The sequence below is a fragment of the Rhodococcus sp. PBTS 1 genome, from assembly GCF_001620025.1.
GTDB lineage: Bacteria > Actinomycetota > Actinomycetes > Mycobacteriales > Mycobacteriaceae > Rhodococcoides > Rhodococcoides kroppenstedtii.
On record NZ_CP015219.1, the window covers coordinates 1,190,185 to 1,420,870 of the forward strand.

The 230,686-nt window shown below is 70.4% G+C and carries 204 protein-coding genes, 3 tRNA genes, 1 other RNA gene, 3 pseudogenes and 1 riboswitch (1 of these 212 cut by a window edge); of the genes and pseudogenes, 124 read left to right on the plus strand and 87 right to left on the minus strand.

Going from position 1 to position 230,686, the window contains the following annotated elements; genetic code table 11:
• Positions 1-64: 64 nt before the first annotated feature.
• Together A3Q40_RS19715 and A3Q40_RS20150 are read right to left on the minus strand one after the other, a co-directional pair.
• Positions 65-1,027: pseudogene (locus A3Q40_RS19715) on the minus strand (IS481 family transposase); the annotation flags it as partial.
• Positions 1,028-1,169: 142 nt separating this feature from the next.
• The gene (locus tag A3Q40_RS20150) at positions 1,170-4,823 is read right to left on the minus strand and encodes a hypothetical protein (RefSeq protein ID WP_157889517.1); all 3,654 of its coding nucleotides are present in this window, start codon (positions 4,821-4,823) and stop codon (positions 1,170-1,172) included.
• 318 nt (positions 4,824-5,141) lie between these two features.
• Between A3Q40_RS20150 and A3Q40_RS19720 the strand changes: the two are divergent.
• A pseudogene (locus tag A3Q40_RS19720) lies at positions 5,142-5,267 on the plus strand (ATP-binding protein); the annotation flags it as partial.
• 640 nt (positions 5,268-5,907) lie between these two features.
• Here A3Q40_RS19720 and A3Q40_RS05385 read toward each other — a convergent pair.
• From A3Q40_RS05385 to A3Q40_RS05410, 6 genes are all read right to left on the minus strand, one after another.
• Positions 5,908-6,144 (minus strand): transposase, encoded by a 237-nt coding sequence (locus A3Q40_RS05385; protein ID WP_068100279.1) that lies wholly within the window; start codon positions 6,142-6,144, stop codon positions 5,908-5,910.
• Positions 6,145-6,647: 503 nt separating this feature from the next.
• A tRNA-Ile gene (locus tag A3Q40_RS05390) sits at positions 6,648-6,724 on the minus strand.
• 70 nt (positions 6,725-6,794) lie between these two features.
• Positions 6,795-8,663, minus strand: a complete 1,869-nt coding sequence (locus A3Q40_RS05395) for a putative bifunctional diguanylate cyclase/phosphodiesterase (RefSeq protein WP_235606454.1) — start codon at positions 8,661-8,663, stop codon at positions 6,795-6,797.
• A gap of 59 nt (positions 8,664-8,722) precedes the next feature.
• Positions 8,723-10,837 carry an Rv1355c family protein gene (locus tag A3Q40_RS05400; RefSeq protein ID WP_068100281.1) on the minus strand — a complete coding sequence of 705 codons (2,115 nt, stop codon included), beginning with the start codon at positions 10,835-10,837 and terminating at the stop codon, positions 8,723-8,725.
• Positions 10,834-11,625: a hypothetical protein gene (locus A3Q40_RS05405; RefSeq protein ID WP_068100282.1), complete on the minus strand. Its 792-nt coding sequence runs from the start codon at positions 11,623-11,625 to the stop codon at positions 10,834-10,836. The genes A3Q40_RS05400 and A3Q40_RS05405 overlap by 4 nt, the downstream gene beginning before the upstream one ends.
• Positions 11,626-11,639: 14 nt before the next feature.
• Positions 11,640-12,032 (minus strand): PAS domain-containing protein, encoded by a 393-nt coding sequence (locus A3Q40_RS05410; protein WP_068100284.1) that lies wholly within the window; start codon positions 12,030-12,032, stop codon positions 11,640-11,642.
• 181 nt (positions 12,033-12,213) lie between these two features.
• Between A3Q40_RS05410 and A3Q40_RS05415 the strand changes: the two genes are divergently transcribed.
• The gene (locus A3Q40_RS05415; protein ID WP_068100286.1) at positions 12,214-14,055 is read left to right on the plus strand and encodes a putative bifunctional diguanylate cyclase/phosphodiesterase; all 1,842 of its coding nucleotides are present in this window, start codon (positions 12,214-12,216) and stop codon (positions 14,053-14,055) included.
• On the opposite strand, the gene A3Q40_RS05420 is transcribed toward A3Q40_RS05415, so the two are convergent.
• A complete protein-coding gene (locus A3Q40_RS05420) occupies positions 14,033-16,183 on the minus strand; it encodes a molybdopterin-dependent oxidoreductase (RefSeq protein WP_068100287.1) in 2,151 nt (716 codons plus the stop codon). The genes A3Q40_RS05415 and A3Q40_RS05420 overlap by 23 nt on opposite strands.
• 75 nt (positions 16,184-16,258) lie before the next feature.
• Between A3Q40_RS05420 and A3Q40_RS05425 the strand changes: the two genes are divergently transcribed.
• Together A3Q40_RS05425 and A3Q40_RS05430 are read left to right on the plus strand one after the other, a co-directional pair.
• Positions 16,259-17,104 carry a serine hydrolase domain-containing protein gene (locus A3Q40_RS05425; RefSeq protein ID WP_235606455.1) on the plus strand — a complete coding sequence of 282 codons (846 nt, stop codon included), beginning with the start codon at positions 16,259-16,261 and terminating at the stop codon, positions 17,102-17,104.
• Between the two features lie 126 nt (positions 17,105-17,230).
• Positions 17,231-17,734: a DUF3145 domain-containing protein gene (locus tag A3Q40_RS05430; protein ID WP_068100288.1), complete on the plus strand. Its 504-nt coding sequence runs from the start codon at positions 17,231-17,233 to the stop codon at positions 17,732-17,734.
• 36 nt (positions 17,735-17,770) lie between these two features.
• Here A3Q40_RS05430 and A3Q40_RS05435 read toward each other — a convergent pair whose 3' ends face one another.
• From A3Q40_RS05435 to aceE, 6 genes are all read right to left on the minus strand, one after another.
• Positions 17,771-19,204, minus strand: coding sequence for an acyl-CoA carboxylase subunit beta (locus tag A3Q40_RS05435; protein WP_068100289.1), 1,434 nt, complete (start codon positions 19,202-19,204; stop codon positions 17,771-17,773).
• Positions 19,205-19,333: 129 nt separating this feature from the next.
• Complete coding sequence (locus tag A3Q40_RS05440) at positions 19,334-20,584, minus strand: KasA/KasB family beta-ketoacyl-ACP synthase (RefSeq protein ID WP_068105331.1); 1,251 nt, start codon at positions 20,582-20,584, stop codon at positions 19,334-19,336.
• A gap of 8 nt (positions 20,585-20,592) precedes the next feature.
• Positions 20,593-20,904, minus strand: coding sequence for a meromycolate extension acyl carrier protein AcpM (acpM, locus tag A3Q40_RS05445; RefSeq protein ID WP_068100291.1), 312 nt, complete (start codon positions 20,902-20,904; stop codon positions 20,593-20,595).
• A gap of 175 nt (positions 20,905-21,079) precedes the next feature.
• Positions 21,080-21,997, minus strand: coding sequence for an ACP S-malonyltransferase (locus A3Q40_RS05450; RefSeq protein ID WP_068105333.1), 918 nt, complete (start codon positions 21,995-21,997; stop codon positions 21,080-21,082).
• Between the two features lie 128 nt (positions 21,998-22,125).
• Positions 22,126-23,376, minus strand: a complete 1,251-nt coding sequence (locus A3Q40_RS05455; protein ID WP_371831463.1) for a PucR family transcriptional regulator — start codon at positions 23,374-23,376, stop codon at positions 22,126-22,128.
• A 197-nt stretch (positions 23,377-23,573) separates the two neighbouring features.
• Complete coding sequence (aceE, locus tag A3Q40_RS05460; RefSeq protein ID WP_082833769.1) at positions 23,574-26,450, minus strand: pyruvate dehydrogenase (acetyl-transferring), homodimeric type; 2,877 nt, start codon at positions 26,448-26,450, stop codon at positions 23,574-23,576.
• 262 nt (positions 26,451-26,712) lie between these two features.
• On the opposite strand from aceE, the gene A3Q40_RS05465 reads away from it, so the two are divergent.
• The 4 genes from A3Q40_RS05465 (at position 26,713) to A3Q40_RS05480 (ending at position 28,506) form a co-directional block, all read left to right on the plus strand.
• Positions 26,713-27,135, plus strand: coding sequence for a DUF3052 domain-containing protein (locus tag A3Q40_RS05465; protein WP_068100293.1), 423 nt, complete (start codon positions 26,713-26,715; stop codon positions 27,133-27,135).
• A complete protein-coding gene (locus tag A3Q40_RS05470) occupies positions 27,135-27,599 on the plus strand; it encodes a peroxiredoxin (protein ID WP_068100295.1) in 465 nt (154 codons plus the stop codon). The genes A3Q40_RS05465 and A3Q40_RS05470 overlap by 1 nt, the downstream gene beginning before the upstream one ends.
• Before the next feature lie 35 nt (positions 27,600-27,634).
• A tRNA-Val gene (locus tag A3Q40_RS05475) sits at positions 27,635-27,706 on the plus strand.
• Positions 27,707-27,966: 260 nt separating this feature from the next.
• Positions 27,967-28,506 carry a hypothetical protein gene (locus tag A3Q40_RS05480; protein ID WP_068100297.1) on the plus strand — a complete coding sequence of 180 codons (540 nt, stop codon included), beginning with the start codon at positions 27,967-27,969 and terminating at the stop codon, positions 28,504-28,506.
• Positions 28,507-28,715: 209 nt separating this feature from the next.
• Here A3Q40_RS05480 and A3Q40_RS05485 read toward each other — a convergent pair whose 3' ends face one another.
• Both A3Q40_RS05485 and A3Q40_RS05490 read right to left on the minus strand, forming a co-directional pair.
• Positions 28,716-29,873, minus strand: a complete 1,158-nt coding sequence (locus A3Q40_RS05485; RefSeq protein WP_068100299.1) for an iron-containing alcohol dehydrogenase — start codon at positions 29,871-29,873, stop codon at positions 28,716-28,718.
• Between the two features lie 5 nt (positions 29,874-29,878).
• Entirely contained in the window at positions 29,879-31,357 is a 1,479-nt protein-coding gene (locus tag A3Q40_RS05490) for a DHA2 family efflux MFS transporter permease subunit (protein WP_068100300.1), read from the minus strand.
• 178 nt (positions 31,358-31,535) lie between these two features.
• Here A3Q40_RS05490 and A3Q40_RS05495 point away from each other — a divergent pair, with 178 nt between their 5' ends.
• Positions 31,536-33,023, plus strand: coding sequence for an amidase (locus A3Q40_RS05495; protein WP_068100302.1), 1,488 nt, complete (start codon positions 31,536-31,538; stop codon positions 33,021-33,023).
• Between the two features lie 121 nt (positions 33,024-33,144).
• On the opposite strand, the gene A3Q40_RS05500 is transcribed toward A3Q40_RS05495, so the two are convergent.
• Positions 33,145-33,864: an acetoacetate decarboxylase family protein gene (locus A3Q40_RS05500; protein WP_068100304.1), complete on the minus strand. Its 720-nt coding sequence runs from the start codon at positions 33,862-33,864 to the stop codon at positions 33,145-33,147.
• A 60-nt stretch (positions 33,865-33,924) separates the two neighbouring features.
• Here A3Q40_RS05500 and A3Q40_RS05505 point away from each other — a divergent pair, with 60 nt between their 5' ends.
• Complete coding sequence (locus A3Q40_RS05505) at positions 33,925-34,893, plus strand: cobalamin biosynthesis protein (protein ID WP_068100307.1); 969 nt, start codon at positions 33,925-33,927, stop codon at positions 34,891-34,893.
• On the opposite strand, the gene A3Q40_RS05510 is transcribed toward A3Q40_RS05505, so the two are convergent.
• The 3 genes from A3Q40_RS05510 to A3Q40_RS05520 are packed head-to-tail and all read right to left on the minus strand — an operon-like array spanning position 34,875 to position 36,999.
• Positions 34,875-35,801, minus strand: coding sequence for an SURF1 family cytochrome oxidase biogenesis protein (locus tag A3Q40_RS05510; protein ID WP_068100310.1), 927 nt, complete (start codon positions 35,799-35,801; stop codon positions 34,875-34,877). The genes A3Q40_RS05505 and A3Q40_RS05510 overlap by 19 nt on opposite strands.
• A 2-nt stretch (positions 35,802-35,803) precedes the next feature.
• Complete coding sequence (locus A3Q40_RS05515) at positions 35,804-36,241, minus strand: low molecular weight protein-tyrosine-phosphatase (RefSeq protein WP_082834083.1); 438 nt, start codon at positions 36,239-36,241, stop codon at positions 35,804-35,806.
• A 47-nt stretch (positions 36,242-36,288) separates the two neighbouring features.
• On the minus strand, positions 36,289-36,999 hold the full coding sequence (locus A3Q40_RS05520; protein WP_068100316.1) for an HAD hydrolase-like protein: 711 nt from the start codon (positions 36,997-36,999) through the stop codon (positions 36,289-36,291).
• A gap of 62 nt (positions 37,000-37,061) precedes the next feature.
• On the opposite strand from A3Q40_RS05520, the gene cobC reads away from it, so the two are divergent.
• Genes cobC through A3Q40_RS05540 form a run of 4 tightly spaced genes read left to right on the plus strand, consistent with a single transcriptional unit; the run spans position 37,062 to position 41,139 of the window.
• The gene (gene cobC / locus A3Q40_RS05525) at positions 37,062-38,087 is read left to right on the plus strand and encodes an Rv2231c family pyridoxal phosphate-dependent protein CobC (protein ID WP_068100318.1); all 1,026 of its coding nucleotides are present in this window, start codon (positions 37,062-37,064) and stop codon (positions 38,085-38,087) included.
• Between the two features lie 28 nt (positions 38,088-38,115).
• On the plus strand, positions 38,116-39,270 hold the full coding sequence (locus tag A3Q40_RS05530; RefSeq protein ID WP_068100322.1) for a Nif3-like dinuclear metal center hexameric protein: 1,155 nt from the start codon (positions 38,116-38,118) through the stop codon (positions 39,268-39,270).
• A 16-nt stretch (positions 39,271-39,286) separates the two neighbouring features.
• Positions 39,287-40,024, plus strand: a complete 738-nt coding sequence (locus A3Q40_RS05535; RefSeq protein WP_068105339.1) for a zinc ribbon domain-containing protein — start codon at positions 39,287-39,289, stop codon at positions 40,022-40,024.
• Positions 40,021-41,139: a bifunctional RNase H/acid phosphatase gene (locus A3Q40_RS05540; RefSeq protein WP_235606456.1), complete on the plus strand. Its 1,119-nt coding sequence runs from the start codon at positions 40,021-40,023 to the stop codon at positions 41,137-41,139. The genes A3Q40_RS05535 and A3Q40_RS05540 overlap by 4 nt, the downstream gene beginning before the upstream one ends.
• 59 nt (positions 41,140-41,198) lie before the next feature.
• Here the strand turns inward: A3Q40_RS05540 and A3Q40_RS05545 are convergent, their stop codons facing one another.
• Positions 41,199-42,476, minus strand: a complete 1,278-nt coding sequence (locus tag A3Q40_RS05545; protein ID WP_068100324.1) for an SLC13 family permease — start codon at positions 42,474-42,476, stop codon at positions 41,199-41,201.
• Positions 42,473-42,994: a DUF1697 domain-containing protein gene (locus A3Q40_RS05550; RefSeq protein WP_068100325.1), complete on the minus strand. Its 522-nt coding sequence runs from the start codon at positions 42,992-42,994 to the stop codon at positions 42,473-42,475. Before A3Q40_RS05550 ends, A3Q40_RS05545 begins: the two co-directional genes overlap by 4 nt.
• A gap of 61 nt (positions 42,995-43,055) precedes the next feature.
• Here A3Q40_RS05550 and rnpB point away from each other — a divergent pair.
• Both rnpB and A3Q40_RS05560 read left to right on the plus strand, forming a co-directional pair.
• Positions 43,056-43,481: RNase P RNA component class A (gene rnpB, locus A3Q40_RS05555), an RNA gene on the plus strand.
• Between the two features lie 413 nt (positions 43,482-43,894).
• On the plus strand, positions 43,895-44,074 hold the full coding sequence (locus A3Q40_RS05560) for a hypothetical protein (RefSeq protein WP_068100327.1): 180 nt from the start codon (positions 43,895-43,897) through the stop codon (positions 44,072-44,074).
• Between the two features lie 9 nt (positions 44,075-44,083).
• Here A3Q40_RS05560 and A3Q40_RS05565 read toward each other — a convergent pair whose 3' ends face one another.
• The 4 genes from A3Q40_RS05565 to panB form a co-directional block, all read right to left on the minus strand.
• Complete coding sequence (locus A3Q40_RS05565; protein WP_069973018.1) at positions 44,084-45,646, minus strand: CYTH and CHAD domain-containing protein; 1,563 nt, start codon at positions 45,644-45,646, stop codon at positions 44,084-44,086.
• Positions 45,647-45,732: 86 nt separating this feature from the next.
• Positions 45,733-46,707 carry a prolyl aminopeptidase gene (gene pip / locus A3Q40_RS05570; RefSeq protein ID WP_068100331.1) on the minus strand — a complete coding sequence of 325 codons (975 nt, stop codon included), beginning with the start codon at positions 46,705-46,707 and terminating at the stop codon, positions 45,733-45,735.
• On the minus strand, positions 46,704-47,144 hold the full coding sequence (locus A3Q40_RS05575; RefSeq protein ID WP_068100333.1) for a hypothetical protein: 441 nt from the start codon (positions 47,142-47,144) through the stop codon (positions 46,704-46,706). Before A3Q40_RS05575 ends, pip begins: the two co-directional genes overlap by 4 nt.
• Positions 47,145-47,157: 13 nt before the next feature.
• Positions 47,158-48,024 (minus strand): 3-methyl-2-oxobutanoate hydroxymethyltransferase, encoded by an 867-nt coding sequence (gene panB / locus A3Q40_RS05580; RefSeq protein ID WP_068100334.1) that lies wholly within the window; start codon positions 48,022-48,024, stop codon positions 47,158-47,160.
• 223 nt (positions 48,025-48,247) lie between these two features.
• Here panB and A3Q40_RS05585 point away from each other — a divergent pair, with 223 nt between their 5' ends.
• The 3 genes from A3Q40_RS05585 to A3Q40_RS05595 all read left to right on the plus strand — a co-directional run bounded on the left by A3Q40_RS05585 (position 48,248) and on the right by A3Q40_RS05595 (position 54,320).
• On the plus strand, positions 48,248-49,792 hold the full coding sequence (locus A3Q40_RS05585) for an alpha/beta hydrolase (RefSeq protein WP_068105342.1): 1,545 nt from the start codon (positions 48,248-48,250) through the stop codon (positions 49,790-49,792).
• A 108-nt stretch (positions 49,793-49,900) separates the two neighbouring features.
• A complete protein-coding gene (gene glnA / locus A3Q40_RS05590) occupies positions 49,901-51,241 on the plus strand; it encodes a type I glutamate--ammonia ligase (RefSeq protein WP_068100336.1) in 1,341 nt (446 codons plus the stop codon).
• 64 nt (positions 51,242-51,305) lie between these two features.
• Positions 51,306-54,320 carry a bifunctional [glutamine synthetase] adenylyltransferase/[glutamine synthetase]-adenylyl-L-tyrosine phosphorylase gene (locus A3Q40_RS05595; RefSeq protein WP_068100338.1) on the plus strand — a complete coding sequence of 1,005 codons (3,015 nt, stop codon included), beginning with the start codon at positions 51,306-51,308 and terminating at the stop codon, positions 54,318-54,320.
• A gap of 13 nt (positions 54,321-54,333) precedes the next feature.
• Here the strand turns inward: A3Q40_RS05595 and A3Q40_RS05600 are convergent, their stop codons facing one another.
• From A3Q40_RS05600 to A3Q40_RS05615, 4 genes are all read right to left on the minus strand, one after another.
• The gene (locus A3Q40_RS05600; RefSeq protein ID WP_068100340.1) at positions 54,334-55,314 is read right to left on the minus strand and encodes a glycine betaine ABC transporter substrate-binding protein; all 981 of its coding nucleotides are present in this window, start codon (positions 55,312-55,314) and stop codon (positions 54,334-54,336) included.
• On the minus strand, positions 55,315-56,049 hold the full coding sequence (locus A3Q40_RS05605) for an ABC transporter permease (RefSeq protein WP_068105343.1): 735 nt from the start codon (positions 56,047-56,049) through the stop codon (positions 55,315-55,317).
• A 74-nt stretch (positions 56,050-56,123) separates the two neighbouring features.
• Complete coding sequence (locus A3Q40_RS05610) at positions 56,124-57,329, minus strand: ABC transporter ATP-binding protein (protein ID WP_068100342.1); 1,206 nt, start codon at positions 57,327-57,329, stop codon at positions 56,124-56,126.
• A complete protein-coding gene (locus A3Q40_RS05615; protein ID WP_068100343.1) occupies positions 57,322-57,972 on the minus strand; it encodes an ABC transporter permease in 651 nt (216 codons plus the stop codon). The genes A3Q40_RS05610 and A3Q40_RS05615 overlap by 8 nt, the downstream gene beginning before the upstream one ends.
• A 698-nt stretch (positions 57,973-58,670) precedes the next feature.
• On the opposite strand from A3Q40_RS05615, the gene A3Q40_RS20155 reads away from it, so the two are divergent.
• Positions 58,671-59,129: a hypothetical protein gene (locus tag A3Q40_RS20155; RefSeq protein ID WP_235606458.1), complete on the plus strand. Its 459-nt coding sequence runs from the start codon at positions 58,671-58,673 to the stop codon at positions 59,127-59,129.
• 199 nt (positions 59,130-59,328) lie between these two features.
• Here A3Q40_RS20155 and A3Q40_RS20990 read toward each other — a convergent pair whose 3' ends face one another.
• Positions 59,329-59,451 carry a hypothetical protein gene (locus A3Q40_RS20990; RefSeq protein ID WP_256365947.1) on the minus strand — a complete coding sequence of 41 codons (123 nt, stop codon included), beginning with the start codon at positions 59,449-59,451 and terminating at the stop codon, positions 59,329-59,331.
• Here A3Q40_RS20990 and A3Q40_RS19725 point away from each other — a divergent pair.
• Entirely contained in the window at positions 59,411-59,932 is a 522-nt protein-coding gene (locus A3Q40_RS19725) for a site-specific integrase (RefSeq protein WP_235606460.1), read from the plus strand. The two genes, A3Q40_RS20990 and A3Q40_RS19725, sit on opposite strands and share 41 nt — an antisense overlap.
• A 97-nt stretch (positions 59,933-60,029) precedes the next feature.
• On the opposite strand, the gene glnA (A3Q40_RS05625) is transcribed toward A3Q40_RS19725, so the two are convergent.
• Positions 60,030-61,466 carry a type I glutamate--ammonia ligase gene (glnA, locus tag A3Q40_RS05625; RefSeq protein WP_068100346.1) on the minus strand — a complete coding sequence of 479 codons (1,437 nt, stop codon included), beginning with the start codon at positions 61,464-61,466 and terminating at the stop codon, positions 60,030-60,032.
• A 218-nt stretch (positions 61,467-61,684) separates the two neighbouring features.
• Here glnA (A3Q40_RS05625) and A3Q40_RS05630 point away from each other — a divergent pair, with 218 nt between their 5' ends.
• On the plus strand, positions 61,685-62,158 hold the full coding sequence (locus A3Q40_RS05630) for an RDD family protein (RefSeq protein WP_068100348.1): 474 nt from the start codon (positions 61,685-61,687) through the stop codon (positions 62,156-62,158).
• 105 nt (positions 62,159-62,263) lie between these two features.
• Here A3Q40_RS05630 and A3Q40_RS05635 read toward each other — a convergent pair whose 3' ends face one another.
• From A3Q40_RS05635 to sucB, 5 genes are all read right to left on the minus strand, one after another.
• Entirely contained in the window at positions 62,264-63,022 is a 759-nt protein-coding gene (locus A3Q40_RS05635) for a DUF4191 domain-containing protein (RefSeq protein WP_068100352.1), read from the minus strand.
• A 92-nt stretch (positions 63,023-63,114) separates the two neighbouring features.
• Positions 63,115-64,158, minus strand: coding sequence for a lipoyl synthase (gene lipA / locus A3Q40_RS05640; RefSeq protein ID WP_170851431.1), 1,044 nt, complete (start codon positions 64,156-64,158; stop codon positions 63,115-63,117).
• Between the two features lie 60 nt (positions 64,159-64,218).
• Positions 64,219-64,974 (minus strand): lipoyl(octanoyl) transferase LipB, encoded by a 756-nt coding sequence (gene lipB, locus A3Q40_RS05645; RefSeq protein WP_068100354.1) that lies wholly within the window; start codon positions 64,972-64,974, stop codon positions 64,219-64,221.
• Between the two features lie 36 nt (positions 64,975-65,010).
• Complete coding sequence (locus tag A3Q40_RS05650) at positions 65,011-65,898, minus strand: TIGR01777 family oxidoreductase (protein ID WP_068100357.1); 888 nt, start codon at positions 65,896-65,898, stop codon at positions 65,011-65,013.
• 174 nt (positions 65,899-66,072) lie between these two features.
• Positions 66,073-67,962 carry a 2-oxoglutarate dehydrogenase, E2 component, dihydrolipoamide succinyltransferase gene (sucB, locus tag A3Q40_RS05655; protein WP_068100358.1) on the minus strand — a complete coding sequence of 630 codons (1,890 nt, stop codon included), beginning with the start codon at positions 67,960-67,962 and terminating at the stop codon, positions 66,073-66,075.
• Between the two features lie 333 nt (positions 67,963-68,295).
• On the opposite strand from sucB, the gene A3Q40_RS05660 reads away from it, so the two are divergent.
• Positions 68,296-68,631, plus strand: a complete 336-nt coding sequence (locus A3Q40_RS05660; RefSeq protein ID WP_068100359.1) for an oxidoreductase — start codon at positions 68,296-68,298, stop codon at positions 68,629-68,631.
• A 93-nt stretch (positions 68,632-68,724) separates the two neighbouring features.
• On the opposite strand, the gene A3Q40_RS05665 is transcribed toward A3Q40_RS05660, so the two are convergent.
• Positions 68,725-70,284: a leucyl aminopeptidase gene (locus tag A3Q40_RS05665; RefSeq protein ID WP_082833772.1), complete on the minus strand. Its 1,560-nt coding sequence runs from the start codon at positions 70,282-70,284 to the stop codon at positions 68,725-68,727.
• Between the two features lie 34 nt (positions 70,285-70,318).
• Here A3Q40_RS05665 and gcvT point away from each other — a divergent pair, with 34 nt between their 5' ends.
• Positions 70,319-71,419: a glycine cleavage system aminomethyltransferase GcvT gene (gene gcvT, locus A3Q40_RS05670; RefSeq protein WP_068100363.1), complete on the plus strand. Its 1,101-nt coding sequence runs from the start codon at positions 70,319-70,321 to the stop codon at positions 71,417-71,419.
• 131 nt (positions 71,420-71,550) lie between these two features.
• Entirely contained in the window at positions 71,551-72,666 is a 1,116-nt protein-coding gene (locus tag A3Q40_RS05675; RefSeq protein ID WP_068105344.1) for a branched-chain amino acid aminotransferase, read from the plus strand.
• Here A3Q40_RS05675 and A3Q40_RS05680 read toward each other — a convergent pair.
• From A3Q40_RS05680 to A3Q40_RS05695, 4 genes are read right to left on the minus strand one after another with little or no spacing between them, the layout of a single operon-like run.
• Positions 72,652-73,392, minus strand: a complete 741-nt coding sequence (locus A3Q40_RS05680) for an adenosylcobinamide-GDP ribazoletransferase (RefSeq protein ID WP_068100365.1) — start codon at positions 73,390-73,392, stop codon at positions 72,652-72,654. The genes A3Q40_RS05675 and A3Q40_RS05680 overlap by 15 nt on opposite strands.
• Positions 73,389-74,444, minus strand: coding sequence for a nicotinate-nucleotide--dimethylbenzimidazole phosphoribosyltransferase (gene cobT / locus A3Q40_RS05685; RefSeq protein ID WP_068100366.1), 1,056 nt, complete (start codon positions 74,442-74,444; stop codon positions 73,389-73,391). Before cobT ends, A3Q40_RS05680 begins: the two co-directional genes overlap by 4 nt.
• The gene (locus tag A3Q40_RS05690) at positions 74,441-74,992 is read right to left on the minus strand and encodes a bifunctional adenosylcobinamide kinase/adenosylcobinamide-phosphate guanylyltransferase (RefSeq protein WP_068100368.1); all 552 of its coding nucleotides are present in this window, start codon (positions 74,990-74,992) and stop codon (positions 74,441-74,443) included. The genes cobT and A3Q40_RS05690 overlap by 4 nt, the downstream gene beginning before the upstream one ends.
• 8 nt (positions 74,993-75,000) lie before the next feature.
• Complete coding sequence (locus A3Q40_RS05695) at positions 75,001-75,678, minus strand: DUF3043 domain-containing protein (protein ID WP_068105346.1); 678 nt, start codon at positions 75,676-75,678, stop codon at positions 75,001-75,003.
• A 151-nt stretch (positions 75,679-75,829) separates the two neighbouring features.
• On the opposite strand from A3Q40_RS05695, the gene A3Q40_RS05700 reads away from it, so the two are divergent.
• Both A3Q40_RS05700 and A3Q40_RS05705 read left to right on the plus strand, forming a co-directional pair.
• A complete protein-coding gene (locus A3Q40_RS05700) occupies positions 75,830-76,207 on the plus strand; it encodes a HesB/IscA family protein (RefSeq protein WP_068100370.1) in 378 nt (125 codons plus the stop codon).
• A 165-nt stretch (positions 76,208-76,372) separates the two neighbouring features.
• A complete protein-coding gene (locus A3Q40_RS05705; RefSeq protein ID WP_068100372.1) occupies positions 76,373-77,344 on the plus strand; it encodes a carbohydrate kinase family protein in 972 nt (323 codons plus the stop codon).
• 55 nt (positions 77,345-77,399) lie between these two features.
• Here the strand turns inward: A3Q40_RS05705 and asnB are convergent, their stop codons facing one another.
• Positions 77,400-79,325, minus strand: a complete 1,926-nt coding sequence (gene asnB / locus A3Q40_RS05710; RefSeq protein WP_068100374.1) for an asparagine synthase (glutamine-hydrolyzing) — start codon at positions 79,323-79,325, stop codon at positions 77,400-77,402.
• Positions 79,326-79,591: 266 nt separating this feature from the next.
• Between asnB and ctaC the strand changes: the two genes are divergently transcribed.
• Positions 79,592-80,641, plus strand: a complete 1,050-nt coding sequence (ctaC, locus tag A3Q40_RS05715; RefSeq protein ID WP_235606463.1) for an aa3-type cytochrome oxidase subunit II — start codon at positions 79,592-79,594, stop codon at positions 80,639-80,641.
• A gap of 6 nt (positions 80,642-80,647) precedes the next feature.
• A complete protein-coding gene (locus A3Q40_RS05720; protein ID WP_068100376.1) occupies positions 80,648-81,064 on the plus strand; it encodes a cytochrome c oxidase subunit 4 in 417 nt (138 codons plus the stop codon).
• A 1,239-nt stretch (positions 81,065-82,303) separates the two neighbouring features.
• Here the strand turns inward: A3Q40_RS05720 and qcrB are convergent.
• From qcrB to ctaE, 4 genes are all read right to left on the minus strand, one after another.
• Positions 82,304-84,031, minus strand: a complete 1,728-nt coding sequence (gene qcrB, locus A3Q40_RS05725; RefSeq protein WP_068100378.1) for a cytochrome bc1 complex cytochrome b subunit — start codon at positions 84,029-84,031, stop codon at positions 82,304-82,306.
• On the minus strand, positions 84,028-85,266 hold the full coding sequence (gene qcrA / locus A3Q40_RS05730; RefSeq protein ID WP_082833774.1) for a cytochrome bc1 complex Rieske iron-sulfur subunit: 1,239 nt from the start codon (positions 85,264-85,266) through the stop codon (positions 84,028-84,030). Before qcrA ends, qcrB begins: the two co-directional genes overlap by 4 nt.
• The gene (gene qcrC / locus A3Q40_RS05735; RefSeq protein WP_068100381.1) at positions 85,263-86,144 is read right to left on the minus strand and encodes a cytochrome bc1 complex diheme cytochrome c subunit; all 882 of its coding nucleotides are present in this window, start codon (positions 86,142-86,144) and stop codon (positions 85,263-85,265) included. The genes qcrA and qcrC overlap by 4 nt, the downstream gene beginning before the upstream one ends.
• Before the next feature lie 79 nt (positions 86,145-86,223).
• Positions 86,224-86,838, minus strand: a complete 615-nt coding sequence (ctaE, locus tag A3Q40_RS05740) for an aa3-type cytochrome oxidase subunit III (RefSeq protein ID WP_068100383.1) — start codon at positions 86,836-86,838, stop codon at positions 86,224-86,226.
• A 277-nt stretch (positions 86,839-87,115) separates the two neighbouring features.
• Between ctaE and A3Q40_RS05745 the strand changes: the two genes are divergently transcribed.
• Together A3Q40_RS05745 and trpD are read left to right on the plus strand one after the other, a co-directional pair.
• The gene (locus tag A3Q40_RS05745; protein ID WP_068100386.1) at positions 87,116-87,595 is read left to right on the plus strand and encodes a hypothetical protein; all 480 of its coding nucleotides are present in this window, start codon (positions 87,116-87,118) and stop codon (positions 87,593-87,595) included.
• 57 nt (positions 87,596-87,652) lie between these two features.
• A complete protein-coding gene (trpD, locus tag A3Q40_RS05750; protein ID WP_068100389.1) occupies positions 87,653-88,696 on the plus strand; it encodes an anthranilate phosphoribosyltransferase in 1,044 nt (347 codons plus the stop codon).
• A 20-nt stretch (positions 88,697-88,716) separates the two neighbouring features.
• Here trpD and A3Q40_RS05755 read toward each other — a convergent pair whose 3' ends face one another.
• Both A3Q40_RS05755 and A3Q40_RS05760 read right to left on the minus strand, forming a co-directional pair.
• The gene (locus tag A3Q40_RS05755; protein ID WP_068100391.1) at positions 88,717-88,992 is read right to left on the minus strand and encodes an Lrp/AsnC family transcriptional regulator; all 276 of its coding nucleotides are present in this window, start codon (positions 88,990-88,992) and stop codon (positions 88,717-88,719) included.
• A 48-nt stretch (positions 88,993-89,040) separates the two neighbouring features.
• Positions 89,041-90,777, minus strand: a complete 1,737-nt coding sequence (locus tag A3Q40_RS05760) for a DEDD exonuclease domain-containing protein (RefSeq protein WP_068105352.1) — start codon at positions 90,775-90,777, stop codon at positions 89,041-89,043.
• Positions 90,778-90,920: 143 nt separating this feature from the next.
• On the opposite strand from A3Q40_RS05760, the gene A3Q40_RS05765 reads away from it, so the two are divergent.
• From A3Q40_RS05765 to A3Q40_RS05785, 5 genes are all read left to right on the plus strand, one after another.
• Positions 90,921-91,211 (plus strand): hypothetical protein, encoded by a 291-nt coding sequence (locus A3Q40_RS05765; protein WP_069972905.1) that lies wholly within the window; start codon positions 90,921-90,923, stop codon positions 91,209-91,211.
• A 115-nt stretch (positions 91,212-91,326) separates the two neighbouring features.
• A riboswitch (cyclic di-AMP (ydaO/yuaA leader) is annotated at positions 91,327-91,491 on the plus strand.
• 17 nt (positions 91,492-91,508) lie between these two features.
• Positions 91,509-92,093, plus strand: a complete 585-nt coding sequence (locus tag A3Q40_RS05770; protein ID WP_068100393.1) for a C40 family peptidase — start codon at positions 91,509-91,511, stop codon at positions 92,091-92,093.
• A gap of 284 nt (positions 92,094-92,377) precedes the next feature.
• Positions 92,378-93,397: a C40 family peptidase gene (locus A3Q40_RS05775; protein ID WP_068105354.1), complete on the plus strand. Its 1,020-nt coding sequence runs from the start codon at positions 92,378-92,380 to the stop codon at positions 93,395-93,397.
• 35 nt (positions 93,398-93,432) lie between these two features.
• Entirely contained in the window at positions 93,433-94,686 is a 1,254-nt protein-coding gene (locus A3Q40_RS05780; protein ID WP_068100394.1) for a peptidase MA family metallohydrolase, read from the plus strand.
• A 17-nt stretch (positions 94,687-94,703) separates the two neighbouring features.
• Positions 94,704-95,828, plus strand: a complete 1,125-nt coding sequence (locus tag A3Q40_RS05785) for a glycosyltransferase family 4 protein (protein WP_068105357.1) — start codon at positions 94,704-94,706, stop codon at positions 95,826-95,828.
• Here A3Q40_RS05785 and A3Q40_RS05790 read toward each other — a convergent pair.
• Positions 95,816-97,621: an AMP-dependent synthetase/ligase gene (locus A3Q40_RS05790; protein WP_068100396.1), complete on the minus strand. Its 1,806-nt coding sequence runs from the start codon at positions 97,619-97,621 to the stop codon at positions 95,816-95,818. The genes A3Q40_RS05785 and A3Q40_RS05790 overlap by 13 nt on opposite strands.
• Before the next feature lie 163 nt (positions 97,622-97,784).
• Here A3Q40_RS05790 and A3Q40_RS05795 point away from each other — a divergent pair, with 163 nt between their 5' ends.
• The 6 genes from A3Q40_RS05795 to A3Q40_RS05820 all read left to right on the plus strand — a co-directional run bounded on the left by A3Q40_RS05795 (position 97,785) and on the right by A3Q40_RS05820 (position 102,278).
• Complete coding sequence (locus A3Q40_RS05795; RefSeq protein WP_068100398.1) at positions 97,785-98,195, plus strand: polyketide cyclase / dehydrase and lipid transport; 411 nt, start codon at positions 97,785-97,787, stop codon at positions 98,193-98,195.
• A 64-nt stretch (positions 98,196-98,259) separates the two neighbouring features.
• The gene (locus tag A3Q40_RS05800) at positions 98,260-98,694 is read left to right on the plus strand and encodes an SRPBCC family protein (RefSeq protein ID WP_068100399.1); all 435 of its coding nucleotides are present in this window, start codon (positions 98,260-98,262) and stop codon (positions 98,692-98,694) included.
• 38 nt (positions 98,695-98,732) lie between these two features.
• On the plus strand, positions 98,733-99,950 hold the full coding sequence (locus A3Q40_RS05805) for an ArsA family ATPase (protein ID WP_069972906.1): 1,218 nt from the start codon (positions 98,733-98,735) through the stop codon (positions 99,948-99,950).
• Positions 99,943-100,383, plus strand: a complete 441-nt coding sequence (locus A3Q40_RS05810; protein WP_068100402.1) for a hypothetical protein — start codon at positions 99,943-99,945, stop codon at positions 100,381-100,383. The genes A3Q40_RS05805 and A3Q40_RS05810 overlap by 8 nt, the downstream gene beginning before the upstream one ends.
• A 15-nt stretch (positions 100,384-100,398) precedes the next feature.
• Positions 100,399-101,382: an ROK family protein gene (locus tag A3Q40_RS05815; protein WP_068100404.1), complete on the plus strand. Its 984-nt coding sequence runs from the start codon at positions 100,399-100,401 to the stop codon at positions 101,380-101,382.
• A gap of 146 nt (positions 101,383-101,528) precedes the next feature.
• On the plus strand, positions 101,529-102,278 hold the full coding sequence (locus A3Q40_RS05820; RefSeq protein ID WP_068100405.1) for a lysophospholipid acyltransferase family protein: 750 nt from the start codon (positions 101,529-101,531) through the stop codon (positions 102,276-102,278).
• A gap of 11 nt (positions 102,279-102,289) precedes the next feature.
• Here A3Q40_RS05820 and A3Q40_RS05825 read toward each other — a convergent pair whose 3' ends face one another.
• Positions 102,290-103,537 (minus strand): glycosyltransferase 87 family protein, encoded by a 1,248-nt coding sequence (locus tag A3Q40_RS05825; RefSeq protein ID WP_068100406.1) that lies wholly within the window; start codon positions 103,535-103,537, stop codon positions 102,290-102,292.
• Between the two features lie 38 nt (positions 103,538-103,575).
• On the opposite strand from A3Q40_RS05825, the gene A3Q40_RS05830 reads away from it, so the two are divergent.
• Positions 103,576-104,067, plus strand: a complete 492-nt coding sequence (locus A3Q40_RS05830) for a polyadenylate-specific 3'-exoribonuclease AS (protein ID WP_068105361.1) — start codon at positions 103,576-103,578, stop codon at positions 104,065-104,067.
• A gap of 64 nt (positions 104,068-104,131) precedes the next feature.
• Positions 104,132-105,517 (plus strand): class II 3-deoxy-7-phosphoheptulonate synthase, encoded by a 1,386-nt coding sequence (locus A3Q40_RS05835; protein WP_068100408.1) that lies wholly within the window; start codon positions 104,132-104,134, stop codon positions 105,515-105,517.
• Positions 105,518-105,551: 34 nt separating this feature from the next.
• Here the strand turns inward: A3Q40_RS05835 and pknB are convergent, their stop codons facing one another.
• On the minus strand, positions 105,552-107,576 hold the full coding sequence (gene pknB / locus A3Q40_RS05840; protein ID WP_068100410.1) for a Stk1 family PASTA domain-containing Ser/Thr kinase: 2,025 nt from the start codon (positions 107,574-107,576) through the stop codon (positions 105,552-105,554).
• Between the two features lie 121 nt (positions 107,577-107,697).
• Between pknB and A3Q40_RS05845 the strand changes: the two genes are divergently transcribed.
• Positions 107,698-108,066 carry an Rv2175c family DNA-binding protein gene (locus tag A3Q40_RS05845; protein WP_068100414.1) on the plus strand — a complete coding sequence of 123 codons (369 nt, stop codon included), beginning with the start codon at positions 107,698-107,700 and terminating at the stop codon, positions 108,064-108,066.
• Positions 108,067-108,145: 79 nt separating this feature from the next.
• Here A3Q40_RS05845 and A3Q40_RS05850 read toward each other — a convergent pair whose 3' ends face one another.
• The 4 genes from A3Q40_RS05850 to A3Q40_RS05865 form a co-directional block, all read right to left on the minus strand.
• The gene (locus tag A3Q40_RS05850) at positions 108,146-109,120 is read right to left on the minus strand and encodes a phytoene/squalene synthase family protein (protein WP_068100417.1); all 975 of its coding nucleotides are present in this window, start codon (positions 109,118-109,120) and stop codon (positions 108,146-108,148) included.
• Positions 109,117-110,820 carry an alpha-(1->6)-mannopyranosyltransferase A gene (locus A3Q40_RS05855; protein ID WP_082833776.1) on the minus strand — a complete coding sequence of 568 codons (1,704 nt, stop codon included), beginning with the start codon at positions 110,818-110,820 and terminating at the stop codon, positions 109,117-109,119. Before A3Q40_RS05855 ends, A3Q40_RS05850 begins: the two co-directional genes overlap by 4 nt.
• Positions 110,821-110,949: 129 nt before the next feature.
• Entirely contained in the window at positions 110,950-112,518 is a 1,569-nt protein-coding gene (gene crtI / locus A3Q40_RS05860; protein WP_068100419.1) for a phytoene desaturase family protein, read from the minus strand.
• The gene (locus A3Q40_RS05865) at positions 112,515-113,570 is read right to left on the minus strand and encodes a polyprenyl synthetase family protein (protein ID WP_068105363.1); all 1,056 of its coding nucleotides are present in this window, start codon (positions 113,568-113,570) and stop codon (positions 112,515-112,517) included. The genes crtI and A3Q40_RS05865 overlap by 4 nt, the downstream gene beginning before the upstream one ends.
• A 312-nt stretch (positions 113,571-113,882) precedes the next feature.
• On the opposite strand from A3Q40_RS05865, the gene A3Q40_RS05870 reads away from it, so the two are divergent.
• Positions 113,883-114,860, plus strand: coding sequence for a methylenetetrahydrofolate reductase (locus tag A3Q40_RS05870; protein WP_068105365.1), 978 nt, complete (start codon positions 113,883-113,885; stop codon positions 114,858-114,860).
• On the opposite strand, the gene A3Q40_RS05875 is transcribed toward A3Q40_RS05870, so the two are convergent.
• From A3Q40_RS05875 to A3Q40_RS20160, 5 genes are read right to left on the minus strand one after another with little or no spacing between them, the layout of a single operon-like run.
• Positions 114,834-115,991, minus strand: a complete 1,158-nt coding sequence (locus A3Q40_RS05875) for a glycosyltransferase (protein ID WP_068100420.1) — start codon at positions 115,989-115,991, stop codon at positions 114,834-114,836. The two genes, A3Q40_RS05870 and A3Q40_RS05875, sit on opposite strands and share 27 nt — an antisense overlap.
• 2 nt (positions 115,992-115,993) lie before the next feature.
• On the minus strand, positions 115,994-116,722 hold the full coding sequence (locus tag A3Q40_RS05880; protein ID WP_371831461.1) for an LppM family (lipo)protein: 729 nt from the start codon (positions 116,720-116,722) through the stop codon (positions 115,994-115,996).
• A gap of 22 nt (positions 116,723-116,744) precedes the next feature.
• The gene (locus A3Q40_RS05885; RefSeq protein WP_235606465.1) at positions 116,745-117,569 is read right to left on the minus strand and encodes a carotenoid biosynthesis protein; all 825 of its coding nucleotides are present in this window, start codon (positions 117,567-117,569) and stop codon (positions 116,745-116,747) included.
• Position 117,570: 1 nt separating this feature from the next.
• Positions 117,571-119,178, minus strand: a complete 1,608-nt coding sequence (locus A3Q40_RS05890) for a phytoene desaturase family protein (RefSeq protein ID WP_068100423.1) — start codon at positions 119,176-119,178, stop codon at positions 117,571-117,573.
• Positions 119,175-119,885, minus strand: coding sequence for a GNAT family N-acetyltransferase (locus A3Q40_RS20160; RefSeq protein ID WP_069972908.1), 711 nt, complete (start codon positions 119,883-119,885; stop codon positions 119,175-119,177). The genes A3Q40_RS05890 and A3Q40_RS20160 overlap by 4 nt, the downstream gene beginning before the upstream one ends.
• 257 nt (positions 119,886-120,142) lie before the next feature.
• Between A3Q40_RS20160 and A3Q40_RS05900 the strand changes: the two genes are divergently transcribed.
• From A3Q40_RS05900 to A3Q40_RS06020, 25 genes are all read left to right on the plus strand, one after another.
• Positions 120,143-120,625 (plus strand): SAV_6107 family HEPN domain-containing protein, encoded by a 483-nt coding sequence (locus tag A3Q40_RS05900; RefSeq protein ID WP_157889519.1) that lies wholly within the window; start codon positions 120,143-120,145, stop codon positions 120,623-120,625.
• A gap of 164 nt (positions 120,626-120,789) precedes the next feature.
• Positions 120,790-121,242, plus strand: coding sequence for a DUF3040 domain-containing protein (locus A3Q40_RS05905; RefSeq protein ID WP_068100424.1), 453 nt, complete (start codon positions 120,790-120,792; stop codon positions 121,240-121,242).
• Between the two features lie 535 nt (positions 121,243-121,777).
• Complete coding sequence (mraZ, locus tag A3Q40_RS05910; RefSeq protein WP_068100425.1) at positions 121,778-122,209, plus strand: division/cell wall cluster transcriptional repressor MraZ; 432 nt, start codon at positions 121,778-121,780, stop codon at positions 122,207-122,209.
• A 218-nt stretch (positions 122,210-122,427) separates the two neighbouring features.
• On the plus strand, positions 122,428-123,423 hold the full coding sequence (gene rsmH, locus A3Q40_RS05915) for a 16S rRNA (cytosine(1402)-N(4))-methyltransferase RsmH (RefSeq protein WP_068100429.1): 996 nt from the start codon (positions 122,428-122,430) through the stop codon (positions 123,421-123,423).
• Complete coding sequence (locus A3Q40_RS05920) at positions 123,420-124,223, plus strand: hypothetical protein (RefSeq protein ID WP_157889520.1); 804 nt, start codon at positions 123,420-123,422, stop codon at positions 124,221-124,223. Before rsmH ends, A3Q40_RS05920 begins: the two co-directional genes overlap by 4 nt.
• The gene (locus A3Q40_RS05925) at positions 124,220-126,154 is read left to right on the plus strand and encodes a peptidoglycan D,D-transpeptidase FtsI family protein (protein ID WP_235606467.1); all 1,935 of its coding nucleotides are present in this window, start codon (positions 124,220-124,222) and stop codon (positions 126,152-126,154) included. The genes A3Q40_RS05920 and A3Q40_RS05925 overlap by 4 nt, the downstream gene beginning before the upstream one ends.
• Before the next feature lie 148 nt (positions 126,155-126,302).
• Positions 126,303-127,889 carry a UDP-N-acetylmuramoyl-L-alanyl-D-glutamate--2,6-diaminopimelate ligase gene (locus A3Q40_RS05930; protein WP_157889521.1) on the plus strand — a complete coding sequence of 529 codons (1,587 nt, stop codon included), beginning with the start codon at positions 126,303-126,305 and terminating at the stop codon, positions 127,887-127,889.
• The gene (locus A3Q40_RS05935) at positions 127,886-129,367 is read left to right on the plus strand and encodes a UDP-N-acetylmuramoyl-tripeptide--D-alanyl-D-alanine ligase (RefSeq protein WP_068100433.1); all 1,482 of its coding nucleotides are present in this window, start codon (positions 127,886-127,888) and stop codon (positions 129,365-129,367) included. The genes A3Q40_RS05930 and A3Q40_RS05935 overlap by 4 nt, the downstream gene beginning before the upstream one ends.
• A complete protein-coding gene (gene mraY, locus A3Q40_RS05940) occupies positions 129,364-130,443 on the plus strand; it encodes a phospho-N-acetylmuramoyl-pentapeptide-transferase (RefSeq protein ID WP_068100435.1) in 1,080 nt (359 codons plus the stop codon). Before A3Q40_RS05935 ends, mraY begins: the two co-directional genes overlap by 4 nt.
• A gap of 101 nt (positions 130,444-130,544) precedes the next feature.
• Positions 130,545-131,963 carry a UDP-N-acetylmuramoyl-L-alanine--D-glutamate ligase gene (gene murD, locus A3Q40_RS05945; protein ID WP_068105383.1) on the plus strand — a complete coding sequence of 473 codons (1,419 nt, stop codon included), beginning with the start codon at positions 130,545-130,547 and terminating at the stop codon, positions 131,961-131,963.
• Entirely contained in the window at positions 131,960-133,495 is a 1,536-nt protein-coding gene (gene ftsW, locus A3Q40_RS05950) for a putative lipid II flippase FtsW (RefSeq protein WP_082833781.1), read from the plus strand. Before murD ends, ftsW begins: the two co-directional genes overlap by 4 nt.
• Entirely contained in the window at positions 133,492-134,622 is a 1,131-nt protein-coding gene (gene murG, locus A3Q40_RS05955) for an undecaprenyldiphospho-muramoylpentapeptide beta-N-acetylglucosaminyltransferase (RefSeq protein WP_068100438.1), read from the plus strand. Before ftsW ends, murG begins: the two co-directional genes overlap by 4 nt.
• Before the next feature lie 74 nt (positions 134,623-134,696).
• Complete coding sequence (gene murC, locus A3Q40_RS05960; protein ID WP_068105386.1) at positions 134,697-136,118, plus strand: UDP-N-acetylmuramate--L-alanine ligase; 1,422 nt, start codon at positions 134,697-134,699, stop codon at positions 136,116-136,118.
• Between the two features lie 40 nt (positions 136,119-136,158).
• Complete coding sequence (locus tag A3Q40_RS05965; RefSeq protein WP_068105388.1) at positions 136,159-136,974, plus strand: cell division protein FtsQ/DivIB; 816 nt, start codon at positions 136,159-136,161, stop codon at positions 136,972-136,974.
• A 192-nt stretch (positions 136,975-137,166) separates the two neighbouring features.
• On the plus strand, positions 137,167-138,354 hold the full coding sequence (gene ftsZ, locus A3Q40_RS05970; RefSeq protein ID WP_068100440.1) for a cell division protein FtsZ: 1,188 nt from the start codon (positions 137,167-137,169) through the stop codon (positions 138,352-138,354).
• A complete protein-coding gene (gene pgeF / locus A3Q40_RS05975) occupies positions 138,351-139,097 on the plus strand; it encodes a peptidoglycan editing factor PgeF (RefSeq protein ID WP_068100443.1) in 747 nt (248 codons plus the stop codon). Before ftsZ ends, pgeF begins: the two co-directional genes overlap by 4 nt.
• The gene (locus tag A3Q40_RS05980; protein WP_068100444.1) at positions 139,094-139,846 is read left to right on the plus strand and encodes a YggS family pyridoxal phosphate-dependent enzyme; all 753 of its coding nucleotides are present in this window, start codon (positions 139,094-139,096) and stop codon (positions 139,844-139,846) included. The genes pgeF and A3Q40_RS05980 overlap by 4 nt, the downstream gene beginning before the upstream one ends.
• 108 nt (positions 139,847-139,954) lie before the next feature.
• A complete protein-coding gene (locus A3Q40_RS05985) occupies positions 139,955-140,620 on the plus strand; it encodes a cell division protein SepF (protein WP_068100446.1) in 666 nt (221 codons plus the stop codon).
• Between the two features lie 238 nt (positions 140,621-140,858).
• Positions 140,859-141,137 (plus strand): YggT family protein, encoded by a 279-nt coding sequence (locus A3Q40_RS05990; protein ID WP_068100448.1) that lies wholly within the window; start codon positions 140,859-140,861, stop codon positions 141,135-141,137.
• A gap of 250 nt (positions 141,138-141,387) precedes the next feature.
• On the plus strand, positions 141,388-142,251 hold the full coding sequence (gene wag31 / locus A3Q40_RS05995) for a DivIVA-like cell division protein Wag31 (protein WP_068100450.1): 864 nt from the start codon (positions 141,388-141,390) through the stop codon (positions 142,249-142,251).
• Positions 142,252-142,253: 2 nt separating this feature from the next.
• Positions 142,254-142,499: a hypothetical protein gene (locus A3Q40_RS06000; RefSeq protein WP_235606468.1), complete on the plus strand. Its 246-nt coding sequence runs from the start codon at positions 142,254-142,256 to the stop codon at positions 142,497-142,499.
• 312 nt (positions 142,500-142,811) lie between these two features.
• Positions 142,812-145,964, plus strand: a complete 3,153-nt coding sequence (ileS, locus tag A3Q40_RS06005) for an isoleucine--tRNA ligase (RefSeq protein WP_068100452.1) — start codon at positions 142,812-142,814, stop codon at positions 145,962-145,964.
• A gap of 16 nt (positions 145,965-145,980) precedes the next feature.
• Positions 145,981-147,366 carry a DNA polymerase IV gene (locus tag A3Q40_RS06010; RefSeq protein ID WP_068100454.1) on the plus strand — a complete coding sequence of 462 codons (1,386 nt, stop codon included), beginning with the start codon at positions 145,981-145,983 and terminating at the stop codon, positions 147,364-147,366.
• Between the two features lie 104 nt (positions 147,367-147,470).
• A complete protein-coding gene (locus A3Q40_RS06015) occupies positions 147,471-148,118 on the plus strand; it encodes a cutinase family protein (RefSeq protein ID WP_068100456.1) in 648 nt (215 codons plus the stop codon).
• 154 nt (positions 148,119-148,272) lie between these two features.
• A complete protein-coding gene (locus A3Q40_RS06020) occupies positions 148,273-148,785 on the plus strand; it encodes a hypothetical protein (protein WP_068100458.1) in 513 nt (170 codons plus the stop codon).
• 91 nt (positions 148,786-148,876) lie between these two features.
• Here A3Q40_RS06020 and A3Q40_RS06025 read toward each other — a convergent pair whose 3' ends face one another.
• A complete protein-coding gene (locus A3Q40_RS06025) occupies positions 148,877-149,659 on the minus strand; it encodes a sensor domain-containing protein (protein WP_068100463.1) in 783 nt (260 codons plus the stop codon).
• Positions 149,650-150,600, minus strand: a complete 951-nt coding sequence (locus tag A3Q40_RS06030; protein WP_235606469.1) for a hypothetical protein — start codon at positions 150,598-150,600, stop codon at positions 149,650-149,652. The genes A3Q40_RS06025 and A3Q40_RS06030 overlap by 10 nt, the downstream gene beginning before the upstream one ends.
• 160 nt (positions 150,601-150,760) lie before the next feature.
• Here A3Q40_RS06030 and lspA point away from each other — a divergent pair, with 160 nt between their 5' ends.
• The 4 genes from lspA (at position 150,761) to A3Q40_RS06050 (ending at position 153,647) form a co-directional block, all read left to right on the plus strand.
• Complete coding sequence (gene lspA / locus A3Q40_RS06035; protein WP_235606470.1) at positions 150,761-151,333, plus strand: signal peptidase II; 573 nt, start codon at positions 150,761-150,763, stop codon at positions 151,331-151,333.
• Positions 151,330-152,256: an RluA family pseudouridine synthase gene (locus tag A3Q40_RS06040; RefSeq protein WP_068100468.1), complete on the plus strand. Its 927-nt coding sequence runs from the start codon at positions 151,330-151,332 to the stop codon at positions 152,254-152,256. The genes lspA and A3Q40_RS06040 overlap by 4 nt, the downstream gene beginning before the upstream one ends.
• Positions 152,257-152,259: 3 nt before the next feature.
• Complete coding sequence (locus tag A3Q40_RS06045) at positions 152,260-152,898, plus strand: hypothetical protein (protein ID WP_069972910.1); 639 nt, start codon at positions 152,260-152,262, stop codon at positions 152,896-152,898.
• 104 nt (positions 152,899-153,002) lie between these two features.
• On the plus strand, positions 153,003-153,647 hold the full coding sequence (locus A3Q40_RS06050; protein ID WP_082833783.1) for a SanA/YdcF family protein: 645 nt from the start codon (positions 153,003-153,005) through the stop codon (positions 153,645-153,647).
• On the opposite strand, the gene A3Q40_RS06055 is transcribed toward A3Q40_RS06050, so the two are convergent.
• On the minus strand, positions 153,637-154,353 hold the full coding sequence (locus A3Q40_RS06055) for a hypothetical protein (protein ID WP_235606471.1): 717 nt from the start codon (positions 154,351-154,353) through the stop codon (positions 153,637-153,639). The two genes, A3Q40_RS06050 and A3Q40_RS06055, sit on opposite strands and share 11 nt — an antisense overlap.
• A 136-nt stretch (positions 154,354-154,489) precedes the next feature.
• Here A3Q40_RS06055 and A3Q40_RS06060 point away from each other — a divergent pair, with 136 nt between their 5' ends.
• Positions 154,490-155,257 (plus strand): MBL fold metallo-hydrolase, encoded by a 768-nt coding sequence (locus A3Q40_RS06060; RefSeq protein WP_308124875.1) that lies wholly within the window; start codon positions 154,490-154,492, stop codon positions 155,255-155,257.
• A gap of 10 nt (positions 155,258-155,267) precedes the next feature.
• On the opposite strand, the gene A3Q40_RS20775 is transcribed toward A3Q40_RS06060, so the two are convergent.
• Both A3Q40_RS20775 and A3Q40_RS21070 read right to left on the minus strand, forming a co-directional pair.
• Positions 155,268-155,489: a DUF3253 domain-containing protein gene (locus A3Q40_RS20775; protein WP_235606565.1), complete on the minus strand. Its 222-nt coding sequence runs from the start codon at positions 155,487-155,489 to the stop codon at positions 155,268-155,270.
• 90 nt (positions 155,490-155,579) lie between these two features.
• Positions 155,580-155,663, minus strand: a pseudogene (locus A3Q40_RS21070) (DUF2256 domain-containing protein); the annotation flags it as partial.
• Positions 155,664-155,722: 59 nt separating this feature from the next.
• On the opposite strand from A3Q40_RS21070, the gene rarD reads away from it, so the two are divergent.
• Together rarD and dnaE are read left to right on the plus strand one after the other, a co-directional pair.
• A complete protein-coding gene (gene rarD / locus A3Q40_RS06070; RefSeq protein WP_068100474.1) occupies positions 155,723-156,664 on the plus strand; it encodes an EamA family transporter RarD in 942 nt (313 codons plus the stop codon).
• 126 nt (positions 156,665-156,790) lie between these two features.
• A complete protein-coding gene (dnaE, locus tag A3Q40_RS06075; protein ID WP_068105404.1) occupies positions 156,791-160,282 on the plus strand; it encodes a DNA polymerase III subunit alpha in 3,492 nt (1,163 codons plus the stop codon).
• Positions 160,283-160,573: 291 nt separating this feature from the next.
• Here the strand turns inward: dnaE and A3Q40_RS06080 are convergent, their stop codons facing one another.
• Positions 160,574-160,807 (minus strand): hypothetical protein, encoded by a 234-nt coding sequence (locus A3Q40_RS06080; RefSeq protein WP_068100478.1) that lies wholly within the window; start codon positions 160,805-160,807, stop codon positions 160,574-160,576.
• Positions 160,808-160,948: 141 nt separating this feature from the next.
• On the opposite strand from A3Q40_RS06080, the gene A3Q40_RS06085 reads away from it, so the two are divergent.
• Together A3Q40_RS06085 and ilvA are read left to right on the plus strand one after the other, a co-directional pair.
• The gene (locus A3Q40_RS06085; protein WP_068105407.1) at positions 160,949-161,383 is read left to right on the plus strand and encodes a nitroreductase family deazaflavin-dependent oxidoreductase; all 435 of its coding nucleotides are present in this window, start codon (positions 160,949-160,951) and stop codon (positions 161,381-161,383) included.
• A 121-nt stretch (positions 161,384-161,504) separates the two neighbouring features.
• The gene (ilvA, locus tag A3Q40_RS06090) at positions 161,505-162,791 is read left to right on the plus strand and encodes a threonine ammonia-lyase IlvA (RefSeq protein WP_371831468.1); all 1,287 of its coding nucleotides are present in this window, start codon (positions 161,505-161,507) and stop codon (positions 162,789-162,791) included.
• Here the strand turns inward: ilvA and A3Q40_RS06095 are convergent.
• Positions 162,779-163,357: a TetR/AcrR family transcriptional regulator gene (locus A3Q40_RS06095; RefSeq protein ID WP_068100480.1), complete on the minus strand. Its 579-nt coding sequence runs from the start codon at positions 163,355-163,357 to the stop codon at positions 162,779-162,781. The genes ilvA and A3Q40_RS06095 overlap by 13 nt on opposite strands.
• Positions 163,358-163,438: 81 nt before the next feature.
• On the opposite strand from A3Q40_RS06095, the gene A3Q40_RS06100 reads away from it, so the two are divergent.
• The gene (locus tag A3Q40_RS06100) at positions 163,439-164,974 is read left to right on the plus strand and encodes an MFS transporter (RefSeq protein WP_235606472.1); all 1,536 of its coding nucleotides are present in this window, start codon (positions 163,439-163,441) and stop codon (positions 164,972-164,974) included.
• On the opposite strand, the gene treZ is transcribed toward A3Q40_RS06100, so the two are convergent.
• The gene (gene treZ, locus A3Q40_RS06105) at positions 164,950-166,725 is read right to left on the minus strand and encodes a malto-oligosyltrehalose trehalohydrolase (protein ID WP_082833785.1); all 1,776 of its coding nucleotides are present in this window, start codon (positions 166,723-166,725) and stop codon (positions 164,950-164,952) included. The two genes, A3Q40_RS06100 and treZ, sit on opposite strands and share 25 nt — an antisense overlap.
• A gap of 99 nt (positions 166,726-166,824) precedes the next feature.
• Here treZ and A3Q40_RS06110 point away from each other — a divergent pair, with 99 nt between their 5' ends.
• The 4 genes from A3Q40_RS06110 to A3Q40_RS06125 all read left to right on the plus strand — a co-directional run bounded on the left by A3Q40_RS06110 (position 166,825) and on the right by A3Q40_RS06125 (position 172,179).
• Positions 166,825-168,456 (plus strand): carboxylesterase/lipase family protein, encoded by a 1,632-nt coding sequence (locus A3Q40_RS06110; protein ID WP_235606475.1) that lies wholly within the window; start codon positions 166,825-166,827, stop codon positions 168,454-168,456.
• A gap of 61 nt (positions 168,457-168,517) precedes the next feature.
• Positions 168,518-169,159, plus strand: coding sequence for an LON peptidase substrate-binding domain-containing protein (locus A3Q40_RS06115; protein WP_235606477.1), 642 nt, complete (start codon positions 168,518-168,520; stop codon positions 169,157-169,159).
• A 63-nt stretch (positions 169,160-169,222) separates the two neighbouring features.
• Positions 169,223-170,863, plus strand: a complete 1,641-nt coding sequence (gene pgm, locus A3Q40_RS06120; RefSeq protein WP_068100483.1) for a phosphoglucomutase (alpha-D-glucose-1,6-bisphosphate-dependent) — start codon at positions 169,223-169,225, stop codon at positions 170,861-170,863.
• Positions 170,860-172,179 carry an MFS transporter gene (locus A3Q40_RS06125; protein WP_069972912.1) on the plus strand — a complete coding sequence of 440 codons (1,320 nt, stop codon included), beginning with the start codon at positions 170,860-170,862 and terminating at the stop codon, positions 172,177-172,179. The genes pgm and A3Q40_RS06125 overlap by 4 nt, the downstream gene beginning before the upstream one ends.
• Here the strand turns inward: A3Q40_RS06125 and A3Q40_RS06130 are convergent.
• Entirely contained in the window at positions 172,096-172,836 is a 741-nt protein-coding gene (locus A3Q40_RS06130; protein ID WP_068100484.1) for a VIT1/CCC1 transporter family protein, read from the minus strand. The genes A3Q40_RS06125 and A3Q40_RS06130 overlap by 84 nt on opposite strands.
• Positions 172,837-172,930: 94 nt before the next feature.
• On the opposite strand from A3Q40_RS06130, the gene A3Q40_RS06135 reads away from it, so the two are divergent.
• Both A3Q40_RS06135 and A3Q40_RS06140 read left to right on the plus strand, forming a co-directional pair.
• Positions 172,931-173,683: a DsbA family protein gene (locus A3Q40_RS06135; protein ID WP_082833786.1), complete on the plus strand. Its 753-nt coding sequence runs from the start codon at positions 172,931-172,933 to the stop codon at positions 173,681-173,683.
• Positions 173,684-173,781: 98 nt separating this feature from the next.
• A tRNA-Ala gene (locus tag A3Q40_RS06140) sits at positions 173,782-173,857 on the plus strand.
• Between the two features lie 259 nt (positions 173,858-174,116).
• Here A3Q40_RS06140 and A3Q40_RS06145 read toward each other — a convergent pair.
• Positions 174,117-174,476: a histone-like nucleoid-structuring protein Lsr2 gene (locus A3Q40_RS06145; RefSeq protein WP_068100485.1), complete on the minus strand. Its 360-nt coding sequence runs from the start codon at positions 174,474-174,476 to the stop codon at positions 174,117-174,119.
• A 246-nt stretch (positions 174,477-174,722) separates the two neighbouring features.
• Here A3Q40_RS06145 and A3Q40_RS06150 point away from each other — a divergent pair, with 246 nt between their 5' ends.
• Positions 174,723-175,751, plus strand: a complete 1,029-nt coding sequence (locus tag A3Q40_RS06150; RefSeq protein ID WP_068105425.1) for a CobW family GTP-binding protein — start codon at positions 174,723-174,725, stop codon at positions 175,749-175,751.
• Here the strand turns inward: A3Q40_RS06150 and A3Q40_RS06155 are convergent.
• From A3Q40_RS06155 to A3Q40_RS20790, 3 genes are read right to left on the minus strand one after another with little or no spacing between them, the layout of a single operon-like run.
• Positions 175,748-176,161 carry a molybdenum cofactor biosynthesis protein MoaE gene (locus A3Q40_RS06155; RefSeq protein ID WP_068100487.1) on the minus strand — a complete coding sequence of 138 codons (414 nt, stop codon included), beginning with the start codon at positions 176,159-176,161 and terminating at the stop codon, positions 175,748-175,750. The genes A3Q40_RS06150 and A3Q40_RS06155 overlap by 4 nt on opposite strands.
• Positions 176,158-177,135 (minus strand): bifunctional molybdenum cofactor biosynthesis protein MoaC/MoaB, encoded by a 978-nt coding sequence (gene moaCB / locus A3Q40_RS20785; protein WP_256365943.1) that lies wholly within the window; start codon positions 177,133-177,135, stop codon positions 176,158-176,160. The genes A3Q40_RS06155 and moaCB overlap by 4 nt, the downstream gene beginning before the upstream one ends.
• Positions 177,132-178,328 carry a molybdopterin molybdotransferase MoeA gene (locus A3Q40_RS20790; protein WP_068105429.1) on the minus strand — a complete coding sequence of 399 codons (1,197 nt, stop codon included), beginning with the start codon at positions 178,326-178,328 and terminating at the stop codon, positions 177,132-177,134. Before A3Q40_RS20790 ends, moaCB begins: the two co-directional genes overlap by 4 nt.
• Before the next feature lie 66 nt (positions 178,329-178,394).
• On the opposite strand from A3Q40_RS20790, the gene moaA reads away from it, so the two are divergent.
• From moaA to A3Q40_RS06180, 3 genes are read left to right on the plus strand one after another with little or no spacing between them, the layout of a single operon-like run.
• Positions 178,395-179,453 (plus strand): GTP 3',8-cyclase MoaA, encoded by a 1,059-nt coding sequence (gene moaA, locus A3Q40_RS06170; RefSeq protein ID WP_068100488.1) that lies wholly within the window; start codon positions 178,395-178,397, stop codon positions 179,451-179,453.
• 8 nt (positions 179,454-179,461) lie between these two features.
• Positions 179,462-179,704 carry a MoaD/ThiS family protein gene (locus A3Q40_RS06175; RefSeq protein ID WP_068100489.1) on the plus strand — a complete coding sequence of 81 codons (243 nt, stop codon included), beginning with the start codon at positions 179,462-179,464 and terminating at the stop codon, positions 179,702-179,704.
• Positions 179,701-180,480, plus strand: coding sequence for a fructosamine kinase family protein (locus A3Q40_RS06180; RefSeq protein WP_068100493.1), 780 nt, complete (start codon positions 179,701-179,703; stop codon positions 180,478-180,480). The genes A3Q40_RS06175 and A3Q40_RS06180 overlap by 4 nt, the downstream gene beginning before the upstream one ends.
• On the opposite strand, the gene A3Q40_RS06185 is transcribed toward A3Q40_RS06180, so the two are convergent.
• The gene (locus A3Q40_RS06185) at positions 180,469-181,077 is read right to left on the minus strand and encodes a TetR/AcrR family transcriptional regulator (RefSeq protein ID WP_068100497.1); all 609 of its coding nucleotides are present in this window, start codon (positions 181,075-181,077) and stop codon (positions 180,469-180,471) included. The two genes, A3Q40_RS06180 and A3Q40_RS06185, sit on opposite strands and share 12 nt — an antisense overlap.
• A 94-nt stretch (positions 181,078-181,171) precedes the next feature.
• On the opposite strand from A3Q40_RS06185, the gene A3Q40_RS06190 reads away from it, so the two are divergent.
• From A3Q40_RS06190 to nrdF, 6 genes are all read left to right on the plus strand, one after another.
• Positions 181,172-181,729, plus strand: a complete 558-nt coding sequence (locus tag A3Q40_RS06190; RefSeq protein ID WP_068100499.1) for an NAD(P)H-dependent oxidoreductase — start codon at positions 181,172-181,174, stop codon at positions 181,727-181,729.
• Between the two features lie 314 nt (positions 181,730-182,043).
• Positions 182,044-182,286, plus strand: a complete 243-nt coding sequence (locus A3Q40_RS06195) for a redoxin NrdH (RefSeq protein WP_068100502.1) — start codon at positions 182,044-182,046, stop codon at positions 182,284-182,286.
• A gap of 82 nt (positions 182,287-182,368) precedes the next feature.
• Positions 182,369-182,854, plus strand: coding sequence for a class Ib ribonucleoside-diphosphate reductase assembly flavoprotein NrdI (nrdI, locus tag A3Q40_RS06200; protein ID WP_068100503.1), 486 nt, complete (start codon positions 182,369-182,371; stop codon positions 182,852-182,854).
• A gap of 11 nt (positions 182,855-182,865) precedes the next feature.
• Positions 182,866-185,028, plus strand: coding sequence for a class 1b ribonucleoside-diphosphate reductase subunit alpha (gene nrdE, locus A3Q40_RS06205; protein ID WP_068100505.1), 2,163 nt, complete (start codon positions 182,866-182,868; stop codon positions 185,026-185,028).
• Positions 185,029-185,121: 93 nt separating this feature from the next.
• Positions 185,122-186,156: a type IV toxin-antitoxin system AbiEi family antitoxin domain-containing protein gene (locus tag A3Q40_RS06210; protein ID WP_068100507.1), complete on the plus strand. Its 1,035-nt coding sequence runs from the start codon at positions 185,122-185,124 to the stop codon at positions 186,154-186,156.
• A gap of 166 nt (positions 186,157-186,322) precedes the next feature.
• Positions 186,323-187,285, plus strand: coding sequence for a class 1b ribonucleoside-diphosphate reductase subunit beta (gene nrdF, locus A3Q40_RS06215; protein ID WP_068105432.1), 963 nt, complete (start codon positions 186,323-186,325; stop codon positions 187,283-187,285).
• Positions 187,286-187,535: 250 nt separating this feature from the next.
• Here nrdF and A3Q40_RS06220 read toward each other — a convergent pair whose 3' ends face one another.
• Both A3Q40_RS06220 and A3Q40_RS06225 read right to left on the minus strand, forming a co-directional pair.
• Complete coding sequence (locus A3Q40_RS06220; RefSeq protein WP_068100509.1) at positions 187,536-188,009, minus strand: NUDIX hydrolase; 474 nt, start codon at positions 188,007-188,009, stop codon at positions 187,536-187,538.
• Position 188,010: 1 nt separating this feature from the next.
• The gene (locus A3Q40_RS06225) at positions 188,011-189,078 is read right to left on the minus strand and encodes an ABC transporter substrate-binding protein (RefSeq protein WP_068100511.1); all 1,068 of its coding nucleotides are present in this window, start codon (positions 189,076-189,078) and stop codon (positions 188,011-188,013) included.
• 158 nt (positions 189,079-189,236) lie between these two features.
• Between A3Q40_RS06225 and ctaD the strand changes: the two genes are divergently transcribed.
• From ctaD to A3Q40_RS06240, 3 genes are all read left to right on the plus strand, one after another.
• The gene (gene ctaD / locus A3Q40_RS06230) at positions 189,237-191,039 is read left to right on the plus strand and encodes an aa3-type cytochrome oxidase subunit I (RefSeq protein ID WP_068100513.1); all 1,803 of its coding nucleotides are present in this window, start codon (positions 189,237-189,239) and stop codon (positions 191,037-191,039) included.
• 65 nt (positions 191,040-191,104) lie between these two features.
• Positions 191,105-192,358, plus strand: coding sequence for a phosphoserine phosphatase SerB (serB, locus tag A3Q40_RS06235; protein WP_068100515.1), 1,254 nt, complete (start codon positions 191,105-191,107; stop codon positions 192,356-192,358).
• Positions 192,355-193,167 (plus strand): peptidyl-tRNA hydrolase, encoded by an 813-nt coding sequence (locus A3Q40_RS06240; protein WP_371831467.1) that lies wholly within the window; start codon positions 192,355-192,357, stop codon positions 193,165-193,167. Before serB ends, A3Q40_RS06240 begins: the two co-directional genes overlap by 4 nt.
• Positions 193,168-193,313: 146 nt before the next feature.
• Here the strand turns inward: A3Q40_RS06240 and glgX are convergent, their stop codons facing one another.
• Complete coding sequence (glgX, locus tag A3Q40_RS06245; RefSeq protein ID WP_235606479.1) at positions 193,314-195,458, minus strand: glycogen debranching protein GlgX; 2,145 nt, start codon at positions 195,456-195,458, stop codon at positions 193,314-193,316.
• 43 nt (positions 195,459-195,501) lie between these two features.
• Between glgX and A3Q40_RS06250 the strand changes: the two genes are divergently transcribed.
• From A3Q40_RS06250 to A3Q40_RS06270, 5 genes are read left to right on the plus strand one after another with little or no spacing between them, the layout of a single operon-like run.
• Positions 195,502-196,338 carry an ABC transporter ATP-binding protein gene (locus A3Q40_RS06250; protein ID WP_068100517.1) on the plus strand — a complete coding sequence of 279 codons (837 nt, stop codon included), beginning with the start codon at positions 195,502-195,504 and terminating at the stop codon, positions 196,336-196,338.
• A complete protein-coding gene (locus A3Q40_RS06255) occupies positions 196,335-197,117 on the plus strand; it encodes an NUDIX hydrolase (RefSeq protein WP_068100519.1) in 783 nt (260 codons plus the stop codon). The genes A3Q40_RS06250 and A3Q40_RS06255 overlap by 4 nt, the downstream gene beginning before the upstream one ends.
• Positions 197,118-197,133: 16 nt before the next feature.
• Positions 197,134-197,913, plus strand: coding sequence for an enoyl-CoA hydratase/isomerase family protein (locus tag A3Q40_RS06260; RefSeq protein WP_068100522.1), 780 nt, complete (start codon positions 197,134-197,136; stop codon positions 197,911-197,913).
• Between the two features lie 49 nt (positions 197,914-197,962).
• Positions 197,963-198,976, plus strand: a complete 1,014-nt coding sequence (locus A3Q40_RS06265) for a class I SAM-dependent methyltransferase (RefSeq protein WP_068100524.1) — start codon at positions 197,963-197,965, stop codon at positions 198,974-198,976.
• A 4-nt stretch (positions 198,977-198,980) separates the two neighbouring features.
• Entirely contained in the window at positions 198,981-200,201 is a 1,221-nt protein-coding gene (locus tag A3Q40_RS06270) for a class I SAM-dependent methyltransferase (RefSeq protein WP_068100525.1), read from the plus strand.
• On the opposite strand, the gene A3Q40_RS06275 is transcribed toward A3Q40_RS06270, so the two are convergent.
• Positions 200,186-201,508, minus strand: a complete 1,323-nt coding sequence (locus A3Q40_RS06275; RefSeq protein ID WP_068100526.1) for an outer membrane protein assembly factor BamB family protein — start codon at positions 201,506-201,508, stop codon at positions 200,186-200,188. The two genes, A3Q40_RS06270 and A3Q40_RS06275, sit on opposite strands and share 16 nt — an antisense overlap.
• A 133-nt stretch (positions 201,509-201,641) precedes the next feature.
• Here A3Q40_RS06275 and A3Q40_RS06280 point away from each other — a divergent pair, with 133 nt between their 5' ends.
• Positions 201,642-202,397 (plus strand): acyltransferase, encoded by a 756-nt coding sequence (locus A3Q40_RS06280; RefSeq protein WP_068100528.1) that lies wholly within the window; start codon positions 201,642-201,644, stop codon positions 202,395-202,397.
• Here the strand turns inward: A3Q40_RS06280 and A3Q40_RS06285 are convergent.
• Genes A3Q40_RS06285 through A3Q40_RS06295 form a run of 3 tightly spaced genes read right to left on the minus strand, consistent with a single transcriptional unit; the run spans position 202,394 to position 205,997 of the window.
• Positions 202,394-203,644, minus strand: a complete 1,251-nt coding sequence (locus A3Q40_RS06285; RefSeq protein ID WP_068100531.1) for a glycosyltransferase family 4 protein — start codon at positions 203,642-203,644, stop codon at positions 202,394-202,396. The genes A3Q40_RS06280 and A3Q40_RS06285 overlap by 4 nt on opposite strands.
• The gene (locus A3Q40_RS06290; RefSeq protein ID WP_068100534.1) at positions 203,641-205,215 is read right to left on the minus strand and encodes a 1,4-alpha-glucan branching protein domain-containing protein; all 1,575 of its coding nucleotides are present in this window, start codon (positions 205,213-205,215) and stop codon (positions 203,641-203,643) included. Before A3Q40_RS06290 ends, A3Q40_RS06285 begins: the two co-directional genes overlap by 4 nt.
• Complete coding sequence (locus tag A3Q40_RS06295) at positions 205,212-205,997, minus strand: class I SAM-dependent methyltransferase (RefSeq protein ID WP_068100536.1); 786 nt, start codon at positions 205,995-205,997, stop codon at positions 205,212-205,214. The genes A3Q40_RS06290 and A3Q40_RS06295 overlap by 4 nt, the downstream gene beginning before the upstream one ends.
• Before the next feature lie 245 nt (positions 205,998-206,242).
• Here A3Q40_RS06295 and A3Q40_RS06300 point away from each other — a divergent pair, with 245 nt between their 5' ends.
• The 8 genes from A3Q40_RS06300 (at position 206,243) to ligA (ending at position 215,781) form a co-directional block, all read left to right on the plus strand.
• Positions 206,243-207,043: an electron transfer flavoprotein subunit beta/FixA family protein gene (locus A3Q40_RS06300; protein WP_068100538.1), complete on the plus strand. Its 801-nt coding sequence runs from the start codon at positions 206,243-206,245 to the stop codon at positions 207,041-207,043.
• A 46-nt stretch (positions 207,044-207,089) separates the two neighbouring features.
• Positions 207,090-208,046, plus strand: coding sequence for an electron transfer flavoprotein subunit alpha/FixB family protein (locus A3Q40_RS06305; RefSeq protein ID WP_068100539.1), 957 nt, complete (start codon positions 207,090-207,092; stop codon positions 208,044-208,046).
• A gap of 138 nt (positions 208,047-208,184) precedes the next feature.
• Entirely contained in the window at positions 208,185-209,081 is an 897-nt protein-coding gene (locus A3Q40_RS06310; RefSeq protein ID WP_082833789.1) for a GNAT family N-acetyltransferase, read from the plus strand.
• A gap of 11 nt (positions 209,082-209,092) precedes the next feature.
• Complete coding sequence (locus A3Q40_RS06315) at positions 209,093-209,977, plus strand: lysophospholipid acyltransferase family protein (RefSeq protein ID WP_082834091.1); 885 nt, start codon at positions 209,093-209,095, stop codon at positions 209,975-209,977.
• A 97-nt stretch (positions 209,978-210,074) separates the two neighbouring features.
• Complete coding sequence (locus A3Q40_RS06320; protein ID WP_068100541.1) at positions 210,075-211,298, plus strand: cysteine desulfurase family protein; 1,224 nt, start codon at positions 210,075-210,077, stop codon at positions 211,296-211,298.
• A gap of 7 nt (positions 211,299-211,305) precedes the next feature.
• Positions 211,306-212,481 carry a tRNA 2-thiouridine(34) synthase MnmA gene (mnmA, locus tag A3Q40_RS06325; protein WP_082833790.1) on the plus strand — a complete coding sequence of 392 codons (1,176 nt, stop codon included), beginning with the start codon at positions 211,306-211,308 and terminating at the stop codon, positions 212,479-212,481.
• On the plus strand, positions 212,478-213,512 hold the full coding sequence (locus tag A3Q40_RS06330; RefSeq protein WP_068100542.1) for a methionine synthase: 1,035 nt from the start codon (positions 212,478-212,480) through the stop codon (positions 213,510-213,512). Before mnmA ends, A3Q40_RS06330 begins: the two co-directional genes overlap by 4 nt.
• Before the next feature lie 136 nt (positions 213,513-213,648).
• Positions 213,649-215,781 (plus strand): NAD-dependent DNA ligase LigA, encoded by a 2,133-nt coding sequence (gene ligA / locus A3Q40_RS06335; protein WP_068100544.1) that lies wholly within the window; start codon positions 213,649-213,651, stop codon positions 215,779-215,781.
• On the opposite strand, the gene A3Q40_RS06340 is transcribed toward ligA, so the two are convergent.
• The gene (locus tag A3Q40_RS06340; RefSeq protein ID WP_068105443.1) at positions 215,749-216,399 is read right to left on the minus strand and encodes an amino acid-binding protein; all 651 of its coding nucleotides are present in this window, start codon (positions 216,397-216,399) and stop codon (positions 215,749-215,751) included. The two genes, ligA and A3Q40_RS06340, sit on opposite strands and share 33 nt — an antisense overlap.
• 97 nt (positions 216,400-216,496) lie before the next feature.
• On the opposite strand from A3Q40_RS06340, the gene gatC reads away from it, so the two are divergent.
• Genes gatC through gatB form a run of 4 tightly spaced genes read left to right on the plus strand, consistent with a single transcriptional unit; the run spans position 216,497 to position 220,883 of the window.
• Complete coding sequence (gene gatC / locus A3Q40_RS06345) at positions 216,497-216,823, plus strand: Asp-tRNA(Asn)/Glu-tRNA(Gln) amidotransferase subunit GatC (RefSeq protein WP_068100546.1); 327 nt, start codon at positions 216,497-216,499, stop codon at positions 216,821-216,823.
• On the plus strand, positions 216,820-218,301 hold the full coding sequence (gatA, locus tag A3Q40_RS06350) for an Asp-tRNA(Asn)/Glu-tRNA(Gln) amidotransferase subunit GatA (protein ID WP_068100547.1): 1,482 nt from the start codon (positions 216,820-216,822) through the stop codon (positions 218,299-218,301). Before gatC ends, gatA begins: the two co-directional genes overlap by 4 nt.
• A gap of 31 nt (positions 218,302-218,332) precedes the next feature.
• Positions 218,333-219,364, plus strand: coding sequence for a 6-phosphofructokinase (locus A3Q40_RS06355; RefSeq protein ID WP_068100549.1), 1,032 nt, complete (start codon positions 218,333-218,335; stop codon positions 219,362-219,364).
• 13 nt (positions 219,365-219,377) lie between these two features.
• Positions 219,378-220,883 (plus strand): Asp-tRNA(Asn)/Glu-tRNA(Gln) amidotransferase subunit GatB, encoded by a 1,506-nt coding sequence (gatB, locus tag A3Q40_RS06360; RefSeq protein ID WP_068100550.1) that lies wholly within the window; start codon positions 219,378-219,380, stop codon positions 220,881-220,883.
• Positions 220,884-220,894: 11 nt separating this feature from the next.
• On the opposite strand, the gene A3Q40_RS06365 is transcribed toward gatB, so the two are convergent.
• Positions 220,895-222,034 carry a PQQ-dependent sugar dehydrogenase gene (locus A3Q40_RS06365; protein ID WP_068105445.1) on the minus strand — a complete coding sequence of 380 codons (1,140 nt, stop codon included), beginning with the start codon at positions 222,032-222,034 and terminating at the stop codon, positions 220,895-220,897.
• A gap of 83 nt (positions 222,035-222,117) precedes the next feature.
• Here A3Q40_RS06365 and A3Q40_RS06370 point away from each other — a divergent pair, with 83 nt between their 5' ends.
• Positions 222,118-222,999, plus strand: a complete 882-nt coding sequence (locus A3Q40_RS06370) for a DoxX family protein (protein WP_068100551.1) — start codon at positions 222,118-222,120, stop codon at positions 222,997-222,999.
• 48 nt (positions 223,000-223,047) lie between these two features.
• Here the strand turns inward: A3Q40_RS06370 and A3Q40_RS06375 are convergent, their stop codons facing one another.
• Entirely contained in the window at positions 223,048-223,536 is a 489-nt protein-coding gene (locus tag A3Q40_RS06375; RefSeq protein WP_157889522.1) for a PH domain-containing protein, read from the minus strand.
• A 244-nt stretch (positions 223,537-223,780) separates the two neighbouring features.
• Between A3Q40_RS06375 and A3Q40_RS06380 the strand changes: the two genes are divergently transcribed.
• The 5 genes from A3Q40_RS06380 to A3Q40_RS06400 all read left to right on the plus strand — a co-directional run bounded on the left by A3Q40_RS06380 (position 223,781) and on the right by A3Q40_RS06400 (position 230,127).
• Entirely contained in the window at positions 223,781-225,706 is a 1,926-nt protein-coding gene (locus A3Q40_RS06380) for an acetolactate synthase large subunit (RefSeq protein WP_068100555.1), read from the plus strand.
• Positions 225,703-226,206: an acetolactate synthase small subunit gene (gene ilvN, locus A3Q40_RS06385; protein ID WP_068100557.1), complete on the plus strand. Its 504-nt coding sequence runs from the start codon at positions 225,703-225,705 to the stop codon at positions 226,204-226,206. The genes A3Q40_RS06380 and ilvN overlap by 4 nt, the downstream gene beginning before the upstream one ends.
• Before the next feature lie 103 nt (positions 226,207-226,309).
• Positions 226,310-227,311, plus strand: a complete 1,002-nt coding sequence (ilvC, locus tag A3Q40_RS06390) for a ketol-acid reductoisomerase (RefSeq protein ID WP_170851427.1) — start codon at positions 226,310-226,312, stop codon at positions 227,309-227,311.
• A 177-nt stretch (positions 227,312-227,488) separates the two neighbouring features.
• Complete coding sequence (serA, locus tag A3Q40_RS06395; protein ID WP_068100561.1) at positions 227,489-229,084, plus strand: phosphoglycerate dehydrogenase; 1,596 nt, start codon at positions 227,489-227,491, stop codon at positions 229,082-229,084.
• Between the two features lie 29 nt (positions 229,085-229,113).
• Positions 229,114-230,127 (plus strand): 3-isopropylmalate dehydrogenase, encoded by a 1,014-nt coding sequence (locus A3Q40_RS06400; RefSeq protein ID WP_068100562.1) that lies wholly within the window; start codon positions 229,114-229,116, stop codon positions 230,125-230,127.
• Positions 230,128-230,158: 31 nt separating this feature from the next.
• Here A3Q40_RS06400 and A3Q40_RS06405 read toward each other — a convergent pair whose 3' ends face one another.
• Positions 230,159-230,686: the end of an MFS transporter gene (locus A3Q40_RS06405; RefSeq protein WP_235606481.1), read on the minus strand. Its footprint extends 675 nt past the window's final position; only the last 528 of its 1,203 coding nucleotides appear in the window; the start codon falls outside the window, past its right edge — the gene reads right to left on this strand; its stop codon occupies positions 230,159-230,161.

Below are 230,686 nucleotides of genomic sequence, written 5' to 3' on the forward strand. Positions count from 1 at the left end.
GAGCACGATTGGAAGCCGGGGTGACCATGCGGTCGCGCGGTGGCCATAAGCCGCGGGCTACGCGCTAGGTGTGCGAAGCCACGACGTTGGTGACACCTGCTCTCAGTCGCGATGCTGGTGGTTGGTTCCCGGCGGCAGTGTGCGGTCGATGGTAGTTGCAGTAAACGTTTTAAGCCCTCAGGGCTGCCTCGCGTTGCGGTTCCGAGGTTCGGGTGTAGAGCAACTCCTCCGCGAGGATCCTGTTGTAGCGCGCGACTTTTCCGTTGTGGGCGGGGTACTCGGGGTGCAGCGCTGATGCCGGCACCCGAGCAGTGCTCGGGTGAAGGCGTCGGCTCGGTCGCAGGACCCGTTGTCGGTGACCAGTCGGTAGATGCGGTCGATACGGTGGACGGCGAAGAACGCCCTGGCCCGATGGACAAATGCTGCTGCCGTGATGGCTTTTCGTCGGGTAGCGCTTCGGGGTAGGCGAGTCGGGAGTACCCGTCGATCGCCGAATGCAGTTCGATGTAGCCGGTGCGGGCAGCTTTGGCCCGGCTCACCGCCTTCGTCTGGTCAAGACCGCGGCCGTGGGCGCGCCATCCGCCGCCGTCGGGGATACGGCCGACCTTCTTTACGTCCACGTGGACCATGTGGCGGGTCGGTGGGCGACGATGGGGCGAGGGGATCGGTTCGTCCCACCGTTGGGATCGAGGGAATCGGCGTCGGTTGATGCCCAGGTGATCGAGGTGTCGGGTGACGGTGCGTCGGCTGATCTCAACACCGTCGCGCTGTAATTCGAACGCGATCCGAGGCGCCGGCCACCTCTACAAGCGGCGGAGTGTTCAATCTGCAGGACTAGTGCTGGATCCGTCGCGGTGGGTTGCCGGTGCGGGGCGCTGGATCGGTCCTCGAGACCGAGGGTGCCGAAGTTGCGGTACCGGTTCACCCACTTCGAGGCGCAGGCACGGGAGATGCCCGTCTCGGCGACAACGTGTGCGATCGATCGGGTGCGGCAACGCTCGACGAGTCGGAGGCGGCCCTCCGGAGAGGGGCATTACGGTGAGGCACGACAACAGGTCTTCCTGTTCGGCGGACGAGTTGGTGGTACTTCTCATGCTGCCGACCGGGGGGACCTGTCCCCACCATCGGGACGCTTCAAAGCGCGACTACAACGTCATGACCCGCCACACCTAGTCGTCGAATCCTCTTAGGCGACGTTGCGTCTCTTCGTCCTCGCGATTTGCATCATGCTCGTATCCCTGGGCGATAAGCCTCAACGCGCGAGCAGTAGCTGGCCAGTCGGTCTCGCACTTCGTTGCCCATTGTCCATACTTCGTTGCTAGAGCTCGCTCCTGGGCGCCGCCTTCGTCCAACGATCGACTAGTGACGCCACGCTTGTTGAAGGTCTGGAGCCTGAAGCCACGAATGATCTCGTCTGTACCTCGTTGCTCAAGGAACTCTCGGACCGCCTCGGGCGGCCACACGTCCTGTTCGTCCTCAGCGGTCATTGCTAACACTTGACCGATGTGCCGCTCGCCAGCGTTCAAGCGATCTGCGTCACGGAGAAGCGCGCGCGATTCATCGGTCCACGCGATTAGCTCGTCGAGATCAATATTGCCGTCTTTCTTCTGACCAGGTACAACATTCCAAGCGTTGAGCAGGCGGCTCGCGTTGTGAATCATCTCCGGGTTTGGCCGCTCGTATGTGTCACGATCGGCGTTCTTCGGAAAGTAGAGTAGGGATATTAACTCAACAAAGAACGAGGGCGTGGACGCGATCTTTTTAATAAGGGCGGACGGGGCACCGTCACGCTCAATGATCGGCAGATAGCGCCATTCCAACAGTGCAATTTCGTCATCGCTTACCTCACCCGAGGCCGCTAACAGATCCAGCAACTTGGCGATTTCATAGCCCGTCAACCACCGATGCTCTTCTGCATCCGAGGAAACGAACAGCTCAAGCAACTCTCGGACTAGATTGATATCGAGCTTCCGAGGCTGGCGAACGCCGTAGAGGGCAAGGAGATCAAGCGCGACTCCCACACGGCCGTATGCTTTGAGGTGACGTGCGGCTTCATTCACAAGCTCGAAGTCGGCCCCTAGTCCAATTTGCTGGAACGAGGTCCAAAATGCCTGTTCAACGTCGCTTCCGAGGTCAGCCGCAGCCGACCATGCTGACATCTGGTCCCCCGAAAGATGGAGCAGCGACGCCTGCACGTCTGGGTTCCCATCGGCCTGGTCTGCCAGTGCGCGCAGCCGCTCGTGGCTACCACCGGTAGTCGCCCCAATATAAGCGGTCGCCATCAAACTGATCGACCGATCGGCATCGGTCATCACTCCTATGAAGTCCTCAAGCGAGGGTGCTGGATCAAGGTCACAGTTACTCAACTCGCTTCCGACCGACCACGGTGTCTTCACGGTCTTAGCAAAGGAACAAATTCCTTCGAACTGGACCTCGTCCCAAATCTCCTCAAGAGCCATTTGCCGAAGTCGCCCTACCTCGGCGTAATACGCGCTGTCATCATCGACAATACTAATTCCAATCATGGGCGTGTGATCAAAAAGCCACCTATGCCTCACCAACGCATCAGGCACCTCTAGCGTCGCTATGACATCGAGCAACGGCGCTAGACCATCGTTACTCAACGCCCACTCCGCATCACTGTATTGACGGTGCTGACGAACGATTTTGTTCAATTCGTCCCAGAGCATTTGCCGGGTGGCGTCATCCAAGTCTGATCGGCTGTCCTTTAGTCCGTGCATGATCTCAGTTCTCAAATCAGGGCTGACGTGCGTCGATTTCTGAACAAGCTTTTGCCACAACGCGGGATCACGCTTTGCCGCCTTAATTGCAAGTTTTGTGACACCCTTCACTTCTGCGTACAGCTCAGCTATTGTCGCAGCGCCTTGTCTGACTGGCTTCCAATCCCTGAATTCGGGGCCATCGCTCACTAGATGAAACCCGTTGCCATCAGGGATCAATAAGACCACCAGTTTACCCGCAGTCTTCGGGTGCCGAGTCAAAAGTCGTTCGAGGATCCGAACGCGCGTATTGGCATCTACGCTAGTTTGAGCTATTCCCGGTTGTAGGATATCAATCAGGCTCGACAAGGGACGGTTTCCCGACTTTCCACCGGGGTCCAAGTCGTCCAGCATTGCGATAATATTAACGGCATCCGACACGTAGCGAGGAGACCACGCAAGGTGCTGAAGGGCCCATAGAAAATACACATGCGGGCTGGTGGTTGCCATGATTCCGGCATCGTCCGACTGCGAGAATATCGACCCCCGTAGGCTACCGCCTTCTGATAGACCAGCCCGGACCGCAGCGAGGAACTCGTCAGGAGCTGCCTCCCCTAGTTTGCTTAGAACATCAACCAATGACGACCACAGCTCGCCACTGTCATCCTCGTTGGCACGCTGAAGAAGAGCCCGAACGATCAACCCAGCCCAGCCCGAGAGAGTAGTGCCGCTCTCCACTCGTACGCCGCCGCCGAGCCCACCGAGTGCGGCCAGCATATTCGCCACACCTCCCCGCATCTGAGAAGAATGGATTCGTCGTGTTCCATAGATGCCAGCCGCCCATCGATCCTTCAGCGGTAGCTTCAGGGTCGGATTTATAGCACCTAGAATCTCTTGTACGAGCGGTTCCATGGCACGAAGATCATTGGCATCTATTGCCGGAGTTAGCGTCTCAAAACTCGAACGAACGTCAGATACTTTCCACGTTTCTCCGATACGACTAAACAAGGGGTCCGGACCAGAAGAGTACTCGGATACGAGTGCAAGAAAGGCTTCAACGCCGTCGTTACTCAGCTGCTCAAGAACAGACCGGTCGCCTGAACGAACTGTTGCCCAGCCGCCGAGTAGCCAGGCGCGGCGAATCGTCGCGTCCAGCGGCTTGCGCTCGCCGGACACGCTCTCCAAGACCGGATACGCCCCACCAGTGACATGCTGCTTGAACAGCGGGATACTACGTGATGCTGCGCCTGCAAGCCTTGTCGCCCCTTGGCGCTCAACCTGTTTCTCATTAACAAGCCAATCCCTGGCTTCTGGGATGTCGATGTCGGGAAGAGAAATCTTTGCTATCCCCGGATTAGTTGTGTGCAAAATGACATGATTGTTCGCGATCAGTTCAGCCTGACGAACCAAAGACTCGTCGAAAGGCAGGAGAATGAGAAGATTGCTTTGACTGTCAAGATAACGAAGCATCGATGCATCGAACACAACAAGCGCTCGCTGGTATAGCTCGCTACCCTCCAAATCTCTTAAAGCGAGAACTGTGCAAGCGACAAATGCGAGGACGTCATCGGTTGAGTTCGCACGGATCCAGATGTGCGCGTTGTCTTCGTCGGCCAGAATCCGGCTGAGTTGGGCGCCAGCTTCTCTTCTCCCTGCTAAGACAATATCTTGCGATAACAGCCCGTTCGTTGGTCGACAATACTTGTCCCACCAGTTCTCCAGCGTTTCAGCCGCCGTCGACGGGATGTTCTGATATTCAGAAAACCAGATATGAGTAGCGTGACATTTTTCGAGTGCTATCTGCAATTCCGACGCCGAGATCGCCCAAACATCCTTCCAAATCCCCTCAGCGCGCTTCGCTTTCGCCCATGTCTCGGCACCTGCCCAGCGACGTGGTGTTACATACACAAACGTGGTTACTGCAGGCACTTCGCCGAGAGGCTCGCCTGTTCGGCTTTTATAGTCTTTATTCGCTTTTGAACCAGGAGATCTATCGACTCCAAATTCCCAGATGCTTCTACCCTGCGGTACAAGCGCAGACCCAATAAGCGCGTCAACAATTCCATCGTAACCACCAAGATCAACATCTTCACCGCTCGGCATGCGCAGGAATGTGACTGAATCGTTTGATTCCTGGATAAGACGCCTTGTCAGCTCAGGCAGTCGTGAGCGGCAATCATGCCGTTCTGGCCAATTACGCAGGTGCTCGAGGCTTGAGAGATGAGGTAACGATCCTGGCAACGGAATGCCTCCAGTTTAAGTTGGCAATGCTCCAACTATGCCGCATCATAACATGAAGCCGCCCAGGTGAATCTACGCACTGTCGAATCGATACAATGAGCGCAGGCAAAAATGCAACATCATTGTTACATTTCGTACGCTCTTTCGTAGAGGTAGGGGTTCGCGCCGGATCATGTACCCGTGTCGAGTCGCCACGAGAAATCCTCGATCGTGTTGACTTCGAACCTGCCGTTCGCACGCTGGGGTGATGTGTTCGGCGAAGCGACCATCGCATCGGCGATGATGGAACGTGTCGTCCACCATGCCACTGGCAGGTCTCCGATAGTCGGACCACTTCGTTCTAGAGCCGGTTCTGATTGATGTCAGTCGGTCTCGCAGCCGTCCGCGGGCTGGCGGGTGTGGGTGCATCGGGCAGCGTACTCGGCAGGCGCGAGATACACGAGCGATGAGTGGCGGTTTCGTTTGTTGTGGTCGTCCTTGAAGTCCTCGATCACCACCCGCGCTACGAGCAGGCTAATCCAGTGATTGCTGTTCGGGCCCTCTTCTCGTAGTCGGTAGTCGGACTGATAGTTCCTCGCCCACACCGTTTTCAGTGCGTTCCGGTTCGACCTGCGAGCTCGAGCTCACGCCAGAGCGTTCGCGGGCGTGTCGGATCCGCACCTGCAGCCCCTCCTCCTTCCATAGTCAGTGCACCTTCTTCTTGTTGACCTCCACGTGCCTGTCGTACTGAGATACGCCCAGGCGCGCCTGAACCCGTGCAGCGGGTTCTCGCGCGCGTTCGCTCGTAGCGCGCCTCTGAGAGTCACGTCTGGATCCGAGGGTGTCTTGCGATCGGTGTGCGTGCAATATGTGGAATGGGCAAGCTCAACTGCTCTACACGCCGAACGTTTTGACAGCTTCACCGTCTCGACGAGTATTTCCTCCGCGCGGCGCTTGGCAGCTGGGCTCAAAATTCTCCTTTAGCCACCTCCCGCAGCGCGTCCTTGTCAAGCTCCGCCTTCGCGAGCAGGCGTTTGAGCCGGCTGTTGTGCTCACGCAGCTCTTTGAGCTCTTTCCAGGCGTCGTTGTCCATCCCGCCGTAGCTAAGCCGCCAGATGCACAAAGTCGCCGCCGACACGTCGAGTTCGGCCGCTACTTCCTCGGTGGTCTTGCCTGCAGCGGTGAGCTCGTCGGCCCGGCGCAGCTTGCGCGCGACTTCTTCCGCTGCCGTTCGCGTCCAGCCATATCTTCATTGCCCTATCCGCCCAGGTTACGTGCAAGAGACTTGCAACAAATTGGCCGCGTTCACGGGGGACTTGCCAGCGCAATCAAGAAAGAGTCTCGGTCAGCCTCGTCAACACTGAGGACGGGCTATCACTCGGTGTCGCGGCCCTCAAAGGGGCCCTCTCTTTGAAGACGCGGCTAGTTTGTATCGCTAGGTCACCTACCAGGTGCGCAGACATCTCAATCGAGCCTTCTTCGAAAAGCTGCTGCTTGACGACCATGAGGTCGCAGACGCGACACTGACGCCACTCTTTGCCGAGTTGTACGCCGCCAGCAAGGAACATGAGTCAAACGCCGAGACGGTGCGGCGCAGCCCCGACGACACGAAACGAGGCTCGTGCGGAAGTTGAAACGATGACCAGGACAGACCGGCTCGTAAAGAACGACGAAGGTCAATTTGTCGAAGTTCGAGTAAGACTGTCTTGGTGGGGCGGGCGGGGCTCGAACCCGCGACCAATGGATTATGAGTCCACGGCTCTGACCGACTGAGCTACCGCCCCATCGCACCGCTGACGACCCGTCGTGGCGCGCTCCATACGTTACCCGGTCCGGCTGTCGCCGTTGCGGCGGTCAGGACGGTGTCAGGGTCCCGACGCGCAGCATGTCGAAGACGACCTCGGCGGGCTCGGGACGCGCGTAGAGGTAGCCCTGCGCGCGGGTGCAGCCGAGATCGAGCAACGCCGTGCGGGCCTCGACGGTTTCGAGGCCCTCGGCGATGAGGTCGAGTCGGTACGCCGTGGCGAGGGTGACGACGGCGCCGACGATGGCGCGATCGTCGGCGTCGGTGTCCAGATGGGCGACGAACTCGCGGTCGATCTTCACCGCGTCGACGGGCAACGTCTTCAGGTGCGAGAGCGAGCTGTAGCCGGTACCGAAGTCGTCGATCGCCACACGAACTCCCAACGCGCGCACGGCCGCGAGGGTGCGGGCGGCGAGCGTGACGTCGTGCACGACGGCCACCTCGGTGATCTCGATGCACAGGTCTGCGGGGGACATCGCGTGGCGGGCGAGGGTCGTCTCCACGACGCCGATGAAGTCCCGCGACACCAGTTGGGCCGGTGAGACGTTCACCCGGAGGGTGATGGTCGACTCGCCCAGTCGCTGCCGCCACGACGCGTAGGTCCGGCACGCCTCGTTCAGCACCCACCGACCGAGTTCGGTGGCCAGGTTGACCGACTCGGCGATGCCGACGAAGTCGGCGGGCGGAATCATGCCGCGCGTCGGGTGCAGCCACCGCACGAGCGCCTCGACGGCCGTGATCCGCCCGGTGGTCAGGTCGATCTCGGGCTGGAAGTGCAGCAGCAGCGCATCGTTCTCGATGGCGGCGCGCAGGTGCAGCTCGATGTCGTTGCGCAGCGCCGTGCGTTCGCGAATCTCGTCGGTGAACAGCGAGACCGCGTTGCCGCCTGCGCTCTTCGCCGCGATCGCGGCCTGATCCGCGCCCGCGATGACCGAGTCGACGGTGTCGATGCCGGGCCGCGCGACGGCCACCCCGATACTGGCGGTGCGCGAGACGACGTCGCCGGCGAGTTCGACCCGAGCGGTCACCGACATCAGCAGGCCGCACGCCTCGACGTACGCCTCGTCCTCGGTCGTGGCGCGGGGAAGCAGCAGCACGAATTCGTCTCCGCCCCAGCGGCACAACAAGGAGTCGTCGTCGGTGAACCGGCGCAGACGTTCGGCGACGGTGCGCAGGAACTCGTCACCGGCGGTGTGGCCCAGCACGTCGTTGAGGGCTTCGAGGCGGTCCAGGTCGAAGTAGAGCACCGCGAAGCGGGGGCGCCCTTCCGCGAGCCTGGCGGACAGCTCGTCGGCCATACCCCGCCGGTTGAGCAGGCCGGTGAGGGCGTCGTGCCGCGCGGCCCAGCGCAGACGTTCCTCGGCGGACACCCGTGCCTGGACCTGCGAGAACAGGGAGGCGGTGGCCTTGAGTGCGCCGAGCTCGTCCTCGGTCCACTGGCGATCGCCCGCGGCCACCAACCCGAGAACGCCGGTGGTGGCCGGACCCGATCGCAGCGGCACGGCCACCATCGACACCGAACTCATGCCCGACGCCGATTCGACCCGCTCCGCGTAGGCCCGCGCGGGTGACCCCGGCCGGAACACCAACGGCTCCTGCAGATGCTCGGTGGCCGCGAACACCGGATCGGCCCCGGCGAACTCCACGATTCCGAGCGGATCCGGATCCGGAACGTGCTCGCGCTGGGGCCATTCGGCGACGAGCGTGGTGATTCGGTGGTGAGAATCGTGGTGGCGGAGGAAGACCGTGTCGACGCCGAACCAATCCCGGAGGTCACGCAGACCGGCGCGGTAGGCGGACGGAGCCGTGGGCGCGTCCGCCCCGATGAGGTGGGTGGCGACGCGGGTGACCAGGACGTCGAGGCTCGGCGACAACTCCACCGTCGATGCCTCCTCGCGCGCCGCGAACGCATCCGCCACGGCGCGTTCGGGAATCGGAGCGTTCCGGTTCCGGCGTGACCATACCGCGAACGGCCTGTTCACACCCGTCTGCGACGGCTTCGCAGCGCCGGGGCGGCCCCGTGGGACAGGCGCATCACCAGGGCGATCGACGTCGCCGGATCCACGGCGAGCAGACCCGTCAGTTCCCTTCGCAGTCGAGCGAGGTGGTCCGAGTGACGCGGCGCGAGCGCCCGGAACTCCGAATCGTCGCGGGCGTAGAGGAATACCGGCGAGACCGGATGCACGGCGAGGCCGTGCCGTTCCGCCGTGATCCAGACGCGTTGCACGGCGCGCCCGCCGCGGACGAAATCGGCGGCCCGGTCCCCGTCGACGAGGACCAATCCGACCGCCGACGTGGCCGCCAGCCGGTCCCGCGAGTCGTCTCCCAGCGCCGATCCGGTGTCCCACTCCGCGAGATGACGCATGACCTCCGGCCGCCGGGCGACGTCCAACTTGACCAGATCGGTCCGGTCGAGACCGAGGGTGGCGACGTCGATTCCCGTGTCCGGGTCCGCATCTCCGGGCCACCGCAGCTCCGACATCATCTCCGCGTGCAAGTGCTGCGTGAGGTAACGGACGCGGTCGGACTCGGCGAGGATCTCGCCGATCGCCGCGAGCGTGCTGCGGTCGTCGCTGCACACCCAGCGGCACCCCTCCGCCTCGGCGGCGCCGAGCAGTGCCGCTGCCGTCGTGGTGTCCAGGGGCTGCGGGCGGCCGTGGTGGCGATTGGTGCCGCGGGTGGACATCGCGGGGAACAACTCCGCCTCCTCGCGGCACACCGCGCCGCCGCCGAGGACGACCTCGGCCCGGACGACGTCGTCACCGAGGTCGACCACTGTGTCCGTGGCCGAGAGTCCCTCGTGCGCGGCGGCGATCCGTGCGTTCAGCACGGCGGCCCCGACGGCGACGGCACTGCCCCGGCGCCGCACGTCGAGTCCCGACGTCCGCGCCGGATCGAGTGTGACCGTCAGCGATTCGTCCGCGGTCTCGACGAACCAGGGCTGCACGTTGCCCCCCGAGGGGGCGCGGCGCGCCCAGTGCGCGATGCGGTCCACCGCGCGGTCGGCGGGCTCGATGACCTCCACCGGACCCGGGACGGTCGCCTGCTCGGGGACAGCCCGCCCGGGATCGGCCTGCCCGGGATCGGCCAGTCCGTCCAGGACGCCGTCGACGTCGATCCGCACACGTCCCGAGGGCAGCGCGTCGCCGCGAGCCCACCGGCGTACCGCCGCCGCGACCGTCGCGCCGCCGAGGGCGACGTCGCCGCCGAGTTGGGGCCATGTCGACACGGTGCGATCGACCTCCACCATCGAGGCGGCGAAGCGCGAAGACACCTGATCGGCACCGAGGATGGCCATGACGTAGGGAACCTTGTCGTGGGTGCTCAGGCCGGCGACACGGTCGGAGGTGACCACCCCCGCCGCGCCGTGGAACAGCGGACGCTCGGGGTCGAGATCGAACCGCTCGACGTCGAGGAGCCCGCGGTCGGAGGTCTCCATGATCACCGGAACACGGTGTCGGCGTGCGGCTTCGCGGATCAGCACCTTCACGTCGAGGGAATCGCATTCCTCGACGACGAGATCGACCCCGGCGACGAAGTCGTCCACCGAGTCCGCCGTGACGCCCTCCGGTCGGCACCGGACGTCGAGGTAGGGATCGAGTTCGGCGATGCGACGAGCGGCGACATCGGTCTTGCGTTCGCCGAGGTCGAGAATCCCCGCGGGAATGCGGTTGAGGTTCGACAGGTCGAGGGTGTCGAAGTCGGCGAGATGCAGGGTGCCGCAAAGACCTTCGAGAGCGAGGGTGTGGGCAACCGCGTGGCCGACACTCAGACCGACGACACCGATCCGCACCTCGCGCAGCCGGTCCTGCTCCGCCGTGGTGATCTTGTTCCGGTTTCGGTCGAGCCGCAGCAACCGGAAACCGGTCGGCCCGAGGAGATGGACGAGTGTGTGTCGCCACGGGTAGTGGATCCACCGGGGTGCCTCGTCCAGAACGGCGGCGTCCGGTGTCGGCACCACCTCGGCGAGGGTGCGGCGTTGCCGGCTCAGGGTGTCGAGGACGGTGATGCCGGGGCTGCGTCGCAGGCGGTGCAGCGTGCGCAGGTCGTCGGGATCGCGCGGGTCCAGGACGGTGGCGGTGGCGGTGGTCATGGGGTCCTCTGTCCGGCTGACGAGTGTGCCGCGGCCGCGGCGCGGGCGCGGTCGGGGGCGCGAAGGGCGGTGCGGCGCACGTGTTCCGACGCCACCGCGATCCGTCGACGATGATCGGGCAACGCCCGGTCGGCGTACGTCGTCCGATCCCAGAACAGGGCGCGGGTGCGGTACCGCGCATCGGGATAGGGCGTGGGGGGAACCTCGTCGACGAGGACGGCGCCCGCGTGCTCCCACAGGCCGAGCGCGTGATCGCCCGCGGTGACCAGGGTGTGTCGGACGCCCAGGACGGTTCCGGCGAGCGGCCCGGAGAACCCGATCATGTCGGCCAGGCGACGATCACGGGGAACGGCCGGATCCACCCAGCCGGTCTTGAGCTCGACCACCCCGTCCGTCAGCCGGGCGGCGACCAGCTCGCGCAGCGCGGCTCGCCCCGCCGGGACGGGGATCCACTCCTGGTCGGCGTGGGTCTGATCGGGCCGCTCGTACGGCCCCTGTACTCGGGCACCGGCGACCGGGTGCCCGGCGTCGTCCAGCGCGCAGAAGAACAGGGTGGTGGATCGACCGTCCGCGATGCGGTCGAACTCCAGCGCCGCGTCGACGCCGTGCCGGGCGTAGCTCGCACGCGCACCGTCGAGGAAGCGGCGCCAGAGGGAAGGGTCGGACCGCGGAGTTCCGACGGTGACCACGTAGCCGAAGATCCGGTCGACGTAGTAGCCGAACGGGCGGTCGGACCGCGGCGCGAGGACCGCGGACAGCTCGGGGCACGCATCGAGCGTCGACACCACGGCGGGTGCGGCCGTCAGGCCGGCACGGACTCGACGACGAGGTAGCGACGGCCGGAGACCTCGACCCGCGACAGGCCCAGGCGGACCAGGACGTCGGAACCGTCCTTGCGCACCAGTCGCAGCTGCGTGTCGGCCGACCCGCCCGGGGAGAGGGTCGCGCGGTCGGTGGCCTCGGCGAGCAGCGCGGCATCGTCCGGATGCACGATGCCGTCGCCGGTGAGCGAGGCGAGTTCGTCGGCGTCGTACCCCAGCAGTCGTGAGCACGCGGCGTTGAAGAAGGTGAGAGCGCCGGACTCGTCGTGCACCGTCGTCGCGTCGGCGGAGCGGGCAATTCCGTAGTACAGCGACGGCAGGCCCCCGCCGCCGGTCGGTACGCCCTCGGAATCGGCAGGAGGAGTCGCGGACATGGCTCGATGGTGGCACAGGCGGATACGATGCGCGGGGACGGCGGAAGTCTCCGGATCGGACCGACGGCACGCTATTGTCGGGTGTCACAGACGGTGTGACAGGTTCGGGGTGCCGCCCGGTGTACGGGCTGGTCAGGGTCTCGCGGGGTGTGGTGAGCCGGGGAGGATTCGGTGACATGTCATGGGCGACGACCAGGTATCGCGCCGCCGTCCGCTCGACGCCCTCGTCGTCGAGTTGGCCACCGGTCTGATCGACGCGGATGCCCGGAACGTCGAACGGGTCTACTCCGCGCTGCTGCGTGACCTGAACACCGACTTCGGCACCGACACCTGCTTCCTCCGCCACAACGACCACGAGCTCGACGCCTCGGTCCTGGTGGCCGAATGGCCTCCGCGCCCGTCGATCCCGGACCCGGACCCGCTCGGCGTCGTTCCGTTCCGCGAGGCCGACCCCGTCTTCGCGTCGACGCGGGACCAGACCACCGTCATGATCTACCGCCCGAGCGATCAGCCGCGTCCCTATCGAGATCGGGTGACCACCGGCTCGGGGGAGCCGTCGACCACGATGGTCGCGGTGCCGCTCGTGGGCGAGGACCGCACGCTCGGCGTGCTCGGTTTCGTCTCGTTCCGCGACCGCGTGTGGAGCACCGAGGAGATCGACGCGGTCACCGCCGTCGGCGCGATGCTCGCCCAGGTCCACCGGCGCGTCGCCGCCGAGAACGAGCTGCGACGTCACGCGCTGCACGACGAGCTCACCGGGCTGTTGGCGCGCCGCGGGCTCTCCGAGGAACTGCGGACGCGCCTGCGCGGGAACGAGCCGATCGCCGTTCTCTTTGCCGACGTGGATCGGCTGTCCGCGCTGAACGACTTCCTGGGGCAGGGGATCGGCGATCGTTTCCTGCGGACCGTCGCCGACCGACTCACGCACCGGTTGCCGAGCGCTGCCGTCGCCCGCCTCGGCGGCGACGAGTTCGTTCTCGTCGTCGGTGACGTGTCGACGGCGGCCGACGGCGTCGCCCTGGGCGAGCAGGTCCGACGCACGATCGCCGAGCCGATGTCGATCGGGGAGGACCGGGTGACGCGGACCGCGAGCGTCGGCGTCACCGTGGGTACGGAGAACCCGTACGAGCTGCTCCGCCGGGCGGACCGGGCGGCTCTGCGCGCCAAGGCCTCCGGCGGCAACGCGGTGGTCGAGTACAGCGGGGGCACCGCCGACGAGGCCCTCTCGCGCAACGGCCTCGAACTGAGCCTGGGGGAGGCCGTCGCGACCGGCGCGCTGGTGCTGCACCACCGCCCCGAGGTCGATCTCCGTACCGGTCGCCTGACGGCGGTGGAGTCGTCGGTGCGCTGGCCGCACCCCACCCGCGGGCTGCTCGGGCCCGCGGACTTCGTCCCGGTGGCCGACATGTCCAACCTCGCACCGGAACTGGGCCGCTGGATCGTGGAGCAGACGTGCCGTGCCCACGCGACGCGACTGAGCCGCACGGGGCGGGCCGATCTCCGCGTGCACGTGACGCTGTCGCCGGGGTTCGTGGCCTCCGTCGCGTTCCCGGACGCCGTCGCCGAGGCCCTGGATCGGTACGGCGTCGATCCGCGACTGCTGTGCGTCGGCGTCTCCGAGACGGGCATGGTCGACTCGGTGACCCGGACCGCCGACGCCCTGGCCGCCGTGCGCGCGTCGGGCGTCCGGATCGCCCTCGACGACGTGGGCAGTGGGTACGGCTCCCTGCTGCACCTCAAGCGGCTGCCCCTCGACGTCCTCACCGTCGACGCCCGGTTCGCGCGCGACGCCGTCGGCGACGCCGGGGACCGCGCGGTGCTCGCAGCCCTGGCGACCGTCGCGCGGGAGATGTCCCTGGACGCGGTCGCGACCGGCGTCGACAACCCCGAGGTGGCCCGCACGCTGCTGGGGCTCGGGTTCGGGCCGGCCCGTGGTGCGGCCGTCGGTCCGTGGGCCGACGAGGTCGTGCCCGCGGTGACCGGAACGGCCGGCCTGCCGCCTACCGGTCCTCGGCTCGGGTGACGGTGACCGGGACGCCGTTGAGGACGGCGTTGCCGGCCACGGACTCGACCCGGTCCGGATCGGTCACGTCGTTCACGCTGGGCCCGATCACGCTGCGTGCCACGGAGAGTCGGACGCCGTCGCGCTCGTGACCGAACCCGTGGGGCATGCTCACGACGCCGCGCATGACGTCCTCCGAGGCGGCCACGACGGTGCGGACCGACCCGGCGTCCGAGCGCACCTCGACGGCGTCGCCGTCCGTCAGCCGGCGGGGCGCGAGATCGTCGGGGTGCATCAGCAGCGCGTGCCGCGGCTTGCCCTTCACCAGGCGCGGGGCGTTGTGCATCCAGGAGTTGTTGCTGCGCAGGTGTCGTCGGCCGACGAGGGTGAGCCCCCCGTCGGCGGCCGGGGTGCCCGCGAGCGCGGCCCGGACGCGCGCGACGTCGTCCAGCACCAGCGGCTGGGCGAGGTCGATGCGGCGATTCGGGGTCAGCAGGGCGTCGGGCAGACGCGGCCGGAGCGGGCCGAGATCGACCCCGTGGGGCGCGCGGCGCAGCGCGCGCAGGGACAGCCCTCGGCGCCCGCGGCGCAGCAGTACGTCGAGGCTGCGCGCCGGGGACAGGCGGAACCGCACCTCGCGGATCACCGACGCCCGCGTCAGGCGCTCGCGCGGGCTGCGGCGACGCAGGGCGGCGTAGCGCAGTGCCAGGTCGCGGAAGATCTCCCAGTCGTGACGCATCCCGTCGGGTTTCGGCAGAACGGCGGGGGAGAACTTGGCGACGTTCCGCACGGCGAACGAGGAGAAGATCAGGTCGTAGTGATCGCGTTCGAGCGCGGTGGTCGACGGCAGGATCACGTCGGCGTGACGCGAGGTCTCGTTGACGTAGATGTCGAAGGACACCATGAAGTCGAGACCGGCGAACGCGTCGTCCAGCCGTCGTCCACCGGGCGCGGACAGGACGGGGTTGCCCGAGGCGACCACCATGGCGCGGATGCGATCCGGACCGTCGACGGTCATCTCGTCCACCAGCGTGGACGTCGGCAACTCGCCGGAGAATTCCGGGAGGTCGCGTACCCGGCTGCGCCAGAGGTCGAAGTGCCCTCTGCCCGTGATCTTCTGACGCACCAGGTCGACCGCCGGTTCGGTGAACAACTTGCCGCCGACGCGGTCGAGATTGCCGGTGAGGATGTCCAGGACGTGAATCGCCCACTGGCAGACCGTGCCGAACTGCTGCGTCGACACCCCCATCCGTCCGTACACCGCGGCGGACTCGGCCGCGGCCAGGTCCCGGGCCAGTCGGCGGACGGTCTCCGCGGGCACCCCGGTCACCTCGGCGACCGCCTCCGGAGTGAAGTCCGCGACCGCCGCGCGCACCTCGGCCACGCCGTCGACGTAGCCCGCGGGACGGTCCGCGCCGTCGCCGAGGATCACGTGGATCATCGACAGCAGCAGGAAGGCGTCCGAGCCGGGCCGGACGAAGACGTGCTCGTCGGCGACGGCCGCGGTCTCGGTGCGACGCGGGTCGATCACCACCATCCGACCGCCGCGGGCCTGCAGCTGCTTCACGCGGCGTCCGAAGTCGGGCACGGTCATCATCGAGCCGTTCGAGGCCATCGGATTCGCGCCGAGGACGAGGAAGAACTGCGTGTGGTCGATGTCGGTGATCGGTTGCCGCAGTTGATGTCCGAACAGGAGCATGTTGGTCAACTGGTGCGGCAGCTGGTCCAACGACGTTGCCGAGTAGCGGTTGCGGGTGCGCAGCATCGACAGGAAGGGCACACCGTGTGTCATGGCGCCGAGGCTGTGCACGTTCGGGTTGCCGACGTACACGCCCACGGCGTTGCGGCCCCGGGAGTCCCGGATCTCCGACAGCCGTCGCGCCACGAGGTCGATCGCGGCGTCCCACTCCATCTCCACCCAGCCGTCGGCGGTGCGGCGGACGGGTCGGCGCAGCCGGTCCGGATCGTTCGCGATGTCGACCAGCGCGGTGGCCTTCGGGCACAGGTGGCCCCGCGAGAGCGGATCCTTCTTGTCGCCCCGGACCGACTCGACACCGGCCGAACCCACCGTGTACTCGAGTCCGCACATCGCTTCGCACAGGGCGCAGGTGCCGTACGCGGTGCGCGTGCCGGCGGCGTCGGTCGTCATGAGCCACGACGCTAGTCCGCCGACGCGGTTCGCACGGCCCGACGGGCGGACCGACGCGTCGTCTAGGGTCGCCTCGTGACTCCTCACGACGGTGACGACGACCTGCTGGCCGCCCTGGGCGACTGGCCCGTTCCGGCCGTCTCCGCGGCCGTCCTTCGACGGTCCGGCGACGACGTCCGGGTGATCGCCCGCCACGGGGACGCTGATCGGGTGCAGGAACTTGCCTCGGTGACCAAGCTGCTCGTCGCCTACGCCGCCCTCGTCGCGGTGGAGGAGGAAGCCATCACCCTCGACGAGCCCGCCGGTCCGCCCGGGTCGACCGTTCGGCACCTCTTGGCCCACGCGTCGGGCGTCGGTTTCGACGACCGGACGCCCAGCGCGCAGCCGGGGGAGAAGCGGATCTACTCCAGCGCCGGTTTCGAGCTCCTGGCCGAGCACGTCACCGAGCGGACGGGGATCGACTTCCCCGAGTACCTGACGGATGCGGTGCTCGCGCCGTTGGGGATGACGGCGACCGAGCTGGTCGGCTCCGCGGGACACGGCGCCCGGTCGAGCGCGGGGGACATGACCGCGTTCGCGGCCGAACTGCTCGCGCCGACCCTGCTCGCACCGGAGACGCTGCGCGAGGCGACCGGTGTGCAGTTCCCCGGATTGGCCGGGATCCTGCCGGGCTACGGCTCGCAGCGGCCCAACGACTGGGGCCTCGGGTTCGAGATCCGGGACGGCAAGTCGCCGCACTGGACCGGGACCGGCAATTCTCCGCGCACGGTGGGGCATTTCGGTCAGTCGGGCACGTTCTGCTGGGTCGATCCCGAGGCGGACCTGGCCGTGGTCGTGCTCGCGGACCGCGCGTTCGGAGACTGGGCCAAGCCGGTGTGGACCGAGCTCTCCGACCGGGTTCTCGACCGACTCGCCGCCTGAACTGCCGCGACACTCCGTACGACTGGTGTAACAGCGGTAACTCGAGGCACACTGGTATGCAGCCGTCGCGCAGTCGACTCGTCGGGCCGTTGGGGAAGACGTCCCTCGTCGAGGCTGGAGGCAACGGTGAACGCACGAAATCAGTTCGCGGACGCGACGACGGGTGTGGTCTGGATCCACTCGTCTCCGGCTGCGCTGTGCCCGCATGTGGAATGGGCACTGTCGGATGCGCTGGACGCGCGCGCCAATCTGAAGTGGACCGCGCAGCCCGCGCAGTCCGGTCAGCTGCGGGCGACCACCGAGTGGGTGGGGCCCGTCGGTACCGGCTCGCGCCTGGCCGCGGTCCTTCGTTCGTGGCGCATGCTGCGCTTCGAGGTCACCGAGGACCCCAGTGAGGGCGTGGACGGCGAACGCTTCGCCCACGTTCCCGGACTCGGCCTGTGGCACGGCATCACGTCCGCCAACGGCGACGTCGTGGTGGGGGAGCAACGCATCAAGGCCATCCTCGCCGGCGGCGGAGCGGACCTCGCGGCCGATCTCGACCACGCTCTCGGTACGGCCTGGGACGACGAACTCGAGCAGTTCCGACTGGGAGGTACCGGCGCCGAGGTGACCTGGCTCGCGAGCTGATCCGGCTCGGCTCGCCGGGCCTACCCCGGCGGGCCGCTACAGCGGGATGTTGTTGTGCCGCCCGCGCCGCGCGGGAGCCTCGGCCAGGGCGCGGGTAAGCGTGCTGCGCGTGGTGCCCGGATCGATGACGGCGTCGACCACGCCGATGCCGACCGCGCGGTCGACACCACCGGCGATGGCCTCGTGCTCCGCGGTCAACCGGTCGTGCAGCGCCTCGCGCTCGTGCTCGGGAGCCGCGGCGAGGGCCTTCTTGTGCAGGATGCCCACGGCCGCTTTTGCGCCCATGACGGCCACCTCGGACTCGGGCCACGCGTACACGGCGGTGGCCCCGAGCGCGCGGGAGTTCATTGCGATGTACGCGCCGCCATAAATCTTGCGGGTGACCAGCGTGACGCGGGGTACCGTGGCCTCGGCGAAGGCGTGGAGCAGCTTCGCTCCGCGGCGGACCACACCCTCCCACTCCATGCTGACGCCGGGGAGGTAGCCCGGCACGTCGACGACCACGACGAGCGGGATGCCGAACGCGTCGCAGAGTCGGACGAAGCGTGCGGCCTTCTCCGCGGACTCGGAGTTCAGGCAGCCACCGAGTCGGATCGGGTTGTTGGCGATCACCCCGACGGTCCGGCCGCCGAGGCGACCGAGGCCGGTCACGATGCTGCGCGCCCAGCCGCCCTGGAATTCCTCGAACGACGACTCGCCCTCGACGTTGTCGAGCAGTTCGTGGATCACCGGATGCACGTCGTACGCGCGGCGGTTGGAGTCCGGGAGCAGCGCGCGGAGGTCGGTGTCGCCGTGCTGGGCCGCGGCAAGATCGAAGCTGCCCTGATCGCAGAACATCGACACCAGGCGTCGCCCGCGGGCGAGGGCGTCCAGCTCGTCATGGGCGACGATGTGGCACACGCCGGACTTCTTGTAGTGGGTGTCCGGACCGCCCAACGACGCCATGTCGACCTGTTCGCCGGTGACGCTGCGGACCACGTCGGGCCCGGTGACGAACACGCGACCCTCCGGGGCCATCACGACGACGTCGGTCAGAGCCGGCCCGTACGCCGCGCCGCCCGCGGCGAAGCCGAGGACGACGGAGATCTGCGGGATGCGGCCGGACGCGCGCACCATGGCCTCGAAGACGAGGCCGACGGCGTGCAGCGCCTCGACACCCTCGGCGAGGCGGGCGCCGCCGGAATGCCAGATGCCGACGATCGGCGCGTTCTCGTCCAGTGCGGTGTCGATGGCCGAGACGATGTGCTTGCAGCCGTCCACGCCCATGGCACCGCCCATGACGGTGGCGTCGGAGCAGTAGGCGATGGTGGGGACGCCGTCGATCTCCCCGCGCGCAGCCACGACCCCGGATTTGTCACGGGGGTGCAGGAGGGCGATGGAGGCGGAGTCGAAGAGTCGTTCGAGACGGGCCAACGGATCGCGGGGATCGACGTCGGCCGCGCCGCGCGCGTGGGGAGCGAGAACGGTCACGGAACTTCTCCTTCTGCCGTCGGTCCGCGAGGCGATCCGGGCCGGGAGTGGTGGGTCGGGCGGGGCGCGTCGGTGATCGCTCACCGTGCGCCCCGCCCCACCCGGGGGTCGAGCTGCTCTCGCCGTCGGTCAGGCTCGACCGATGGCGAGGGCGACGTTGTGCCCTCCGAAGCCGAACGAGTTGTTCAGCGCGTAACCGATCTCGCCGCGACGGGCTTCGCCCTTGACGACGTCGAGATCGATCTCCGGATCCTGGTTGTCCAGGTTCAGCGTCGGCGGGACGATGCCGTCCCGGACGCTGAGGACGGTCAGGACCGCTTCGAGGGCGCCCACGGCGCCGATCGAATGGCCCAGTGCCGACTTCGGTGCGTACACCGAGGCGTGCTTGCCGACGGCGGCACCGATCGCCGCGGCCTCGGCCGTGTCCCCGATGGGGGTGGCCGTGGCGTGGGCGTTGACGTGCGTGATGTCCGCCGCGGTGAGACCCGCGGTCTCGATGGCGCGACGCATCGCACGCGCCGCTCCGGTACCGGCCGGATCGGGGGCCACCAGGTGGTAGCCGTCCGACGTGATTCCGGCACCGAGCAGTCGCGCGTGGATGGTCGCGCCACGAGCCTTGGCGTGCTCTTCGGACTCGATGACCATGAGCGCGCCGGCCTCACCGAACACGAAGCCGTCCCGATCGACGTCGAAGGGACGCGAGGCGGCCTTCGGATCGTCGTTCCGCGTGCTCATCGCACGCATCATCGAGAAGCTCGCGATCGGCACCGCGTCGATGTGTCCTTCGACCCCACCCGTGACCACGACGTCGGCATCGCCCATGACGATCATGCGCCACGCGTGCGCGATGGCCTCGGAGCCCGACGAACACGCCGACACGGGCGTGATCACCCCGGCGCGAGCGCCGAGTTCGAGTCCCACGACGGCCGACGGGCCGTTGGGCATGATCATCTGGACCGAGAGCGGAGACACCTTGCGGTATCCGCCCTCGCGCATCTTCTTGTCCGCATCGAGCAGGGCGTCGCCGCCACCGAGGCCGGTGCCGATCGAGACGCCGAGGCGCTCCGGATCGACCTCGGGGCTGCCGGCGTTCTTCCAGACTTCCTTGCCCAGGACGAACGCCATCTGCTCGACGTAGCTCATGCGTCGCTGCTCCACTCGGGACAGCAGCGACGACGGGTTCACGGCGAGGTGACCGCCGATGCGAACCGGAAGATCGTACTCGGTGACGAAATCGTCCTCGAGAACGTCGATACCGCTCTCGCCGTTCAGCAGACCCTTCCACGTGGCGTCGACGTCACCGGCGATCGAGGTGGTGGCCGCGAGCGAGGTCACGACGACGTTGCGGAAGCCCCCGTTGGCTGTGTTGGGCGTGGTCACGGCCTGGCTCACTCGCCTGCGGTGCCGCTCTGGCCCTCGAACTTCGCCTTGATGGCCTCGGCCGCCTCGGGGTTCTCGGACTCGAGCTTCTGGATGTAGGACACGGCGTCACCGACGGTGCGCAGACTCGCGAGGTCCTCGTCCGGGATCTTGACGCCGTACTTGTCCTCGGTCTGGACGGCGATCTCGACCATCGACAGCGAGTCGATGTCCAGGTCGTCGACGAAGGACTTCTCGACGGTCACCTCGGACGGCTCGATGCCGGTGACCTCTTCGATGATCTCGGCGAGTCCGGCGATGAGTTCTTCCTGCGTGGCCACGTAGGTGGCTCCCTTCTTGGTTGTGACTGCGTCGTTCCCCGATCGGGCGCGCGCGACCGATCGGAAGCAGATCTCGTCCCGGCGGCGCGTGCCGACCGGGTTCCGGGCGACGGACGTCGACCGGGTGGGCCCCGGCGAACCGGGACGCGCGGCAGGGTTCGCCGCGCGCAGTAACCTAGCCGACCGAGACCGGCAGGGTGAGGCCGGAGATGTCCTCCGGAGTCTGGAGAGCCGTGGTGGGCGTGCCGCGCATCTCGCGCTTGGCGATGCCGACCAGGGTGCCCGCGGGCGGGAGTTCGACCAGGTGGGAGACCTCGGCCGCCTTGAGGGATGCGGTGCACAGATCCCACCGGACGGGACGGGTGACCTGAGCCGCGAGCTTGGTGAGGACCTCGGCGCCGGTGGTGACCTCACGGCCGTCGTAGTTCGAGAGCAACCGACGAGTCGGGTCGGCCGGTCGAATCGAGGCAGCTGCGGTGTCGACGGCGTCGCGGGCCGGAGCCATGAAGCGCGTGTGGAACGCGCCGGCCACCGGGAGCGGACGGATCCGTGCCTTCTCGGGCGGGTTCTCGGCGAGCTCGGCGAGACCGGTCAGCAGGCCGGCCGCGACGATCTGGCCGGCGGCGTTCCGGTTGGCGGCCTCGAGGCCCAGCTCCGTGAGTCGCTCGAGCACGGCGTCCTCGTCCCCACCGAGCACGGCGGACATGCCGGTCCGCGCCTGCGCGCAGGCCTCGGCCATGGCCGCGCCGCGCACGGCGGCGAGGCGAACGGCCTCGTCGGCGGTGACGACACCGGCGACCGCGGCGGCGGCGAGTTCACCCACGGAATGTCCGGCGACGACGAGGTTCTCGGGGAGGCCGTGAACGCGCTCGAATTCCTCGAACGCCAGCAGGGCGGCCGCGACGACCAGCGGCTGCGTCACCGCGGTGTCGGTGATCTCGTCCGCGCCGGCAGTGGTGCCGAGGCGAACGAGGTCGAGACCGGAAGCCTGCGACCACACGGCGAGACGGTCGGCGGCTCCGGGGAGTTCGAGCCACGGCGTCAGCATGCCGGGTTTCTGAGAGCCCTGTCCGGGCGAAAGCAACGCAATCACGGACATAAGAGAACACTGTGAGGCCCTCTCGAGGAGATGTCGTCCGCGATGAACCTCACGACCTCGATTTGTCGGAACCCTACAAACCCCCTGCAGAGAGCGACGCATCGTCCGAGGCGCAAGATTCGTTACCGTATGAGGTTTCCAAATGTTCCGGCTGTGACGCTTGTTATCGGTGATGGACTTTCGTTATGCGATTGCGCCAGTCTTCCCACTGTTGCAGCAACACGAAGCACGTACGCGTCGCGCGCGTTGGTGGGGTCGCGACCGGTGACGTCGGCGATGCGCTTCAGTCGATAGCGGACAGTATTTGGATGAACAAACAGTGATCTTGCACAAGTCTCGACCGCCCCGCCGCAGTCGAGGTACGCGTCGAGCGTGTCCGACAGGCCACCGCCGGCCGCCGCGAGCGGGGTGACGATGGCGTCGTTCAGCGTGCCGACCGCCGCCGGATCGCCCAGCAACGCTCGCTCCGGCAACAACTCGCCCGCGTGCACCGGGCGCGGCGCACCGCGCCAGCCGACCACCGCCTGCATGCCGGCGAACGCCTCCACCGCACTCGAATGCGCCGCGCCCAACGTGCGGGTGGTCGGACCGATCACCACCGGATCGGTCGAGAAGTTCGCCATCAGATCGTTCAGGAACGCCGCCGACGCGGGGTCCCCGGACATCGAGCCGCTCACCACCATCACCAACCGTGTGCCCTGCACCACCGCCAGCGCGGCGCGGCCGTGGCGGCTGGCCACCGAGTGCACGGTGCCGACCACCGACACACCCTGATCGGGCGGCGGCGACCCCACCAACACCGTGGCCGGCGCCGTCGCGTCCCAGTTGAGTGTCGCCGCGCGCGAGAGCATGTCCGAGCCGGTGTCCCCGCGCACCACGGCGTCGACCACCAGCGCCTCGAGGCGGGTGTCCCAGGCGCCGCGCGACTCCGCCGCACTCGCGTACACCGACGCCGCCGCGAACCCCAACTCGCGCCCGTACCGGAGTACCGCTTCGGTGAGCGCCACCAACTGCTCGTCGTTGCGCGCGAGTGCCGGCAGCCACTGCTCGAAGAACTCCATGGCGACCCGGACCATGTCGACCGTCTGACGCAGCGTCAGGCGCCGCGCCAGATCCTGCGGAATGACCTGGAACGCGTCGAGGCTGAACCGGATGTCGCTCTCCGGATTCTGCAGCCACTCGAGGAAATTCACGACGGCCGTCTGCACCAACAGCTGCACGCTGGCCCGCTGCGAGGCGTCCAGGTCGCGCACGAAGGGCAACTGCCCCTCCATCTGCGTCAACGCCTCCGTCGACAGCCGCGACGAGAACTGCTTGACCCGGCGCAGTAGCGCGTCCGGCAGCGGCACGCGCTCCTGCCGAGCGCGCCGCAGGGCCGCGCCGGGTGTTCCCACCTCGGCCGCGGCCCTGCGGATCTCGCGACGTTCTCTGATGCGCTCGGCGTCCCGCGCCGACTCCGTCTCCTCGCCGGACGCGTCCTCACCCGAGGCGGAGGCGTCCTCACCGGACGAGGGCGCGGGGGAGGCGTCGGTCATGGATCGAACCTACGCCCCCGCCCGCGAGCGACCCGTCAGGCGACGCCGGGGTCGGACGTCGAGATCGGTGCGGCGAGGACGTCGTCGATCTGGTAGCGCTCGGCCGCCTCGACGGCCTTGTCGGCGTCGACCTGTCCCGCCTTCGCCAACGCCGAGAGCACCGCGACGACGATCGACTCGGCGTCGACGTTGAAGTGCCGACGCGCCGCGGTACGGGTGTCCGAGAATCCGAAACCGTCGGTACCGAGCGTGACGTAGTCACCCGGAACCCACTGACGGATCTGATCCGGCACCGCCCGCATCCAGTCGGAGGCAGCGACGAACGGACCCTCCGCGTCCTGCAGCTTCTGCGTCACGTACGGCACGCGCGGGGTCTCGCCCGGGTTGCGCAGCGCCTCGGTCTCGACGTCGACCCCGTCGCGGCGCAGTTCGCCCCAGCTGGTGACCGACCATACGTCGGCGGACACGCCGTAGTCCTCGGCGAGCAGTTCCTGCGCACGCAGGCCCGACGGCATCCCGACACCGGAGACCAGGATCTGCGCCTTCGGGCCGTCGGCCTGTCCCTCCTGGAACAGGTAGATGCCCTTGAGCAGACCCTCGACGTCGAGGTTCTCCGGCTCGGCCGGCTGGCGGTAGGGCTCGTTGTAGAGGGTGATGTAGTAGAAGATGTTCTCCCCACCGAACCCCTCGACACCGTCGGTGCCGCCGTACATCCGTCGCAGCCCGTCCTTGACGATGTGCGCGATCTCGAAGGAGAACGCCGGGTCGTACGCGACGGCGGCGGGGTTGGTGGCGGCGAGCAGCAGCGAGTGTCCGTCGGCGTGCTGCAGGCCCTCACCGGTCAGCGTGGTGCGGCCGGCGGTGGCACCGAGGACGAAGCCGCGGGCCATCTGGTCCGCCGCCGCCCACAGGCCGTCGCCGGTGCGCTGGAACCCGAACATCGAGTAGAAGATGTACAGCGGGATCATCGGCTCGCCGTGCGTGGCGTAGGAGGTGCCGACGGCGGTGAACGACGACGTCGACCCGGCCTCGTTGATCCCCTCGTGGAGGATCTGGCCGGTGGAGTTCTCCTTGTAGGCCAGCATCAATTCCGCGTCGACCGAGGTGTAGAGCTGGCCGTTGCGGTTGTAGATCTTCAGCGACGGGAACCACGAGTCCATGCCGAACGTGCGGGCCTCGTCGGGAATGATCGGCACCACGCGGTGCCCGATCTCCTTGTCGCGCAACAGTTCCTTCATCACGCGCACCAACGCCATGGTGGTCGCGACTTCCTGCTTGCCGGACCCCTTCATGATCGACTTGTAGGTCGAGTCCGGCGGCATCGCCAGCGGCTTCGCCGACGTGCGTCGCTCGGGAACGAACCCGCCGAGCGCCTTACGGCGGTCGAGCATGTACTGGATCTCCGGCGCGTCCGGCCCCGGGTGGTAGTACGGGGGCAGGTACGGATCCTTCTCGAGCTCCTCGTCGGAGATCGGGATGTGCTGGATGTCGCGGAACGCCTTGAGGTCGTCGAGGGTCAGCTTCTTCATCTGGTGCGTGGCGTTGCGGCCCTCGAAGTGCTTGCCCAGGGTGTAGCCCTTGATGGTGTGGGCCAGGATCACCGTCGGCTGACCCTTGTGCGCCATCGCCGCGGCGTAGGCGGCGTGCACCTTGCGGTAGTCGTGCCCACCGCGCTTGAGGTTCCAGATGTCGCTGTCGGAGAGGTCCTTGACCAGTTCCTTCGTCCGCGGATCGCGGCCGAAGAAGTGATCGCGGACGTACCCGCCGTCGTTGGCCTTGTAGGTCTGGAAGTCGCCGTCGGGCGTGGTGTTCATCAGGTTCACCAGGGCGCCGTCGCGGTCCGCGTGCAGCAGGGCGTCCCACTCACGGCCCCAGATCACCTTGATGACGTTCCAGCCCGCGCCGCGGAAGAACGACTCCAGTTCCTGGATGATCTTGCCGTTGCCGCGCACCGGCCCGTCGAGGCGCTGGAGGTTGCAGTTGATGACGAAGGTCAGGTTGTCCAGACCCTCGGTGGCCGCCACGTGGGCCAGACCGCGCGACTCCGGCTCGTCCATCTCACCGTCGCCGAGGAACGCCCACACGTGCTGATCGGAGGTGTCCTTGATACCGCGGTCGTCGAGGTAGTGGTTGAACCGCGCCTGGTAGATCGCGTTCATCGGGCCCAGGCCCATCGACACCGTCGGGAACTCCCAGAAGTCCTGCATCAACCGCGGATGCGGGTACGACGGCAGGCCGCCGCCCTGATCGGCGTGGCTGTACTCCTGACGGAAGCCGTCCATCCGCTCGGCAGGGATGCGACCCTCGAGGAACGCGCGGGCGTAGATGCCGGGGGAGGCGTGACCCTGGATGAAGATGTGGTCGCCGCCGCCCGGGTGGTCCTTGCCGCGGAAGAAGTGGTTGAAGCCCACCTCGTACAACGCCGCCGACGACGCGTACGTGGAGATGTGACCGCCGACGCCCACGCCGGGACGCTGCGCGCGGTGCACCATGATCGCCGCGTTCCAGCGGATCCAGGCCCGGTAGCGACGTTCCATGGACTCGTCGCCGGGGAACCACGGCTCGTTCTCGGTGGGGATGGTGTTGACGTAGTCGGTGGAGGTCAGCGACGGAATCGCGACACGCTTCTCACCGGCCCGCTCGAGCATCCGCAACATCAGATACCGCGCACGCTGGGGGCCGGACCGTTCGAGGAGTTGATCGAACGATTCCATCCACTCCGAGGTCTCCTCGGAATCGATGTCCGGGAGATACGAGGCCACCCCCTCTCGGATCACTCGCACCCGGCCGTCCGAGTTCGCACTCCGAGCCACTGCGCCGACGTCGGCCGCAGCCCCGTCGCGCCCTTCCTTGGTCGCTTCCGACAACGTCTCTCCTCGATCTGGCGGGTGCGTGGTGGTGCCCCGTTCCATCGCGGGCCGGTCCTGTGACGCCGACTCGCCTTTCGGTCTCATGGTGATCGAGGTCAATCCTGCCCCATCGACCCCCGTCCGGTGCAGGTGGTCTGGTAATGGGTACCCGTGAAATCAATGCAACGGTTCGCGGGTGCGTCGGCTTGCGCCGGGGCGCCCGAGCATGTTCGCTTTGTCTACTGCACACTTTCTCCACGGGCCGAGGCGAACTCGGACCTGCACGGCCCTGCTTCACCACCCCACCCATGAGGAGGACACGACCGTGGTCGCCGCGGCGGACGATCGGAACTACGCCCACAAGCTCGGAATCACCCACGACATGGTCGTGCAGGAATTGGGTTGGGACGAGGACACCGACGAAGACCTGCGGGCCGACGTCGAAGAGACCATCGGCGGCGAGACCGTCGACGAGGATTCCGACGAGGTGGTCGACGTCGTGCTGCTGTGGTGGCGGGACGGCGACGGTGATCTGGTCGACGCCCTCATGGACGCCATCACGCCCCTGTCCGACGACGGTTTTGTCTGGGTGCTCACGCCCAAGACCGGCCAGTCCGGGCACGTCGAACCCAGCGAGATCGCCGAGTCCGCCCCCACGGCCGGTCTGACGCAGACGTCGTCGACCAACCTCGGGTCCTGGATCGGCAGCCGCCTGGTGCAGCCCAAGGCTCGCCCCGCCAAGCGCTGATGCCCCTCGAGGTGGGCGCGCAGGCGCCCGAGTTCACGCTCAAGGATCAGAACAATCAGCCCGTCTCGTTGTCCGACTACCGCGGACGCAAGAACGTGCTGCTGATCTTCTTCCCGCTCGCCTTCACCGGCACCTGCCAGGGCGAGCTGTGCCGAGTCCGCGACGAACTCCCGAAGTTCGAGAACGACGAGACCGCCGTCGTCGCCATCTCCGTCGGCCCGCCGCCCACCCACAAGATCTGGGCCGCCGAGCAGGGCTATCTCTTCCCCCTGCTGTCCGACTTTTGGCCCCACGGCGAGGTCGCGCAGCAGTACGGGGTCTTCAACGAGAAGCTGGGCTTCGCCAACCGCGGCACCTTCCTCGTGGACACCGAGGGCGTCATCCGGTTCGCGGAGATGATGGGACCGGGCGAAGCTCGTGACCAGGGCGCTTGGGAGAACGCGCTCGCCGCGTTAGGGTCTTGACCGCGTTCGCCGGGGGTTCTCACGCCGGCGCGCGAGGGCGTATAGCTCAGCGGTAGAGCTCTGGTTTTACACACCAGCGGTCGGGGGTTCGAACCCCTCTGCGCCCACACTGGTTCTTCTATCTTCGCCTTGTCCGTGCCCCGTGCCCCGTGCCCCGTGCCCCGTGCCCCGTGCCCCGCGGGCAGGGGCCGCGTCGAGTGGCGCCCCGGTTACGGTCCGGCGCCCCCGATCGGGGGAGCCCGGGTAGAACCGGGGAGCCGTTCGGGCTCGCGTCAGGCTTTTCGTCCGATCGAATGACAAGCCAGGGATTCGCGCACTGACATCATGGCGGTAGCGGAAGGACCGCCCGGTACGGTGAGGAAATGTGATGAGTCGCAACGCTTTCGGACGTGGAAACAAGCGAGTGGCCGTGGTGGCCGTGATGGTGGCGGCACTCGGAATCGGTGCACCCGTCGCGGCATCGGCGGAACCGACCTTCGGCAGCAGCACCGGGAGCGGACTGATCGACGATCCGATCGGCACCATCACCGGCGGCGTGCGCATTCTCAGCGAAGTGATCGGCGGTGCCGGCAGCAGTGGCGCCGGAAGCAGCGGGAACGGTGCGCCGACGCAGAACTGCAACGAGGCGACGGTGTCCGGGGGCGCCGGTGTCACGGACACCAACCATCAGCTGGGCCGACCGGGCCCGACGTCGTTCGAGCTTGTCTACGAGACCGAGAACGTCCCGGACAACATCGAGGTGTTCTACCAGGGCGGCAAGGTGTTCGAGTCCGGGTACATCGGTGACGACCTGAACGAGGGGACCGGTGCTGCTGTCGTGAGCCTGCCCCCGGGTACTGCAACGACGGTGCTCGTGCGGGTCAGCGGACCGAACGGCACCAATTGGACGTACACGGTGCGCTGCTGACCGTGACCCGGGGGTAGCGCGACGGGCCGCCCGCCCTCACGCTCGCTGCGCAGCGCACCTCGTTCCGCACACCTTGCAAGGAACGTGCAACCTGCGCGGATCCGGGCGCGCTGCGCACCGCGGGCGGGGGCGCAGTCGAGCGGCGCCCCGGTTTCGGTCCGGCACCCCCGATCGGGGGAGCCCGCGCAAAACCGGGGAGCCGCTCGGCCTCAGAACACCTCGCGGTACAGGTCCTCGATCTGCTCGGCGGTGGGAACGACGGGGTTGTTGTTCGGTGAGCCCGATGCCAGGGCCTGCTGCGCCATGGTGGGGATCAAGCGGTCCCACTCGGCGCGATCGATGCCGTGGCTCGACGGCGTGGGGACCTCGACGTCGGCGCAGAGCTGCTCGAGGTAGGTCACCAGCTGCGCTGCAGCGGCGGAATCCTCGTCAGCCGCCGCAGCCGCACCGAGCTGGCGGGCGCACTCGGCGTAGCGGGCCTCGGCGCCGGACACGGAGAAGCGGGTGACGGCCGGCAGCAGCATCGCGTTCGAGAGCCCGTGTGCCACATGGAAGTTGCCGCCGATGGGCCGGCTCATGCCGTGCACCAGGCAGACGCTGGAGTTGGAGAAGGCCATCCCGGCCTGGGTGGCCGCCACCATCATCGCGCCGCGAGCCTCACGGTCCTCCCCGTCTCGATACACCCGGAGCAGGTACCGCCCGATGGTGCGCATCGCGTTCAGCGCCAACGCATCCGCGATCGGGTTGTTCTTCGCGGAGACGTACGCCTCGATGGCGTGGGTGAGGGCGTCGACGCCGGTGTCGGCGGAGAGTCGCGCCGGCATGCTCACCGTGAGGTCCGGGTCGACGACGGCGGCGACGGGCAGGAACGACAACCCCGGACACAACATCTTCTCGTCCGTCGCACTGTCGGTGATGACCGTGAACTGCGTTGCCTCGGAACCGGATCCGGCCGTGGTGGGCACGGCCACGATCGGAAGCGCGGGTCCGGTGTACGGGCCGGGGGCGCGGTAGTCGTTCATCCGACCCCCACCGCGGACGAGGACGGAGACGGCCTTGGCGGTGTCCATCGGGCTGCCTCCGCCGAAGCCGATCACCACGTCCGCGTCGTGCGCGACGGCCGCTTCGACCGCGGCCGTCAGCGACTCGGTGGTGGGGTCCGGCACCGTGTCGGAGAACAGGGCGCCGTCCGTGCCCGCGGCGGCGACGAGGTCCATCATTCGTCCCGCGGCACCGGTGCTCACCAGAAAACCGTCGGTGACGACGAGGGGTCGGCGGACGTCGAGGTCGGTGAGCACCGCACCGAGATCGTCCAGCGCCCCGGGCCCGACGCGCAGGAATCGAGGGAAGGAGAGGGAGGTCGCCATACGGCTCAGTGTGCCCGCTTCGGAAGCGCGAACACCAACAGAAACGCCGCGACGGCGAAGGCCGCGCTGACGCCCATCGCGTGGGCTGCGGCGTCGGTGAAGCCGGTGGCCAGGGCGTCCGGCCCCGGCCCGGCGACGGTGAGCGACCCGAACAGGACGCTGCCGATGATCGCGATGCCGATGGCACTACCGATGCGCTGCATGGTGGAGATGACCCCGCTGGCTGCTCCGGCATCGGGGCGGTCGACGGTGGCCACGATGAACTGGGCGTTGGGGGCGATGAACGCGCCGTTGCCGAGGCCGGCGACGAAGAGCGGCACCAGCAGCTTCCAGTTGGTGAGGTCGGCGGCCTCGGTGGTGAGCAGAATCAGCCATGCGGAGATAAGGCCGACGCTCACCAGCCCGGCACCGAGCAGAAGAACGCGGCGACCGAGCCGCTCCGCCAACCGATTCGACTGCGACGACGAGACGATGCTGCCGATCGCGAACGGGATGGACACCACGCCCGAGGCCAGCGCCGTGTTGCCCAGACCGGTCTGCCACAGGATCGAGATGGTGAAGAAGATGGAGGTGAAGGCGGCGAAGTAGACCAACGCGAGGATCACGCCGCCGGTGAACGCCGGGCGGGTGAACAGCCGCGGCGGGACCAGGGGGGTGCGGCCGCTGCGGGTGTACCGCACCTCCCACGCGCCGAACAGGGCGAGCAGCAGACCACCGATCACCAGAGTGACGACGGTCCAGGCCGGCCATCCGGTGTCCTGGCCCTCGATCAACGGAACGAGCAGCGCGACCAGCCCGGCGGTGACGAGCAGCAAGCCGACCCAGTCGATACCGCGATCGGCGGCGTCGGTACCGATCTCGTCGTGCGTCGGGAGGATTTTCGCCGCGAGCAGGACGCCGGCGATGCCGAAGGGCAGGTTGACCAGGAAGACCAGTCGCCAGCCGCTGTCCGGGCCGACGGCCTCGATGATGAGTCCGCCGATGATGGGGCCGAGGGCGCTGGAGACGCCGATGACCGCGCCCATGATGGCGAACGCCTTGCCGCGCAACTGCGGCGGGAAGAGCAGCTGGATGAAGGCCGTGACGGCGGGAACGAAGATGCCGCCCGCGAGGCCTTGGACGATGCGCGCCGCGACCAACTGCACGTCGTTCTGCGCCAGGCCGCACGCGAGGCTGGCGAGGGTGAAGATCGCGAGGCCGGTGACGAAGATCCATTTGTGGCCGATGCGGTCGCCCACGCGGCCCGCCGGGATGAGCGCGAGGCCGAAGGCCAGGGCGTAGCCGGAGATGATCCACGAGAGCGTCGCTTCGCCGGCGTCCAGCGACGTGCGGATGGTGGGGAGCGCGACGTTGACGATGGTGGTGTCCAGCAGGGCGATGAACATGCCCATGAGCAGGACCATGAGGGACTGCCACGCGCGCCGGGACACGGTGGGGGCGGACGCGTCCGAGGTGGACGGCGACGCGGGAGAACTGGTGAACACCCTCGAGAACCTTTCGCACAGGGAACAACTTGCCTAGCCTGATTCGGCGCACCGACAACCGTCGGACCGTGGATGCGGACGACGGGTGCGGACGCGAGCGGATACCCGCGTCGTACGCTGCGGGAACACCGGACAGAACGGACGCGGGACGCGTCCCGGAAACACGGACGGGGATGGGATGGAGTCGACGCGAACGGACCAGGCGGCAGGCGCGGCGACCGCACCGGACGGACGTCGGGTGTCGGTGTTCGCCGACGACGCGCTCGGCCGACACGACGCGGTGGGCCTCGCCGACGCGCTGCGACGACGGGAGGTCTCGCCGGACGAGGTGCTCGCGGCGACCCGCGACCGGCTGGCGGCGGCGGCCGACCTGAACGCGGTGGTGGGGTCGGTGTTCGAGACGCCCGTGGCCGGCAGCCCGGCGGGACCGTTCGGCGGCGTGCCGACGCTGCTCAAGGACAACAGCGATCTGGCCGGGGTGCCGACGGGTGTGGGGTCCGAGATCGTCCGGGAAGTCCCCGTGTCGTCCCACGGCCCGGTGGCGCGGGAGTTGCTGCGGATGGGCCTGACCATCGTCGCCAAATCCACGCTGCCGGAGTTCGGACTCAGCGCGTCCACCGAGTTCCCGACGCGCCCACCCACCCGCAACCCCTGGCACACCGGCTACTCGTCGGGTGCGTCGTCGGGCGGGTCGGCCGCTCTGGTGGCCGCGGGGGCGGTGACGCTGGCGCACGCCAACGACGGCGGCGGATCCATCCGCATTCCGGCGGCGTGCTGCGGGCTGGTTGGCCTCAAGCCCTCACGCGGGCGCTTCGTCCTGCCGACCGTCGAAAAGATGCTGCCGGTGCCCATCGTCGCGGACGGGGTGGTGACGCGCACCGTGCGCGACACCGCACGGTTCTGGTCGGAGGCCGACCGGCACTCGACGCGATCGCTCCGGCCCGTCGGGTCGGTGACGGGACCGTCGGCGCGGCGGCTCCGCGTCGGGCTGGTCCTGTCCTCGCTCGCGGGCAGCGGCATCGACGACGCCACCCGGCGGGCCACGGAGGACGCGGCCGCGCTGGTCGACTCGCTCGGCCACCGGGTGGAGCCGATCGATCGGTTGCCCATCGACGCCGGGTTCCCCGACGATTTCGTGCGGTACTGGTCCTTCCTGGCCTTCGCGCTGCAGCGCTCCACGCCGCGGGCCCCGCGCACCACCGTGCGGGACTTCGATCCGCTCACCGTGGGTCTGGCCGACCGCTTCCGACGGGACGCGTGGCGGTTGCCGGCCGTGACCCGTCGACTGCGCCGCGCCGCCGCCGACTACGCGTCGATGTTCGCGTCCGTCGACGTGGTGCTCTCTCCGGTCACGGGCAAGGCCACCCCGCCGCTGGGTTACCTGTCGCCGCGGGTGCCGTTCGATCTCTTGCTCGAGCGGCTGACCGACGTCGCGGTCTTCACCCCGTTGCACAACGTGGTGGGGGCGCCGGCGATCAGCCTGCCGCTGGGGCCGCCGTCCCCGGCTCCGCTGGGCGTGATGTTCTCGGCGCGACAGGGCGACGATCGCACTCTGCTGGAGCTGGCGTTCGAGCTCGAACAGGCGGCACCGTGGCCGTCCCTCGCCGACTCGGGAACAGGAACGGGACCGGCTTCGGCCCGACGATCGGGGTCGTCGACCGCTTAAGTCGTAGCAGCCCCACAGTCACGGTCGGGGGCCTAGTGTTCGGTCACAGTACGAGTCAGTGACCGAAGGGGTGTCCGATGTCGGTGGGAATCACGATCGTCGACCTGTTGACCCGCATCTCCTACCTGTTCCGCGGGTGGGAGTTCTGACCCGACCGCACCACGTGCGCCCCGAACACGATGGAGGCGTCGGTCAGCGCGACACTCACCGCGGGACGACGCCCGTGCAGGTGGCCCAGCGGTCCGTCCGGGGCGAAGGTCCAGGTCGCGTTCAGGGTGCGAACCCGCGGGAAGAGGCGGTTGCGGGACACCACGCGTCGTCCGTCCAGCGCCTGGGCCGTGGTGAGGGGTATGCCGATCGACCCGGGTAGCGACGCGCGGCCGATCGTCGCGTCGAGGGCCGCGACGGGCGCACCGTCCATCGTCATGGAGGCGGCGACGCGGCGGCCGGAACTCTCCCGTCGGAAATCCCCGAGGTGCTTGGGAATCGACCACAGTTCTCGCCCGCCCGTGCGGGACTGCGGGCTGTCCACCCAGATGTCGGGGATGGTGGCCATGATCGACGCGCCGCGGCGGACGAGGACGGACCCGATCAGCTCGTCGTAGGACAGCACGCCGCCCGAGGTGTAGCGGACGAACGCCGCACCGACCACGGCGCGGCCCCCCACGGTGACCGGTCGAACGGCCGCGTCGCGCACCGTATCGGTGACCCGGGCGGGCAACTCCCGCGTCGGGACCAGGAAGGTCGAGACGAGCAGGGTGCCTCCGAGGTACCAGGGTTCGGGCGGGTACGTCTCACCGTCCGCGCCGATGTGCCAGTCCGCCGCCCGCAGCTCCGTCATGCCGGTCAGGATAGCCGATACATGGACGTCCAACCATGTACCGGTCCGTAGGCTCGCGCGGTGCGCACTCGGTCCTCCGCCCTGCTTCTCTCGTGGCTCGCCGACGTCGTTCTCGGCGATCCGCAGCATCGACACCCGGTCGCGGCGGTGGGGTCCGCCGCCGCGCGACTCGAGACTCTCACCTACCGCGACACCCGGGCCGCGGGCGTCGTGCACACGGCCGTCGTCCTTTCCACCGTGGTGGGAGGCGCGGTCGCGGTCGACCGGGCGCTGCGTCCGTGGCCGTGGTTGCACACCGCGGTCACCGCCGCCGGAATCTGGGCGTGCCTGGGCGGCACGACCCTCGGACGCACCGGCGCGGCGATGGCCGACGCGGTGGCGGCCGGGGACCTCTACGCCGCGCGGGCCATCGTGCCCTCGCTGTGCGGACGCGACCCGTCGCTGCTCGACGAGGCCGGCGTGGTGCGCGCGGCCGTGGAATCGGTGGCCGAGAACACCTCGGACGCCACGGTGGGGGTGCTGGTCTGGGCCGCCGTCGCCGGCCTGCCCGGGGCGGTGGGCTACCGCACCGTCAACACGCTCGACGCCATGATCGGCTACCGGAACGATCGCTACTCCCGCTTCGGGTGGTGCGCCGCGCGCCTCGACGACGTGGTGAACCTGGTCCCTGCTCGACTGACCGGGCTGCTCACGGTCGGGCTCGCGCCGGTCGTCGGCGGTTCACCGGCGCGGGCTCTGCGCGCCTGGCGCGAGGACGCCGGGTCCCATCCGAGTCCCAACGCCGGAGTGGCCGAGGCGACGGCGGCGGGAGCGCTGGGGGTGGGCCTCGGCGGCGAGACGGCCTACCGGCACGGGGTGGAGCAGCGGCCTCGACTGGGTCGCGGTCCGGCTCCGACGACCGACGATCTGCGGCGCGCGGTCCGACTGTCCGCGGCGGTACAGGCCGCGGCGGCGCTCGTGACCGCCGGCGCGACGGCGCTGGTCACCGCAGGCGCATCGGTGCGGACCGGTCAGCGGCGACGGCCGTAGCGGTCGGCAAGGCGATCGTCGGTCACGGCCGACCCGCCGGACCCTGCTTTGCGACGCTTGCGGCGCGGGGTCAGCAGAGCGTCGAGACCGTCGTCGTACTCCGGCGTCCGCTCTTGCTCGGCGGGACCGACGGGCTCGGTGGTCGCGGGAGTCGTCTCCTCCGCCTCGCTGCGCACCCGCCGTCGTTCCTTGATCTCGGCGCGGACGAAGTACGCCAGTCCGAGCGGCGCCATGAGACCGAACGCGAGCCACTGGAGCCCGTAGGAGAGGTACGGCCCGGCATCGAGCTGCGGCAGCGCGATCACGCCGAGACCGCCGGGCTGATCCTCGGCCAACTGCAGATAGCCGTCGACCGGCTGAGTGCCGGTGAGCTCACCGACCTGGCCGGGAGTGATGGTGTAGACCTGCGGCAGCCCGGGGCCGGTGACGGCGGGTTTGCCGTCGACCGCCGGTTCGGCGACGCGCAGTCGCCCGTCGAGCGAGACGGGACCGCTGGGCGGCGGCGTGATGTCGGGGACCTCGACGCCCTGCGTCGGCAGCACGTACCCCCGGTTGACCATGAGCGTCGCGCCCTGATCGGTGCGGAACGGGGTCAGCACCTCGAAGGCCGGTGTGTCGCCGACGCTGCGCAACCGCACGACGACGTCGCTGTCCTGCACGTAGGTACCGGTGGTGCCGACGCGCCGCCACTCGTCGTCGCCGGAGACGACGCCGTCACCGATCAACGTCGCGGCGTCCACGGGGTCGGCCTCGAACGATCGGGAGATCTGCTCGTTGCGTGCCGACGTGGACGAGTTCTTGCCCAGCTGCCAGGGCGCGAGGACCGAGAAGCACAGGTAAGCGAACAGCAGCACCACGGCCATGAGCGCCAACCACCCGGGGCGCAGGAGGAACGACAGGCGACGCACAACTACACAGCGTAGTCGTCGGACTCGGACAGCAGGGTCCGGACGTGCTCGACCAGGCCGGGGACGGCGGCTTCGATCTGCGTGCGCACCTCGGTGAACCCGGACTCCGGGCCGTAGTACGGATCGGCCACCTCGGCGCCGGGCTCGGCCGCCGGGTCGAAGGACCGCAGCAGAACGAGCCGGTCGGAGGGCACACCGAGCCGGACGAGCGCGCGCCGGTGCGAGTCGTCGAGCGCCACGACCAGATCGGCGCCGAGGATGTCCTCGTCGACGGTCCGGGCGCGGTGCTCCTCGGAGTAGCCGTGTGCGCCGAGTTCGGCGGCCGCCCGCGGATCCATCGGGTCGCCGACGTGCCAGCTGCCCGTCCCGGCACTCGTCAGCCGCACCCGGTCGGCGAGCCCCGCACGATCCAGTGCGTCCGCGGCGATCTTCTCCGCCATCGGCGACCGGCAGATGTTGCCGGTGCACACGAAGGTGACGTGGACGCTCACGCGGCCACCATCGTCGTCGCCAACAGGTCGGACAGCGCCTGCGGCGTCGGGACGGACCACGACGCGGCGGCGTGCTCGGCCGGCAACCCGTATCCCCACTCCACCAACGCGACGGGAATGCCCCAGTGGCCGGCGCCGAACACGTCGTGGTCACGGTCGCCGACCATCACCACCGCGGGCGTGCCGCCGTCTGCGGTGGCCCGCGGCTCGCGGCCCATCAGCCCCAGGGCACGGGCAACAACGTCGGACTTGGCGCGCCGGGCGCCGTCGTCACTGGCGCCGGCGATGGCGCCGAAGAACCGGGCGAGGTCGAAGTGCTCGAGGATGCGGGTGGCGACGCGCTCGTTCTTGCTGGTGGCCACGGCCATCGGCACACCGGCCGCGGCCACGGCCTCGAGGACGTCGACGACGCCGTCGTACACGCGGTTCTCGGCCCACCCGGACTCCTCGTAGTACTCCGAGTACGCCGCCCGTGCCCGGTCGACCTGGTCCGGCGTCATGCCGAGGGACCGGAAGGTGTCGATCATCGGCGGACCGACCACGTGCGAGCGGACGTCGTCACCCGGCAGCGGCACTCCGACCGCGGTGAGCGCGCGGTCGAACCCGGCCAGGATGCCGGGCGCAGAATCGGTGAGCGTGCCGTCGAGGTCGAACAGGATCAGATCGGCGGGTTCGCGGTCGGCAGGGTCGGGTGCGGTAGCAGGCATGATGCGCTCAGTTTACGGACGGGTTCCGACATCGGAGCCGGGCCCGTGACAGTCTCGTCCCCGTGAGCGACGCGCACGACCACGACCTCCGTCATCACGGCGACGTCGACGCCGAACCGGGGATGGAGGACTTCGCGGTCAACGTCCGCGGCACGCGGCCGCCGGAGTGGTTGCGCGCGATCCTGGTCGACTCGCTGGGGCGCGTGGGGTCCTATCCCTCGGCCGAGCACGATCGCGCGGTGCGGGAGGTCGTCGCGGCCCGCCACGGGCGGCACCCCGACGAGGTGTTATTGCTCGCCGGCGCCGCGGAGGGCTTCGCGATGTTGCCGCGGCTGGTCCGCCGCCGGGCCGCCGTGATCCACCCGTCCTTCACCGAGCCCGAGTTCGCGTTGCGCGAGGCGGGGGTGCCGACGACGCGGGTGATCCTGTCGCGGCCGTACGTTCTGGCCGCGGCGACCGTCCCGGAGGACGCCGACGTGGTCGTGGTGGGCAACCCCACCAATCCGACGTCGGTCCTCCACCCGCGCCGTGACGTCCTGGCGATGCGTCGGCCCGGTCGCCTGGTGGTGGTCGACGAGGCGTTCGCCGACACGACGCCGGGGGAGCCGGAATCGCTCGCCGGTGAGTCGTACCCCGACGTGCTGGTCCTACGAAGCCTCACCAAGTCCTTCGCCCTGGCCGGTCTGCGGTGCGGCTACGCACTGGGGCATCCCGACGTGCTCGCTCGTCTCACGCGTGGTCGGGCGCACTGGCCGCTGGGAACGCTGCAGCTCGACGCGGTGGCCGCGTGCAGCAGCCCGGAGGCGGTGCGCCGGGTCGAGCGCGACGCCGCGGTGATCGCCGACGAACGCGCGTACTTGATCGACCGGCTGGCGACCGTCGGGGTTCGGCCGGCCGCACGGCCGTCGTCGTCGTTCGTCCTCGTCGACGTCCCCGACGCCGAGCGCGTGCGGCGGGGTCTGCGTGCTCGGGGCGTCGCGGTGCGACGGTGCGACACGTTCCCCGGGCTCGGCGATCAGCTGCGGCTGGCCGTGCGCGACCGCGGCGCGGTGGACCGGCTGGTGACGGCGTGGCACGCCCTCCTGTGACGGCGTGGCACGCCGTTACCCTGGGGCCATGACGTCCCCTCGGCCCGCGCTCCTGTCCGACGTGATCGCCGAGCTCGATCGCGTGTATCCGCCTGTGCTGGCGGAGGACTGGGACTCGGTGGGTTTGGTGACCGGGGATCCGGCGGACGAGGTGCGCACCGTGCGCTTCGCCGTCGACGCCACCGAGGCGGTGGTCGATCGGGCGATCGCCGACGGTGCCGAGTTGCTGGTGGTCCACCATCCGCTGCTGCTGCGCGGAGTGGACACCGTGGGCGCCCACACCCCGAAGGGCGCGCTGATTCATCGCCTCGTCCGCGCCGGATGCGCGCTGTTCACCGCGCACACCAACGCGGACTCCGCGCGTCCCGGGGTGTCCGACGCGTTGGCCGACGCCCTGGGGCTCGTCGACACCGTGCCGTTGGATCCGAAAGACGATGTCCCGCTGGACAAGTGGGTGGTGTTCGTGCCCGACGCCGACGCGGCTGCGGTGCGCGACGCGCTGTTCGCCGCCGGCGCCGGGGCACTGGGCGACTACCGGGACTGCAGCTGGGCGACGACGGGCGTGGGGCAGTTCCGGCCCGTCGACGGCGCGCATCCCGCACTCGGGTCGGTCGGGTCGCTCGAACAGGTGGACGAGCAGCGGATCGAGACCGTCGCCCCGCGCTCGGCGCGTGCCGCCGTCCTGGCGGCCCTGCGCGCGGCGCACCCCTACGAGGAGCCGGCGTTCGACGTGTTCGCTCAGGTGGGTCTGCCCGGCCCGCTGGGCCTCGGTCGCGTGGGCCGGGTGGACCCACCGGTCACGTTGCGCGAGTTCACCGCTCGGGTCGCCGAGCGTCTGCCGACGACGGCGTGGGGCGTGCGCGCGGCGGGCGATTCGGACCTGCGCGTCGAGCGGGTGGCCGTGTGCGGGGGATCGGGCGACTCGTACCTCGCCGCGGCCCGCGGCGCCGGCGCCGACGTCTACGTCACCTCGGATCTGCGCCACCACGTGGCCGACGAACACCTGCGCGGCGGCGGCCCGGCCCTGATCGACGTGGCGCACTGGGCCGGGGAGTTCCCGTGGTGCGCCCAGGCCCGGGGCGTGCTCGACCGCGCCTTCGGCGAGCGGCCCGGGTGGTCGAGTGCGGTCCTGGGGGAGCGGACCGATCCCTGGACGATCGGTGCCGTCGACCCCGGCCGCTGACGGTAGCGTGACACCGGTGAACGTCGACCCGAAGATCCAGGAGCAGTTGCTCGACCTGGCTGCCATGGACACCGAACTCGCTCAGCTCGCCCACCGTCGACGGACGTTGCCCGAGCAGGCCGAACTCGACGCGCTCGAGACCGAGCGGGTGGCGCGCAAGGACGCGGCCGTCGGCGTGGAGATCCAGCTCGACGACATCGATCGCGACATCCGCAAGCTCGAGGGCGAGATCGACGCCGTCCGCAAGCGTGAGGACAAGGACCGCGCCGTGCTCGAGTCCGGCTCCGCGCCCGCGAAGCAGCTCACGGAACTGCAGCACGAGCTGGGCAGCCTCGAACGCCGCCGCAGCATCCTCGAGGATGAGCTGCTCGAGGTCATGGAGCAGCGCGAGGCCCTCGCGGCGGATCACGACCACGCGGGTGCACGGCTGTCCAAGGCCGAGGACGATCTGGTGGACGTGACCCGACGACGCGACGACGCCCTCGCCGACGTCGACCGCCTCGTGCAGACGCGGACCGGTCAGCGGGCCGAGCTGGCGTCGTCGCTGCCGGACGAGGTGGTGTCGGTCTACGAGAAGCAACGCGAACGGTCCGGCGTCGGTGCGGCTTTGCTGCGCGGCCGCCGCTGCGGTGCCTGCCGCATCGAACTCGACCGCGGCGAGATCGCGCGCATCGCCGCGACGCCGGCCGACGCCGTCGTCCGCTGTTCGGAATGCAACGCGATCCTGGTGCGAACCAAGGAATCCGGTCTGTGACGACGCCCGGTGGTGTCGGTCGGGTGACGATCGAGGCCGACGGCGGATCGCGCGGTAACCCCGGCCCGGCCGGGTACGGCGCGGTGGTTCTCGACGACGCCGGGTCGGTCCTCGCGGAACGTCGGGAGGCCATCGGCACCGCGACCAACAACGTCGCGGAGTACCGCGGTCTCATCGCCGGTCTCGAGGCCGCGCGTGAGCTCGGCGCGGCCGAGGTGGCGGTCCGGATGGACTCGAAACTGGTGATCGAGCAGATGTCCGGGCGGTGGAAGGTCAAGCACCCGGACATGATTCCCCTGCAGGGGCGGGCGGCCGAGGTGGCGCGCACCTTCGACTCGGTGAACTGGACCTGGATCCCGCGCGCCGAGAACGCCCGGGCCGACCGCCTGGCCAACGAGGCGATGGACGGGGAGCCGGCGTTGCTCGACGGGTCGGCCGTGTCGGAGGCCCCGAGCGCGCCGACGACGACGGAGCGACCCGCGTGGCAGGCGGTCACCGGCGCGGCGACGCGTCTGATCCTGCTGCGACACGGGCAGACACCGCTGTCGGTGGAGAAGCGCTACTCCGGACGCGGCAACCCCGATCTGACCGACGTCGGGCGCGCGCAGGCCGCGGCCGCGGCGGAGCGCGTGGCACGGCTGGGGCCGATCGACGCGATCGTCTCCTCACCGCTCGCCCGCGCCCGCGACACCGCCGAGGCGGTCGCCGCGCGAGTCGGGGTGTCGGTGCACGTGCTCGACGATCTGACCGAGACCGACTTCGGATCCTGGGAAGGACTGACATTCGCCGAGGTGTCCGCCCGTGACGGCGACGCGCACCGCCGGTGGATGGGCGACACCTCGATAGCGCCGCCGGACGGCGAGAGCTTCGACGCCGTCCGCGCCCGCGTCGAGCGGGCGCTGGCCACGGTGCGCCGCGAGCACGCCGGGCAGACGGTGGTGGTGGTCTCGCACGTGACGCCCATCAAGACGCTGCTGCAACTCGGGCTCGACGTCGGTCCGTCGATCCTCTACCGCCTGCATCTCGATCTCGCGTCGGTCAGCGTCGTCGACTTCTACGACGACGACGCGGCATCGGTGCGGCTGGTCAACGACACGTCGTTCCTCGGCGACTGAGGCGGCCTGCCGACGACTTTCGGAGAGACCCGTCCGTGACATGGAGGGCGACCCGCCCGTCAGATCTGCAGGGCAGCCCAGAGGGCGAGCGTGGCGGCCACGAGTGTCACCGGGGTGGTGAGTACCCCGAGCGCGGTGAAGGTGCGCAGACTCACCGGTTCCTGCTCGGCGCGAGCGACCCTGCGCCACAGCATGATCGCCAGCGACCCCACGTAGGTGAGGTTCGGCCCGAGGTTGACCCCGATCAGCAGGGCCAGCAGGGCCGGAACCGAGGCAGCGCCGGACGCGGTGAGTGCGGCGAGCAGCAGCAGGGTCGCGGGCAGGTTGTTCAGCACGTTCGAGGCCACGGCGGCGATCGCGGCGATCAGCAGCAGGGACGGCAACGACGTCGACGTGGGGAGCAGTCCGGCCACCCACGACCCGACGGGTCCGTCGGCCAGGCCGGCGACGACGATGCCGAGGGCGAACACGAAGACGCAGAACCAGAGGTCGAGCGCGCGCACGACGGCCGTCGGGGTGGTCTCGCCGGCGCGGACGGCCGGGACGGCGAGGACCACGGCCGCGGCGGCCGCCACCCACACCGGCTCGACTCCGACGGCCCCGCTCACGGCGAAACCGACCAGGGCGCAGGCGATCACCCCGAGTGCGAACACGGGTGCGGGGGTCTCGTCCGCCGGGGTGCCGTCGCGGGCGTCGTCGGCTACCGCCGGCATCGCAGCCCCGCCGCCTCGAAGGTCGTCGCGGAAGAACCACCGGAACACGAGGAACTCGACCACGATCGCCACCACCCACGGCCCCGCCATGAGTGCGGAGAAGTGCAGGAAGGACAGTCCCGTCGCCGAGAACACCAGCAGATTGGTGAGATTCGAGACCGGGAGCAGCGTCGACGCCGAGTTGGACAGGTGCGCGACGGCGTAGGAGGTCGGCCGGGCGGAGAACCCGGCCCGGCGGGCAGCAGCGATCACCACCGGTGTGAGCAGCACGACGGTCGCGTCGAGACTGAGCACCGCGGTGGTGAGGGCGGCGGTGACGAACACGGCGCTCAGCAGACGCACCGGCGACGCCGCCGACCGGCGGTGCAGCACTCCGGCGATCCAGCGGAACACCCCGCGGCGGTCCGCGAGGTGCGCCAGCGCCAGGATCGCCGCGAGGAACGCGACGGTCGGTGCCAGCTCACGGATCTCCCGCAGGGCCCCGTCGAGGCCGACCACGCCGAGGAGCAGCGCCAGACCGGCGGCGGGCACCGCGAGCACGGCCTCGGGCAGTCCGCGCGGACGCACGATGGCGAACGCCAGCACCGCCCCGACCAGCAGCACGGGAAGAACGACGTCCCTCACGCGAGCAGGCGACGCAGCGTGCGCAGGTTGCGGGTGGTCGTCGTCGACTTGTACGCCGCCTTGGCGCTCGCCTTGCCCACGACGCTGCCGAGGGTGTCGCCGCGGACGACCTCCCAGAACAGGACGTGGTGCGGCCCCGGCGCGGTCCGTTCGACGGCCGGATCCAGACCGTCCAGGGCGCCCAATTCGGCCGTCGAACGACCGTCGGAGGAGAAGATCACGTAGGGGTGGCGCACCTCCTCGTCGGTCTGCCACGGATACGCCGCGACCACCTCGGCGAGCCGGTCCGCGGTCAGCACCACCACCCACGCGTCGTAGCCGAACTCCCGGCGTAGCACGGCCTCGACGTCCGACCGCACCGACGCCTCGTCGCCGTCGGCCGTGAGCAGGACGTTGCCGGACGCGAGCACCGTGGTGACGTCGGCGTACCCGGCGGCGGTGAGGGCGGACCGCAGGTCGCTCATCACGAGGCGCACCCCACCGACGTTGACGCCGCGGAGCAGGACGACGAATCGCATGGCACGACTGTAGGGCGACGCTCCGACACGGCGGTCCGCCGAGTAGCATCTGCCGTGCGGACGAGTCGACCGGGCGGCCGCGGCGGGAGGAACCGGCGACCGGTGTCGCCAGGCCTCACGCCGAGGAAAGTCCGGACTCCACAGAGCAGGGCGGTTGCCAACAGCAACCCGAGGTGACTCGCGGGACAGTGCCACAGAGAACAGACCGCCGATCGTCATCGTGACGCGTCGGTGAGGGTGAAACGGTGCGGTAAGAGCGCACCAGCACCCCGGGTGACCGGGGTGGCTCGGTAAACCCCGCCCGGAGCAAGATCGAAGGTCGCACCGTCGTTCGCGGTGGTGCGGCTGCGCAGGTGCCCGAGGGCTGCTCGCCCGAGCCTGCGGGTGGATCGCTCGAGGTACCCGGTGACGGTGTGCCCAGATGGATGGTCGCCGCCCGGACGCTCGCGTCCGGGGACAGGATCCGGCTTACAGGTCGACTCGCCCGCCCCACTAGAACACGTGTTCGATAGCCTGCTAGGGTCGTTCCCGGCGGGCCGGCGGTAGGTGACTACGGGAAGCGTCGGCCCGCCGCCGGACCACCCGAGACGACGAACGGCCCCCGTCCGAGGACGGGGGCCGTTCGCACGTGTTCACACGGCTCAGATGGGGTTGACCGCCAGCAGGGTCGCCCAGTACGTCGCGGCGTCGGGTCCGACCAGCGGCAACAGGTGGTCGAAGATGATGACTGACATGTCCTACTCCTTCGTCGTGATGCACCGTGAGCACGGTGGCCGTGCGCAGGGGGTTCCCGGGAAGTGTATCGCGGTAACCACGCCGATTGCGCGCGCGTCTCGTGCCGTGGCGTGTGCACCCGCGAGGCGTCGCGTACGGGTCGCCGAGACGGGGCACACTGTGCCCATGAGCGACGACGAGCAGTGGTACTTCCGCATCAGCGACAAGGCCGTGGTGCAGGGCAAGGACGCGGGCGCGATGGACCGCATGGGTCCCTATCCGGACCGCGAGACCGCCGAGCGTGCCCTCGAGATCGCGGCGGAGCGGAACAAGGCGGCGGACGACGCGGACCGTGACTGGTCCTGACCCACTGACCTAGCGGTCGGTCCAGCCGGCGCGATCGGCGGTACGCCGCAGCTTCTTCCATGCGGACGGGAAGGGCTCGAGGGCGTCCGCTCCGGCGCGCGCTTCCGCGGCGTACAGCACGCCGTGTGTGAAGGTGTCCGCGCCGCGGGCGTGGGCCGAGTCGGCCTCCACGAGCAGGGTGCGCCGCGCGACCGCGCTGTCCTGGTGGTCGCCGAGCACCGACTGCACCTTCTTCGCGGACTTCGCCGCCCGTGCGGCCGTGCGCGCGAAGCGCTTCGGCGAGTCGACCACCCCGGCCGCCTCGGCGGCGTAGCGCAGCTTCTTGGCCAGCTTGCGCACGTCGTGCATCGCGTCCTCGTGCTCGTCCTCGGCGCCGCGATCGCGGAGCGCGAGAGCGCGACGATGGGCCTCGTCCACTCGGGTGTACTGCGCGCGCAGCACGCGATCGAAGACCCGGGCCGCCGGCTTGCCGGCCTTCTTCCCGGTCGGTGACGACGCGAGCAGTGCATCGAGCGAATCGAGGAGAGCGAAGTACCGCTCGCCGTCGAGTTCGCGCACCACCTCGGCGTGTGCAAGCGAGTAGAGCCGCTGCTGGGTGCCGACCAGCGAGTCCGCCACGTCGCCGCGCACGGCGTCGGCCGGAAGTGCGGCCAGGGCGTCGCGGTACCGCTCGGCCAGGACCTCCGCGTCGCGCGCGGTACCGAGAATGCCGGCGAGCCAGGACAATTCGCTCCGGACGGCGTCGACATCCGCGCGGTCGAGGAGCGCGCGGTAGGACCGGAGGACGCTGCGCAGCCGCCGCGTGGCGACGCGCATCGCATGCACGGAATCGTCCTCGTCGCGCCGCACGCGGGGATCCGCGGAGATCAGCGCGGACACGTCGGCCGCGAGCGCCACGCGGAGTGCGGAGCCGGCCGTGCCGTCGGGCTGCGGAGAGATGGACTCCCGGGCCGCCTCCAACCGTGAACCGAGGGCGCGCGCCAGCTTGGACGGCGACGAGCCAGGTTTCGCGCCGTGGTCGGTGAGGAACGTGCCCAGATCGCGAAGCGTCGAGCGCGTGCCGTCGACCAGTTCCAGCTCCCACTCCCGCCAGCGAACGGTGATGTCGTCCAGCAGGTTTCGCGCCGTCACCGTGTCGTCGCAGAGCTCGGCCGCACGATCGGCCTTCGCCGTCGACACCGTGGTGATCACCCGACGGGTCTCGATGCTCGCCACCGGCACGAGAGGACGCCCCCGGGTGTGAGCGCGCACCACCAGGGCGACCTCGTCGGGAACGCGCGTGGTGTTCCCGCCCGCGGAGAGCGGGCTGCGCACCTCGACGCGCTCGTCCGAGGACACGGGCAGCTTGACGTGCCACCCCGCATCGGCGCTGCCCGTCCGCCGCCGCAGCGTGATTCGGGCGCGGGCCAGAGCCAGATCGGCGGTGTCGAAGTAGGTCGAGACCGGGTGCGTCAGTTCCGGCGCCGACGCGGCGGTGACCGACGGCGCACCCGCGAGATCCGGGACGGGAGTGTCCATCCCGACGTCGAACTTCACTTCGATCTCCGTGTGCGCCTCGGGCTTTCTCGTCATGACCACATCTTTACCAGCCGAGGATGAACGCACCGGTCGTTCACCGACGCAGCGCGTCCGTCCTCACCGACGCAGCGCGTCCGCCACTACCGACGCAGCGCGTCCATGGCCTCGACGAGGTGGTGCACGATGCCCGGCTCGGCCGCCGAATGGCCCGCGTCGTCGACCACGTGCAGGGTCGACGACGGCCACGCCCGGTGCAGATCGAGGGCGCTGCGTGCCGGGGTCACCACGTCGTACCGCCCCTGGACGATCACGCCGGGAATGTCGGCGATGCGGTCGATGTCCCGCAGCAGCTGACCCGGCTCCAGGAAGCCGCCGTGCACGAAGTAGTGGTTCTCGATGCGCGCGAAGGCCAGTGCGAATCGCGGGTCCGCGGTCTGGTCGAGACGGCTCGGCGACGGCAGCAGGGAACTGGTCGCGCCCTCCCACGTGGACCACGCCACCGCGGCGCGCACGGCGACGTCCTCATCGGGGGAGTGCAGCAGGTCGTGGTAGACCGCCACCGGGTCCTCGTCCCGTCGATCGGCCGGGATCGGAGCGAGGAACTCCTCCCATTTCTCGGGGAACAGATGGCCCGCGCCGCCGCGGTAGTACCAGTCGATCTCGGCGTCGCGGAGCAGGAAGATTCCGCGCAGGACCAGAGCCCGGACGCGGTCCGGATGCGTTTGGGCGTAGGCCAGCGCGAGCGTCGACCCCCAGGAGCCGCCGAACACGATCCACGAGCCGATGCCGAGGTGCTCCCGGAGCAACTCCATGTCGCCGATCAGCGCCGGAGTCGTGTTCACCGACAGGTCGGCGCCGTCGGCCACGTGCGGGGTGGAGCTGCCGCAGCCACGCTGGTTGAACAGCACGATGCGGTAGTGCTCGGGGTCGAAGTATCGGCGCTGATCGGGATTGGTTCCCCCGCCGGGTCCGCCGTGCACGAAGACCACCGGGACGCCGTCGTCGGCGCCGCTGACCTCCCAGGCGAGGCGCTGCCCGTCGCCGACGTCCAGCAGGCCCGTCTCGTGCGGGTCGATCGGCGGGTAATACGTGCGGCGGTCGGCGCCCGCGGTCACAAGCCCACCAGTCCCGACGCGAGATCGGGAATCTCCAGCAGGTCGATCGCCTGCGACCGGACGTCGCCGCACGTCTCCTCGGTCGCGTCGTCGACGATCGCCCGGTTCTGCACCACCGCGGCGTTCAGGCCGTACTGCGCGGCCCACGTCTGCACGAGGATGTTCAGTCCACCGCGCCCGAGCGTGGGACCCTGCGTCCGCCAGTTCGAGAGCTGGGCCTCCAGATCGCGGCACAGGGTCTCGGCTTGATCGGACGTCACGGTCGCCGTCGCGCTCGCCGCCGTCGTCGACGTGGTGGACGACGGCGCCGTCGTCGACTCGGCCGGACCGGGGTCCGATCCGCCGGACCCGCACGCGGTCACGCACAGAGCGGTGGCCGCGAGGGCGAGACCGACGCGGGTGGGGACAGCGGAGCGAGACACGGTTCGGCGAATCATGTCTGCGAGTGTGTCAGAAGCTGTGCTCGGCCCCCGGGAACGAGCCCACACGCACCTCGCGCGCGTACTCCGCGGCCGCGCGGCGCAGCTCGTCGCCCACCGCGCCGAACCGCTTGACGAACTTCGCGGTGCGGCCGCTGGTGTAGCCCGCCATGTCCTGCCAGACGAGCACCTGGGCGTCGCAGTCGGGGCCTGCGCCGATGCCGACGGTGGGGATCATCAGCTTGCGGGTGACCTGGCCGGCGAGCTCGGCGGGGACCATCTCCATCACGACCGAGAACGCGCCGGCTTCCTGGACCGCGATCGCATCGGCGACGAGGCGCTCCGAGGCGTCCCCGCGGCCCTGGACTCGGAATCCGCCGAGCCCGTTGACGCTCTGCGGCGTGAAGCCGATGTGCGCCATGACCGGGATGCCTGCGGCGGTGATCGCGGCGATCTGCTCGGCGACCCGCTCGCCGCCCTCGAGCTTCACCGCGTGGGCCTGGCCCTCCTTCATGAACCGCACCGCCGTCTCCACGGCCTGCCGGGGGGTGGTCTCGTAGGTGCCGAAGGGCAGGTCGGCGACGACGAGGGCGTTCGGAGCGCCCCGCACCACGCCGCGCACGAGCGGAAGCAGCTCGTCGACGGTGACGGGAACCGTGGTGTCGTAGCCGTAGACGACGTTGGCGGCGGAATCGCCCACCAGCAGCACGGGAATGCCGGCGTCCTCGAAGATGCGGGCGCTGGAGTAGTCGTAGGCGGTGAGCATGGCCCACCGGTCGCCGGACGCCTTCATGGCCTGCAGGTGGTGTACTCGGGTCTTGCGACCGGTGGGTGCGCCGTAGAGGGGGGTCTCGCCGGACTCGGCGGACGGATCGGTGCCGGGTGCAGAAGTGGACACGGAAGTCCCTTTCGTCCTCGAGGCCCGCCGTGCGGGTCCCCGGGTGGGTGCTGACCAGGCAAGTCTGCCACCGACCCCGCCGGTCGCCGCTGTGGTGTCCGTCACCCTCGCCGCGGTGTCGGTCGACCGTGCCACTATCGCTGGCGTGCTTCTTCCGCGCGGCGCCCGCCGTTCCCACCGTCCGTTCGCCGTGCGGTCGCTGGCGGTGCTCGCCGCCGTCTCCATGCTGGCGGTCGCCGGCTGCAGCCGGCCGAGCGGGATGGAGACCGTCCCGAGCGACGGGGCACCGACAGCCGCGGCCACGCCCGGGCCGGAGGTGTTGCCGGGCCCGGACGACCCGCGTCCGCGCACCCTGGCCGAGTACGAGGCCCAGCGCGTGAGCTGGGGCTCGTGCGACGGCTTCGCCACGGACGGGACGGCTCTCGACACCGCCCTCGACTGCGGTCGGGTCCTCGTTCCCCTGGACTACGACGACCCGGCAGGCCCGCTCGCGTCGCTCGCGTTGTCGCGCGCTCCCGCGACGGGGCCGGTGATCGGATCGATGCTCGTGAACCCGGGCGGGCCGGGCGCGTCGGGACTCTCGACGGCCACGGTCGCCCGCGGCACCCCGGTGGCCGACCGCCTCGACGTCGTCGGATTCGACCCGCGCGGGATCGGTGCCTCGGTGCCCGCGGTGCGCTGCGACACCGCGGCGGAGTTCGACGCCGAGCGTGCCGACGACGACGTCGACACCTCGCCCGCCGGGATCGCCGAGACCGAGTCGGAGAACGAGGCCTACGCCCAGCGCTGCGCGGACCGCAACGATCCGGTGCTGCTCGCGCACATGAGCAGCGAGGACGTCGCCCGCGACATGGACGTGATCCGCGCCGCGCTCGGTGACCGTGCGCTGACCTATCTGGGGTTCTCGTACGGCACCCGGCTCGGCTACACCTACGCCCGGCTGTTCCCGGACCGGGTGCGTGCGATGGTGCTCGACGGCGCCCTCGACCCCGCCGCCGACGTCTCGGAGGAGACCGTCGCCCAGGCCGCCGGCTTCCAGACGGTGTTCGACGCCTTCGCACGCGACTGCGCCGCGCGGGCGGACTGCCCGCTGGGGACGACGTCGGCCGACGCCGTGGCGCGGTTCCGCGCGCTGGTCGATCCGCTGGTCGGGGCGCCGTTGCCGGCGGGAAACGGCAGGGCGCTGAGCTACGACGACGCCATCACCGGGGTCCAGCAAGCCCTTTACACCGAGCAGCTGTGGGAACCGCTGCGGCGCGGTCTCACCGAACTTGCGTCCGGCCGCGGCACGGTGTTGCTCGCCCTGGCCGACCTCTACAACGGCCGTCTGCCCGACGGCAGCTACACCAACAGCAACGACGCCTTCACCGCCGTGCGGTGCGTCGACGATCCGCGGATCCAGGACCGCGCGGAGACCGGCGCGGTCGACCGCGAGTTCCGCGCCGCCGCACCGTTCCTCGACGACGGCCGCGGCACGGGCGAGGCGCCGCTGGACTCGTGTGCCTTCTGGCCCGTGCCGACGCGCGCCGATCCCGGTCCGCTCACGGTGACGGGACTGCCGCCGACCGTCGTCGTCTCCACGACCGCCGACCCCGCCACGCCGTACGAGGCGGGCGTCGCGCTCGCCGACCAACTCGGCGCGGCCCTGGTGACGTTCGAGGGAGATCGGCACACGGCGTCGTTCGACGGGGTGGCGTGCGTGGACGACGCGGTGACGGACTACCTCGTCTACCTCACGGTGCCGCCGGCCGGTCTGCGCTGCCCGTGACGCGCCGGACCCCGGCCCTGTCCGACGCGCCGGACCCCGGCCCTGTCCGACGCGCCGGACCCCGGCGATGTAACACGGATTTAATGCGGCGTGCCTAGCCTGACGGTCATGGATCGCCAAAAGGAATTCGTGCTGCGCACGCTGGAGGAGCGCGACATTCGATTCGTGCGCCTCTGGTTCACGGACGTGCTCGGATACCTCAAGTCGGTGGCGATCGCACCGGCGGAACTCGAAGGTGCCTTCGAGGAAGGCATCGGCTTCGACGGGTCCGCCATCGAGGGTTTCTCCCGCGTGTCCGAGGCGGACACGGTGGCCAAGCCCGACCCCACCACGTTCCAGATCCTGCCGTGGACCACCAGCAAGGGTGAGCAGCACTCCGCCCGCATGTTCTGCGACATCGCCATGCCGGACGGCTCGCCGTCGTGGGCGGATTCGCGGCACGTCCTGCGGCGCCAGCTGAGCAAGGCCGGCGACCTCGGGTTCAGTTGCTACGTGCATCCGGAGATCGAGTTCTTTCTTTGCAGCGAGATGCCCGACGACGGGCGTCCGCCCACCCCGGCCGACAACGGCGGGTACTTCGACCAGGCCGTGCACGACTCCGCGCCGAACTTCCGCCGCCACGCGATCGACGCGCTCGAGTCCATGGGCATCTCCGTCGAGTTCAGTCATCACGAGGCCGCGCCCGGCCAGCAGGAGATCGACCTGCGGTACGCGGACGCGCTGTCGATGGCGGACAACGTGATGACCTTCCGCTACGTGGTCAAGGAGGTCGCGATCGAGGAGGGCGTGCGCGCGACGTTCATGCCCAAGCCGTTCAGCGATCAGGCCGGCTCGGCGATGCACACCCACATGAGTCTGTTCGAGGGCGAGACCAACGCCTTCCACAACCCGGACGATCCGATGCAGCTCTCGGACACCGGGAAAGCCTTCATCGCCGGGATCCTCGAGCACGCCAACGAGATCAGCGCCGTCACCAATCAGTGGGTCAACTCGTACAAGCGCCTCATCCACGGTGGGGAGGCTCCGACGGCGGCGTCGTGGGGCCCGTCCAACCGCTCCGCGTTGATCCGCGTGCCGATGTACACGCCGAACAAGGCGTCGTCGCGGCGCGTCGAGATCCGCAGCCCCGACTCGGCCTGCAACCCGTACCTCACGTTCGCCGTGCTGCTGGCCGCCGGACTGCGCGGCATCGAGCAGGGGTACGAGCTGCCGCCGGAGGCGGAGGAGGACGTCTGGTCGCTCACGTCCGCCGAGCGGCGTGCCATGGGGTACCGCGAGCTGCCGAGCAGTCTCAACGAGGCGCTGGCCGCGATGGAGAAGTCCGAACTGGTGGCCGAGACGCTCGGCGAGCACGTGTTCGACTACTTCCTGCGCAACAAGCGTCGTGAGTGGGAGTCCTACCGGTCACGCGTGACGCCGTTCGAGCTCGAGACCTACCTCGGACTGTGAGCCGTAGCGCCGCCGGCAGCGTGTCGCCCGTTCGACGAGTCCGTTCGACCCGAGAGAGTGCCCGATGACTCCACCGCCCGGCCGATCCACTCTGCCCAGTCCGGGGCGACTGGGTCTGGTCGCGGAGACCGCGTCGGCCGACCTCGCGCGCCTGGGATGGACCGGTGAGGCCGACGTGGACCTGCTCTGGTCATTGTCGCGCTCGCCGGACGCGGACCTCGCGCTGCGCACGGTGGTGCGACTCGCCGAGGCGCTGGGCGACGGGTGGTCCGAGCTCGACGGCGTCCTGCGCCGTGACCCGCTGGTTCGCGGGCGCCTGCTCGCCCTGGTGGGCTCGTCGGCCGAGCTCGGGGACCACCTGGTGGGGCAGCCCGAGAAGTGGCGGCTGCTCGCCGAGCACCGCACGGCGCTGCCGACGCCCGACGAGGTGCGGTCCGATCTCCTCGGCGCCGTGGAGGCGACCGCCGAGACGGGGGAGTGCGCGTCCGACGGACTGTTCCGCGCGGCACTGACGGGACCGAAAGCCGTTCTGGCGCTGCGCACCGTCTACCGCGACCATCTGATGATCCTGGCCGCCGCGGATCTCGCGGCGACGGTGGAGAACGAAGCCGTCGTTCCCTACGAGACGGTCGCTCGTCACCTGTCCGACCTCGCGGACGCCGCGCTCACCGCCGCCTTGGCCGTGGCCGTCGCCACCACGTTCCCCGACGAGCCGTGTTCGGTGCGGCTCGCGGTGATCGCCATGGGCAAATGCGGTGCGCGCGAACTCAATTACGTCTCCGACGTGGACGTCGTCTTCGTGGCGGAACCGGCGACCACCGCCGCGACGCGGCTCGCGGGCGAGCTCATGCGCGTGGGGTCGTCGGCCTTCTTCGAAGTCGACGCGGCGCTGCGGCCCGAGGGCAAGCAGGGCGAGCTCGTGCGCACCCTCGACTCGCACCTCGCCTACTACCAGCGGTGGGCGAAGACCTGGGAGTTCCAGGCGTTGCTCAAGGCCCGCGCGATGACCGGCGACGTCGAACTGGGCGCTGCCTACGTCGCCGCCGTGACGCCACTGGTGTGGAACGCGAGCGAGCGCGAGGACTTCGTCCCCGAGGTGCAGGCCATGCGCCGACGCGTCGAGGAGATGGTGCCGCCGGAGCTGCGCGAGCGGGAGATCAAGCTCGGCCGCGGCAGTCTGCGCGACGTGGAGTTCGCCGTGCAGTTGCTGCAGATGGTGCACGGTCGCGGCGACGAGTCGCTGCACGTGCAGAGCACGGTGTCCGCGCTGTCCGCGCTGGCGGACGGCGGGTACGTCGGCCGTGACGACGCCGCCAACCTCACCGCGTCCTACGAGTTCCTTCGGCTGATCGAGCACCGGCTGCAACTGCAGAAACTGCAACGGACGCACACCCTTCCGCCGTTCGACGACGACGAGGCCCTGCGGTGGCTGGCCCGCGCCGCGCACATGCGACCCGACGGCAACCACGATGCGTTGGGCGTCCTGCGCCAGGAGATCCGCCGCAACGCCCAGCGCATCCGACGGCTGCACGCCCGTCTGTTCTACCGGCCGCTGCTCGAGTCCGTCGCTCGGCTCGACAGCGACACGCTGCGCCTGAGCGCCGACTCGGCCAAGCGGCAGCTCTCCGCCCTCGGCTACTCGGCGCCGCAGAACGCGCTCGGCCATCTCACCGCCCTGGTGGGCATGGGTGCACGCAAGGGTCGTATCCAGTCGATGCTGCTGCCGACGCTGCTCGAATGGCTCGGCGACACACCGGATCCCGACGCCGGCCTGCTCGCCTATCGGCGTCTGTGCGAGGAGGTCGCGGAGCAGTCCTGGTTCCTGCGTCTCGTGCGTGACGAGGGCCCGGTGGCGCAGCGGCTGATGCGGGTCCTCGGCTCGTCGGAATACCTCCGCAGCGTTCTGGTCAACGCCCCCGAGGTCATCCGCCTCTACGGCGACGGCGCCTCCGGGCCGAACCTGCTCGACGTCGACCCCACCGAGACGTACGGGGCCATTCTCAAATCGTCCGCACGCTACGAGGATCCGGTGCGTGCCGTCGGTGCTGCCCGGTCGTTGCGCCGTTACGAACTCGCCCGCGTCGCGTCCGCCGACATCCTCGGCCTGCTCGACGTGCCCGAGGTGTGCCGGGCGCTGTCGTCGGTCTGGGCCGCGGTCATCAACGCCGCGCTCGACGCGGCCGTTCGTGCGTCCGTCGCCGACCGCGGCGAGCCCGCCCCGGCCACGATCGCCATCATCGGCATGGGCCGTCTCGGCGGCGGAGAACTGGGCTACGGGTCCGACGCCGACGTGCTGTTCGTATGCGAGCCCGTGCCGGGTGCCGACGACGCCGAGGCCGTCAAGTGGGCCAACGCCATCGCCGACCGTGTCCGCACGCTGCTCGGCTCACCCAGCCAGGACCCGCCCCTCGAGGTGGACACCGGACTGCGGCCGGAAGGCCGTCAGGGCCCCGTCGTGCGCACGCTGTCGGCGTACGAGGCTTACTACACCCAGTGGGCGCAGCCGTGGGAGATCCAGGCGCTGCTGCGCGCCCACCAGGTGGCCGGGGATCAGGACCTGGGAATTCGCTTCCTGCTCGTGGCGGACTCCGTCCGCTACCCGGAGGGCGGTGTCTCCGACGAGGCCGTGCGCGAAATCCGGCGTATCAAGGCCCGCGTGGACGCGGAACGTCTGCCCAAGGGGGCGGACCCCACCACCCACACCAAACTCGGACGGGGCGGTCTGGCCGACGTCGAGTGGACCGTGCAGCTGCTGCAACTCCGTCACGCCCACCGCGTTCCCGCGCTGCACAACACGTCGACCCTGCAGGCGCTCGACGCCATCGGCGCCGCCGAGCTCATGAGCCCGGGCGACGTCGACCTGCTCCGGCAGGCGTGGCTCACCGCGACCAAGGCGCGCAACGCCCTGGTCCTGGTGCGCGGCAAGCCCACAGATCAACTGCCCGCCCCCGGCAAGGTGCTCTCCGCCGTCGCGCAGGTCGCCGGCTGGCCGGGCGGTGACGCAGGGTCCTTCCTGGACAACTACCTGCGTGTCACGCGCCGGGCGAAGAACGTGGTCGAACGGGCGTTCGGGAGCTGACGGGTGCTGCGGCTCAGTCGGTGCCCGCGGTTACGAACCCTTCCTGCACCATCCAGTCCCGCGCCACCTCGGCCGGCTCCCGGCCGTCGACGTCGACTTCCTTGTTGAGCTCGGTGATGGCGTCGTTGGTCAGCGCCGCCGAGACGGGGGCGGTGATCTCCGCGATCTCCGGGTACCGGTCCGCCACCTCCTGGCGCATGGTGACGGTGGCGTTGTAGCGCGGGAAGAACGACTTGTCGTCCTCGACCACCACGAGGTTCAGGCCCTTGATGCGGCCGTCGGTGGTGAACACCTCACCGAACTTGCACTGCGACCCCTCGGCGGTCGCCTGGTAGATCACGCCGGTCTGCAGGATCTGCCGCGGCACGGCGTTGGCGTCGAACCCGTACGTCGCCGCGAGGCCGGGGAAACCGTCCTGGCGGGAGTTGAACTCGGTCTCCACGCACACCGACGCGGCGGCGGGGTCGGAGTTCGCCAGCGCGGCGTAGTCGGAGAGGGTCTTCACGCCCGTCGCCTCCGCCGTCTGCTGGTTCATCGCGAGTGCGTAGGTGTTGTCCATCGGCGCCGGGTTGACCCAGACGATGCCGTTCTCCCTGTCGGCGTCCCGCACCGCGTCGAACTGTTCGGTGGCGTCGGCGATCGGGGTCTCGTTGCCCAGGTAGTTGATCCAGCCCGTGCCCGTGTACTCGTAGGCCAGGTCGACCTGGCCGCTGATCATCGCCTGCCGGGTGCTGTTGGACCCCGAGATGTTGGTGAGGTCGCGGACGTTCGCGCCGGCCGCCTCCAGGGCGAACTCGAGGATGTAGCCGAGCACGATCTGCTCGGTGAAGTCCTTCGACCCCACGGTCAACTCGGCACCCTCGAGTCCGGGCTGGGCGGTGATGCTGCCCGGCCCCACGTCGAGCGGAACCGCGCTGCCGGACTGCAGCCCGCAGCCGGCGAGGAGGAGGGAGGAGGCGCCGAGCGCCGCGAACAACCGTGTAATGCGGCGCATCTAGCGAAGTCCCTTCGGTCCGAGATAGGCCTCGGCGAGCGCGCCGAGCCAGTCGACGAGCAGGGCGAGTGCGACGGCCAGGACGGCACCGACGACGAGGATGAGCGGCTGGTTGAGTTTGTAGCCGGTGTCGATGAGCACGCCCAGACCACCGGCGCCGACCAGGAAGCTCAGCGTGGCGGTACCGACGGCGAGCACGAGCGAGGTGCGCAGGCCCGCCAGGATGTACGGCACGGCGAGCGGGAACTCGATGCGGCGCAACACCCCACCGCTGGACATGCCCTGCCCGCGGGCGGCGTCGATGTAGCTCGGATCGACCTGCTGGAAGCCCAGCATCGTGTTCCGCAGGACCGGCAGGAGCGAATAGAAGGCGATGGGCAGCACGCCGATCCAGAAGCCGGTAGTGCTGGTCAGCAGGAAGAGCAGCACCAGCAGACCGACCGCCGGAGCGGCCTGTCCGATGTTGGCGATTCCGATGAAGATCGGCGCGAGTCTGCGGTACCCGTTGCGCGTCAACAGGATTCCCAGGGGAACGGCCACCAGGACGACGAGGGCGGTCACCACGAAGGTGATGAGGACGTGCTGCAGCACCGTCTCGGAGATCGTGCCGATGTTGATGGTCTCGGCCTGGGTGGCCGTCAGCTCCCGGGTGAGGGCGTAGGTCAGCAGGACGGCGACCATGACGACGACGATCAGCGGCTGGATGAGCAGGCGGATTCGTTCCGCGCGCCGCACGGCGCGGGCCGCGGACTCCGCGTCGGCGGCCGGGTCGACGTCACCGCCGAGGGCAGGCGCCTCCGACGCGGTGGTCACGAGGACGCTCCCGCCGCGGCCGGCGACGCGGCCGGATCCTGATCGACGTGGTCGTCGGCGTGCGCCGAGCGGATGGTCTTGATGGTGTCGATCAACTGCTCGATGGTGATGGTGCCGACGTACTCGCCGCGGTTGCCGGTCACGGTGGCCGTCGCATTGCCCTCGGCGAGAAGGGCTTCGAGCGCGTCCTGCAACGTCGACTGCGTCGAGACCAGTTCTCCGATCGGGACGCCGACGTCGCGGAGGCTGCCGACATCTCGCAGATGGCGTCGGTCGGTCCATCGCACCGGGCGACGCCGCTCGTCGAGAATCAGACCCCAGGCCTGCGGGTCGGAACCGAGGGCGGCGTTCATGGATTCGACGGGCTCGTTCTCGCCGAACGCGGGCACGTCGGACAGTTCGATGTCGCGCACGCGCATGAGGGTGAGCTGCTTGAGTGCGGCGCCGGCACCGACGAAGCCGGCCACCGTGTCGTCGGCGGGGTTGGCGAGGACGGCCTCCGGTGTGTCGTATTGGAGGATCCGCGACTGGTTGCCCAGCACGGCAATACGATCACCGAGTTTGACCGCCTCGTCGAAGTCGTGGGTGACGAAGACGATGGTCTTGCCGAGTTCCGACTGCAGGCGCATGAGTTCGTCCTGCAGCAGACCACGAGTGATGGGGTCGACGGCCCCGAAGGGCTCGTCCATGAGCAGCACCGGAGGATCGGCGGCAAGGGCTCGTGCCACGCCGACGCGTTGCTGCTGGCCACCGGAGAGCTGCCGCGGGTAGCGGCCGCGGTACTGGGCCGGGTCGAGACCGACGAGGTCGAGCATCTCGTCGGTGCGGCTCTCGATCTTCTTCTTGTCCCACCCGATGAGCCCCGGCACGATGCCGACGTTCTGCGCGATGGTCATGTGCGGGAACAGTCCCGCCTGCTGGATGGAGTACCCGATGGTGCGCCGGAGCTCGTTCGGGTCGATCGACAGCGCGTCCTTGCCACCGATGGTGATGCGACCCGACGTCGGCTCGATCAGGCGGTTGATCATCCGCATGGTGGTGGTCTTGCCGCAGCCCGACGGGCCCACCAGGACGACCACCTCGCCGGCGGGAATGGTCATCGACACGTGGTCGACGGCGGCGTTTTTCTGACCCGGGTAGGACTTGGTGACGTCCTCGAGCACGATCTCCGCGCCGGTGGTGGTGCGATTGCTGTCAGTCACGGATACCCCTCGAGGTGGTGAGCTTGCCGACGAGCACGTAGATGCCGTCGAGGATCAACGCCAGGACGACGATGAGAACGGTGCCGGTGAGGGCCTGGGGAACAGCGGTGGGACTGCCGACGCGGGCGAGGCCGGAGAAGAGCAGGTTGCCCAGGCCCGGGCCCTTCGCGTACGCCGCGATGGCCAGGATGCCCATCGCCATCTGCGTACTGACGCGCATGCCGGTGAGGATGGACGGCCACGCGAGCGGGATCTCGATGCGCCGCAACACGGCGACACGACTCATGCCGATGCCGCGGGCGGCGTCGCTCACCGCGGGGTCGACCGCCGCGAGTCCCACCACCGTGTTCCGGATGATCGGGAGCAGCGAGTAGAGCACGAGGGCGGTGACCGTCGGGCCGACACCGAGTCCGAGGATCGGAATGAGCAGGCCCAGGAGGGCGAACGACGGGATGGTCAGAACGGTGCTGGCCAGAGCCGTCGCCACGGCGGACCCCGCAGGACTGCGGTACACCAGGATGCCGATGACGACGCCGAGCAGAGTGGCGATGAGCACGCACTGCACGACGGCGGAGACGTGCAGATAGGAATCGATCGCGAGCTGCTTGCGCCGCCCGACCACGAAGTCCCAGAGTGCATCCATCAGGCGCAGATCCTTTGTTCGGGAACAGTGGGGCGCAGCGGCACGTGTGCACTGCGCCGTCCGGATCTGCGGGTGGATCGGCACCCACGGCCCATCGGGACGTTTCCACTTCTACCCCGATCGATGCCGTGACAAACGGAAACGGCGATATCGGCGACCGGATCGAGACCACCCGGTGAACGCCGAACGCCCGGCCGGAAAGATCCGGGCCGGGCGTTCGGGGTGCGATCGAGTGATCAGCAGTCGTAGTAGAGCTGGGATTGCTACCTGGAGGTTGACCTCTGCCAGCACTGTTGGGCACGTTGAATTTGTGCAGTTCGAGCCATTGAACGTGTTGGTTAGTCGAGAGCGGCGAGGAAGCTGCTGCGGACGATCTGCGGACGACGCAAGTATGTCGCGCGCGCGTGAGGCAGACGGTAACCGGGTGCGCGAGAGCCGTTCGCTCACACGTTCGACCGGCTGCTATCGTACGCCGGCGGGCCGGGTGGAGGCTGAGGCTTTGGGAAGCGCTCGGCCCGCACTTGCAGAAAGGCGGCAGGATTCGAACTTCGCAGATACTGTCGCGTATGCCCTCGTACGCATTCGCCAAGTGGCACGGTGAACGAAAAGACGTGCTTGACAGTCTGGAAGCTGTTCATGGTGCTGTAACCAAGGGCAGACGTGGCAGGCAAAGAGTCACGTCACATTACAATCTGACGATGCTCGTGGCCCTGGCGGCCGAATTTCAGGGGTTCGCTCGCGACCTGCACGATGAGTGTGCCATTGCGCTGGTAGACAGCCTCACGCCGGGTAACGACGACCAAATCACAGTACTTCTCCCTGCGTTAACTAACAATCGGAAACTGGATACGGGGAATGCAAATCCGAGCGTCTTGGGAAGTGATTTCCTGCGCTTTGGTATGTCTATCTGGGACGAGCTTGAATTCACCTTTCCGAGCCGTAAGGCCGACTGGAATCTTCGTCTGGAGACGCTGAACAAGGTTCGTAACGCGGTTGCACACAGCAACGAAGACAAGCTTGCGGATCTCAAGCGCGAGCACCTGCTCACGCTGGCTGTCTTCCGCAAGTGGCGTCGCGAGGTCACACGGTGTGTAGCGGGTATGGACCGCGTCTGTGAGGCATACTTGAGGAATCTCACGGGTGTAAGTCCGTGGTGATGAGGGGAAGGAACCAGGGATGAAGGGCCGTATCAAGACGGGCTTGAAGATCACCGCTCCGTTTGGGAAGCGCCATGTGTCTGGTGTGGTCACAGGCTCACACGCCAACCGAGTCGAGGTCGAGCTCCGCGTCGGTGAGAGCGTCGTCAGGTCCTTCTACCGACCGGACCAGCTTTCGCCTGCGTGAGACTCTCAGCTCTCACTGAATCGTTCCGAGGGCGACGTCGTCGACGCGGTTGGCGTTCTGGCCGGCACTGAAACCGCCGTAGTTTCCCGTCGGGATGGAAGGCTGGGGCAACACCACGAGCTCGACGCCGGCCATCTTGCTTGGAGCATTCGCAGGCCTCCGTGTCGCTGAGGCATCCGCACTGCGCACCACAGAAGACGTCGACTTCATCCGAGGCGTCGTACACCCGAAACTGCAGTGGCCGGCGAAGCCGCTCAAGACGCAGGGGAGTGAGGCACCCGTCCCGATCCCTCAAGAGATGGCGCTTTTGCTGGCCGCCGCCGTCCAGACCTACCCGCACAAGAACTTGGTGACGAACGGTTGGGGTGGTGCAGCCGGTCCGTGGGTGATCGAGCGGGAAATCCGTCGAGTGAAGCCGCTCATCGAGACTCTGCCCGCTGAGTTCAGTTTTCACGACCTACGGCACTACATGGCGTCATTGTTGATCGCCTCCGGCGCCGATATCAAGACAGTGCAGGCCCGGATGCGCCACGCCAGCGCCACCACGACGTTGAACGTCTACGGGCACATGTGGCCGGACGCAGACGAGTCCACCCGTGCCGCGGTTGGTATGTGATTGCGGCTCGGATGGACTCGTTGCGGGCTACTGCGGACTGACTGCGGACGCAGGGGATGCGCCGAACGCATACCCCCTGGTCAGCGTCAAGTAGTGATCAGCAGTCGTAGTAGAGCTGGAACTCGTAGGGGTGCGGACGGAGGTTCACCGGGGCGATTTCCGACTCGCGCTTGAGCGAGATCCAGGTCTCGATCAGGTCGGTGGTGAACACGCCACCGGCGGTCAGGTACTCGTGATCCTGCTCGAGGCGGTCGATCACGGCCGGCAGCGAGGTCGGTGCCTGCGGGATGTTCTTGGCCTCCTCCGGCGGGAGCTCGTAGAGGTCCTTGTCCACCGGAGCGAGCGGCTCGATCTTGTTCTTGATGCCGTCCAGGCCGGCCATCATCTGCGCGGCGAACGACAGGTACGGGTTGCCGGACGCGTCGGGGGCGCGGAACTCGAGGCGCTTGGCCTTCGGGTTGTTGCCCGTCGTCGGGATGCGCACCGCGGCGGAGCGGTTGCGGCCCGAGTACACCAGGTTGATGGGGGCCTCGTAGCCCGGCACCAGACGGTGGTACGAGTTGATCGTCGGGTTGGTGAACGCCAGCAGCGACGGCGCGTGGTGCAGGATGCCGCCGATGTAGTGACGAGCCAGGTCCGACAGACCGGCGTAGCCCTTCTCGTCGTAGAAGAGCGGCTTGCCGTCCTTCCAGAGCGACTGGTGCACGTGCATACCGGAGCCGTTGTCGCCGAAGAGCGGCTTGGGCATGAAGGTCGCGGACTTGCCGTGCTGCCACGCGGTGTTCTTGACGATGTACTTGAACAGCTGCAGATCGTCGGCCGCACGCAGCATCGTGTTGAACTTGTAGTTGATCTCCTGCTGGCCGCCGGTGCCCACCTCGTGGTGGCCGCGCTCGAGCTCGAAGCCCGCGTTCTGCAGGTTGGTGGAAATCGCGTCGCGCAGGTCGACGTAGTGGTCGTACGGCGCGACCGGGAAGTAGCCGCCCTTGGGGCGAACCTTGTAGCCGAGGTTGGGGGAGCCGTCGATCTCGGCCTCCGCGCCGGTGTTCCAGGCGCCGGAGCTCGAGTCGAGCTCGTAGAACGCGCCGTTCATCTGCGAGTCGTAGCGCACCGAGTCGAAGATGTAGAACTCCGCCTCGGGACCGAAGTACGCGGTGTCGGCGATGCCCGTCGAGACCAGGTACTCCTCGGCCTTGCGCGCGACGTTGCGGGGGTCGCGGCTGTAGGACTCACGCGTGTACGGATCGTGGACGAAGAAGTCCATGTTCAGCGTCTTCGCGCGACGGAACGGGTCGATCTGCACCGTGCCGTAGTCGGGAAGCAGCATCATGTCCGACTCGTGGATCGACTGGAAGCCGCGGACCGACGAACCGTCGAAGGCGAGGCCGTCCTCGAGGGTGTCCTTCGTGAACGCCTTCGCTGCGATCGAGAAGTGCTGCTGAATGCCCGGGAGGTCCGTGAAGCGGATGTCGACGTATTCGATGTCCTCGTCCGCGATGTACTTGATGACCTCTTCGGCCGTGGTGAAAGCCACGCTTGTGCTCCTTCTGTGTCGAGTGCCGATCCGCGTCGATCCGTCACCGGGTGCGCGGCAGCTCCGTCGAGGCACGACGGTAGGGAAGCGGTGTTGCCTGACCGTCAAGCCCGTGTTTCGTCGGTGTTACGGAGGTTACGCACGCCACGTCGCCCCGACCTGCGGACCGCCTATCCTGGGGTCATGGCTCTCGACCTCTGCACGGCTGGTGACCGCTGATGGCGCGCGCGACGGGGTCGTGGCTGTCCGGCCCGGCGGCGGCGAACCCCGGTGGTGACCACGACGCCCAGGCCTACCAGGGCGAGTACCTGGGCCTGCCGAAAACCGGCCGCGGTTCGCTCGCGGCGACACCCCGCCGGGTGGCCGCCCTCACCATCGATTGGCTGATGTCGATGGGGGTGTCCGCGCTGTTCCTCGGCGCCGCGCTCGACGGGGGGTATCTCTCGACGGCGACCCTGGGCGTGTGGTTCGTCCTGGGCGTCGTCAGCGTCAGCCTGTTCTCGTTCACGCCCGGCCAGTTCGTCATGGGCATCCAGGTGGGGCGGATCGACGGGCCGGGACGCGTCGGCGTCGTGCGCGCCCTCGTCCGTCAGGTCTTCCTCGCCGCCGTGGTTCCCGCCGTCATCTCCGACATCGACAGCCGCGGCATGCACGACCGCGCCACGGGAACGGCGCTGCTGGTCGCCCGCTGACCGGCCGAACGACGAACTCCCGCGCTGCGACTCGTCTCCGGCGCTGCGAACGGGCAGCGCGCGAGGCGAGTGGCAGCGCGGGAGCGGGTAGGACGCAGACCGGGGTCAGCGGCGCTTCATGGTGCGCTGCATGCCCTTCATCTTGGCGCCACCGGGAATGGGACCCTTCGGCAGCGGGGGACCGGACCGGGTTCCCAGCGCCGCGAGTCGACCCTCGATGGTCTCCATACGCTTGGCGTCGATGTTGCGGGGCAGCTTGGTGAGGAACTTCTGCAGACCCGAGAGCGGCACCTGGCCGTCGCCGTTGCCCACCACCACGTCGTAGATCGGGGTGTCGCCGACCAGGCGGGCGATCTTCTTCTTCTCCTGCGCCAGCAGCGATTTGACGCGGGTGGGCGATCCCTCGGCGACCAGGACGATGCCGGGGCGTCCGATGACGCGGTGAACGGCGTCGAGCTGCGCGGTCCCGGCCACGGCCGTTTTCACGCGCCAGTTCCCGCGTAGGTTGTCCAGCGCCCATGCCGCGGCGCCGGCCTGTCCGTCCGCCTTGCCGTACACCGACTTCTGCACCCGACGGCCGAAGATGACGAAGGCGACCAGGACACCGATGAGCAGACCGAACGGCAGCAGCAACCACTCGATGCCGAAGACCAGGCCGATCAGGAAGAACAGCACCGTCATGCCGACGACGGATCCGATCATCAGCGGCAGGAGGAGCTTGTCCTCCTTGCGCTGCATCTGGAACGCCTGCCACAGCTGAGCGCGCCGCTCCTTGGAGGCCTGCTTGCGTGCGGCTTTGGCGGCGGCCTTGGCTTCCTTGGTGGGTTTACCGGAGCCGGATCTGCCGGTCTTCGTCGATGCCATGACGTCCAGGATAGGCCCCGACGGCCGGGGAACCGAACGGCCCGCCACCCGCAGGAGCGGGGGCGGGCCGGGGGACGAATCGGACGCAGGTCCTACCGCGCGGCGAGGCGCTCCATCAACGAACTGGCCTCCTGCGACGCCGAGCCGGCGTCGCCGAGGTGCGCCATGTTCTCCGCGATGGGACGGCCGTGGTGCGCCATCGCCTGTGCGTAGAGACGACCGGCGCGGTACGACGAGCGCACCAGCGGCCCGGCCATGACGCCCGCGTAGCCCATGGCCTCCGCGGCGGCGGAGTGCTCGACGAACTCCTCCGGCTTGACCCACCGCTCGACGGGGTGGTGCCGAGGGGACGGGCGCAGGTACTGGGTGATGGTGAGGATGTCGCAGCCGGCGTCGTGCAGATCCTGCATCGCCTGCGTCACCTCCTCCGGGGTCTCGCCCATGCCCAGGATGAGGTTGGACTTGGTGACCAGGCCGGCGTCGCGTGCCGCGGTGATGACGTCGAGGCTGCGCTGGTACCGGAAGGCCGGGCGGATGCGCTTGAAGATGCGGGGGACCGTCTCCACGTTGTGCGCGAGCACCTCCGGCTGCGAGGAGAAGACCTCGGCGAGCTGATCGGGATCGGCGTTGAAGTCGGGGATGAGCAGCTCGACACCGGTGTTGGGGTTGAGCCGCTTGATCTCGCGCACGGTCTCCGCGTAGAGCCAGGCGCCACCGTCCTCGAGGTCGTCGCGCGCGACTCCGGTGATGGTGGAGTAGCGCAGACCCATGGCCTGCACCGACTCGGCGACGCGGCGCGGCTCGTCGCGGTCCAGGTCGGCCGGCTTGCCGGTGTCGATCTGGCAGAAGTCGCACCGCCGGGTGCACTGCTCACCGCCGATGAGGAAGGTGGCCTCGCGGTCCTCCCAGCATTCGTAGATGTTGGGGCAGCCCGCTTCCTCGCACACCGTGTGCAGTCCCTCGCGCTTCACGAGGCCCTTGAGTTCGGTGTACTCGGGGCCCATCTTGGCGCGGGTCTTGATCCACGACGGCTTGCGTTCGATCGGGGTCTCCGCGTTTCGGATCTCGAGGCGGAGGAGTTTGCGTCCGTTCGGGGCGTGTGCGGGGTTCTCGGGTGCGACGGTCACCGGGCCGATCCTACGCCCGACCGAACCGCCGGGTTCGCGGTCGGGGTCCTGCCGTGACCGGCCGTCGGATCAGCGGAAGACGGTGGTGGTGAACTGCGGTGCGGCGGGCGCATTCTCCGCCGACGGGGTGCGGTCGAGCTCTCGATCGGTCACCTCGAGTCGGCCGTCCAGCGCATCGACGATCCACCGTGTGACGTCGGCCGTCACGTCGTCGACGGTGACCGATCGCCCGAGTTCGTTCGACAACGTCGTCACCCCCGCGTCCGCGATCCCGCACGGCACGATCGCGCCGAAGCCGTCGAGGCTCGCGTCGCAGTTGAGGGAAAAGCCGTGCAGGGCGACGCCGCGCTGCACACGCACGCCGATGGCGGCCACCTTGCGTTCCGGCTGCCACACGCCGCGAACGGGACCGGCGGCGAGCCAGACACCCGAGCGTCCGTCGACCCGTCCGGTGGTCAGCCCCAACTCACCGCAGAACGAGATCAGCGCTTCCTCGATCAGGCGCACGTACCGCACCACGTCGACCGGCTCGGCCAGACGGACGATGGGGTAGCCGACCAGCTGACCGGGGCCGTGCCAGGTGATCTTGCCGCCGCGGTCGACGTCGATGACGGGTGTGCCGTCCGTGGGGCGATCCTCCGGCGCGGTCCGTCGACCGGCCGTGAACACCGCCGGATGTTCGAGAAGCAGCAGCTCGTCCTGCCCGAGCCCCTGCGCTCGTCGATCGGCCACCGCGCGCTGCAACTCCCACGCCTGCAGGTAGTCGACGGTGCCGAGACGGCGGACGTCGACCGGAGTGGATTCGAGACGGATGGGGCGGCTCATCGGGACGACTCTACGCCCGCGCCCGGGCGTCGGAGATCAGCCGACGGTGTCCGCGAGCGCCTCGCCGATGGTGTTGTGCTCGAACGTGAAGCCGTGCTTTTCGAGCACCGCGGGAATGGCGCGAGGATTGGACAGAATGGCCTCGTTCGCGAACTCCCCGATGAGGGCGCCCACGGCGAACCCGGGCACCACCCAGGGTGCGGGCCGACGGGCGGCGCGACCCATCGCGCTGTTGAACTGCGCGTTGGTCACCGGTGCGGGGCCCTGCAGGTTGACCGGACCGTGGATCTCGGCGTTCTCGACGGCGAACACGATGGCCCGCACCTCGTCGGTCAGCGAGATCCACGGGAAGTACTGGCGGCCGCTACCGAGGCGGCCACCCAGGCCGAGCTTGTACAGCGGGCGCAGTTTGCCCATCATCCCGCCGTGGCGGGACAGCACGGCCGCGCTGCGCAGCAGGACCACTCGGACACCGTTCTCCGCGGCGTACGACGTCGCCCCCTCCCAGTCCCGGCACACCTCGGCCAGGAACCCGGAACCGGCGGGCGCGGTCTCGTCGACCACTCGGTCGCCGGTGTCGCCGTAGAAGTTGATGCCGCTCGCGTTGATCAGTGCCGGCACCCCCGCCGCCACGACGGCGCGCGCGAGCAGTTCCGTCGGTTCGATGCGACTGTCCCGGATGGCCTGCTTGTAGGCGCCCGTCCACCTCTTGTCGCCGATGCCCACGCCGCACAGGTTGACGACGGCGTCCGCGCCGGCCAACGCCGAGTCGTCCAGCCGGCCCTCCGCAGGGTTCCAGGTGATCTCGTCGGGGCCGGCGGCCGGGCGCCGCACCAACCGATCGACGTCGTGCCCCGCCCGGCGCAACGATGCGACGAGAGCAGTTCCGATCAAGCCGGACGAACCGGCGACGACGACACGCACGGTGACGGGCCTCCTGTGCTGGTGGAACGCGGATGGGACCGGGCGGAGACGCCACGAGGGGCATCCGCCTCGGCGGATGCCCCTCGTGCAGTCGAGCGTCGATGCTGGCCGGTGCCGACTGCCGGGGGCTGTACCCGACGGTACCGACCCGGCCGGGCCGACGACGTCCGGCGACTACAGGCCCAGGTCGGCCTCGAACGCACCCTCCTCGAGGCGGTGCTTGACGGTGGTCAGGAAGCGACCGGCGTCGGCACCGTCGACCAGGCGGTGGTCGTAGGTCATGGGCAGGTAGGCCATCGACCGGACACCGATGGACTCCGCGCCGGAGGCGTCGGTGACCACCACGGGACGCTTGACGATCGCACCCGTACCCAACATCGCCGCCTGCGGCGGGACGAGGATCGGGGTGTCGAACAGCGCGCCCTGGCTGCCGATGTTGGTGATGGTGAACGTGCCACCGGACAGCTCGTCGGGCTTGAGGCCGTTGGAGCGGGCGCGGTTCGCGATGTCGGCGATCGCGCGGGCCAGGCCGGCCAGCGACAGGTCGCCGGCGTTGTGGATGACCGGCGAGAGCAGACCCGCCTCGGTGTCCACGGCGATGCCGAGGTGCTCCGAGTCGTAGTAGGTGATCTGCTTCTTGTCCTCGTCGATGCTGGCGTTGACGTTCGGGTGCACCTTGAGCGCCTCGACGACGGCCTTGGCGAAGAACGGCAGGAAGGTGAGGTTGACGCCCTCGCGTTCCTTGAAGCCGGCCTTGGCGCGGGTGCGCAGCGCGGCGATCCGGGTCATGTCGACCTCGAACACCTGCGTCAGCTGGGCCGACGTCTGCAGGGACTCGCGGGTCTTCTTCGCCGTGATCTGGCGGATCCGGTTGATCTTCTGCGTGGTGCCGCGCAGGTGCGCGAGCTCCGGGCGCACGCCCGCGTTCGACGGCGCGGACGGGGCGGGAGCCGACGCCGCGGGCGCCTGCTGCGCGGCGGGAGCGGACTCCTGCTTCGCGGGAGCCTTCTTGGCCTCCGCGGCCGCGAGGACGTCCTGCTTGCGGATGCGGCCGCCGACACCGGTGCCGGTGACCGAGTTCAGATCGACGTCGTTCTCCGCGGCGAGCTTGCGCACCAGCGGGGTGACGTACGGGCTGGACCCGGACGAGGTGGACGAGGAGTCCGACGCGGGCTTTTCGCCGCCGCCCGAGCTGTTCTCGGACTTCGACTCCGACTTCGGCTCCGGGGTGTAGTGCTCCCCGGCGGGCTCGGGATCGGCCTGCTTGGACTTCTGCTCGGCCGGGGCGGCCTCGGCCTTGGGTTCGGCCTTCGGTTCGGGCTTCGGCTCCGGCTTGCTCTCCTGCTTCGGGGCGTCCTGCTTCGGCTCGGGCGCCTTCTCCGACTTCGCCGGCGCACCGGAGCCGATGACGGCGAGCTGTCCGCCGACCTCGACGGTGTCGTCCTCCTCGGCGGTGATCTCGAGGAGCGTGCCCGCGACGGGGGAGGGGATCTCGGTGTCGACCTTGTCGGTGGAAACCTCGAGCAGCGGCTCGTCGACGGCGACCTCGTCGCCCACGGCCTTGAGCCACCGGGTGACGGTGCCCTCGGTGACCGACTCGCCCAGCTCCGGCATGGTGACCGGGGTGCCGTCACCGGAGCCGGAATCGGACGAGGAGTTCGACTGGTCGGACTCGGCGGACGGCGCGGGGGCCTCGGCCTCGTCCTCACCCTCGACAGATGCCTTCTCGGCGGCGTCGGACGGGCCTGCGTCGGCCTCGTCGCTGTCGTCGGCGCTGGCGGAGTCGTCGCTGGTGTCGGCGCTGCCGGAGTCGGCCGCGTCGCTGTCGGAGTCGCCGATGACGGCCAGCTCGCCGCCGATCTCGACGGTGTCGTCCTCCTGCGCGACGATCTTCGTCAGCACACCCGCGGCCGGCGACGGAATCTCCGTGTCGACCTTGTCGGTGGAGACTTCGAGCAAGGGTTCGTCGACTTCGACCGTGTCCCCCTCCTGTTTCAGCCACCGTGTGACAGTTCCCTCGGTGACGCTTTCACCGAGGGCTGGCATCTGGACGGAGAAGGTCATGTCTGTTGACTCCTCGACAGTTGTTGAGCGGGTGTAGCGGCTGGTGCCGACTCGTGGTCGCGTGCAGTGTGCTGGTGCGGCGCGTAATCCGAGTCGGCTGTCGGTGACGACACGGGGCGTTGTCCCCGCGACCTTCGACCCACAGCGTGAGGTGGTTCACGCGCGTGCGGACCCATCCTGTCACTTCCCGCCACGCGGCGCGCCCGGCGGGGTCGGCGCGGCGTCTGGATGATGGAACAAGAAGGATTGCGTGCATTACGTGCAACGACGACGGCACGTGAGAAGCAGCGGAACGCAGAACACGTCGAGGGCGGACGAGGCAGGAGCGGAAGAGTGGGACTGTTCGACAGGCTGCGGCGATCGGGTGGACGACGAGGGAGCGGCGCGACCACGAGCGACCGTCAGTACCTCGCGGACTGGACGGCCGCGCGGGTGGGTGTGGAGGCGTTCGTGGAACCGGAGACCACCGTCACCCCGATCACCGTGGTGCTGGTCGCGAAGGACGGCGAGTGGACGCGGCGGGCCGTCGGCGGGGCGAAGGGCGCCCGAAAGCTCGGGGAGGACCTGAAGATTCCGGTCTACGACGTCCGCAAGGTCGGCTACCCGCAGCGGATGCGTGACCACGACGCCCGGCAGAAGATCATCCGCCGGCGTGAGCAGGGCGCTTGAGCGCCCTGCTCACGGCCGGGTGACGGTCAGCTCTTCGGCAAAGACGATCAGCCGTTCTCGGCGGAGACGATCAGCCGTTCTCGGCAAAGACGATCAGCCGTTCTCGGCGATGTCCTCCAGCACGGCGATCATGGTGCGGACCGGAACACCGGTCCCGCCCTTCGGCGTGTAGCCGAACGGGCCGCCGGTGTTGAACGCCGGACCGGCGACGTCGATGTGGGCCCACTGGACGCCCTCGGCCACGAACTCCTTCAGGTAGAGGCCGGCGACGAGCATCCCGCCCCACCGGTGGTTGGTCACGTTCGCCAGATCGGCCACTCGACTGTCGAGGTCCGCACGCAGCTCCGTCGGCATCGGCATGGCCCATCCGCCCTCGCCGACCCGCTGCGAGATCGCCGCCACGCGGTCGCGGAACGCGTCCGTTCCCAAGACGCCCGGTGTCCGGGTGCCGAGCGCGACCATCTGCGCGCCGGTCAGCGTGGCGGTGTCGATCAGGTAGTCCGGTTCGTCCTCGCAGGCCCGCACGATCGCGTCCGCGAGGATGAGTCGACCCTCCGCGTCGGTGTTGATCACCTCGACGGTGGTGCCGCCGTACTGGGTGAGAACGTCGCCCGGCCGCTGCGCCGTCGAGGACGGCATGTTCTCGGCCATCGGCACCGTGGCCGTGACGTTTACCGGCAGCTCGAGCTTCGCGGCGAGCACGACCGTGGCGACGACCGCTGCCGCGCCGGCCATGTCCGAGGTCATGTTCTCCATCCCGGCGGCCGGCTTGATGGAGATGCCGCCGGTGTCGAAGGTGATGCCCTTGCCGACCAGGGCCACGGACGGCGCCTTCTTCTTGCCGCCGGTCCACGACAGCCGGACCAGCCGGGGCGGACGCGAGGACCCCTTGCCGACGCCGACGATGCCGCCGTACCCGCCGCGCTCGAGCGCGCGCTCGTCGAGCACCTCGACCGACAGCCCGGCCGCGGACCCGAGAGTGCGCGCCCGTTCGGCGAACTCGGCCGGGAAGAGATGGCTCGGCGGGGTGTTCACCAGATCGCGTGCGACCCCGACGGCCTCGGCCACGGCGACGGCGCGGGCCAGGTCGGCCTTGGTCTGCTTGTCGCGCGGCGAGTCGACCAGCAGGTCGATCCGGGTGAGGGACGGAGCGTCGTCGTCGGCGGGCTTCTTGAACTCGGTGAAGCGGTACGACCCGAGCACGAGCCCTTCGGCGACCGCACCGAGCCCGGCCGGCGCGAGGGTGGTGCTGACGTGGCCCACACCGGTGAGGGCGCGCGCGGCCGTTCCCGCCGCCGCGCGGACCAGGTCCTCCGTCCGGTCGTCGGCACCGCCGAGCCCGACACTCACGACGGACGCGACCGGCAACGAGGACGGGGCGGGGATGCGGTGGACCTGATCGCGGCGACCGGTGGCACCGACGGCCACGAGTCCGGCGAGGACGTCGCGAGCGGCGTCGCCCAGGAAGTGGTCGCCGATCAGGCGCGGTTCGCCGGCTGTGGTCTCGAGTCCGACGAGGATGGCGTCGGCGGCCTTGTCGACGGTGCCGGCGAGGACCAGGTCGGGTCCGGGTGTGCTGCTCACGAGTGGTGACTCCTGTGGGTCGGCGGACGGTCGAAGACCTCGATCGTAGGGCGACCGGCCGACAGGCATCGTTCCGGCGGGGCAGGCACTAGCGTTGCCCCTCATGAGCGATGTCGCACTGCAGCAGGGACCCCTCCACGACGCCCACGTCGCGCTGGGAGCGACGTTCGCGTCGTTCGGCGGATGGTCGATGCCCGTCTCCTACGCGGGCACCGTCACCGAACACACCGCCACGCGCACCACCGTCGGACTGTTCGACGTCAGCCACCTCGGCAAGGCCGTCGTCCGCGGACCGGGCGCCGCGGACCACGTGAACGCCGTCCTGACCAACGATCTCGGCCGCATCGGACCCGGCCGGGCGCAGTACACGTTGTGCTGCACGGAATCCGGCGGCGTCGTCGACGACCTCATCGCGTACGTCGTGTCCGCCGAGGAGGTCTTCCTCGTTCCCAACGCGGCCAACACCGCCGCCGTCGTCGACGTCCTGGCCGCCGAGGCCCCGTCGGGAGTGACGGTGGAATCGCTGCATCGCGGCCGCGGGGTGCTGGCCGTTCAGGGGCCGCGCTCGGCCGCCGTGCTCGCGGCCGTCGGCCTGCCGTCGTCGCTGGCGTACATGGCGTTCGAGGACGTGCCCTTCGGCGACGGCGAGGTACGGGTCTGCCGCACGGGATACACCGGCGAGCACGGGTACGAACTGTTGCCGCAGTGGGACACCGCGGCGCCGCTGTGGGAAGCGTTGCTGGCCGCGGTGCGCGCCGAGGGTGGACAGCCCGCGGGTCTGGGCGCGCGTGACACGCTGCGGACAGAGATGGGCTACCCGCTGCACGGTCACGAGCTGTCGGTCGACATCACCCCGCTCGAAGCCCGATGCGGATGGGCCGTCGGGTGGTCCAAGCCGGCGTTCCACGGCAAGGACGCCCTGGTCTCACAGAAGGAGTCGGGTGCACCCCGGACGCTCGTCGGTCTGCGCGCCGTCGGTCGCGGAGTGCTGCGGGCCGAGCTGGCGGTGCTGCGCGACGGCGAGCCCGTGGGGACGACGACGTCGGGAACCTTCTCGCCGAGCCTCAAGGTCGGCATCGCCCTCGCGCTGGTGGACACGGCGGCGGGGGTGGCCGTCGGCGACGCCGTCGAGGTGGACGTGCGGGGTCGCGCCGTGGCGTGCGAGGTGGTGCGGCCGCCGTTCGTCGAGTCGCACGTGCGGTGACCGCCGCGCGGCCGTGAGCGTTGACCGCGGCGCGGTCGTGAGCGTTGACCGCGGCGCGGTCGTGAGCGTTGACCGCGGCGCGGTCGTGAGCGCCGACAAACCGCTGGACCTGGTGTCCTAGGATGACTCGCATGACCGCTCACCTGGAGTTCACGCGTCACGCGCACCCGTCACCTGCCTCCGAGCAGGCACTGGCCGCGGTACTCGAGGCTCCGGGTTTCGGCGTGCACTTCACCGACCACATGGTGAGCATCGACTGGGACACCGACCGCGGTTGGCACGACGCCGTCGTGACCCCCTACGCGCCCTTCCCGATGGATCCGGCCGCGATGGTCCTGCACTACGGGCAGGCGATCTTCGAGGGCCTGAAGGTCTACCGCCAGCCGGACGGCAGCCTCGCCTCGTTCCGCCCCGGCGCGAACGCCGACCGGCTGCAGTCCTCCGCCGCGCGCATGGCCATGCCCGCCCTGCCGGCGGAACTCTTCCGCCGGTCGATCGAGGAGCTGCTCGCCGTCGATCACCGCTGGGTGCCCGTCGCCGGCGGCGAGGACGCGCTCTACTTGCGCCCGTTCATGTTCGCCACCGAGGCGGGCCTCGGCGTGCGGCCGGCCTCGTCGTACCGCTACCTGCTCATCGCCTCGCCCGCCGGGGCGTACTTCCCGCGCGGCGTCAAGCCGGTCAGTGTGTGGCTGTCCACGGAGTACGTCCGCGCGTCTCCCGGCGGCACGGGTGCGGCGAAGTTCGCCGGCAACTACGCCGCGTCGCTGCTCGCACAGGCCGAGGCAGCGGACCAGGGGTGCGATCAGGTGGTGTGGCTCGACGCGATCGAGCGGCACTACGTCGAGGAGATGGGCGGGATGAACCTGTTCTTCGTCTTCGGGTCCGGCCCCGACGCCCGGTTGGTCACCCCGTCGCTGTCCGGATCGCTCCTGCCGGGCATCACCCGCGACTCCCTGCTGGCTCTCGCCACCGACGCCGGCTTCGCGGTCGAGGAGCGCCGCATCTCCACCGACGAGTGGCGGAAGGAGGCCGAGTCCGGCGAGATCACCGAGGTGTTCGCCTGCGGCACCGCAGCGGTCATCACCCCGGTGGGGCGCGTCAAGTCCGCCGAGGGCGAGTTCGTCGTCGGCGGCGGCGAGCCGGGCGAGGTCACCATGGCCCTGCGCGACACCCTCACCGGGATTCAGCGAGGAACGTTCGCCGACACCCACGGCTGGATGAGCACGCTGCGGTCAGCCGACCAGTAGCCCGACGGCGACCACCGCGGTGGTCGTTTCGATGCACGCCCCGAGCACGTCGCCGACCAGCCCGCCGAAGCGGCGTGCGCAGTGGTGCACCAGCAGTGTCGCCGCACCGAGCGCGAGAGCCACCGCGATCGCGCCCTGCCACCACGGCGCGGCCACCGCGGCACCGACGGCCACGGCGACGACGCACCACACCGAGACGGACACCCGGCCCTGCGTCGCGGCGACGAGCGCACCGAAGCCCGTCGTCGTGGCCGCGGGGATCGAGGTGCGGCACGCGAGCACCACCGCGCAGCGGGCGACCGTCACGGCGGCGACGACGGACAGGGTATGACCGCGGGCCACGAGTTCGCCGAAGGCCACCGCCTGGACGCCGCCGACCGTCGCGAGGGCGGCGACGCCGAACGGTCCGGCACCGCCGGACTTCATCACCTCCCGCGCACGCTCGGGCGGGCCGTAACACCCCAGTCCGTCCGCGGTGTCCGCGAGGCCGTCGACGTGCATGCCTCGGGTGAGCAGAGCCAGCGCGGCGACGGCGAGGATGCCGCCGAGCAGCGGAGGTAGGGACGCGACGTCGGCGAGCAGCAGGACCCCGGCCGCCACGGCGCCGAGCACGACGCCGACGAGAGGGACTGCCGCGATCGCGCGTCGGGCGTCGTCACGCGTGACGGACGACGGGCCCCGTAGCGGCACCACCGTCGTCCACGTCAGCGCCAGACGCAGGTTCATGCGTCGCGCGTGCTGACACCGGCGTCGTCGAACGTCGCCATCTCCGCGAGCGTCGCGACGGCACCGGACAGAATCGGCAACGCCACGACGGCGCCCGACCCCTCACCGAGCCGCATCGACATCTCCAGCAGCGGCTCGAGCCGCAGGTGGGCGAGGGCCAGAGAGTGCGCCGGCTCCGTGGACCGATGACCCGCGACCCACCACGCCGACGCCCCGACCGACAGATCGTGCGCCACCAGCGCCGCGGCGGAGACCACCAGCCCGTCCAACACCACGGGCGTACGCCGGACCGCGGCCTGGATCAGGAATCCGGTCATGGCCGCCAGATCGGCGCCGCCCGACGTCCGGAGCAGGGCCACCGGGTCCTTGACCACCGGCCGGGCACGCCGCATCGCGTCGCGCACGGCCGCCGTCTTGCGCATCCACCCGGCGTCGTCGACGCCGGTGCCGCGACCGACGGCCGCGACCGGCTCCGTGGTCGTGATGGCCGCGATCAGCACCGTCGCCGGCGTGGTGTTGCCGATGCCCATGTCGCCCGCGATCAGCAGGTCCGCACCGCCGTCGATCTCCTCGTCGGCGATCGCCTTGCCCGCCGCCAGCGCGGCCCGCACCTCGTCCTCGGTCAGTGCGTCCTCGCGGTCGATCGAGCCCGACGAGCGTCGTACCTTGCGGTCGCTCACGGCGTCGTCGGTGTCCGCGTCGACCGCCATGTCGACCACGCGCACCGTCGCGCCGGCGACCGCTGCCAACGCGTTCACCGCCGCACCGCCCGCCCGGATGTTGGCCACCATCTGCGCCGTCACCTCGGGCGGATACGCGGAGACGCCGTGCCGAGCCACGCCGTGATCGCCGGCGAAGACCACCACGCGGGCGCGCTCGAACGGCCGCGGCGGGCAGACGCCCTGGCACGAGGCGACCCAGGCTCCGAGCGTCTCGAGCCGGCCGAGGGACCCGGCCGGCTTGGTCAGCGAGGCCTGCCGCTCGCGCGCCTGCCGCGCCACCGCCGCATCGGGCGGGTCGACGGGGTCGAAGAGGGGAGCGGTGTCGGTCACCGAGGGCTCCGTCCGTGATCGGGTTCGGGAAGAACGAGGGTTCGACCGGCGACGACGAGCTCGACGCGGTCGCACAGGTCCGCCAGCCGGGCGTTGAGGGCGCCGATCTCGTCGCGGAAGACCCGGCCCGCTCGCGACTCGGGGACGACGGACAGGCCCACCTCCGGCGTGACCATCACCAGCGTGTCGGAGCGGCTCGCGACCGCGGCGACCAACTCGTCCACCGCTGCCGTCACCGCGCCGCGAGGAGCGTCCCAGGCCTGCAGATCGTCGAAGGCCCCGGCCAACCACGTGCCGAGATCGTCGACCAGCGTGACACCACCGGTCCGCAGCGCCGTCGCCAGGTCCCGATGGTGCGCGATCTCCACGGTGGTCCAGTGCGCCGGGCGCCGGTCGCGGTGTCGGTCGATGCGATCCGCCCAGTCGGTGTCCCCCGCGTCACGACGGCCGGTGGCCACGTACCGCACCGACGACTCGTCGCCCACCAGCGCCTCGGCACGGCCGGACTTGCCCGACCGGGCGCCGCCGAGAACCAGGGTCCGCGGCATCGCCGGGGTCAGACCGCGTCGCCGGGCCCGACGCGGGGCTTCGGGGCGCGCATCTTGCGCACCTGCGACGCGCGTACGAACGTGTACCAGCCCAGCTTGAATCCACCGTCGGGTGTGTCGGGGAACCGCTCGCGCACGCGGTTGTTGATGCGACGGCCGAGCAGATACCCGTCGATGGCCATGAAGATCATCATGACGAAGAGCACCAACGTCACGACCGACTGGATCGCCGGGCTCAGGAACAGCGCCACCAGCAGGATCAGGGCCATCGGCATGAAGAGGCCGAGGAAGTTGCGCCGAGAATCGACCAGGTCGCGAGCGAAGGCACGCACCGGGCCCTTGTCGCGGGGGAGCAGGTACTTGTCCTCGCCCGCCATCATGCGGGCGCGCTGATCGGCCGACCGCGCGCGCCGCTCGGCGGCCGCCGCCTTCCGCTCCTCCTTGGTGCCCCGATTCGCCTTCCGACGTGCGCGGGCCTCCTTCGCCGTCAGCGGCGCCGGGGCCACCGGCCCGCGGCGACGCGCCTCGGCGTCACGCCGCTTCGGGGTGGGACGACCCTTCCCCTGCGGGGTGGCCTTGCCGGTCACCGTGCGCTCCGTGGACGAGTCGCCGAGTGCCGAGGACCCGTCGTCACCGGTAGCCTGGTCGGCGCGGGTGTCGGAATCGCCGGACTTTCCGAAGGGCAGTTTCACGGAGTCCAGGTTATTCGACGCGCGCCCCGCCGCGAACACCGCAGTGCGCGCACCCGCCTGGCAGGTGAGGACGCCGGTGAGGAATAGGGGAGACGGGAGTACCGTTGAGCCGTTCGCGGGAGTTACGAACGAAGAGGGAGACCCCATGACAGTGCAGAACGACGTGACCGCCGGTGCGGCCGCACCCGAGACCGAAACGCACGCTGTCGTCATGACGGAAGCAGCGTCGTCCAAGGCGAAGGCCTTGCTGGACCAGGAGGGCCGCGACGATCTGGCGCTGCGCATCGCCGTGCAGCCGGGTGGCTGCGCCGGCCTGCGGTACCAGCTCTTCTTCGACGATCGCTCGCTCGACGGCGACCTGACCCGCGACTTCGGCGGCGTCACCCTGGCCGTCGACCGGATGAGCGCGCCGTACGTCGAGGGTGCGTCCATCGACTTCGTCGACACCATCGAGAAGCAGGGCTTCACCATCGACAACCCCAACGCCACGGGTTCGTGCGCGTGCGGCGACTCGTTCAACTGACGCCCTGATCGACCCGAACACCCCCGGCCACGGCCGGGGGTGTTCTCGTATCCGGGGTTCGCACCCGCCGGGTTCGGGTCGAGCGGTTCGGGTCGCGCGGGGTTCGGCGTCGGTACTCCCGGGTAAGGTCGACGAGACCCGATTCCTGCGGAAAGGCCCTCGGACGTGACCATTGCGGTGTCCGGCTCCATTGCTACCGACCATCTGATGCGGTTTCCCGGTCGGTTCGCCGATCAGTTCCTCGCCGATCAGCTCGCCCACGTCTCGCTGAGCTTCCTGGTCGACGACCTGGTGATTCGCCGCGGCGGCGTCGGCGGGAACATCGCCTACGCAATGGGTGTCCTCGGGGGGTCACCCCTGCTGGTGGGATCGGTCGGGCCCGATTTCGACGACTACCGGTCGTGGCTCGAGACCAACGGAGTCGACTGCGGCGCGGTCGCCGTCTCCAGCACGGCGCACACCGCTCGGTTCGTGTGCACCACCGACGAGGACATGGCGCAGATCGCCTCGTTCTACCCCGGTGCGATGACGGAATCCGGGTCCATCTCGGTGCACGACGTCGCCCGCGACCGCACTCTGGATCTGGTGCTCGTCGGCGCCAACGATCCGGCCGCGATGGTGCGCCACACCGAGGAGTGCCGCGAGCTGGGCATCCCCTTCGCCGCCGATCCGTCCCAGCAGCTCGCCCGGCTGAACGGCGACGAGGCCGCGAAGCTCATCGACGGTGCGCAGTACCTGTTCACCAACGAGTACGAGTGGGGCCTGCTGCGGCAGAAGACCGGCCTCACCGAATCCGACATCCGCTCCAGGGTGGGTCTGCGGGTCACCACGCTCGGCAAGAACGGCGTCGAGATCGTCGGCGACGGCATCGACCTGCGCGTCGGCGTGGTGCCGGAGACCAGCAAGGTCGACCCCACCGGCGTCGGCGACGCCTTCCGGGCCGGTTTCCTGGTCGCCCGCTCGCACGGACTCGGTCTGGAACGCGCCGCGCAGCTCGGGTCCTACGTCGCCGTCCTCGTGCTCGAGACCACCGGCACGCAGGAGTGGTCACTCGTCCGTGACGACGCCGTCAAGCGCCTCACCGGTGCCTACGGCGACGACGCGGCGCGGGAGATCGCGGAGATCCTGCCGGCCTGATCCTCCCCGGTGCGCCGGGCCGCCCGATCCGACCGGCCTCCGGCCTGCCCGCCTACTACAGCCGGACGGGGTAAGTCGGCTCGGCGATGGCCGGCCTGATGCGCTTCTCGACGAAGATGCCGTGCCAGATCATGAACACCAGCACGGTCCACAGTCGTCGGCTGTGATCGCTGCGGCCGTCGCGGTGGTCCTCCAGCATCCGGGTGACGGCGGCCTTGTCCAGCAGGTGGTCGGTCTGCGAGTCGACGATCTGCTGCCGCGCCCAGTCGAACAGCTCCGGGCCCCGCAGCCAGTGTCGCAGTGGCACCGGGAACCCGAGCTTCGCGCGGTTCAGCACGTGCTCCGGAACGATGCCGTCGAGCGCCCGGCGCAGCGCGTACTTGGTGGTGGACTTGGTGATCTTCTGCTCCAGCGGCAACTGCTCCGCCACCGCGAACACTTCGGAGTCGAGGAACGGCACCCGCAGCTCGAGCGAGTTGGCCATGGTGATCTTGTCGGCCTTGACCAGGATGTCGCCGCGAAGCCAGGTGAACAGATCCAGGTGCTGCATGCGCGCCACCGGGTCCCAGCCGCGGGACTCGCGGTAGATCGGCGCGGTGACATCCTGGTGGTTCCACTCGGGGCGGAAGTCCCGCAGCACCGACCGCAGTTGCGCGTCGTTGAAGCTGCGCGCGTTGCCGTAGTAGCGATCCTCCAGGGTCATCGACCCGCGGTGGAGCAGGCTCTTGCCGCGCGTGCCCTCGGGGATGCGCTCGGACAGTCGACCCGCCGCCCGGCGTAGCCCGCCCGGCAGCTTGTCGAACGCACCGAGCGACAACGGCTCTCGGTAGATCGTGTACCCGCCGAACAGCTCGTCGGCGCCCTCGCCCGACAGCACCACCTTGACGTGCTTGCGCGCCTCCTTGGCGACGAAGTACAGCGGAACCAGCGCCGGGTCCGCCACCGGATCGTCGAGGTACCAGACGATCTCGGGGATGCTGGCCGCGAACTCCTCGGGCCCCACCACCTTGATCACGTGCTTCGCGCCGATGGCCGCCGCGGACTCCGCCGCGACGTCGACCTCCGAGTACCCCTCGCGCTCGAAACCGGTGGTGAAGGTGATCAGATCCGGGTTGTGCCGCATCGCCAACGCGGCGATGGCCGTCGAGTCGATGCCGCCGGACAGGAACGAGCCCACCGTGACGTCGGCACGCATGTGCTTGGCGACGGAGTCCTCGAGCGCGGCGGCGATCTCGCGGTAGCGGGCGTCCTCCGTGCCCGACGGCACGGGACGCACGGGGAAGGACGGCCGGAAGTAGCGCGTGACCACCGGATCGCTGCCCGGGGTCAGACGCGCCGTGCACCCCGACTCGAGACGACGAATGCTCGCGTGCAGGCTCTCCGGCTCCGGAACGTACTGCAGCACCGCGTAGTGCTGGAGGGCGCGGGGATCGAGGTGGTCCTCGACGCCGAGAGTCTCGAACAACTCGAGAATGCTCTTCTTCTCGCTCGCGAACGCGGTGCCGGACGGTCCGGTCGAGTAGAACAACGGCTTGATGCCGAACGGGTCGCGGGCGAGGAACAGCTCCCGCTTCTCGGTGTCCCACAGCGCGAAGGCGAACATGCCGCGCAGGCGACGGACGGCGTCGTCACCCCAGACATGGAACGCGGCGACGATCGCCTCGCCATCGCCCTCGGTGGCGAACGTCGCCCCGTGATCGCGCGCGAGGGTCTCGCGCAGTTCGAGGTAGTTGTAGATTTCGCCGTTGAACACCAGCGCGTACCGCGTCGGGTTCTCGGCGGGCCCCCAGCGCAACGGCTGGTGCGAATGCTCGATGTCGATGATCGAGAGGCGGTTGAAGCCCAGCGCCAGGTCGTCGTCGTGCCACGTCCCGGGCTCGTCGGGACCGCGGTGGCGCATGCAGTGCGACGCCTGGCCCACCGCATCGACCACATCCTTCGCGGATGCGTTCGACGTCAACAGTCCCAGCAGTCCACACACGGTGTCAGGCCTCGCTTCACGTTGGATGTACCCGGTCGACCGACCGACCGCGCACGAGTATGCCGCAGGACCCTCCCGCGGACCGAGACGACCGGCGCTCGATCCGGCGTCGCGAGACGAAAATCGCGGGGCCTCGGTGCCACCCGGCACGATCGGCGGGGCCCCTTTGGTCTACGCTGCGTAGTACACGGGGAATTCCTGCGTGGGGTGGCCGACACCCTGCGATTACGGGTCTCCCGCAGTCTCCGTCTGGCAAGCAGGAAGGCGTGATCGTGGCGCAGCGTGGTGAGGGCTCCGGCCGTCGTAGGACAAGACGTGTCGGACTGGTGGCGTCGCTCTCGTTGGCGGCCGTGATGCTGTCCGGTTGCGGCATCGACAACGCCGTTCTTCGCTTCGGGTGGCCCTCGGGCGTGACCCCGCAGGCGGATCGCATGCGTGAGCTGTGGACCTGGTCGGTCATCGCCGCCCTGATCATGGGTGTGATCGTCTGGGGCTTGACCTTCTGGACCGTGACCTTCCACCGGAAGAAGAAGGATTCGCCCGACTTCCCGCGGCAGACCGCCTACAACGTGCCGTTGGAGCTCTTCTACACCGCCGTGCCGTTCGTCATCATCGCGGTGCTCTTCTACTTCACCGTCGTGGTGCAGAACTACGTGCACGAGAAGCAGGACAACCCGGACGTCGTCGTCGACGTGACGGCCTTCCAGTGGAACTGGAAGTTCGGCTACCGCACCGTCGACCTCAAGGACGGGCGTCCGCTCTACGACGGCACCGACACCGAGCGCGAGGCCGCGGCCGAGGCCGCCGGCACGCCTGCGGAAGAGGGCGAAGGCCAGGTGCACGGCCGCGAGAAGTCCGACCAGTCGTACCTCAACTACAACGAGGTCGAGACCGTCGGCACCAGCAACGAGATCCCCGTGCTCGTGCTCCCCACCGGCAAGCGCATCGAGTTCGAGATCGCGTCCTCGGACGTCATCCACTCCTTCTGGGTCCCGGAGTTCCTGTTCAAGCGGGACGTGCTGCCGAACCCCAAGGAGAACCACTCCGACAACGTCTTCCAGATCAGCGAGATCGATCGTGAAGGTGCCTTCGTCGGACGCTGCGCCGAGATGTGCGGCTCGTACCACGCGATGATGAACTTCGAGGTGCGCGCGGTCAGCCCGGAGGCGTTCGAGAACTACATGGACGCACGTCGCGACGGTCAGACCAACGCGCAGGCCCTCGAGTCCATCGGTCAGGCCCCGCGCGCCACGTCCACCTCGCCGTTCAACACCGATCGCACCGTCAAGTCCGCGACCGTGGCCGAAGGGAACTGACCACCGATGAAGATCGAAGCCAAGCTCTTCGAGATCCTGACCCTCTTCTTCATCCTGGTCGGCATCCTCTACGGCGTGTTCACCGGTTTCTCGCGCACGGGCGTCGAGTGGGCCGGCCTCACCGCCATCGCTCTGTCGGCGGGCCTGACGCTGATCGTGGGCACGTACTTCCGGTTCGTGGCTCGCCGTCTCGACACGCGCCCGGAGGACTACGACGACGCGGAGATCGCCGACGGCGCCGGTGACCTCGGCTTCTTCAGCGCGGGCAGCTTCTGGCCCATCGTGCTGGCCGCGTCCGGTGCGTTCATGGCCCTGGCTTTCGCCTTCTACGAGCCCTGGATGCTCGCGGTCGGTGCCCTCGCCATCATCAGCGCCGCTGCCGGCCTGGTGTTCGAGTACCACGTCGGACCCGAGAAGCACTGACGCGCTGTCCCTGAACGCCCCCGAACCGACCGGTTCGGGGGCGTTCGGCGTCGGTGGGGTTCCTGCGCTCTCAGCCGGGTCAGTCGATCCGCAGGTGCTGGCGCGGGCCCCTGGGTGGGCGATCCGCGCGGGTTCCAGGCATCCGCTGGTGTTGCAGCTGGCGCGGATTGCTGGAAGTCGTGCGGATCGGCGGCCGGGCTAGCGGGGGCACCTGTGGGGGAGCGGCTCCGGCGACCCCGTGGCGGGCGATCCGCGCGGGTTGCAGGCATCCGCGGGTGTTGCAGCCGACGCGGATTGCGGGAAGAAACGCGGATCGGGCGGTCTGGGTTGGCGGAGGCCACTTGTTGCGCGATGGCTGCGGCGACCCCTGGCCGAACAGATCGGCGGTACGCCTGCAGTGTCCGCTGATTCGACTCGACCGCCCGATACCAGCTCACTTGTCGACCGGACTACATGCTCAGTTTCCGACCGGAGCCGACGGCAATGAGGCCGGGTGTCGGACGGTCCGCGTGGGTTTCAGGCATTCGCTGGTGTTGCAGCTGATGCGGATTGCTGGATGTCCTGCGGATCGATCGGTCTGATGCCGTTGTGGACTTCGTAGTGGCGGGGTCACTGTGGGGCGCGCGCGTGGTCGGTGTCGCCCTGGGCGGGCGATCCGCTTGGGTTCCAGCTGTCCGCTGGTGTCGCAGTCGACGTGAATTGCCGAAACTCGCGCGGATCGGTCGGTCTGGGGTAGCGCGGGCACCGTTCGGCTGAAGCGACCCCTGGCCGAATCGATTGCCGGTGCACCCGTGGTGTCCGCTGATTCGACTGATCGGCCCGATACATGTTCACTCCACAACCGGGGTACATGCTCAGTTTTCGACCGGAGCCGGCAGCAATGGCGGCCCGATGTCGGGCGATCCGCGCGGATTGCATGTATCCGCTGGTGTTACAGCTGACGCGGATTGCTGAAGGTCACGCGGATCGGCGGCCGGGGACCCTGTATTGGCTCCTGGGGTAGCGGGGTCACCGGTGGGGCAGCGGCTTTGGCGACCCCGTGCCGGGAATTCGCGCGAGTTCCAGGCATCCGCTGGTGCTGCAGCCGACGCGGATTGCTGGAAGTCGCGCGGATCCTGAGGCGCTGCGCACCGGGGGCTGCGCAGCGCAGCAGGATAGGAGGTGGGGGAGGGGAGGGGTCCCCCGAAACGTCGACAGGCGCCACCCCGTGTGGGGTGACGCCTGTCGGCTGGACCGGGATCAGTGTCCGTTGGACTCCGGACCATGGCCGTTGCCGTTGGACGAGCCGTTGGTGTCAGGAGCGTGCCCGTTGCCGTTGGACGAGCCGTTGCCGTGGGAGTGCCCGTTGCCCTGCGCCAGGACCTTCGCCTGGTAGGTGCGGAGCATGGTGAGTTGGTCGTGCTCACCCTTGTGAGCGAGCTCCTCGTGCAGGCGGTGCTCCTCGTCCGAGTCCGGGGTGAACCAGCTGCCGGAGCCGGGCTTGCCGGCCGTTCCGAGCTTGTTCATCTTCTTCGGGATGGCAGCACCCTGGTACTCGAGCGGGATCGGGTGTCCGTGCTCGTCGACCGGTCCCAGCGGCTGATGGATCTCGACGTACTGGCCGTGCGGCAGACGCTTGATCACACCGGTCTCGATGCCGTGCTCGAGCACCTGACGGTCACTCCGCTGCAAGCCGATGCAGAAGCGGTAGGTGATCAGGTACACGATGGGCGGCAGCACCAGCAGGCCGATGCGGCCGATCCACGTCATCGCGTTCAGCGAGATGGAGAACTTGTACGCGATGAGGTCGTTGACGCAGGAGAGCGTCAGGACGACGTAGAACGCGATCGCCATGGCGCCGGCCGCGGTACGCACCGGCACGTCGCGCGGACGCTGCAGCAGGTTGTGGTGCGCGTCGTCCTTGGTGAACCGCTTCTCGATCCACGGGTACGCGATCATGATCGCGAAGACCGCACCCATGATCACGGCCACCCAGAACACGGCGGGGATCATGTAGTTGCCGATGTACAGCTCCCACGCAGGCCACAGTCGAGCGAGGCCGTCCGTCCACATCATGTAGAAGTCGGGCTGCGATCCGGCGGAGACCTGGGCCGGGTTGTACGGACCGAGGTTCCACACCGGGTTGATCTGCAGAACACCACCCATGACGGCGAGGACGCCGAAGGTCATGGCGAAGAACGCACCGGACTTCACGGCGAAGACGGGCAGGATGCGCACGCCGACGACGTTGGTCTCGGTCCGGCCGGGGCCGGGGAACTGCGTGTGCTTCTGGTACCAGACCAGCGCCAGGTGAGCGGCGATGAGGGCAAGGATGATGGCCGGCAACAGCAGCACGTGGGCGACGTAGAGGCGCGGGATGATGATCGTGCCCGGGAAGTCCCCGTCGAAGATCAGCCAGTGCATCCAGGTACCGATCACCGGGATCGAGATGGTGATGCCGGAGAACGCGGCGCGCAGGCCCGTGCCGGACAGCAGATCGTCGGGGAGCGAGTAGCCGAAGAAGCCCTCGAACATCGCCAGGATGAGCAGCAGCGAGCCGATGACCCAGTTGGCCTCACGCGGACGACGGAACGCACCGGTGAAGAAGATGCGCATCATGTGCACGATGATCGACGCCGCGAAGAGCAGCGCGGCCCAGTGGTGGATCTGGCGGATGAACAGACCGCCGCGCACCTCGAACGACAGGTCCAGGGTGGTGGCGTAGGCCTTGGTCATCTCGACGCCGCGCAGGGGAGCGTAGGCGCCCTCGTAGATCGTCTCCGACATGGAGGGGTCGTAGAAGAGGGTGAGGTACACGCCCGACAGCAACAGGATGATGAAGCTGTACAGCGCGATCTCACCGAGCAGGAACGACCAGTGCGTCGGGAAGACCTTGTTGATCTGACGACGGAGGCCGGACGACAGGTGGTAGCGGGAGTCGACTCCCTCCGCCTGCTTCGCGGCCAACGTGGCGATGGATGGACTCATCGTGCACCTTCCGATGACGAGGCCGCAGATGCGCTCTCCGGCTCGTGTACTCCGGCCGGACGTTCCCAGTAAGCGGGGCCGAGCGGCTCGATGAAATCACCCGCGGCCACGAGGTAGCCCTCGTCGTTGACCGTCAGGGGAAGCTGCGGAAGAGCGCGGGCGGCCGGTCCGAAGATCGGCTTTCCGTACTCCAACGCGTCGAATTGCGACTGGTGGCACGGGCAGAGGATGCGGTTGGTCTGCTGCTCGTACAACGAGGTGGGGCACCCGAGGTGGGTGCAGATCTTCGAGTAGGCGAAGTAGTCGCCGTAGTTGAAGCTCTCCTGTCCGACCCGCTTGACGGCGCGATCGGCGTCCTCCGTGCGGAGACGGATCAACATGACGGCGTTACGGATGCCCTTGAGAGCGTGCGAGAGCTCTTCCTCGTTGCCGCGCTCGGACTCGCGGAACGGGAACACCGTCTCCATGGCGCCGGCGTCGAGATCCTCGGGGCGAACCAGGACGACGTCGTCGACGCGACCCGTGTAGCGACGGAGGTAGATGGTCTCGCCGGGGTAGTTCGGAGTCCAGCCCGACACCCACAGCGGGGAGTCGTCGCCCTCGGCCCACGGGTTCTTGATGAGCCCGCCGAGGGGGAGGACCGACATGATGCCGAGCGCGCCGCCACCGAAGACCAGGCTGCGCTTGATCATCTTGCGGCGACCGAGGGTGGAGGTCTCGAACGAGTCGGACAGCTCGGCCACCACGGTCTTCTTGTCCACCTCGGACGAGCCACCGTCGTGGCGGTCCTGGATGGAGACCTCTTCGGGGATGAACTTCTTGGTGAACTGCACCGCTCCGACACCCACGAAGATGATCGCGAGACCCATCGTGAGGCCGATCAGCGGTGTGTACAGGCTGTAGAGGCCGTAGTTGTCCTCGCCCATTCCCGCGTACTGCCAGGGCCAGAACAGGTAGATCGCGACGAAGGAGATCGCCGACAGGCCGGCCAGGAAGAACCACAGGGCGACGTTGCGCTCGGCGCGCTTCTCGGCCTTGGTGCCGGGCACGGGCCACCGGTGGCGACGGAACGCCACGTCGACGTGGTCGAGATTGGTGCCGAGAGCGACCAACTCGTCGCGGCTCATGGCCGACAGTTCCTCGTCGGTGTACTTCCGGTCGGGGTCGAAAGCCCTCGCGTCCGTTCCGTCGGTTCCGGCGGTTCCGTCGCCGTCCTTGCGACCCTCGTCGCTCATGACCTCACTCCGATCCACAATGCTGCTGCGACGACTGCACCGATGCCGGCGACCCAGATGGCGATCATCTCGGTACCGGGACCGAAGCCGCCGAGTCCGTACCCGCCGGGAGGCTGGGTCTCGGACGACGACTTGACGTAGGCGATGATGTCCGCCTTCTCCTCCGGCGTGAGCTGCCGGTCGGAGAACTTGGGCATGTTCTGGGGGCCGGTCACCATGGCCTGGTAGATCTGCTGCTCGTTGGCCGGATCCAGGATCGGCGCGTACTTGCCGGACGAGAGCGCGCCGCCGCGACCGGTGAAGTTGTGGCAGGACGCGCAGTTGAGCCGGAACAGCTCGCTGCCGCGGGCCTCGTCGCCGCCGCGCAGCGATTCCTGGGCGATGGATCCGTCCGCGTTGCGGACGACGGTCGGTCCGCCGCCGTTGGCCTGGATGTAGGCACCGAGAGCGTCGACCTGCTCCTCGTTGTACTTCGGGGGCTTCCGCTCGGCCTGGGCCTCGTTGCGGGCCATCGGCATGCGGCCCGACGACACCTGGAAGTAGACGGCGGCTTCGCCGACGCCGATGAGCGACGGTCCGCGGTCCTGCACACCCTGCAGGTTCACGCCGTGGCACGTCACGCAGGACGTGTCGTAGATCTGCTGGCCCTTGCGGACCATGGCGGCGGTGTCCTCCTGCGCGGTCGCGACCTGTGCGCTGGGGGTCAGGGCAGCGGCCAGGAAGCCGGCACCCACGAGACCCATGAACAGCGCCATGGCACCGCTGACCCGACGACGGGTGCGTCGCCGACGACGCGCCTTGACCGCCGCGGCGGTGTCGGCGGCACCGTCGGTCCCGGTGACGTCGTCACCGGAGGTGGAGGGGGGTGAGGAGCTCATCTGTATCCCTTGTCGTGTCGGGACGGCTTGTCGGACGAGACCGATGAGGCTGTCATCGGAAGATTCGATGCGCGGTCGGCTAGCGGATGAAGTAGATCGTGGCGAACAGAGCAATCCAGACGATGTCGACGAAGTGCCAGTAGTACGACACGACGATGGCCGCGGTGGCCTGTGCGGGCGTGAACTTGGAGACGAGCGTGCGCGCGATCAGGAAGACGAAAGCGATCAGACCGCCGATGACGTGCAGGCCGTGGAAGCCGGTGGTGATGTAGAAGACCGAGCCGTAGACGCTGCTCGAGATCGACGTGCCCTCGTGCACCAGGTGGTAGTACTCGTAGCCCTGTCCGAGGACGAAGAACGCGCCCATAGCGAGGGTGATCGCATACCACCGGCGAAGGCCGAAGACGTCGCCGCGCTCCGCCGCGAACACGCCGAGCTGGCAGGTGAACGACGAGGCGATCAGCACGGCCGTCACGGGCACGGCGAGCGCGAGGTTGAGTTCGGTGGGCTCCGGCGGCCACTGGCCCTCCGGCGCCTGCGCGCGCGCGACGAAGTACATCGCGAAGAGACCGGCGAAGAACATCAGCTCGCTGGACAGCCACACGATGGTGCCCACGCTGACCATGTTCGGCCGGTTCAGCGAGTGGACACGCTGGGTGATGGCTGTTCCCGAAGTACCTACTGCGCTCGTCACGTTCGCAAGTATGACTCGTCGTAGTACGGATGGCATAGCCGGGTGTGCGGACGGCGGGTCGGTCGTCGTTCGCGCGCGCGTACCAAACGGACGCGAGACTGCCGGTCTCGAGCCCCGGTACTGGACTTTCAGTCCAGTAGGCGGTGTCGGCCCCGGTGGACGGGGGTGCGAAAAGTTTTTCGGCGGACGTGACGAACGAGACGGCCGACTCTCGATCGGTGGTCGAGAGTCGACGGGATTCGGCACCGCGGGAGGCGCCGTCTGGCAACCTCGGGTGATGACCGAGAAGCGATCCGGCCGGTGGTGGCGGCGTCTGTTCGGCGGTGGTGAGCCGGCGCCGTTGGACCCCACCCGTGCGGACCTGGTGGTCGTCGCGTCGTGCTTCGACGACGTCGAGGCGTGCTCGGTGACGCTCGACCGCGCCGCGTCCACACCGCCGGCCTGGCGTTCCGAGGAGCAGGCGGTCCTGCGGCACCATCTGCTGCTCCCGGGCGAGCACGTCGCGGATGCCGTCGCCGTGGCCGGGCAGGACGACTACGCCGAGGCGACGTCCGGCCCGCTCGCCGACACCCCGCCGGTCGCCCCCGGACCGGGCGAGGACCTGACCGTCCTGGTCCTGCAGCGCGTGCAGGTCCTCGACGCGCTGCACTGCTCGCAGGAACGGTCCCGGATGGCGGGGTTGGCGCAGCGTCGAGGCGGTCGGGTGCTCGGTTGGGACGCTCTCCAACCCGACCCGGCCGCGGCCGTGTCCTCGTGATCGGCGGACCAGGGATCCGGCGTTCGAGGTGGATCGACGCCCATTAGGCTCGCGCCCATGAACGCGCCGCACGTGCCGAGGACCTGGCCGGCCGTCCTGGGGGAACTGGCCTCGGGACACGACCTGACGGCGGACGACATGGTCTGGGCGATGGACGAGATCATGTCCGACAACGCCACCTCGGCGCAGATCGCGGCGTTCGGCGTGGCGCTGAAGATCAAGGGCCCGACTGCCGCGGAACTGGGTGGCCTCGCGTCGTCGATGTTGGTCCACGCGCGCCGCGTCCCGATCGATGACGACGTGGTCGACATCGTGGGCACGGGCGGCGACCGCTCGAACACGGTGAACATCTCGACGATGGCGTCCGTGGTGGTCGCCGCGGCCGGTGTTCGCGTGGTCAAGCACGGCAACCGGGCGGCGTCGTCGAAGAGCGGCGGAGCCGACGTGCTCGAGGCGCTGGGCGTGCGCATCGACCAGGGGCCGGAGCGCGTCGCCGACAGCGTGCGCGCGCTGGGTATCGGGTTCTGTTTCGCGCCGGTGTTCCACCCCGCGCTGCGTTACACCTCGGCGGCCCGCAAGGAGATCGGCATCCCGACGGTGTTCAACGTGCTCGGGCCGCTGACCAACCCGGCAGCCCCGCGCGCCGGACTGGTGGGTTGTGCGTTTCCCGATCTGATGGACACCGTCGCGGGGGTGTTCGCGACGCGCGGGAACTCGGTGCTGGTGGTGCGCGGGGACGACGGGCTCGACGAGATCACCACGTCGACCACGACGACGGTGCGCATCGTGGGAGGCGGCGAGATCCGGACCGAGATCCTGGATCCGCGGGATCTCGGGGTGACGCGGGTGTCGCTGGAGGAGCTGCGAGGCGGCGACGCCGACACCAACGCGGCGGTGGCCCGACGGGTGTTCGCCGGCGAGAGCGGCCCGGTACGTGACGCCGTGGTACTGAACGCGGCGGGCGCCATCGCGGCTCATCGCGGCGTCGAGGGCCCGCTGGTGGACGCCCTCGCGGAGGCGACGACCGCCGCGAGAGAGGCACTGGACTCCGGGGCGGCGGCGGCGCTGCTGGAGCGCTGGGCCGCCTTCACCGCGTCCTGAGAGGCGCGACCGATCCGGACCTACTCGCCGATCGAGAACCCGGCGTCGACGTCGGCGCTGGAGTACGACTTGAAGGCGATGTGCGTGTCGGTGCGCACGACACCGGCGATGCGGTTGATGCGTTCGGTGACGACGTCGGCGATCTCGTCGTGCGACCGAACCCTGACCACGGCGATCAGATCGACGTCGCCGGCGCAGGAGTAGACCTCCGTGACTCCCGCGACGTCCGCCACCGCGCGGGCGGTCTCCGGGATGGTGTGGACCTCGGAATGGATCAGAACGATGGCGGTGATCATGGCGCCAGCCTAGTTCGCCTGCGTACTCGCGTACGGCCGTCTCCGCGCTCACGCCCACGCCATCGTCCGTTCCCGCTCGCGGCGTCCCACGTCCCGCACGGTGGCGACCCAGGGGGCCCACCGACCGGCTCCGCCGACGGGCTCGGACCACCGGTCGGTGACGTCGACGATGCGGACGCCGCCCGAGTCCAGCCACCGGGCGAGGAGTGCCACTTCCTCGGGGGTGGTGCCGCGCAGGGGAGTGTCGTCGGGAATCACGGTCTCCGCCCCGGCGATCAGGGCCTCCACCACCGGCATCGGGGCCACGCCACGTCGTGACACGCCCGCTGCGGCGAGCCGGCCGTGCCGGACCACCACGAACTCCCATCCGCCGTCCTCGGCGCGCCGTGCTGCCACGAGTTGCCCGACGGCGGCGAGCGCGCCGAGGCGCTGCACCGTCCGCAGGGCCGTCAGCAACGCTGCCGTGCGATCGCGCAGGCGGGCGGCGGTCTCGAAGAGAAGGTCCTCGGACAGGGCGTCGATGCGGGCGACGGCCTCCTCGACCACCGCGACGTCCGCGCCGTCGGCGAAGCGGCGGAACGCGTCGGCGAGGGGTGCGTACTCGGCGGCGGTGGCGGGTTCCCCGGCCGCGGTGCACCCGCCGACCGCCTCCGGTTCGCAGTGATGGACGTCGGCGGCGCGGATGCGACGGGTACACGAGCGGAGGCGGAGGTGCTCGGCGATCAGTCCGGCGCTCTCGACGGCGGTGGTGCGCTGGGCGAACGGGCCGATCGCCCCGGCGGCGGGGGTACGCACCACCGACAGCCGCGGGAACGACTCGCGGGTGAGCGCGACCCACCATCCCTTGCGCGGGTACTTCGACCGCCGGTTGTAGGGCGGCGTGTGGGCGCTGATGAGACGCAACTCGTGCACCCCCGCTTCCACGGCGTGGCTGCACTCGACGTGGTCCACCCGCGTGGCCAGCGCGATCATCTCCTTCATCCGCCCCCGCGTCTCGGAGCCGGTGAAGTAGGTCCGCACCCGACGATGGAGGTTCTTCGACGTGCCGACGTACAGCACCTCGTCCGACGGGCCCCGGAACAGGTACACCCCCGGTGCGTGCGGGAGTCCTGCGGCGAGCGTCCGCTTGGCGCGGTGCGCCGCGGTGACCGTGGGGAGATAGTCGACGAGTTCGGCGTAGCTGTGCACCCCCTGGTTGCCCACCCGTTCGATGAGGCCGTGCAGGACGTCGACGGTGGCGCGAGCGTCGTCCAGCGCCCGGTGCGTGGGCCGGGTGGACGAGGTGAACAGGGTGGCCAGCGAGGACAGCTTGACCGACGGGGCCTCGTCACGGGTGAGGACCCGCCGGGCCAGCTGCACCGTGCAGAGCACCTGGAACCGTGGCCAGGCGAGATCCATGCGCACGGCGGCAGCGCGCAGGAAGCCGGTGTCGAACCGCGCGTTGTGGGCGACCAGCACGCAGCCGCGCGAGAACTCCAGGAACGCCGGGAGGACCCGCTCGATGCGCGGGGCGTCGACGAGCATCGCCGAGGTGATTCCGGTGAGCTGCACGATGGCGGGCGGGATGCTGCGGCCGGGATCGACGAGGGTGGCCATCTCGCCCAACACGCGACCGCCCCGGATCTTCACGGCGCCGATCTCGGTGATGGCGTCCTCGCCGGGACGACCCCCGGTGGTCTCGAGGTCGACCACGACGAACGTGGTGTCCCGCAGCGGCGTGTCCAGCTCGTCGAACGCGAGCTGGCCGTCGGCGGCGACCGCGCCGTCCGGTCTCGTTCTTCCCACGCCGCGCACCGTAGAACGGGCCACCGACAACGACCCTCGCGCCGCGATCGTGTCGGTGGGCGGGGTTAGCGTCCGCCTCGTCGGTCACGGAGCCGTTGTGACACCACCCGGACGGCCCACCATCACGATGAGACGGAGATCACATGATTGTCGATTGCGGCGACTGCTCGGTGCGCGGAGACGCGTGCTCGGACTGCGTGGTGTCGGTGCTCCTGGGGGTGCCCGCGGTGCCATCGGTGCCGGACGTCGCGCCCGTCGGGGGGCTCGCCCACGCTCGCCGATTGCGGCTCGAGCAGGACGAACAGGAGGCGATGCGGGTGCTCGCCGACGGGGGCCTGATCCCTCGTCTGCGTTTGGTCCGCGGGGGTGGAACCGGGACGACGGGCAGGGCCGCAGGTGGGTCGGGGCACGGGTCCGAGCACGTCGCCGGGTAGGCGCCGACCGTGATCGAATTGCGACACGTCACGAGCCGACTCGACATCGCGGAGACGGTTTCGTAATCTTTCCGAGACATTGCGGAGTCGAGCAGATCCACCCGCGGACTGCGTCGCAATGTCACCGCTCAATCGGACGCCTCTTCCGGGCGTCCGAGCCGGGAACCCACCGTTACACCGGGGTGAATCCCGACGCGACGCGACAGCGTCACGCCGGGTAGGGCTGATCTTCCCAGCCCGAACCCGTCAGCTAACTCGGTCGGCGGATGACAGGAAGAAACGGAGTACCTCTTTCTCGTGGCGAAACACCGCAAGCCCAGCACTGCCACGCGGCCCGTCCGCAACGTGCTCGTCGCCGGCGCCCTCACGGCCGGCGCCATCGCAGTCCCCGCTGCCCCCGCCTTCGCAGCGCCCGTCGAGATCCCCGGCATCGGCACCGTCGAGGTTCCGGACCAGATCCTGAGCCAGCTGCCCCCGCTGCCGCAGGCTCCCGCGCTGCCCCAGATTCCCTCTCCCGTCGCGCCGGCTCCCATCCTGAGCGCCGGAGCCCAGGCCGCACAGGCCGCGGAGAGCAAGGTCGGTGCTCCCTACGTGTGGGGTGCTGCCGGCCCCAACGCCTTCGACTGCTCCGGCCTCGTGAAGTGGGCCTACCAGCAGGCCGGTATCGAGCTGCCCCGTACCAGCTACGACCAGGCCGCCGCCGGAACCCCCGTGTCCCAGAACGCGCTGCAGCCGGGCGACGTCATCTCCTTCTACGGCGGCTCGCACTCGGGCATCTACGTGGGCAACGGCAACGTCGTCCACGCGTCGACCGAGAGCCAGCCCGTCAAGGTCGTGCCGCTGTCGTCGATGCCGTACGACGGCGCCCGTCGCTACGCCTGATCGCTCGACCCACGAGACGATCGACGAAAACCGAGCCGACCACCGGTTCGGTTTTCGTCGTTTCTCACGACGTCGAGCCCGATTCCTGCCAGGTTTCCGGAAGCCGGGACGGGAACTCCGCGGCGTCGTAACCTGCTCGTGATCGACCCGGGCGCCCCCGGCGTCCCGTCGATCGACACCCCTCGGCAGCCGGATGTCCGGCACTCGACGAAGGAGTAGCTCCGCCCGTGTCGTCTCCGGCCCCGTTCCGTCGCACCGTCGGTGGTCTCGCAGTCGCCGTGGCCATGGCCGCCGCCGTGGCCGTGGCTCCGGCCGCGTCCGATCTCACCGCTGCCCCGGCCGCGGCAGACCCCGTACCCGGTACGTCGGCCTCCGAGGCCATGGCCCGACTGGCGGACCTGTCCCACCAGTCGGAGCTGACCACCGAGGCGATGCACAACGCGCAGATCGAGCTCGACGCGAAGACCGCCGCCCAGCGCGAGGCCGAGGACCGGCTGGCGGCCGACCGCGCCGCCGCCGACGCCGCCCGCGCGAGGCTCGACACCCTGCGCCCGGACGTCGACAAGATCGCCCGCGCGAATTACCAGGGCGCACGCACCAACCGCCTGTTCGCGGTGATGATCAGTGATTCTCCGCAACAACTTCTCGACCAGATGGCGGCCCTCGACGTCATTTCCAAGGACACGGCCGCCGTGGTCGACGGGTTCCGCGCGACCTCCGACGCCGCGGCCGCCGCCGCGCAGGCCTCGGCCCGGTCCGCCGAGGACGCCCGCGCCGCCACCGAGCAGGCCAAGGCGGTCAGCGACGATCTGCAGAGCAAGCAGAGCACGTTGCAGACGGAGATCGCGGATGTCGTCGCCGCGTTCGGAGCCCTCTCGGCCGACGAGAAGGCCCAGCTCGCCGGGTCGGCGTTCCCGCCCGGGTTCGACCCCTCGGTCATCCTGAACTCCTTGACGCCCGGATCGCAGGCGGGGGCGCTGCAGGCGGCACTCACGCAGATCGGCAAGCCCTACGTGTGGGGCGCCACCGGGCCGGACGGATACGACTGCTCCGGGCTTGTCGTCTGGGCGTACAAGCAGGTCGGCAAGACGCTGCCGCGGTCCAGTCAGGCGCAGGCGGCCGGCGGAACCCCGGTGAGCAAGGAGGACCTGCAGCCGGGCGACCTGGTGCTCTTCTATCCGGGCGCCACGCACGTCGGGCTCTACGCCGGTAACGGAAACGTGTTGCACGCCAGCACCTTCGGCGTCCCCGTGCGGGTCGAGTCGATGGCGTCCTGGCCGTTCTACGGCGCCCGCCGATACTGACCGCGACGCGCGCTCTCGCCGCGCTGCTGATCCTGATGCTGCTCGGCGCGTGCGCCGAGCCCGCCGTCGAACCCGATCGCCCCGCGGCCGCGCCGAGCGCGGACGAGCGACGACGCACCGCGGTCGGCGACCTCCTCGATCGATGGGCCGCCGCGGTCCGATCGGGTGACGACGACGCCGTCCGCGCGGTCCTCGACCCCGCCGCCGATCCGGCGTTCGCCGAGCGGGAGGTTGCCCGCGCCGACGTGCTGGCTACGGTGCCGCTGTCCGACTTCGGATACGAGATTCTCGACGAACCGGAGACTCCGGTGCCGCCCGACCTGGCGGACGCGGTGGACGCGACCGAGGTCTGGGCCCCGCGGGTGGCTCTGCGCTACGCCTACGCCGACGCCGACACCGCGCCCACGCGCCGCGACGTGTCGCTGGTCGTCGCTCGCCGCGGCGACGAGTGGCGGATCGTGTCGGATGCGGATCTGCCGCAGTACGGCCGTACGACGTGGCGAGGGCCCTGGGACTTCGGCCCGGTGGAGACGGTGCGGGTGCCGACCGGGTCGACCACCTCGATGGTCGTCGGTCACCCGGAGCAGCGGGCGTTCCTCGACGCGCTGGCGGCGGACCTTCCCGCCGCGGTCGCCGCCGTGACCGACTTCTCGGGCGAGGGCTGGAGCCGCCGCGCCGTGGTGACGGTTGCCGGGTCGGACGCCGAGTTCATCTCGCTGGCCAACGGATCGACGACGCCCGCCGTGGCGGCGTCGACCATCGCTGACCCGGTGCGCGGTGGTCTGGTGACCGGTCAGCGGGTGGTGTTCGGCGCGTCCGCGCCGGAGCGGCTGACCGACTCGACCCGCCGCACGGTGCTCCAGCACGAACTGACGCACGTGGCGCTGCGCACGATCACCGGGGAGGGTGCTCCGCTGTGGGTGCTCGAGGGGGTCGCGGACTACTCCGGGTACCGGGGTTCCGGGCTGGAGTTCGCGCAGATCGCCCCGACGCTGACCGCGGTGGTGCGGGTCGGCGGGCCGCCGACGGTGCTGCCGGAGGACGACGATTTCGGGGCCGGGGGATCGCGCGGGTCCATTGCGTACGAGTCGGCGTGGTCGGTCGCGTCGTTCGTCGCGGATCGGTTCGGCGAAGCCCGGCTGCTCGCGCTCTACCGCGCGCTCGCCGGCGGTCCCACGGACCCGACGCGCCTCGACGCCGCCCTGTCGGCGACGCTGGGTCTGCCGACGGAGAGGTTCCTGATGGAGTGGGGCAACTGGGTCGCAGGGAGAGTGGCGGGGTCCGCCTGACGGTCTACGGTTGGTCGGTGCGCCGAACCCTGCTGGTCACCAACGACTTCCCGCCTCGCCGCGGGGGGATCCAGTCCTACCTGCACACGTTCGCGCGGCTCCTGCCCCCGGAGAGCCTGGTCGTCTACGCGCCGCGGTGGCGTGGGGACACGCACGTGCGGTTCGACGCGGAGCAGCCGTTCGAGGTGGTGCGGCACCCGACGACGCTGATGCTGCCCACGCCGCTCGTCGCGCGTCGAGCGGCTCGGTTGGTGCGGGAGCGGGGGTGCGAGACGGTGTGGTTCGGCGCCGCGGCGCCGTTGGCGGTGCTGGGTCCGCATCTGCGCCGGGCGGGCGCGTCGCGCGTGGTGGCGTCGACGCACGGGCACGAGGTGGGGTGGTCGATGCTGCCCGCGGCGCGCCAGACGCTGCGGCGCATCGGGTCGACCACGGACGTCGTCACCTACGTCAGTCGCTACACCCGGGGACGGTTCGCGTCGGCCTTCGGATCGGATGCGGCGCTCGAGCACGTGCCGCCCGGCGTGGATTCGACGGTGTTCCGCCCCGACGACGCCGCTCGTGCGGAGCTCCGCGCCCGCTACGGGCTGGGGGACCGCCCGACCGTCCTCTGCCTGTCACGGCTGGTGCCGCGCAAGGGTCAGGACGTTCTGATTCGAGCGCTGGCCGGCATCCGTGAGCAGATCGACGGCGCGGTGCTGGTCATCGTCGGCGGCGGACCGTACGGCGATGCGCTCCGACGGCTGGCGACGGCGTGCGGGGTGGCCGAGCACGTGGTGTTCACCGGGTCGGTTCCCGCGGACGAACTGGCCGCCCACCACACGATCGCCGACGTGTTCGCGATGCCGTGCCGCACCCGCGGTGCCGGACTCGACGTCGAGGGCCTCGGGATCGTGTTCCTGGAGGCCTCGGCGACCGGGGTTCCCGTGGTCGCCGGTCGCTCGGGCGGCGCGCCGGAGACGGTGATCGAGGGCGTGACGGGGCGGACGGTGGACGGCACGGATGTCGAGGACGTCACTCGGTCCGTCGTCGAGGTACTGCGTGATCGCGACGCCGCGGCGGCGATGGGCGCCGCGGGCCGCGATTTCGTCACCACCGAGTGGCGGTGGGACGACCTCGCGGCCCGGTTGGCTCACTTGCTGTAGAGCGCCTCGATGTCGCTCGCGTAGGACTCGGCGACGACGTTCCGCTTGAGCTTCATCGTGGGGGTGAGCTCGCCGCCCTCCTCGGTGAAGTCGACCGCGAGCACGCGGTACTTCTTGATGGCCTCGGCGTGCGAGACGGTCTTGTTGGCCTCGGCGACGGCCGCGTCGATCTCGGCGACGAGGTCCGGGTCCGTGGTCAGATCGGCGACCGTCGCCGACTCGTCCTTGCCGTTGCGCTGTTTCCACCCGGGGAATGCCTCCGGGTCGACGGTGATGAGCGCGCCGATGAACGGACGCTGGTCGCCGACGACCATCGCCTGGCCGATCAGCGGGCTCGCCCGCAGCGAGTCCTCGAGACCGGCGGGGGCGACGTTCTTGCCGCCCGCGGTCACGATGATCTCCTTCTTGCGGCCGGTGATGGCGATGTACCCGTCGTCGTCGACGGTGCCCAGATCGCCGGTGTGGAACCAGCCGTCGGTCAGCGCCTCGGCCGTCGCGTCGTCGTTCTTCCAGTAGCCGCCGAAGACGACGCCGCCGGACAGCAGGATCTCGCCGTCGTCGGCGATGCGCACGGCGTTGCCGGGCAGCGGCTTGCCGACGGTGCCGATCCGTTGGTTGCCCGGTGTGTTCACGGCCGCGGCGGCGGTGGTCTCGGTCAGGCCGTAACCCTCGTAGATGGTGATGCCGAGGCCGCGGTAGAAGTGTGCGAGACGCTCTCCGAGCGGCGCACCGCCGGAGATGGCCAGCTCGCACTGCCCGCCGAGCGCCGCCCGCAACTTGCCGTAGACGAGCCGGTCGAACAGCGCGTGCTTGGCGCGCAACACCAGTGAGGGACCGGACTTCTCGAGAGCCCGGCTGTACGCGACGGCGGTGTCGGCGGCCGCGTCGAAGATCTTGCCCTTGCCGTCGCCGTGCGCCTTCTGACGGGCCGTGTTGTAGACCTTCTCGAACACGCGGGGCACCGAGAGGATGAAGTGCGGACGGAACGCCCCGAAGCTCTCGACGAGTCGGGGGATGTCGGCGGTGTGGCCGAGCGTCGCGCCCCGGTCGAACGCCGCGATGGACACCGCTCGGGCGAGCACGTGCGCCATGGGCAGGAACATGAGCGTGGTGCGCCCCTCGGTCAACATCTCGCCGAGTGCGCTGGCCGCGATGCCGCGGCTCTCCGCGAGGAGGTTCGCGTGGCTCAGGACGCAGCCCTTGGGCCGACCGGTGGTGCCCGAGGTGTAGACCAGCGTCGCCGGGTCCGACGACTTCAGGGCCGCCACGCGGGCGGCCACCGCGTCGTCGCCGAGGTCGGCGCCCGCCTCGGTGAGAACCTCCACGGCGCCCTGTTTCTCCGGCGAGACCTCGATCTGGAACGTGTGCTCCACGTGCGGGAGGTCGGGCAGGACCTCGGCGAGGATGTTCGAGTGCGCCACCGTCTCGACGATCGCGACCCGGGCGCCGGAGTTCTCGAGGATCCAGCGCACCTGACCGGCCGATGACGTCTCGTAGACCGGCACGGTGACCGCGCCCGCCGCCCAGATCGCGTAGTCCAGCAACGGCCACTCGAATCGCGTGGCGGACATGAGGGCGACGCGGTCGCCCTGCTCGACGCCCGACGCGATCAAACCCTTGGCGACGGCGCGCACCTGCGCGGCGAAGTCGGCCGCCGTGACGTCGGTCCACGACCGTCCCTGACGGCGATAGACGACGGCGTTCGGGCGCGACCGTTCGTGCGCGAACACGGAGTCGACGGCGGAGTCGTCGTCGTCGACGGAGAACGATGCGGGGACGCGGAATTCACGCACGGACGGCTCCGGTGGTCGGGGGTGTGATCGGGGTGGAATCGGCGGGATGCGCCCGGTCGGACCGATCACGCGGTTCGGACGAGGCATCACACTAAACCCGTCGCCATGTGACCCGTCACGGGTCCCGGTGGACGGCCGACGCCGGGATGAGACGCTGGAGCCCATGAGCAGCGTGCAGGTGGCGGACCAGACGTTCGTCGCAGCCCCTCCCGCCGCCATCGCGGCCGTCGTCGGCGACCCCCGGCGGTGGCGTGCATGGTTCCCGCGCCTGGCGGTGACGGTGACCGACGATCGCGGGAACAAGGGCGTCCGATGGTCCGTCGCGGGCGAGTTGGTGGGCACGATGGAGGTCTGGCTCGAGCCGTCCCTCGACGGCGCGATCCTGCACTACTTCCTGCACGCCGAACCCACCGATCGGACGGCATCCGCCCCCGCGCTCGATCGCGCCCGACGGGTGGCGGGCAAGGCCATGTCGTTCGAGATCAAGGCCATGCTCGAGGCCGGGCGGGCGCCGGGTGAGCCGCCCCGCCACACCGCCTCGGCACCCGGAACCGACCCCGGCGTCAGGAGCTGACGGTGGCACCGTCGATCATGGTGCCGACGCCGCGATCACGCGCGCGCGGAAACTAGGGGCACGCATGGCAGACAAGACCACGAAATCCATCGTCGTCGGTGGGACGCCCGCTGCGATCATGGCGGTGATCGCGGACTTCCCGGCCTACCCCGACTGGGTGGAGGCGGCGAAGTCCGTCGAGGTGCTCGAGGACGGTCCGAACGGACGCGCCCGCCGCGTGCGGTTCGTGCTCGACGCCGGCATGGTCAAGGACACCTACGAACTCGAATACGACTGGGCTGGTGACGAGTCGGTGTCGTGGCGGTTGGTCGAGGGCCAGATGCAGAAGTCGCAGGAGGGCTCCTACCGGCTCGCCGACCGCGGGGACGGCAGCACCGAGGTCACCTACGAACTCACGGTCGACCTCGCGATCCCCATGATCGGCCTCTTCAAGCGCAAGGCGGAGAAGGTCATCACCGACACCGCCCTGAAGGAGTTGAAGAAGAGGGTCGAGGGCTGACCGCCGCGGCGCCCGGATCGCCCGCTCGGCTCACCTTCGTGGTGGGGCCGGGTGGGGCCGGCAAGTCCACCGTGGCCGCGGCCCTGGCGACCCGGCTTCGTCGTCTGGGGGCGCGCGTCGTGCTCACCTGCCTCGACGGGCACGACCCGGCGACCCTGCTCGGGACCGGCGCGGACCTGCCCGAGGCCGTGCGTCTCGACGCGTCGGGCCTCGTCGAGGAGCGATACCGCACCCTCGCCGCGCTGGCCGCGGGCGGCCACGACCACGGCGCCGGCCCGTCCCTGCCCGACGCCGAGGAACTCACCGGAGTTCCCGTCGCGGAGACCGTTGCCGCCCTCGCCGAGGTGGTCCGTCTCGCCGACCGGGACGACGTCGACCACGTCGTCGTCGACGGCCCGTCCGCGGGGGAGTGGGTGGACGTCGTCGCCACGCCCGCGTCGGTGGCCGGTTACCTCGACCGGATCTGGCCGCAGCACGCGCGGGTGGTCGCGGCGACGAGCGGCGATCTGCGGGCCGCGGTGTTGGTGCAGGTGGTGGATCGGATCGCCGAGACGGTGACGCGGATCGGCGCCGCCCTGGGCGATCCGGATCGGACCGACGCGCTGGTCGTCGCCGCTCCTCACGCCCGGTCCGTCGCCGGGGCCCGAGACCTGCTGGCGTTGACCGTGTTCCACGGCGTCGCCGTGAGCGGGCTGGTGATCGACGGGGTGCAGCCCGATCTCGGAGGGGCCGTCCCGACGTCCGTGCTCGGCACCCACCCCGCCGTCTACTGGGCCGAGCGCCGACGGGCCGAGCATCTCGCCGCCGTCCGGGACGCCGAGCTGTCCCTACCGGGGGTGCGCATCGGCGTCGTGACCGAGCACCCCGGCGAGCCGGTAGGGTCGACGGCTCTGGCGGCCGTGGCCGACGAGATCGGCGACGTGGTCCCGCGCGGGCCGGGATCGGTGCCGGCGCTGACGCCGCGGACCGAGCACGAGTCGGGCACCGGTCTCGACTCGGTGTACGTGATGAGGGTGCCGCTGCCCTACGTGGACGCGTCCACGGTGGCGGTCGGACGCGTGGAGGACGACATGATCGTGAGTGCGCAGGGAGCGCGACGTCGGCTGCGGCTGGCGTCGGTTCTGCGCCGCTGCACGGTCGTCGGGGCCGCGTTCGACGCGGGTGTCCTCACGGTGCGCTTCACGCCCGACGCCGCCGTCTGGCCGGAGAACCTCGCCACACCCGTCCCGACGACGCCGGGGACCGGGGATGGCTGACGAGCGCGAGACCCGCGACCTCGTGACCGAATTGCGCATCCTCGCCGAGCTCGTGATCGACCGGGTCGAACCGGCGCTGCGCCGACTCGACGACCCCGAGGCGCCGCACTGGGACGGCTGCTCCTGGTGCCCCCTCTGCGCCCTGGCCGCGGCGCTGCGAGGCGAACGGCACGACCTGCTGAGCCTCGTCGCCACCGAGTTCGACGCCCTGGCCGCCGTCGTGCGGGCCTACCTCGACGACCATTCCTCGACTGCTGCCTCGACCTCGGCCCGACCCGCGTCCCCTGCCGCGCAGACGACGGACGCCGACGAGTCGGGGACCGGCGGTCCCGGCGCGTCGACGCCGTCGGTTCGCCCCGGCGGCTACCAGCCGATTACCGTGACGACGACGTCGCAACCCGACCGGGAGCGCCCGACGCCGCCGACGCAGTGAGGACCGAGCACGACAGTGAGAAACCAGGGCCACGGAGCCAAGCCGCTGACCATCGGAATCGACGTGGGCGGCACGAGCATTCGCGCGTCGGTGGTCGACGTGGACGGGCAGGTTCTCGACAGCACCCAGGCCCCGACGCCGCAGGAGTCGCGCGCGCTCGAGAACGGCATCGACCGCGCGGTGCGTGAGCTGGCGAGCCGCCACGACATCGCCGCCGTCGGACTCGCCGTCGCCGGGTTCATCAATTCCGACCGCACCGTCGTGCGGTTCGCGCCGCACCTGCCGTGGATCAACCGGCCGGTCGCACGCGAGATGACCGAACGCCTCGGCATCCCGGTCATCCTCGAACACGACGCCAACGCGGCGGCCTGGGCCGAGCACCGGTTCGGTGCCGCAGCGGGCGGCGGCAACGTCGTCATGATCGCGATCGGCACCGGCATCGGCGCCGCCCTGCTGATCGACGGCAAGCTCTACCGGGGCAGCTACGGCATCGCGCCGGAGCTCGGTCACCTGCAGGTGGTGCCCGACGGCCGTCAGTGCGCGTGCGGCAAGCGCGGATGCTGGGAGCGGTACTGCAGCGGAACGGCGTTGGTGGACACCGCGATCGAGCTCCTCGCGGCGAATCCGCGGGGCTCGACGGTGCTGGCGCGAGAGGCGTTCCTCGACCCCGGATCCCTCACCGGCCGCCGCATCGCGGGCGCCGCGCAGGACGGGGACCTGGTCGCCATCGAGACCATGTCGGAGTTCGCGCGCTGGCTCGGCATCGGCCTCGCGCTGGTCTCGGACGTCTACGACCCCGACCGCATGGTCATCGCCGGCGGCGTCGCCACGTCGTCGGCGCTGTTCCTCGACACCGCCCGCGAGCACTACGCGGCGCAGATCACCGGGGCCGGGCACCGTCCGCTCGCGCGCATCCGCGGCACACAACTGGGGGAGGCCGCGGGCATGATCGGCGCCGCCGAACTCGCCCGCGTGGAAGTGGGCGCGTCCCGCGGATGACCGCACGGTAACGGCCGTGTGAGATGTGTCCGACCGCACGCCGGAACTGTGGCTGGTGTCATAAACCGGCGGTAGAGTCGTGACGCGTAACGCTCGGTGATCGCCGCGGATCTCGAGGCGGCTGTTCGACGAAAGGCGTATCGGGAATGTGGTACTGGACCTTCAAGTACGTCCTCCTCGGTCCGCTGCTGCACCTGTTGGGGCGGCCGAAGGTCGAGGGGCTGGAGAACATTCCGGTCGACGGTCCGGCCATCCTGGCCAGTAACCATCAGGCCGTCCTGGACTCCTTCTACCTGCCCCTGGTGGTCCCCCGCCGCATCACGTTCCTGGCCAAGAGCGAGTACTTCACCGGCCGGGGTGCGAAGGGCCGCTTCCAGCGCTGGTTCTTCAGCTCCGTCGGCCAGGTCCCGATCGACCGCACCGGAGCTTCCGCTGCCCAGGACGCGCTCGACGCCGGTCTGCGCGTTCTGCGGAACGGCAAGTTGCTCGGCATCTACCCGGAGGGCACGCGGTCGCCGGACGATCGGCTGTACAAGGGCAAGACCGGCATGGCGCGGTTGGCCCTCGAGAGCGGCGTGCCCGTCATCCCCGTCGCCATGATCGGCACGGCCAAGATGAACCCCATCGGCTCGAAGCTTCCGCGCCCCACCAAGGTGGGCGTCCGGATCGGCAAGCCGCTCGACTTCTCGCGTTACGAGGGGATGGCGGGCAACCGCTTCGTCGAGCGCGCCGTCACGGACGAGGTCATGTACGAGCTGATGAAGCTCGGCGGCCAGCAGTACGTCGACGTCTACGCCGCCAGCATGAAGGCCACTCCGGAGTCGGCCACACCGGTATCGGACGCTGCGGCCGGTGCCGACGGCGCCGCGCGCATTCCGGACAGCCGCGCGGGATAGTCGGCGGCGGCCTACCGCTCCGCGATGGTCTCGCGCCGCGGCAGGACGGCCGCCACCACCAGGAATGCCATACCCCACCACACGTACGACGACGCCTGGATCTGATCCCACAGCGGCCAGCTCAGGCCGTCCCATCGGCCCGGGCCGAGGCGCCAATGGGCGGGGTAGTGCAGCACCAGCGCGCCGACCACTCCGAGGGCGGGGAGGGCGACGGACCGGCGGGTGAGGCCGGCGTGGATGCACAGCAGCAGGATCGGCACCGACCACACCCAGTGATGCGACCACGACACAGGTGAGACCAGCAGTCCCAGAACGGCATTGACGCACAGGGCGGTGAGTCGGTCGTGCGCCGCGAGGGCGCGATGCATGGCGACGACGGCGACGATGCCGACGACGGCGCTGCAGGCGATCCAGACCAGGGTGCGGGGCCCGTCGTCCAGTCCGAGACGGGCGAGCATGCCGGTGAGCGACTGGTTGGCGACGTACCCCGGATGGCCGATGCGATCGGAGTCGACGAGCACGTCGGTCCAGTACCGGACGGAGCCGTCGGGGGTGGCGACGAACCCGAGGGCGGTGAACGCGAGGAAGGACACCACCACGGTCGCGGCGGCGCGGAACCGGCGAGCGAGCAGGAAGTACAGGACGAAGACCGCCGGCGTGAGCTTGATGGCGGTGACGAACCCGACGAGCAGCCCGCGCGGCCAGAGGGTGCGGCGGGGGAGCACGTCGAGCACGACCAGGCACATCAGGACGACGTTGATCTGGCCGTAGTCGAACGTCGACCACACCGGCTCCAGCGCGAACGCCGCCGCCGTGCCCGCGGCGGCGACCCACGCGGTGTCGGCCGGGCCGAGGGTGACCAGCGAGCGCACCGTCACGGCGACGGTCACCGCGAGCAGGACCATCGTCATCAGCGTCATGACGGTGGACGCCACGGTCAGGGGGAGCACCGCCATGGGGGCGAAGGCCAGCGCCGCCATCGGGGGATAGGTGAACGGCAGGGGGATGTCGACGCTGGTCGCGGGCAGCACGCCGTAGAGGTCGACGCCGTCGAGCAGCGCGCGGCCGCCGATGCGGTAGACGTCGAGGTCGAGACGATAGATCTCGCCCCACTCGCGCAGCGGCGGCAGGCCGATCAGGTTGAACGCGATGCCGGCCAGCAGGGCGACGACGGTGAGGACCTTGGCCGCCACCACCAGGGGCCGACGCCACCGGGGCGGGTCGCCGACGTCGGCGGTCGGCGCGGGGGAGCTCCGCATGCGTGGTCCTTCCGGGGCCGGCCGATAGGGTGGCCACCGTGCGCTATTTCTACGACTGCGAGTTCATCGAGGATGGTCGCACGATCGATCTGGTCTCCATCGGCATCGTCGCCGAGGACGGCCGTGAATACTACGCGGTGTCGGCGGAGTTCGACCCGGAGCGGGCCGGTCCCTGGGTTCGCCGCAACGTCCTGCCGAAGCTGCCGCCGTTCTCGTCGTCGCTCTGGCAGTCCCGCGCTCGGATTCGCGACGAGATCTTGGACTTCGTCACCGCGGGCGGGGTCGACGACGTCGAGATGTGGGCGTGGGTCGCCGCGTACGACCACGTGGCGCTGTGTCAGCTGTGGGGGCCGATGACGGCGTTGCCGCGGGTGATGCCGCGCTTCACCCGCGAGCTCAAGCAGTACTGGCAGGAGCACGGGTCGCCGGCGCTGCCGGACGCACCGGACGACGCGCACGACGCGCTGGCCGACGCACGGCACAACCTGGCCAAGTTCCGCGCCGTCGAGGCGGCCCGCGCCGCGGGCTGAACCGTCGCCCGACCGGGCTCGGCCCGGAATCGGGACCGTGACCGGTCACCACTATCCTGGTGTCGTGAACTGGACTGTCGACGTTCCGATCGAACGCCTGCCCGAGCTCCCGCCGCTTCCGGAGGCTCTGCGCGAGCAGCTCGCCGCGGCACTGGCCAAGCCGGCCGCGCAGCAGCCGGACTGGCCGGCCGATCAGGCCGAGGCCATGCGCACGGTGCTCGAGAGCGTGCCGCCCATCACGGTGGCCGGCGAGGTCGAGGCCCTGTCCGCCGAGCTGGCCGCTGTCGCGCGCGGCGAGGCGTTCCTGCTCCAGGGCGGTGACTGCGCGGAGACCTTCGTCGACAACACCGAGCCCCACATCAAGGGCAACATCCGCACCCTGCTGCAGATGGCGGTCGTGCTCACCTACGGCGCGTCGATGCCCGTGGTGAAGGTCGCGCGCATCGCCGGCCAGTACGCCAAGCCGCGGTCGTCCGACGTCGACGCCCTGGGCCTGAAGTCGTACCGCGGTGACATGGTGAACTCGCTGGTCGCCGACGAGGCGGTGCGTGCGCACGATCCGTCGCGCCTGGTCCGCGCGTACGCCAACGCGAGCGCGGCGATGAACCTGGTGCGCGCGCTCACCGGCGCGGGCATGGCCGACCTGTACAAGGTGCACGACTGGAACCGCGAGTTCGTGCAGAACTCTCCTGCGGGCGCCCGGTACGAGCAGCTCGCGTCCGAGATCGACAACGGCCTCAAGTTCATGGACGCCTGCGGTGTCACCGACCCGAACCTCAAGCAGGCCACCATCTTCGCTTCGCACGAGGCGTTGGTGCTGGACTACGAGCGGGCGATGCTGCGCCTCGACAACGACGACGAGCACCCCAAGCTCTACGACCTGTCCGCCCACTTCCTGTGGATCGGTGACCGCACCCGTCAGCTCGACGGTGCGCACATCGCGTTCGCCGAACTGGTGTCGAACCCGATCGGTCTCAAGATCGGGCCCACCACCACGCCGGAGATGGCCGTGGAGTACGTCGAGCGGCTGGACCCCACCAACAAGCCGGGGCGTTTGACCCTGATCTCACGCATGGGCAACGGCAAGGTCCGCGACATGCTGCCGGCGATCGTGGAGAAGGTGCAGGCCACCGGTCATCAGGTGATCTGGCAGTGCGACCCGATGCACGGCAACACCCACGAGGCTTCCACCGGGTACAAGACCCGCCACTTCGACCGCATCGTCGACGAGGTGCAGGGATTCTTCGAGGTCCACCGCGAGCTGGGCACCCACCCGGGCGGCATCCACGTCGAGCTCACCGGGGAGAACGTCACCGAGTGCCTCGGCGGCGCCCAGGACATCTCGGACCTCGACCTCTCCGGCCGCTACGAGACCGCGTGCGATCCCCGCCTCAACACCCAGCAGTCGCTCGAACTGGCGTTCCTGGTCGCGGAGATGCTGCGCGGCTGAGAGCACCGGGCCGCTGCTCTGCGACGGCACTGTCCTAGGGCAGCGACACCAACGTCACGGTCCCTCCCGGCGCGACGCGCTCGGAGGGACCGGGCGTCTGCGAGATCACCAGTGATCGATCGGTGCGGGTGACCTGCCGAACCCGCACGTCGAGACCGAGCCGTTCGAGTTCCTCCCGCGCGGAACCGACGGTCCGGCCGAGCAACGACGGCACGGGGACGGCCGTCGACACCCGCAGCGTCACGGCGGTCCCGGCCGTCACGCCGGTCCCGGCCGCCGGGTCGGTGCCGACGACGGACCCCCGGTCGACGTCGGCGTCGAAGACCTCCTCGACCGCGGCGACCGTGATGCCCACGCGATCGAGCGCGGCCCGCGCGTCCTGCTCGCTGCGTCCGCGCACGTCCGGGACGTCGACCGGCGGCGCGCCCTTGCTGGTCACCACGCGGACCTCGCTGCCCACGGGCAGCACCGTGCCCGGCGCCGGATCGAGGGCGGCGACGTCGCCCCGCGCGGCGGAGCTGCTGAACGCCTCGCCGCCGTCGACGGCGACGAACGTGCGGTCCTCGAGCGCCCCGGCGACCTGGTCGGGCGAGGCGCCGGGGACGAGATCGGGCACCGTGGGGCGTCCCTGCGAGACGAGGACGGTGACCGTCTCGCCCCGCCCGATGCGGGACCCCGCCGGCGGGTCGGTGCCGAGCAGGCGGTCGGTGGGCGCGTCGTCGGTCCACCGCCCCTCGACGGTGGGGGACAGATCCGCGGCCTCGATCGCGGACACCGCCGACGTCCGGTCGAGTCCGTCGACGGCGGGCACCGCGGTGAACCGACCCGAGCCCGCCCACCATCCGACCGTTCCGAGCACCAGGGCGGCCACCACCAGAATGGCGACCCAGATGGCCGCGACCCGGCGCGACCGCCGACGATCCGCGGCGTAGTCCGGGTAGGCGAACACGCCGCGGCCGGTGGACTCGCCGCCGTTACGGGGCTCGGCCTCCGTGTCGCGCGGGACGGCGGCGGTGACCATCTTGGTGTGCCGGGTGGGGGACGGAGCGCCGATCGACACCGCCGGGCCGGCGCCGATCGACGCCGCCGGCACGGCCACGATGGCGGTGTCGGGGGAGCGCGGCGCCTGCGGAGCGTAGGGCCGGGGAGCGTGCAGCGTCTCGGCGGACAGGTGCTCGGCCGAGCGCGCCGGGGCCGGGACGCGATACGACGGCAACCCGAGTGCGGCGGTCACCGAACGCAGGGCCTCACCCATCGTCCCGGCGTCGCGGAACCGCTCCTCGGGGGCGCGGCGAGTGGCGTCGCGGACGACCGCGTCGAGGTGACGCGGCACCCCCGGAACGATGGAACCCGGTGCGGGAACGTCGTTCTCGACGCGTTGGTAGGCGATGGACAACGACGTGTCGCCGTCGAACGGCGTCCGGCCGGTCAGCATCTCGTACAACAGCACCCCGGCCGAGTAGACGTCGCTGCGGGCGTCGGCGGTGCCCGACGTGACCTGCTCGGGAGAGAGGTACGCCGCGGTGCCGAGGATGACGCTGGCGGAGGTGGTCGTCGCGGCGGCGACCGCGCGAACCAGGCCGAAGTCGGCGATCTTGACGTCACCGTCGTCGGAGATCAGGACGTTCTCGGGTTTGACGTCGCGGTGCACCAGACCGGCGCGATGCGCCACGGCGAGGGCGTCGAGCACCGGTTGGAGCACGGCGACGGCGGCGTGCGGCGGCATCGGACCCCGCTCGCGCAGCAACTCGCGCAGCGTGCCGCCCTCGACCAGTTCCATCACCAGGAACGCGTGGTGGCCGTCGCGCCCGTGGTCGTGGACGGCCACCAGACCGGGATGGTGCAGGCGCGCGACGGCGCGGGCCTCGAACTCGAACCGCCGGACGAACTCGGGGTCGCCGGCGAACTGCGGATCCATCACCTTGATGGCCACGGGCCGGTCGAGACGCGTGTCCAGACCGCGATACACCGTCGACATGCCGCCACGGGCGATGGGAGCGTCGACTCGGTAGCGCCGCTCGAGGAACGCGCCGAGCAGCGACGGACCGGACACGGCCACGGTGGAGCCTCCTGCTCGTCGTCGGAGATGAGGACGGGCCGATCGGGGCCCGTCGTCCGATGGTAGTCAGTCCGAGCTGTGAACTTGGTTCACGACCTCCGCCGTGACTACCGTTGGCGCGGTGAGTGCCATTCCCTACTGCGACGACGTGATCCCCGCCGACGAGCAGGTCGTGCCCCTTCCCGACGTCGCGGCGTCCCTCGGCGTCGCCGTGACGCGTGTGCACCAGATGCTGCGCGAGAACAAGCTCGTCGCCGTGCGCCGCGACCGCGTGGTGGCCGTTCCCGCCGCGTTCCTCGACGAGCAGGGACACCCGCTCAAGCACCTCGCCGGGACGGTGTCCGTCCTCCTCGACGGAGGTTTCGACCACACCGCGATCCTGCGGTGGCTCTTCGAGGACGACGCCAGCCTGCCGGGTCGCCCCGTGGACGTCCTGCACGGCGACCACGCCCGCGAAATCGTGCGACGCGCCCAGGCGATGGCGTTCTGACCGGCCCGGTCGGTGGCGTTCTGACCGGCCCGGTCGGTGGCTTTCTGACCGGCCCGGTCGGTGGCCTTCCGACCGGCCCTCAGGACGCCGTCGGCAGCAGGCGCGCGGCGAGTCCGCGCCCCGCGGCCCGCGCGGCCACGCCGCCGCGCCGACCGTTCCCGACGGTCGAGCGGCGGGACAGCGAGCGGTATCCGTCCCGTTCGACGACCCCCAGAATGTCCCGGTAGAGCGCGAAGGCGACTCGGATGCCCGGCCGGGCCCGCGGCGACAGCAGGTCGATCCCCGGCTCGGCGGTGCGATAGAGCGCGCGGCACGTGGCGATGACGTCCGCGAGCGCGCGCGCGACGCGCGGGTCCACGCTGTCGGTACGACGACACCAGTGCAGCAGATCCTCGTCCACGCCGTAGGCGGCCAGCACGTCGCCGGGCAGGTAGATCCGGTCGCGGGCGAGGTCCTCGCCCGCGTCCCGCACGAAGTTCGTCAGCTGGAACGCCTCGCCGAGGGCCGCCGCGGCCGGCGCGGCCTCGTCCACCGGGCCGACGGTGCCGAGGATCGGCAGCATCTGCAGCCCGATCACCGCCGCCGATCCCCACATGTAGACCCGAAGGTCGTCCAGGGTGGCGTACCGGTCGGTGTAGATGCTCGACGACGGCACGTCCATGCGCATCGAGGTCATGAACGCCGTGAAGTACTCGGCCGGGATGTCGTATCGCCGAGCGGTGTCCACCGCGGCGGCGAGGATGCGGTCGTGGTCCGTGGCGGGCTCACCGGGCGCGGGCGCCACGGCCGCCGGTCCCTCGGCGAGCCCGGCCCGGAACCGCTGGTCGATGCGGTCCAGCAACGCCTCGTCGTCGGCGACGGCCGCGGCGTCGTCGCGCTCGGCGATCATGTCGACGTCGATGATGTCGTCCACCATGCGGGCGTACGCGTAGAGCGCGTGCACGGCCGGACGGCGTTCCGGCGGGAGCAGCCGCGTGGCCAGGAAGTACGTCTTGCCGTGTTCGCGCGCGACCTCACGGGAGACGGCGTAGCCCTCGCGCAGCAGATCCGTCACGTACTGACCTCTCGGGTGGACCGCCGGGTCGACGGCGCGACCGGAACGGTGTCGTGGTGGTCCGCCGCTGCGACGGCTGCCTCCGACGTGTCCGCGGGCAGCGTCGTCTCGGGCTCGGCCTCCGCCGCGAACGCCGGGTCCGGCTCGGGATGGGTGACCGAACGCAGGCGCAGTGGATCGACCTGTCGCAGGGACAGCGCGGCGACGACGGCGGCCACGATGGCCAGCACCACGTGGGGGAAGGTGTACAGCCCGATCGAGCCGTCCGGCTGGAACACCAGCATGAGCCAGGCGGACAGGCCCACCAGCACGGTCAACGTGGTGATGGACATGGTCAGCCCGGCGGCGACGGCGAGCGGCCAGGAGTAGTACCACGGCAGCGCGGCCGGGGACAGGATGACGATCGCCACCAGCGAGACCAGGATGCCCAGCAGCGCACTGCGCTCGGAGTGCCGCGACCGCCACCACGCCGTGACCAGGACGATCACCAGGGCGACGGCGCAGAGCAGGCGGGTGACCTCGAGCACCGGTCCGAGGCGGGCACCGGTGAACCAGCCGGTTCCGACGGTCACGAAGTGGGCGAGGATGGTCGGGAGCGAGAGCCAGTTGATGATCTTCGCCGACCCGCTGAGCGCCGTCAGCCAGCCGATGCCGACGCCGGCGACGGCGGAGGCCACGACGAACACGGCCGCGAACACCGCGAAGCCGATGCCGGCGGTCTTGACGAAGAGCTGCAGGGTGCGCACCTGCCGGGTGGGCTCGCCGCGCTCGCGTCGGGCGTCGTTCTCCGCGCGCAGCCGGGTCCGCTCGTGCTGCATCCAGATCCAGACCAGGAACGGCAGGGCGATGCCCGCCGTCGCCTTGATGGCGACGGCCACCGCCACCAGCCCCATGCCGAGCACGTGGCGGTGGCCCAGGACGGCGGCGATGCCGGCGGTCATCAGACCGACCATGAGCATCTCGTTGTGGACGCCGCCGATGAGGTGGACCAGCACCAACGGGTTCAGCACCGCGAGCCAGAGCGCGACGGCCGGGTCGGCGCCGAAGTGCCGGGCGATGCGCGGCACGGCCCACATGGTCAGCGCGAGCCCCGGCAACATCGTCAACCGCAGCAGCATGGTGCCGGCGATGACGTTGTCCCCGGTCAGGGAGGTGATTCCCTGCCCGAGGAGCAGGAACAGGGGGCCGTAGGGCGCGGTGGTGGTGGTCCAGACGGTGGAGACGTTGTCCAGCAGGATCCCGGGATTGGCGACGGGCCCCACGGCGTACGGATCGAAGCCGTCGCGCAGAAGCGCGCCCTGGGCGAGATAGGAGTAGGCGTCGCGGCTGAACATCGGCACCGCGAGCAGCAGCGGCGCGATCCACACCGGAACCACCCAGCGGAGTCGGGAGACGGTGGTGCGGTGCGCCAGCGTCTCGCGGCCGAGCCGTACCCACGCGGCGATCATGAGCAGGACGCCGATCCACACCATCGCGGTGGACAGCACCAGGCCGTGGCCGAAGCGCAGCCACGACAGGTGCATCTCCTCGAGCAGCGGATCGCGGCGACGGACGGCACCGGATCCGAAGCCGCCGAACGTGATCAGTGCGGCACCGGCGAGACCGACCAGCGTGGCACGGCCCGCTGCACCGGAGAGGAATGCCCGCACACCGCGACGATCGGTGCCCGCGGGGGACCGACCGAGGGAGGGCGTGGACATGTTCCTCCCCGAGTACCTCGACAGCGACGTGTGACGGCCGCGTGCGGCCTGTCGGAGAGTTTAGAGGCAACTCGGGCGACGCCACGCACGGACCGGGCCGACCCGCCGACCCGCGTCCCCCCGTCGCGGTCAGGCCCGCGCGCGACCTGCTGCCGCGTCGATCCGCTGGGCGGCCAGACGTCCGGAGATGAGCACGGTCGGGACGCCGACACCGGGTGTGGTGCCGCATCCGGCCAGCACGACGTTCTCGATACCGGGAACCAGGTTGCGGCGCCGGAACGGGCCCGTCTGGCGGAAGACGTGCGAGGCCGAGAACGGGGTGCCGGCGATCATGCCCTGCGCGGCCCACGTCGTCGGGGTGTCGACGTGGTCGATCACCAGGTGTTCGGCGATGCCGTGGTACCCCCGCCGTTCCATCTCGAGAAGGATCTCGCGCACGTACGGCTCGGTGACCGCGTCCCAGTCGATCGGGGCGGTGTCGAGGTTGGGGCACGGGGCCAGCACGGAGATCGGCTCCTGCTCGACCCCGTCCGTGGTCACGCGCAGGCCCGGATCGGTGAGCGACGTGCGCGTGATCAGCAGCGACGGATCGCTCATGACCGAGCCGCGGCCGCGGCGGGCGGTCAGCTCGCGGAACGTCTCGGCCCACTTCGCGCCGAAATCGATGACGTGATGTGACCGCGAGGACCACGCCTCCGTGACCGACACCGGGACGCGCCCGTGGACGACCACCGCGGACGGCGACGCACGAATCCGTCGACGCGGCGTCCGCACCCCCGCCGTGCCGAGGAGGGCGTCGACGACGGGCAGGTCGGGCGTCAGCACCAGCGCGTCGCACGCGATGCGCTCGCCGCCCTCGAGGACGACGGCGCGTGCTCGGCCCCCGCCCTGTTCGATGCTGCGGACGGTCGCCTCGGTGCGCAGCGTGCCGCCGGCGGTGGTGAAGGCGTCGGCCATCGACTCGGCGATGACCCGCATCCCGCCCTCGGGGAACGTCACCCCGAGCGAGGTGTCCATGTGGGCGATGACGGAGTAGACGCCCAGCGCCTTCGCCGGGGCCACGCCGGCGTAGAGGGCCTGGAACGTGAAGATCCGGCGCAGCCGGTCGTCGTGGACGAAGGCGTCGACCTTGCCGCCCAGCTTCGCGAACCCGCCGAGCTTCAGCAGTGTCAGCGTCTTGCGGAGCGAGGTCGGCTCGGCCACCAGATCGACGGGGGAGTCGAAGTTGCCGCCGACGAAGCGGTCGTACGCGGCGTCGAACATCGACGCCAGCCACCCGCGCAGCCGCCGGTAGCGTGCGGCTTCCTCGGTTCCGCAGGTCCGCTCGACCTCGGCCACCATGCGCTCGGGGTCGGAATGGACGTCGATGCTGGTGCCGTCGGCGAAGCGGGTGTGGTACGCGGGGTGGAGCGGGTGCAGACGCAGAGGCGGAGTGGTCGACTCGCGGGTCGCGCCCACCGCGGCGAGCGCCTCGTCGATCAGATCCGGCATGGTCAGCACGCTGGCGCCGGTGTCGATGCGGTAGCCCGGAGCGGCGACCGACCCGACGCGGCCACCGACGGTGTCCGAGCGTTCGAGCAGGGTCACCTCGCGGCCCGTGCCCCGCAGGTGCAGGGCCGCGGCGAGTCCGGACAGCCCGGCCCCCACCACGACGACGTGATCGGTGGGGCCGGTGACCGTGGCGGCGGTGGACGTCATGTGGTTCTCCTGGTGGCGGCGTGCGCCATGGCGACGAGGCGGTCCGCCGCGTCGGGTGAGATGTCGGCACCGGACAGCGCGGCGAGCGCGGACTCGGTCAGATCGGTGATGCGGCGCTCGACGTTCTCGACCGCGCCCAGCCGGACGAGCAGCTCCCGCATCTCGTCCACCATCGCCGGGGTGAGGTCGGTTCCGAGTCCGGTGCGGATTGTCTCGGCGGCCGCCGGGTCGTCGCGATCGGCGACGTCCAGCGCCGCCGCGATCAACACGGTTCGCTTGCCCTCTCGCAAATCGTCACCCGAGGGCTTGCCCGTCACCGCCGGATCGCCGAACACGCCCAGCAGGTCGTCCCGCAACTGGAACGCGATGCCGATGTCGGCGCCGAAGGTGCGGTAGACGTCCAGCAGCGCGGCGTCCGCGTTCGCCAACGTGCCGCCGATGAGCAGGGGTCGTTCCACCGTGTACGCGGCGGTCTTGTAGCGGTCGATCCGCAGCGCGGCGTCGAGCGAATCGTCGCTGCGCGCCTCCACCGCGATGTCGAGCAACTGGCCGCCGAGAACTTCGGTGCGCATCGCCGACCACATCGGACCCACGCGGCGCGCCGTCTCGATCGGCAGGTCCGCCTCACGGATCAGATCGTCCGCCCAGCACAGCGCGAGATCGCCCAGCAGGATCGCCACGGCCTCGCCGAACGCGGCCGGATCCCCGATCCACTCCGACCGGCGATGACGTTCGGCGAAGGTGACGTGGACGGTGGGGAAACCGCGTCGGGTCAGCGAGGAGTCGATGATGTCGTCGTGCACCAGGGCGCAGGCCTGAACGAACTCGAGGGCCGAGCAGACCTGCAGGACCGCGTCGGCGTCGGGTCCGGACGGATCGCCGCCCGCGCCGAGCCAGCCGGTCCACGCGAACGCCGGCCGGATGCGCTTGCCGCCGCGCAGGACGAACGAGCGGAGCTCCTCGACCGCCTCGGTGTAGACGGGACCGACGCTGTCGACCGTGGCGCGTCGAGAATCGACGAAGGAGTCCAGGACGGACTCCACGGCGCTCACGAACGACCCGCGGGGCCAGTCGGCGCGGTCGCCGACGAGGGGGGCGGAATCACCCGCGCGCGCGTGATCGACGCCGGTGGTCGGGAGAGATGCGGCAGACAGGGTTTCCTCCGGGAGCACGCAGGGACGAAAGAGCACTCGAGGCCCGCACCGGTGAACGGAGGCGGACGCACGGCGGGACAGGACCTCGCCTGCCCGCACTCTAGTGCTGATTCGGACACCCCCGCGTCGACAGACGACCCCCACACGCCGGCCCGCTCGAGGGGCCGGTCACACCGCCGCCGTTCGGGAACGCACTTCTATGCTGTGCACGTGACCGATCGATCACGCACGTCCCGCACCCCGTCCGTCGTCGACCGGCTGGCGGCGGCCACCCACGGGAGCGTGCCCTTCTCCGTCGAGTTCTCGCCGCCTCGCGACCAGGCCGGTGAGGACCGCCTGTGGCGGACCGTGCGGGCGTTCGAGCAGATGCATCCGGCGTTCGTGTCCATGACCTACGGCGCCGGCGGATCGACGCGTGACCGCACGGTGCGCGTCACGGGCGATCTGGCCGACTCCACCACGCTGGTCCCGGTGGCGCATCTCACCGCGGTGGGGCACAGCGTCGCCGAACTTCGGTCGATGGTCGGGGCGTACGCCGATCGGGGCATCGCCAACATCCTCGTGCTGCGCGGTGATCCGCCCGGTGACCCCCTGGGCCCGTGGGAGAAGCATCCCGACGGCGTCGAGTACGCCGAGGACCTGGTCCGACTGGTCAAGGACCTGGGGGACTTCCACGTCGGTGTGGCGTCCTTCCCCGGTGGGCACCACCGGTCGCCGTCGCTGGACGACGACACCCGATTCCTCGTCGGCAAGCTCCGGGCCGGCGCGGACTACTCCATCACCCAGATGTTCTGGGACGTGGAGGACTACTTGCGGCTTCGGGACCGGGTGAGCGCGTTCGACCCCGAGCAGGGCGCGAAGCCGATCATTCCCGAGATCATGCCCATCACCTCCCTGCGCTCGATCGACCGTGCCGTCGAGCTCTCCGGATCGGAGCTGCCTGCGGCCGTGCGCGCGCGCCTGGCCGCCGCCGCGGGGACCGGCGAGGAGGACCGGGCCGCCGTGCGCGCGGTGGGCATCGAGCTGGCCACCGAGATGGGGGAGCGGCTCATCGCCGAGGGCGCGCCCGGCCTGCACTTCATCACCCTGAACTTCGCCAAGGCGACGTCGGAGGTCGTGGCGAACCTCGGGCTCGCCCGGCCGGCTCCGGCGATGACCGGGTCAGCGACGGGTGTCGAGAGCGCGTGACTTCCAGGTGAGCGTGCCGCGGCGCCGTCCGCGGTCGCTGGACACCGCGAGCGCCGTCCCCACCACGATCGACGCCGGGTGCCAACTCGACGTCACGACGTCGCGAAACAGGGAGTCCGGGCTGCCCTCGGCCCGCCGGGACGCCAGCCGCGACACCACGCCGGCGCCGTAGCCGAGCGCGGCCCAGCGGCGTGTGCGACGCGACGACGCGAGCAGACCGGTGGGCGGCACCACCCAGATCGACGCCACCACGGCACCGACGGCGACGGCGACAGGTCCCCGGCCGAACTGCGACCACAGCCACTTGCCGTGGCCGGCCCACACCTGCGCGGCGTCGTCGTACATCCGGCAGGTGGCCACCCGCCCGCCGTACCCGACGGCCGTCGGCAATCCGTGTCGGCGGAACTCGCGTACCAGCTCGAGATCGTCGGCGACGGCGCCACGCGTCGATCGGTGCCCGCCGACGGCGCGGTAGGCGGCGGCGTCCATGACGAGGAACTGGCCGTTGGCCACGCCCATCGAGGGACGACGGCCGCGGTTGGCTCCTCGGACGTAGAGGCTCACCGACCACGACCAGGAGAGCAGCGGCTGGACCAGCCGCTCGGCTCGGGTCACGGCCACCTGCCCCGGCCACGGGCTGAGGAAGGCGGTGCGGAGCTCACGCAACTCCGCGACGGCCGCATCGACGGCGTGCGGTGTCAGCCGGACGTCCGCGTCGACGAAGACCACCACGGTCGGATCCGTCTCGGTGAGCGCGCGGTCGCCGAGATCGATGCACGTCACCGACTTGCCGACGCCGCCCGCGGCGTCCGGCCGCCGACGGTCCACGCGCACCCGGGGGTCGCCGCCGGCAGCGGCGACAGCGACGTCGGCGGTGCCGTCGGTGGACTCGTCGTCGAGCACCAGGACGGTCAGGGCGGCAGCGGTCCGCTGGGCGAGCAGGTCGGCGAGCAGATCGGGGAGCCGGGCCGCTTCGTCGCGGGCCGGAATGCACACGGTGACCCGCTCGGTGGCCGCGGCCGCGCCGCCACGGCGGGGCGCGACCACGGGTGCCGTGCGGGCGTTCACCACCGCCAACGCCGCGGTGGCCGTCGCCGCGAGAGCCCCGGCCCGGACGAGGCGGCCGTACACGGTCAGCCGGCGTCGTTCGGGCGTCGCGACGTGCGCAGCGACGGGTTCCGCGACACGTAGGCCATGCCGCCGACGATTGCGGCGACACCGACGGTCACCCCGAAGACGATGCCCGCCCAGCCGGCGAAACTGCGCGTGTTCGGATCCGAGTACCGCACCTCGGCGCGCAGCGTGCTGCGTTCACCGGCCGGCAGGGCCCAGGAGACCACGTTGTCACCCTCGCGGGCGCCGTTGGTGGTGGTCACCCGCGCCGGGAAGGCGATGGTGAACTGGACGTCGCTGCCGTCTGCGGGCACGGTGCCCAGATCCACCTGGCCCGACAGGGCGACCAGGTCGCCCGAGCGGGTCAGCGTCAGCTGGAACAGGCCGTTGGCCTGATCGGACAGTCCGCCGAGCTGCTGGACGTCGCCGAACGTGAGATCGCTGAACAGCGCCTCGCTGCCCACATATCCGTCCGAGGAATACGGCTGGACGCGAATTTTCCCGGACAGGCTGTCGGGCACGTCGAGACCCGGCCCGGTGTCACCCTCGGCGGTCGGAATCACCGCCACCACGATGCGTCCGGAGACGCGGTCGTCGGAGGACACGCCCATGGACACCTGGGCGCGCAGACACCCGGACAGCAGGACGGCGGCGAGCGCGAGCACGGTCACGACGGCGAGGCGGCGCGTCGTCCGACGACGATCGGGATGGCGGGAGCGAGGTTCGGCTGGCGTGACCACAGCGGTCATGGTGCCAGCCGACCGGCCGCCGTCAGTGCACGGGTCGATCGACACGCGGACGGGTCGCCGCGGCGTCGCGCCGGCGTACCGCCAGCAGGAAGGGCACGCCGACGACACCCATGGCGACCAGGCCGTACAGGGCGGACCAGCCGAGGTCGGGGAGGAACACGGCGTGGGCCACGGCGGACCCGAGCCAGGTCCACAGGAAGAGCGCGAGCGGAACCGAGCGCGAGACATCGGGCCGCTCGGACCGTGCGCGCCCGAGCAGCTCCATGGCCACCGCCATGCAGAAGGCGACGAGCAACCATCCGACGTAGTTGGTCCAGGGGATACCGGGCAGTCCCGGCAGCCCGGAGAAGGCGCTGCACCAGGTCCACTGGCCGTCGGCGACCATCTGCGGGTCGAGGTAGAGGTCCCAGCCGACCACGCCCACCGTCGTCAGGCCGATGCGCGTCGCCGCGCCGGCCCGAGCGCGCTCGGTGATCACCGTGGCCGCCGTCCACACCGGATACAGGCCCGCTGTCCAGGCGAACGGCACCACCACCGGGACGTGGGCGATCGAGGGTCCGATCCGATCCTGCGCGTAGGAGTAGCACCCGAACGGCATGCCCGTGCGCGTGCCGACGATCTCGGCGGTCAGACCGATGCCGGCCGTGATCACCACCATCGCGACGGCCCATCCGCCGCCGCGGGACCGGGTGGCGTGCGCGACGCACGCCGCGGCGAGGAGGGCCACCACGGCGAACGTGATGGCGTCCTTCACCGAGCCCGACGCGAGCGGGTAGGCGATCTGGGCCAGGACGGCCGCCACCGCGAAGCCGAGGGCCACCGGCGGGGTCCGCAACGCGGTGGTCACCTCACCGGCCCACCATCGCGCCGAGGCGGGAGGCGAGGCGTCGCACGGGCGATCCGGCCCGGTCGGCCAGGGCCAGGCGCGCCGCGCTGCGGCCGGACGCCCCGGACACACCGCCACCCGGGTGGGTCGAGGCGCCGGTGAGGAAGAAGGACGGCGCGCCCGGCACGGTCATGCCCGCCAGCGCGGGCATCGGCCGCCACATCATCATCTGGTGCAGCGACATCTCCACGTGCATGACGTTGCCGCCGATCAGTCCGAGTTCCTGTTCGAGGTCCCACGGCGACTGCGTGTGGCGGCGCAGGACGGAGTCGGCGAAACCGGGGGCGTAGCGATCCACCTCGGCGACGATGCGGTCGCCCTCGAGCTCGGCGACCTCGGGCGATCCGCCGCGCCACGAGCGTCCGTCGGCCAGGCGGTAGGGGTGCCACTGGGACCACAGGGAGACCTGGTGCTCGCCGGGTGCGGCGATCGAGGGGTCCACCGCGCTGAAGCTCATGGCCAGCACGACCGGTGCGGGGGGCAGGTCACCGGCCGACGCGGCACCGTGGGCCCGACGCAGCTGGGCGCGGTCGTGCACCAGCAGCTGCAACCCGTGCGAGGAGTCCGCGACGTCGGTGTTCGGGTACTGCGGCAGGGCGGACGTCGACGCCCGGACCACCATGCCGATACCCGGGCCCACGTCGATCTGCCGTCGCCACGACGCGGTGGTCGCCGTGTCGAATCCGCCGGCGTCGAGCAGGTCCAGGGTGGTCAGGACGTGGCACCCGGCGATCACGGTGCGGGCCCGGACCTCCTCGCCGCTCGCGGTGCGCACCGACCATCCCTCGCCTCGTCGACTCACCGAGGTGACGGCGTCGCCGAGGGTGACGGTGCCGCCGTCGGCCTCGATCTTGGTCGCGAGGGCGACGGAGAGTGCGCCACTGCCGCCGACCGCGCGACCGGGCGGGGTGGTGTGCATCAGTGTGTTGAACGCGACCATCGGGGCCGTGCCCGGTTCGGACATCGGCGGACCGGACTGCGCCCCGAACCAGGCGAGAGCGGCCTTGAGTCGCTCGCTGTCGAACCACCGGTCGAGCAGCGCGTCGCCGGAGGCGAGGAACTCGCGCGAGAGCGCCGCCGGGCCGTCCTTGGCGTCCATCCCCCAGAACGAGGAGAAGAACGCACGCCCGGTGGGCGGCGCGCCGAACGAGCGCATGACCCGGGCGCTGCGCGGGCCCCACACCGTGACGAAGCGCCGGTACGCGTCCGCGTCCCGACGTCCGCAGGCCGCCTCGATCGACGCACACGTGGCGTCGAGGTCCACCGAGAACACGATGCCCGGCTCGTCCGTGCCGGGAGGTGGGGGAGCGAACGCCCAGGGATCGCAGTCCAGGTAGCGCAGGCCGTGCTCGGCCAGACGCAGTTCCTCGATGATCCCGGTCTGCCGCACCATGATGTGCGCGGACGACCCGCGGTCGACCTTGTGGCCGGGGAAGCGCTCCACGGTGGAGGCCGCGCCGCCGACGACGGTGTCCCGCTCGAGAACTCGGACCGACCACCCCGCCTCGGTGAGGTAGGCGGCGGAGACGAGAGCGTTGTGTCCCGATCCGATGACGGCGGCGTCGATCACGTGGTCGGCTCCTCGGTGGTGGGGGTCGCGGTGGTGGGGGTCGCGGTGGTGGGGGTGGCGGTGACGGCGGAGGTGGGGTGTCCGGCCGGACGAGGGTGGTCCGACGGTGACGTGTCCAGGGGTAGTTCGCGGCCGAGGACGGCGAAGGGTCGGGAATCGCCCGCGAATCGGAAGCGGCGCAGCACGTCGGTGAAACCCGCGCGACGGTAGAGACGCCACGCGCGGTTGTCCTCGGCGTGGACCTCGGGAGTCGAGAGCAGCACGCGTTGCTCGCTCCGCCCGGCCAGCAGGGCCTCCAGTAGTCGGCCGCCGATGCCGGCGCCCTGCACACCGGGGCTGACGTGCAGCTCGGTGAGCTCGACGTAGTCCGCGAGAACGAGTTCCGCGCGGTCCGGGCTCCACCCGGCCCGGCGCATTCCGTCGCGGACCTGGCGATGCCACCACTGGCCGTGATCGCCGCGGTAGCAGTAGGCGATGCCGACGATGTGGTCGCCCTGCAGTGCGCCGACGGCACGCCATCCCGGCCGCAGGATGTGCTCGGACCACATCGGGGCGCGGTGCAGGTCCGTTCCCGGCGGATAGCCCATGGCGTCGACGTACACCGCGAGTGCCTCGGTCAGCCGCGCACGCATCTGCTGCGGGTCGAGGTCGAGCAGAGTGACGTCTCCGCTCCCGGCGGATGCGGGCACGACGGTCACGGTACCCATCCGACGAACCCTGGCGCGTCGGCGTGACGAGCGGTACTGTCGAGATCGAACACACGTTCGACGGTACGGGACGGACCCGGCCGGGCGTCGTCACCCCGGCCGTTCGTGTCGGACCTGCGTGATCTTCTTCGCACCGGTGGTCGGAGCGGAATGCGCAGTCCCCCGGGGCAGTGGTTGACATGTGGTGACGGCACACGCACGGCACCGAGCACACGGCATCGAGCACACAGCATCGAGCACACGAGGAGGTTCCACCCATGGCGACAGGTTTCGCTCCCGGGAGCACCCGCGGCGCTCGCGGCACGGTTCTGCCCTTCGGTGCTCCGGCAGCACCCGCGGCACCGGCGGGTCCGCCGCCGCGCTCGGCGGCGTTGCTGCGGCGGGCGGATGCATTGCTCGCGACTGCGGCGGGTGCACCGACCGCCGCCGATCGCTTTCTCGAGGCGTACGTGGCCGCCTTGCGGGGTGCCGGTGCCCTGCTCGACGTGGTGGACCCGACGCCGAAGCGCGGTACGCCGCGCAGTGCCTGGGTGCGGATGCAGTCGGCGGCGCCGGAGTTCTCGGACTGGGCGGCGTACTTCTCGGCCCACTCGTCGGTTAGAGCGGCGATCGAGGCGGGGTCCGGCGACCGGATGGACTCGGCCGAGGCCGACGAGTTCTTCACCCAGGTCGGACGCTTTCTCCACCGGGTCGAGGACCTGCTGACGGCGTCGTCGGAGGCGGTCCCGCAGTCCGCGTAGGACGAGGCTCCACCACGCCGCCCGATTTTTCCGCATACTGGTGTGGCAGCGAGGTGGTACGCCACCGAATCTGCTCGTATCATCGTCAGCAGGTGGCCGGACCGATCGGCCGCCTCTCACTTCTGGCCGGGAGTGAGAGCCCATCCAGTGCCGGGGGAGGTACCGTGCCACTCTCCGAGCACGAGCAGCGCATGCTCGACCAGATCGAGAGCGCTCTCTATGCCGAGGACCCCAAGTTCGCGTCCACCGTGCGCGGCGGACGTATCCGAGCGGCGTCGACTCGCCGCCGCTTCCAAGCCATCGCGCTCTTCGTCGTCGGTCTGGTTCTGCTGATCGCCGGCGTCGCGCTTCCCGTCAAGCCCGGTGGGTTCCCCATCATCAGCCTGGTGGGCTTCGCGGTCATGTTCGGCGCGGGTGTTCTCCTGCTCGTTCGCAAACCCGGCGCGCCCACCGCCGAGGCGGATGCCGACGGCGGTGCAGAGCCGTCGGGACCGCCGTCCTCGTCCCGTCGCTCCGGCCCCGCCACGCGCGGCACGTCGGGCCAGCGGGGCGCGAAGCGTCCCGGCTTCTCGGCTCGGATGGAGGAACGTTTCCGACGCCGCTTCGACCAGGGCTGACCGACACGGGTCGGCGTCCACGCTGACTCCCTGATCTTCACGCCGAATGCGGCGCCTCGTCACGAGGCGCCGCATTCGGCGTTTTCGTGCGTGCCCGCCGCCGCACCGCATCCCACCGGGGCTCGAGGGTGCGAGTTTTCCCACGGGATCCGGGGCAGATCCGCGGATCCGCAGTGTCGAGGCGGATCGTGTGGCAAAACTCGTGCGGGTGCCGGGCTCGGGGTGCCGGCGCACCTGCGCCGCCCCACGACGCCCCACCGAAGCCGGCGAACGTCGTCCGGGCCCCCACTTTCCTCCACTCGCACACGAGAAAGCGCCTCGAGCTGCGCTGTTCGTCGGCCGAAGCAGCGTCGCGGAACCAGGGCCCGCCGTCCGGTCTCGTCGTCACGCACGAGAACTCACCGCGTGCGACCAGGTCTTTCGATGACATGTCACCACTCCGAGGGGGCGAAGTGATTGAAAGTGGGGGAAAGTGGGGTAATGTGGCCGTCAGCGGAGAGAGCAAGCCGCGACGGACGCGAGCGGGAGGTGCCGGGTGTTCCTCGGTACCTACACGCCCAAGCTCGACGACAAGTTCCGGCTCACGTTGCCGGCGAAGTTCCGAGACGAGTTGGCAGGAGGGGTGATGGTGAGCAAGGGGCAGGATCACAGCCTGGCCATCTACCCCCGTGCGGTGTTCGCCGAGCGTGCGGAGCGATTGGCGGCGGCGTCGCGGTCGAATCCGCGGGCGCGGGCGTACATCCGCAACCTGGCGGCCGGGACGGACGAGCAGCACCCCGACGGACAGGGCCGGATCACCATCGGCCCCGCTCACCGGGAGTACGCGAACCTCTCCAAGGACTGCGTCGTGATCGGTTCGATGGACTATCTCGAACTCTGGGACGCCGCGTCCTGGGAGGCCTACTCCCGGGAGCACGAAGAAGATTTCTCGCAAGCAGTGGACGAATCGCTCGAAGGAATGTTGTAGCCGACCGTGGCCGACGCGAGTGCCGCGTGGCCTCTGCCCGAACCGGGCCTTGACGTACTTCCCCGACGCCAAGTACCGGACCAGGACCCTGACGTACTTCCCCGACGCCAGGTGCCTGATCGGACAGGGACCTCGCGCGCATTCGCTCCCCACGGACCGCGAGACCGACCGCAACCGACACGACTGCAGACCACGGCGAGACACGGCGGGAGATCGAGATGGTGGAGCAGCAGGGGTCCCCGTCCCCCTTCTCTCACGTTCCCGTCCGACTCCACCGCGCCGACGAGTTGCTCGGACCGGCCTTCGCCGCCGCGGGCGACCGTGACCCCGTCTACCTCGACGCCACTCTCGGCCTGGGTGGGCACGCCGAACACTTCCTCGAGACCTACCCGCGACTGCGCCTGATCGGCCTCGATCGCGACACCGACGCTCTCGCGATGGCCCGTGAGCGCCTCGCCCCGTTCGGCGATCGGGTGGTTCTCGTCCACACCACCTACGACGGCATCGAGGGTGCGTTGGATCGCGCCGGGCTCGATCACGTCGGCAGCGTCGACGGCATCCTGTTCGACCTTGGTGTGTCGTCCATGCAGCTCGACTCCGCGGATCGAGGCTTCGCCTACTCGGTGGACGCGCCGCTGGACATGCGAATGGACCCGACGACGGGCCGCACCGCCGCCGACATCCTCAACACCGCCACGCACGGCGAGATCGCCCGCATCCTCAGCACCTACGGCGAGGAGCGATTCGCGGGACGGATCGCCTCCGCCATCGTGCGGCGTCGCGACGAGCAGCCGTGGACCACCAGTGGACCGCTCGTGGAGTTGCTGTACGACAGCATCCCCGCCGCCACCCGTCGCACCGGGGGACACCCGGCCAAACGCACGTTCCAGGCGCTTCGAGTCGCGGTCAACGCGGAGCTCGACTCGCTGCACGACGCGATCGCGCCGGCCCTGACCTCCCTGACCGTGGGCGGACGCATCGTCTTCATGTCGTATCAGTCTCTCGAGGATCGCGTGGTCAAGCAGGAACTGACACCGCTGACCCGCTCCACCACCCCCGAGGGCCTGCCGATGGAGCTGCCCGGGAGCGGTCCCGAGTTCCGACTCCTCACCCGCGGTGCCGAGAAGGCTCCGCAGTCCGAGATCGACGACAACCCCCGGGCGGCACCCGTGCGTCTGCGTGCAGCCGAACGTATTTCGAGGAGGACGTCGTGAGTGCACCTGTCGATGTGACGGGAGGGTCCCGGCGTTCGGGCGGCGCGGTCGACCGTGTCGGTTCCCCGTCCGCACCCGCCCGCACCGGCGCGGCCCGGCGTGCCTACGAGAAACGTCAGCGACGCGCCCGCGCCCTGGACGTCGACACGCCGTCGACCGATCGCCGCGCCGTCGCTGCACGAGTCCCGTTCGTCGCAGCCGTCATCGGCCTGCTCGCGATCGGCCTGGCCTGCACTCTGCTGCTCAGCACGCGCGCGGCCGAGGAGTCCTACCGGCTGAGCGACGCGCGCGCGGACAACCAGCGACTGACCGAGCAGGCGGCCGCCTTGCAGCGCGACGTCGAGCTGGCCGCCTCGGCACCCGAACTGGCACGGCGTGCGGCCGAGCTGGGCATGATCCCGACCAAGGACGTCCCCCGCCTGGTGGTGCAACCGGACGGGGTCGTCCAGGTGATCGGCACGCCCGCTCCCGCGGCGGGCCCGCCGGCCCCGGCGTTCTCGGCGCCCGTCGCTTCGCCCGGGCGTGGCGCTGCCGCTCCGACGACGACGCGGTCCGGTACGGGAGCCGCGGCCGCACCCGGCGCGACTCCCGGCGAGGCACTCACGCCGATGGACCGGGGCGCCGCGCCCACCACCACGACCGCACCGGCGACACCGTCGGCACCGGCAGCGCCGGCCGCGGCAGCGCCCCAGCCCGCAGCGCCCCAGCCGGCAGCGCCCCAGCCGGCGGCGCCGCAGAACCCCGGACCGGTGAACGAACAGCCCGTGCCGGTGGCACCCGCGACCGGAGGCACGCAGTGAACCAGCGACGCGACGAGCCGCCCCTCCGCTCCCGCGGACCGTCCCCTCGGTACCCGGCTCGGTCCGGGCCGCAGTACCCGGGTCGACCGGCCGCGCCGCGCGGACGGGGTCCCTCCCGCCGTGGTGGTGCGAAGACGGAGACGTTCGACTTCCGCTTCCGCTACGGCCGGTTCGCCATGTTCCTGATTCTCGGCATCGCCACGGTGCAGTTGCTGTGGATCCAGGGCATCGACGCGCCCGCGCTGTCGGCGCAGTCGGCCAGTCAGCGGACGACGACCATCGTCGACCCCGCCACGCGCGGATCCATCACGGACCGGGACGGCAAGCCCATCGCGTTCACCATGGAGGCGAAGGCGCTCACCTTTCAGCCGCAGCGAGTGCGTGTCGAGCTCGAGGAAGCGAAGGCGAAGGACCCGTCGGCGCCCGAGCCGGACGATCGCATCGACGCCATCGCGGCCGGGGTCGCCGACGCACTGAGCGGCGTCGTGACCGAGAAGGACCTCATCGCCAAGATGACGGGGAGCTCGAGCTTCGAATACCTCGTGCGCAGTGTCGATCCCGCGGTGGCAGCGTCGATCGCCGAGGAATTCCCCGAGGTCGGTCTGGAACGCCAGGACATCCGCGAGTACCCGGGCGGCGCCCTCGCGGCGAACGTGGTCGGCGCGACGGGGTGGGACGGTCACGGGCTGCTCGGTCTCGAGGACTCGATGGATCCGGTCCTCGCCGGCACGGACGGCTCCCGCACCTACGACCGCGGCAGCGACGGCGCGGTGATCCCCGGAAGCTGGCGTGACCAGCAGCCCGCGATCGACGGCTCCACCGTGGAGCTCACGCTGAACAGCGACATCCAGTACCAGGTGCAGCAGCAGGTGCAGCAGGCGAAGAACCTGTCGGGCGCGAAGAACGCGTCGGCCGTCGTGCTGGACGCGAAGACGGGCCAGGTGCTGGCCATGTCGAACGACGGCACGTTCGACCCGTCGATCGGCGTCGGCAACAACCCCGCCGATGCTCAGATGGGCAACCTCGCCGTGTCGAGTCCGTTCGAGCCCGGCTCGGTGAACAAGATCGTCACCGCCGCGGCGGCCATCGAGGACGGACTGACGCGCCCGGACGAGGTGCTCCAGGTTCCGGGGAGCATCACGATGGCCGGAGCGACCGTGAAGGACGCATGGGATCACGGCGTCGCGCCGTACACCACCACCGGCGTGTTCGGGAAGTCGTCGAACGTCGGCACGTTGATGTTGGCGCAACGGGTGGGGGAGGACCGCTACGCCGACATGCTGCAGAAGTTCGGCCTGGGTCAGCGCACCGAGGTCGGGCTGCCCGGCGAGAGCGCCGGCAGTGTTCCCGCCCGCGACCAGTGGTCGGGCGGCACCTTCGCCAACCTGCCCATCGGACAGGGCCTGTCGATGACGCTGCTGCAGATGACGGGCATGTACCAGGCCATCGCGAACGACGGCCTGCGCATCCCGCCGCGCATCGTCTCCGCGACGGTGGGACGGGACGGAACCCGGACCGAGACTCCGCAGCCGGACGGTGTGCAGGTCGTCAGCCCCGAGACCGCGCGCACGGTGCGTGACATGTTCCGCTCGGTGACCCAGAACGACACGGGCGACCAGCGCGGCACGGGTGTGCAGGCCGGCATCGAGGGCTACCAGGTGAGCGGCAAGACCGGAACCGCTCAGCAGGTCGATCCGAACTGCAAGTGCTACTCGAACTCGAGCTACTGGATCACCTTCGCGGGCATCGCGCCCGCGGACGATCCGCGGTACGTGATCGGAATCATGCTCGACGCGCCCACGCGCAGCGCGGACGGCTCCGGCGGTCAGTCCGCGGCGCCGTTGTTCCACTCCATCGCCTCGTGGATGCTGCAGCGCGACGCCGTGCCGCTGTCCGCGGAGGCGGATCGGCTGGTGTTGCAGGCGGGCTGACCGGACCGGACCGGTCGGGGTGCGCGTCGCACCGCCGGTAATCTGATGCGTCGGCCTTCTCGCCGGAACGGTGCGTTCCGGCGAGTCGGCGCGTCGCGACCCCCGCGTGAACAGCCGTTCCGCCACGACAACCAGGAGCGATCACACCGTGCCCAGCTCGTCCCTCCGCCCGCAGCGGCCCCCGGTCACCCCGATCGGCCGGCTCGCCGACGCGATCGGGGCGACCGTGCACGGTGGCGCGTCGGCGGCGGAGATCTCGGTGACCGGCATCGAGCTGCGGGCACAGGACGTTCTGCCGGGGGACCTGTTCGCGGCTCTGCCGGGTGCGCACAGCCACGGAGCCCGGTTCGCCGCCGACGCCGTGGCCCGCGGCGCGGTCGCGGTGCTCACCGATCCGGAGGGTGCGGATCTCGTCGCGAACTCGGCGGGTGGTTCCGCCGGGGCGCACTCCGACGTCGTGGTGCTGGTGCACCCGCATCCGCGGTCGGTGCTCGGCTCCGTCTCGGCGACGGTCTACGGCGATCCGTCGGCGTCGATGATCGTCGTGGGGATCACCGGCACGTCCGGCAAGACCACGACGTCGTATCTGGTCGAGGCGGCGCTGCGCGCGGGCGGCCGCACCCCGGGCCTGATCGGCACCGTGGAGACCCGGATCGGTGACACCCCCGTGCCCTCGGCGCTGACGACGCCCGAAGCGCCGCATCTTCACGCCATGTTCGCGGCGATGCTCGAGCGGGGGTGCGACAGCGTCGTCATGGAGGTCTCGTCGCACGCGCTGTCGCTCGGCCGCGTCGACGGCACCCGATTCGCCGTCGGAGCCTTCACGAACCTCTCGCAGGATCATCTCGACTTCCACCACACGTTCGAGGACTACTTCGCGGCCAAGGCGCGCCTGTTCGCCGCCGAGTCGGACGTGCACGCGGCCGAGTCGGTGGTCTGCATCGACGACGAATGGGGGCGCCGGATGGCCGACATCGCGGCCGCGTCCGGCCCTGTGACCACCGTGTCCACCGACGGGGAGGCCCGCGGCGCAGCGGCCGTCGCCCGGAACTGGCAGGCACGTGCCGACGGCGCTCAGACCTTCGATGCCGTCCTGGGTGACCGCGTCGTGTCCGCGACGCTTCGGTTGCCGGGTCGCTACAACGTCGCCAACGCCCTCGTCGGCGCCGCCGTGGCCGCTCGCGTCGGGGTCGACCCGCAGGTCGCGGTGGACGCCATGGCCACCGTGGACGTGCCCGGACGCATGCAGCGGGTCGACCGCGGCCAAGCGTTCCTCGCCGTGGTCGACTACGCCCACAAGCCGGCCGCCCTGGAGGTGGCGTTGGCCACCCTGCGTCGGCAGACCACCGGCCGCGTGGCCGTCGTCGTCGGCGCCGGCGGGGACCGCGACACGGAGAAGCGTCCGCTGATGGGTGCCGTCAGCGCCGCGGCGGCCGACCTGGTGGTGATCACCGACGACAACCCGCGGTCCGAGGACCCGGCCACCATCCGCGCGGCCGTCCGCACCGGCGCGATGGGCGTCGACGACGCCGCCCGCGGGGAGGTCGTCGAGATCTCGCCGCGTGCCGACGCCGTCGCGTACGCGGTGCGGTGGGCGCGTCCGGGTGACGTCGTCCTGGTGGCGGGCAAGGGGCACGAAGTAGGTCAGAAGGTCGGCGACGTCGTGCATCCGTTCGACGATCGTGAGGCGCTGGCTCGAGCCATCGACGAACTCGGGGAGGACGGGACGTCATGAGAGCACTGTCGATCGGGGAGATCGCGGACATCGTCGGAGGGACTCTGCACGACGTGCCGGATCCGGACGTCCGGGTCACGGGCACGGTGGAGTTCGACTCCCGGAAGGTGACCGCGGGCGGAGTGTTCCTCGCCCTGCCGGGTGAGCGGGTCGACGGCCACGATCACGCCGCCGACGCCGTCGCGGCCGGCGCGGTCGTGGTGCTGGCGACGCGGCCGGTGGGTGTCCCCGCCGTCGTCGTCGAGCCGACCCCGCGCCCGGACCTGCCCGCGTACGACCCGACCGGAGCGGGACCCGCCGTGCTGGCGGCGCTCGCCGCGCTGGCGTCCGCGTCGGTGACCGGACTGATCGAGAACGGGCTGACCGTCGTCGGCATCACCGGGTCCTCGGGCAAGACGTCCACCAAGGACCTGATCCGGGCGGTCCTCGAGCGGGCGGGCACCGTGGTGGCCCCGCCGGGCTCGTTCAACAACGAACTCGGCCACCCGTGGACGGTGCTGCGGGCGGACGAGACCACCCGATTCCTCGTTCTGGAGCTCTCGGCGCGCGGGCGCGGGCACATCGCCGAGCTGGCCCGGATCGCGCCGCCGCGCATCGGCGTCGAGCTCAACGTGGGCACCGCGCACCTCGGGGAGTTCGGGTCGCGCGAGAACATCGCGGAGGCCAAGTCCGAGCTGGTCCAGGCCCTGCCTGCCGCCGCCGACGGCGGCGTGGCCGTCCTCAATGCCGACGACCGGCTCGTGGCGGCGATGGCCGAGAAGACCACCGCACGCGTCGTCACCTACGGCCACGGCGGCAGCGCCGACGTGCGCGCGACGGACGTCGTCCTCGACGCGGAAGCGCGCGCGTCGTTCACGCTGCACACGGCGTCCGGGTCCGCCCCGGTCGCCTTGCAGGTGCACGGCGAGCACCAGGTCTCGAACGCCCTGTCGGCCGCGGCCGTCGGACTCGAGTGCGGGATGGCTCTCGACGACATCGCGGCCGCGCTGGGCGACGCCCGCGCCGCGTCGGAGCGGCGCATGGACGTGCGCACCCGCCCGGACGGCGTCACGGTGATCAACGATTCCTACAACGCCAACCCCGATTCGGTGCGCGCCGCCCTCAAGGCCCTGGTCACGATGGCCCGCGCCGATCGCAGAAGCGCGCGGCGCTCCTGGGCGGTGCTCGGGGAGATGGCGGAGCTGGGCGAGGACTCCGTGATCGAACACGACCGGATCGGCCGACTGGCCGTGCGGTTGGCGGTGGACAAGCTGGTGGTCGTGGGGACCGGGCGTCCCTCGCACGGCATGCACCAGGGCGCGGTCATGGAAGGGTCCTGGGGCGACGAGTCGGTGCTGGTTCCCGACGCCGACGCGGCGGTCGAGCTGCTGCGCGAGCAGGTGGCGCCGGGTGATCTGGTGTTGGTCAAGGCATCGCAGTCGGTGCGGCTGTGGACCGTCGCGGAGGCGGTCCTCGCGGAGCAGGGGGAGAACCGGTGAGGCAGATTCTGTTCGCGGGAGGCATCGCGCTGGCGGTGGCGATCCTGCTGACGCCGGTTCTCATCAAGGCGTTCTCGCGGCAGGGCTTCGGCCAGGAGATCCGTGTGGAGGGCCCGGCCAGCCACCAGTCCAAGCGCGGCACCCCGACCATGGGCGGCGTCGCGATCCTCGCCGGCCTGTGGGCCGGCTACTGGGGCTCGCACCTGATCGGTATCGCGTACGACGCCGACGGGCCGTCGGTGTCGGCCCTGTTGGTGTTGGGGTTGACCACCGTGCTCGGTGTGGTCGGCTTCCTCGACGACTTCATCAAGATCCGCAAGCAGCGCAACCTGGGTCTGAACAAGACGGCGAAATTGGTGGGTCAGCTGTTCGCGGCCGTCATCTTCGGCATCCTCGCGCTCCAGTTCAACGGCGCGGGAGGACTGACCCCCGGCAGCGTGCAGCTGAGCTACGTCCGGGACATCGCCACGGTGTCCATGGGCGGCATCGTCTTCATCCTGTTCTGCTACCTGCTGGTCAGCGCGTGGTCCAACGCGGTGAACCTCACCGACGGTCTCGACGGTCTCGCGGCGGGCTCGATGACCCTGGTGCTCGGCGCCTACACCGTCATCACGTTCTGGCAGTACCGCCAGTCCTGCACCACCGAGCCGCGGCCGGGCTGCTACGACGTCCGTGACCCGCTCGATCTGGCCCTGATCTGTGCGGCGGCGGCCGGCGCGTGCATCGGCTTCCTCTGGTGGAACGCCGCACCCGCGAAGATCTTCATGGGCGACACCGGATCGCTGGCGCTCGGCGGTCTGCTCGCCGGACTCTCCATCGTCACCCGCACCGAACTGCTCATGGTGGTCATCGGCGCGCTGTTCGTCGCCGAGGCGGCCTCGGTGGTCATCCAGGTGGCGGTCTTCCGATCCAGTCGGCGCCGGGTGTTCCGCATGGCGCCGTTCCACCATCACTTCGAACTCGGGGGATGGGCGGAGACGACGGTCATCATCCGGTTCTGGTTGCTCGCGGCCATCTCGTCGGCGGTGGGTCTGGCGCTGTTCTACAGCGAGTACCTCGCCGCGGTCGGAGACTGATCGTGGCCGGTGCAACCGACCACCGGGCCGGTGAGAACAGTGGGGCGGTCACCGACCCTCGCGACCTCCGCGACCGGCGCGTTCTCGTCGCGGGCGGCCGGGTGTCGGGGCGTGCGCTGCTTCCGACGCTGGGCACGCTGGGTGCGCGGGTCACGGTGGCGGATTCCGACGAGTCGGCCCTGGCCGCCTGTGCGGACCTCGGGGCGGACACGGTGCTCATGGACCGGATCGCCCCCGACCGGGCGGCCGTCGGCGAGTTCGCCCTGGTGATCACGAGCCCCGGGTTCCGGCCCGATGCGCCGCTCCTGACCACCGCCCTCACCGTCGGCGTGCCGGTGTGGGGCGACATCGAGTTCTCGTGGCGGGTCGACCGCGCCGAGGTGTACGGCCCGGCCCGAACCTGGCTGGTGGTCACCGGAACCAACGGCAAGACCACGACCACCTCGATGCTCGCGTCGATTCTCGACGCCTCGGGGCGACCGTCGCTGGCCTGCGGGAACATCGGTGTCCCGGTTCTCGACGCCCTGCGGTCGGAGTCGCCGCGCGCCGAGGTCCTCGCCGTCGAACTGTCCTCCTTCCAGTTGTTCTGGGCGCCCTCGGTTCGGCCGGCGGCCGGGGTGGTGCTGAACATCGCCGCCGACCACCTCGATTGGCACGGCGGGATGGACGCCTACGTGGAGGCCAAGCTGCAGGCCCTGCGCGGCGACGTCGCCGTCGTCGGTCTCGACGACGCGGTGGCGTCGTCGTTGCGCTCGCGGGCGACGGCTCCGCGGACGGTGGGGTTCACGGCCGCGCGGCCGGCCGCGGGCGATCTCGGTGTCGAGGACGGCATGCTGGTCGATCGCGCATTCGGCGACGGCGTGCCGCTGGTGTCGGCGGCGGAGATCGAACCGCCCGGACCGGCGGGTCTGCAGGACGCCCTGGCCGCGTCGGCGCTCGCGCGCGCCGTGGGCGTGGACGCGGACGCGGTCGCGCGCGGGCTATCGGCGTTTCGCGTCGGTCCCCATCGTGCGGCGACGGTACGCGAGCTCGGCGGGGTGCAGTTCGTCGACGATTCGAAGGCCACCAATCCGCACGCGGCGCGGTCGTCGATCCTCGCGCACGAGCGGGTCGTCTGGCTCGCCGGTGGGCTGCTCAAGGGCGCCGAGGTGGACGACCTGGTCACGGAGGTGCGGTCCCGTCTGGTGGCGGCCGTGGTGTTCGGCCGGGACGGGGACGCCATCGCGGCCGCGCTGGGGCGACACGCGCCGGATGTCCCCGTGGTTCACGTGCCGCCGGGGGACGATGCCTCTGTGGCCGATGAGACGGATGTGACCAACGGGGATCAGGTGATGACGCTGGCCGTCCGCGCCGCCGCCCACCGTGCCGAGCCCGGAACCACCGTGCTGCTGGCCCCGTCGACGGCCTCCTTCGACCAGTTCCGGGACTACGGCCATCGCGGGGACAGCTTCACCGCCGCCGTCGCCGACCTCACGGAGGCGGATCTGGGCACCGGCGCACGGCCGGGGACCCGGGGATGAGCACATCGCAGGCGCCTCGCTCCCGTTGGTCCGTGCGCGCACCCCGCGCCGTCGACACCTGGTTGAACCGGCCGCTCGCGTCGTTCCACCTCATCGTGACCGTGGCCGCGATGCTGACGACGCTCGGCGTGGTCATGGTCCTGTCCGCATCGTCCGTCGAGGCCTACGCCGAGGACGGCTCGGCCTACACGATGTTCACTCGCCAGGTGATCTTCGCGATCGTCGGCGTCGTCGCGTTCGTCGTCGCCCTGCGGTTGCCCATCCGCGTCATCCGGGCGTGGTCCTTCCCGCTGTTCGTGATCTCCGTCGTGCTGCTGGTCCTGGTGCTGATCCCGGGCATCGGGACGGTCGCCCAGGGCACTCGGGGATGGTTCATGATCGGCGGCGTCGGTCTGCAGCCGTCCGAGATCTCCAAGGTGACGTTCGCGGTGTGGGGCGCCCACCTGCTGGCGTCGCGCCGCGCCGAGCGGGCCGACCTCAAGGGCCTGCTGATCCCGTTGATTCCCGCCGCCATGGTGATCTTCGGTCTGATCGTCCTGCAGCCCGATCTCGGTACGACGGTGGCCCTCGGCATCATCCTCATGGCGCTGCTGTGGTTCGCGGGTCTGCCGCTGAAATGGTTCGTCTCCATCGTCGGCGGTCTCGCGGTAGCCGCGGGCGTGCTGGCCATGACCGCGGGGTACCGCTCCGCACGCATCACCCAGTGGCTCGACCCCGGCAGCGATCCGCAGGGTGCCGGCTACCAGTCGCGCCAGGCGCTCTACTCGCTCGCCGACGGTGGCGTGTTCGGCCTCGGGCTCGGGCAGAGTCGGGCCAAGTGGAGCTATCTCCCCAACGCGCACAACGACTTCATCTTCGCCATCATCGGCGAGGAGCTGGGCCTCGTCGGCTGCGTGGCGGTCATCGGCCTGTTCGGTCTGCTGGTCTACACGGGCCTGCGCATCGCCGCGCGGGTGCCGGATCCGTTCATGAAGATCCTCGTGGCGACCTTCACCGTGTGGATCCTGGCGCAGGCCGCCATCAACATCGGATACGTCATCGGCCTGCTGCCCGTCACCGGTCTGCAGCTGCCGCTCGTGTCCGCCGGCGGCACCTCGACGGCCATCACGCTCCTGGTGCTCGGACTGCTGGCCAACATCTCCCGGCACGAGCCCGAAGCGGTCGCCGCTCTGGCGTCCGGCCACGACGGCAAGGTCGGGCGGCTGCTGCGGTTGCCCGTCCCGCAGCCCTACTCCCCGGTCGAGGCGCAACGCGCCCGGCTGCAGGGACGGGGTGCCGCGGGCCCGGTCCGCGCGCCCGCCCGCACGGCGGACCGGCCCCGCGCGCCCCGCGGCGGCACCGGCCACGCCGACCGGCAACCACGCGTGGCGGCACAGCAGCCGCGCGCGACGGCCCCGCAACCACGGGCCGCCGCCCCGCGTGCTCGGGGTGACCGGTCCGATACCCGACGTGTGCAGCCGGGCGCGGCGTCCGGCCGCCGCACCGCCGTGCCCCACGACCCGAGATCACCGGAACGGAGACGTCGCCGATGACGCGCCCTGCCCCCGTGTCCGTCGTCGTCGCCGGAGGCGGCACGGCAGGCCACGTCGAACCGGCGCTCGCGGTCGCCGACGCCCTGCGTGAACTCGATCCCGACGTGCGCGTGACGGCGCTCGGGACCGAGCGCGGGCTCGAGACCACGTTGGTGCCGGACCGCGGATACCCGCTCGAACTGATCCCGCCGGTGCCGTTGCCGCGGCGGTTGTCCCGGCCGCTGCTCACGCTGCCGGCCACCGTCGTTCGCTCGGTGCGCGCGACGCGCCGCGTCCTGACTCGGGTGGAGGCCGACGTCGTCGTCGGCTTCGGTGGGTACGTGGCCCTGCCCGCGTATCTCGCCGCGCGAGGACGGATTCCGGTGATCGTCCACGAGGCGAACGCGAGTGCGGGCGTCGCCAACAAGGTAGGCGCGCGCGTCGCCGACCGCGTGCTCGCCGCCGTCGCGAATTCGGGCGTCCACGCCCGCGGCCGCGCGGACGCCGAGGTGATCGGCATTCCGGTGCGTCCCACCATCACCGACCTCGACCGCGCCGCCGTCCGCGCCGAGGCGCGCGCGCACTTCGGCCTGCCCGCCGACGGGCCCGTGTTGCTGGTGTTCGGCGGGTCGCAGGGTGCGCGATCCCTCAACGAGGCGGTGTCCGGAGCGGCCCCCGCGCTCGCCGCGGCCGGGGTGTCGGTGCTGCACGCGCACGGCCCGAAGAACACGCTCGACGTCGCGTCCACAGCCGAGGCGCCGTACGTCGCCGTGCCGTACCTGAGCCGCATGGATCTGGCGTACGCCGCGGCCGACGTCGCCCTCTGTCGGTCCGGAGCGATGACGGTGGCGGAGGTCTCGGCCGTCGGACTGCCGGCCTTCTACGTACCCTTGCCCCATGGCAACGGCGAGCAGGAACTCAACGCCCGCCCGGTGGCGGACGCGGGTGGTGGCGTCGTGATCGCGGACGCCGACCTCACGTCGGACGTGGTGGCCTCGCGCGTGATCCCCCTCGTCACCGATCCCGACGCGGTCCGACGCATGGGGGCCGCGGCCGCCGGCGCCGGTCACCGCGGCGCCGCCACCGAGGTGGCCCGCATCGTGCTCGAGACCGCTCGTCGGCACCGGCAGCAGAAGTCGCACTCGTGAATCAGGAGAACTCGCTCGTGTCCACCCCGTCAGGACCCCCGCAGGGTCTGCCCGAGGAACTGTCCCGCGTGCACATGGTGGGCATCGGGGGCGCTGGGATGTCCGGCATCGCCCGCATCCTGCTCTCGCGCGGCGGTGCGGTGTCCGGCTCGGACGCGAAGGAGAGCCGCGGCGTCAAGGCGCTGCGGGCGCGCGGTGCGCAGGTCCGCATCGGTCACGACGCGTCGGCGCTGGACATGCTGGACGGTGGGCCGACCGCCGTGGTGACCACGCACGCGGCGATCCCGAAGACCAATCCCGAGTTGGTGGCGGCGGGGGAGCGGGGCATTCCGGTGCTGCTGCGTCCGGCCGTCCTCGCTCGTCTGATGACGGGGTTCCGTACGGTCCTGGTGTCCGGGACCCACGGCAAGACATCGACCACGTCGATGCTCGTCGTGGCGTTGCAGCACTGCGGCGCCGATCCGTCCTTCGCCGTGGGCGGCGAACTCAACGAGGCCGGGACCAACTCGCACCACGGCACCGGTGACGTCTTCGTCGCCGAGGCGGACGAGAGCGACGGCTCCCTGCTGCAGTACGACCCCGATCTGGTGGTGGTCACCAACGTCGAGGCCGATCACCTCGACTACTTCGGCAGCGAGGACGCCTACACGCAGGTGTTCGACGACTTCGTCGCGCGCCTGAAGCCGGGTGGCTCGCTGGTGGTGTGCACGGACGACCCGGGGTCGCTCGCGCTCGCGCGCCGCGTCGCCTCCCGGGCGCCGGACGGCGTGCGTCTGCTGGGCTACGGCGCCGACGACGTGTCCGTCGACGGCGTGGAGACCGGCGCACGGTTGCTCGGCTGGAAGCCCGAGGACACGGGCGGGGTCGTCCACTTCCGGCTCGCGGGTGAGGACCGCGACCGCACGGTGCGCCTGGGCGTGCCCGGTCGGCACATGGCGCTCAACGCCATGGGTGCGGTGGTCGCGGCGATCGAACTCGGCGCCGATCCGGACACGGTCGTCGAAGGACTGGCGGGATTCGCCGGGGTGCACCGGCGGTTCCAACTGCGGGGACGCGAGCGCGGGGTGCGGGTGTTCGACGACTACGCCCATCACCCGACGGAGGTACGGGCCGTGCTCGGCGCCGCCGCCGATCTGGTGCGCACCGCCGATCCGGACCGCCCGGGCCGGGTGCTCGTGGTCTTCCAACCCCACCTCTACTCCCGCACCGTCACGTTCGCGGAGGAGTTCGCGTCCGCGCTCGACCTGGCGGACGAGGTGATGGTGCTCGACGTCTACGGCGCGCGGGAGGAGCCGGTCCCGGGCGTGAGCGGGGCGACGGTGGCGCGATCGGTCACCAAGCCGGTCCACTACCAGCCGGACCTGTCGGCGGTACCGCGTCAGGTCGCCCACCTGGTGGGCGCCGGCGACGTGGTGGTCACCATGGGTGCCGGCGACGTCACCATGCTGGGGTCGCAGATTCTCGACGCGCTCCGCTCGACTCTGCCGCGGCGCTGATCGTGGTGTCCCGGAACGGCTCTCGGCCCGGGTGCGACCGGTGACGAGCGCACGCGGGGGACGGCGCCCGGCGTCGCCGCGACGGGTCGGTGCGCAGCGCGGCGCCGCGTCGGGCAGGGCGTCGCGCGCGTCGGTGTCCTCGTCCACGCGGCGTGACCGGACGTCGTCGCGAACCCGGTCCACGCGCGAACCGCGCCTCGGTCGACGCGGCCGCATCGCCCTCGTCGTCGCCGTCGTGGCGTCGGCGGTGTTCCTCGGGGTGTCCTGGTTCGGACCGATCTGGGCCGTCGACACCATCGACGTCACCGGGAACGCGGCGGTGGATCGCGCGGAGATCGTGACCACGCTGGCGGTTGCCGAGGGCACCCCGTTGCCGCGGGTGGACACGGACGCGGCGGCGACGAGGGTGGCCGGCATTCCGAAGGTGGCGTCGGTGCGCGTGCAACGGATCTATCCGTCGACCGTGCGGGTCACCGTGCAGGAACGCGTGCCGGTGGTGTTCTTCGACGCGCCGGACGGCACGCACCTGATGGACGAGAACGGCGTCGATTTCGCCGTCGAACCGCCCCCTCCCGGCGTGGTGCGGCTGGTGGCGGCGAGTCCGTCGTACGGCAACCTCGAGACGAGGGCCGCGTTGGACGTCCTGGCGGTGCTACCGCCGCCGTTGCGCGCACAGGTCACGCAGATCGACGCACCGACGATCTCGAACGTCTCGCTCACCCTGGTCGACGGTCGCGTCGTGGTGTGGGGGAGCAGCGAGGACGGCGAGTACAAGGCGTCTATCGCGTTGCCACTGCTCACGCAGCCCGGACAGACCTACGACGTCTCGAGTCCGGACCTGCCGACCATCCGGTGAGGTGTCACGGATATCTCCGGAATTCTCCGTATTTCTCCGTTCGCCTCGGCGCGCCTCCCGGACGCCGGGAGGGGCGGTCTCTACCGTTTTCCCGGTCGGACTACTTGACATAACTATAACCCTATGGTTCACGTTGAGGGTTTCGACCCGAGAAGTTCGACGGCACACACCAACCACGGAAGGCGAGAGCCCATGACGCCCCCGCACAACTACCTCGCCGTAATCAAGGTCGTCGGCATCGGCGGCGGCGGCGTCAACGCGGTCAACCGCATGATCGAACAGGGACTCAAGGGAGTCGAGTTCATTGCGGTCAACACCGACGCGCAGGCGCTGCTCATGTCCGACGCCGACGTCAAGCTCGACGTCGGCCGCGAACTCACCCGCGGCCTCGGCGCCGGAGCCGACCCCGAGGTCGGGCGCAAGGCCGCCGAGGATCACAAGGACGAGATCGAAGAGGTGCTCAAGGGCGCCGACATGGTGTTCGTCACCGCGGGTGAGGGCGGCGGCACCGGAACCGGCGGCGCGCCCGTCGTGGCCAGCATCGCGCGCAAGCTCGGCGCTCTCACCGTCGGCGTCGTCACGCGTCCGTTCTCCTTCGAGGGCAAACGGCGCGGGGGACAGGCGGACACCGGCATCCAGTCGCTGCGCGAGTCCTGCGACACCCTGATCGTCATTCCGAACGATCGCCTGCTCCAGCTCGGCGACGCGGCGGTCAGCCTCATGGACGCGTTCCGCTCCGCCGACGAGGTGCTGCTCAACGGCGTGCAGGGCATCACCGACCTCATCACCACCCCGGGTCTGATCAACGTCGACTTCGCCGACGTCAAGGGCGTCATGTCCGGCGCCGGCAGCGCCCTGATGGGCATCGGGTCGTCGCGTGGCGAGGGCCGGGCGATCAAGGCCGCCGAGGCCGCGATCAACTCCCCGCTGCTCGAGGCCTCGATGGAAGGCGCGCGCGGCGTGCTCCTCTCCATCGCGGGCGGATCCGATCTGGGCCTGTTCGAGATCAACGAGGCGGCGTCGCTGGTGCAGGAAGCGGCCCACATCGACGCCAACATCATCTTCGGCACCGTCATCGACGACTCCCTCGGCGACGAGGTGCGCGTCACCGTCATCGCCGCGGGCTTCGACGGCAGCGGACCGGCCCGTCGTCCCGTCGAGGCCGCGCCCGGGCAGCCGCGCGCGGCGACCGTCGGCTCCGGCCGGGCCGGCGACCTGCACAGCGAGGACGACGGACCCGCCGTGTTCCGCGACGCCCCCGCCAAGTCGTCGCTGCCGCCGATCGGGGAGCGCGCCGCCCGGGCGACGGGTCATCCGGTGCGCGTGTCCGACGACGAGGGCGACGACGACGTGGACGTCCCCTCCTTCATGCGTCGGTGAGCACCCCCGGCCGACCGACCGGCTACCGCGTCCGGCGCGTGACCACGTCACGCGCCGGAGGCGTGTCCAAGCCTCCCTACGACGCGTTCAATCTCGGCGATCACGTCGGTGACAGTCCGGCCGACGTCGCGGCGAACCGGCGTCGACTGGCGGAGAAGATCGGTCTGACGCCCGATCGGCTCGTCTTCATGGACCAGATCCACGGACGCACCGTCACGGTGGTCGACGGATCGGTCCGAGGCACGGTGGAGGCGACCGACGCGCTGGTCACCACCGAGCGCGACCTCGCCCTGGTGGTGCTCGCGGCGGACTGCGTGCCCGTCCTGCTCTCCGACGACGCGGCCGGGGTGATCGCCGCCGCGCACGCCGGTCGGATCGGTGCCCGGATCGGCATCGTCCCCCGCGTTCTCGACGCGATGGTGGCGGCCGGCGCGTCCGTGTCGCGGATCGAGGGTTTCCTCGGGCCGGCGGCGGGCGGCGAGGACTACGAGGTCCCGGCGGCCATGCAACGTGACGTGGAGGCGCACCTGCCCGGTAGCGCGACCCGCACCCGGAAGGGCACGCCCGGCCTCGACATCCGGGCGGGCCTGCGCCGACAACTGCTCGAGGCGGGAGTCGCCGGAGTCGCGGTGGATCCGCGCGAGACCATCACCGACCGCACCCTGTTCAGCCACCGCCGCGGCGCGCCGACCGGCCGACACGCGGGCGTCATCTGGATGGACACGACGGACGGTGGGCGATGACGGGTGGTGACGGCGCCCCCGAGGGCGACGCGCGGCGTGCGTACCTCGCCGAGCATCTCGACGCGGTCCGATCCCGTCTCGCCGACGCGTGTCGCGCGGCCGGACGAGGGGTGGACGAGGTGATCCTGTTACCCGTCACGAAGTTCTTCCCGGCGTCGGACGTCGCGATCCTCCGCGACCTCGGCTGCCGCGAGTTCGGCGAGTCGCGTGAGCAGGACGCGGCGCCGAAGGTGATCGCGCTCCGCGAGAGTGCCGGCGACGACGTCCGGTGGCACATGATCGGGCACGTACAGCGGAACAAGGCTCGCGCCGTCGCCCGCTGGGCGCACGAGGTGCATTCCGTGGACAGCCTGCGGCTGGTCGATGCGCTGCAGCGTGGCGTCGAGCGCGCCCGAGGCGACGGTGAACGGACCGACGACCTCGCGGTCTACGTCCAGGTGAGCCTGGACGGCGACACGCACCGCGGCGGCGTCGATCGCGCCGAGCTGGACCCGGTGGCGGATGCGGTCGCGCAGGCATCGGGGCTGCGGCTGGCGGGCCTGATGGCGGTGCCGCCGCTGGAGTCCGACGCGGACGCCGCGTTCGCCGACCTCGCCGGTCTTCACCAGCGACTTCTCCGGTCGTACCCGACGGCGACCGGGCTGTCGGCGGGCATGACCGGGGACCTCGAGGAGGCGGTGCGACACGGCTCGACGTGTGTGCGTGTCGGAACCGCGATCCTGGGCCCCCGGCCCGTAACCTCGCCTTGACAGCATGAACCACAGGAACCTCGAGATTCACGCCAGTCACACGGGACGCACCGGCTCGGCCCGCGTTCTCGCCCCACCTCGCACCACCACGCCAAGGAAGGTCGACCGATGAGCACGCTCCACAAAGTCAAGGCTTACTTCGGCATGGTCCCACTCGACGAGTACGAGGACGACTACCTCGACGACACCGACGCCCCCGTGGGTCGGTCCTCGCGCGGTGGCTATGCGCGGGCGATGGACGACGAGTACGACGACGAGCCCGCCTACGCCGGCGCCCGCCGCGGCGACGACTACGAGCCCGCCGGGCGCGACGACTACGCCGCCCCCGGCCCGCGTCGGTCCGCCCCCGTCGCTCCGCTGTCCGCCCGCGGTGGCGGCCGGACGACCACGCTGCGGTCCACCGGACCGTCCACCCGCGGCGCCCTCGCGATGGACACGCGGCCCGAGCCGCGCCCGGAGCCGCGCCGTTCCGTGTCCGTCGACGACGGGGGTCCCGTGTCCACCATCACCACTCTGCGTCCGCGGGACTACGGCGAGGCGCGCACCATCGGCGAGCGGTTCCGCGACGGCACGCCCGTCATCATGGACCTCGTCGAGATGAGCAACGCCGACGCGAAGCGTCTCGTCGACTTCGCCGCGGGACTGGCGTTCGCGCTGCGTGGCTCGTTCGACAAGGTGGCCACCAAGGTGTTCCTGCTCTCGCCGGCCGACGTCGACGTCTCCGCCGAGGAGCGTCGTCGTATCGCCGAGAACGGCTTCTACAACCAGCAGTGACCCGGTGCCGGCGCAGCGCGTCGGTGCCCGAGGGTCCGGTGCCGGGCGCCCTCGGGTCCGGCACCGTCGGAGCTGCCGGGACAGCACCATCGCTGTGCCTGGCACAGCACCATCGCTGTGCCTGGCACAGCACCATCGCTGTGCCTGGCACAGTGGAGTCGTGGACGAGTCGAATGATCGGGACGTGAGCGTGCTGTCGGGACGTATCTCTGCGAGCGATGCAGGGTCGGTGAGCTGAGTGTTCGCCGTGCTCTACTTCGTGCTGTTCCTCTTCTGGCTGCTGCTCATCGGCCGGGTGGTGGTCGAGTTCATCCGGTCCTTCGCGCGCGACTGGCATCCCACCGGGGTCATGGTGGTGATTCTCGAGGCGATCTTCACCGTGACGGATCCGCCCGTGAAATTCCTCCGCCGCATCATCCCGCCGCTGAACCTGGGCGGCGTGCGTCTGGACCTGTCGATCATGGTGTTGCTGTTCATCGTGTTCATCTTGATGCGTGTGGTGCAGAGCGTCGGGTGATCCTGCGCGTCGGGTGTGACAGAATGACTCGTCAGGGCACGCCGGCACCTTGTCGAAGTGCACAACAACCGAATGTCCGCGAGCGATGATCACACCGATCGTTCGGGGAGAAACTGTCCGTACCGTGACGCCGCGTCCAGCCCGGTCGCGAGTCGCCGTCGCAGGTGACACCCGTCGCTCGCGACCGAACTGTCCGCGTAGTCGCTAGTCGATGCTCCACCGCTCTCGAGACGCGTGAAGGGATCCTTCCATGCCGCTGACTCCCGCCGATGTGCACAACGTCGCGTTCAGCAAGCCGCCCATCGGTAAGCGCGGTTACAACGAGGACGAGGTCGATGCCTTCCTCGATCTCGTCGAGCAGGAGCTCTCGCGCCTGATCGAGGAGAACGCCGATCTGCGTCAGCGCGTCGGTGAGCTCGATCAGGAACTGGCCGACGCCAAGTCGTCGTCCTCGCGTCAGAGCGCACCCGCTCCTGCCCCGGCCGCCGCGCCCGCTCCGGCCCCGGCGCCGCGTCCCGAGCCGCCGAAGCCGGCCCCCGTGGTGCAGGCCCCCGCGCCCGCCGCTGCCCCGGCCGCGGCCGCTCAGGGTGGTGGCGATTCCAACATGCAGGCCGCCAAGATCCTCGGCCTCGCGCAGGAGATGGCCGACCGCCTCACCGGTGACGCCAAGACCGAGTCCGAGCAGCTCCTCGGCTCCGCCCGCGCGAACTCGGATCGTCTGGTCAGCGAGGCGCAGAGTCGGGCCGAGTCGCTCGTGTCCGAGGCGCGACAGAAGGCCGATGCGCTCCTCGCGGATGCCCAGACGCGGTCGGAGACGCAGCTGCGTCAGGCCAAGGAGAAGGCCGACGCTCTCGAGAGCGATGCCGAGCGCAAGCACACCGAGATCATGGCGACCATCAACCAGCAGCGGTCCGTGCTCGAGGAGCGCATCGAGCGTCTCAAGACCTTCGAGCGCGAGTACCGCGTTCGCCTGAAGTCCTACCTGGAGTCCCAGCTGCAGGAGCTCGATCAGCGCTCCTCCGCGCTGCCGGTCGACAGCGGTCAGGACCCCTTCACCAAGGACAACGGTCAGGGCTCGTACGGCCAGTCCTCGTACGCCAAGGGCAACAACTAGCGGTGATCACCTCACCGGCCGCCACGGCCGGTGAGGTCGGGGGGGAGGGAAACCGGCCGGGTGAGATCGTGCTCGTTCTGACGCTGGTCGCGGCCGGCGTCGGCTTCGCCTTGCTGGTCGTCTCCCTGATCACCGGATCGGTGGTGTGGGCCTGGGCCTGCATCGCCGTCTGCCTCGTCGGTGCGATCCTGTTGCTCGTCGGTCTGTTGTCCGGCCGCCGGGCGACACCCCGTCGTCGACGGCGGTAGAATCTCAGTCGGCCCGGCTCGCCGGGTCACCGCACTTCGTGGCCCCGGCTCGCCGGGTCACCATGCAACCCAGTGTCACCAGCGACGATCCGGCCATCACCGGGGAGCTGTCCGGAAGAACGGCGCCGCCTCGCGGGTCACCGCGGCGGAAGCGCTCAGTAGAACCGGACGGGACGAGCCCGTCACAGCTCGACCGAGAGTGGGCCGTCGCCGAGAGCGACGGCCAAGCGGGGTGGTACCGCGGCTCCGGCGCCGGGCGCGTCGACGAGTTCGTCCCCGTGCCGTGACGACGCAGGCACAGGAGTACCCACCATGAGCACCGACGAGTCCCGCCCCGGCTACCCCCGCGTGGCGTACGAGACCGGCGAGGGCAGCGTGCAGTTCCCGCACCTCGAACAGCAGGTCCTCGCACGTTGGGAGGCCGACGGCACTTTTCGCGCGTCCGTCGCCGCGCGCGCCGACGCCGACGAGTACGTCTTCTACGACGGCCCGCCGTTCGCCAACGGACTCCCGCACTACGGCCACCTGCTGACCGGGTACGTCAAGGACCTGGTCCCGCGCTTCCAGACGATGCGGGGCAAGAAGGTCGAACGTCGCTTCGGCTGGGACTGCCACGGCCTGCCCGCCGAGCTGGAGGCGGAGAAGCAGCTCGGCATCACCGACAAGAGCCAGATCGACGCGATGGGTCTCGCGGAGTTCAACGCGTACTGCAAGCAGTCGGTGCTGCGGTACACCGGCGAGTGGCGGGACTACGTCACCCGTCAGGCGCGGTGGGTGGACTTCGACAACGACTACAAGACGCTCGATCTCGACTTCATGGAGTCGGTCATGTGGGCGTTCCGGGAGCTCTACGACAAGGGGCTGATCTACCAGGGCTTCCGTGTGCTGCCGTACAGCTGGTACGAGCAGACGCCGTTGTCGAACCAGGAGACCCGGCTCGACGACGCCTACAAGATGCGTCAGGACCCCGCCGTCACCGTGCGGATGACCCTGACCGCGCCCGGCTCGCCGCTGGACGGTGCCGACGCGTTGATCTGGACGACGACGCCCTGGACCGTGCCGTCGAATCTCGCGACGGCCGTACGGCCCGACATCGACTACGTCCAGATCGAGGACGGCGAGGGTGGCCGAGTCGTACTGGCCAAGGACCGGTTGGCGCACTACGCGCGGGAGTTCGGCGAGTCGCCCACCGTGGTGTCCGAGCACACCGGCGCCGACCTGATCGGCCTCGCCTACACGCCGCCGTTCGATTTCTTCCTCGGGCATCCGAACGCGCATCGCGTGCTGTCCGCGGACTACGTGACCACGGACTCGGGCACCGGAATCGTCCATCTCGCACCGGCTTTCGGTGAGGAGGACATGGACGTCGCAACGGCGAACGGCATCGAGGTGGTGCAGCCGCTCGACGCCGGCGGCAAGTTCACCGCCATGGTGCCGCCGTACGAGGGTCTGATGATCTTCGACGCCAACCCGGTGATCATCAAGGACCTCAAGGCCGCCGGGAAGCTCGTGCGGCACGAGACCATCGAGCACTCGTACCCGCACAGTTGGCGGTCCGGCCAGCCGCTGATCTACATGGCCGTGCCGTCGTGGTTCGTCTCGGTGACGCGGTTCCGCGACCGCATGGTCGAGCTGAACCAGGAGATCACCTGGGTGCCAGAGCACATCCGCGACGGACAGTTCGGCAAGTGGCTCGAGGGTGCCCGCGACTGGAACATCAGCCGGAACCGGTACTGGGGCAGCCCGATCCCGGTGTGGGTGTCCGACGATCCCGCCTACCCGCGCACCGACGTCTACGGCAGCCTCGACGAGCTCGAGGCCGACTTCGGGGTGCGTCCCACCGATCTGCACCGTCCGTTCGTCGACGAGCTGACCCGTCCCAACCCGGACGACCCCACGGGCCGGTCCACCATGCGCCGCGTTCCCGAGGTGCTGGACTGCTGGTTCGAATCGGGCTCGATGCCGTTCGCGCAGGTGCACTACCCGTTCGAGAACAAGGCTTGGTTCGACGGCACCGCCGAGAGTCCGGCGCACAACCCGGGCGATTTCATCGTCGAGTACAACGGGCAGACCCGCGGGTGGTTCTACACCCTGCACGTGCTGGCGACGGCGCTGTTCGACCGTCCGGCGTTCCGGACGGTCGCCGCGCACGGCATCGTGCTGGGCGAAGACGGGCTCAAGATGAGCAAGTCCAAGGGCAACTACCCGGACGTCAACGAGGTGTTCGACCGCGACGGATCCGACGCCATGCGGTGGTTCCTCATGTCGTCGCCCATCCTGCGCGGCGGCAACCTGGTGGTCACCGAGCAGGGCATCCGCGAGGGCGTGCGCCAGGCGCTGCTGCCGATGTGGAACGCGTGGAGCTTCCTGCAGCTCTACGCCTCGAAGCCCGGGACGTGGCGGACCGACTCCACCCACGTGCTCGATCGGTACGTTCTGGCCAAGCTCGCCGAGAGCACCCGCGTCATCACCGACGCGCTGGAGACCGTGGACATCGCCGGAGCGTGCGACGAGCTGCGCCTGTTCTGCGACGCCCTCACCAACTGGTACGTGCGCCGCTCGCGGCAGCGCTTCTGGGACGAGGACGCCGACGCGATCGACACCCTGCACACCGTGCTCGAGGTGCTCACGCGTGTCGCGGCCCCGATGCTGCCGCTGATCAGCGAGGTGATCTGGCGTGGGCTGACCGGCGGCCGGTCCGTCCATCTCGCCGACTGGCCCGCCGCGGGAGAGCTGCCTGCCGATCCGGAACTGGTGGCGGCGATGGACGAGGTGCGGTCCGTGTGCGGCGCGGCGCTGTCCTTGCGCAAGGCGCAGAACCTGCGCGTGCGTCTGCCGTTGCCGGAGCTCACCGTGGCGGCCGACGACGCGGACCGGCTCGCGCCGTTCGCGGACCTGATCGCCGACGAGGTCAACGTCAAGCACGTGGCGCTCACGGAGAACGTCGACGCGCACGGGCGGTTCGAGTTGGTGGTCAACGCCCGCGTGGCGGGGCCGCGGCTGGGCAAGGCCGTCCAGGCGGTCATCAAGGCCGTGAAGGCGGGCCGATGGTCCGAGGCCGACGGTGCCGTGACGGTGACCGTCGACGACGGAACGGACGTGGCGCTCCTTCCCGAGGAATACACGCGCCGTCTGGTCGCCGCCGAGCCGGATTCCACGGCGGCCCTGCCCGGCAACGGCGGACTGGTGGTCCTGGACTCCGCGGTGACCGAGGATCTCGAGGCCGAGGGGTGGGCCAAGGACCGCATCCGCGAGTTCCAGGACGCGCGTCGGTCGGCGGGCTTCGAGGTGAGCGATCGGATCGTGGTCCGTGTGGACGTGCCGTCCGCGCGGCGGACGTGGTTCGACGCCCACCGCGACCTCATCGCGGGCGAGATCCTCGCCGTGGACCTCGAGGTCGCCGATCCGGGTGCGGACGCGGTGGCGCTCGGAGACGGCGTTCGCGCGTCGTTGGTGAAGGCCTGATCCCCACGGTCGGGGTATGACCAGCGGCCCGCCTGCACACCCGTCCGCGCTCGGCCGTGCGTCGGCCGAGCGCAGTCGGCGGTGGGTTCTCCACCTCGACATGGACGCGTTCTTCGCGTCCGCGGAGCAGTTGACCCGGCCGACCCTGCGCGGCCGTCCGGTGCTCGTCGGCGGGTCGGGCGGCCGCGGCGTGGTGGCCGGGGCGAGCTACGAGGCGAGGGTCTTCGGGGCGCGGTCGGCCATGCCCATGCACCAGGCCCGGCGGCTCGTCGGGGCCGGCGCGGTGGTCGTGCCCCCGCGCGGCAAGGTCTACTCGGTGCTGTCCGCGTCGGTGTTCGACGCCGTGCGGACCGTGGTGCCCGTCATCGAGCAGCTCTCGCTCGACGAGGCGTTCGGGGAACCGGCCGAGCTGGCCGGCGCGACGGCCGCCGAGGTGGACACGTTCTGTCGCCGTTTGCGCGACGTCGTCCAGGACGCGTCGGGGCTGATCGCGTCGATCGGGGCCGGGTCGGGCAAGCAGGTGGCCAAGATCGCGTCGGGGCTGGCCAAACCGAACGGCATCACCGTGGTCCCGCCGGACGAGCAGGCGGCGTTGTTCGCGACGCTCCCCGTGCGCAAGCTCTGGGGCATCGGACCCGTCGCGGAGGAGAAGTTGCGCCGACTGGGAGTGCTCACGGTCGGTGCGTTCGCCGCGCTGCCGGAAGCGGAGGCGGCGTCCGTGCTGGGGTCGACCGTCGGTCCGGGGCTCCACCGGCTGGCCCGCGGGATCGACGACCGGCCGGTGGCCGAACGGGCGGAAGCGAAGCAGGTCAGTGCCGAGACGACGTTCGCCACCGACATCGTCGACCTGGAGGGTCTGCGCGCCGCCATCGCGGCGAGTGCGGAGGCGGCGCACGCGCGTCTGCTGAAGGACGGGCGCGCCGCGCGCACGGTGGTGCTCAAGCTGCGGAAATCCGACATGAGCATCGTCACCCGGTCGGCGACACTGCCGTACGCGACGGCCGACCTGGCGACCATCGTCGCCACCGCCCGCCGGCAGGCCCTGGACCCACGTGACCTCGGCAGCATTCGCCTGGTGGGAGTGGGACTGGCCGGACTGTCGACGGTGCGGCAGGAATCGCTCTTCCCCGAACTGGACCAGGACGGTGCGGTCACCACCAGCGACGTCACCCGTCCGGAACCGGCCATCTCCGCGGGGGAGACGCTGGTGTGGCGGCCGGGTCTGGACGTGCGGCACGACGATTTCGGCCACGGGTGGGTCCAGGGCGCGGCACTCGGCCCCGGCCCGGGAGTGGTGACGGTGCGGTTCGAGACCCGCAGCACCGGTCCCGGCGTGGCCCGCACCTTCGTCGGCGACGACGCCCACCTCACGGTGGCCGATCCGCTGGACAGCCTGGCCTGACCGACGTCGTGGTCGAGGCACGTGCCTCCCGACGGGGACGGTGGACGACGGTCGAGTTCGTTAGTGTGACCCGGTCCACATCTCGACGGGATGAAGGTTCCGACATGACGGTTCGCATACTGGCTCGCGTGTGCGCGACGGTGTCCGTGGCCGCCGCAGCCTTCGTGGTGCCCACCGCGGTGGCCGACGCCGCGCCCTGCTCCGACGTCGACGTTTCCTTCGCGCGCGGCACCGGCGAGTTCCCCGGCCTCGGCATCACCGGCCGGCCGTTCGTCGACAGTCTCGTCACGAAGTTGGGCGGGCGGTCCGTCGGCACCTACGCGGTGAATTACGCCGCCGACGTCACCCAGGGCAGCGCGGGTCCCGGTTCGCGGGACCTGGTCGCGCATCTCACCTCGGTCGCGGCCGCCTGTCCGTCGACTCAGTTCGTCGTCGGTGGGTACTCGCAGGGTGCCACCGTCGTGACCAACGCGGTCGGCCTGCGCACCCCGAGTAGCTTCGGTGGAGCGGTGATTCCCGCCGAGATGGCGGACCGGGTGACGGCCGTCGTCGTGTTCGGCAATCCGCTGGGCCTGTTCGGTCGAACCATCGAGTCCGCCAGTCCCACCTACGGCCCGCGTGCCCGCAGTTTCTGCAACGTCGGTGATCCCGTCTGCCAGATCGGCAGCGTCAACACCGTAGCCCACCTGACGTACGCCCTGCGGGGTGCGACGGACGAGGGCGCGGCTTTCGCCGCCTCTCGCGTCGGCTGACCGTCCCGTCCGGACGGGACGGGCCTACCCGGCGAGCTTTACCGTTTCCTCAGAACCGGTCGGTAAGGTCACCGATCGACGCTCGACGACACACCACGATCGACTCTCCGATCTCGGTGTCGACCGACATCCCCGACAGAAGAGGACCGAACGCGTGAAGCTTCCCCGCACCGGACGCGCACTGGTGGCCGGCATGGCCGTCGCCGCCGCACTGACCATGACGGCCTGCAGCTCGGACGACGGCGGTGACACCGCCACCACGACGACGGCGGCGACCACCACGTCGGCCAGCGCGGCCACTCCGGCCGGCGACCTGCCCCCGATCCCGACGGCGGCCGAGCTCAACCAGCGCCTGCAGGAGAGCCTCGACCCGGCCGTGCCGCTCGACCAGAAGGTCTCCTACGTCCAGGGCGCCGAGGAGGATCCCGAGCTGATCAACAAGGTCGCCGAGGCCGCTCGCGTGAACAACGCGAAAATCGAGGTCCTCGACGTCACCGACCTCGGCGACGGCACCCTCAGCTCCAACGCCACCATCGATCTCGGTGGCCAGGTCAACCCGCTCCAGGTGACCTACGTGGCCGAGGACGGCCAGTGGAAGCTCTCGCGGGACAACGCGTGCGCCATTGTGTCCCTGGCGCAGCTGACCTCGCCGGCCTGCCCGGCCTGATTACCCCCGACTCGGGCCCCGTCACCGTTCGCGGTGGCGGGGCCCGAGTCGTCCCGACACGTTCCGGTGCGGCGGTGCGGTCTCGACCCGGCTAGGTCCGCAACCGGTCGGCCGCGGTAGTCGCCAGACCCCGCACGAGGTCGGCATCCACCGGATCGAGTCCCGTGGCCACGATCTGCGTGACCGTCGCACCCACCAGCGTGATCACCGCGTCCGTCGTCAGTTCGACTCCGTCGCTCGTGACCTGGATGCGCGCCGCCACGGCGGTATCGCCCGGGGCGACGACTCCCGGCCCGGACAGCAGGTCCGACGCGCCCACGCGATAGTCGACCCGGACGCCGTCGGCGTCCGTTCCGCTGAACGTCCCGCAGCGGGCGAGCGCGTCCTGGATCCGCCCGAACGCCGTCGCCGCACCGTCTCCGTCGTACGATGCCGCGTCCTGATCGAGCGAGGCGAAGTTCGGGCCGCCGTAACTCACCGACGCTGCGCTGATGCCGCCGGGAATCGCAGTCGCGATCGGCGCCAGGACCGCCGCGCAGTCTGCCGGGTCCGTGCTCGAACGATCCTCCGCGGTCGCGCCCGGCGCCGACGGATCGAGCGGGGGCAGGTCGTATCCCGTCCACCCGGCCGGCAGATCCGCGATGGTGAGCAAACGACCGGCGAGGAACGCGTTGTCGACGATCGGCGTGGCACCCGCCGCGACCGTCGGGATCGGCACGGGCTCGAAGGGTGCGAGGTCCACGCGCGGCGCCGGCGGTGTCGACTCGGTGCTCTCGTCGGTGTCCGGCGCGTCCGTGCTGCACCCGGCGAGTACCGCCACCGACACCATGCCCGCCACCAGGGCTGCCGACGCGCGGGCCACGGTCACCGCCACGAGATGGAGTTGGTGGTGGTCTGCGACAGCGTCGTCGCGCTGTTGGGATCGCGGTAGACCTGGTCCCCGCCGACGGTGACCGACCCGGCGACCGGCAGCGGGCGCGTCGGGTCGACGGTGAGGGAACCGCCCCCGGTCATGACGAACGTCTCGATGTTCAGCGTGCCCTGGTTGTCCGGCAACTCCCAGACGGGGTCCTCCGGCGCCTGCGTGACCTCGACGTCGATCTGCGCCACGCCGTCGTCGATCGACCGCAGCGTCGCGGTGGTGGTCTGGGTCAACGCGATACCGCTCACCACCTGCTGGGTGACCGTCCACCGCGCGCCGACGCCGATCGGTTCCGCGGGGAACGGCACCGCCCGATAGACCGCCTGCGACAACGCCTGCTCCACCGCCGACCGGGCGATGTCCCTCGCCTCCGGCGCCGGATCGATGGTGAGAGCGGTGACCGCCCCGCTGTCGGACGTGGCGAATGCCGCGGTCGACCCCTCGGTGGGGGGCAGCGCTGCCTGCAGCGTCGCGTCCGGCGAGGTCACGGCGCCGAGCGTCATCGACACCGTCGTGACGTCGTCGTCCGTCGACGCGGTCGCCGTCAGTGGCATCGTCAGTTCCGGCGTCGAGAAGTCCTGCGAGTCCGCCGCATCGATCCGCTGCCCGATGGACGACGACGTCACCAGCGTCACCGACTGCGGCTCGTCCGTCACCTCCCGGGTCACGACGCTGCGCGGCTCCGCACCCGGATCGAGCAGCGTGGTCGTCGACGCGGACACCGGCAGCGTCACCGCACTGGTGGTCGGGGTGACGTCCTCGCTCGGCGCCGAGTCGTCGTCCGACCCGCACGCGGAGACGAACACCAGCGCCGCCGCCGTCAGCGCGGCGGTCAGGGGACGGACGAGCCCGGGCCGAGACCGTCGGGGCCGGGCGGACAGACGCACACTCACGGCAATCAGGCTAACCAGACAACCTGAGCGCTCGGTGAGTGCTCGCTCCGCAGGCTCCGCTCGGGTGAGTGCTCGCTCCACGGGCTCCGCTCGGGTGAATGCTCGCTACGCAGGCTCCGCTCGGGTGAGTGCTGCTCGTCCCGTAGGGGACAATGGACCCGTGACCGAGGATCGAACCGCCACCCGTCCCCTCCGGACGAGGCGACTGCTGACCGTGGCCGCCGTCGTTCTCGCCGCGGATCTGCTCACCAAGATCGCCGCCGTCGCCTTCATCGAGCCGGGTCGCCCCGTCAGCATCGTGGGGGACACCGTCGAGCTGGTGCTCTACCGGAATCCGGGCGCGGCCTTCTCCATCGCGACGGGCATGACCTGGGTGTTGACGCTGGTCGCGGTGGCCGTCGTGATCGGTGTGATCAAGATCGGCCGGACCCTGCGCTCGCCGTGGTGGGCGCTGGGGCTCGGACTGATCCTGGGTGGGGCGCTGGGCAACCTGATCGACCGCTTCTTCCGCTCGCCCGGCCCGCTGCAGGGGCACGTGGTGGACTTCGTGTCCGTCGGGTGGTGGCCGGTGTTCAACGTGGCGGACTCGTCCATCGTGTGCGGCGCGGTGCTGCTCGTCGCGCTGTCGTTGTTCGGGGTCGAGCCGGACGGATCGCGGCGTCGGGACGAGGCCGACACCGAGAGCGAGGCCGAGGCCGGCGGCCGCTCGGGCCAGTCGGGAGCGACGGCGTGAGGGAAGTACGGTCCATGCCGGTTCCCGACGGGCTGGACGGCATGCGTGTCGACGCGGGACTCGCGCGGCTGCTGGGACTCTCGCGCACCGTGGTGGCGACCCTTGCCGAGGAGGGGTCGGTCAGCGTCGACGGTGCGGCCGTCGCCAAGTCCGACCGGCTGGGCAGCGGGTCGTGGCTCGAGGTGCAGCTGCCCGAGCCCGCGCGGCCGCTCACCATCGAGGCGCAGCCCGTCGAGGGCATGGAGATCCTCTATTCCGACGACGACATCGTGGTGGTCGACAAGCCCGTCGGCGTCGCCGCGCACGCGTCGGTGGGATGGACCGGACCGACGGTCATCGGCGGTCTCGCGGCCGCCGGCTTCCGCATCTCGACGTCCGGCGTGCACGAGCGACAGGGCATCGTCCACCGTCTCGACGTCGGCACGTCGGGCGTGATGGTGGTGGCGACCAGCGAGCACGCGTACACGGTGCTCAAGCGCGCGTTCAAGCAGCGCACCATCGACAAGCGCTATCACGCACTCGTGCAGGGTCATCCGGATCCGAGCAGTGGCACCATCGACGCGCCCATCGGGCGTCATCGCAGCAACGACTGGAAGTTCGCGGTCACCGCGGACGGCAAGCCGAGCATCACGCACTACGACACGGTGGAGGCGTTCCAGGCGGCGAGCCTGCTCGACGTGCATCTCGAAACCGGACGGACCCACCAGATCAGGGTGCACTTCTCCGCTCTCCGCCATCCCTGCTGCGGCGATCTCACCTACGGCGCCGACCCGACGCTCGCCGCCCGACTCGGCCTCGAACGGCAGTGGTTGCACGCCCGTGCGCTGGGCTTCACGCATCCGGCCGACGGACGCTACGTCGAGTTCACCAGTCCCTACCCGGCCGACCTGCAGCACGCTCTGGACGTTCTGCGAGCGGGCTGACCGGTGGCACGCATCGGGTCGGTGGCGGCGCTCGTGGTGCTCGCCGCGCTCGTGCTCGTCCTCGGCGTGACGACGCCCCCCTCCCGCGCTCCGAGCGTCACCGACGCGCTCGGTCCGGCCAACGACGAGACGGCAGCGGACTACCTGGCCCGCGTCGGATCGCCGACGGATGACGACGGCGGGGCGGAGCGGTGGGCGCTCGTGTCGCCCTCCCGGTCGGTGCGGGCGGACGAGATTCGCGGCCTCGTCGGCGACGTCCGGGTGTCCGAGGTGTACGTCCACGTGCCGGTGGACCGTGTCCAGACTCCACTGCTCACGGTGGCGGTGCCGGACACGGATTCCGTGCTGACGCGTGCGGTGCGCGATGCCGCGTCACGCGTCACGCCCGGTCGGGACGAGCGGGGCGAGGCCGTCGCGGCGCTGGTGCGCACCCGTCTGCTCGCCGACTGTGTCTGTGTGGCCGGGGTTCTCGTGCGCGCCGCCCCCGCCGGCCTGGTCCGCCTGGCGACCGCCGACGGCGTGCGCGGCGTCGAGGCCGCGCCGCCCGACGCCGTGTTCGGGACCCTGTCCGTGACCCCTCTGTGGCCGGAACGGGTGGGCACCGCGGTGCTGCCCGACGACGGCCCGGTGCCGTCCGCGTGAACAGCCGGCCCGGTGCCGTCCGCGTGAACAGCCGGCCCGGTGCCGTCCGCGTGAAAAGCCGGCCCGGTGCCGTTAGCGTGACCCGGCGGTCGAGGTCGTCCGTCGTGCGCGGGGCGACGGTGTTCACGGCGGCGGCGGTCGTGGGCGCGATCGTCGCGAGCACGGTCTGGGTCGAGGCGACCGCGCGGGGCCACGTGTACGGCGTCGACGACGCGCCGGCCGCACCCGTCGCCCTGGTGCTGGGTGCTCGCGTGGAGAACGGCGCGCCGGCGCGCTATCTCGCGGCCAGGGTCGACGCCGCGGCACGGCTGGTCGAGTCCGGTCGGGTGGAGGTTCTGCTGTTGTCCGGCAACGGATCCGGGGACTCCGGGGACGAGATCGCCGCGATGACCGACGATCTCGTGGCGCGGGGGATCGATCCCGCACGCCTCGTGGCCGATCCGTTCGGACTGAACACTCGGGACTCGTGTCTGCGGGCCGCGCGCACTTTCGGGATCGCGCGGGCGCTGGTGGTCAGTCAGGGCATGCACACGGCCCGCGCGCTCGCCCAGTGTCGAGACGCCGGGATCGAGGCGGACGGGGTCGACGCCCCCGTCGCGGTGTCCCGCCCGGCCGCGATCCGGCAGTTCGGACGCGAGTTGCTGGCGAGGCCGAAGGCCGCGGCCACCCGGCTGCTGGGCACGCCGCCGACCGTCGAGTCACCGCCGACCGACGCCGTGCGGCGGGCCCTGGAGCTCGTCAGCCGGTGACGCCGCGCCGTGCCTTCTCCAGCGCGGCAAGGGTGGTCATGACGGTGGCGCGCTGCCGGGTGAGGTCGCTCAGCCGGGCGCGGGCGGGGAGACCGCTCGACGCCTCGGCATCGGCGATGCCGGCGTCGATCGCGCTCAACTGATCGAGCAGTCCGGCGACCCGGTCGGCCAGGGCGGCGACGTCGACCCCGGTGACGGACCCGGCGGGCGGAGTCGAACGAGTCGCGGCCGCGCGGGGTGCGGGGCCCGCGGTGCGGGAGGCGGACGTCGGCGGGTGCGCGGGGCGGAGCGTGGACGCCGCTCCGGCGCGGGACGACGACTTGCGGACGTCGGCGGCGGCCGGCCGCTTCGGCAGGCGCACGCGCTCGAGGGCGGCGCGGGCACTCCGGGCCGCCGTGCGGTGCTCGAGCTCCTCCTCGTCGTCGGAGGTGACGGCGCCGCCGAGCGGACGCAGGCCGTACATCCCGAGGAAGCGGCGGGCGGCGTCGATGGTCGACTCGTGCTCGCGGCAGTCGGCGCAGCGCGGCTCGTTCGCGAAATCCTGGACGTCCTCGCGGCTGCCGCACCAGACGCAGCCGCCCGGGCTCCACTTCCTCGGCGCGTCGTGCTCGGCGCGGGACACGGTGAGGGTGTCGGAGCCTGCGGTGGGGGAGTCGGTGGAGTCGGAACCGGCGGAGACGGAGCTGGCGGAGACGGAGTCGATCACGTCGACCGAGACTAGTGCAGACCGGTGCGGCCCCCCGCGGCCGGACCTGGTGCCGCCAGCGGCTTTTCGCCGCGGCGTGATCAACGTCATGGCCGACCCTTCCGCGCGCCCGCGTGCACGGTCATACTCGTCGATCGTGAGCACTCCCACCGTGACGACCGTCGCCGACGGCGTCCACGTCGCCGCCGGGCCCGACGTGAACTGGACGTTGCTGGTCGACGGCACCGACGTCACGCTGATCGACTCCGGGTACCCGCGGTACGTCGGTGCGGTGATCGAGTCGCTCGCCCGGCTGGGTCGCCGTCCGGAGGACGTGCGCGCAATCCTGTTGACGCACGCGCACATCGACCACATCGGCGGTGCCGCGCACTTCGCGGCCACGTACGGCACGCCGGTGCTGACGTCGTCGGTCGAGGCGCGGCACGCGCGTCGGGAGTACCTCGAGCAGGCGGGTCCCGCCGACGTCGTTCGCAACATCTGGCGGCCGGGGGCGGCGGCGTGGGCCCTGCGCATCGCACGTGCCGGAGGTACGCGCTCCGGTGCCGTGCCCGACGCGGACGGGTTCGAGGCCGTCGTCGACGCCGGGGGAGCACTGGACCTGCCGGGAGCACCGGTGCCGGTGGCCTCGCCCGGGCACACGTCGGGACATACCGGCTACCACCTCCCGCACACGGGTGCGCTCCTCACGGGCGACGCGCTCATCACCGGGCACGCGCTGTGCCGCCACGTCGGGGCGCAGATGCTGCCGAACCTCTTCGCGCACGATCGCGAGGGCGAGATCGCCGCTCTCGACGCCTTCACCGGGCGCGACGCGGACGTCCTGATCCCGGGGCACGGTCCGGTGATGCGGGGGTCGGTCGACGCGGCCGTCGACCGGGCCCGGCGACGCGCCGGGGTGGCGTGACGCCGGGAAACTAGCTGCGCGGTCGGCGAATGCGGATGGGCCCCTTGGCCGTCGACGGGTCCACCACCGACCCGCCCTGCGTGATCTCCACCTCGCCGCGGGCGACCAGGCGGCGGGCGGCGCGGCGCACCGGTTCCATCAGCGGCCGCCAGTCGTCGGGTGCCACCGCGCGGGCGACATCCGACGGGCAGATCGAGGAGTCCCACGCGCGGGAGTCGAGCAGGCGACCGATCTCGCCCTCGAGGTCGTGCTCGGGGGCGCGACGGGCCGCGGTGCGGCAGGAATCGCTGCAGTACTTCACCGAGTCCCAGTCACGTTCCCACTTCTTCCGCCACTCGATCCGGCGCCCGCACACGGCGCAGGTCTTGTCCGGCACGGTCGTCGTCTCGCGCTTGCGGTGGGCCACCTCCTCGATTGTGCCCGTGCCCCGTCGTCACGGTCGGGGGTCGGGGCTAGCGTGAGCGAGTGCAACGACAGTCGTCCCCGCGATCGACCACCACCGTGGGCACGGCCGCGGGTGTCGGCGCCTACGGCCTGTGGGGCCTGTTCCCGGCGTACTTCGGTCTGCTGAGCTTCGCCGGCGCCCTCGAGGTGCTCGCGCATCGCATCGTGTGGACGCTGGTGCTCATGGCCGTCGTGCTGGCGGTGCTGGGCCGGCTCGGCACGCTACGTGGGCTGTCGCTGCGGACGTGGGCGGTGGTGGCGTCGGCGTCGGCGTTCATCGCGATCAACTGGGGCACCTACATCTACGCGGTCTCGTCCGGTCGGGTGGTGGAGGCCGCGCTCGGGTACTTCGTCAATCCGTTGGTCAGCGTGCTGCTCGGGGTGGTGATCTTCCGCGAGCGTCTCGCGCGGGCGCAGACGGCGGCGCTGGTGCTTGCGGCGATCGCCGTGGTCGTCCTCACCGTCGACTACGGGCGGCCGCCCGTGATCGCACTCACGCTGGCACTGTCCTTCGCCTGCTACGGCGTGATGAAGAAGATCGTGCCGCTCGAACCGACCACGTCGCTGACGGCCGAAGGTCTGGTGGCCGCGCCGATCGCGGTGGTGTTCCTCGTCTGGCTGGGTGTGAGCGGGGGAGCGGGTGCGTTCTCGGAGGGGCCGTGGCACGCCGCTTTGTTGCTCACGGCGGGGCCCGTCACCGCCGTTCCGCTGCTGCTGTTCGGCGTGGCCGCGCAGAAGATCCCGCTGGTCACCCTCGGCCTGCTCCAGTACCTCACGCCGGGGCTGCAGATGGCCTGGGGCGTGCTGGTCCTGCACGAGGACATGCCGGCTTCACGGTGGGTCGGATTCGCGCTCATCTGGTGCGCGCTCGCGGTGTTCACGGTCGGTTCGGTCCGCCGGATGCGGGCCGAACGGGTGGCCACGGTGCCCGCCGAAGCGGTGGTGGCGGACCCCGGCCGGTGACCGTCGGCGCGTCCCTTCCGTCACTCGCGCACCGGCCCGCGTGTACGACGAATCGTGTCGGTCGGACGGCTTAGAGTGGCTCCCGTGTCGGACTTCGTTCATCTCCACAATCACACCGAGTACTCCATGCTGGACGGCGCCGCGAAGATCGCGCCGCTGTTCGCGGAGGCGCAGCGCCTCGGGATGAGCGCGGTGGGAATGACCGACCACGGCAACATGTACGGGGCCAGCGAGTTCTACAACGAGGCCAAGAAGGCCGGCATCAAGCCGATCATCGGGATCGAGGCGTACATCGCGCCGGAGTCGCGCTTCGACAAGAAGCGCGTGCTGTGGGGCGATCGCAGTCAGAAGTCGGACGACGTGTCGGGCAGCGGTGCGTACACGCACATGACCATGGTCGCGGAGAACGCCACCGGTCTGCGGAACCTGTTCAAACTGTCGTCGCTCGCGTCCATCGAGGGGCAGCTGGGCAAGTGGGCGCGCATGGACGAGGAGCTCATCGCCACCCATGCCGAGGGCATCATCGCGACCACCGGATGCCCGTCCGGCGAGATCCAGACCCGCCTGCGCCTCGGGCACGAGCGGGAGGCGCTCGAGGCCGCGGCCAAGTGGCAGGAGATCTGGGGTCCGGACAATTTCTTCCTCGAGCTGATGGACCACGGGCTGTCCATCGAGCGGCGCGTGCGGGAGGGCCTGCTGCGCATCGGCGAGCAGCTCGGCATCCCCCCGCTCGCGACCAACGACTGCCATTACGTCACCAAGGACGCCTCCACCAATCACGAAGCGTTGCTGTGCATCCAGACCGGCAAGACGCTCTCGGATCCCACGCGCTTCAAGTTCGACGGGGACGGCTACTACCTCAAGTCGGCCGAGGAGATGCGCGCGCTGTGGGACTCGGAGGTGCCCGGTGCGTGCGATTCGACTCTGCTGATCGCCGAGCGGGTGCAGTCCTACGACGAGGTGTGGGAGCACCGGGACCGCATGCCGATCTTCCCGGTGCCAGAGGGGGAGACCCAGGGCTCCTTCCTGACCAAGGAGGTCGAGCGCGGCCTCGAGTGGCGTTTCCCCGACGGGGTGCCGCAGGAATACCGGGATCGCGCGAAGTACGAGATCGCCGTCATCCTCGAGATGGGCTTCCCGGCCTACTTCCTCGTGGTCGGTGACCTCATCAAGCACGCGCGCGAGGTCGGCATCCGCGTCGGACCGGGTCGTGGATCGGCCGCCGGGTCCCTCGTGGCCTACGCGATGGGCATCACCAACATCGACCCGCTCCCGCACGGGCTGCTCTTCGAGCGCTTCCTGAACCCCGAGCGCGTGTCGATGCCCGACATCGACATCGACTTCGACGATCGCCGCCGCGGGGAGATGGTGCGCTACGCCACCGAGAAGTGGGGCAGCGACCGGGTGGCGCAGGTGATCACCTTCGGCACCATCAAGACCAAGGCGGCCATCAAGGACTCCGCCCGCGTGCAGTTCGGCCAGCCCGGTTTCGCCATCGCCGACCAGATCACCAAGGCTCTGCCGCCGCCCATCATGGCCAAGGACATCTCGGTCGCCGGCATCACCGACCCCACGCACGAGCGGTACAAGGAAGCCGCCGAGGTCCGCTCGCTCATCGAGTCCAACCCGGACGTCGCCAAGATCTACGACACCGCCCGCGGCCTCGAGGGGCTGATCCGTAACGCCGGCGTCCACGCCTGCGCGGTCATCATGTCCTCCGAGCCGCTCACCGACGCCATTCCGGTGTGGAAGCGTCCGCAGGACGGCGCCATCATCACCGGGTGGGACTACCCGTCCTGCGAGGCCATCGGCCTGCTCAAGATGGACTTCCTGGGCCTGCGCAACCTCACGGTCATCGGGGACGCGATCGACAACATCAAGGCCAATCGCGGGATCGAGCTGGACCTCGACACGCTCGGCCTCGACGATCCTGCGACGTACGAATTGCTCGCCCGCGGTGACACCCTCGGCGTGTTCCAGCTCGACGGCAGCGCCATGCGCGACCTGCTCCGCCGGATGCAGCCCACCGGCTTCGAGGACATCGTGGCGGTCCTCGCGCTGTACCGCCCGGGTCCGATGGGCATGAACGCGCACAACGACTACGCCGATCGCAAGAACGGACGCCAGCAGGTCACCCCGATCCACCCCGAGCTCGAGGAACCACTCGCGGAGATCCTGAAGGACACCTACGGGCTCATCGTGTACCAGGAGCAGATCATGCAGATCGCTCAGAAGGTCGCGGGGTACTCGCTGGGGCAGGCCGACATCCTCCGCCGCGCGATGGGCAAGAAGAAGCTCTCGGTGCTCGAGGAGGCCTACGCGGGATTCCGAGAAGGCATGCTGGGCAACAACTTCTCCGAACCCGCCATCAAGGCCCTCTGGGACACCATCCTCCCGTTCGCGGGCTACGCGTTCAACAAGTCGCACGCCGCGGGATACGGGCTCGTCTCGTACTGGACCGGCTATCTCAAGGCCAACTACCCGGCGGAGTACATGGCGGGTCTGCTCACGTCCGTCGGCGACGACAAGGACAAGGCCGCGGTCTACCTGGCCGACTGCCGCAAGCTCGGGATCACCGTGCTGCCGCCCGACGTCAACGAGTCCGAGCAGAACTTCGCGTCGGTGGGGGAGGACATCCGATTCGGCATGGGCGCGGTGCGCAACGTCGGGGCCAACGTGGTGTCGTCGATCATCGCGGCGCGCACGGAGAAGGGGAAGTTCACCGACTTCTCCGACTACCTGGCGAAGATCGATGCCACCGCGTGCAACAAGAAGGTCACCGAATCTCTCGTCAAGGCCGGCGGTTTCGACTCGCTCGGCCACCCTCGCAAGGGTCTGGTACTGGTGCATGCCGACGCGATCGACTCCGTCCTGGGCACCAAGAAGGCCGAAGCCATCGGCCAGTTCGACCTGTTCGGCGGGGTCGACGCCGACGAGTCCGTCACCAGCGTGTTCAACGTCAAGATCCCGGACGAGGAGTGGGACACCAAGCACCGCCTGGCCCTCGAGCGAGAGATGCTGGGGCTCTACGTCTCCGGACATCCGCTGAACGGGGTCGAGCACGTGCTGGCCGCGCAGTCCGACACGGCGATCCCCACGATTCTCGAGGGTGGGCTCAAGGACGGCACGCAGGTCACCGTCGGCGGCATCCTGGCCTCGGTGAATCGTCGTGTGAACAAGAACGGCCTGACGTGGGCGTCGGCACAACTCGAAGATCTCTCCGGCGGTATCGAGGTGCTGTTCTTCCCGCAGGCGTACTCGGTGTTCGGCGCCGACGTCGCCGAGGACTCCGTGGTCCTGGTCAAGGCGCGCGTCTCCGCGCGTGACGATCGCATCTCGCTCATCGCCAACGATCTCGCCGTACCGGATCTCTCCGCGGTGGGCGTCGCCAAGCCCCTCGCGGTCAGTCTGCCCACCCGGCTCTGCACGGCCGACAAGGTCGGCGCGCTCAAGCGGGTGCTGGCCAGCCATCCCGGGACGTCCGACGTTCACCTGCGGTTGTTGAGCGGAGACCGGGTGACGGTACTCAAGGTGGACGAGAAGCTGCGGGTGACGCCGTCCTCGGCGCTCATGGGGGACCTCAAGGCGTTGCTGGGACCGGGCTGTCTCACGGTCTGAGCAGCACCTGCCGGTACCGTCGAGGCGTCGACGCACGACATCACGTCAACGAAAGGACGCCCCTGTGATCACCGACTTCATCAACCTGATCCTCAGCGGCATCGGCGGGATCGCCGCCGGCTCGAGTGGGTTCTACCTGGCCCCCGGTGTACTGCCCTTCGGCCTCTGATCCCTCCCGGCTCGACCGAGTCCGAGACGACGACGGCGCCCGCCCCCGGTCATCGGGGAGCGGGCGCCGTCGTCCGTGTCGGAGGCGATGGTGCCGTCGGTGTCGTCAGGCCGACCGAGCCGTCAGAGGCGGCGGTGCGACCGCTCGGCCAGAGGAAGGGCGAGCCAGAGCGCCACGGCGGCCGCGGCTCCCGTCAAGACACCCACGTGCAGGGCGGTGACCGACCCGACGGCCACGGCGAGCACCAGGCCGACCACGAGGGCCTCGAGCTTCCACACGGGCCACGGCGTGCCCGCCAGGTCGACCGTGCGGACGGATCCTCGACGCGCAGCGGCGCCGGCATCGAACGTGGTCATGCTCGCCTCCCGAAGTGGACGGTCGTGGGGACCCGATCTCTCCGCCTCAGCGTACACGGAAGCAGAAGTTCGGGCACCCGAACTCCACTGTTGAAGGCCGATTCGGTTGCCGTCGGGGGCACGGCTGTGTTCACTGGAACCATGCCGCTACAGGGTGAGTACGCACCGAGTCCGTCCACCTGGGCCGCCGAGCAGGCGGACCTCTACGAGAACTCCGGAGGGACGGAGGGCACCGAGCTGAACGGCCGTCCCGTCATCCTCCTGACCACCGTGGGAAACAAGAGCGGCAAGCTGCGCCGCACGCCCCTCATGCGCGTCGAGCACGAGGGCAAGTACGCCGCGGTGGCCTCGCTGGGCGGCGCTCCCAAGCACCCGGTCTGGTACTACAACGTGCTGGCCGAGCCGCACGTGGAACTGCGGGACAAGACGCAGAAGTGGGACATGACCGCCCGCGAGGTGCACGGCGCCGAGAAGCAGGAGTGGTGGGACCGCGCCGTGGAGGCCTTCCCCGACTACGCCGAGTACCAGAAGAAGACGGACCGGGAGATCCCGGTCTTCGTTCTCGAGCCGCGCTGAGTTCTCGGAGCGCCCGGTGTCGGCCCGGTCCGACGACACGGGCCCGGTCCGGCCCGGTGAACTGGGCCGACCCCGACGTGGCAGCATGGTCCGGGTGATCGTGAGCACCACCTCCGGACCCGTGACGGCCCCCGCCGCACCGTCGGGGACGGCGCGCACCGAGTCGGCCCTGCCCACCGCGGCGGATGTCGACGCCGCCGCCGGCCGTCTCCGCGGTATCGCGACGGTGACCCCGCTGGAACCGTGCGACCGGCTGTCGGCGGACACGGGGGCGCGCGTGTTCCTCAAGCGCGAAGATCTGCAGCGGGTGCGGTCCTACAAATTGCGCGGCGCGTACAACCTCATGGTGCAGCTCACCGAGACCGAGCGCGCCGCGGGCATCGTCGCTGCCAGCGCCGGCAACCACGCGCAGGGTGTCGCCTTCGCGTGCCGGATGCTCGGCGTCCGCGGCCGTATCTACGTCCCGACGACGACGCCGCGGCAGAAGCGCGACCGCATCGCGTTCCACGGCGGCGATCTCGTGCAGGTCATCAGCGTCGGGTCCACTTTCGACGCCGCGGCTGCGGCGGCGGCCGAGGACGTGGCGCGGACCGGGGCGACCATCGTTCCGCCCTTCGACGATCCGCGGACGGCTGCCGGGCAGGGGACCATCGCCGCGGAGATCCTCGACCAACTGGACACCGCGCCGGACGTCGTGGTGGTGCCGGTGGGCGGCGGCGGCTGCGCCGCAGGAATTGCGACCTACCTCGCCGAGCGATCGCCGCACACCCGGGTCGTGGCGGCCGAACCGGCCGGCGCGGCGTCGCTGACGGCCGCCCTGGTGGCCGGGGGCCCGGTGACGCTCGACGAGATCGACCCGTTCGTCGACGGCGCCGCCGTGCGCCGCATCGGGGCGCTGCCGTACGCCGTGCTGTCCGCGCGCGAGACGGAGGTGGTCCAGATCGACGAGGGCGCCATCTGCACCGCCATGCTCGACCTCTATCAGAGCGAAGGTGTCATCGCCGAACCGGCGGGCGCACTGTCGGTGGCGGCACTGGCCGCGATCACCGTTCCTGCCGACGCCACGGTGGTGTGTCTGGTGTCGGGCGGCAACAACGACGTGTCCCGCTACGGCGAGATCCTCGAGCGGTCGCTGGTGCACCGTGGTCTCAAGCACTACTTCCTGGTCGACTTCCCCCAGGAGCCCGGCGCGTTGCGGACGTTCCTCGACTCGGTGCTCGGGCCGGACGACGACATCACGTTGTTCGAGTACGTCAAACGCAACAACCGGGAAACCGGGGCGGCACTGGTCGGCGTCGAGCTGGGTGTCGCGGGGGCACTGTCCGAGCTGCTCGAGCGCATGGAGGCGTCGCCGATGCACGTCGAGCACCTCGAGCCGGGTACACCTGCCTACCGCTACCTGACCTGATCGCGGAGCAACCGCTCGACGACGCGGCGGTGCAGGTCCGGATCCGGCCCCGGTAGCCCGACCAGGGCGGCCAGGTAGAGCCCGTCGCCCACCAGCCGCACGATCTCCGCGTGCACGGGGTCGTCGAACTCGTCCTGCAGCACGCGGTCGTACATCCCCATCATCTCGACGACGGCATCCTGGACCGCGCCCGGCGTGCCGTCGGTGCTGCGGAACGCCGCGAGGGTGGATCGGAAGAGTGCGATCTCGAGGGCGTCGTCGGGGTCGGTCCCGGCGGAACCGGTGCTGCCGGCGGACGACGACGGTGTGGCGAGCGGGGAGAGGTACCACTCGGCCAGCGACGTGCCCGCGTCCGCCGCGTGGACGCGCTTGCGTTCGGCCCGCTCGCCCAGGCGTCGCACCATGGCGGCCATCATCGCGTCCTTGCTCGGAAAGTGGTACAGCAGACCGCCTTTCGACACTCCGGCACGTGCGGCGACGGCATCGAGGGTGGCCTTGTCGGTGCCGTCCCGCACCAGGATTTCCTCCAGTGCGTCCAGAATGCGGTCCCGCGTCTCGGTGGCCATCGCCTCACTGTACCGGCTGGACGGTCGTTGCTATGCTCGCTCGGTCCGCTGTACCGGCTGGACGGTTGGAAGGAGTGTCTCGTGTCCCTGTTCGTCGCCCCCGAGGCCGCGCGCGCCACGCGCCGTGACTGGGTGGGCCTGTGCGTTCTCGCCGGAGCGGTGATGCTGGTCGCCGTCGACGGGACGGTGCTCGACATCGCGCTGCCGTTCCTCAGCGCCGATCTGCAACCCACCGGCACCGAGCTGCTGTGGATCATCGACATCTACTCGTTCGTGCTCGCCGGTCTCCTGGTGACCATGGGCACGCTGGGAGACCGGATCGGGCGCCGACGGTTGCTGTTGATCGGGTCGGTGGGTTTCGGGTTGTCGTCGGTGGTCGCCGCGTTCGCCGTCGACCCCGCCATGCTCATCGCCGCCCGCGTGATGCAGGGCGTCGCCGGTGCCACGCTCATGCCCGCGACGCTCGGGCTCATCCGGTCGATGTTCGCCCACCCGGCCGAACGCACCCTCGCCATCGGCGTGTGGGGTGCGATGGCCGGTGGCGGCGCAGCGGCCGGTCCTGTCGTCGGTGGCGTGCTGCTCGAGCACTTCTGGTGGGGGTCGGTGTTCCTGATCAACGTGCCGGTCATGATCGTGCTCGTCGTCGCCGGTCCGTTCGCGATTCCGGAGTCGAAGGATCCCGCGCCCGGTGCGTTCGACCTGCCGAGCGCTCTGCTGTCCATCGTCTCGATCGTGCCGCTGGTCTACGTCGTCAAGGAGGCCGTCGCGCACGGCCCCGGAGTCGAGCTGGCGCCGATCGCCCTGGTCGGCCTGGCCGCGGGGGTCGCGTTCGTCGGGCGACAGCGGCGCTCGACCTCCCCGATGATCGACCTGAGCCTGTTCGCGCAGCGGCAATTCTCCACCGCCGTGGTCACGAATCTGCTGTCCGTCTTCGCGCTGGCGGGGGTGCTGTTCTTCGGCTCGCAGTACCTGCAGTCGGTGCTCGGACTGTCACCGCTGGCCGCCGGACTGTTCCTGATCCCGGGCACCGCGGCCAACATGGCGGCGTCGCTGCTCGCCGCCTACCTCGTCCGGCGGTGGCGGCCCGGCACGGTGCTCACCGGGGGTCTGCTCGTCGGCGCGCTCGGAGCACTGGTGCTGACCCGACTCGGGACGGTGGACGGCCGCCTGACGTTCGTCGTGGCCTTCGTCGCCGTCGGTGTCGCCGCCGGTCTGGCCCTCACCCTCACCTCCGATCTCGTCGTCGGCTCGGTGCGACCCGAACGCGCCGGCGCCGCGTCGGCCGTGTCGGAAACGGCCTACGAGCTCGGCATCGCCCTGGGTGTCGCCGTGCTCGGGTCCGTCGTCATGGGCATCTTCCGCTCCGGCGTCGACGTCACGGGCCTGACTGCCGAGAACGCCGGTCACGCCCGCGAGACGTTGGGAGAGGCCGTCGCGCTGGCCGGGTCGCTCTCCGGTGAGGTCGGGGACGTGCTGCGCGGCTCGGCGCAGGCGGCGTTCGTGGACGGCATGCACGCCGCCGCGACGGTCACCGCGGCGGTCCTGGTCACCAACGCGGTGCTGGTGGCGTGGGCGCTGCGCAGGCGGCCGGATCAGGTGAGCACGACGAAGGAGTGACCGGGCAGGGTGGTCGAGGAGCCGGTGCGGTCGCTGGTCGTCTCGCTCGACCACAGCACCGGCGTGCCGCCGACGGGGACGGTGACCGGGGTATCGGACAGGTTGCACGCCAGCGCCGTCCCTCGCCCCGGTGTCCCGACGCGCTTGCGGTGCACCACGATCCAGCGTTCGTCCTCGTCGTGGTCCACCCGGACGTTCGTCAGCCACGGGTCGGTGAACTCGGGCCGCTCGGCGCGCAGGGCGAGCAGGCTGCGGTAGATCTCCAACAGGGCCGCGTGCTTCCCGACGGTGACCTCGCTCCAGTTCAGCTTCGAGCGCTCGAAGGTCGCCGGGTCCTGCGGATCCGGGATGTCGTCGGAATCCCAGCCGTGCGAGGCGAATTCGGCCTTGCGTCCCTCCGCGGTGGCCTTGCCCAGTTCGGGTTCGGGGTGCGAGGTGAAGAACTGGAACGGTGACGACGCGTCGAACTCCTCGCCCATGAAGAGCATCGGGGTGAAGGGGGACAACAGGATCAGGGCGGCCTTGACGGCCTGCTGACCGGTGGTGAGGTAGTGACCCGGCCGGTCACCGACCGCGCGGTTGCCCACCTGGTCGTGGGTCGTGGTGTACGCGACCAGGGAACTGGCCGGCAGCACCCGCGGGTCGACCGGTCGACCGTGGATTCGGCCTCGGAACGAGGAGTACGTTCCGGCGTGGAAGAAGCCGTGACCGATCGTCGTCGCGAGGCAGGACATCGAGCCGAAGTCGCCGAAGTAGCCCTGCCGCTCGCCGGACACCGCCGCGTGCACCGCGTGATGGACGTCGTCGTCCCACTGGGCGGTGAGACCGTAGCCGCCGCCCGCGCGCGGGGTGATCAGCGTCGGGTCGTTCAGGTCGCTCTCGGCGATCAGGGACAGCGGGCGCCCGACGTGCGCGGAGAGCGATTCGGTTTCGACGGCCAGCTGCTCGAGGATGTGCACCGCGGTGGTGTCGGCGAGGGCATGGACCGCGTCGAGTCGCAATGCGTCGATGTGGAACTCGTCGAACCAGCGCAGGGCGTTGTCGACGATGTAGCGGCGCACCACGTCCGACCCGCTCTCGGCGACGTTGACGGTCTGCCCCCAGGAATTCGCGCCCTCGGCGAGGTACGGACCGAACTTCTCGAGGTAGTTGCCGGACGGGCCGAGGTGGTTGTAGACCACGTCGAGCGCGACGGCCAGCCCGCGGGCGTGGCAGGCGTCGACGAAGCGCTGCAGCCCGGCCGGGCCGCCGTATCCTTCGTGCACCGTGTACCAGAGGACGCCGTCGTAGCCCCAGTTGTGGGTGCCGTTGAAGCCGTTGACCGGCATGACCTCGACGAAGGTGACCCCCAGGTCGACCAGGTGGTCGAGCTTGCCGATCGCGGCGTCGAACGTGCCCTCCGGGGTGAACGTGCCGATGTGCAGTTCGTAGAGGACCCCGCCCGCCAACCGGCGGCCGGTCCAGCCGTCGTCCGTCCACGCCGTGCGGTCGACGTCGAACACCGCCGACGGCTCGTGCACGCCGTCGGGCTGGCGGGGTGAGCGCGGATCGGGGATCACCGCGTCGTCGTCGCCGAGAACGAAGCCGTACCGTGCCCCGTCCGCCGCGGGAACGTCCACCGACCACCAGCCGTCCGTCTCGTGCATGTCGTGCAACTCGCCGTCCAGGTGCAGACGCACGCGGTCGGGGGTCGGCGCCCACACGGAGAACGTGCGGGTGGCGGCGGTGTCCGAGGACGGGGAGGGGCTCATGCGTCCCCGATACCCGGGCGGCGGCTCGTCCACACCCGAACCCCCTCCGCTATGACCGACGTCGCGCTACGGTGAGCGCGCCACGGTTCGTCGGGGACCGTGTTCCGGGGGGAAATCATGGTGCTGCCGCGTCCTGTTCTGCTGCGCCGTCTCGGGGTCCTCGTGGCCACGCTGGCCCTGGCGTCGACGCTCACCGCGGGACCGGCGTCCGCCGTGCCCGTCGTGACGGTGGCCGGCGGTGCCGTCTCCGGGTTCTCGCGGGACGGCATCGACCAGTACTTCGGCGTGCCGATGGCCGTGGCCGACCGGTACGCCTCGCCGCGGCCGGCGCCGGGATGGACCGGCGTCCGGGAGGCGGTCCGGCACGACGATCAATGCCCGCAGGCCGTGCCGCTCCCGATCGACCTTCCGCCGATCCCCGCACTGCCGGCGAATTCGGAGGACTGCCTCGGCATCGACCTCTACGTTCCGCCGAACGCGGCGGGCCGATCGCTCCCGGTCATGGTGTACCTGTACGGCGGGGCGTTCGTGGTCGGCAACACCACGCAGTACGACTCGCCGTCCCAGCTGGTGCGCGACGGCGACGTGATCGTCGCGATCCCGAACTACCGCGTCGGCTCCTTCGGGTTCCTCGCCCTGCCCGAGCTCGCCGCCGAATCCGGCGGTGCGACGGGCAATCAGGGCATCGAGGATCAGCAGTTCGCGCTGCGCTGGGTGCGCGACAACATCGCCGCGTTCGGCGGCGACCCGTCGAACGTCACGATCTTCGGCGAGTCCGCGGGTGGGATGAGCGTGTGCACGCACCTCGCGTCGCCGCGCTCGGCCGGACTGTTCCACAAGGCGATCGTGCAGAGCGGGCCGTGTTCGCGGAGCCCCCTCGTCCCGCCGAGTCGTGAGGTCGCCTTCGCTCGCGGAGCGGCCTTCGCAGAGGAGATGGGGTGCGGCGACGGTCCGGGGCGGCTCGCCTGCTTGCGCAGCGTGCCGGTCGATGGGCTGCTGGAGTCCACCACGCACTCGTTCACGAGCCCGAACGCGACGTGGACACCGGTCGTCGACGGCGTCGTGCTGACCGATACCCCGGAGGGTGCTCTCCGCGCCGGCGCCTCGGCCGACGTGCCGATCCTGATGGGCAGCAACTCCGAGGAGGGCGGCACCTTCGTCGTGCTCTTCGACTACGCCGCCGGCCGCGTGCCCACCGCCGAAAGTGTCGCGGCGTCGGTGCGCGAGGTCTATCCCGAGGACGCGGACGCGATCCTGGCCACCTATCCCGTCGCCGCCTACCCGACGCCCGCCGACGCCCTGTCCGCGGTGTGGACCGATTCGCTCTTCGCCTGTCCGACCGTCGTCACCGCGGACGCGGCCCGAGCAGGCGGCGCGCGGGTGTGGCAGTACCGCTTCACCGATGCGCCGCTCGCGCCGAGCGGGCCACTGCTGCCCGGGGCGTTCCACGCGGCGGACGTGCCCTATCTGTTCTCTCGGCTCGGCGGTATCCCGGTGCCGTGGACGGGCTCCGCCGCCGCCCTCGCCGACCGCATGAAGCGCACGTGGGCGACCTTCGCGCACACCGGCGACCCGAACGGCCCCGGCCTGCCCGCCTGGCCGGACTCCGGTGCCTCCGGCCACCCGGCCCTGCAGATCGATCGCGACCGCGCAGAGCCGGTGACCGACGTCGCCGACGTCCATCGGTGCGGGTTCTGGGCGGGCGTCTCGCCGGCGGATCGCGTGCAGTAGTCCGTGCCGTACACGGATTTCCGCACACGATCGGGGCGGCGACAGTGGCACAGTGGAGTAGGTGACCACCCACTCGCCGCTGCCCATGTTCCCGCTCGGCAGCGTGATCCTGCCCGGTGACGCCCTCCCGCTCCACGTCTTCGAACCGCGATACCGCGCGATGATCGAGGACATCGTCGTCGGCGACGCGCAGTTCGGGGTGGTGTTGATCGAGCGGGGCCACGAAGTCGGCGGCGGTGACGTCCGCGGAACGGCCGGCGTGATGGTGCGGGTCGATCAGGCGGTGCAGACGCCCGACGGTCGGTACGTCCTCGAGTGCACCGGGCTCCACCGCATCCGTGTTCTCGAGTGGCTGCCGGACGATCCGTACCCCCGCGCCACCGTGGAGGACTGGCCCGACTCGGACCACGAGCCCGCCCGCGACGAGCAGTACCAACAGGTGCGGGACCTCACCGAGCGACTGTTCGACGTTCTGCGAGACATCTCGGAGCGTCGTGACCTGCCGCCGCCGGAGACCCCGGTGCTCGATCCGGCCGGGGCGTACGGCGAGCCGACGTCCCTGTGGGAGTTCGCGTCGTCGTTGCCGTTGGGGTCGGCGGACCGCGCGAAGGTCCTCACGGCGGAGACGCCGGGGGAGCGGCTGCGGGTGCTGGCGTCCGCGGTCGAGGACGTCACCGCCGTCGCCGAATTCTCGCGGGGATAAGGTCGACAGGGTCGCAGGAGTCGACCGGCTCGACACGAGTCGTCGGGAGCGAGGAGAACGAACGTGGCGCACGAGCGAGCGGGACGACGCGCGGAGCCGTCCGATCTGGTCGACCTTCCGCACCTGGTCACCGCGTACTACACGCAGAAGCCGGATCCGGAGAACCCCGATCAGCAGGTGGTGTTCGGCACGTCCGGACACCGCGGCTCGAGTCTCGACGCGGCGTTCACCGAGGACCACATCGTGGCCACCACGCAGGCCATCGTGGAGTACCGCACCGAGCAGGGCATCACGGGTCCGATGTTCCTCGGCCGGGACACCCATGCGCTCTCCGAGCCCGCCTGGGCCTCCGCGCTGGAGGTGCTCGCCGCGAACGACGTTGCGGTCCTGATCGATTCGGCCGATCGCTACACCCCGACGCCCGCAGTCAGTCACGCGATCCTCCGGCACAACGCGTCCGGTTCCGCCGCGCAGGCGGACGGCATCGTCGTCACGCCGTCGCACAATCCGCCCCGCGACGGGGGCTTCAAGTACAACCCGCCGAACGGAGGTCCGGCCGACAGCGCCGCGACGTCCGTCATCGCCGCGCGAGCCAACGAGATTCTGCGACAGGGTGTCTCGTCCGTTCGACGCGTGCCGCTCGCACGGGCGTTGGCGCAGTCCGCCGAGAAGTACGACTACCTGGGGACGTACGTCGACGATCTCCCGTCCATCCTCGACCTCGACGCCGTGCGGTCCGCCGGCGTCCGCATCGGCGCCGACCCGCTCGGCGGAGCAGCGGTCGACTACTGGGGGGCGATCGCCGAGCGTCACCGGCTCGACCTCGAGGTCGTCAACCCGCTCGTCGACGCCACGTGGCGCTTCATGACGCTCGACACCGACGGCAAGATCCGCATGGACTGCTCGTCGCCCAACGCGATGGCGTCGCTCATCGAGGTGCGCGACCGGTACGACATCGCCACGGGTAACGACGCCGACGCGGACCGACACGGCATCGTCACGCCCGACGGCGGCCTGATGAACCCGAATCACTACCTCGCGGTCGCGATCGATTACCTGTTCTCGCACCGACCGGAGTGGTCGGCGGAGACGGCCGTCGGCAAGACGTTGGTGAGCTCGTCGATGATCGACCGGGTGGTGGCGGCACTCGGTCGTCGGCTGGTGGAGGTGCCGGTCGGCTTCAAGTGGTTCGTCGACGGATTGGTCACCGGCACATTGGGTTTCGGCGGCGAGGAGAGTGCGGGGGCGTCCTTCCTGCGGCGCGACGGGTCGGTGTGGACCACGGACAAGGACGGCATCGTGCTGGCCCTGCTCGCCTCCGAGATCACGGCGGTGACCGGCGAGACCCCGTCGCAGCGGTACGCCGCGCTGGCCGACCGCCACGGCGCCCCGTCCTACGCGCGGACCGACGCCCCGGCCTCGCGAGAGCAGAAGGCCGTGCTGGCGAAGCTGTCGGCGGATCAGGTGACCGCGACCGAGTTGGCGGGTGAGCCCATCACGGCGACGCTGACCACGGCGCCCGGCAACGGGGCCGCGCTGGGCGGGCTGAAGGTGACCACCGACAGCGCGTGGTTCGCCGCGCGCCCGTCCGGCACCGAGGACGTCTACAAGATCTACGCCGAGTCGTTCCGCGGCGACGATCATCTCGCCGAGGTGCAGGCGGCGGCGCGCGAGCTGGTGTCGTCCGTGCTGTCCGGAGCGTGACCGAGCCGGCCTCCGGGGGCCCGGAGGCTCGCGGGTCGACCGAGCGGGACATCCGGATCCTGATCTCGGCGGCGTTCGTCATCGCGCTCGGCTTCGGCATCGTCGCTCCCGCATTGCCGGGCTTCGCGCGGAACTTCGGGGTCACCGAATTCGCGGCGACGGCCATCATCAGTGCGTTCGCCGCCACCCGGCTGCTGTTCGCGCCCGCCTCCGGCGCGCTGGTGCAGCGCATCGGCGAACGACGCGTCTACATCACCGGGCTGACCGTCGTCGCCGTCTCGACGGGACTGTGCGCAGTCGCGCAGACGTACTGGCAATTGCTGGCGTTCCGGTCGCTCGGCGGTATCGGTTCCACGATGTTCACCGTGTCGGCGCTCGGGCTGCTCATCCGCATCGCACCGCCGGACCGGCGCGGCCGGGTGTCGGGCATGTACGCCTCGAGCTTTCTCGCCGGCACCGTGCTGGGACCGTTCGTGGGCGGGGTGGTGCTCGAGATCGGTGGCCTGCGAGCCCCGTTCGTGTTCTACGCGGTGACCCTCGTGATCGCCGCGGTCGTCGTCGCGGTCGGCCTGCGCAGTCCGGTGAAGGACGTCGACCTCGACTCGGCGCCCGTCGCGGTGCGTTTCGCCGACGCGGTCCGGTCGCCGATCTACCGGTCGGCCCTGCTGTCCAACTTCGCCAACGGCTGGGCCGTGTTCGGGGTGCGCACCGCGATCGTGCCGCTCTTCGTCGTCGCGGCACTGGGGCAACAGGATTCGATGGCGGCCATCGCGCTGGCGGTGTTCGCCGTCGGCAACGCCGTGGTGCTCGTCCCGGCAGGTCGGTGGTCGGACCGCTACGGCCGCAAGCCTTTCCTGATCGCCGGCCTGGCGGTCTGCGGCGCGACGACGGCCGGCATGGGGGTGTCCGGGTCGACCGTCGTGTTCCTGGTGCTCACCTTCGCCGCGGGCGTGGGTTCGGGTCTGATCACGCCGACCCAGCAGGCGGCGGTGGCCGACCTCGTCGGGTCGCGGGCACGCGGTGGTCCCGTGTTGGCGGCCTTCCAGATGGCGATGGACGTCGGGTCCGTCATCGGCCCGCTCGTGGCTGGTGTCCTGGTGGAGGAGCTGTCCTACGCGTGGGCCTTCGGCACGTCCGGGGCCATCCTGCTGATCGCCGCGGTGGGCTGGACGGTGGTGCCGGACACCGTCGGGCGTCCTCTCGTCGCGGAGCCCGCCGACTCCGGATCCCCGTCAGTCCGCGAGGCCGACCCCGATGAGCGATCCGACCGCGTACGTCGCGGCGACGGCCAGTCCGCCGAGGATCAGCTGCCGTAGCGCGCCGAGCACGGTCGACCGCGCGGTGAAGTGTGCGGCGACCGCACCGGCAGCCAGGAGGCCGACGCCGCCGCACGCGAGACCCGCGGCGAGCGAGGCGAATCCGAGCAGGAACGGGATCAACGGGATGATCGCGCCGATCGAGAACAGGACGAACGACGAGCCCGCCGCCACCCACGGGGACGGCTTCTCGTGCGGGTCGATGCCGAGCTCGCGGGAGATGTGCAGATCGACGGCGCGGTCGGCGTCCGTGTGGATCTCACGGGCGGCGGTGGTCGCGGTGCCCCGGGTCATGCCCATGTCGGTGAGCATGTCCACCAGCTCGGCCTCCTCGGCGTCCGGGTACTTCCGGAACGCGGCGCGCTCGGTGACCACCTCGGCGTCGATCTGCTCGTTCTGCGTGGTGACGGAGGTGTACTCGCCCAACGCCATCGAGAACGCGCCGGCCACCAGTCCGGCGACGCCGCTGAGGACCAGCGTGTGCGTCGTGACGCCCGCGCCGCCGACGCCCGCGATGAGCGAGGTGTTGGTCACCAGTCCGTCCATGGCACCGAACGTCGCCGCGCGCAACCACCCGCCGGAGACGTCGGCGTGGGAATGGTCGACCTCGTGGGGAACGATCGGGGCCGATCCGTCGGAGTCCTGAGCTGTGGTCACGGCCGAGAAACTACGCCCCGTTCCGCGGCGCTGCCAGCAAGCATCGGCTACCCTCAGCAGCGCTTTCAGGGTCGTATCAGCCCCTCGTGGCACCATGAACGCCGTGAACGCGAAGAATTCCGGGTCCTCGAAGTACACCCCGCAGAAGTCGTCGTCCGCCTCCACGTACGTGTTGGGTGGCCTCGCGTTGCTGGTGATCGCGGCCGTCGTCATCGGCGGTGTGCTGTGGCAGAACTCGCGGACCGCCCCGCGTGCCGACGGATACGGCGCGGTGCAGAACCCGGATGTCGTCGCCGCGGTGGACGCGGACGGAGTCATCTCGCTGGGGCTGCCGTCGGCCACCAAGACGGTCGACATCTTCGAGGATGCGATGTGCCCGTACTGCGCCGAGCTCGAGCAGGTCCACGGTCAGGAACTGGCGCAGAAGATCGACGAGGGCGCGATCACCGTGCGCTACCACATGCTCGACTTCCTCAACCGGCTCTCGCCGAGCGGTACGTACAGCACGCGGGCCGTGGCGGCCTCGCAGTGCGTGGCGGCCACCGGCGACGGTCCCGCGTTCTCCGAGTTCCACGCCGCGCTCTTCTCTGCCGACTTCAAGCCGGAGGAGAACGGCAGCACCGACCGCACCGTCGCCGAACTGGCGGACCGCGCTCGGGAGGCCGGCGCGTCGGACGAGGCAATCTCCTGCATCACCGACGGTTCCCGCGTGGACGCCGCGGCGCAGAGCGCGGCGACGGGCAGCCAGGCGCTGGCGGCAGCGGGCGGCCGCGGCACGCCGACCGTGCTGGTCGACGGCGCTGTGGTGGACACCCAGGACCAGGACTGGGTCGCGAACCTCGGCTGACCAGGCGCGATCGCGCACCGGCCAGGCGATTTGGTGCCCCGATGGGCATGGTGTAACTTTTTCTCCAGTGTTCACCGGACGAACTCGTGCGGTGATCCGGGGCTATGGCGCAGCTGGTAGCGCACCACACTGGCAGTGTGGGGGTCAGGGGTTCGAGTCCCCTTAGCTCCACCACCACGAAACCCCCTTCCGACGTCGTCGGGAGGGGGTTTCGTCGTTCTGCGGGGGGCGAGACCTGCGTAGCGGCACACAGGTCGGGCGAAGGGGCGGGATTCCGCCCGTTCGGGGGAGTTGTGTGCAGTCAGGCAGGTCGCGTCAGGCGTGCGCCCGCTGCACTGGCCGCGGGCCCGGACCGGCGTAGCGGCACACAGGTCGGGCGGATCGGCGGGACCCCGCCCATTCGGGGGACTTGTGTGCAGCCGGGCAGGTCGCGTCAGGCGTGCGCGGCCTCGTACGCCTGCTGCACCTCGGCGGGAATGCGCCCCCGCGGCGAGAGCGTGTACCCGGCGCCGGCGGCCCAGTCGCGGATGGCGCGGGCGGATTCGGGCGATCGACGCCGGCGGCCCGTCGACCCGGAGGTGCGTCGGCGTGCGGTCGACCGGGCCGGCGAGCTCACCCGCGTCGCGTGCTCGAGATACGGAGCGAGGGTGCGTCGGAATTCGGCGGCATTGTTCGGACCGAGGTCGATTTCGTAGTCGACCCCGTCGACGCCGAAGACAATGTGTTCACCGTCGTCGCCCAGCGGGGTCCGATCGATGTCGTCGACCAGTTCGATCACGACCTTCTTCGCCATTCCTGCTCTTTCCGTCGACCGCAGTGTTCCGGGAACACTACACGGGCAAAATCGGACACGGCGACGCGGCTCCGCACCCTCGAAGATGCTGTCCGACAGGCTTTTCGGGCCCGGCGACAGAGACGGGATCGAGGTCTCGACGCGGTCACGAACGGCCGACGATAATGGCACGACGTGCGGCGGTCGGTCGGATCCGCAGCTCGGCGGGTGGCCCGGCCGTCCGTGGCCCGACGGTATTCTCTCACCATGTCCGGTCCGGTCCCCGTCGTCCTCGTCGCCGGATATCTCGGCTCCGGGAAGACGACGATGCTCAATCACGTCCTCCGACGCAATCGCGGCATTCGCCTCGGGGTGGTCGTCAACGATTTCGGCTCGATCGACATCGACTCGATGCTCGTCGCGGGGCAGGTCGACTCGGTGATCGGCCTCGGTAACGGGTGCCTGTGCTGCGCCGTCGACAGCGAGGATCTCGACGAGATGCTCGGTACGCTCACCGGGCCGAATTCTCCGGTCGACGCGGTCGTCATCGAGGCCAGTGGACTCGCGGAGCCACGCGCCCTCATCCGCATGGTGCTCGGCAGCGCGCACCCCGGGGTGCGGTACGGCGGGCTCGTCGTGGTGGTCGATGCCGTGAACATGACGGACTCGGTGGAGCGGCACCCGGACCTGGCGCAACACCTGGCGTTCGCCGACCTGGTGGTGGTCAACAAGAGCGACCTGGTGGGTGACGACGGCCGGGCGCGCATGCTCGACCTGGTCCGTCGCCACGCCCCGGGCGCGCCGGTGGTGGTCACCGACCACGGCCGGGTCGACGTGGCCCTGCTGCTCGACCCGCCGGAGCGGACGGACGACGACGCACCCCGCCAGCTCAGCCTGGACGACCTCCTCCGCGAGGACGACCACGATCACGGTCACGCCGCGGGCCACGATCACGAGCATCTGCACGACGCGTATCGCAGTGTGGCGGTGGAGACGTCGCGCTACGTCGACCCACGCGCCCTGATCGCGCTGCTCGAGGACCCGCCGGCGGGTCTCTACCGGTCGAAGGGCTTCGTCCGCTTCACGACGGGCCGTGGCCGGTTCCTCGTGCAGACCGTCGGGCGACACATCGTGATCGAACGGGCCCCGGCGCGGGGGAGCACGGCCCTGGTGTTCCTCGGCGCGGGCATGGACGACGACGTCGACGCGGTACTCCAGGGTGTCGTGCGGGATCGCCCCGCGACGGACGAGGAGATGCTCGTCGTCCACCGCTACCTGCGAAACCAGGAAATCTAGAGCCCGACCCACTCGCTGGTGCCCTCGGGGAAGCGCTGCCGCTTCCAGATGGGCACCTCGGATTTGATGCGGTCGACCAGGGTCTCCAACGCGTCGAACGCGGCGGCACGGTGCGGGGCGGCCACGGCCGCGACGAGCGCCGTGTCACCGATGGTCAAGTCGCCGACCCGGTGCACGGCCGCCGTCGGCAATCCGGACGCCGCCGCGGCGTCAGCGCAGCAGCGGTGCAGGAACGCCTCCGCGTCGGGGTGCGCCTGGTACTCGAGCGCGGACACCGACCGACCGCCGTCGTGATCGCGGACGACGCCCCAGAACACCAGCACCGCACCGTGAGTCGGTCCGGCGACGAAGTCCGACACGGTCGCCGGATCGATCGGCTCGGCGGAGATGCGGGCGAGAACGAACGTCATTCGTGTGCTCCTCCGCCGCGCACCTGCGCGATCAGGTGATCGAGAATCGGGTCGAGGACGGACAGGCCGTCCTTCACGCCGCCCGGTGACCCGGGCAGGTTGACCACCACCGTGCGCCCGGCCACACCGACCAGCCCGCGGCTCATCGAGGCGTGGACGGTCGCGCCCAGTCCCACGCGGCGGATCTCCTCGGCGACGCCGGGCAGCTCGCGGTCGAGGATCGCGCGCGTCGCCTCGGGCGTGGCGTCGGTGGGGGAGACACCCGTGCCGCCGGTGGTGACGATCAGGGCGGGTCCGCCGTCCAACGCGTCCTGCAGTCCGGCCGCGATGTCGGCGTCGGCCACCACGACCGGCCCGCGTACGTCGAAGGTGCGTTCGGTGAGCCAGGAGACGAGGCGAGGTCCGGTGGTGTCCTCGCGGGTTCCCGCGGCGCCGGCCGTGGACGCGACCACCACCACCGCGGTCCGGTCGCCCAACGGGGCCGGGGGCAGGGCGGGCTCGTCCCGCGTCCACACCCCGCGCTTGCCACCTTCCTTGCGCAGCAACCGAATTCCGTCGAGCACCGCGGCGGGATCGACCGCCTTGACCATGTCGTGCAACGTCAGTCCGGCCACCGCGACGGCCGTGAGCGCTTCCATCTCCACGCCGGTTCGGCCGGTGGTGCCCGCGGTCGCCTCGATCGCGATGGAGTCCTTCGCGAGGTCGAACGAGATGGCCACCGACGTCAGCGGCAACGGATGGCAGAGCGGGATCAGCTCGGAGGTCTTCTTCGCCCCGCCGATCCCCGCGATCCGAGCGGTGGACAGGACGTCGGCCTTCGGCAGGCCGTCGGCACGCACCAGCGCGACCACCTCGGGCGTCGTCCGCAGCACCCCGGCGGCGACGGCGACGCGCGTCGTCTCCCGCTTGGCGCCGACGTCGACCATGCGGGCGCGACCGTCGGAATCGACGTGGGACAGACCGGACTCGTTCACAGGGGCCACACTCGCACAGTCGCGCCCGCCGGGATGTCGGTGGTGTCCTCGGGCACGTCGACCAGGACGTCCGCGGCGGCCATGGACGCCACCAGGTGCGAGCCGGGGCCGGAGGTGGTGATGCCGTCGGGGGTGCGTCGACCGCGCAGGAACTGGCGTTTCCCGGGGCTCGAGCGCACGGCGTCCACCAGGGTCGCATCCTCCGCGGGCAGCACCGGCAGGCCCGCGAGATCGCGCAGGACGGGCCGGGCGAAGACCAGGTACGAGACCAGGGTGCTCACCGGGTTGCCGGGGAAGCTGATCACGGGAGTGCCGTCGAGGTCGGTCCAGCCCTGCGGGCCCCCGGGCTGCATGCCCACGTGGCCGAAGGTGCCACCGCGCGGGCCCAGGACGTCGCGGACGACCTCGAAGTCGCCCATGGACACCCCGCCGGACGTGACGACGACGTCCGCTCGCGTCCGCGCGTCGTCGAGCACGGCGGCGAAGTGCTCGGCCGAGTCGGTGCTGCGGGTGCGGACGGTCACCTCCGCTCCGTCGGCGATCGCTGCGGCAGCGAGGGTGGGCCCGTTGGAGTCGTACAGGCATCCGGGGCCGGGTTCCGTTCCGGGCTCGACCAATTCGGCTCCGGTGGCGATCACCGCCACGCGCAGGCGGGGCCGTACCGGAACGGTCGCGTGGCCGACGGCGACGATCGCGCCCACGTGGCGGGGCCCCAGTCGCGTTCCCGCGGGGACGACGACGTCGCCCACTCGGACGTCGCTGCCCTGCTCGCGGACGTACTCGCCGGACCGTCGGGACCGCCCGATGCGCACGCGACCACCGATGGCCTCGGTGTCCTCCACGGGGACGATCGCGTCGGCCCCGCGGGGGACGGGCGCGCCGGTCATGATCTTGCGGGCCGTGCCGGGGACGTGCGCGTCGCCGCCGTCGTCTCCCGCGGCGACCACTCCGGTGACGTCGAGCTCGACCGGGACCCGCGCCACCGCGGCGGCGTCCACCGCGTACCCGTCCATCTGCGAGTTGCGGAAGGCCGGAACGTCGATCAGCGCGCGCAGATCGGTGTGGGCGACGCGTCCGTGGGCATCCTCCACGGCGACGGTGTCCGGTCCGCGCCTCGCCAGCGCCGTCCGAATCAGTCGGTCGACCAGAGCGGCGTGATCGGCCACCGAACGTGTGCTGTGCCCCTGCGTCATCGGTTCATCGTAGGAGCCGGGCATACTCGAACGGGACAACCGCGACGGAACGAGGAGGTGAGACCGGTGACGGTGGTGAGCATGGGAATTCCCCGCCTGCCCGGTCAGCGCCCCTCGGTCGCGGACCGCCCGGACGTCCCCGTCCTGCTGGACCGCTTCGGCCGCGTGGCTCGCGACCTGCGCATCTCGGTGACGGAGAAGTGTTCGCTGCGCTGCACCTACTGCATGCCCGCCGAGGGACTGCCCGGGCTGGACTCCGAACAGGTGCTGAGCGCTGCCGAGATCGCGCGCCTGGTCGCCGTCGCGCATCGTGAACTGGGCGTACACGAGGTGCGCTTCACCGGCGGAGAACCGTTGGTGCGCAAGGATATCGTCGACATCGTGGCGCGGTCCGCGGCCGCCGCGCCGGGTGTGGCGCTGTCGATGACCACCAACGGCATCGGTCTCGATCGCCGGGCCGCGGCCCTCGCCCGGGCCGGACTCGGGCGGGTGAACATCTCCCTCGACACCGTCGACCGGGCGCACTTCGCCGCGCTGACCCGGCGCGATCGGCTCCCGGCGGTCCTCGCCGGCATCGACGGGGCGCTGGCTGCGGGGCTCGCGCCGGTCAAGATCAACGCCGTCCTCATGCGCGAGACGCTCGCGGGCGCGGCCGATCTGCTCGCGTGGTGCCTGGAGCGCGGGGTGGCGTTGCGATTCATCGAGCAGATGCCGCTCGACGCCGACCGGGAGTGGGCCCGCTCGACCATGGTGCCCGCCGCGGAACTGCTGGCGGTTCTCGGTGACCGGTTCGACCTGACGGAGATCGGCCGGTCCGACCCGTCGGCTCCCGCGGAGGAGTGGACCGTCGACGGCGGACCGGCGACGGTCGGCATCATCGCCTCCGTCACCCGCTCGTTCTGCTCCGACTGCGACCGCACCCGGCTCACCGCCGAGGGCACGGTCCGATCCTGCCTGTTCAGCGACGTCGAGACCGACCTCCGCGCGGTGCTGCGTCGCGGCGCGGACGACGCCGAGATCGCCGACCTGTGGCGCGGCGCGATGTGGGAGAAGAGCGCGGGCCACGGCATGGACGACGCGGGGTTCGTCCCACCGGAACGTTCGATGGGGGCCATCGGTGGGTGAGGTGCCGAATGGTTGAGGTGCGGTATTTCGCCGGGGCGGCCGACGCGGCCGGAACCTCCGCGGAGACGCTCGACGCGACGCCGGACATCACCGTCGGCGAGCTCAAGGCCCTGCTGTCGGCACGCCACGGCGCGCGACTCGCGCCCGTCCTGGACGTCGCCGTCTTCCTGGTCGGCGACGAGATGATTCGCGACGACGCTCGCACGGTCGGTCCGCGCGTCGACGTCCTTCCGCCCTTCGCGGGCGGATGACGACGAGCGGGTCCGGCGACGACGTCGTCAAGCGGCGTGCGGACGCTCACCCGAACTTCTTCCCGGCCGAAGCCGCGGGTCTGGCGTGGTTGGCCGACGGCGGAGCGCGCACCGCACGGGTGATCGAGGTCGACCGCGACCACATCCGCCTGGAGCGCATTCCCTCCGCACGGCCGACGCGGGAGGCCGCCGAGGAGTTCGGACGCATGCTGGCGCGCACCCACGCCGCCGGCGCTCGAGGATTCGGCTGCCCACCCGACGGCATCGACGGGACCATCTTCATCGGCAACCGCACGATGACGTCGACGATCCACGCGTCGTGGGGCGAGTTCTACGCGGCCGAGCGGGTCCTGCCCTACCTCCGGGTCGCGGTCGACGTGGGCACCGTGACCGCCGACGAGGCCGCCCTGGTGGAGCGTGCCTGCGCGATCGTGGCGTCGGGCGTCGTGGATCCTGCCGGTGGAGCCGACCGGATCCACGGCGATCTGTGGACCGGCAACGTCCTCTGGTCGCCGGACGGGGTGGTGCTCATCGATCCCGCGGCGCACGGTGGTCATCGCGAGACGGACCTGGCGATGCTGGCCCTGTTCGGCTGCCCGTTCCTCACCGCGATCCACGCGGGCTACCGCGACGGCGGCGTCCTCGACGACGGGTGGGAGGAGCGGACGCCGCTTCATCAGCTCCACCCGCTCGCGGTGCACGCGGCGGGACACGGGCGCAGCTACGGCGAGTCGTTGGCGACGGCCGCCGCGGAGACGGTGCGCCTACTCGGGTGAGTCGGGCCGGGTGATCCGCAGGACCAGGTCCTCCCACCCTCGGACCAGGCGTTCGGGCGTCAAGCGCCCGTCGCGCAGCTGGTGGAGGACCACCGTGGCTTCGAGGGGAGCGAGGACCGCGTAGGTGAGCAGCTCGATGTCGCCCTGCACGTCGGCGGCGCGCAGCAGGCCGGCGACGTGGGTGAAGCCGACGGCCCACGCGGGGGCGGCGAAGCGGGACGAGCCGGAGTTCTCGGCGGAGCGCAGTAGTTCGCCCTGGACCTCGACCACGCCGAACCGCGCGCGACCGTAGGCGAGCAGGCGCTCGAGCGGCGGGGCGCCGGGGCCGAGGGGCGGCGGGCCGAACATGAACGACTGCTGCAGGGCGGTCTCGGTGTGATCCAGGAGCGCCAGCATCAGTCCGGCGCGGCTGCCGAAGCGGCGGAAGACTGTGCCCTTGCCCACACCCGCACGGGAGGCGACGGCGTCCATGGTGAGGCCGTCCGGGCCGCGCTCGTCGACCAGGGCGACGGCCGCATCGAGCAGCAACCGGCGGTTTCGTGCCGCGTCGCAGCGTTCGGTGTCGCCGTTCGCCAGGGGGAGCAGGGCGTCTGTCACACCGCCAGCTTACGCATGAGGGAACAAAGTGGACTATGGTCCGGTTGGTCGACGGGGTACTCCCGATCGATCACCGTCTGCGAAAGGACCGCACATGTCTCGCGTCATCGCCCTCGTCGGCAGCCTCCGTGCCGAATCCGTGACCCGCCGCCTCGCCGAGACCGCCGCGTCCGTGGCGCCCGAGAACGTCCGGGTGGACATCTTCGAGGGCCTGGGGGATCTCCCGTTCTACAACGAGGACATCGACAACGCCGACGCTCTCGCCGCGTACCCCGCCGTCGACCGTCTGCGCACCGCCGTGGGCGACGCCGACGCCGTCCTGCTGCTCACGCCGGAGTACAACGGGACGATTCCGGCCGTGTTGAAGAACGCCATCGACTGGGCCTCGCGTCCGTTCGGTGACGGCGCGATCAAGGGCAAGCCGACCGCGGTCATCAGCTCCTCGCCGAGTGCGAACGCCGCCCGGTGGGCCAAGGACGACACCGCGAAGGCGGCGCGCGTGGCCGGCGCCACCGTGCTCGACGACGCCGATCTGGCCATCGGCAGCATCCTGTCGGCCATCGACGGCAAGCACCCCCGTGACAACTCACAGATCGCCGGAGACATCGCCGCGGTCGTCTCCGCACTCGACGCCGCTCTCGTCGACGCGTGACGACGGCGGGTGGGCGCGTCTCCGCGACGCGCCCACCCGGCGCGACACGCCGTGATTTTGCGGTTCCGCCCAGGTAATTCCACGACTGTCATTACAAGTTGTGGTGTTGCCTTGCTCTGTCGGACACCAGGTGTAGTGTCTGGGACAGCGAGAGGCCACCACGGCTTCGACCCGGAACTTCCAGGAAGTGGGCCCGTTCGGTCCGCATTCACGGCAGGGACGAGCGGGACCTTCGGGGGCCCGATCGGAGGGTCGCCGGCCCTGTGGTCGCGCACCAGAACGCGACACCGTCACGCGAGAGAACGAGGACACTCATGAGCGCCACCACCGTCACCGTCTACACCAAGCCCGCGTGCGTCCAGTGCAAGGCGACCTACCGCGCGCTCGACAACGCCGGTGTCGAGTACGACGTGGTGGACATCTCGCTCGACCCCGAGGCCCGTGACTACGTCATGGCGCTCGGCTACCTCCAGGCTCCCGTCGTCGTCGCCGGCGACGAGCACTGGTCCGGCTTCCGTCCGGACCGCATCAAGTCCATCGTCACCGCCGCTGCCTGAAGGGTCCCACCCGACCCGCAGGACCGGTCGTAGGCCGTCCGGCCGCCGGTATCCGTCGTCCACCGTTCGGGAGGCGAGCACCGTGACCGAGTCGCTGGTCTACTTCTCGAGTGCGTCGGAGAACACGCACCGGTTCGTCGTCAAGCTCGGCCTGCCCGCCACGCGGATTCCCGTCTCGTCGCGGGACGGGGATCTGCGCGTCGACCGCCCGTACGTTCTGATCCTGCCGACCTACGGCGGCGGCATCACGGCCACGGGCCGGGACACGTCGTACGTTCCCAAGCCGGTCATCCGATTCCTCAACGATCCCCACAATCGCTCCCTGATCCGCGCCGTCATCGCGGCCGGTAACACGAATTTCGGGGAGTCCTACTGCTTCGCCGGTGACGTGATCGCCGCGAAGTGCCGCGTGCCCTATCTCTACCGCTTCGAATTGATGGGTACTCCCGAGGACGTCGATCGCGTCCGCGAGGGACTCGCCCAGTTCTGGGACCGCCACGACGGTGAGAGCCCGAGTGACGCCACCCGGCCCGCAGACACGACCCGCATCATCACCGCCACCCCGTAGGAGTTACGCCCATGGCCCCGACCGTCACGGACACGTCCCCGGCGACGTCGCGATCCGACGCCTCGGATCTCGACTACCACGCGCTCAACGCGATGCTCAACCTGTACGGGCCGAACGGGGAGATCCAGTTCGACAAGGATCGTGAGGCGGCGCGGGCGTACTTCCTGCAGCACGTCAATCAGAACACCGTCTTCTTCCACAACCTGGACGAGAAGCTCGACTACCTCGTCGAGGAGAACTACTACGAGGCCGAGGTGCTCGACCAGTACTCCCGGTCGTTCGTCAAGACCCTTCTCGACCACGCGTACTCGAAGAAGTTCCGGTTCCCGACGTTCCTCGGCGCGTTCAAGTACTACACCTCCTACACGCTGAAGACGTTCGACGGGAAGCGCTACCTGGAGCGGTTCGAGGATCGCGTCGTCATGGTGGCGCTGACCCTCGCCGCGGGGGACGAGGTGCTCGCACGGCACCTGGTCGACGAGATCATCGCCGGCCGGTTCCAGCCTGCGACGCCGACGTTCCTCAACTCGGGCAAGAAGCAGCGCGGCGAGCCCGTCTCCTGCTTCCTGCTGCGCATCGAGGACAACATGGAGTCCATCGGTCGCTCGATCAACTCGGCCCTGCAGCTGTCCAAGCGCGGCGGCGGAGTGGCGTTGCTGCTCAGCAACATTCGTGAGGCCGGCGCGCCGATCAAGCGCATCGAAAACCAGTCGTCCGGCGTCATCCCGATCATGAAGCTGCTCGAGGACTCGTTCTCCTACGCCAACCAACTCGGTGCCCGGCAGGGTGCGGGCGCGGTGTATCTGCACGCGCACCACCCCGACATCTACCGCTTCCTCGACACCAAGCGCGAGAACGCGGACGAGAAGATCCGCATCAAGACGCTGTCGCTGGGCGTGGTGATCCCGGACATCACGTTCGAGCTGGCGAAGAAGAACGAGGACATGTACCTGTTCTCGCCGTACGACGTCGAGCGCATATACGGCGTGCCCTTCGCGGACGTGAACGTCACCGAGAAGTACCACGAGATGGTGGACGACAAGCGCATCCGCAAGACCAAGATCAAGGCGCGCGAGTTCTTCCAGACCCTCGCCGAGCTGCAGTTCGAGTCGGGCTACCCGTACATCATGTTCGAGGACACGGTGAACCGGGCCAACCCGATCGACGGCAAGATCACCCACTCCAACCTGTGCTCGGAGATCCTCCAGGTCTCCACGCCGTCGACGTTCAACGACGATCTGTCCTACAGCCACGTCGGCAAGGACATCTCGTGCAATCTCGGCTCGCTGAACATCGCCAAGACGATGGATTCGCCGGACTTCGCGCAGACCATCGAGGTCGCCATCCGCGGCCTCACGGCCGTCTCCGATCAGACGCACATCACGTCGGTGCCGTCGATCGAGAAGGGCAACAACAACTCTCACGCCATCGGCCTCGGGCAGATGAACCTGCACGGGTACCTCGCCCGCGAGCGCATCTTCTACGGCAGCGAGGAGGGCATCGACTTCACCGACATGTACTTCTACACGGTGCTGTTCCATGCGCTGCGCGCGTCGAACCGTCTCGCGATCGAGCGCGGCACCTCCTTCGGTGGCTTCCCCGAGTCGAAGTACGCCTCCGGTGAATTCTTCGACAAATACACCGAGCAGGTGTGGGAGCCGAAGACCGCACGGGTGCGCGAGCTGTTCGCCGACGCCGGCATCCACATCCCGACGCAAGCCGACTGGGAGCAGCTGAAGGCGTCGGTGCGCGAGCACGGCATCTACAACCAGAACCTGCAGGCCGTGCCGCCGACCGGGTCGATCTCCTACATCAACTACTCCACCAGCTCCATCCACCCGGTGGCGTCGAAGATCGAGATCCGCAAGGAAGGCAAGATCGGTCGCGTCTACTACCCGGCGCCGTACCTGACCAACGACAACCTGGACTACTACCAGGACGCGTACGAGATCGGGTACGAGAAGATCATCGACACCTACGCCGCGGCCACGCAGCACGTCGACCAGGGCCTGTCGCTCACGCTGTTCTTCAAGGACACCGCCACCACCCGCGACATCAACAAGGCGCAGATCTACGCGTGGCGCAAGGGAATCAAGACGCTGTACTACATCCGGCTGCGGCAGATGGCCCTCGAAGGCACCGAGGTCGAGGGCTGCGTCAGCTGCATGCTGTAGTGCGCTCCGCGCCCGTGCGCCTTTTGCACATCCAGGGATGTGCAAAAGGCGCACGACCCTGACAGTGTCGGGAGCCTGGTGCACCATCCGCCCATGGATATCCGGGGGGACGATCTTCAGAGGGTCATCGACGACCAGGCTGGCCTGTTCACTCAATCGCAGGTGACGGTGTGCGGCTACAGCCGCAGCCGCGTTCGTCGGCACATCGAATCCGGTCGTTGGGTCATCGTGCTGCGCGGGGTGTACGCGGTGGCCGCCGGACCGCTCGACCGCGAGCAGACCCTGCGGGCCGCGTTGTTGTACGGCGGCGCACATGCGTTGCTCAGCCACCACACGGCCGCCGAGGAGTGGGGATTTGTTCGCCGGGCCACATCGCTGCAGCCGGTGCACGTGACGGTTCCGTACGGACGGTCCGCGCGATGTCAGGCACCCACGTCGGTACGCGGTCGGTCCACGAACACGGCGCCGGTGGCGCGGGTGGGGTCGACGGTCCATCCGGGAGTCGTCGTGCATCGGTCGCGCGCATATCCGTACGTGGTCCACGGTTCGGCATTGCCCCGGACGGGGGCTGCAGACACCGCAGTAGATCTGGCTACGGCCGAACCCACTGCGCGCGAGGCGATGTCGACGCTGGTGTCGGTGGTCTCCACCGGCGTGGTGACGGTGGGTGCCGTGCGCACACGGTTGGTGCAGCGACCCCCGTATCGCTACCGGGCGGCGCTGAATCGCGCGGTCGAGTTCTTGACCGACGGAGTGGCGTCGGTGCTCGAGCTGGCGTACGCCGTCGAGGTGGAGGAAGCGCACGGGTTGCCACGGGCGCGGCGCCAGAGTCCCGTCACCGTCGATGGGCGGACGCTGTTCGAGGACGTGGATTACTCCCCGCACGGCGCCGATCTGATCGTGCGCCTGGACGGGCGTCGGTTCCACAGCACTTCGGCCGTTGCGTTTCGTGATCGTCGACGGGACAACGCCGCCGAACTCGCCGGCCGGCCCCGCTTGGTCTACGGGTACGACGAGGTCGTGCGTGACCCATGCGGCGTCGCAGCCGAGGTCGCCACTGTTCTGCGGAGGGAGGGGTGGGTCGGAGAGTCGGGCTGCGCCCGCTGTGCGCCGTTTGCACATCCCTAGGGGTGCAAACGGCGCACGGGTCGAAGACACACTCCCTTGTGTTGTCCTCCGAGAGATTCCACAACCGGTAGTGTTGGGGCCGGTGACATTTGGCGCGACGAACGCGCCCGCACGAGCATCGCGGTACGGCCGCGAACCGCGTCGAATCGGCAGGTAGGAATACATGGTGAAGCTCATCGATCGCGTCTCCGCGATCAACTGGAACCGCGTGCAGGACGACAAGGACGCCGAGGTCTGGGATCGCCTCACCGGCAACTTCTGGCTCCCCGAGAAGGTGCCGGTGTCCAACGACATCCCGTCGTGGCAGACGCTCACCGAACACGAGAAGCAGCTCACCATGCGGGTGTTCACCGGCCTGACGCTGCTCGACACCATCCAGGGCACCGTGGGCGCCGTGTCGCTCATCCCCGACGCGATCACCCCGCACGAGGAGGCGGTGTACACCAACATCGCGTTCATGGAGTCGGTGCACGCCAAGTCCTACTCGTCGATCTTCTCCACCCTGTGCTCCACGCGGGACATCGACGACGCGTTCCGCTGGTCGGAGGAGAACCCCAACCTGCAGCGCAAGGCGTCCATCGTCATGGACTACTACCAGGGCGACGACCCGCTCAAGCGCAAGGTCGCCTCGACCCTCCTCGAGTCCTTCCTCTTCTACTCGGGCTTCTACCTGCCGATGTACTGGTCCTCGCGGGCCAAGCTCACCAACACCGCCGACCTGATCCGCCTCATCATTCGCGACGAGGCGGTGCACGGGTACTACATCGGCTACAAGTACCAGCGCGGGCTCGAGACGCGGTCCGCCGCCGAGCGCGAGGAGCTGAAGAACTACACCTTCGACCTCCTCTTCGAGCTGTACGAGAACGAGACCGAGTACACCCAGGACCTCTACGACGAGGTCGGGCTCAGCGAGGACGTGAAGAAGTTCCTCCGCTACAACGCCAACAAGGCGCTGATGAACCTCGGCTACGAGGGGCTCTTCCCCAAGGACGAGACCGACGTCAACCCGGCCATTCTGTCGGCGCTGTCGCCCAACGCGGACGAGAACCACGACTTCTTCTCCGGCTCCGGCAGCTCCTACGTCATCGGCAAGGCCGTCAACACCGAGGACGACGATTGGGACTTCTGATCCCCTGCTCGTGAACGGGGCACCACCTTCTCGGGTGGTGCCCCGTTTCTCGTTCCGGGTGCTGTCGGACCGGCCGCCGCGCGAGTTTTCCCACATGATCGGCGTCGGTTCTGCGAACTCGTCGATCTCCTGCCGATGATGTGGCAGAACTCGCGCGCCGCGGCCACGGAACCCCGCAGCTGCGCAGGTCGTGGTCAGGTGCATCTGTTGCAACCGGTGAGGGTGGCGGAAACCTGCGCAGGTGGGGGAACTACTTCCGGAACCACGCCTCCGGGCCGTGGTGGAGCGCCTTGTCGATGCGCAGCCGGGAGGTGTCGGTGAGGTCGGCCGGCAGGTGGTCCGCCGAGAACCAGCGCACGTCGGTGTTCTCGTCGTCGGCCACCCGTGCTTCGCCGGAGACGTGCCGGGCGAGGAAGCAGAGGTCGAGGTACTGCGTGTGGTCGCCGTTGGGGTAGACGATCGGCTCCGTCACGTCGACGCTGGTCAGTCGCACGAGCTCGGCCGTCACACCCGTCTCCTCGGCGATCTCGCGCAGCGCCGCCGGGCCCGGTTCCTCACCGGGTTCGAGCACGCCGGACACGACGGCCCACCGTCCGTTGTCGACGCGCCGGGTCAGCAGGATCCGATCCTCGGCGTCCAGAACGACGGCGCTGACACCGGACAGCCAGAGCGGGGCGTGGCCGATCTTCTCCCGCAGACTCAGGATGAACTCGGGTACCGGCACGTCAGACGTACCCGTTCAGGGAGTTCTCGAGGTCGGTCAGCACGGTGCGGGCGGCAATGACGCCGTCACCGGACCAGGCGGCGTCGTCGACGGCGAAGACGCGTCCGTCGGTCGCGGCACCGAGGTCCTTCCAGGCGTCGGTCTCCATGACGCTGCGCCCGTACTCGAGTCCCTCGGGGCCGTCGAAGATCACGTAGATCAGGTCGCCCTCGGCGACGGAGAGATCGTCGGCCGGAAGCGGTGCGGTCGGACCCTGTTGGGGTCCCGGTCGGCGGACGCCGGCGGCGGTGAGGACCTGACCGGCGAAGCTGTCGTCGCCGAGGACGTCGGCGCCGTCGCCGTGGAACCGGATCACGGAGGCCTCGGTGAGCCGACTGTTCAGGCGGCGCCCCACGTCCTCGGCCCGAGCGCGGTAGTCGTCGACGGCGCGCGACGCCGCGTCCCGACGTCCCATGGCCGTGGCCGCGAGCAGAGCTCGGTCGGTCCAGGAGGACTCGGCGCGGGTCAGAACCGTCGGGGCGATGGCGTCGAGCTCGTCGCGGACGGCCGGGTCGAGGTCGTCCGTGCCGATGACGACATCGGGTGCGAGCGCCCGGACCGCGTCGACGTCGGGTGCCGAGGGTGGGCCGACGGGGGCGATCTGCGCGATGCCGGTGCCGAGGTAGTCGGGGCGGGGCAGGGCGGACGGGGGAGCGGTGGGCGCGAGCGGGACGGTGGGTGCGCCGACCACCGACTCCCAGGTACCGACGGCGCAGGACGCGTCGAGCGCCTCCATCGACAGCACGACGATGCGCCTCGGGTCGGCCGGAACGGTGACGGTGCGGCCGCTGCCGACGACGATGCGCCCGTCGCCCTGCCGACCGAAGGTGTCGGCGGGCTGGGGGAGGGCGCACAGGCCGACGGTGTCGCGCTCGATCCCGACGACGCCGGCGCCGGCCACGTTGGTGGTGGTCCGCACGATCGTCGACGCGTCGTCCCCACCGGTGTCGCCACAAGCGGACAGCGTCGCGACCAGGGCTCCGAGGGTGACGACGAGCGCGGCCGATCGACGACGGAAGCGACGCAGCATGGCGGTGACCCTACTGGAGGCGTCACGGCGTGACGGACGACCTACGACACCGAGTAGGACCCGCGCTTCACATGTCGGCCCAGGGGGTTACGATCCTTGTAGCGCACGTTCATGCGTCCACTTCGCTTCCGCGGGGAGACGCGCATTCAGGAGGATCAGTGACTGCCCTAGCGCCCCAGCCAGTCCCCGAGCTGACGGCTTCGCGGCCGTACCCGCCCCGCATGGGGCCCAAGGGTTCGTTCGTCCACAAGATGGTGACGACCACCGATCCCAAAACGCTCGGCATCATGTACATGGTCACCTCGTTCGGGTTCTTCCTGTTCGGTGGTGTCCTGGCGCTGCTCATGCGCGCGGAGCTGGCCGTGCCGGGCCTGCAGTTCCTGTCGAACGAGCAGTACAACCAGCTCTTCACCATGCACGGCACCATCATGCTGCTGCTGTACGCGACGCCGATCGTCTTCGCGTTCGCGAACTACATCATGCCGCTGCAGCTCGGCGCACCGGACGTGGCGTTCCCGCGTCTGAACGCGTTCAGCTACTGGCTCTACCTGTTCGGTGCGCTCATCGCGTCCGCCGGCTTCATCACCCCGGGTGGTGCCGCGGACTTCGGCTGGACGGCCTACACGCCGCTGACCGACGCGGTGCACTCGCCCGGCATCGGCGCCGACTTCTGGATCATGGGCCTGGCGCTGTCGGGCCTCGGCACCATCCTCGGTGGCGTCAACATGATCACCACGGTCATCTGCCTGCGTGCGCCCGGCATGACCATGTTCCGCATGCCGATCTTCACCTGGAACATCTTCGTCACGATGATCCTGGTGCTGCTCGCCTTCCCGCTGCTCACCGCGGCGCTGCTCGGCCTGGCGGCGGACCGGCATCTCGGCGCGCACCTGTTCGACCCGGCCACGGGCGGCGTCCTGCTGTGGCAGCACCTGTTCTGGTTCTTCGGTCACCCCGAGGTGTACATCATCGCGCTGCCGTTCTTCGGCATCGTCTCGGAGATCTTCCCGGTCTTCTCCCGTAAGCCGCTGTTCGGATACACGGGTCTGATCTACGCCACCATCGCCATCGCGGCGCTCTCCATCGCGGTGTGGGCGCACCACATGTACGCCACCGGCGCGGTGCTGCTGCCGTTCTTCTCCTTCATGACGTTCCTCATCGCGGTGCCCACCGGTGTGAAGTTCTTCAACTGGATCGGCACCATGTGGAAGGGGCACCTGACCTTCGAGACGCCGATGCTCTTCTCGGTCGGCTTCCTGGTGACCTTCCTCTTCGGTGGTCTGTCCGGCGTGCTGCTCGCCAGCCCGCCCATCGACTTCCACGTCACCGACTCGTACTTCGTGGTCGCGCACTTCCACTACGTGCTCTTCGGCACCATCGTGTTCGCCACCTACGCGGGCATCTACTTCTGGTTCCCCAAGATGACCGGCCGCATGATGGACGAGGCGCTCGGCAAGTGGCACTTCTGGGCCACGTTCATCGGCTTCCACCTGACGTTCCTGGTGCAGCACTGGCTCGGCGCCGAGGGCTTCCCGCGTCGCTACGCGGATTACCTGCCGTCCGACGGCTTCACGGTGCTGAACTCGATCTCCACGGTCGGTGCGTTCGTCCTCGGTGCCTCGACGCTGCCGTTCCTGTGGAACGTCTTCAAGAGCTACCGCTACGGCGATCCGGTCACGGTCGACGACCCGTGGGGCTACGGCAACTCGCTCGAGTGGGCCACCAGCTGCCCGCCGCCGCGCCACAACTTCGTGGAACTGCCCCGCATCCGTTCGGAGCGTCCGGCTTTCGAGCTGCACTACCCGCACATGGTCGAGCGCATGCGTGCCGAGGCGCACGTGGGCCCCGGCCACGGCGGCGGCAAGACCACGGAAACGCTCGAGCAGGCTCGTCGGGCACCGATCGCCACCAGCGACCACGAGTCGTCGGCGGACCGCGATCCGGATTCCGGCCGCCACTGACACCGTCTCGTGCGATCAGCCCCTCCCGTCTCGGCGAGGGGCTTTTCGCTGGAAAGGGGTCCTTCGTGACCAGCAATGAGACACAGGACACGCAGCCCGGGCGGCGCGCCACGTCGGTGCTCGTCACCGTCACCGGCGGTGACAAGCCGGGTGTCACGTCCGTTCTGTTCGCCACCCTCGCGCGCCACGACGTGTCCGTGCTCGACGTGGAGCAGGTCGTCATTCGTGGCCGTCTGACCCTCGGCGTGCTGGGGGAGTGCGCCGGCGACGTCGAGACGCTGCACGAGCACCTCGAGGAGGCCATGGCCACCGTCGGCGTCCACGTCGACGTCGAGGTGGGTAGCGAACACGGCCGCGCCCCGCTGTCCACCCACGTGGTGGTGGTGCTCGGACGGCCCGTCACGGCACGGGCGATCAGCGTGTTGTCGAGCGAGCTGGCCCGTCAGGGGGCGAACATCGACTCCATCCGCGGCATCGCCGACTATCCGGTCACGGGGCTGGAACTGCTGGTCTCCGTCGACGGCACCACCGACGACGCCGACGAACGTCTGCGCACCTCCCTCGCCACGGTCGCCGCCGGAGTGGGGATCGACGTCGCCGTCGAACGCGCCGGCCTCGCCCGCCGTGCCAAGCGGCTCATCGTGTTCGACGTCGACTCGACCCTGGTTCAGGGCGAGGTCATCGAGATGCTGGCCGCCCGCGCCGGCGTCGAGGACGAGGTCCGCGAGGTCACCGAGGCCGCGATGCGGGGCGAGATCGACTTCGCGGAGTCGCTCGATCGCCGCGTGGCGACGCTGTCCGGCCTCGACGCGTCGGTCATCGACGAGGTGGCCGCCGAGTTGCAGCTCACTCCGGGCGCCCGCACCACCATTCGAACGTTGCGTCGATTGGGATACCACTGCGGCGTCGTCTCCGGCGGCTTCCGCCAGGTCATCGAGGGGCTCGCCCACGAACTCGAGTTGGACTTCGTGCAGGCCAACACCCTCGAGATCGTCGACGGAAAGCTCACCGGCCGAGTGACCGGGCAGGTGGTCGACCGCGCGCAGAAGGCGTTGGCGTTGCGGCAGTTCGCGTCCGAGGTCGGCGTCCCCATGGAGCAGACGGTGGCCGTCGGCGACGGGGCCAACGACATCGACATGCTCACCGCCGCCGGACTCGGAGTGGCGTTCAACGCCAAGCCGGCGCTGCGCGAGGTCGCGGACACCGCACTGTCCTCCCCGTTTCTCGACGCTCTGCTGTTCGTCCTCGGAGTCACCCGCAGCGAGATCGAGGCCGCCGACACCGTCGACGGCCTCGTCCGGCGCATCCCGATCCCGTGACCGAGCCCCATCGCGACCCCGAGACCGGTCCCGGGCCCGAGCCGGAGCCCGCGACCGTACCCGACACGTCGCTGACCGACCGTCACGCCGCCCTCGTCCGCATGGCAGACGGAGCGGACCGATTCGGCAGCCGGCACGACCCGAACGATCCCGGCGACGTGCGGGCCATGCCGATGGTGCTGCACATTCCGAAGGCCGAGCCGCCGGCCCGGTCGGCCCTCCTCCGCGCCGCCGCCACCGCCACCGCGCTGGTGTGCCTCGACCCCCGGGTCGGCCCGGACGGACCGTGGCACGGCGAGTACACGGCCTGGCTGGACGCCCGCATTCGCAAGGTGTCCCGCCGGGCGCGCGGCGCGCAGTGGGCCGCGGCGCAGGAGGTCGACGGCATCACGACGACGGTCGACGGCGCCTCGGCGCGGGCGTACGTGCCGTGTCGGCTGCGCGATCTCGATCCGCGCCTGCGCAAGTTGCAGGTCGAGGGCACGGACCTTCCGCTCGACGACCGCACCGACGCGCCCGATCCCGACGCACTCGTCCTGTGGGTGAACGGAACCCTCGACATGACCGTGGGCAAGACCGCCGCCCAGGTCGGCCACGCGGTCATGCTCGCGGCCGGACGATTGCCGGTCGAGACGGTCGAGCGATGGTTCCGTCGCGGCTGCCCGACGGACGTGCGCATCGCCGACGAGGCCCGCTGGACCGAGTCGATCGCCCTCGGCGACGCCGTGGTCGGCGTCCGCGACGCCGGCTACACCGAGGTCGCGCCCGGGTCGACGACGGTGCTCGCCGACCTGCGCAGCATCACCTAGCTCAACGCGCCGCGGTGTCGATGGCGGCGCTCAGCGCGCCGCGGTGTCGATGGCGGCGCTCAGCGCGCCGCGGTGTCGATGGCGGCGCTCAGCGCGCCGCGGTGTCGATGGCGGCGCTCAGCGCGCCGCGGTGTCGATGGCGGCGCTCAGCGCGCCGCGGTCACGTACACCAGCACGATCGGCCCCGCCACCTCGACCACACTCCCCGGTTCCTGCCCGGCCGGGTCGATCGGCCGACCGTCCCGTGAGGCGGAGTCGAAGACGGGCACGTAGACGGGCAAGTGGTCGGAGGCCGGCGTCACGGCGTCGTGGTGGGGGAGCACGATGCCCGTCGGCCCCCCGGCGTGCACCACCAGCAGCGCGGACTCGAACGACCGGCCGTGCGACCCGGGGATGCGGACGTCGGATCCGTCGACCCACGCCTGCAGGGTGCGGGCCGTGTCGTCGTGCCAGGCGTCGCCGAGGATCTCGTTCCCCGCGGCGTCGAACCACACGAGGTCCGGCTCGCCCGTCGGCGTGCGTCGTCCCGCGAAGAACTCCTGCTGTCGCAGTACCGGCGCCGTCCGCCGACACCGGAGTGCGCGGGCGAGGGTGGTCGCGAGGTCGGTGTCGCGGTCCGCCCACCGGACGGCGTGGGCCTCGGCGGCGGGCGTGTCGGCCGGGACGCAGTAGGCGTTGTTGTTGCCATGCTGGGTGTGCCCGAATTCGTCGCCCGCGAGAAACATCGGCGTCCCGGTGGAGAGGGCGAGCACCGACAGCAGCGCGCGGACGTGCCGGTCGCGGGCCGCCAGAACGGCCGGATCCTCCGTGTCGCCCTCGACCCCGTGGTTCACCGAGTGGTTGCCGTCCGAGCCGTCGCGGTTGGCCTCGCCGTTGGCCTCGTTGTGCTTGCGCTCGTACGAGACCAGGTCGCGGACGGTGAAACCGTCGTGCGCGGTGACGAAGTTGATCGACGCCCACGGTCGCCGCCCGCCGGCGCCGAAGATGTCCTCGGACCCGGCGAGCCGCGAGGCGAGCTCGCGCACTCCGCCCTGCCCGGCGAAGAACCTGCGCACGGTGTCGCGGTAGCGGTCGTTCCACTCGCTCCACACGCCGCCGAAGCCGCCAACCTGATAGCCGGGCCCGGTGGCGTCCCAGGGCTCGGCGATCAGCTTGGTCCGGCAGAGCACGGGGTCCGCCGCGATGGCACTGAGCAACGGCGCCCGCGGGTCGAACCGCCACCCACCCGGGCGCCCGAGGGTGGACGCGAGGTCGAAGCGGAACCCGTCGACACCCATGTCGGTGGCCCAGTACCGCAGCGAGTCGCACACCATGCGCACGACGACGGGCGAGGCGGCGTCCAGGGTGTTGCCGCAGCCGGTGAGGTCGACGTCGTGGCCGCGCTCGTCGAGCAGGTAGTACCCCGGCGCGTCGAGACCCCGACAGGACAGCGACGGCCCGTCGACACCGCCCTCGCAGGTGTGGTTGTAGACGACGTCGAGGATCACCTCGAGGCCGGCCTCGTGGAGCGCGTCGACCATGGCCCGGAATTCCTCGACCTCGCCGCCGGGAACGGAGGAGTACCGCGGTTCCGGGGCGAAGTAGGAGGCCGTGGAGTACCCCCAGTGGTTGCGCATCCCGCGGGCGCGTACGCCGGGTTCGGTGAGACACGCGTGCACCGGCAGCAGTTCGACGGCCGTGACGCCGAGATCGCGCAGATGGGCGACGACGGCGGGGTGCGCGAGCCCGGCGTACGTCCCGCGGAGGTTCTCGGGGACGTCGGGATGCGTCGCGGTGAAGGAACCGACGTGCAGTTCGTAGACGACGGTGGCGTCCCAGTCGGTCTCGAGGCGGGCACGTCCGCGACGCTCGGCGGGCGCGCAGACGACGGCGAGGGGAACGTGACCACGAGAGTCGCGATGGGATCGGCGGCCGAACGGTTCGTCGTCGTACGGCAGGAGGGCGTGCGCGTCGCCGAGGCCGCCGGTGATGCGGCGGGCATAGGGATCGAGGAGCAGCTTGCCGGGATCGAAACGGCGGCCGGTCTCCGGGTGCCAGGGACCGTCGGCGCGCAGTCCGTACCGCGTACCCACCGCGGCGTCGGCGACGACGCCGTGCCAGATCCCGTAGGTCCGTTCGGGCAGGCGATGACGAGTCTCGGTGCCGTCGTCCTCGATCACGCAGACGTCCACCGCGGTGGCCTCGGGCGCGTGGACGGCGAACGAGACACCACCGTCGACGGGGTGCGCGCCGAGCGGAAAGGGACGGCCGGGGGCCGACAGGGACCGGGGGGACGGGTGATCGTGCGACACGCGAGGCAATCCTGCCGTGTCGAGCCCGGCGGCGTGGGACAAGATGGACGTCGTGTCCGAACCTGATCCCGACCTGCTCGTCCAACTCGACTCCGTGTCCGTCCGCCGGGGGACGACGACGCTCGTGGGTCCGGTCTCGTGGAACGTCGAACTCGACGAGCGGTGGGTGGTGCTCGGCCCCAACGGAGCGGGCAAGACGACGCTGCTGAAGATCGCCGCCGCGGAGCTGTACCCGACCGAGGGCACGGCGCACGTGCTGGCGGAAACCCTGGGGCACGTGGACATCTCGGAGCTCAAGCCGCGGATCGGGCTGTCGTCGGCGGCACTCGCGGGGCGCATTCCGGGTGATGAGGTGGTCTCCGACCTCGTGGTGTCGGCCGGCTACGCGGTGCTCGGCCGGTGGCGCGAGGAGTACGAGGACGTCGACGACGAGCGAGCCATCGACATGCTCGAGCGCGCCGGCATCGAACACCTTGCACGCCGCACCTTCGGCACCCTGTCCGAGGGCGAGCGCAAACGCGTCCTCATCGCCCGGGCCCTCATGACCGACCCGGAATTGCTCCTGCTCGACGAGCCCGCCGCCGGCCTCGACCTCGGCGGTCGCGAGGACCTCGTCGCGATCCTCACCGAGCTCGCGATGAACCCGGACGCCCCGGCGACGGTGCTGGTCACCCACCACGTCGAGGAGATCCCGCCCGGCTTCACCCACGCCATGCTGCTCAAGGAAGGCGGAGTGGTCGCCCAGGGACTGATCGACGACGTCATCACCGAGGAGAACCTCTCCACGGCCTTCAGTCAGGCCATCGCCCTGGATCGGACGGACGACCGGTTCTTCGCGCGCCGCAAGCGCCGCGGCCCGTCGCATCGCCGCGCCCGATGAGCGTGCCGGTGCGCGATGCGTCGACCGTCGTGCTGGTGCGGGACGGCGAGCACGGCGTCGAGGTGTTCCTGCAGCGCCGGGTGAAGGCGATGGCCTTCGCCGCGGGGATGACGGTCTATCCCGGTGGCGGGGTCGACGCCTCCGACCGCACCGCGCCGACGGGCGACGATCCGTGGGTGGGGCCCGCGCCGTCCTGGTGGGCGGAGCAGTTCGGCACCGACGAGCCGACGGCACGAGCCCTGGTACTCGCCGCCGTGCGGGAGACGTTCGAGGAGTGCGGAATTCTGCTGGCCGGGCCGGACGAGCACGCCGTCGTCGCCGACACCGCGGAGTACGCGGACGGCCGTCGGGCGGTGGAGCGCCGCGAGATCGCGTTCTCCGAGTTCCTCGCCGACACCGGTCTGTCGGTTCGTGCCGATCTGCTGCGGCCCGCCGCCCGCTGGATCACCCCGGAGGGGGAGACGACGCGGCGTTACGACACCCGATTCTTCCTCGCCGCCGTGCCGGCCGGGCAGCGCGCCGACGACGCCACGAGCGAAGCGGTGGACGCCGGCTGGTTCCGACCGGCCGACGCCGTGGCGGACCTGCGTACCCGTGCGCGCACGATGATGCCGCCCACCTGGTCCACCCTGGCGGACCTGGCCGAGCACGCCACCGTCGCGGACGCGTTCGCGGCCCCGTATCGACTGGAACCGGTGCAGCCCGTTCTCGTGCACGACGGGGAGAACCGTCGAGTCGAGTTCCCCGGCGCCGAGCGGTACTACGCGGCGTTCGGCTGACGGTAGCCTCACCGCCATGGCTGAATTCGTGACTCTCGACGTCGACGGCGGCATCGGCACCATCCGACTCTCGCGCCCCCCGATGAACGCGCTGAACCGCCAGGTGCAGGGCGAGCTCCGGGACGTCGCCGCCGCGGCCACCGCGGACGACGCGGTGCGCGCGGTGATCGTGTACGGCGGCGAGAAGGTCTTCGCCGCGGGTGCGGACATCAAGGAGATGGCCGAGATGAGCGCCCAGCAGATGACCGATGCAATCGGTGGTCTGCAGGCGGGCCTCGGCGCCGTGGCGTCCATCCCGAAGCCGACGGTCGCGGCGATCACCGGCTACGCCCTGGGCGGCGGACTCGAGGTCGCCCTCGGCGCGGATCGGCGCATTGCCGGGGACAACGCCAAGCTGGGCGTGCCGGAGGTGCTGCTCGGCGTCATCCCCGGCGGCGGCGGAACGCAGCGCCTCGCGCGCCTGATCGGGCCGAGCCGCGCCAAGGACATGATCTTCACCGGCCGCTTCGTCGGCGCGGAGGAAGCACTGCGAATCGGCCTGGTCGACGAGGTGGTGGCTCCCGATGCGGTGTACGACGCCGCGCGGGCGTGGGCGAGCCAGTTCGTCGGCGGGGCGTCGCGCGCGCTGGCCGCCGCGAAGGCGGCGATCGACGAGGGCCTCGACACCGACCTCGCCACGGGCCTGAAGATCGAGGCCCACGTGTTCGCGTCCTTGTTCGCCACCGACGACCGGTCGATCGGCATGTCGTCGTTCCTCGAGAACGGCCCCGGCAAGGCCGAGTTCACGGGGAACTGACCGGGAACCGACGCCGACCGTTCAGGGACACCGGTTAGGCTCTGTTTTCATGACCGTTCGTCACGACCCGATCCCGGCCGACTCCTCGTCGGCCGACGCGACCCTCGATCCGGCACCGCGGCCTCACGCCAGTGCCGAGGAGGTCGCGGCCGCACGCTCGGACACCAAGCTCGCCCAGGTGCTCTACCACGACTGGGAAGCCGAGACGTACGACGACAAGTGGTCCATCTCCTACGACCAGCGCTGCATCGACTACGCCCGCGGGCGGTTCGACGCCGTGGCGGGCGATCAGCCGCTCCCGTACGAGCGGGCGTTGGAACTGGGCTGCGGCACCGGCTTCTTCCTGCTGAATCTGATGCAGAGCGGGGTCGCCGCGACCGGTTCGGTGACCGATCTGTCGCCGGGCATGGTCAAGGTGGCTCTGCGCAACGCCGAGAACCTCGGCCTGCCGGTCGACGGCCGGGTGGCCGACGCGGAGACCATCCCGTACGACGACGACACGTTCGACCTGGTCGTGGGTCATGCCGTCCTGCACCACATTCCGGATGTGGAACAGTCGCTGCGCGAGGTGCTGCGGGTGCTGAAGCCCGGCGGACGCTTCGTCTTCGCGGGCGAGCCGACCACCGTCGGCAACTTCTATGCGCGCTGGCTCGGCCGGGCGACGTGGGAGGCGACGACGCGCGTGACCAAGCTGCCGTTCCTCGCCGACTGGCGTCGTCCGCAGCAGGAACTCGACGAATCCTCCCGCGCCGCGGCGCTCGAAGCTGTCGTGGATCTGCACACGTTCGACCCCACGGAGCTCGAGGAGATCGCGACCGCCGCGGGCGCCGAGGACGTGCAGGCGAAGACCGAGGAGTTCGCCGCCGCCCTGCTCGGGTGGCCCGTGCGCACGTTCGAAGCGGCCGTGCCGGCGGAGAAGCTGGGCTGGGGATGGGCGCGGTTCGCTTTCACCGGCTGGAAGTCGCTCAGCTGGCTCGACGAGAAGGTGCTCCACCACGTGGTGCCACGCGGCTACTTCTACAACGTGATGATCACCGGCACCAAGCCGCTCGCCGCCGACTGACTCGGTGGGCTACGCGTTCGACCTCGACGACGTCGAGTACCTGGCGGGTGCGGTGGAGGCGCTCGCCGAGGTCGACGAGTACGCACTGACCCCGACCTCCCTGATCGGTGACCTCGCGCGGGTGCGCGCCCGCTTCGGAGCTCGTGCCCCGGCCCTGGTGGAGACGGTGACCGTCCGGCGCAAGGCACGCAGCAAAGTGGCGGCCGCCGGATCCTGGCTCCTGACCGACGACGCCGTCCAGCAGGCGACGCCGGACGCGGTGTCGGCGCACCGCGCGCACCGGCTCGCCGGTCGCGTGATCCACGACGTCACCTGTTCGATCGGCACCGAGCTGCACGCGCTGCGGGCTAGGGCGGCATCGGTGGTGGGCAGCGACCTCGACGTCGTGCGGCTGGCGATGGCGGCGCGCAACGTGCCGGACGTTCCGGTCCTGCGCGCCGACGCGCTGACGCCCGTGACCCGCGGGACGGTGGTGCTGGCGGACCCCGGTCGACGGGCGGGCGGACGCCGACTGCGTGACCCCGCGGCACTCGAACCCCCTCTGCCGCACCTACTCTCGGCCTACGCGGGGCGTGACCTCGTGGTGAAGTGCGCGCCGGGGCTGGATTTCGATCGGCTGCCGACGGACGCGGAGATCGAGGTGGTCTCGCTCGACGGTGCCGTGCGCGAGGCATGCCTGTGGACGGGCTCGGTCGCCGAGCCCGGGGTGCGACGACGCGCGACGGTCCTGCGTGCGGGGTCGCCGCCGGTGTCGCTGGTGGACACCGACCCGGACGAGATCGACGAGCGCCCGCCGGGTCGGTACGTGATCGACCCGGACGGCGCCGTGGTGCGGGCCGGACTGGTCCGGCAGTACGCCGCCCGGCACGGTCTGTGGCAACTCGACCCTCGGATCGCGCATCTCTCCGGCGACCGCATCCCGCCGGACACGTCGGGCTTCGAGGTTCTGGATCGGCTTCCGATGCAGGAGAAGCAATTACGGAAGGAACTCGCGCGCCGGGACTGCGGCTCCCTCGAGATCCTGGTGCGCGGGGTGGACGTCGACCCGGCCGTGTTGCGATCGAAGCTGGGGTTGCGCGGGTCCGCGCCACTGTCGCTGGTGATCACCCGGATCGGCCGCAGTGCGGTCGCGTTCGTGTGCGGACCCCGCACGGTCAGCGATCAGCGGACCCCGCAAGTCGGCGATCAGCGGACCCCGCAAGTCGGCGATCAGCGGAACGAATAGAGCGTCCCGAGCCCGACGGGAACCACCACCGCACCGTCCGAGCCGACGACGACGCCCGGGCTGTACCCGGCGGCGCCCGGGAGCGCGTCGGTGTCCACGGTCTCGCCGGTGGCGAGATCGACGGTGGTGAGCGACAACTCGTCGGTGCCGGTCACCGCGTATACGGTGGAGCCGGCGACGGCGGGGGCGCCGGCTTGCACGAGATCCTCACGCTCCCACACCAGTTCGGGTGCGTCGCCGGTGTCACGGACCGCCCGCAGCACCGAGCCGGCCCCGCCGGACGGAACCAGGGTGCCGTCCGGCGACACGGTCACGCTGCCCGCCGCTCGGTCGCCGACGAAGTAGGTCCAGACCTCCCGGCCGTCGGCGGTGTCGTACGCGCGCACGGAACCCTCGACGTCCGTCGTGTAGAGACGGGAACCGTCCGGGGAGAGAACGGGACTCGACGTGACGGCGGACGGGAGCAGGTCCGAGGACCATTCCTCGGACCAGCTCGGCTCGGGCCCGGCGGTGTAGCGCAGCGCGACCACCTGCGGCGCGATCGCGCCCTCCCGCCACAGCACCACGTAGACGATGCTCGCCTCGAGGTCGACGGCCGGCGCGGCGGCGACCGGACAGGCGGGGCCTCCGCCGAGGCAGGCCACCAGCCCGTCGTCGGCGGCGCGCAGCTCGGTGTCGGGCGCCGTGAGGGGGTCGGGGGTGGGAATCAGATCGAGAATCGGGGCCTCGGGCCGTCCGCTCTGGTTGGACAGCACGTTGACCTGGCCGAACTGCGTGATCGCCAGCAGGTTGCCGTCGGGCAGGAACTGGGGGGTGCGAGGAACGCCGTACACCGGTGTGAGCCAGCGGGTCTGACCGTTCGGGTTGACCGACACCACGGCGCCGTCCTCGCCCGCGTAGAGGTTGGACGCGGTGTCGGCGACGGGGGTGGACGACACCCCGGACGGGCCGAGCCCGTTGCAGAAACGCTTCCGGCCGGACTCGCCCTGGAAGGAGCCCAGGGGACAGTTGCCCGAGGCCGCCAGCGAGGCGGTGATCTGCCCGTTCGGCGCGACGGACGGTCGGGTCGCGATCTCCGCGCCGAGCGGACGGGTCCACTCCAGGTCCAGATCGCGGCTGCCGTCGGTGGTCACGGAGGCGCTGTTGTGGGCATCGGAGAGGCCTCCGCGCCAGCCGGTGTCACCGAAGATGTCGATCGGACCGTCGCTCGATCCGCAGGAGGCGATCACGCCCGCGACGGCCAGCAGGGCGACCACCGAGCGAGCGCGCACCGGGCGTCGGGTCCGGTGCGGGTACGCGTCGGGCATGCAGGCTCCTGCCGGGTCGGATCGGGGCATCGCGATGCTATCGGACCGGCCGTCCCGGCCCGGGGTCCGGCCGCGTCCGGGGCACGGCCCGTGTGTGCGGTGCGTCGATCGACGCCGATTAGGGTGACCGGTCATGACGAGCATGTGGAACGCCCCACTGCGGTCGCGGTGGCGCGGGTCGCGGCGACGTGACCCCGATCAGGCCCGGTTCCTGACCCTCGCGTCGCTGCGCTGGGTCCTCGCCCACAAGGCGTACACGCCCTGGTACCTGGTGCGGTACTACCGCCTGGCGAAGTTCAGGGCCGCCAATCCGCACGTCGTGCTGCGCGGCATGGTGTTCCTGGGCAGGAACGTCGAGATCCACGCGACCCCGGAGCTGGCCCGTCTCGAGATCGGGCGGTGGGTCCACATCGGCGACGGCAACGCGATTCGGTGTCACGAAGGGTCCCTGCGCATCGGCGACAAGGTCGTCTTCGGCAAGGACAATGTGGTCAACACCTACCTCGACATCGAGATCGGCGCGTCCACCCTCGTCGCCGACTGGTGCTACATCTGCGATTTCGACCACCGCACCGAGGACGTCACCGTCCCGATCAAGGACCAGGGCATCGTGAAGTCGCCCGTGCGGATCGGGCCCGACACGTGGATCGCCGCCAAGGTCACGGTGCTGCGGGAGACCGTCGTCGGCCGCGGATGCGTGCTCGGGGCCCACGCGGTGGTCAAGGGTCACGTACCCGACTACGGGATCGCCGTGGGCGCCCCGGCGCGAGTGGTGCGCAACCGGAAGGCGGACTGGGAGGCCGGCGCTGCCGATCGCGCGAAGTACGTCGCCGCGCTCGAGGACATCGCCCGCAAGAAGGCGGCCGGCACCACCGACCTGCCGGGCTAGCTCGAATCCCGTTCCGGCAGCGGCCGTTCGACGACGTGCGGCCGCGCGTACGGGGTGCGGACGCGGCGCTTCGCGGCAGCGAGGATCGTGGCGGTCTCGCGGGCGACCGTCGACCACGCGAAGTCGGCGGTGAGCCGTTCGCGGGCGGCGTCGACGAGGGCTCGGGTGCGCTCCGGCTCGTCCAGGGAGCGCCGCACCGCGGTGGCCAGCCCGGCCACGTCGCCGGGAGCGAACGAGCGACCCGTGACCCCGTCGGTGACGGCTTCGCCGAGCCCGCCCGCGGTCGAGGCGACGAGGGGAATGCCGGCGGCAGCCCCTTCGAGCGCGATGATGCCGAAGGGCTCGTACCGACTGGGGAGCACCAGGACGTCGGCTCGATGCAGGTGGGCCAGCACGCCGTCGTGATCGGCGGACCCGGCGAAGGCGACGGACCGCCGCACGCGGTGCGCGCGGGCGAGTTCGATCAGGTGATCGCGCTGGGTGCCGTCGCCGACGATCGTGAGAGTGGTGCCGGGGTGGGTCCGGCGCAGGCGGGGGAGGGCCGCGATCAGGTCCTGCACGCCCTTCTCGTACTCGAGCCGGCCCACGTAGAGCAGGGCGGGTGCGCGCCCGGTCGGTCCATGGGGGCGGAACGTCCAGGTCGAGGTGTCGATCCCGTTGCGCACGACGTGCATCGGTCCGGGCGGGGCGAAGAGACGAGCGACCTCGTCGTCCATCGACGCGGAGCAGGTGATCACCGCGTCGGACTCCTGCGCGAGCCACCACTCGATCGAGTGCACCTGCCGGTTCACCCGGCCCGACACCCAACCGCTGTGCCGGCCGGCCTCGGTGGCGTGGAAGGTGGTCACCAGGGGCACGTCGAAGAACTCGGCGAGGGCGATCGCTGGGTGCGCGACGAGCCAGTCGTGGGCGTGGACGACGTCGGGAACCCATCCCTCGCCGACGCCCGGCTTGGACAGCGCCAGCCCGGCCCGGACCATCGCGTGACCCAGCGCGAGGGTCCACTCGATCATGTCCACGCCGAACGCGAAGTGGGCCGGATCCTCGGCGACCGCCACCACGAGAACCCCGTCGGCCACGACGGCCTCGGTGGGGTGGGTGGACCCGTCGGTGCCCGTGGGTCGACGGGCGAGGACCACCACCTCGTGGCCCGCGGCGGCGAGTGCGGTCGCGAGATGGTGCACGTGCCGTCCCAGGCCGCCGACGACGACGGGCGGGTACTCCCAGGAGACCAGCAGGACTCTCATCGCACCCCTTCCCGACGACGCGTGACCCCTCCGGTCGGTGCCTCGCTCGTCGGGAGCCTACGGGCATCGAGGTCGGGAAACAGCCCGTCGGCGACGCTCCATCCCGCGGCGAGGCGGGCGGCGGCCGCGTGGTGTCCGGACGTGCGTGCGGCCGCGATTTCCCGCACGGCGTGCGCGTGTTCGTGCGCGCGATCGCGCGCGTACTGCGCCGCCGAGTCCTTGCTCACCATGAACGCCCAGTCGCTCGACACGGTGAGCAGCGCCTCGCGCAGGATCTGATCGGCGGTCCGGTCCCGTCCGGCGGCCTCGGCGGGGCCGCGGGCGTCGACGGCGTCCAGGGCGGAGGCCGTCACCTCCGCGTTCAGTCGCACCAGGTCCTGCACCGGGTCCCCGGCCCACACGCGCCAGTCCTTTCCGGACCCCCACGAGGTGTTCGGAAGGTCCGCCGGCTCGCCGACGAACCCGGCCGCACGCGCGGCGGTGAGGGTGCCCACCTGCACGCCGGCCTCGGGGAGGGCGCGCAGAACGGCCTCGAGCCACTTGGGACCCTCGTGCCACCAGTGACCGAACAGCTCCGTGTCGAAGGCCGCCGTCACCAGCGCGGGGCGTCCGGTGCGCGCGTGTTCGTCGTGCAGCCGACGCCGAACCACGTCGACGAAGTCGCGGACGTGGTCCTGCAGAGCCGCGGCGGCGAGGTCCGGTGCGTACGGGGCCTTGTCGGGACCGGCGACCGTCCGTCCGGTGACCCGCACGATCTTGAGGCCGGTCCCGTGGTCGTAGGTGTGGAAGTCGCGGTACGCGGCGTGACCGGGGTAGCCGGACTTCGGCGACCACACGCGGTAGCTGACCGGTAGATCCCGCCCGAACGCGACCACGTCGGTGTCGCCGACGGGCCGGCCGAGCGTGGTGTCGCCGCGCAGAGCGGGCCCGTCGACCAGGAAGTGGCTCACCCCGGCCGCCGCGTAGTCCCGCTCCATGCCGGCGGTGAAGGCGCATTCCGGCGCCCAGATTCCGTCGGCTCGTCGGCCGAGGCGCCGAGCGCCGTCGCGCAGACCCTCCGCCAGCGAGAACGTCCGCAAGCGCGGATCGAGCAGCGGCTGGAACGGGTGCATCAGGGGTCCGCCCAGCAGTTCGACGGCCCGATCGTCGACCAGGCGACGGAGCACGGGCGACGCGCCGTGGCGCCACCGGGTCTCGAACTCCGCGAGGGCGTGCTCGGCCTCGCGGTACTCGCGGCGGCCCGCCTCGCGGCGGTCGGCATCCCGTGACGTCGCCGCCTCGGCGGCGCGCAGCGACCAGTTGCCGAGCCAGTGGTGCATGCCGTCGAGAGCGTGCGGATCGTCGAGCTGCGCCGCGAGGACGGGCGTGATGCCCAGGGTCAGCAGATCGGTCCGGCCTTCCGCCGACAGCCGCCGCAGAACGTCCACCACCCGTAGGTAGGAGCCGGCCCACGACTGGTAGAGCCATTCCTCGCCGACGGGCCACCGACCGTGATGGGGGAGCCACGGCAGATGCGAATGCAGTACCAGGGCGAACATTCCGGGCACCCGCCCCGCGCCGGACTCGGTCACGGAGCGAGCGGGCTGCGCGCGACGATCAGCAGGTCGAGGCTCGCGTCGAGGTGGTCGTCGGTGAGGTGGAAGTCCTCGGTGCCGATGCCGGCGACGTCGCGGGCGAGCTCGTCGGGCCACGGCTCGCCGGCCAGCGCCCGATCGATCTGGGCGTCGACGAACGAGCCGCCGTGCCGGCGGTCGAGTTCCTGCAGGGTCGGCCCGTGATGGACCCCGGTGAGCTGCTCCACCTCGAACCCGCCGGCGACGATCAGATCGGTCAGCTCCGCGGGATCGAGTTCGCGGGTGTGGAACGGGTTGAGCGGGGTGTCCCGGCCGGGGGAGAACGTGATGCGGTTCGGCGTACTCATGATGAGAACGCCGCCCGGGGCCAGGACCCGGCGGCATTCGCGAACGAAGCGGTCCTGGTCCCAGAGGTGCTCGATCACCTGCAGGGTGACCACGACGTCGATCACTCCGTCGGCGACGGGCAGGTCCACCAGGTTGCCGCGGGTGATGTCGACGGCGGGGTAACGGACGGCGATGTGGTCGGCGGCCGAGACGTCGTAGTCGACGCCGACGACCAGACGGGCCGACTCGGCGATCAGGTCGGCGCCGTATCCCTCGCCCGGCCCGGCCTCGAGGACGGTGCGTCCCGCGCACCGCGGCGCGATGTGCCGGTAGACCACCTCGTGGCGTCGGAACCAGTAGTTCTCCTCGGCGATCCCGGGGACCGTTCGTTCGCCCGTGAGCGGGAGAGGATCTCCGTTCCGGGTCGGCGCTGCCGGTGTCGCGTCGTTCATCCGGGCGAGAGTAGTTCGTGACGCGACACACCCGGACAGGCGGGGAGGAGGGGTTGAAAAAATCTGACGGCGGAGTAAGTTACCCACCAGTAACCCTCGATGGGGTAACGTCCTCGTCACAGCGGGAGGATGTGGACACACCCACCGCACGCACCGGGAACGTCGGGCGACCGTCGCCGACCTACCGGTGGGTAGTGATCGGACCGGATCGTCACCAACACGACTCAGGAGGTCGACGCAGACCCATGACGAACATCGTCGTACTGATCAAGCAGGTCCCGGACACGTGGTCCGAGCGCAAACTCTCCGACGGCGACTACACGCTGGACCGCGAGGCCGCGGATGCCGTGCTGGACGAGATCAACGAGCGCGCCGTCGAGGAAGCGCTGCTCATCAAGGAGCGCGACGGCGGCGAGGTCAAGGTCCTGTCGGCCGGCCCCGACCGCGCCACCGAGGCCATCCGCAAGGCCCTGTCGATGGGCGCGGACAGCGCCGTCCACGTCAACGACCCCGCCATGCACGGCTCCGACGCCATCCAGACGGCGTGGGCACTGGCCGCCGCACTGGGGCAGGTCGAGTTCGAGAACGGCGAGGCCGCGGATCTGGTCATCGCCGGCAACGAGGCGACCGACGGCCGCATCGGCGCCGTCCCGGCCATCATCGCCGAGTACTTGGGCATCCCGCAGCTGACGCAGATGCGCAAGCTCGTCGTCGCGGACGGCAAGGTCTCCGGCGAACGTGAGACCGACGAGGGCGTCTTCGGCCTCGAGGCCGAGCTCCCCGCCATCGTCTCGGTCACCGAGAAGATCAACGAGCCGCGATTCCCGTCCTTCAAGGGCATCATGGCCGCGAAGAAGAAGACCGTGCAGGTGCTCACCCTCGCCGACATCGGCGTCGAGCCGGAGACGGTCGGCGTGGACAACGCCGGCACCACGGTCACCAACGTCACCCCCAAGCCCCCCAAGACGGCCGGCGAGCGCGTCACCGACGAGGGCGACGGCGGCACCAAGGTCGCCGACTACCTGGTCTCGCAGAAGATCATCTAGTCACCCCCGTCCATCGCCCGACCCGAACCACAGGAGAGTCAGTCACATGGCAGAGGTACTGGTCCTCGTCGAACACGCCGACGGGGCACTGAAGAAGGTCACCACCGAACTCATCACCGCGGCACGGGTTCTCGGTGAACCCGCCGCGGTCGTCACCGGCGCGCCCGGCACCACCGACAAGATCGCCGACGCGCTCGCCGAGGCCGGCGCGGCCAAGATCTACGTCGCGGAGTCCGACGACGTCGACGGCTTCCTCGTCACCCCCAAGGTCGACGTGCTCGCCTCGCTCGCCGAGTCCGCGTCGCCCGCCGCGATCATCACCTCGGGTGGCATCGAGGGCAAGGAGGTGGCGGGACGTCTGGCCGCTCGCCTCGGCGCCGGACTCCACCAGGACGTCGTGTCCGTGAGCGCCGACAAGTCCGCCACCTACTCCATCTTCGGCGGTGCTTTCACCGTCGAGGCCAAGACCAACGGCGACGTGCCGGTCATCTCGGTGCGCCCCGGCGCCATCGAGGCCGAGCCGCAGGCCGGCGCCGGTGAGCGCGTCGACGTCGAGGTCCCGGCCCAGGAGGAGGCCGTCGTCCGCGTCGTCTCCCGCGACCCGATCGTCGGTGGCGACCGTCCGGAGCTCACCGAGGCGTCCGTCGTCGTCTCCGGTGGCCGCGGCGTCGGCAGCGCCGACAAGTTCTCCGTGGTCGAGGAGCTCGCCGACTCGCTCGGTGCCGCCGTCGGCGCCTCCCGCGCCGCGGTCGACTCCGGGTACTACCCCGGTCAGTTCCAGGTGGGCCAGACGGGCAAGACCGTCTCGCCGCAGCTCTACGTCGCCCTCGGCATCTCCGGCGCCATCCAGCACCGCGCCGGCATGCAGACGTCCAAGACCATCGTCGCGGTCAACAAGGACGAGGAAGCTCCCATCTTCGAGATCGCCGACTACGGCGTGGTGGGCGACCTGTTCGACGTCGCACCCCAGCTGACCGAGGCGGTCAAGAAGCGCAAGGGCTGACCCCGCAGTCCCCGGGCCGGGCCCCGTCACCGAATCAGGTGACGGGGCCCGGCTCGTTTGGCGAATGGTCACGTAGCTGCCACGAACACGGCACACGGGTGTGGCCGCCCGGACGTTCGGGCGCGACAGATTCGGGCCATGACCGTTCGATCGATCTCGACGACGTCACGACCCGACACGCGAGCGCTGCTCGCTCCGCCCGATTCGCGAGCGCTGCTCGCTCTGCCGAGTTCGCGAGCGCTGCTCGCGGACCGCCACTACTCCCTCCTTCTCGGCTCCACCCCGGATCACGCCAGGGCCGCCCAGCGACTGCGCGCCGACGTCTTCGGCTCCGAACCCGGTTTCGCCGCCACCTCGTTCGTCGACGGCCTCGACGTCGACCGCTACGACGAGCACTGCGATCACCTGCTGGTCGTGGAGAACGAGACGGACGCCGTCGTCGGCTGCTACCGGATGCTCACCCCGACCGGCGCGGAGCGCGCCGGCGGCTACTACACCGCCACCGAGTTCGACATCAGCGAACTGCGAGCCTTCGAGCTCGGCACCGTCGAGATGGGCCGCGCCTGCGTCGACCGCGAGCACCGCAGCGGAGCCGTGCTCGCGTTGATGTGGTCCGGCATCCTGCGGTACCTCGACCTGGGCGGACACGACCGCGTGATGGGCTGCGTCTCGGTGCCCATGGATCTCGGTGACGGTGCGCCCGTCGGAGCGCACGTGCGCGGGGTCCGCGACCTGGTGTCGTCACGTCATCGCAGCGCGCGCCGGGCGTACCCGCGCACACCGGTACGGGTCGACGGGGTCGACCTGCAGGACATCGCGCCGCCGGCGCGAACGGTGGTGCCGCCGCTGCTGCGCGGCTACCTGCGCATGGGCGCGTCGATCTGCGGCGAGCCCGCGCACGACCCCGAGTTCGGGGTGGCGGACTTCGTCGCCCTGCTGCACATGGAGGACGCCAACGTGCGCTACCTCGAGCGGCTCCGATCGGCGGCCGGTGCGGTGCCGGACCGGCCCTCGGCGGCCGGCGGCGACCGGTGACCCACGCCTGGATGCCGGCCAGCCCCTGCGGGACCGGATGCCGGACGGCCCCGGTGGCCACCGCCGGCACTCTGCGCGTCGTGCTGCGTTGCGTCCTCGTCGTCGCCCTGCTGCTGGTGTTCCCGCTCCTGCTCGCCGGCCGGGTGCTGCCGGCTCCGGGCCGTCGCGCCGCCGCCCGTATCGGTGCGCGCGGGATGCTCGCCGCACTCGGCATCGGACTCGACCGGCGGGGAGACCGGCCCGCCGAGTCCGGCGTCGGCACCCTGGTGGTCGCTAATCACGTCTCCTGGACGGACATCCTGGTCCTGGCCGCGTGCTTCCCGTGCCGGTTCGTGGCCCGCGCCGACCTGGTCGACTGGCCCGTTCTCGGGCTGCTGGCGCGCGTCGTCAAGGTGATCCCCATCGCGCGCGACCGTCTGCGCGCCCTGCCGGACACCGTCGACGAGGTGGCGGACGCCCTGCGCGGCGGGGCGACCGTCGTCGTCTTCCCGGAGGGGACCACCTGGTGCGGGACGGCCTACGGCCGGTTCCGCCCCGCCCTGTTCCAGGCCGCGATCGAGACGGGGGCGACCGTGCGCCCGGTCGGCATCGCCTACCGGGAACGGACGGGTGCGCCGAGCACCGCCACCGCCTTCGTCGGGGCCGAGGGCATCGGCGAGTCGATGTCGCGCATCCTGCGCCTGCGGGGTGTCCGCGCGGAGGTCGTCACCGGCGCCGACCTGGACGCCGTCGGCGGAGACCGACGCGAGCTCGCACGCCGGGCCGAATCGGTGGTGCGACGCGAGGCGGTAGTCGCCGAGATCCCGCCGCTGCGGGTCACGTCCCACCGACGTCCCGCCGTCGCCGACGCGCACCACGTCGACCGGCACCCCGTGGACGTCCTGCGCGCCGGGTGACGTCCGGCGCGCCGGGTGACGTCCGGCGCGCAGCCGAGGACTGCAGCCTGCTCGGCGCGCGGCCGGACTCGACGCAGCGGCTAAACTGGTCGTCGTCATGCCACGTTCCGGTTCGCCGCGCCCCGTCGGGCCCACGGTCTACCTCGATCACGCCGCCACCACTCCGATGGTCCCGGCTGCGGTCGAGGCCATGGTCGACGTGTTCGGCACCCTCGGCAACGCGTCCTCTCTCCACGGATCGGGCCGAGCCGCCCGGCGGCGCGTCGAGGAATCCCGGGAGTCCGTGGCGGCGGCGCTCGGCGCCCGCCCGTCCGAGGTGATCTTCACCTCCGGCGGCACCGAGTCCGACAACCTGGGCGTCAAGGGCATCTTCTGGGCCCGGCGCGCTGCCGATCCACGCCGCACCCGCGTCGTCACCAGCGCCGTCGAGCACCATGCGGTGCTCGACGCCGTCGAGTGGCTCGAACGCCACGAGGGCGCGTCCGTCACCTGGCTGCCGGTGGAGGCCGACGGCACCGTCACACCGGCCGCGCTGCGCCGCGCGCTCGAGGAGCACGTCGACGAGGTCGCCGTCGTCAGCATCATGTGGGCGAACAACGAGGTCGGCACCGTCATGCCGATCGCCGAACTCGCGGCCGTCGCGGCCGAATTCGACGTTCCGATGCACAGCGACGCGGTGCAGGCGGTCGGGAGCCGCGTGGTCGACTTCGCGGCGAGCGGGGTGTCCGCCCTGTCCATCGCCGCGCACAAGTTCGGTGGCCCGCAGGGCGTGGGCGCTCTGCTGCTGGGCCGGTCCGTGGCGTGCGAGCCGTTGCTGCACGGCGGGGGTCAGGAGCGCGACGTGCGGTCGGGCACTCCCGACGTCGCCGGGGCGGTGGGACTGGCCGCGGCGCTGGCGAACGCCGTCGCGGAGCGCCCGCACACCGAGGCCCGCCTGAGCGCGTTGCGGGACCGGTTCGTCGACGGCATCGTCGCTGCGATCCCCGACGCGCGGATCAACGGCGCGTCCGGCGAGCGTCGGCTGCCCGGCAACGTCCACGTCACCTTCCGCGGCTGCGAGGGTGATTCGCTGCTGATGCTGCTCGACGCCGCCGGCATCGAATGCTCCACCGGGTCGGCCTGCACGGCCGGCGTTCCCCGCCCGTCGCACGTGTTGTTGGCGATGGGCGTCGATCCCGACGACGCGCGGGGCTCCCTGCGGTTCTCGTTGGGCCACACCACCACCGACGCCGATGTCGACGCCGCTCTCGCCGCGCTGCCGCGGGTGGTCGAGCGCGCCAGGGCTGCGGGCATGGCGTCGTCCGTTCGTTCTCGAGGTTAGGAAGACGATGCGAGTTCTGGCTGCCATGAGCGGCGGAGTCGACTCCGCCGTGGCCGCGGCGCGCGCGGTCGACGCCGGGCACGACGTGGTCGGCGTCCATCTGGCGCTGTCGACGGCGCCGGGCACCCTGCGCACCGGGTCGCGCGGGTGTTGCTCGAAGGAGGACGCCGGTGACGCCCGTCGTGCCGCGGACGTGCTCGGAATCCCGTTCTACGTGTGGGATTTCGCGGAGCGCTTCCGGGAGGACGTCATCGACGACTTCGTCGCGGCCTACGCCGCCGGCGAGACCCCCAACCCCTGCCTGCGGTGCAACGAGAAGATCAAGTTCGCCGCCCTGGCCGATCGCGCCGAGGCGCTGGGGTTCGACGCGGTGGCCACCGGCCACTACGCCCGTCTCGAGGGCGGTGTGCTGCGGCGGGCCGTCGACGCGGACAAGGATCAGTCCTACGTGCTCGGCGTGCTCACCGCCCGCCAGCTCTCGCGGTCGATGTTCCCGATCGGGGACACCCCCAAGGCGCAGGTGCGCGAGGAGGCCGCGGCGCGCGGTCTCGCCGTCGCGGACAAGCCCGACAGTCACGACATCTGCTTCATCCCCTCCGGCGACACCCGGGCCTTTCTGGGCGCCCGGATCGGCATCCGTCCCGGCGCTCTGGTCGACGCGGAGACCGGGAGCACCCTGGGGGAGCACGACGGCGTCCACGGCTTCACCGTCGGTCAGCGCAAGGGACTCGGCCTGCCGGGCCCGGCCCCGGACGGCAAGCCGCGCTACGTGACCGCGATCGAGCCGGAGACGGGCACGGTGCGGGTCGGATCGGCGGAGCGGCTGAACGTCCACGGCATCACCGCGTCGGCACCTGTGTGGACCTCCGGCGAGGCGCCCGTCGGCGACGTCGACTGCGTCGTGCAGGTGCGAGCCCACGGCGGAACCGCGCCGGCCACCGCCCGTCCCGGCGACTCGTCCGTCGAGATCACGCTGCACAGCCCGCTGACCGGCGTCGCCCGAGGGCAGGCCGCCGTGCTCTACCGTCCCGACCCGGCCGGGGACGTCGTCATCGGCAGCGGCACCATCGCGGGCACTGTCTCGGAGCGGCCCGCCTCCGTGGGCACGGTCTCGGAGCGGCCCGCCTCCGCGGGCACGGTCTCGGCGATGCCTGCCGTCGCCGGCGATCGATCGGCCGAGTGACCACCCCGACCTCACCCGTGGCCGGCCGGGCCACGGGCATCGGATCGTGGCCGGGAGCCGACATCGGCGAGGCCGTCTCCACCGTGATCGGCGAACTTCCCGACCTGCCCCACGTGGTGGAACTGCCCGCCCGCGGCCTCGGTGCCGACACCGTGGGCCGGACCGGGGCGCTACTGGTCGATCTCGACCTCGACGTCTCGACCACGGGGTACCGGCTCGCCGCCGGCCGTAACGGCACCGCTCGGCGAGCCCGTGACCTGCTGGCCGAGGACCTCGACGTCCTTGAGGAGAAGTGGGAGCTCGCGGGGCTGCGCGGCGCGGGGCGCACCGTCAAGGTCCAGGCAGCCGGGCCCTTCACCCTGGCGGCGGAGGTCGAACTCGCGCGAGGACGGCGGGTTCTCACCGATCGCGGTGCCGCGCGCGACGTGGCCGAGTCCCTCGCCGAAGGGGTGGCCGCGCACGCCGACGAGGTGGCGCGCCGGCTCGAGGCCGACGTGGTGGTGCAACTGGACGAGCCGCAGCTGGCGGCAGTGCTGGGCGGCACGTTGACCGGGCAGACGAGCCTCGAGCGGGTGCCCGCCGTCCCGGCTCCGGAGGTCGTCGACCGGCTCGCCGGCGTGCTGAATCGGATCGGGCGCCCCGTGGTCCTGCACACGTGCGCCGAGGACGTGCCGTTCGAGGTGTTCGGGCGTGCCGGGGTCCATGCCGTCGCGTTCGATCTCGCGCTCGTGCGGCCCGGGCGGTACGACGCCGTGGGGGATTTTATCGACGGCGGCGGGGTCGCGGTGCTCGGGATCCTGTCGGGAACCGATCCGGCGCCGGGCGCGCGGGAACCGGGATGGAAGGACGCGGCCCGTCCCGCGGTCGAGCTGATCGACCGCCTGGGCTTCCCGCGCTCCGTCCTCACCGATCGGGTGGCCGTGTCGCCGGCGTGCGGACTGGCCGGCGCCTCGGCGGGATGGGCCCGGCGCGCGCTCACCGTGGTGCGGGACGTCGCGACGGCGTTCGCCGAGGACCCTGCCGCCCTCTGACCGCAGGTCACCGAGCCCTCCGACCGCAGGTCACCGGGCCTTCCGACCGCAGGTCACCGAGCCTTCCGACCGGGGGGCATCGAGTGCCCGACCGCAGCTCACCGGGTGTGTCGGTGCCCTCCGATAGTCTTCGAGAGTGACGGAGAAGCAGCCCCCACCGTCGGCGCCCGCGAGTGCCGAGGTGATCGCGCAGTGGCAGGAGTTGGCCGAGGAGATTCGCGGTCACCAGTTCCGCTACTACGTGCGGGATGCACCGACCATCTCGGACGGGCAGTTCGATGCGCTGCTGCGGCGGCTGCAGGATCTCGAGGAGCAGTACCCCGAGCTCCGGACGCCGGATTCGCCGACGCAACTGGTGGGCGGTGGCTTCGAGACGGACTTCACGGCCGTCGACCACCTCGAGCGAATGTTGTCGTTGGACAACGTGTTCGACGTCGACGAGTTGCGGGCGTGGATCGGGCGGGTCGAGGCCGAAGCGGGGGCGGACCTGGCCTACCTGTGTGAGGTGAAGATCGACGGTGTCGCCCTGAATCTGGTGTACCGCAACGGCGTTCTCGAGCGGGCGGCCACGCGCGGAGACGGCCGGACGGGGGAGGACGTCACCCTCAATGCCCGCACCATCGACGACATTCCCGAAACTCTCACCGGCACCAAGGAATTTCCCATTCCGTCGCTGCTCGAGGTGCGTGGTGAGGTGTTCTTCCGACTCAGCGATTTCGAGGCGCTGAACGCCTCGCTGGTCGAGCAGGGCAAGGCGCCCTTCGCCAATCCGCGCAACTCCGCGGCCGGGTCGCTGCGGCAGAAGAACCCCGCGGTCACCGCGCGGCGCCGCCTCGGCATGATCTGCCACGGCTTCGGCCGGTTGGAGGGGTTCGAGCCGCAGACCCAGTCCGCCGCGTACGACGCGTTGGCGGCGTGGGGACTGCCCGTCTCGTCGCACACCGTCGTCGCGCACGGTGCGGACGAGGTGGTCGAGCGCATGGAGTACTGGGGCGCGCACCGGCACGACGTCGAGCACGAGATCGACGGACTCGTCGTCAAGGTCGATCGAATGGCGCTGCACCGACGGCTGGGCAACACCTCGCGTGCGCCGCGGTGGGCCATCGCGTTCAAGTATCCGCCGGAGGAGGCCACCACCACCTTGCTCGATATCCGGGTGAATGTCGGCCGGACCGGCCGCGTCACGCCCTTCGCGTTCATGGAGCCTGTCCTCGTCGCGGGATCCACCGTGTCGTTGGCGACGCTGCACAACGCCTCGGAGGTCAAACGCAAAGGTGTGCTCATCGGGGACACGGTCGTCATTCGCAAAGCGGGAGAGGTCATTCCGGAGGTTCTCGGCCCCGTGGTCGACACCCGCACCGGGGACGAGCGGGAGTTCGTCATGCCGACGCACTGCCCGGAGTGCGGCACCGAGCTCGCCCCGTCGAAGGAGGGCGACGCCGACATCCGGTGCCCCAACTCCCGTTCGTGCCCGGCGCAGCTGCGGGAGCGTGTCTTCCACGTGGCCGGCCGCGGGGCGTTCGACATCGAGGTGCTCGGGTACGAGGCCGCGACCGCCCTGCTCGCCGCCGGGGTGATCGAGGACGAGGGCGACCTGTTCGATCTGACCGAGGAGTCGCTGACCCGTACCGATCTCTTCCGTACGAAGGCCGGGGCGCTGTCCGCCAACGGTCGGCGATTGCTCGACAACCTCGGGCGAGCCAAAGACCAGCCGCTCTGGCGGGTCCTGGTGGGTCTGTCCATCCGCCACGTGGGTCCCACGGCCGCCCGCGCATTGGCGGCACGGTTCGGCAGCCTGGAGGCCGTGCGGTCGGCGTCGGAGGAGGAACTCGCCGCGGCGGACGGCGTCGGCCCCACCATCGCGCGGGCCGTGGTGGAGTGGTTCGACGTCGACTGGCACCGCGCCATCGTGGACAAGTGGGCCGCGGCGGGCGTGCGGATGGAGGACGAACGCGACGAGTCCATCGAGCGCAACCTCGAGGGGTTGTCGATCGTGGTCACCGGGTCGCTGGATCGCTACAGCCGGGACGACGCCAAGGAGGCGATCCTGGCCCGCGGCGGCAAAGCGGCCTCGTCGGTGTCGAAGAAGACGGCCTTCGTGGTGGTCGGGGAGTCCCCGGGATCGAAGCACGACAAGGCGCTGCAACTCGGGGTCCCCGTGCTCGACGAGGCAGGCTTCACCGTCCTGCTCGAGCAGGGACCGGAGGCCGCGTCCGCTCTCGTCGCGGACGGGGCGTCAGCCGAGGACGGTGGCGACGATGCCGGCTAGGTAGCCGAGCCGAGCCACCTCGGAGGGTCGGAAGGCCGGCCCACCGGGGCGGCCGAGCACCAGTGCTCGGCCGGTCGACCCGAGCGGCGCCGCGGCCACGCAGGTGTCCATGTCGCGCCACGACTGGGGCAACCCGTCGCGGTCGCCGTCGAGAGTGCGCGCGCCGGTCAGCGGAAGCCACGGCATCGACTGCGCCCGGATCTCGGGCGCGCCGGAGCTCTCCACGACCGTGGTGGCGCCGTTCTCCGTGGCGGCGACGACCACGCTCCACCCCACCCGGAGCACGCGCGGCGCACCGTCCACGAGAGTCTGCAGACGGTCGTCGTGCGCGGCGGCGACGCCGTCGATCAACTCGAGTTCGCGATGGGTGTCCAGTACGCCGGCGTAGGGCCGGATGGCGTCGACGGACACCCCGGACAGCTGTTCCGCGGCCGTGATGAGCGTGTCCGGCAACGAGCCGGGCGCCGTGTCGACAACGAGGTCGTCGACGGCGTAGCCGTGGCCGCGCTCGACCACGTCGAGCGACAGGATGTCCGCACCCACCGAGCCCAGGGCCACGGCGAGCGAACCCAGACTGCCGGGGCGGTCGGGGAGCTTGACGCGCAGGAGGTAGGTCACGCGCACATCCTGTCACTGCCTGCCCGACCTCACGACTCGCACGCGGCCGTGGGGCGCGGCTCCGACGGAACGCGGGCCGGGAACTAGGCTGTGGCGCATGACCGACACCGAAGGGACCGCCCCCGGCGCCGCGATCTCGCGCGACGAGGTCGCCCACCTGGCCCGCCTGTCGCGCCTCGCCCTGACCGAGGCCGAGCTCGACGAGTTCGCCGGTCAACTCGATTCGATCCTCGGCCACGTGAAGGCGGTGTCGGAGGTCGACACCACCGCGGTCGATCCGACCGCGAATCCCCTTGCCGTGACCAACGTCACCCGACCCGACGTCGTGGTTCCCGGCCTCGGACAGGACGGCGCACTGGATCAGGCGCCGTCGTCGGAGCAGGGCCGATTCGCCGTGCCGCGCATTCTGGGAGAAGAGCAGTGACCGACCTGATTCGTCTGACCGCAGCCGATCTCGCCGAGCGCATCCGCACCCGCGAGGTGTCGTCGGAGGAGGTCACCCGCGCTCATCTCGATCGCATCGACCAGGTCGACGGCACCCTGCACTCGTTCCTGCACGTGGCGCACGACGCGGCTCTGGACGCGGCCCGCGCCGTCGACGACTCGCTCGCGGCGGGGAACGAGCCCGCCTCGCCGCTGGCGGGAGTTCCGTTGGCGCTCAAGGACGTCTTCACGACCACCGACATGCCGACCACGGCGGGATCGAAGATCCTCGAGGGGTGGCGCTCGCCCTACGACGCGACCGTCACCACCGCGCTGCGGGCGGCCGGTATCCCGTTGCTGGGCAAGACCAACATGGACGAGTTCGCCATGGGCTCGTCGACGGAGAACAGTGCCTACGGGCCCACGCTGAACCCCTGGGACACCACGCGCGTCCCCGGCGGCTCGGGTGGTGGATCGGCCGCCGCGCTCGCCTCGTTCGAGGCGCCGCTGGCCATCGGCACCGACACCGGCGGCTCCATTCGTCAACCGGCTGCGGTCACCGGCACCGTCGGGTGCAAGCCCACCTACGGCGGCGTCTCGCGGTACGGCCTCATCGCCTGCGCGTCGTCGCTGGACCAGGGCGGCCCGTGCGGACGCACCGTGCTCGACACGGCGTTGCTGCACCAGGTGATCGCCGGACACGATCCGCGCGATTCCACCTCGCTGCGCGCCGACGTCCCGGACGTCGTCGCGGCGGCGCGGGCCGGTGCGAGCGGCGACCTGCGGGGCGTGCGCGTCGGGGTGGTGAAGGAGTTGCACTCGGACGCCTACCAGCCCGGTGTGCTGTCGTCGTTCGACGCCGCCGTGGAGGTGCTCACCTCGCTCGGTGCGGAGGTGGTCGAGGTCTCCTGCCCGTCCTTCGATCACGCGCTGGCGTCGTACTACCTGATTCTCCCGTCCGAGGTCTCCTCGAACCTGGCCCGGTTCGACGCGATGCGCTACGGACTCCGGGTCGGCGACGACGGCACGCACAGTGCCGAGCAGGTCATGGCGATGACGCGTGCCGCCGGGTTCGGCCCGGAGGTCAAGCGCCGCATCATGATCGGCACCTACGCTCTCTCGGCGGGGTACTACGACGCCTACTACGGCCAGGCGCTGAAGGTGCGCACACTCATCGCGCGCGACTTCGACGCGGCCTACGAGAAGGTGGACGTCCTGGTCTCGCCGACCACGCCGTCGACGGCATTCCCGTTGGGGGAGAAGGTCGACGACCCGATCGCGATGTACCTGTACGACCTCTGCACGCTCCCGACCAACCTCGCCGGCCATCCGGCGATGTCCGTGCCGTCCGGTCTCGCCGACGGTCTGCCCGTCGGCCTGCAGATCATGGCGCCGGCGCTCGCGGACGATCGGCTCTACCGGGTCGGTGCGGCGTACGAGGCCGCGCGAGGAGAGTTCCCGCACCCGTCCGGCGTCTGACCCGCACCGCCCCCCACCCGAAGGAGTCGCGATGACCAGGATCGGCATTCTGACCAGTGGCGGGGACTGCCCGGGCCTGAACGCGGTCATCCGCGGCGCCGTGCTCAAGGGCTCCGCGGTGCACGGGCAGGAGTTCGTCGGATTCCTCGGCGGATGGCGGGGACTGGTGCACGGGGAGTCGATTCCCCTGGACCGCAGCGTCGTTCGTGGTCTCTCCCACCAGGGCGGCACCATCCTCGGCACCAGCCGGTTCGGTCCGTACCAGGAGCCGCACGGGGGTGCGGAGAACATTCAACGCACGCTCGACCGGCTGGGGGTCGACGGCGTCATCGCCATCGGCGGCGAGGGCACGGCCAGTGCGTCGAAGCGGTTGTTCGAGGACGGAATCGATATCGTCGGGGTCCCCAAGACCATCGACAACGACCTCGACGCCACCGACTACACGTTCGGGTTCGACACGGCGGTCGAGATCGCCACCGAGGCCATCGACCGGCTGCGGACCACCGGCAATTCGCACGATCGCTGCATGGTGCTCGAGGTCATGGGTCGGCACGCCGGGTGGATCGCCCTGCACTCCGGCATCGCCGGCGGGGCCCACGCCATTCTCATTCCCGAGCAGCCGGAGAGTCTCGAGCAGATCTGTGCGTGGGCGACCAGCGTGCGCGACCGCGGCCGCGCTCCCATGATCGTGGTCGCCGAGGGCTTCACCCTGCCGGACATGACGGAGGCGCACTCGACGAAGGGGCTCGACGGTTTCGATCGCCCCCGGCTCGGCGGAATCGGTGAGTGGCTCGCGCCGTTGATCGAGGAGCGCACCGGAATCGAGACGCGCGCAACGGTTCTCGGCCACATCCAGCGCGGCGGAGTGCCGACGGCGTTCGACCGAGTGCTCGCGACCCGACTCGGCATGGCCATCGTCGACCTCGTCGCCGACGGGGGATGGGGGCAGATGGTGGCCCTTCACGGCACCGACATCGCCCGCGTCGGATTCGACGAGGCTCTCGCGAACCACAAGACGGTTCCGGCGGGGCGCTACCAGGAAATGCGCGTCCTCTTCGGCTAGTAGGCTTCCGTCCATGTCTGTCTCCACCGCATCGCTCCTGGACTACGACGACGTGATCGCCCGGTTCGATCCCGTCCTCGGTATGGAGGTGCACGTCGAGCTGGGTACTGCCACCAAGATGTTCTGCGGGTGCCCCACCGAGTTCGGCGCCGAGCCCAACACTCAGGTGTGCCCGGTCTGCCTGGGCATGCCGGGAGCGCTGCCGGTGGTCAACGCGGCGGCCGTGGAGTCGGCCGTGCGCATCGGCCTGGCCCTCCACTGCGCGATCACCCCGTGGGGGCGCTTCGCGCGGAAGAACTACTTCTACCCGGACCAGCCGAAGAACTACCAGATCTCCCAGTACGACGAGCCCATCGCCACCGAGGGCTACCTCGACGTGGTCCTCGACGACGGGTCCACCTGGCGCGTCGACATCGAGCGCGCGCACATGGAGGAGGACACCGGCAAGTCGCTGCACGTCGGCGGCGCGACCGGTCGAATCGACGGGGCCAGCCACTCGCTGCTCGACTACAACCGCGCCGGCGTGCCGCTGGTGGAGATCGTGACCAAGCCGATCGTCGGTGCCGGGGAGCGGGCGCCCGAGGTGGCCCGCGCCTACGTCACGGCGCTGCGCGAGTTGATCCGTGAACTCGGCGTGTCCGACGTGCGGATGGACCAGGGCTCGCTGCGGTGCGACGCCAACGTGTCGCTGATGGCCAAGGACGCCACCGAGTTCGGGACGCGGACCGAGACCAAGAACGTCAACTCGCTCAAGTCCGTCGAGGTGGCGGTGCGGTACGAGATGCGCCGGCAGGCGGCGGTCCTGCTCGACGGTGGCGAGATCGTGCAGGAGACACGGCATTTCCAGGAGGCCGACGGGACCACCTCCGCCGGCCGCCGAAAGGAGACGGCCGAGGACTACCGCTACTTCCCCGAGCCCGATCTCGAGCCCGTCGCACCCGATGCCGCGTGGATCGAGGAGCTGCGCGCGACCATTCCCGAGGCGCCGTGGATCACCCGCGCGCGCATCCAGAAGGAGTGGGGCTGGTCCGATGCGGTGATGCGGGACGTCGTCAATGCCGATGCGCTGCCGCTCATTTCGGCGACCGTCGACGCCGGCGCGACTCCCGACGCTGCGCGCAGTTGGTGGGTCGCGTACCTCGCCCAGCAGGCCAACACCCTCGGTGTGACGCTGTCCGATCTGTCCATCACCCCGGCACAGGTGGCCCGCGTCGCCGCCCTCGTGGCGGACCGCACGCTGACCAACGCGAACGCCCGGAAGGTCGTCGACGGCGTGCTGGCGGGTGAGGGGGATCCGGATCAGGTGGTCGAGGCCCGCGGTCTCGCTGTGGTGCAGGACGATTCAGCGCTCGAACAGGCCGTCGCCGATGCCCTCGCGGCGAACCCGGCCATCGTCGAGAAGATCAAGGCCGGCAAGGTCCAGGCCGCGGGCGCTCTCGTCGGTCAGGTGATGAAGGCCACCAAGGGTCAGGCCGATCCCGCCCGGGTCAAGGAGCTGGTGCTCGCCGCCTGCGAGTAGCGCCGGAGCGGTCAGTCGTTACCGCCACCGCCCGCGGGGATCTGCACGATCACCACACGATCGTCCGTCGGGGTCGGGACCCCGCCGTCCTTGTTGGTGGTGCTCACCAGGATCTGCCCGTCCGCGCCGAGGGTGGCCCCGCGCAGACGGCCGTAGCGGTCCTGCGCGACGAGAGCGGGCGGCGTCGGGACCGATCCGGTCTCGGGGTCCACCGGCACCACCCCCACGGCGCGTGCACCGGACATCGCCACCGCGACGGTGCCGGGAGCCGCGGCACAGCCGCCGACGCCCGGTCGATCGGGCCACGTCCACACGGGGCCGACCACGCCGCCTTCGGGGGTGATCCGGGACAGGCGATCACCGTCGGGAGCGCCGTCGGTCACCCACTGGGACCCGGTTCCGTCCGAGCACAGATCACCGGCGCGGCCGAGACCGCTCATGACCACTCGGGGCACCGCGCTGCCGTCGACCCGAGGGTCGACGATCGAGAGCACCTTGCCGGCGAGGGACGCCGGGTCCGCGGCGGCCGCGAGGTCGCCACCACTGCCCGTCGCCACGCGCAGCTCGGACGGGCCGACGAAGTCCACCGCGCCGCCGACGTCGCCCGTGCCGCGAGGAATGCCGGTCAGCACCGGCTTCGGGACGTCTCCGGGCGCGATGCGGACCACGCGAGCGTCGGTGGGCGTCACCACGTAGGCGTAGAGCAGGCGGTCCTCGGCGTACGTCGGCGAGAGCGCGAGGTCGATCAATCCGCCGCCGGGGGAGGGGTCCACCGGGATCGACGCGACCGGCCGGGGCGCGGTGCCCGGCGCCACCTCGACGACGGCTCCCGTGACCCGCTCGGCGACCAGGGCCGCGCCGCCGCCCGGCAGCGTGACCAGGCCGCCCAACGTGTCGAGGCAGGTCGCGATGACGGCGGGATCGGGATCGACGCACGGTCCCGGCGGCGGCGGGGGTGGGGCACTCGACTCCGGTGCGCTCGGATCGCCCGGGCTCACGTCGGCGGCGCCGAACGTCGGTTCCGGCGAGAAGGGGGTCGACGCGGAATCGTCGAACCGCGCGCATCCGGACAGGGCCACCAGCACGGTCGCCGCGCAGGCGAGGGAGAAGGAACGGCGTGCGGCGCGGCCGGCGCGGGAACTGCGCGTCATGGTGCCCACGGTACGCAGGAACCCGGGCGCGACACGGCGAGTGGTCCCGGGGCCGGGGGCCGCGCGGAACTAGGCTCGGCGCCATGAGCGACTCCGAGGACAAGCGCCGTTCCACGCCGGGATACGAGCCGGCGTCCAGCCCGTACGACCAGCCGACCGAGCGGCTGGGGCACGACACGTCGTCGCTCCCGCGGACCGACGACGATCTCGACGGATCGTCCCGCTCGGCCACCGACGGCACCCGCGCGACGGAGAAGATCCCCACCTACCCCGGACCGTCCACGTCCTCCGACGACACGGCCACCCGTGCGTACCCGGTCTCGGACGCGGCCCCGTCCTCGTACGGCACGGCGGCGACTTCCTCGTACGACTCGGCCGCCACCTCGTCGTACGAGACCGCAGCGACACCCGAGCCCGTCGCCCCCGCGACGCCCGTTGAGGTGAAGGAGCGGCGCGGCACCCTGGATCTCGGCCTGCTGATCCTGCGGGTGAGCGTCGGTGCGATCGTGCTGGTGCACGGATTGCAGAAGCTGGTCGGCTGGTTCGACGGGCCGGGCCTGTCGGGATTCCAGGACGTCGTGTCCGGCGCCGGCTACGAGCAGGCGCGTCTGCTGTCGATCCTCGGCGCGATCGGCGAGACCGCCGGTGGCGCGCTGCTGATCCTGGGTCTGGCGACGCCGCTGGCCGGCGCCGCGGTGCTCGCCGTCATGATCAACGCCTGGTTGGTCCGTCAGGTGGCCGAGCCGGGTCTGCAGTTCTTCGCGCCGACCGGGGTGGAATACGAGACGCTGCTGGCTCTGGCCGCGGCCGCGATCGTCCTCACCGGGCCGGGTCGCATCGCCGTCGACGGTGGCCGCGGCTGGGCGCGCCGTCCGTTCGTCGGATCGTTCGTCGCACTGCTGATCGGCGTGGGCGGCGCCGTCGCCCTGTGGGTACTGCTCAACGGCGCCGACCCCTTCGCCTGACCTACTGCTCGGCCGACCGGGCTCAACCGCTCGGCCGGCCGGCGCGCTCTACTGCTCTGCCGACCGGCCGGCGTCGGGCTCGGACTCCGTCTCGGGTTCCGACGCCGGCGGCGTCGGGTCCGGAACGGCGCCCCCGCTCGCGGCCGACAGGCGGGGGAGGTCGTCCACGGTCACGCCCGGCAGGGGCACGCTGCCGCCGCCGGCGAGTGCGGCCTTCCCGAAGCCGAACCGGGGGAACGTGATTCCGGCGACGTCGGACCAGGCGACCGTGGTGGTGGTGAAGGGACGACGGGCGACCAGTCCCCGGCCGTCGACCGTGGTCCTCACTCGCAGAACCCAGTACGCCGCGAACGCGGGGATCGCGAGCACCCACCAGAACAGGAGGGGAGCCCCCGCGACGGGGAACGACGCCCCGAACAGCAGCAGGGCGACGGCGGCGAGCGTCAACGGGTCGACCCGAAAGACCTCGGGGTCGGGTGCGGGGTCGCCGGTGTGGGAGACTGTCTGCGGTGGTTCGGACTGCTGCGGAGACGACACCCCTCCATCTTCGCACTGCACACACGCCATCCCACATCCTGGGATTCGTAGTTCGGTAGTTGACTGGCACGGCATCGCACGCTTAACCTCACCAACGTGAAGCGTGAAGATCTCCTCGTAATCGGCAGGCGCGTCGTCGCCTGAGCCGATCTACTTCTCGACGCTCAGCCACGACGCGCCACCCTCGCACAGCATCTGCTGGCGGGGGTTTTTTCTTGCCCGGATGAGAACCCAAGGACCCACAGTGAGCGCACCGACAGCCCGGCCCGGCCCGGCTCCTCGCAAGACCCCGTCCTCCGTCGACCGTCCCGTGCCCACGGCACCGGACCGGCGCGCGATCCCGCCGGAGCGCGTGACGGGCGCCCAGTCCGTCGTGCGGGCCCTCGAGGAACTCGACGTCGACGTCGTCTTCGGCATCCCGGGCGGTGCCGTTCTCCCGGTCTACGACCCGCTGCTCGACTCGACCAAGGTTCGCCACGTCCTCGTTCGTCACGAGCAGGGCGCCGGCCACGCCGCCACCGGATACGCGCAGGCCACCGGCCGAGTGGGTGTCTGCATGGCGACGTCGGGACCGGGTGCGACCAACCTGGTGACCCCGCTCGCGGACGCGCAGATGGACTCGGTTCCCGTCGTGGCCATCACCGGTCAGGTGGGACGCGGCCTCATTGGAACCGACGCCTTCCAGGAAGCCGACATCTCCGGTATCACGATGCCGATCACCAAGCACAACTTCCTGGTCACGGACGCGCTCGACATCCCGCGCACCATCGCGGAGGCGTTCTACCTGGCCAACTCGGGCCGTCCCGGAGCCGTGCTCGTCGACATCCCCAAGGACGTCCTGCAGGCCGACACCACCTTCTCCTGGCCGCCGGAGATGCGGCTGCCGGGCTACCGCCCCGTGACCAAGCCGCACGGCAAGCAGGTGCGGGAGGCGGCACGCCTCATCGCGGCCGCCGAGCGGCCCGTCCTGTACTGCGGCGGCGGCATCATCAAGTCCGATTCGTCGGCCGAGCTGCTCGAGCTCGCGGAACTGACCGGCATCCCCGTGGTCACCACGCTGATGGCGCGCGGCGTCTTCCCGGACAGCCACGACCTGAACCTCGGCATGCCCGGTATGCACGGCACCGTGGCCGCGGTCGCCGCCCTGCAGCGCAGCGACCTGCTGATCACGCTCGGAGCCCGGTTCGACGATCGCGTGACCGGCCGGCTGGATTCCTTCGCGCCCGACGCCAAGGTCGTCCACGCCGACATCGACCCGGCCGAGATCGGCAAGAACCGGTTCGCCGACGTCCCGATCGTCGGCGACTGCCGCGAGGTCATCACCGAGCTCGTCGAGGCGGTGCGCGCCGACCACGCCACGGGCGCGTCCACCGACCTGACCGAGTGGTGGTCCTACCTCGACGGCGTGCGTCGCACCTACCCGTTGGGCTACGACCGCCCGTCCGACGGCGCCCTGTCGCCGGAATTCGTCATCCAGTCCATCGGCAAGGCCGCGGGCCCGGACGCGATCTACTGCGCCGGCGTCGGTCAGCACCAGATGTGGGCGGCACAGTTCATCTCGTACGAGAAGCCGCGCACGTGGCTGAACTCGGGTGGTCTGGGCACCATGGGCTACGCGGTGCCCGCCGCGATGGGCGCCAAGATGGGCCTGCCGGACACCGAGGTCTGGGCCATCGACGGCGACGGCTGCTTCCAGATGACCAATCAGGAACTCGCGACCTGCGCGGTCGAGGGCATCCCCATCAAGGTGGCCGTGGTCAACAACGGCAACCTCGGCATGGTGCGGCAGTGGCAGACGCTCTTCTACGAGGAGCGCTACTCCAACACCGAGCTCGGTACGCACGGCACGATCCGCATCCCGGACTTCCTCAAGCTCGCCGAGGCGCTCGGTTGCGTCGGCCTGCGGTGCGAGCGCGAGGAGGACGTCGACGACGTCATCGCGCAGGCACGGGCCATCACGGACCGTCCGGTGGTCATCGACTTCATCGTCGGCAAGGACGCCCAGGTCTGGCCGATGGTGGCCGCCGGCACCAGCAACACCGAGATCCAGGCCGCGCGCGGCATCCGTCCGCTGTTCGACAACGAGGCCGAGGCCGCCCAGGAGCCCGGCGTGGTCGGCGACGTCACCGAGGCTGCCCTCGAGCAGAACGCGAAAGGTACCGATCAGTGAGCACCAGTCACACCCTGAGCGTCCTGGTCGAGGACAAGCCGGGCGTCCTCGCCCGCGTCGCCGCTCTGTTCTCCCGCCGCGGCTTCAACATCGCCTCGCTCGCGGTGGGGGGAACCGAGGTTCCGGAGATCTCGCGCATGACCATCGTGGTGACGGTGGACGAGTTCCCGCTCGAGCAGGTGACGAAGCAGCTGAACAAGCTCGTGAACGTCATCAAGATCGTGGAGCAGGAGCCGGAGGCGTCCGTCGCTCGCGAACTCGTGCTCATCAAGGTGCGCGCGGACGCCAGCGTGCGGAGCGAGGTCATCGAGACGGTGAACCTGTTCCGCGCCAAGGTGATCGACGTGTCACCGGAGTCCCTGACGGTCGAGGCGACGGGGACGCGGTCCAAGCTCGAGGCGCTGCTGCGGATGCTCGACCCTTACGGTGTTCGGGAGATCGTCCAATCCGGGGTCGTGGCAGTGGGGCGCGGACCCAAGTCGATCACCGCGTCGCGGTAGCGCGATGCGCGACGAAGCAGCGTCGCGGTAGAGCAGCACACACAGATTTTCACCGGGCACCGTGCCCGGAACGACGAGGAGGAAACCACCAGTGGCAGTCGAGATGTTCTACGACGACGACGCCGATCTGTCGATCATCCAGGGCCGCAAGGTCGCCGTGATCGGCTACGGAAGCCAGGGCCACGCGCATTCGCTGAGCCTGCGCGATTCGGGCGTCGACGTCCGTATCGGTCTGAAGGAAGGGTCGAAGTCCCGCGACAAGGCTGCCGAGCAGGGCCTGGGCGTGGGCACGCCGGCCGAGGTCTCGCAGTGGGCCGACGTCATCATGCTGCTGGCGCCGGACACGGCACAGGCGCAGATCTTCAAGGACGACATCGAGCCGAACCTCGAGGACGGCAACGCGCTGTTCTTCGGCCACGGCCTGAACATCCACTTCGACCTGATCGAGGCGCCGGACAACATCACCGTCGGCATGGTCGCGCCGAAGGGACCGGGGCACCTCGTGCGTCGTCAGTTCGTCGACGGCAAGGGCGTGCCGGCTCTGATCGCGATCGATCAGGACCCCAAGGGTGAGGGGCAGGCGCTCGCACTGTCCTACGCCCGCGCCATCGGCGGCACCCGCGCCGGCGTCATCAAGACGACGTTCAAGGAGGAGACCGAGACCGACCTGTTCGGTGAGCAGGCCGTGCTGTGCGGCGGCACCGAGGAGCTCGTCAAGACGGGCTTCGAGGTCATGGTCGAGGCGGGTTACGCCCCGGAGATGGCCTACTTCGAGGTGCTGCACGAGCTGAAGCTGATCGTCGACCTCATGTACGAGGGAGGCATCGCTCGGATGAACTACTCGGTGTCCGACACCGCGGAGTTCGGCGGCTACCTCTCCGGCCCGCGCGTGATCGACGCCGGCACCAAGGAGCGCATGAAGGCCATCCTGGCCGACATCCAGTCGGGTGAGTTCACGCGTCGCCTGGTGGCGAACGTCGAGAACGGCAACACCGAGCTCGAGGGCCTGCGCAAGCAGAACGCCGAGCACCCCATCGAGGTCACCGGCAAGAAGCTGCGCGATCTCATGAGCTGGGTCGATCGCCCGATCACCGAGACGGCCTGACCGGCGCGTCTCGTCGATCCCCTGCGGGGCATCTTCTCGCTCGCCCGAGCGGAGGGTGCCCCGCACTCGGGTCGGGGCCACCACTAGGCTCCTTCCCGTCAAGCACGCTCTACCACGGAAACCACTCGCGCGGGCGCGAATCGCCGCCCGGCGCCACTCGATCAGGGAGATTCCCACGTGAGCCAGCCAGGCCGTCCCGTCGTCCTCATCGCCGACAAGCTCGCCTCGTCCACCGTCGACGCCCTCGGTGACGGCGTCGAGGTCCGCTGGGTCGACGGGCCGGATCGGCCCGCACTGCTCGCCGCCGTTCCCGACGCCGACGCCATCCTCGTGCGCTCGGCGACCACGGTCGACGCGGAGGTCCTGGCCGCGGGAACCAAGCTGAAGATCGTCGCGCGCGCCGGCGTCGGACTGGACAACGTCGACGTCGCCGCGGCGACCGAGCGCGGCGTCCTGGTGGTCAACGCCCCCACCTCGAACATCCACACCGCCGCCGAGCACGCCGTGACGCTGTTGCTCGCGGCCGCGCGGCAGATTCCGGCGGCCGACGCCACTCTGCGTAACCATGAATGGAAGCGCAGCAAGTTCAACGGTGTCGAGATCTTCGGCAAGACCGTCGGCGTCGTGGGCCTCGGCCGCATCGGCCAGCTCTTCGCGCAGCGTCTCGCCGCCTTCGAGACGCACATCATCGCGTACGACCCCTACGTCTCGCCCGCGCGCGCGGCGCAGCTCGGCATCGAGCTGGTCTCCCTGGACGAGCTCCTCGAGCGAGCGGACATGTTCTCCGTCCATCTCCCGAAGACCCCGGAGACCAAGGGTCTGATCGGCAAGGACGCACTGGCCAAGACCAAGAAGGGTGTGATCGTCGTCAACGCCGCCCGCGGCGGACTGGTCGACGAGCAGGCCCTCGCCGACGCCATCACCAGTGGGCACGTGTTCGCCGCCGGTATCGACGTCTACGCCTCCGAGCCCTGCACGGACAGCCCGCTGTTCGAGCTCCCGCAGGTCGTCGTGACGCCGCACCTCGGGGCGTCGACCACCGAGGCCCAGGACCGCGCCGGCACCGACGTCGCGAAGTCGGTGCTGCTCGCGCTGGCGGGCGAGTTCGTGCCCGACGCCGTGAACGTCTCCGGGGGAGCGGTCGGCGAGGAGGTCGCTCCGTGGCTGGACATCGTGCGCAAGCAGGGTGTCCTGCTCGGCGCTCTGTCCGACGGACTCCCGACGTCGCTGTCGGTGGACGTGCGCGGTGAGCTGGCGTCGGAGGACGTCGACATTCTCAAGCTGTCGGCGCTGCGTGGTCTGTTCTCGGCCGTCATCGAGGACGCGGTGACCTTCGTCAACGCGCCGTCGCTGGCCGAGGAGCGCGGCGTCACCGCCGAGGTCACCACTGCGCCCGAAAGCCCCAACCACCGGAGCGTCGTGGACGTTCGCGCGGTGTACGGCGACGGCACCGTGCTGAACGTGGCGGGCACGCTGACCGGCCCGCAGCACGTCGAGAAGATCGTGAACATCAACGGCCGCAACTTCGATCTGCGTGCCGAGGGCAAGAACCTCCTCGTGACCTACGAGGATCGGCCCGGGTCGCTCGGCCGCATCGGTACCGCCCTCGGTGACGCCGGCGTGGACATCGCGGCGGCCGCGCTCAGCCAGGACGCGGAGGGCACCGGCGCAACCATCCTGCTGCGGGTCGATCGGGACGTGCCGTCGGACGTGCGCGACTCCATCGCCGCGGCGGTGGGTGCGTCGACCCTCGAACTCGTCGACCTGTCCTGAGCACCGACGACGCGAAGGAAGGGAACACGATGAAGCTGGCGGTTCTGGCCGGAGACGGCATCGGTCCCGAGGTGATCGGTGTCGCTCTCGACGTCCTGCGCGCGGTCGAGCCGGGCGTGGAGACCACGGATTACGACCTGGGCGCTCGTCGCTATCACGCGACCGGGGAGTTGCTGCCGGACTCGGTGCTCGCCGAGATCCGTGAGCACGACGCCATCCTGCTCGGTGCGATCGGTGACCCGTCCGTGCCCAGCGGCGTGCTCGAGCGGGGCCTGTTGCTGCGGGCGCGCTTCGAGCTGGACCATCACATCAACCTGCGCCCGTCGAAGCTCTACCCGGGCGTCGAGGGGCCGTTGGCCGGCAACCCGCCGATCGACGTGGTGGTGGTGCGCGAGGGCACCGAGGGTCCGTACACCGGCAACGGCGGTGCCCTGCGTGTCGGCACGCCGCACGAGGTGGCCACCGAGGTCAGCGTCAACACGCGGTTCGGCGTCGAACGCGTGGTGCGGGACGCCTTCGCGCGGGCGACGGCACGTCGGGGCCACCTGACGCTGCTGCACAAGACCAACGTCCTGACGTTCGCCGGTTCGCTGTGGCACCGCACGGTGTCCGAGGTGGCGACGGAATTTCCGGACGTCGAGGTGGCCTACCAGCACATCGACGCCGCGACGATCCACCTGGTGACCGATCCCGGACGGTTCGACGTGATCGTCACCGACAACCTGTTCGGCGATATCATCACCGACCTCGCGGCCGCCGTCACCGGTGGCATCGGGCTCGCCGCCAGCGCGAACATCGACGCGACGCGGACCAACCCGAGCATGTTCGAACCCGTGCACGGCAGCGCTCCGGACATCGCCGGCCAGGGCATCGCGGATCCGACCGCGGCCGTGTTGTCGGTGTCGATGCTGCTCGCGCACCTCGGCCGGGACGACGCGTCCGCTCGGGTGGAGGCGGCCGTCGCGGCCGATCTCGCCGAGCGGACCCCGGGTGCCCCCGGCACGACCGCCGAGATCGGCGAGCGCATCACCGGTCGGCTCTGACGCGTCGTTCGCCTCGTGCCCCGCGTGTGCGTCAGCGCTCGCGGGGCACGATCGGCACCGCGAGGAGTGCGATCGCGGCCGAGACCCCGAACGCGACCGCGTAGGACGAGTGCGTGATCACCGCGCCGAACGTGGGCGGCACGGCCGACGCGGCGACGAACTGCGCGGTGTTCTGGGCCCCGAGCGCGCGGCCGCTCCAGAAGGGGCCGGCGCGTTCGGCGACCGCGGTGAACGCCAATCCGTTGGGGGAGACCGTCGCGACGGAGGCAACGACCGCGACGACGACGGCGACCCCGGTGTTCAGCGCGTCCGTCACGGCCAATGCGGCCATCGTGAGTACGACGAGAACGGAGACGGCCCGCATCGGTCCGAGTCGGCTCCCCACTCGGTCGGACACCGCGCCGGCGACCATGCGGCCGACCGCGCCGCAGATCTGCGCGACGGTGATGACGACACCGGCGGCCGCGGCGGACCAGTCCCGGCGGTCGATCAGCCAGACCAGCGCGAAGGTCCACACGACGTACTGCGGCACCACCAGTGCCACCGACGCGGCATGGAT

What these genes read in the sequence shown, in the direction of transcription:
- mnmA (WP_082833790.1), top strand. Translation starts at nt 211,306, where the DNA reads ATGCGAGTTCTGGCTGCCATGAGCGGCGGAGTCGACTCCGCCGTGGCC.
- ftsZ (WP_068100440.1), top strand. Translation starts at nt 137,167, where the DNA reads ATGACGCCCCCGCACAACTACCTCGCCGTAATCAAGGTCGTCGGCATC.
- qcrC (WP_068100381.1), bottom strand. Translation starts at nt 86,144, where the DNA reads ATGAGCTCCTCACCCCCCTCCACCTCCGGTGACGACGTCACCGGGACC.
- A3Q40_RS05810 (WP_068100402.1), top strand. Translation starts at nt 99,943, where the DNA reads ATGGCTGACGAGCGCGAGACCCGCGACCTCGTGACCGAATTGCGCATC.
- rsmH (WP_068100429.1), top strand. Translation starts at nt 122,428, where the DNA reads ATGGTGGAGCAGCAGGGGTCCCCGTCCCCCTTCTCTCACGTTCCCGTC.
- A3Q40_RS06150 (WP_068105425.1), top strand. Translation starts at nt 174,723, where the DNA reads ATGTCCGGTCCGGTCCCCGTCGTCCTCGTCGCCGGATATCTCGGCTCC.
- A3Q40_RS05665 (WP_082833772.1), bottom strand. Translation starts at nt 70,284, where the DNA reads ATGCCTGTCGGCCGGTCGCCCTACGATCGAGGTCTTCGACCGTCCGCC.
- A3Q40_RS05720 (WP_068100376.1), top strand. Translation starts at nt 80,648, where the DNA reads ATGAAGATCGAAGCCAAGCTCTTCGAGATCCTGACCCTCTTCTTCATC.
- A3Q40_RS06400 (WP_068100562.1), top strand. Translation starts at nt 229,114, where the DNA reads ATGAAGCTGGCGGTTCTGGCCGGAGACGGCATCGGTCCCGAGGTGATC.
- A3Q40_RS05495 (WP_068100302.1), top strand. Translation starts at nt 31,536, where the DNA reads ATGGAGTCGACGCGAACGGACCAGGCGGCAGGCGCGGCGACCGCACCG.
- A3Q40_RS05595 (WP_068100338.1), top strand. Translation starts at nt 51,306, where the DNA reads ATGACTCCACCGCCCGGCCGATCCACTCTGCCCAGTCCGGGGCGACTG.
- A3Q40_RS05690 (WP_068100368.1), bottom strand. Translation starts at nt 74,992, where the DNA reads ATGCCGCGGACCCTGGTTCTCGGCGGCGCCCGGTCGGGCAAGTCCGGC.
- A3Q40_RS05565 (WP_069973018.1), bottom strand. Translation starts at nt 45,646, where the DNA reads ATGACGAGAAAGCCCGAGGCGCACACGGAGATCGAAGTGAAGTTCGAC.
- A3Q40_RS06155 (WP_068100487.1), bottom strand. Translation starts at nt 176,161, where the DNA reads ATGACGTTCGTTCTCGCCCGCATCTCCGCCGAGCCGATCGATCCGGCG.
- A3Q40_RS06175 (WP_068100489.1), top strand. Translation starts at nt 179,462, where the DNA reads ATGGTTGAGGTGCGGTATTTCGCCGGGGCGGCCGACGCGGCCGGAACC.
- dnaE (WP_068105404.1), top strand. Translation starts at nt 156,791, where the DNA reads ATGCTGGACGGCGCCGCGAAGATCGCGCCGCTGTTCGCGGAGGCGCAG.
- A3Q40_RS05410 (WP_068100284.1), bottom strand. Translation starts at nt 12,032, where the DNA reads ATGTCCGCGACTCCTCCTGCCGATTCCGAGGGCGTACCGACCGGCGGC.
- A3Q40_RS05985 (WP_068100446.1), top strand. Translation starts at nt 139,955, where the DNA reads ATGAGCACGCTCCACAAAGTCAAGGCTTACTTCGGCATGGTCCCACTC.
- A3Q40_RS06300 (WP_068100538.1), top strand. Translation starts at nt 206,243, where the DNA reads ATGACGAACATCGTCGTACTGATCAAGCAGGTCCCGGACACGTGGTCC.
- A3Q40_RS06195 (WP_068100502.1), top strand. Translation starts at nt 182,044, where the DNA reads ATGAGCGCCACCACCGTCACCGTCTACACCAAGCCCGCGTGCGTCCAG.
- A3Q40_RS06310 (WP_082833789.1), top strand. Translation starts at nt 208,185, where the DNA reads ATGACCGTTCGATCGATCTCGACGACGTCACGACCCGACACGCGAGCG.
- A3Q40_RS05485 (WP_068100299.1), bottom strand. Translation starts at nt 29,873, where the DNA reads ATGGCGACCTCCCTCTCCTTCCCTCGATTCCTGCGCGTCGGGCCCGGG.
- treZ (WP_082833785.1), bottom strand. Translation starts at nt 166,725, where the DNA reads ATGAGCCCCTCCCCGTCCTCGGACACCGCCGCCACCCGCACGTTCTCC.
- A3Q40_RS05745 (WP_068100386.1), top strand. Translation starts at nt 87,116, where the DNA reads ATGACCGAGAAGCGATCCGGCCGGTGGTGGCGGCGTCTGTTCGGCGGT.
- A3Q40_RS05630 (WP_068100348.1), top strand. Translation starts at nt 61,685, where the DNA reads ATGGCGCGCGCGACGGGGTCGTGGCTGTCCGGCCCGGCGGCGGCGAAC.
- A3Q40_RS05795 (WP_068100398.1), top strand. Translation starts at nt 97,785, where the DNA reads ATGAGCAGCGTGCAGGTGGCGGACCAGACGTTCGTCGCAGCCCCTCCC.
- A3Q40_RS06225 (WP_068100511.1), bottom strand. Translation starts at nt 189,078, where the DNA reads ATGCTGCGTCGCTTCCGTCGTCGATCGGCCGCGCTCGTCGTCACCCTC.
- A3Q40_RS05755 (WP_068100391.1), bottom strand. Translation starts at nt 88,992, where the DNA reads ATGATCACCGCCATCGTTCTGATCCATTCCGAGGTCCACACCATCCCG.
- A3Q40_RS05680 (WP_068100365.1), bottom strand. Translation starts at nt 73,392, where the DNA reads ATGAACCTGCGTCTGGCGCTGACGTGGACGACGGTGGTGCCGCTACGG.
- A3Q40_RS05700 (WP_068100370.1), top strand. Translation starts at nt 75,830, where the DNA reads ATGACAGTGCAGAACGACGTGACCGCCGGTGCGGCCGCACCCGAGACC.
- A3Q40_RS20155 (WP_235606458.1), top strand. Translation starts at nt 58,671, where the DNA reads ATGCTCGTGGCCCTGGCGGCCGAATTTCAGGGGTTCGCTCGCGACCTG.
- A3Q40_RS06285 (WP_068100531.1), bottom strand. Translation starts at nt 203,644, where the DNA reads ATGAGAGTCCTGCTGGTCTCCTGGGAGTACCCGCCCGTCGTCGTCGGC.
- A3Q40_RS05780 (WP_068100394.1), top strand. Translation starts at nt 93,433, where the DNA reads ATGCTGCTCGGCGCGTGCGCCGAGCCCGCCGTCGAACCCGATCGCCCC.
- A3Q40_RS05470 (WP_068100295.1), top strand. Translation starts at nt 27,135, where the DNA reads ATGCCCCTCGAGGTGGGCGCGCAGGCGCCCGAGTTCACGCTCAAGGAT.
- nrdE (WP_068100505.1), top strand. Translation starts at nt 182,866, where the DNA reads ATGGCCCCGACCGTCACGGACACGTCCCCGGCGACGTCGCGATCCGAC.
- A3Q40_RS05420 (WP_068100287.1), bottom strand. Translation starts at nt 16,183, where the DNA reads ATGACGACCGACGCCGCCGGCACGCGCACCGCGTACGGCACCTGCGCC.
- A3Q40_RS05800 (WP_068100399.1), top strand. Translation starts at nt 98,260, where the DNA reads ATGGCAGACAAGACCACGAAATCCATCGTCGTCGGTGGGACGCCCGCT.
- A3Q40_RS05480 (WP_068100297.1), top strand. Translation starts at nt 27,967, where the DNA reads ATGAGTCGCAACGCTTTCGGACGTGGAAACAAGCGAGTGGCCGTGGTG.
- A3Q40_RS06320 (WP_068100541.1), top strand. Translation starts at nt 210,075, where the DNA reads ATGCCACGTTCCGGTTCGCCGCGCCCCGTCGGGCCCACGGTCTACCTC.
- A3Q40_RS06210 (WP_068100507.1), top strand. Translation starts at nt 185,122, where the DNA reads ATGGATATCCGGGGGGACGATCTTCAGAGGGTCATCGACGACCAGGCT.
- gatC (WP_068100546.1), top strand. Translation starts at nt 216,497, where the DNA reads ATGACCGACACCGAAGGGACCGCCCCCGGCGCCGCGATCTCGCGCGAC.
- A3Q40_RS05880 (WP_371831461.1), bottom strand. Translation starts at nt 116,722, where the DNA reads ATGACCGCTGTGGTCACGCCAGCCGAACCTCGCTCCCGCCATCCCGAT.
- A3Q40_RS06275 (WP_068100526.1), bottom strand. Translation starts at nt 201,508, where the DNA reads ATGCCCGACGCGTACCCGCACCGGACCCGACGCCCGGTGCGCGCTCGC.
- A3Q40_RS05585 (WP_068105342.1), top strand. Translation starts at nt 48,248, where the DNA reads ATGCTGGCGGTCGCCGGCTGCAGCCGGCCGAGCGGGATGGAGACCGTC.
- crtI (WP_068100419.1), bottom strand. Translation starts at nt 112,518, where the DNA reads ATGACGTCCACCGCCGCCACGGTCACCGGCCCCACCGATCACGTCGTC.
- A3Q40_RS19725 (WP_235606460.1), top strand. Translation starts at nt 59,411, where the DNA reads ATGGAAGGCTGGGGCAACACCACGAGCTCGACGCCGGCCATCTTGCTT.
- qcrA (WP_082833774.1), bottom strand. Translation starts at nt 85,266, where the DNA reads ATGAGCGACGAGGGTCGCAAGGACGGCGACGGAACCGCCGGAACCGAC.
- A3Q40_RS06190 (WP_068100499.1), top strand. Translation starts at nt 181,172, where the DNA reads ATGTCTCGCGTCATCGCCCTCGTCGGCAGCCTCCGTGCCGAATCCGTG.
- A3Q40_RS05575 (WP_068100333.1), bottom strand. Translation starts at nt 47,144, where the DNA reads ATGATTCGCCGAACCGTGTCTCGCTCCGCTGTCCCCACCCGCGTCGGT.
- qcrB (WP_068100378.1), bottom strand. Translation starts at nt 84,031, where the DNA reads ATGAGTCCATCCATCGCCACGTTGGCCGCGAAGCAGGCGGAGGGAGTC.
- ileS (WP_068100452.1), top strand. Translation starts at nt 142,812, where the DNA reads ATGAGCACCGACGAGTCCCGCCCCGGCTACCCCCGCGTGGCGTACGAG.
- A3Q40_RS20160 (WP_069972908.1), bottom strand. Translation starts at nt 119,885, where the DNA reads ATGGGTACCGTGACCGTCGTGCCCGCATCCGCCGGGAGCGGAGACGTC.
- A3Q40_RS06145 (WP_068100485.1), bottom strand. Translation starts at nt 174,476, where the DNA reads ATGGCGAAGAAGGTCGTGATCGAACTGGTCGACGACATCGATCGGACC.
- A3Q40_RS05600 (WP_068100340.1), bottom strand. Translation starts at nt 55,314, where the DNA reads ATGCGCCGCATTACACGGTTGTTCGCGGCGCTCGGCGCCTCCTCCCTC.
- A3Q40_RS06370 (WP_068100551.1), top strand. Translation starts at nt 222,118, where the DNA reads ATGAGCGACTCCGAGGACAAGCGCCGTTCCACGCCGGGATACGAGCCG.
- ftsW (WP_082833781.1), top strand. Translation starts at nt 131,960, where the DNA reads ATGAGCACATCGCAGGCGCCTCGCTCCCGTTGGTCCGTGCGCGCACCC.
- glnA (WP_068100336.1), top strand. Translation starts at nt 49,901, where the DNA reads ATGGATCGCCAAAAGGAATTCGTGCTGCGCACGCTGGAGGAGCGCGAC.
- A3Q40_RS05530 (WP_068100322.1), top strand. Translation starts at nt 38,116, where the DNA reads ATGACGTCCCCTCGGCCCGCGCTCCTGTCCGACGTGATCGCCGAGCTC.
- A3Q40_RS06085 (WP_068105407.1), top strand. Translation starts at nt 160,949, where the DNA reads ATGCCGCTACAGGGTGAGTACGCACCGAGTCCGTCCACCTGGGCCGCC.
- A3Q40_RS05415 (WP_068100286.1), top strand. Translation starts at nt 12,214, where the DNA reads ATGGGCGACGACCAGGTATCGCGCCGCCGTCCGCTCGACGCCCTCGTC.
- sucB (WP_068100358.1), bottom strand. Translation starts at nt 67,962, where the DNA reads ATGACCTTCTCCGTCCAGATGCCAGCCCTCGGTGAAAGCGTCACCGAG.
- A3Q40_RS05615 (WP_068100343.1), bottom strand. Translation starts at nt 57,972, where the DNA reads ATGGATGCACTCTGGGACTTCGTGGTCGGGCGGCGCAAGCAGCTCGCG.
- murG (WP_068100438.1), top strand. Translation starts at nt 133,492, where the DNA reads ATGACGCGCCCTGCCCCCGTGTCCGTCGTCGTCGCCGGAGGCGGCACG.
- A3Q40_RS05855 (WP_082833776.1), bottom strand. Translation starts at nt 110,820, where the DNA reads ATGTCCACGCCCTCCCTCGGTCGGTCCCCCGCGGGCACCGATCGTCGC.
- A3Q40_RS05500 (WP_068100304.1), bottom strand. Translation starts at nt 33,864, where the DNA reads ATGACGGAGCTGCGGGCGGCGGACTGGCACATCGGCGCGGACGGTGAG.
- murC (WP_068105386.1), top strand. Translation starts at nt 134,697, where the DNA reads ATGGTGGGCATCGGGGGCGCTGGGATGTCCGGCATCGCCCGCATCCTG.
- A3Q40_RS06260 (WP_068100522.1), top strand. Translation starts at nt 197,134, where the DNA reads ATGGCTGAATTCGTGACTCTCGACGTCGACGGCGGCATCGGCACCATC.
- A3Q40_RS05560 (WP_068100327.1), top strand. Translation starts at nt 43,895, where the DNA reads ATGAGCGACGACGAGCAGTGGTACTTCCGCATCAGCGACAAGGCCGTG.
- A3Q40_RS05775 (WP_068105354.1), top strand. Translation starts at nt 92,378, where the DNA reads ATGGCCGCCGCCGTGGCCGTGGCTCCGGCCGCGTCCGATCTCACCGCT.
- gcvT (WP_068100363.1), top strand. Translation starts at nt 70,319, where the DNA reads ATGAGCGATGTCGCACTGCAGCAGGGACCCCTCCACGACGCCCACGTC.
- A3Q40_RS06180 (WP_068100493.1), top strand. Translation starts at nt 179,701, where the DNA reads ATGACGACGAGCGGGTCCGGCGACGACGTCGTCAAGCGGCGTGCGGAC.
- lipB (WP_068100354.1), bottom strand. Translation starts at nt 64,974, where the DNA reads ATGAGCCGCCCCATCCGTCTCGAATCCACTCCGGTCGACGTCCGCCGT.
- A3Q40_RS06265 (WP_068100524.1), top strand. Translation starts at nt 197,963, where the DNA reads ATGACCGTTCGTCACGACCCGATCCCGGCCGACTCCTCGTCGGCCGAC.
- A3Q40_RS05935 (WP_068100433.1), top strand. Translation starts at nt 127,886, where the DNA reads ATGAGAGCACTGTCGATCGGGGAGATCGCGGACATCGTCGGAGGGACT.
- A3Q40_RS06095 (WP_068100480.1), bottom strand. Translation starts at nt 163,357, where the DNA reads ATGGCCACCGAGACGCGGGACCGCATTCTGGACGCACTGGAGGAAATC.
- A3Q40_RS20790 (WP_068105429.1), bottom strand. Translation starts at nt 178,328, where the DNA reads ATGACGCAGGGGCACAGCACACGTTCGGTGGCCGATCACGCCGCTCTG.
- A3Q40_RS05825 (WP_068100406.1), bottom strand. Translation starts at nt 103,537, where the DNA reads ATGCGGAGCTCCCCCGCGCCGACCGCCGACGTCGGCGACCCGCCCCGG.
- gatB (WP_068100550.1), top strand. Translation starts at nt 219,378, where the DNA reads ATGTCTGTCTCCACCGCATCGCTCCTGGACTACGACGACGTGATCGCC.
- A3Q40_RS20150 (WP_157889517.1), bottom strand. Translation starts at nt 4,823, where the DNA reads ATGCCGAGCGGTGAAGATGTTGATCTTGGTGGTTACGATGGAATTGTT.
- A3Q40_RS05980 (WP_068100444.1), top strand. Translation starts at nt 139,094, where the DNA reads ATGACGGGTGGTGACGGCGCCCCCGAGGGCGACGCGCGGCGTGCGTAC.
- A3Q40_RS06015 (WP_068100456.1), top strand. Translation starts at nt 147,471, where the DNA reads ATGACGGTTCGCATACTGGCTCGCGTGTGCGCGACGGTGTCCGTGGCC.
- A3Q40_RS05820 (WP_068100405.1), top strand. Translation starts at nt 101,529, where the DNA reads ATGTGGTACTGGACCTTCAAGTACGTCCTCCTCGGTCCGCTGCTGCAC.
- A3Q40_RS05520 (WP_068100316.1), bottom strand. Translation starts at nt 36,999, where the DNA reads ATGCCTGCTACCGCACCCGACCCTGCCGACCGCGAACCCGCCGATCTG.
- A3Q40_RS06080 (WP_068100478.1), bottom strand. Translation starts at nt 160,807, where the DNA reads ATGACCACGTTCGATGCCGGCGCCGCTGCGCGTCGAGGATCCGTCCGC.
- A3Q40_RS06280 (WP_068100528.1), top strand. Translation starts at nt 201,642, where the DNA reads ATGACGAGCATGTGGAACGCCCCACTGCGGTCGCGGTGGCGCGGGTCG.
- A3Q40_RS05515 (WP_082834083.1), bottom strand. Translation starts at nt 36,241, where the DNA reads ATGGCGGAGAAGATCGCCGCGGACGCACTGGATCGTGCGGGGCTCGCC.
- aceE (WP_082833769.1), bottom strand. Translation starts at nt 26,450, where the DNA reads ATGGAACGGGGCACCACCACGCACCCGCCAGATCGAGGAGAGACGTTG.
- A3Q40_RS06135 (WP_082833786.1), top strand. Translation starts at nt 172,931, where the DNA reads ATGAACGCCGTGAACGCGAAGAATTCCGGGTCCTCGAAGTACACCCCG.
- A3Q40_RS06365 (WP_068105445.1), bottom strand. Translation starts at nt 222,034, where the DNA reads ATGACGCGCAGTTCCCGCGCCGGCCGCGCCGCACGCCGTTCCTTCTCC.
- trpD (WP_068100389.1), top strand. Translation starts at nt 87,653, where the DNA reads ATGAACGCGCCGCACGTGCCGAGGACCTGGCCGGCCGTCCTGGGGGAA.
- A3Q40_RS20990 (WP_256365947.1), bottom strand. Translation starts at nt 59,451, where the DNA reads ATGGCCGGCGTCGAGCTCGTGGTGTTGCCCCAGCCTTCCATCCCGACG.
- A3Q40_RS05900 (WP_157889519.1), top strand. Translation starts at nt 120,143, where the DNA reads ATGGCGACAGGTTTCGCTCCCGGGAGCACCCGCGGCGCTCGCGGCACG.
- A3Q40_RS05675 (WP_068105344.1), top strand. Translation starts at nt 71,551, where the DNA reads ATGACCGCTCACCTGGAGTTCACGCGTCACGCGCACCCGTCACCTGCC.
- ilvC (WP_170851427.1), top strand. Translation starts at nt 226,310, where the DNA reads ATGTTCTACGACGACGACGCCGATCTGTCGATCATCCAGGGCCGCAAG.
- A3Q40_RS05765 (WP_069972905.1), top strand. Translation starts at nt 90,921, where the DNA reads ATGATTGTCGATTGCGGCGACTGCTCGGTGCGCGGAGACGCGTGCTCG.
- A3Q40_RS06250 (WP_068100517.1), top strand. Translation starts at nt 195,502, where the DNA reads ATGGACGTCGTGTCCGAACCTGATCCCGACCTGCTCGTCCAACTCGAC.
- A3Q40_RS06355 (WP_068100549.1), top strand. Translation starts at nt 218,333, where the DNA reads ATGACCAGGATCGGCATTCTGACCAGTGGCGGGGACTGCCCGGGCCTG.
- A3Q40_RS06010 (WP_068100454.1), top strand. Translation starts at nt 145,981, where the DNA reads ATGACCAGCGGCCCGCCTGCACACCCGTCCGCGCTCGGCCGTGCGTCG.
- A3Q40_RS06295 (WP_068100536.1), bottom strand. Translation starts at nt 205,997, where the DNA reads ATGAACGACGCGACACCGGCAGCGCCGACCCGGAACGGAGATCCTCTC.
- A3Q40_RS05635 (WP_068100352.1), bottom strand. Translation starts at nt 63,022, where the DNA reads ATGGCATCGACGAAGACCGGCAGATCCGGCTCCGGTAAACCCACCAAG.
- A3Q40_RS06305 (WP_068100539.1), top strand. Translation starts at nt 207,090, where the DNA reads ATGGCAGAGGTACTGGTCCTCGTCGAACACGCCGACGGGGCACTGAAG.
- wag31 (WP_068100450.1), top strand. Translation starts at nt 141,388, where the DNA reads ATGCCGCTGACTCCCGCCGATGTGCACAACGTCGCGTTCAGCAAGCCG.
- A3Q40_RS05400 (WP_068100281.1), bottom strand. Translation starts at nt 10,837, where the DNA reads ATGACCACCGCCACCGCCACCGTCCTGGACCCGCGCGATCCCGACGAC.
- A3Q40_RS05550 (WP_068100325.1), bottom strand. Translation starts at nt 42,994, where the DNA reads ATGCGATTCGTCGTCCTGCTCCGCGGCGTCAACGTCGGTGGGGTGCGC.
- A3Q40_RS06255 (WP_068100519.1), top strand. Translation starts at nt 196,335, where the DNA reads ATGAGCGTGCCGGTGCGCGATGCGTCGACCGTCGTGCTGGTGCGGGAC.
- A3Q40_RS06315 (WP_082834091.1), top strand. Translation starts at nt 209,093, where the DNA reads ATGCCGGCCAGCCCCTGCGGGACCGGATGCCGGACGGCCCCGGTGGCC.